Origin of the sequence: Ancylobacter sp. (assembly GCF_965279025.1) — a bacterium.
Classification (GTDB): Bacteria; Pseudomonadota; Alphaproteobacteria; order Rhizobiales; family Xanthobacteraceae; genus Ancylobacter.
Map to the genome: position 1 here is coordinate 3,970,005 of NZ_OZ257132.1, position 227,559 is coordinate 4,197,563.

210 protein-coding genes, 1 tRNA gene, 1 pseudogene and 1 riboswitch (2 of these 213 running past the window's edge) are annotated in these 227,559 nt (G+C 67.4%); of the genes and pseudogenes, 99 read left to right on the forward strand and 113 right to left on the reverse strand.

What is annotated here, in order from left to right:
- Both ACQY76_RS18525 and ACQY76_RS18530 read right to left on the reverse strand, forming a co-directional pair.
- On the reverse strand, positions 1-489 hold the 5' portion of the coding sequence (locus ACQY76_RS18525) for an aspartate/glutamate racemase family protein (protein ID WP_428030164.1). Its footprint begins 171 nt before the window's first position; the window shows 489 of its 660 coding nt (coding positions 1-489); its start codon is at positions 487-489; its stop codon lies off the left edge, out of view.
- 8 nt (positions 490-497) lie between these two features.
- Positions 498-1,601, reverse strand: coding sequence for a LacI family DNA-binding transcriptional regulator (locus ACQY76_RS18530; protein ID WP_428030165.1), 1,104 nt, complete (start codon positions 1,599-1,601; stop codon positions 498-500).
- A 486-nt stretch (positions 1,602-2,087) separates the two neighbouring features.
- Here ACQY76_RS18530 and ACQY76_RS18535 point away from each other — a divergent pair, with 486 nt between their 5' ends.
- The 13 genes from ACQY76_RS18535 (at position 2,088) to ACQY76_RS18595 (ending at position 16,814) form a co-directional block, all read left to right on the forward strand.
- Entirely contained in the window at positions 2,088-3,083 is a 996-nt protein-coding gene (locus ACQY76_RS18535) for an ABC transporter permease (protein ID WP_428030166.1), read from the forward strand.
- Positions 3,084-3,141: 58 nt separating this feature from the next.
- Positions 3,142-4,152, forward strand: coding sequence for a substrate-binding domain-containing protein (locus ACQY76_RS18540; protein WP_428030167.1), 1,011 nt, complete (start codon positions 3,142-3,144; stop codon positions 4,150-4,152).
- Between the two features lie 98 nt (positions 4,153-4,250).
- The gene (locus tag ACQY76_RS18545) at positions 4,251-5,831 is read left to right on the forward strand and encodes a sugar ABC transporter ATP-binding protein (protein ID WP_428030168.1); all 1,581 of its coding nucleotides are present in this window, start codon (positions 4,251-4,253) and stop codon (positions 5,829-5,831) included.
- Positions 5,828-6,862: an ABC transporter permease gene (locus ACQY76_RS18550; protein WP_428030169.1), complete on the forward strand. Its 1,035-nt coding sequence runs from the start codon at positions 5,828-5,830 to the stop codon at positions 6,860-6,862. The genes ACQY76_RS18545 and ACQY76_RS18550 overlap by 4 nt, the downstream gene beginning before the upstream one ends.
- Before the next feature lie 40 nt (positions 6,863-6,902).
- A complete protein-coding gene (locus ACQY76_RS18555; RefSeq protein WP_428030170.1) occupies positions 6,903-7,904 on the forward strand; it encodes a dihydroxyacetone kinase subunit DhaK in 1,002 nt (333 codons plus the stop codon).
- A 10-nt stretch (positions 7,905-7,914) separates the two neighbouring features.
- Positions 7,915-8,553, forward strand: coding sequence for a dihydroxyacetone kinase subunit L (locus ACQY76_RS18560; protein ID WP_428030171.1), 639 nt, complete (start codon positions 7,915-7,917; stop codon positions 8,551-8,553).
- Positions 8,554-8,767: 214 nt separating this feature from the next.
- Positions 8,768-10,759: a CocE/NonD family hydrolase gene (locus tag ACQY76_RS18565; RefSeq protein ID WP_428030172.1), complete on the forward strand. Its 1,992-nt coding sequence runs from the start codon at positions 8,768-8,770 to the stop codon at positions 10,757-10,759.
- Positions 10,756-11,397, forward strand: coding sequence for an ABC transporter permease (locus tag ACQY76_RS18570; RefSeq protein WP_428030173.1), 642 nt, complete (start codon positions 10,756-10,758; stop codon positions 11,395-11,397). The genes ACQY76_RS18565 and ACQY76_RS18570 overlap by 4 nt, the downstream gene beginning before the upstream one ends.
- A complete protein-coding gene (locus tag ACQY76_RS18575) occupies positions 11,394-12,023 on the forward strand; it encodes an ABC transporter permease (protein WP_428030174.1) in 630 nt (209 codons plus the stop codon). The genes ACQY76_RS18570 and ACQY76_RS18575 overlap by 4 nt, the downstream gene beginning before the upstream one ends.
- An 11-nt stretch (positions 12,024-12,034) precedes the next feature.
- Positions 12,035-12,967 carry an ABC transporter ATP-binding protein gene (locus ACQY76_RS18580; protein WP_428030175.1) on the forward strand — a complete coding sequence of 311 codons (933 nt, stop codon included), beginning with the start codon at positions 12,035-12,037 and terminating at the stop codon, positions 12,965-12,967.
- Positions 12,968-12,971: 4 nt separating this feature from the next.
- Positions 12,972-15,032, forward strand: coding sequence for a CocE/NonD family hydrolase (locus tag ACQY76_RS18585; protein ID WP_428030176.1), 2,061 nt, complete (start codon positions 12,972-12,974; stop codon positions 15,030-15,032).
- Positions 15,029-15,940, forward strand: coding sequence for a glycine betaine ABC transporter substrate-binding protein (locus ACQY76_RS18590; protein WP_428030177.1), 912 nt, complete (start codon positions 15,029-15,031; stop codon positions 15,938-15,940). The genes ACQY76_RS18585 and ACQY76_RS18590 overlap by 4 nt, the downstream gene beginning before the upstream one ends.
- An 82-nt stretch (positions 15,941-16,022) precedes the next feature.
- On the forward strand, positions 16,023-16,814 hold the full coding sequence (locus tag ACQY76_RS18595) for a nitrilase-related carbon-nitrogen hydrolase (RefSeq protein ID WP_428030178.1): 792 nt from the start codon (positions 16,023-16,025) through the stop codon (positions 16,812-16,814).
- On the opposite strand, the gene ACQY76_RS18600 is transcribed toward ACQY76_RS18595, so the two are convergent.
- The 5 genes from ACQY76_RS18600 to ACQY76_RS18620 all read right to left on the reverse strand — a co-directional run bounded on the left by ACQY76_RS18600 (position 16,799) and on the right by ACQY76_RS18620 (position 20,862).
- The gene (locus tag ACQY76_RS18600) at positions 16,799-17,371 is read right to left on the reverse strand and encodes a dihydrofolate reductase family protein (protein ID WP_428030179.1); all 573 of its coding nucleotides are present in this window, start codon (positions 17,369-17,371) and stop codon (positions 16,799-16,801) included. The two genes, ACQY76_RS18595 and ACQY76_RS18600, sit on opposite strands and share 16 nt — an antisense overlap.
- A gap of 65 nt (positions 17,372-17,436) precedes the next feature.
- Complete coding sequence (locus tag ACQY76_RS18605) at positions 17,437-18,318, reverse strand: glycine betaine ABC transporter substrate-binding protein (protein ID WP_428030180.1); 882 nt, start codon at positions 18,316-18,318, stop codon at positions 17,437-17,439.
- A 21-nt stretch (positions 18,319-18,339) separates the two neighbouring features.
- Complete coding sequence (locus tag ACQY76_RS18610; RefSeq protein ID WP_428030181.1) at positions 18,340-19,089, reverse strand: ABC transporter permease; 750 nt, start codon at positions 19,087-19,089, stop codon at positions 18,340-18,342.
- Complete coding sequence (locus tag ACQY76_RS18615; RefSeq protein WP_428030182.1) at positions 19,089-20,195, reverse strand: ABC transporter ATP-binding protein; 1,107 nt, start codon at positions 20,193-20,195, stop codon at positions 19,089-19,091. The genes ACQY76_RS18610 and ACQY76_RS18615 overlap by 1 nt, the downstream gene beginning before the upstream one ends.
- 13 nt (positions 20,196-20,208) lie before the next feature.
- The gene (locus tag ACQY76_RS18620) at positions 20,209-20,862 is read right to left on the reverse strand and encodes an ABC transporter permease (protein WP_428030183.1); all 654 of its coding nucleotides are present in this window, start codon (positions 20,860-20,862) and stop codon (positions 20,209-20,211) included.
- Positions 20,863-21,190: 328 nt separating this feature from the next.
- Between ACQY76_RS18620 and ACQY76_RS18625 the strand changes: the two genes are divergently transcribed.
- The 6 genes from ACQY76_RS18625 to ACQY76_RS18650 all read left to right on the forward strand — a co-directional run bounded on the left by ACQY76_RS18625 (position 21,191) and on the right by ACQY76_RS18650 (position 28,777).
- Positions 21,191-22,528 (forward strand): MmgE/PrpD family protein, encoded by a 1,338-nt coding sequence (locus ACQY76_RS18625; protein WP_428030184.1) that lies wholly within the window; start codon positions 21,191-21,193, stop codon positions 22,526-22,528.
- Positions 22,525-24,129 carry an NAD(P)/FAD-dependent oxidoreductase gene (locus ACQY76_RS18630; protein ID WP_428030185.1) on the forward strand — a complete coding sequence of 535 codons (1,605 nt, stop codon included), beginning with the start codon at positions 22,525-22,527 and terminating at the stop codon, positions 24,127-24,129. Before ACQY76_RS18625 ends, ACQY76_RS18630 begins: the two co-directional genes overlap by 4 nt.
- Positions 24,116-25,294 (forward strand): NAD(P)/FAD-dependent oxidoreductase, encoded by a 1,179-nt coding sequence (locus tag ACQY76_RS18635; RefSeq protein ID WP_428030186.1) that lies wholly within the window; start codon positions 24,116-24,118, stop codon positions 25,292-25,294. Before ACQY76_RS18630 ends, ACQY76_RS18635 begins: the two co-directional genes overlap by 14 nt.
- Positions 25,295-25,384: 90 nt before the next feature.
- On the forward strand, positions 25,385-26,449 hold the full coding sequence (locus ACQY76_RS18640) for a GlxA family transcriptional regulator (protein WP_428030187.1): 1,065 nt from the start codon (positions 25,385-25,387) through the stop codon (positions 26,447-26,449).
- A gap of 34 nt (positions 26,450-26,483) precedes the next feature.
- Complete coding sequence (locus tag ACQY76_RS18645; RefSeq protein WP_428030188.1) at positions 26,484-27,725, forward strand: aromatic ring-hydroxylating oxygenase subunit alpha; 1,242 nt, start codon at positions 26,484-26,486, stop codon at positions 27,723-27,725.
- Entirely contained in the window at positions 27,725-28,777 is a 1,053-nt protein-coding gene (locus ACQY76_RS18650; RefSeq protein WP_428030189.1) for a 2Fe-2S iron-sulfur cluster-binding protein, read from the forward strand. Before ACQY76_RS18645 ends, ACQY76_RS18650 begins: the two co-directional genes overlap by 1 nt.
- Positions 28,778-29,013: 236 nt before the next feature.
- Here the strand turns inward: ACQY76_RS18650 and ACQY76_RS18655 are convergent, their stop codons facing one another.
- A complete protein-coding gene (locus ACQY76_RS18655) occupies positions 29,014-29,514 on the reverse strand; it encodes a CinA family protein (RefSeq protein ID WP_428030190.1) in 501 nt (166 codons plus the stop codon).
- A gap of 11 nt (positions 29,515-29,525) precedes the next feature.
- On the reverse strand, positions 29,526-30,704 hold the full coding sequence (locus ACQY76_RS18660) for a bifunctional 2-C-methyl-D-erythritol 4-phosphate cytidylyltransferase/2-C-methyl-D-erythritol 2,4-cyclodiphosphate synthase (protein WP_428030191.1): 1,179 nt from the start codon (positions 30,702-30,704) through the stop codon (positions 29,526-29,528).
- Positions 30,705-30,891: 187 nt separating this feature from the next.
- Between ACQY76_RS18660 and dusB the strand changes: the two genes are divergently transcribed.
- The 10 genes from dusB to hflX all read left to right on the forward strand — a co-directional run bounded on the left by dusB (position 30,892) and on the right by hflX (position 44,123).
- Positions 30,892-31,923 carry a tRNA dihydrouridine synthase DusB gene (gene dusB / locus ACQY76_RS18665; protein WP_428030192.1) on the forward strand — a complete coding sequence of 344 codons (1,032 nt, stop codon included), beginning with the start codon at positions 30,892-30,894 and terminating at the stop codon, positions 31,921-31,923.
- Entirely contained in the window at positions 31,920-33,050 is a 1,131-nt protein-coding gene (locus ACQY76_RS18670) for a two-component system sensor histidine kinase NtrB (RefSeq protein WP_428030193.1), read from the forward strand. The genes dusB and ACQY76_RS18670 overlap by 4 nt, the downstream gene beginning before the upstream one ends.
- Before the next feature lie 8 nt (positions 33,051-33,058).
- A complete protein-coding gene (ntrC, locus tag ACQY76_RS18675; RefSeq protein WP_428030194.1) occupies positions 33,059-34,504 on the forward strand; it encodes a nitrogen regulation protein NR(I) in 1,446 nt (481 codons plus the stop codon).
- Between the two features lie 120 nt (positions 34,505-34,624).
- Complete coding sequence (locus ACQY76_RS18680) at positions 34,625-36,892, forward strand: ATP-binding protein (protein WP_428030195.1); 2,268 nt, start codon at positions 34,625-34,627, stop codon at positions 36,890-36,892.
- Between the two features lie 14 nt (positions 36,893-36,906).
- The gene (locus ACQY76_RS18685) at positions 36,907-38,274 is read left to right on the forward strand and encodes a sigma-54-dependent transcriptional regulator (protein ID WP_428030196.1); all 1,368 of its coding nucleotides are present in this window, start codon (positions 36,907-36,909) and stop codon (positions 38,272-38,274) included.
- Between the two features lie 143 nt (positions 38,275-38,417).
- On the forward strand, positions 38,418-39,794 hold the full coding sequence (trkA, locus tag ACQY76_RS18690; protein ID WP_428030197.1) for a Trk system potassium transporter TrkA: 1,377 nt from the start codon (positions 38,418-38,420) through the stop codon (positions 39,792-39,794).
- A gap of 25 nt (positions 39,795-39,819) precedes the next feature.
- A complete protein-coding gene (locus ACQY76_RS18695; RefSeq protein ID WP_428030198.1) occupies positions 39,820-41,268 on the forward strand; it encodes a TrkH family potassium uptake protein in 1,449 nt (482 codons plus the stop codon).
- 131 nt (positions 41,269-41,399) lie between these two features.
- Positions 41,400-42,260: a D-amino-acid transaminase gene (locus ACQY76_RS18700; RefSeq protein ID WP_428030199.1), complete on the forward strand. Its 861-nt coding sequence runs from the start codon at positions 41,400-41,402 to the stop codon at positions 42,258-42,260.
- A gap of 208 nt (positions 42,261-42,468) precedes the next feature.
- On the forward strand, positions 42,469-42,720 hold the full coding sequence (gene hfq / locus ACQY76_RS18705; protein ID WP_013166585.1) for an RNA chaperone Hfq: 252 nt from the start codon (positions 42,469-42,471) through the stop codon (positions 42,718-42,720).
- Positions 42,717-44,123: a GTPase HflX gene (hflX, locus tag ACQY76_RS18710; protein ID WP_428033055.1), complete on the forward strand. Its 1,407-nt coding sequence runs from the start codon at positions 42,717-42,719 to the stop codon at positions 44,121-44,123. Before hfq ends, hflX begins: the two co-directional genes overlap by 4 nt.
- Positions 44,124-44,141: 18 nt before the next feature.
- Here hflX and mazG read toward each other — a convergent pair whose 3' ends face one another.
- The 11 genes from mazG to ACQY76_RS18765 form a co-directional block, all read right to left on the reverse strand.
- Positions 44,142-44,978, reverse strand: a complete 837-nt coding sequence (gene mazG, locus ACQY76_RS18715) for a nucleoside triphosphate pyrophosphohydrolase (protein WP_428030200.1) — start codon at positions 44,976-44,978, stop codon at positions 44,142-44,144.
- Positions 44,979-45,072: 94 nt separating this feature from the next.
- Complete coding sequence (locus ACQY76_RS18720) at positions 45,073-45,873, reverse strand: MBL fold metallo-hydrolase (protein ID WP_428030201.1); 801 nt, start codon at positions 45,871-45,873, stop codon at positions 45,073-45,075.
- Between the two features lie 15 nt (positions 45,874-45,888).
- Positions 45,889-46,662, reverse strand: coding sequence for a TatD family hydrolase (locus ACQY76_RS18725; RefSeq protein ID WP_428030202.1), 774 nt, complete (start codon positions 46,660-46,662; stop codon positions 45,889-45,891).
- The gene (gene metG / locus ACQY76_RS18730; RefSeq protein WP_428030203.1) at positions 46,659-48,215 is read right to left on the reverse strand and encodes a methionine--tRNA ligase; all 1,557 of its coding nucleotides are present in this window, start codon (positions 48,213-48,215) and stop codon (positions 46,659-46,661) included. Before metG ends, ACQY76_RS18725 begins: the two co-directional genes overlap by 4 nt.
- A 35-nt stretch (positions 48,216-48,250) precedes the next feature.
- The gene (locus tag ACQY76_RS18735; protein WP_428030204.1) at positions 48,251-49,288 is read right to left on the reverse strand and encodes a DNA polymerase III subunit delta'; all 1,038 of its coding nucleotides are present in this window, start codon (positions 49,286-49,288) and stop codon (positions 48,251-48,253) included.
- On the reverse strand, positions 49,285-49,983 hold the full coding sequence (gene tmk / locus ACQY76_RS18740; RefSeq protein ID WP_428033056.1) for a dTMP kinase: 699 nt from the start codon (positions 49,981-49,983) through the stop codon (positions 49,285-49,287). The genes ACQY76_RS18735 and tmk overlap by 4 nt, the downstream gene beginning before the upstream one ends.
- Before the next feature lie 179 nt (positions 49,984-50,162).
- Positions 50,163-51,401: a D-alanyl-D-alanine carboxypeptidase family protein gene (locus ACQY76_RS18745; protein ID WP_428030205.1), complete on the reverse strand. Its 1,239-nt coding sequence runs from the start codon at positions 51,399-51,401 to the stop codon at positions 50,163-50,165.
- A gap of 98 nt (positions 51,402-51,499) precedes the next feature.
- Positions 51,500-52,579: a septal ring lytic transglycosylase RlpA family protein gene (locus ACQY76_RS18750; RefSeq protein ID WP_428030206.1), complete on the reverse strand. Its 1,080-nt coding sequence runs from the start codon at positions 52,577-52,579 to the stop codon at positions 51,500-51,502.
- Between the two features lie 260 nt (positions 52,580-52,839).
- On the reverse strand, positions 52,840-53,502 hold the full coding sequence (locus tag ACQY76_RS18755; protein WP_428030207.1) for a response regulator transcription factor: 663 nt from the start codon (positions 53,500-53,502) through the stop codon (positions 52,840-52,842).
- The gene (locus ACQY76_RS18760; protein ID WP_428030208.1) at positions 53,499-54,947 is read right to left on the reverse strand and encodes an ATP-binding protein; all 1,449 of its coding nucleotides are present in this window, start codon (positions 54,945-54,947) and stop codon (positions 53,499-53,501) included. Before ACQY76_RS18760 ends, ACQY76_RS18755 begins: the two co-directional genes overlap by 4 nt.
- A complete protein-coding gene (locus tag ACQY76_RS18765) occupies positions 54,944-55,471 on the reverse strand; it encodes a hypothetical protein (protein WP_428030209.1) in 528 nt (175 codons plus the stop codon). The genes ACQY76_RS18760 and ACQY76_RS18765 overlap by 4 nt, the downstream gene beginning before the upstream one ends.
- Before the next feature lie 439 nt (positions 55,472-55,910).
- Between ACQY76_RS18765 and ACQY76_RS18770 the strand changes: the two genes are divergently transcribed.
- The 12 genes from ACQY76_RS18770 to ACQY76_RS18825 all read left to right on the forward strand — a co-directional run bounded on the left by ACQY76_RS18770 (position 55,911) and on the right by ACQY76_RS18825 (position 67,131).
- The gene (locus ACQY76_RS18770; RefSeq protein ID WP_428030210.1) at positions 55,911-57,815 is read left to right on the forward strand and encodes a methanol/ethanol family PQQ-dependent dehydrogenase; all 1,905 of its coding nucleotides are present in this window, start codon (positions 55,911-55,913) and stop codon (positions 57,813-57,815) included.
- Between the two features lie 188 nt (positions 57,816-58,003).
- Positions 58,004-58,885, forward strand: a complete 882-nt coding sequence (gene moxJ, locus ACQY76_RS18775) for a methanol oxidation system protein MoxJ (RefSeq protein WP_428030211.1) — start codon at positions 58,004-58,006, stop codon at positions 58,883-58,885.
- Between the two features lie 74 nt (positions 58,886-58,959).
- Entirely contained in the window at positions 58,960-59,553 is a 594-nt protein-coding gene (moxG, locus tag ACQY76_RS18780) for a cytochrome c(L), periplasmic (protein WP_428030212.1), read from the forward strand.
- A 45-nt stretch (positions 59,554-59,598) separates the two neighbouring features.
- Complete coding sequence (locus ACQY76_RS18785; protein ID WP_428030213.1) at positions 59,599-59,910, forward strand: methanol dehydrogenase [cytochrome c] subunit; 312 nt, start codon at positions 59,599-59,601, stop codon at positions 59,908-59,910.
- Positions 59,911-60,111: 201 nt separating this feature from the next.
- A complete protein-coding gene (locus tag ACQY76_RS18790) occupies positions 60,112-61,143 on the forward strand; it encodes an AAA family ATPase (RefSeq protein ID WP_428030214.1) in 1,032 nt (343 codons plus the stop codon).
- A gap of 38 nt (positions 61,144-61,181) precedes the next feature.
- Positions 61,182-62,051 (forward strand): DUF58 domain-containing protein, encoded by an 870-nt coding sequence (locus ACQY76_RS18795; RefSeq protein WP_428030215.1) that lies wholly within the window; start codon positions 61,182-61,184, stop codon positions 62,049-62,051.
- The gene (locus tag ACQY76_RS18800) at positions 62,052-62,987 is read left to right on the forward strand and encodes a nonribosomal peptide synthetase MxaA (protein ID WP_428030216.1); all 936 of its coding nucleotides are present in this window, start codon (positions 62,052-62,054) and stop codon (positions 62,985-62,987) included. It begins immediately after the preceding gene.
- Positions 62,984-64,057 carry a VWA domain-containing protein gene (locus ACQY76_RS18805; protein ID WP_428030217.1) on the forward strand — a complete coding sequence of 358 codons (1,074 nt, stop codon included), beginning with the start codon at positions 62,984-62,986 and terminating at the stop codon, positions 64,055-64,057. The genes ACQY76_RS18800 and ACQY76_RS18805 overlap by 4 nt, the downstream gene beginning before the upstream one ends.
- Positions 64,054-64,614, forward strand: a complete 561-nt coding sequence (locus ACQY76_RS18810) for a hypothetical protein (RefSeq protein WP_428030218.1) — start codon at positions 64,054-64,056, stop codon at positions 64,612-64,614. Before ACQY76_RS18805 ends, ACQY76_RS18810 begins: the two co-directional genes overlap by 4 nt.
- Positions 64,611-65,600, forward strand: coding sequence for a vWA domain-containing protein (locus ACQY76_RS18815; RefSeq protein WP_428030219.1), 990 nt, complete (start codon positions 64,611-64,613; stop codon positions 65,598-65,600). The genes ACQY76_RS18810 and ACQY76_RS18815 overlap by 4 nt, the downstream gene beginning before the upstream one ends.
- Positions 65,601-65,612: 12 nt before the next feature.
- Positions 65,613-66,140 carry an SRPBCC family protein gene (locus ACQY76_RS18820; RefSeq protein ID WP_428030220.1) on the forward strand — a complete coding sequence of 176 codons (528 nt, stop codon included), beginning with the start codon at positions 65,613-65,615 and terminating at the stop codon, positions 66,138-66,140.
- A gap of 7 nt (positions 66,141-66,147) precedes the next feature.
- A complete protein-coding gene (locus ACQY76_RS18825; protein WP_428030221.1) occupies positions 66,148-67,131 on the forward strand; it encodes a cytochrome D1 domain-containing protein in 984 nt (327 codons plus the stop codon).
- An 18-nt stretch (positions 67,132-67,149) separates the two neighbouring features.
- On the opposite strand, the gene ACQY76_RS18830 is transcribed toward ACQY76_RS18825, so the two are convergent.
- Positions 67,150-67,512, reverse strand: coding sequence for a hypothetical protein (locus tag ACQY76_RS18830; protein WP_428030222.1), 363 nt, complete (start codon positions 67,510-67,512; stop codon positions 67,150-67,152).
- Positions 67,513-67,544: 32 nt separating this feature from the next.
- Here ACQY76_RS18830 and ACQY76_RS18835 point away from each other — a divergent pair, with 32 nt between their 5' ends.
- Positions 67,545-67,832: a DUF1488 family protein gene (locus tag ACQY76_RS18835; protein ID WP_428030223.1), complete on the forward strand. Its 288-nt coding sequence runs from the start codon at positions 67,545-67,547 to the stop codon at positions 67,830-67,832.
- A 64-nt stretch (positions 67,833-67,896) separates the two neighbouring features.
- Here ACQY76_RS18835 and ACQY76_RS18840 read toward each other — a convergent pair whose 3' ends face one another.
- The gene (locus tag ACQY76_RS18840) at positions 67,897-68,349 is read right to left on the reverse strand and encodes a hypothetical protein (protein ID WP_428030224.1); all 453 of its coding nucleotides are present in this window, start codon (positions 68,347-68,349) and stop codon (positions 67,897-67,899) included.
- 271 nt (positions 68,350-68,620) lie between these two features.
- On the opposite strand from ACQY76_RS18840, the gene ytfQ reads away from it, so the two are divergent.
- The 16 genes from ytfQ to mmsB all read left to right on the forward strand — a co-directional run bounded on the left by ytfQ (position 68,621) and on the right by mmsB (position 87,667).
- Positions 68,621-69,586 carry a galactofuranose ABC transporter, galactofuranose-binding protein YtfQ gene (gene ytfQ, locus ACQY76_RS18845; protein ID WP_428030225.1) on the forward strand — a complete coding sequence of 322 codons (966 nt, stop codon included), beginning with the start codon at positions 68,621-68,623 and terminating at the stop codon, positions 69,584-69,586.
- A 213-nt stretch (positions 69,587-69,799) separates the two neighbouring features.
- Positions 69,800-71,329 (forward strand): sugar ABC transporter ATP-binding protein, encoded by a 1,530-nt coding sequence (locus ACQY76_RS18850; RefSeq protein ID WP_428030226.1) that lies wholly within the window; start codon positions 69,800-69,802, stop codon positions 71,327-71,329.
- A gap of 11 nt (positions 71,330-71,340) precedes the next feature.
- Positions 71,341-72,336 (forward strand): ABC transporter permease, encoded by a 996-nt coding sequence (locus tag ACQY76_RS18855; protein WP_428030227.1) that lies wholly within the window; start codon positions 71,341-71,343, stop codon positions 72,334-72,336.
- A gap of 10 nt (positions 72,337-72,346) precedes the next feature.
- The gene (gene yjfF / locus ACQY76_RS18860; RefSeq protein ID WP_428030228.1) at positions 72,347-73,339 is read left to right on the forward strand and encodes a galactofuranose ABC transporter, permease protein YjfF; all 993 of its coding nucleotides are present in this window, start codon (positions 72,347-72,349) and stop codon (positions 73,337-73,339) included.
- Positions 73,336-74,070 carry a FadR/GntR family transcriptional regulator gene (locus ACQY76_RS18865; RefSeq protein WP_428030229.1) on the forward strand — a complete coding sequence of 245 codons (735 nt, stop codon included), beginning with the start codon at positions 73,336-73,338 and terminating at the stop codon, positions 74,068-74,070. Before yjfF ends, ACQY76_RS18865 begins: the two co-directional genes overlap by 4 nt.
- Positions 74,071-74,082: 12 nt before the next feature.
- The gene (locus ACQY76_RS18870; protein WP_428030230.1) at positions 74,083-75,828 is read left to right on the forward strand and encodes an IlvD/Edd family dehydratase; all 1,746 of its coding nucleotides are present in this window, start codon (positions 74,083-74,085) and stop codon (positions 75,826-75,828) included.
- Positions 75,829-75,837: 9 nt separating this feature from the next.
- A complete protein-coding gene (locus ACQY76_RS18875) occupies positions 75,838-76,770 on the forward strand; it encodes a dihydrodipicolinate synthase family protein (protein ID WP_428033057.1) in 933 nt (310 codons plus the stop codon).
- Positions 76,770-78,374 (forward strand): aldehyde dehydrogenase (NADP(+)), encoded by a 1,605-nt coding sequence (locus tag ACQY76_RS18880; protein ID WP_428030231.1) that lies wholly within the window; start codon positions 76,770-76,772, stop codon positions 78,372-78,374. Before ACQY76_RS18875 ends, ACQY76_RS18880 begins: the two co-directional genes overlap by 1 nt.
- Before the next feature lie 76 nt (positions 78,375-78,450).
- A complete protein-coding gene (locus tag ACQY76_RS18885) occupies positions 78,451-79,377 on the forward strand; it encodes a Gfo/Idh/MocA family protein (RefSeq protein ID WP_428030232.1) in 927 nt (308 codons plus the stop codon).
- A gap of 15 nt (positions 79,378-79,392) precedes the next feature.
- The gene (locus ACQY76_RS18890) at positions 79,393-81,198 is read left to right on the forward strand and encodes an IlvD/Edd family dehydratase (RefSeq protein WP_428030233.1); all 1,806 of its coding nucleotides are present in this window, start codon (positions 79,393-79,395) and stop codon (positions 81,196-81,198) included.
- Positions 81,185-82,105 carry an SMP-30/gluconolactonase/LRE family protein gene (locus ACQY76_RS18895; RefSeq protein WP_428030234.1) on the forward strand — a complete coding sequence of 307 codons (921 nt, stop codon included), beginning with the start codon at positions 81,185-81,187 and terminating at the stop codon, positions 82,103-82,105. Before ACQY76_RS18890 ends, ACQY76_RS18895 begins: the two co-directional genes overlap by 14 nt.
- Positions 82,105-83,031 carry a 2-dehydro-3-deoxygalactonokinase gene (locus tag ACQY76_RS18900; protein ID WP_428030235.1) on the forward strand — a complete coding sequence of 309 codons (927 nt, stop codon included), beginning with the start codon at positions 82,105-82,107 and terminating at the stop codon, positions 83,029-83,031. Before ACQY76_RS18895 ends, ACQY76_RS18900 begins: the two co-directional genes overlap by 1 nt.
- A complete protein-coding gene (locus ACQY76_RS18905; protein WP_428030236.1) occupies positions 83,028-83,687 on the forward strand; it encodes a 2-dehydro-3-deoxy-6-phosphogalactonate aldolase in 660 nt (219 codons plus the stop codon). Before ACQY76_RS18900 ends, ACQY76_RS18905 begins: the two co-directional genes overlap by 4 nt.
- Before the next feature lie 95 nt (positions 83,688-83,782).
- On the forward strand, positions 83,783-84,862 hold the full coding sequence (gene chvE, locus ACQY76_RS18910) for a multiple monosaccharide ABC transporter substrate-binding protein (protein WP_428030237.1): 1,080 nt from the start codon (positions 83,783-83,785) through the stop codon (positions 84,860-84,862).
- Between the two features lie 70 nt (positions 84,863-84,932).
- The gene (gene mmsA / locus ACQY76_RS18915) at positions 84,933-86,483 is read left to right on the forward strand and encodes a multiple monosaccharide ABC transporter ATP-binding protein (protein ID WP_428030238.1); all 1,551 of its coding nucleotides are present in this window, start codon (positions 84,933-84,935) and stop codon (positions 86,481-86,483) included.
- On the forward strand, positions 86,480-87,667 hold the full coding sequence (mmsB, locus tag ACQY76_RS18920; RefSeq protein WP_428030239.1) for a multiple monosaccharide ABC transporter permease: 1,188 nt from the start codon (positions 86,480-86,482) through the stop codon (positions 87,665-87,667). The genes mmsA and mmsB overlap by 4 nt, the downstream gene beginning before the upstream one ends.
- A 57-nt stretch (positions 87,668-87,724) precedes the next feature.
- Here the strand turns inward: mmsB and phnX are convergent, their stop codons facing one another.
- Genes phnX through ACQY76_RS18935 form a run of 3 tightly spaced genes read right to left on the reverse strand, consistent with a single transcriptional unit; the run spans position 87,725 to position 91,158 of the window.
- A complete protein-coding gene (gene phnX, locus ACQY76_RS18925) occupies positions 87,725-88,543 on the reverse strand; it encodes a phosphonoacetaldehyde hydrolase (protein ID WP_428030240.1) in 819 nt (272 codons plus the stop codon).
- 42 nt (positions 88,544-88,585) lie between these two features.
- Positions 88,586-89,947: a (R)-1-hydroxy-2-aminoethylphosphonate ammonia-lyase gene (pbfA, locus tag ACQY76_RS18930; protein ID WP_428030241.1), complete on the reverse strand. Its 1,362-nt coding sequence runs from the start codon at positions 89,945-89,947 to the stop codon at positions 88,586-88,588.
- A gap of 8 nt (positions 89,948-89,955) precedes the next feature.
- On the reverse strand, positions 89,956-91,158 hold the full coding sequence (locus ACQY76_RS18935) for a 2-aminoethylphosphonate--pyruvate transaminase (protein WP_428030242.1): 1,203 nt from the start codon (positions 91,156-91,158) through the stop codon (positions 89,956-89,958).
- A gap of 138 nt (positions 91,159-91,296) precedes the next feature.
- On the opposite strand from ACQY76_RS18935, the gene ACQY76_RS18940 reads away from it, so the two are divergent.
- The 4 genes and pseudogenes from ACQY76_RS18940 to ACQY76_RS18955 all read left to right on the forward strand — a co-directional run bounded on the left by ACQY76_RS18940 (position 91,297) and on the right by ACQY76_RS18955 (position 94,606).
- Positions 91,297-92,163 (forward strand): LysR substrate-binding domain-containing protein, encoded by an 867-nt coding sequence (locus ACQY76_RS18940; protein WP_428030243.1) that lies wholly within the window; start codon positions 91,297-91,299, stop codon positions 92,161-92,163.
- Positions 92,164-92,270: 107 nt separating this feature from the next.
- Positions 92,271-93,299, forward strand: coding sequence for a L,D-transpeptidase family protein (locus ACQY76_RS18945; protein ID WP_428030244.1), 1,029 nt, complete (start codon positions 92,271-92,273; stop codon positions 93,297-93,299).
- A gap of 69 nt (positions 93,300-93,368) precedes the next feature.
- Positions 93,369-94,138, forward strand: a pseudogene (locus ACQY76_RS18950) (IS5 family transposase).
- An 84-nt stretch (positions 94,139-94,222) separates the two neighbouring features.
- The gene (locus ACQY76_RS18955) at positions 94,223-94,606 is read left to right on the forward strand and encodes a hypothetical protein (protein WP_428030245.1); all 384 of its coding nucleotides are present in this window, start codon (positions 94,223-94,225) and stop codon (positions 94,604-94,606) included.
- Between the two features lie 68 nt (positions 94,607-94,674).
- On the opposite strand, the gene eutC is transcribed toward ACQY76_RS18955, so the two are convergent.
- Entirely contained in the window at positions 94,675-95,502 is an 828-nt protein-coding gene (eutC, locus tag ACQY76_RS18960) for an ethanolamine ammonia-lyase subunit EutC (protein ID WP_428030246.1), read from the reverse strand.
- The gene (locus ACQY76_RS18965) at positions 95,499-96,887 is read right to left on the reverse strand and encodes an ethanolamine ammonia-lyase subunit EutB (RefSeq protein WP_428030247.1); all 1,389 of its coding nucleotides are present in this window, start codon (positions 96,885-96,887) and stop codon (positions 95,499-95,501) included. Before ACQY76_RS18965 ends, eutC begins: the two co-directional genes overlap by 4 nt.
- A 188-nt stretch (positions 96,888-97,075) precedes the next feature.
- Here ACQY76_RS18965 and ACQY76_RS18970 point away from each other — a divergent pair, with 188 nt between their 5' ends.
- The 3 genes from ACQY76_RS18970 to ACQY76_RS18980 all read left to right on the forward strand — a co-directional run bounded on the left by ACQY76_RS18970 (position 97,076) and on the right by ACQY76_RS18980 (position 99,789).
- Complete coding sequence (locus tag ACQY76_RS18970) at positions 97,076-97,819, forward strand: alpha/beta fold hydrolase (protein ID WP_428030248.1); 744 nt, start codon at positions 97,076-97,078, stop codon at positions 97,817-97,819.
- A gap of 123 nt (positions 97,820-97,942) precedes the next feature.
- Complete coding sequence (gene speB, locus ACQY76_RS18975; protein WP_428030249.1) at positions 97,943-98,998, forward strand: agmatinase; 1,056 nt, start codon at positions 97,943-97,945, stop codon at positions 98,996-98,998.
- On the forward strand, positions 98,998-99,789 hold the full coding sequence (locus ACQY76_RS18980) for a carbon-nitrogen hydrolase family protein (protein WP_428030250.1): 792 nt from the start codon (positions 98,998-99,000) through the stop codon (positions 99,787-99,789). Before speB ends, ACQY76_RS18980 begins: the two co-directional genes overlap by 1 nt.
- 122 nt (positions 99,790-99,911) lie before the next feature.
- Here ACQY76_RS18980 and oxlT read toward each other — a convergent pair whose 3' ends face one another.
- A complete protein-coding gene (oxlT, locus tag ACQY76_RS18985) occupies positions 99,912-101,219 on the reverse strand; it encodes an oxalate/formate MFS antiporter (RefSeq protein ID WP_428030251.1) in 1,308 nt (435 codons plus the stop codon).
- Between the two features lie 639 nt (positions 101,220-101,858).
- On the opposite strand from oxlT, the gene ACQY76_RS18990 reads away from it, so the two are divergent.
- Positions 101,859-102,002 (forward strand): hypothetical protein, encoded by a 144-nt coding sequence (locus tag ACQY76_RS18990; RefSeq protein ID WP_428030252.1) that lies wholly within the window; start codon positions 101,859-101,861, stop codon positions 102,000-102,002.
- 158 nt (positions 102,003-102,160) lie between these two features.
- Positions 102,161-103,510, forward strand: a complete 1,350-nt coding sequence (locus ACQY76_RS18995; protein WP_428030253.1) for an MFS transporter — start codon at positions 102,161-102,163, stop codon at positions 103,508-103,510.
- Positions 103,511-103,530: 20 nt separating this feature from the next.
- Here ACQY76_RS18995 and ACQY76_RS19000 read toward each other — a convergent pair whose 3' ends face one another.
- From ACQY76_RS19000 to ACQY76_RS19040, 9 genes are all read right to left on the reverse strand, one after another.
- Positions 103,531-104,214, reverse strand: coding sequence for a response regulator (locus ACQY76_RS19000; RefSeq protein ID WP_428030254.1), 684 nt, complete (start codon positions 104,212-104,214; stop codon positions 103,531-103,533).
- Positions 104,211-106,907, reverse strand: a complete 2,697-nt coding sequence (locus ACQY76_RS19005) for a DUF4118 domain-containing protein (protein ID WP_428030255.1) — start codon at positions 106,905-106,907, stop codon at positions 104,211-104,213. The genes ACQY76_RS19000 and ACQY76_RS19005 overlap by 4 nt, the downstream gene beginning before the upstream one ends.
- 13 nt (positions 106,908-106,920) lie before the next feature.
- A complete protein-coding gene (gene kdpC, locus ACQY76_RS19010) occupies positions 106,921-107,502 on the reverse strand; it encodes a potassium-transporting ATPase subunit KdpC (RefSeq protein ID WP_428030256.1) in 582 nt (193 codons plus the stop codon).
- A gap of 161 nt (positions 107,503-107,663) precedes the next feature.
- Positions 107,664-109,727: a potassium-transporting ATPase subunit KdpB gene (kdpB, locus tag ACQY76_RS19015; RefSeq protein WP_428030257.1), complete on the reverse strand. Its 2,064-nt coding sequence runs from the start codon at positions 109,725-109,727 to the stop codon at positions 107,664-107,666.
- 23 nt (positions 109,728-109,750) lie between these two features.
- Positions 109,751-111,460 carry a potassium-transporting ATPase subunit KdpA gene (gene kdpA, locus ACQY76_RS19020; protein WP_428030258.1) on the reverse strand — a complete coding sequence of 570 codons (1,710 nt, stop codon included), beginning with the start codon at positions 111,458-111,460 and terminating at the stop codon, positions 109,751-109,753.
- 33 nt (positions 111,461-111,493) lie between these two features.
- The gene (gene kdpF, locus ACQY76_RS19025; RefSeq protein WP_428030259.1) at positions 111,494-111,610 is read right to left on the reverse strand and encodes a K(+)-transporting ATPase subunit F; all 117 of its coding nucleotides are present in this window, start codon (positions 111,608-111,610) and stop codon (positions 111,494-111,496) included.
- 362 nt (positions 111,611-111,972) lie between these two features.
- Complete coding sequence (locus tag ACQY76_RS19030) at positions 111,973-113,094, reverse strand: ribonucleotide-diphosphate reductase subunit beta (RefSeq protein ID WP_428030260.1); 1,122 nt, start codon at positions 113,092-113,094, stop codon at positions 111,973-111,975.
- A gap of 121 nt (positions 113,095-113,215) precedes the next feature.
- A complete protein-coding gene (locus ACQY76_RS19035; protein WP_428030261.1) occupies positions 113,216-116,080 on the reverse strand; it encodes a ribonucleoside-diphosphate reductase subunit alpha in 2,865 nt (954 codons plus the stop codon).
- A 115-nt stretch (positions 116,081-116,195) separates the two neighbouring features.
- Positions 116,196-116,412: riboswitch (cobalamin riboswitch) on the reverse strand.
- A gap of 95 nt (positions 116,413-116,507) precedes the next feature.
- Positions 116,508-116,876 carry a response regulator gene (locus ACQY76_RS19040; protein WP_428030262.1) on the reverse strand — a complete coding sequence of 123 codons (369 nt, stop codon included), beginning with the start codon at positions 116,874-116,876 and terminating at the stop codon, positions 116,508-116,510.
- Between the two features lie 142 nt (positions 116,877-117,018).
- On the opposite strand from ACQY76_RS19040, the gene ACQY76_RS19045 reads away from it, so the two are divergent.
- The 7 genes from ACQY76_RS19045 (at position 117,019) to ACQY76_RS19075 (ending at position 120,986) form a co-directional block, all read left to right on the forward strand.
- Complete coding sequence (locus tag ACQY76_RS19045; protein ID WP_428030263.1) at positions 117,019-117,240, forward strand: hypothetical protein; 222 nt, start codon at positions 117,019-117,021, stop codon at positions 117,238-117,240.
- A gap of 128 nt (positions 117,241-117,368) precedes the next feature.
- Positions 117,369-117,641, forward strand: coding sequence for a 30S ribosomal protein S21 (gene rpsU / locus ACQY76_RS19050; RefSeq protein WP_428033058.1), 273 nt, complete (start codon positions 117,369-117,371; stop codon positions 117,639-117,641).
- A gap of 183 nt (positions 117,642-117,824) precedes the next feature.
- Positions 117,825-118,034 carry a cold-shock protein gene (locus tag ACQY76_RS19055; RefSeq protein WP_213372541.1) on the forward strand — a complete coding sequence of 70 codons (210 nt, stop codon included), beginning with the start codon at positions 117,825-117,827 and terminating at the stop codon, positions 118,032-118,034.
- 110 nt (positions 118,035-118,144) lie between these two features.
- Positions 118,145-118,381 (forward strand): hypothetical protein, encoded by a 237-nt coding sequence (locus tag ACQY76_RS19060; RefSeq protein WP_428030264.1) that lies wholly within the window; start codon positions 118,145-118,147, stop codon positions 118,379-118,381.
- A 572-nt stretch (positions 118,382-118,953) separates the two neighbouring features.
- Positions 118,954-119,235: a PqqD family protein gene (locus ACQY76_RS19065; RefSeq protein WP_428030265.1), complete on the forward strand. Its 282-nt coding sequence runs from the start codon at positions 118,954-118,956 to the stop codon at positions 119,233-119,235.
- Between the two features lie 15 nt (positions 119,236-119,250).
- Positions 119,251-120,153 carry a hypothetical protein gene (locus ACQY76_RS19070; protein ID WP_428030266.1) on the forward strand — a complete coding sequence of 301 codons (903 nt, stop codon included), beginning with the start codon at positions 119,251-119,253 and terminating at the stop codon, positions 120,151-120,153.
- A complete protein-coding gene (locus ACQY76_RS19075) occupies positions 120,150-120,986 on the forward strand; it encodes a sulfotransferase domain-containing protein (protein WP_428030267.1) in 837 nt (278 codons plus the stop codon). The genes ACQY76_RS19070 and ACQY76_RS19075 overlap by 4 nt, the downstream gene beginning before the upstream one ends.
- A gap of 39 nt (positions 120,987-121,025) precedes the next feature.
- Here ACQY76_RS19075 and ACQY76_RS19080 read toward each other — a convergent pair whose 3' ends face one another.
- Entirely contained in the window at positions 121,026-122,915 is a 1,890-nt protein-coding gene (locus ACQY76_RS19080) for an asparagine synthetase B family protein (RefSeq protein ID WP_428030268.1), read from the reverse strand.
- A gap of 416 nt (positions 122,916-123,331) precedes the next feature.
- Between ACQY76_RS19080 and ACQY76_RS19085 the strand changes: the two genes are divergently transcribed.
- From ACQY76_RS19085 to ACQY76_RS19100, 4 genes are all read left to right on the forward strand, one after another.
- The gene (locus ACQY76_RS19085) at positions 123,332-123,889 is read left to right on the forward strand and encodes a phage tail protein (protein WP_428030269.1); all 558 of its coding nucleotides are present in this window, start codon (positions 123,332-123,334) and stop codon (positions 123,887-123,889) included.
- A 99-nt stretch (positions 123,890-123,988) separates the two neighbouring features.
- Positions 123,989-124,555 (forward strand): phage tail protein, encoded by a 567-nt coding sequence (locus ACQY76_RS19090; protein WP_428030270.1) that lies wholly within the window; start codon positions 123,989-123,991, stop codon positions 124,553-124,555.
- A 12-nt stretch (positions 124,556-124,567) separates the two neighbouring features.
- Positions 124,568-125,119 (forward strand): phage tail protein, encoded by a 552-nt coding sequence (locus ACQY76_RS19095; protein WP_428030271.1) that lies wholly within the window; start codon positions 124,568-124,570, stop codon positions 125,117-125,119.
- Positions 125,120-125,127: 8 nt separating this feature from the next.
- Positions 125,128-125,715 (forward strand): GNAT family N-acetyltransferase, encoded by a 588-nt coding sequence (locus ACQY76_RS19100; protein WP_428033059.1) that lies wholly within the window; start codon positions 125,128-125,130, stop codon positions 125,713-125,715.
- Here the strand turns inward: ACQY76_RS19100 and ACQY76_RS19105 are convergent.
- From ACQY76_RS19105 to ACQY76_RS19145, 9 genes are all read right to left on the reverse strand, one after another.
- Positions 125,712-126,182: a type II toxin-antitoxin system RatA family toxin gene (locus tag ACQY76_RS19105; protein WP_428030272.1), complete on the reverse strand. Its 471-nt coding sequence runs from the start codon at positions 126,180-126,182 to the stop codon at positions 125,712-125,714. The genes ACQY76_RS19100 and ACQY76_RS19105 overlap by 4 nt on opposite strands.
- Before the next feature lie 3 nt (positions 126,183-126,185).
- A complete protein-coding gene (gene lipA / locus ACQY76_RS19110) occupies positions 126,186-127,166 on the reverse strand; it encodes a lipoyl synthase (protein WP_428030273.1) in 981 nt (326 codons plus the stop codon).
- Positions 127,167-127,302: 136 nt separating this feature from the next.
- A complete protein-coding gene (locus tag ACQY76_RS19115; protein ID WP_428030274.1) occupies positions 127,303-127,581 on the reverse strand; it encodes a GlsB/YeaQ/YmgE family stress response membrane protein in 279 nt (92 codons plus the stop codon).
- A gap of 33 nt (positions 127,582-127,614) precedes the next feature.
- Positions 127,615-129,033 carry a dihydrolipoyl dehydrogenase gene (lpdA, locus tag ACQY76_RS19120; RefSeq protein WP_428030275.1) on the reverse strand — a complete coding sequence of 473 codons (1,419 nt, stop codon included), beginning with the start codon at positions 129,031-129,033 and terminating at the stop codon, positions 127,615-127,617.
- A 9-nt stretch (positions 129,034-129,042) separates the two neighbouring features.
- A complete protein-coding gene (locus ACQY76_RS19125) occupies positions 129,043-130,437 on the reverse strand; it encodes a pyruvate dehydrogenase complex dihydrolipoamide acetyltransferase (protein ID WP_428030276.1) in 1,395 nt (464 codons plus the stop codon).
- Positions 130,438-130,452: 15 nt separating this feature from the next.
- Positions 130,453-131,868: a pyruvate dehydrogenase complex E1 component subunit beta gene (locus ACQY76_RS19130; protein WP_428030277.1), complete on the reverse strand. Its 1,416-nt coding sequence runs from the start codon at positions 131,866-131,868 to the stop codon at positions 130,453-130,455.
- 39 nt (positions 131,869-131,907) lie between these two features.
- On the reverse strand, positions 131,908-132,207 hold the full coding sequence (locus tag ACQY76_RS19135; RefSeq protein ID WP_428030278.1) for a hypothetical protein: 300 nt from the start codon (positions 132,205-132,207) through the stop codon (positions 131,908-131,910).
- 10 nt (positions 132,208-132,217) lie between these two features.
- Positions 132,218-133,192 (reverse strand): pyruvate dehydrogenase (acetyl-transferring) E1 component subunit alpha, encoded by a 975-nt coding sequence (gene pdhA / locus ACQY76_RS19140; RefSeq protein WP_428030279.1) that lies wholly within the window; start codon positions 133,190-133,192, stop codon positions 132,218-132,220.
- A gap of 342 nt (positions 133,193-133,534) precedes the next feature.
- The gene (locus tag ACQY76_RS19145; RefSeq protein ID WP_428030280.1) at positions 133,535-133,867 is read right to left on the reverse strand and encodes an FtsB family cell division protein; all 333 of its coding nucleotides are present in this window, start codon (positions 133,865-133,867) and stop codon (positions 133,535-133,537) included.
- A 274-nt stretch (positions 133,868-134,141) separates the two neighbouring features.
- Here ACQY76_RS19145 and ACQY76_RS19150 point away from each other — a divergent pair, with 274 nt between their 5' ends.
- Positions 134,142-134,354: a hypothetical protein gene (locus ACQY76_RS19150; RefSeq protein WP_428030281.1), complete on the forward strand. Its 213-nt coding sequence runs from the start codon at positions 134,142-134,144 to the stop codon at positions 134,352-134,354.
- A gap of 88 nt (positions 134,355-134,442) precedes the next feature.
- On the opposite strand, the gene eno is transcribed toward ACQY76_RS19150, so the two are convergent.
- Positions 134,443-135,726 (reverse strand): phosphopyruvate hydratase, encoded by a 1,284-nt coding sequence (eno, locus tag ACQY76_RS19155; RefSeq protein ID WP_428030282.1) that lies wholly within the window; start codon positions 135,724-135,726, stop codon positions 134,443-134,445.
- Between the two features lie 118 nt (positions 135,727-135,844).
- On the opposite strand from eno, the gene queF reads away from it, so the two are divergent.
- Complete coding sequence (gene queF, locus ACQY76_RS19160; protein WP_428030283.1) at positions 135,845-136,306, forward strand: preQ(1) synthase; 462 nt, start codon at positions 135,845-135,847, stop codon at positions 136,304-136,306.
- Positions 136,307-136,427: 121 nt separating this feature from the next.
- On the opposite strand, the gene ACQY76_RS19165 is transcribed toward queF, so the two are convergent.
- The 3 genes from ACQY76_RS19165 to glmU all read right to left on the reverse strand — a co-directional run bounded on the left by ACQY76_RS19165 (position 136,428) and on the right by glmU (position 140,319).
- Positions 136,428-136,958, reverse strand: coding sequence for a hypothetical protein (locus tag ACQY76_RS19165; protein WP_428030284.1), 531 nt, complete (start codon positions 136,956-136,958; stop codon positions 136,428-136,430).
- 70 nt (positions 136,959-137,028) lie between these two features.
- On the reverse strand, positions 137,029-138,852 hold the full coding sequence (gene glmS / locus ACQY76_RS19170; protein ID WP_428030285.1) for a glutamine--fructose-6-phosphate transaminase (isomerizing): 1,824 nt from the start codon (positions 138,850-138,852) through the stop codon (positions 137,029-137,031).
- 114 nt (positions 138,853-138,966) lie between these two features.
- On the reverse strand, positions 138,967-140,319 hold the full coding sequence (gene glmU / locus ACQY76_RS19175; RefSeq protein ID WP_428030286.1) for a bifunctional UDP-N-acetylglucosamine diphosphorylase/glucosamine-1-phosphate N-acetyltransferase GlmU: 1,353 nt from the start codon (positions 140,317-140,319) through the stop codon (positions 138,967-138,969).
- A 162-nt stretch (positions 140,320-140,481) separates the two neighbouring features.
- Between glmU and ACQY76_RS19180 the strand changes: the two genes are divergently transcribed.
- Positions 140,482-141,435 (forward strand): DMT family transporter, encoded by a 954-nt coding sequence (locus ACQY76_RS19180; protein WP_428030287.1) that lies wholly within the window; start codon positions 140,482-140,484, stop codon positions 141,433-141,435.
- Between the two features lie 63 nt (positions 141,436-141,498).
- Entirely contained in the window at positions 141,499-141,879 is a 381-nt protein-coding gene (locus ACQY76_RS19185) for a hypothetical protein (protein ID WP_428030288.1), read from the forward strand.
- Here ACQY76_RS19185 and ACQY76_RS19190 read toward each other — a convergent pair.
- Positions 141,839-143,464: a beta-1,6-glucan synthase gene (locus ACQY76_RS19190; RefSeq protein ID WP_428030289.1), complete on the reverse strand. Its 1,626-nt coding sequence runs from the start codon at positions 143,462-143,464 to the stop codon at positions 141,839-141,841. The genes ACQY76_RS19185 and ACQY76_RS19190 overlap by 41 nt on opposite strands.
- Before the next feature lie 209 nt (positions 143,465-143,673).
- Between ACQY76_RS19190 and ACQY76_RS19195 the strand changes: the two genes are divergently transcribed.
- Positions 143,674-144,150 (forward strand): hypothetical protein, encoded by a 477-nt coding sequence (locus ACQY76_RS19195; RefSeq protein ID WP_428030290.1) that lies wholly within the window; start codon positions 143,674-143,676, stop codon positions 144,148-144,150.
- A gap of 335 nt (positions 144,151-144,485) precedes the next feature.
- On the forward strand, positions 144,486-147,011 hold the full coding sequence (locus ACQY76_RS19200) for a glycosyltransferase (RefSeq protein WP_428030291.1): 2,526 nt from the start codon (positions 144,486-144,488) through the stop codon (positions 147,009-147,011).
- 93 nt (positions 147,012-147,104) lie between these two features.
- Here ACQY76_RS19200 and ACQY76_RS19205 read toward each other — a convergent pair whose 3' ends face one another.
- The 4 genes from ACQY76_RS19205 to tpiA all read right to left on the reverse strand — a co-directional run bounded on the left by ACQY76_RS19205 (position 147,105) and on the right by tpiA (position 151,279).
- A complete protein-coding gene (locus ACQY76_RS19205) occupies positions 147,105-147,974 on the reverse strand; it encodes a VOC family protein (RefSeq protein WP_428030292.1) in 870 nt (289 codons plus the stop codon).
- Positions 147,975-148,252: 278 nt separating this feature from the next.
- Positions 148,253-149,881, reverse strand: coding sequence for a CTP synthase (locus tag ACQY76_RS19210; RefSeq protein WP_428030293.1), 1,629 nt, complete (start codon positions 149,879-149,881; stop codon positions 148,253-148,255).
- Positions 149,882-149,997: 116 nt separating this feature from the next.
- Positions 149,998-150,387, reverse strand: coding sequence for a preprotein translocase subunit SecG (gene secG / locus ACQY76_RS19215; RefSeq protein ID WP_428030294.1), 390 nt, complete (start codon positions 150,385-150,387; stop codon positions 149,998-150,000).
- A 136-nt stretch (positions 150,388-150,523) separates the two neighbouring features.
- The gene (tpiA, locus tag ACQY76_RS19220) at positions 150,524-151,279 is read right to left on the reverse strand and encodes a triose-phosphate isomerase (RefSeq protein ID WP_428030295.1); all 756 of its coding nucleotides are present in this window, start codon (positions 151,277-151,279) and stop codon (positions 150,524-150,526) included.
- 187 nt (positions 151,280-151,466) lie between these two features.
- Here tpiA and ACQY76_RS19225 point away from each other — a divergent pair, with 187 nt between their 5' ends.
- The 10 genes from ACQY76_RS19225 (at position 151,467) to lexA (ending at position 161,365) form a co-directional block, all read left to right on the forward strand.
- Positions 151,467-153,356, forward strand: a complete 1,890-nt coding sequence (locus tag ACQY76_RS19225) for a SurA N-terminal domain-containing protein (RefSeq protein ID WP_428030296.1) — start codon at positions 151,467-151,469, stop codon at positions 153,354-153,356.
- 15 nt (positions 153,357-153,371) lie between these two features.
- A complete protein-coding gene (trpE, locus tag ACQY76_RS19230) occupies positions 153,372-154,886 on the forward strand; it encodes an anthranilate synthase component I (protein WP_428030297.1) in 1,515 nt (504 codons plus the stop codon).
- 141 nt (positions 154,887-155,027) lie between these two features.
- Positions 155,028-155,636: an anthranilate synthase component II gene (locus ACQY76_RS19235; protein WP_428030298.1), complete on the forward strand. Its 609-nt coding sequence runs from the start codon at positions 155,028-155,030 to the stop codon at positions 155,634-155,636.
- Between the two features lie 35 nt (positions 155,637-155,671).
- Positions 155,672-156,697 carry an anthranilate phosphoribosyltransferase gene (gene trpD, locus ACQY76_RS19240; RefSeq protein WP_428030299.1) on the forward strand — a complete coding sequence of 342 codons (1,026 nt, stop codon included), beginning with the start codon at positions 155,672-155,674 and terminating at the stop codon, positions 156,695-156,697.
- A gap of 9 nt (positions 156,698-156,706) precedes the next feature.
- On the forward strand, positions 156,707-157,522 hold the full coding sequence (trpC, locus tag ACQY76_RS19245) for an indole-3-glycerol phosphate synthase TrpC (RefSeq protein ID WP_428030300.1): 816 nt from the start codon (positions 156,707-156,709) through the stop codon (positions 157,520-157,522).
- A gap of 2 nt (positions 157,523-157,524) precedes the next feature.
- Positions 157,525-158,010 carry a cyclic pyranopterin monophosphate synthase MoaC gene (moaC, locus tag ACQY76_RS19250; protein ID WP_428030301.1) on the forward strand — a complete coding sequence of 162 codons (486 nt, stop codon included), beginning with the start codon at positions 157,525-157,527 and terminating at the stop codon, positions 158,008-158,010.
- An 11-nt stretch (positions 158,011-158,021) separates the two neighbouring features.
- The gene (locus ACQY76_RS19255) at positions 158,022-159,242 is read left to right on the forward strand and encodes a molybdopterin molybdotransferase MoeA (RefSeq protein ID WP_428030302.1); all 1,221 of its coding nucleotides are present in this window, start codon (positions 158,022-158,024) and stop codon (positions 159,240-159,242) included.
- 58 nt (positions 159,243-159,300) lie between these two features.
- On the forward strand, positions 159,301-159,687 hold the full coding sequence (gene hpxZ / locus ACQY76_RS19260) for an oxalurate catabolism protein HpxZ (RefSeq protein WP_428030303.1): 387 nt from the start codon (positions 159,301-159,303) through the stop codon (positions 159,685-159,687).
- Positions 159,688-159,771: 84 nt separating this feature from the next.
- On the forward strand, positions 159,772-160,470 hold the full coding sequence (locus tag ACQY76_RS19265) for a GntR family transcriptional regulator (protein ID WP_428033060.1): 699 nt from the start codon (positions 159,772-159,774) through the stop codon (positions 160,468-160,470).
- A gap of 199 nt (positions 160,471-160,669) precedes the next feature.
- A complete protein-coding gene (gene lexA, locus ACQY76_RS19270; RefSeq protein WP_428030304.1) occupies positions 160,670-161,365 on the forward strand; it encodes a transcriptional repressor LexA in 696 nt (231 codons plus the stop codon).
- Here lexA and ACQY76_RS19275 read toward each other — a convergent pair.
- On the reverse strand, positions 161,359-163,749 hold the full coding sequence (locus tag ACQY76_RS19275) for a ComEC/Rec2 family competence protein (protein ID WP_428030305.1): 2,391 nt from the start codon (positions 163,747-163,749) through the stop codon (positions 161,359-161,361). The genes lexA and ACQY76_RS19275 overlap by 7 nt on opposite strands.
- Positions 163,750-163,903: 154 nt before the next feature.
- Between ACQY76_RS19275 and gltX the strand changes: the two genes are divergently transcribed.
- Both gltX and gltA read left to right on the forward strand, forming a co-directional pair.
- Entirely contained in the window at positions 163,904-165,340 is a 1,437-nt protein-coding gene (gene gltX / locus ACQY76_RS19280; RefSeq protein WP_428030306.1) for a glutamate--tRNA ligase, read from the forward strand.
- A 239-nt stretch (positions 165,341-165,579) separates the two neighbouring features.
- Positions 165,580-166,890: a citrate synthase gene (gltA, locus tag ACQY76_RS19285; RefSeq protein ID WP_428030307.1), complete on the forward strand. Its 1,311-nt coding sequence runs from the start codon at positions 165,580-165,582 to the stop codon at positions 166,888-166,890.
- Positions 166,891-166,994: 104 nt separating this feature from the next.
- Here gltA and lpxB read toward each other — a convergent pair whose 3' ends face one another.
- The 40 genes from lpxB to ACQY76_RS19485 form a co-directional block, all read right to left on the reverse strand.
- Positions 166,995-168,188, reverse strand: coding sequence for a lipid-A-disaccharide synthase (lpxB, locus tag ACQY76_RS19290; protein WP_428030308.1), 1,194 nt, complete (start codon positions 168,186-168,188; stop codon positions 166,995-166,997).
- Positions 168,185-169,090, reverse strand: coding sequence for an LpxI family protein (locus tag ACQY76_RS19295; protein WP_428030309.1), 906 nt, complete (start codon positions 169,088-169,090; stop codon positions 168,185-168,187). Before ACQY76_RS19295 ends, lpxB begins: the two co-directional genes overlap by 4 nt.
- Positions 169,065-169,898 (reverse strand): acyl-ACP--UDP-N-acetylglucosamine O-acyltransferase, encoded by an 834-nt coding sequence (gene lpxA / locus ACQY76_RS19300; protein ID WP_428030310.1) that lies wholly within the window; start codon positions 169,896-169,898, stop codon positions 169,065-169,067. The genes ACQY76_RS19295 and lpxA overlap by 26 nt, the downstream gene beginning before the upstream one ends.
- Positions 169,895-170,383 (reverse strand): 3-hydroxyacyl-ACP dehydratase FabZ, encoded by a 489-nt coding sequence (fabZ, locus tag ACQY76_RS19305; RefSeq protein ID WP_428030311.1) that lies wholly within the window; start codon positions 170,381-170,383, stop codon positions 169,895-169,897. Before fabZ ends, lpxA begins: the two co-directional genes overlap by 4 nt.
- Positions 170,384-170,386: 3 nt before the next feature.
- The gene (lpxD, locus tag ACQY76_RS19310) at positions 170,387-171,460 is read right to left on the reverse strand and encodes a UDP-3-O-(3-hydroxymyristoyl)glucosamine N-acyltransferase (RefSeq protein ID WP_428030312.1); all 1,074 of its coding nucleotides are present in this window, start codon (positions 171,458-171,460) and stop codon (positions 170,387-170,389) included.
- 88 nt (positions 171,461-171,548) lie between these two features.
- Positions 171,549-173,975: an outer membrane protein assembly factor BamA gene (gene bamA / locus ACQY76_RS19315; protein ID WP_428030313.1), complete on the reverse strand. Its 2,427-nt coding sequence runs from the start codon at positions 173,973-173,975 to the stop codon at positions 171,549-171,551.
- A gap of 188 nt (positions 173,976-174,163) precedes the next feature.
- Positions 174,164-175,309, reverse strand: coding sequence for an RIP metalloprotease RseP (gene rseP / locus ACQY76_RS19320; protein WP_428030314.1), 1,146 nt, complete (start codon positions 175,307-175,309; stop codon positions 174,164-174,166).
- 146 nt (positions 175,310-175,455) lie between these two features.
- Positions 175,456-176,331: a phosphatidate cytidylyltransferase gene (locus ACQY76_RS19325; protein WP_428033061.1), complete on the reverse strand. Its 876-nt coding sequence runs from the start codon at positions 176,329-176,331 to the stop codon at positions 175,456-175,458.
- The gene (locus ACQY76_RS19330) at positions 176,282-176,965 is read right to left on the reverse strand and encodes an isoprenyl transferase (protein ID WP_428033062.1); all 684 of its coding nucleotides are present in this window, start codon (positions 176,963-176,965) and stop codon (positions 176,282-176,284) included. Before ACQY76_RS19330 ends, ACQY76_RS19325 begins: the two co-directional genes overlap by 50 nt.
- Before the next feature lie 127 nt (positions 176,966-177,092).
- The gene (gene frr / locus ACQY76_RS19335) at positions 177,093-177,656 is read right to left on the reverse strand and encodes a ribosome recycling factor (protein WP_428030315.1); all 564 of its coding nucleotides are present in this window, start codon (positions 177,654-177,656) and stop codon (positions 177,093-177,095) included.
- Between the two features lie 141 nt (positions 177,657-177,797).
- A complete protein-coding gene (pyrH, locus tag ACQY76_RS19340; RefSeq protein WP_428030316.1) occupies positions 177,798-178,529 on the reverse strand; it encodes a UMP kinase in 732 nt (243 codons plus the stop codon).
- 99 nt (positions 178,530-178,628) lie between these two features.
- Positions 178,629-179,552, reverse strand: a complete 924-nt coding sequence (gene tsf, locus ACQY76_RS19345; RefSeq protein WP_428030317.1) for a translation elongation factor Ts — start codon at positions 179,550-179,552, stop codon at positions 178,629-178,631.
- A gap of 123 nt (positions 179,553-179,675) precedes the next feature.
- On the reverse strand, positions 179,676-180,674 hold the full coding sequence (locus ACQY76_RS19350) for a 30S ribosomal protein S2 (RefSeq protein ID WP_428030318.1): 999 nt from the start codon (positions 180,672-180,674) through the stop codon (positions 179,676-179,678).
- 210 nt (positions 180,675-180,884) lie between these two features.
- Entirely contained in the window at positions 180,885-181,724 is an 840-nt protein-coding gene (locus ACQY76_RS19355; RefSeq protein WP_428030319.1) for a sulfotransferase family protein, read from the reverse strand.
- Between the two features lie 143 nt (positions 181,725-181,867).
- The gene (gene dnaE / locus ACQY76_RS19360; RefSeq protein WP_428030320.1) at positions 181,868-185,308 is read right to left on the reverse strand and encodes a DNA polymerase III subunit alpha; all 3,441 of its coding nucleotides are present in this window, start codon (positions 185,306-185,308) and stop codon (positions 181,868-181,870) included.
- A gap of 343 nt (positions 185,309-185,651) precedes the next feature.
- Positions 185,652-186,347 (reverse strand): ABC transporter ATP-binding protein, encoded by a 696-nt coding sequence (locus ACQY76_RS19365; protein WP_428030321.1) that lies wholly within the window; start codon positions 186,345-186,347, stop codon positions 185,652-185,654.
- Between the two features lie 11 nt (positions 186,348-186,358).
- Positions 186,359-187,582, reverse strand: coding sequence for a lipoprotein-releasing ABC transporter permease subunit (locus ACQY76_RS19370; RefSeq protein WP_428033063.1), 1,224 nt, complete (start codon positions 187,580-187,582; stop codon positions 186,359-186,361).
- Positions 187,583-187,736: 154 nt separating this feature from the next.
- Positions 187,737-189,059 (reverse strand): proline--tRNA ligase, encoded by a 1,323-nt coding sequence (gene proS, locus ACQY76_RS19375; RefSeq protein WP_428030322.1) that lies wholly within the window; start codon positions 189,057-189,059, stop codon positions 187,737-187,739.
- 452 nt (positions 189,060-189,511) lie between these two features.
- Entirely contained in the window at positions 189,512-189,787 is a 276-nt protein-coding gene (locus tag ACQY76_RS19380) for a DUF1467 family protein (RefSeq protein WP_428030323.1), read from the reverse strand.
- A 10-nt stretch (positions 189,788-189,797) separates the two neighbouring features.
- Positions 189,798-190,202 (reverse strand): methylmalonyl-CoA epimerase, encoded by a 405-nt coding sequence (gene mce / locus ACQY76_RS19385; RefSeq protein ID WP_428030324.1) that lies wholly within the window; start codon positions 190,200-190,202, stop codon positions 189,798-189,800.
- A gap of 131 nt (positions 190,203-190,333) precedes the next feature.
- Positions 190,334-191,962 (reverse strand): ribonuclease J, encoded by a 1,629-nt coding sequence (locus tag ACQY76_RS19390; protein ID WP_428033064.1) that lies wholly within the window; start codon positions 191,960-191,962, stop codon positions 190,334-190,336.
- Positions 191,963-192,033: 71 nt separating this feature from the next.
- Positions 192,034-192,789 (reverse strand): biotin--[acetyl-CoA-carboxylase] ligase, encoded by a 756-nt coding sequence (locus tag ACQY76_RS19395; RefSeq protein ID WP_428030325.1) that lies wholly within the window; start codon positions 192,787-192,789, stop codon positions 192,034-192,036.
- Positions 192,790-192,791: 2 nt separating this feature from the next.
- On the reverse strand, positions 192,792-194,219 hold the full coding sequence (gene nuoN, locus ACQY76_RS19400; RefSeq protein WP_428030326.1) for an NADH-quinone oxidoreductase subunit NuoN: 1,428 nt from the start codon (positions 194,217-194,219) through the stop codon (positions 192,792-192,794).
- Between the two features lie 31 nt (positions 194,220-194,250).
- A complete protein-coding gene (locus ACQY76_RS19405) occupies positions 194,251-195,765 on the reverse strand; it encodes an NADH-quinone oxidoreductase subunit M (protein ID WP_428030327.1) in 1,515 nt (504 codons plus the stop codon).
- Positions 195,765-197,696, reverse strand: coding sequence for an NADH-quinone oxidoreductase subunit L (gene nuoL, locus ACQY76_RS19410; protein WP_428030328.1), 1,932 nt, complete (start codon positions 197,694-197,696; stop codon positions 195,765-195,767). The genes ACQY76_RS19405 and nuoL overlap by 1 nt, the downstream gene beginning before the upstream one ends.
- A 10-nt stretch (positions 197,697-197,706) precedes the next feature.
- Positions 197,707-198,012: an NADH-quinone oxidoreductase subunit NuoK gene (gene nuoK / locus ACQY76_RS19415; RefSeq protein ID WP_428030329.1), complete on the reverse strand. Its 306-nt coding sequence runs from the start codon at positions 198,010-198,012 to the stop codon at positions 197,707-197,709.
- A 2-nt stretch (positions 198,013-198,014) separates the two neighbouring features.
- A complete protein-coding gene (locus tag ACQY76_RS19420; protein WP_428030330.1) occupies positions 198,015-198,620 on the reverse strand; it encodes an NADH-quinone oxidoreductase subunit J in 606 nt (201 codons plus the stop codon).
- Positions 198,621-198,729: 109 nt separating this feature from the next.
- On the reverse strand, positions 198,730-199,218 hold the full coding sequence (gene nuoI / locus ACQY76_RS19425) for an NADH-quinone oxidoreductase subunit NuoI (protein WP_013166662.1): 489 nt from the start codon (positions 199,216-199,218) through the stop codon (positions 198,730-198,732).
- Between the two features lie 10 nt (positions 199,219-199,228).
- The gene (locus ACQY76_RS19430; RefSeq protein WP_428030331.1) at positions 199,229-199,492 is read right to left on the reverse strand and encodes a hypothetical protein; all 264 of its coding nucleotides are present in this window, start codon (positions 199,490-199,492) and stop codon (positions 199,229-199,231) included.
- Between the two features lies 1 nt (position 199,493).
- Positions 199,494-200,462 (reverse strand): NADH-quinone oxidoreductase subunit NuoH, encoded by a 969-nt coding sequence (gene nuoH, locus ACQY76_RS19435; protein ID WP_428033065.1) that lies wholly within the window; start codon positions 200,460-200,462, stop codon positions 199,494-199,496.
- A gap of 79 nt (positions 200,463-200,541) precedes the next feature.
- Entirely contained in the window at positions 200,542-202,620 is a 2,079-nt protein-coding gene (nuoG, locus tag ACQY76_RS19440) for an NADH-quinone oxidoreductase subunit NuoG (RefSeq protein WP_428030332.1), read from the reverse strand.
- A 9-nt stretch (positions 202,621-202,629) separates the two neighbouring features.
- Positions 202,630-203,931 carry an NADH-quinone oxidoreductase subunit NuoF gene (nuoF, locus tag ACQY76_RS19445; protein ID WP_428030333.1) on the reverse strand — a complete coding sequence of 434 codons (1,302 nt, stop codon included), beginning with the start codon at positions 203,929-203,931 and terminating at the stop codon, positions 202,630-202,632.
- A gap of 10 nt (positions 203,932-203,941) precedes the next feature.
- Entirely contained in the window at positions 203,942-204,823 is an 882-nt protein-coding gene (gene nuoE / locus ACQY76_RS19450) for an NADH-quinone oxidoreductase subunit NuoE (protein WP_428030334.1), read from the reverse strand.
- A 37-nt stretch (positions 204,824-204,860) separates the two neighbouring features.
- Positions 204,861-206,060 carry an NADH-quinone oxidoreductase subunit D gene (locus tag ACQY76_RS19455; RefSeq protein WP_428030335.1) on the reverse strand — a complete coding sequence of 400 codons (1,200 nt, stop codon included), beginning with the start codon at positions 206,058-206,060 and terminating at the stop codon, positions 204,861-204,863.
- Positions 206,061-206,070: 10 nt separating this feature from the next.
- Positions 206,071-206,685 carry an NADH-quinone oxidoreductase subunit C gene (locus ACQY76_RS19460; protein WP_428030336.1) on the reverse strand — a complete coding sequence of 205 codons (615 nt, stop codon included), beginning with the start codon at positions 206,683-206,685 and terminating at the stop codon, positions 206,071-206,073.
- Positions 206,686-206,712: 27 nt separating this feature from the next.
- On the reverse strand, positions 206,713-207,291 hold the full coding sequence (locus tag ACQY76_RS19465) for a NuoB/complex I 20 kDa subunit family protein (protein WP_428030337.1): 579 nt from the start codon (positions 207,289-207,291) through the stop codon (positions 206,713-206,715).
- Positions 207,282-207,647, reverse strand: coding sequence for an NADH-quinone oxidoreductase subunit A (locus ACQY76_RS19470; protein WP_428030338.1), 366 nt, complete (start codon positions 207,645-207,647; stop codon positions 207,282-207,284). The genes ACQY76_RS19465 and ACQY76_RS19470 overlap by 10 nt, the downstream gene beginning before the upstream one ends.
- A gap of 442 nt (positions 207,648-208,089) precedes the next feature.
- Positions 208,090-208,362: a hypothetical protein gene (locus ACQY76_RS19475; protein ID WP_428030339.1), complete on the reverse strand. Its 273-nt coding sequence runs from the start codon at positions 208,360-208,362 to the stop codon at positions 208,090-208,092.
- Positions 208,363-208,544: 182 nt separating this feature from the next.
- Positions 208,545-208,621 (reverse strand) — tRNA-Asp (locus ACQY76_RS19480).
- A gap of 101 nt (positions 208,622-208,722) precedes the next feature.
- Positions 208,723-209,832, reverse strand: coding sequence for an AI-2E family transporter (locus ACQY76_RS19485; RefSeq protein ID WP_428030340.1), 1,110 nt, complete (start codon positions 209,830-209,832; stop codon positions 208,723-208,725).
- A gap of 167 nt (positions 209,833-209,999) precedes the next feature.
- Here ACQY76_RS19485 and ACQY76_RS19490 point away from each other — a divergent pair, with 167 nt between their 5' ends.
- A complete protein-coding gene (locus tag ACQY76_RS19490) occupies positions 210,000-211,022 on the forward strand; it encodes a KpsF/GutQ family sugar-phosphate isomerase (protein ID WP_428030341.1) in 1,023 nt (340 codons plus the stop codon).
- A gap of 27 nt (positions 211,023-211,049) precedes the next feature.
- Positions 211,050-211,898 (forward strand): 3-deoxy-8-phosphooctulonate synthase, encoded by an 849-nt coding sequence (gene kdsA / locus ACQY76_RS19495; protein WP_428030342.1) that lies wholly within the window; start codon positions 211,050-211,052, stop codon positions 211,896-211,898.
- A 9-nt stretch (positions 211,899-211,907) separates the two neighbouring features.
- Here kdsA and ACQY76_RS19500 read toward each other — a convergent pair whose 3' ends face one another.
- The 5 genes from ACQY76_RS19500 to yajC are packed head-to-tail and all read right to left on the reverse strand — an operon-like array spanning position 211,908 to position 216,206.
- Positions 211,908-212,789 carry a phytoene/squalene synthase family protein gene (locus tag ACQY76_RS19500; protein ID WP_428030343.1) on the reverse strand — a complete coding sequence of 294 codons (882 nt, stop codon included), beginning with the start codon at positions 212,787-212,789 and terminating at the stop codon, positions 211,908-211,910.
- 38 nt (positions 212,790-212,827) lie between these two features.
- Positions 212,828-213,205 (reverse strand): Mth938-like domain-containing protein, encoded by a 378-nt coding sequence (locus ACQY76_RS19505; RefSeq protein ID WP_428030344.1) that lies wholly within the window; start codon positions 213,203-213,205, stop codon positions 212,828-212,830.
- 31 nt (positions 213,206-213,236) lie between these two features.
- The gene (gene secF, locus ACQY76_RS19510) at positions 213,237-214,202 is read right to left on the reverse strand and encodes a protein translocase subunit SecF (RefSeq protein WP_428030345.1); all 966 of its coding nucleotides are present in this window, start codon (positions 214,200-214,202) and stop codon (positions 213,237-213,239) included.
- A gap of 17 nt (positions 214,203-214,219) precedes the next feature.
- The gene (gene secD, locus ACQY76_RS19515; protein WP_428030346.1) at positions 214,220-215,818 is read right to left on the reverse strand and encodes a protein translocase subunit SecD; all 1,599 of its coding nucleotides are present in this window, start codon (positions 215,816-215,818) and stop codon (positions 214,220-214,222) included.
- Between the two features lie 49 nt (positions 215,819-215,867).
- Positions 215,868-216,206: a preprotein translocase subunit YajC gene (yajC, locus tag ACQY76_RS19520; RefSeq protein WP_428030347.1), complete on the reverse strand. Its 339-nt coding sequence runs from the start codon at positions 216,204-216,206 to the stop codon at positions 215,868-215,870.
- 196 nt (positions 216,207-216,402) lie between these two features.
- Between yajC and ACQY76_RS19525 the strand changes: the two genes are divergently transcribed.
- Positions 216,403-217,299: an ATP-binding protein gene (locus ACQY76_RS19525; RefSeq protein ID WP_428030348.1), complete on the forward strand. Its 897-nt coding sequence runs from the start codon at positions 216,403-216,405 to the stop codon at positions 217,297-217,299.
- A gap of 79 nt (positions 217,300-217,378) precedes the next feature.
- Here the strand turns inward: ACQY76_RS19525 and ACQY76_RS19530 are convergent, their stop codons facing one another.
- The 11 genes from ACQY76_RS19530 to nagZ form a co-directional block, all read right to left on the reverse strand.
- Positions 217,379-218,503 (reverse strand): peptidoglycan DD-metalloendopeptidase family protein, encoded by a 1,125-nt coding sequence (locus ACQY76_RS19530; RefSeq protein WP_428030349.1) that lies wholly within the window; start codon positions 218,501-218,503, stop codon positions 217,379-217,381.
- A gap of 183 nt (positions 218,504-218,686) precedes the next feature.
- Positions 218,687-219,343 (reverse strand): protein-L-isoaspartate(D-aspartate) O-methyltransferase, encoded by a 657-nt coding sequence (locus ACQY76_RS19535; protein ID WP_428030350.1) that lies wholly within the window; start codon positions 219,341-219,343, stop codon positions 218,687-218,689.
- Positions 219,344-219,385: 42 nt separating this feature from the next.
- The gene (gene surE / locus ACQY76_RS19540) at positions 219,386-220,189 is read right to left on the reverse strand and encodes a 5'/3'-nucleotidase SurE (protein ID WP_428030351.1); all 804 of its coding nucleotides are present in this window, start codon (positions 220,187-220,189) and stop codon (positions 219,386-219,388) included.
- 122 nt (positions 220,190-220,311) lie between these two features.
- Complete coding sequence (serS, locus tag ACQY76_RS19545) at positions 220,312-221,607, reverse strand: serine--tRNA ligase (protein ID WP_428030352.1); 1,296 nt, start codon at positions 221,605-221,607, stop codon at positions 220,312-220,314.
- A gap of 251 nt (positions 221,608-221,858) precedes the next feature.
- A complete protein-coding gene (tatC, locus tag ACQY76_RS19550; RefSeq protein ID WP_428030353.1) occupies positions 221,859-222,650 on the reverse strand; it encodes a twin-arginine translocase subunit TatC in 792 nt (263 codons plus the stop codon).
- Positions 222,647-223,588, reverse strand: a complete 942-nt coding sequence (gene tatB, locus ACQY76_RS19555; protein WP_428030354.1) for a Sec-independent protein translocase protein TatB — start codon at positions 223,586-223,588, stop codon at positions 222,647-222,649. The genes tatC and tatB overlap by 4 nt, the downstream gene beginning before the upstream one ends.
- A 59-nt stretch (positions 223,589-223,647) precedes the next feature.
- Positions 223,648-223,872, reverse strand: a complete 225-nt coding sequence (locus ACQY76_RS19560; protein WP_428030355.1) for a twin-arginine translocase TatA/TatE family subunit — start codon at positions 223,870-223,872, stop codon at positions 223,648-223,650.
- Positions 223,873-223,939: 67 nt separating this feature from the next.
- Positions 223,940-225,019 (reverse strand): ABC transporter ATP-binding protein, encoded by a 1,080-nt coding sequence (locus ACQY76_RS19565; protein ID WP_428030356.1) that lies wholly within the window; start codon positions 225,017-225,019, stop codon positions 223,940-223,942.
- Between the two features lie 30 nt (positions 225,020-225,049).
- Positions 225,050-225,769, reverse strand: coding sequence for an SMC-Scp complex subunit ScpB (gene scpB / locus ACQY76_RS19570; RefSeq protein WP_428030357.1), 720 nt, complete (start codon positions 225,767-225,769; stop codon positions 225,050-225,052).
- Positions 225,766-226,572, reverse strand: coding sequence for a segregation and condensation protein A (locus ACQY76_RS19575; protein WP_428030358.1), 807 nt, complete (start codon positions 226,570-226,572; stop codon positions 225,766-225,768). The genes scpB and ACQY76_RS19575 overlap by 4 nt, the downstream gene beginning before the upstream one ends.
- A gap of 18 nt (positions 226,573-226,590) precedes the next feature.
- Positions 226,591-227,559 carry the 3' portion of a beta-N-acetylhexosaminidase gene (gene nagZ / locus ACQY76_RS19580; protein ID WP_428030359.1) on the reverse strand. It continues 60 nt past the right edge of the window, so 969 of the gene's 1,029 nt are visible here — the last part of the coding sequence; the start codon falls outside the window, past its right edge; the stop codon is at positions 226,591-226,593.

The window sequence follows — 227,559 nt, forward strand, 5'->3', positions numbered from 1 at the left end:
CATCACATCATGTTCGGCACGATCCCCGGCAGCGAGCCGGGCGAAGGCGCCCTCGCACAGACGCGCCTCAAGGGTGACCTCGCGGCCGGCCGCGTCGGCGGTGGCGCGCACCAGCCGCTCGGTCGGCCCCAGCGTGGTCGGCAGGGTGGCGAGAATGCCGATGCGCCGGCCCTGCCTCACCGCCTGCTGCGCCATGCCGCGATCGATGCGGAACACCGGGACGCGAACGTCCGCGCCGAGTGCGTCGGCGGCTTCCCCGAGGCTCGAACAGGTCACCAGCACCGCGTCGGCTTCCTCGCCGGCGGCGTGGAGTCGCGCTGCGAGGCGGGCCTTCGTCCCGTCGCGCAACTCGCCGTTGCGGATGGCGTCGGCGAGCAGGCTTTCGTCGACAATGTCGAGAAACGTCCAGCCGGGGAGGGCGTGTTCGAGACGCGGACGCAGCGCCGACGCCAGGGCCGGCACGGTGTGGAGCAGGGCAAGGCGCGGCATGGATGACCTCACGCGTTTTCGGCGATGCCGCGCCGGCGCACCGCCTGTGGCACCGGGCGCGGATCGGCGGGGCCGCGGTCGCTCAGCCGCGCGACCAGCCGGGCGCCGACGAGGATCTTCACCGGCGGCTGCGGTTCGGCGGCGTTGATGAGGTCGTCGAGAACGGTGACCGCGAGATTGCCGATCTTGCGCTTCGACACGTCGATGGTGCTGAGCGCCGGGTCCATCGTTGCGCCCAGTGGGAGATTGTCGAAGCCGATCACGCCCACATCCTCGGGAATGCGGATGCCGAATTCGCGCAAGGCCTTGATGAAGCCATAGGCGATCACGTCATTTGTACAGAAATAGCAGTCGGCCAGCGCGATGCCGCGCGTCAGCGCCGCAACCGTGTCGGCATAGGCGCCTTCCGGCGTCGATTCGACCGAGAGGATGTGGCCGGGGTCGACACTGAGGCCAAGCCGCCCCATGTGGCGGTGGAACGCCTGCTGCCGCAGCCGGAAATTGGTGGTGTCGACATGGCTCGCCACGAAGCCGATGCGTCCGAACCCCTGCTGGCGCAGCCGCGCCAGCGCCTGGTGTACCGCGTCCTCATTGTTCATGTTGACGAAGTTGGCCTCGACCACATCGAAGAACGTGTCGATGAACACGATCGGCCGCCCGACGCCCTGCAGCACGCGAATGTCGCTTTCCGCCATCTCGGTGCCGAGCGCGATGACGCCGCTGACCGGGGCGAGGGCGAGCGTTTCGGCGATGGCGATGGCGCTCTGGCCCTCATGGCTCACCACCTCGAGCGCATAGCCGCGCCGCGTCGCCTCGGCCGACATGCCGTCGATATAGTCGGAGATGAACACGCTGTGATCGCGGTTCACCGTGTGGCCGTGGCGGGCGATCTTGAGGAAGCGGATCGTGCCGGGCGCATCGGTCTGCGGCCGTGCCGTGCCGGGGCGGGCGAGACGCGGGACATAATGCAGCCGGGCGGCAGCCTCCAGCACCCGCGCGCGGGTAAGCTCCGAGATCTCGCCCTTGCCGTTGAGGACGAGCGACACCGTGGCCGGCGAGACCCCGGCGGCGGATGCGATGTCCCTGATGGTGAACGACTTCTTCACGGTCATGGCCCGGCACGTGTCCTCAAGAGCTTCAAAGGGCGACTTATGACGCGCTTTGTTTAGTAAACATTGAAGCTCGATAATCAGGGTTAAGCCAAAAGCGGCAGCGTGGCAACTGCGTCGCAAGCATCGATGCACGCCGGCTCGCGCATCGCCTCCGCGCGGCTCTGGCAGAGCATGCCTGCGGCTGCCGGCGAGGCGTTAGCGCGTCGGCCGGATCGACGGGTCAATTAGGTAAAAAAGGCTGTCCTAAAAGGGTTTGACCTGGCGGACCCACCTGCCTGTCCCCCCTCCGACAGCGGATCTCACGTGACGAAATTCTGATCACGCCCAAATCGCGGGCGTCGAGCCTGGAGCGAAAAGTCGGCCGCCTGAACGATGCGCAGGCCGCTTGCGCCGACCGGAAGCCTTTGCTACGGATTTAGTGAAGGGGTCGGTCGTTTAGTAAATAAGACCCTCGCGAAGGCGCAAGATCACTCCCGGGAGGAGGCCATGCGGACAACCGGCGGACAGCTGTTCATGCTCGTCGTCATCAACGCGGCGCTGCTTGTCGTCGGCGCGTTGATTTCAGGTGGCACGTTCCTCTCGCCGTTCAATCTGCAGTCCATGGCCGGCCAATTGCCGGAAATCGGCTTCCTCGCCATCGGCGTCATGCTCGCCATGTGCGCGGGCAATGGCGGCATCGACCTGTCGGGCATCGCGCTGGCCAATCTCTCCGGCGTCGCGTCGGCGATCATCGTCGGCTCCTTCCTGTCGAGCACCGATAACGAGACCGCCTTCTCCATCGCCTTCATCGCCGTGGCGGTGCTGACGGGCCTCATTGGCGGCATGTTCAACGGCCTGCTCATCAGCCGGCTGAACATCACCCCCATCCTGTGCACGCTCGGCACCCAGATGCTGTTCACCGGCATCGCGGTCGTACTGTCGGAAGGGCGCGCGGTCGCCGTCGGCAGCCCCGAGCTGCTGTCGGACATCGGCAATGGGCTGTTTCTCGGCGTGCCGATCAGCTTCCTCATCTTCATCGGCGCCGCCGGCCTCATCGCCGCGCTCCTGAAATTCACGCCGTTCGGGCTTTGGCTCATGCTCATGGGCACCAACCCCAAGGCGGCGACCTTTGCGGGCTTTCCCAAGGCGCGGGTGCTGATCGCCACCTACGCCACCAGCGGGCTTCTCGCCGGCCTCGCCGGGGTGATCATCGCGGCGCGCAACGTCAACGTGAAGTGGGACTACGGCACGTCCTACCTGCTGATCGCCATCCTCATCGCCGTGATGGCCGGGGTGCGCCCCGAGGGCGGCTATGGCCGGGTGATCTGCGTGGTGATGGCGACCATCGCGCTGCAGCTGATGTCGAGCCTTCTGAACTTCGGCGGATTGTCGAACTTCGTGCGCGACTTCGCCTGGGGCGCGCTGCTGCTGACCTTCCTGGCGGTCGGCCGCTACAACGTGGTCGGGCTGCTGACCCCGAACAAGAGCAGAAAGCTCGTGTGATGCGAAACCCTCACGCATCGATCGGATCATGAGGGTGGGAACAACAAAGGAGGAAACTATGGGAGCTCTCTCGAAGAAGATGCTGCTCGGCTCCGCAATGGCGCTGGCTGTCGTCGCGGGTTCCACCGGAGCGCTGATGGCGCAGAACAAGCCGGTCATCGCCACCGTGGTGAAGATCAGCGGCATTCCGTGGTTCGACCGCATGGAAACCGGCGTCAAGCAGTTCCAGAAGGACAATCCGGACGTCGTCGCCACCCAGTACGGCCCGGCCACCGCCGACGCCGCCCAGCAGCTGCAGATCGTCAACGACCTCGTCGCCAAGGGCGTCAACGGCCTTGCCGTGGTGCCGATGGACCCATCGGTGCTCGAAGGCACGCTGAAGCGCGCGATGGATCGCGGGATCATCGTCGTGACCCACGAGGCCGACAACCAGAAGAACACCCATGCCGACGTCGAGGCCTTCGACAACGCCGATTACGGTCGCGCGCTGAACGAGCGCCTGGCGCAGTGCATGGGCGGCAAGGGCAAGTGGACCACCTTCGTCGGTTCCGTCGGCAGCCGCACCCACATGCAGTGGGTCGGCGCGGGCGAGGCGAACGCCAAGAAGCACGCGGAGATGGTGCTGGTCGACCCGAACAACGAGTCGTTCGACGACGCCAACGGCACCTATGAGAAGGCCAAGGAAATCCTGCGCAAGCACCCCGACATCAAGGGTTTCCAGACCTCGGCGGGCAATGACGTGCTCGGCGTCGGCCGCGCCATCGACGAGGCGGGCCTTTCCGGCAAGGTGTGCCTGGTCGGCACCGGCCTGCCGAACCCCTCGCAGGACCTGCTCGAGTCCGGCGCCATCACCGCCATCGGCTTCTGGGATCCTCAGAAGGCCGGCATGGCGATGAACGCGGTGGCCAAGAGCCTGATCGCCGGCAAGAAGATCGAGGACGGCGCCAATCTCGGCGTGCCGGGCTACGAGAAGGTGAAGGTCACCAAGGGGCCGGGCGAAGGCGTGCTGATCATCGGCAACGGCATGGTCCTGGCCGACAAGGCGAACTACAAGGAATACCTCTTCTGATCGCCCGCTAGACCAGCAGCCGGGGAGCGCCGCGCGCGCTCCCCGCAAGCCCGACCGCGCCGCTCCCGGCGCGTCCTCACGGTGTCAGGGAGACCTTCGTGTCCCACGCTTCCACCACCTCCCTGCCGGCTGCCGCGCCCGCGTGCCCGTTCCTGGAGCTGCGCGGCATCCACAAGCGCTTCGGCGGCGTCCACGCGCTGCGCGGGGTCGGCTTTTCCATCGAGGCGGGCGAGGCCTATCACCTGCTCGGCGAGAATGGCTGCGGCAAGAGCACCGTCATCAAGATCATGTCGGGCGCACACGCGCCGGACGAGGGCGAGATCGTGCTCGAAGGGCGCAGCTTCCGCTCTCTCAATCCCATTCAATCGCTCTCCGCCGGCATCGAGACCGTCTACCAGGACCTTTCCCTGCTGCCGAACCTGACGGTGGCGGAAAATGTCGCGCTGAACGAGCAGCTGGTGGCCCATGGCGGCCGGCTGGCGCGGCTGTTCGATCGCGGCCGCCTGCGGCGCACCGCCGAGGCGGCGCTCGCCATTGTCGGCCTTCCGACGGCGCCCGCCTATCTCTCCACCATCGTGTCCGATCTGCCGCTGGCCCAGCGCCAACTCGTCGCCATTGCCCGCGCCATCGCCACCAAGGCAAAGATGGTGATCATGGACGAGCCGACCACGTCGCTGACGCGGCGCGAGGTCGACAACCTTATCGCCGTCGTCGAGCGCCTGCGCTCCGAGGGCGTTGCCGTGCTGTTCGTCACCCACAAGCTCGACGAATGCTACCGCATCGGCGGCCACGCCATCGTCTTCCGCGACGGCCAATGCGTGGCGCAGGGCCCGCTCGCCGACTATTCCAAGCACCAGCTCACCGAGCTGATGACCGGTCGGACCATCGATTCCGAGCGCTACCGCACCGGCGCGCCGATGGCGGAGGAGCTTTTTGCCGCCGACGGCCTGTCGCTGCCCCCGAACTTCGCCAATGTGAGCTTCTCGGTCCGCCGGGGCGAAATCCTCGGCATTACCGGCCTCGCCGATTCCGGCCGCAATGAACTCGCCACGGCGATCGCCGGCGTTACCCCGGCATCCGAGGGCCGCATCCGCATTGCCGGCAAGGTCGAGAGGATCGGTCATCCCGCCCACGCCATCCGCCTCGGCATCGGCTATGTGCCGGAAGACCGGCTGGGCGAGGGGCTGTTCCTCGACAAGTCGATCTTCGAGAACGAGATCGCCCTGGTGGTGAGCGACCTCGCCAACGCGGTCGGCATCGTCGACAAGGCGAAGGGCAGGGCGCTCGCGGAGAAGATCGCGCAGGACATGCGCCTCAACACCGGCAATATCGACCTGCCGGTGGGCGCACTGTCGGGCGGCAACCAGCAGCGCGTGCTGATCGGCCGCTGGCTGTCGATCAACCCGCGGCTGCTGGTGCTGCATGGCCCCACGGTGGGTGTCGATGTCGGCTCCAAGGACACGATCTACCGCGTCATCCAGCAGCTTGCGGAAGCCGGGATGGGCCTCATCATCATCAGCGACGACCTTCCCGAACTGCTGCAGAACTGCGACCGCATCCTCGTGATGAATGCCGGCAGCGTCGTCGCCGAATATGACGCGCAGGGCGCAGACGAGGAGCGGCTCTACCAGGCGATGCTGGCGTCCCGGACCGACATGCAGACGGAGGCGGCCCGATGAGCGCGACCCATACCGAGGATTCGAGCCTCCCGGCGCTGCCCCGGCAAAGCATCTTCTTCGAGCTGGTGCGCCGGCGGCCCGAGATCATCACCTTCGTGATCCTGGTGGCGATCTGCATCGCCGTGTCGGTGATCAATCCGGCCTTCCTCCAGCCCTCCTCGCTGGTCGACATCGGCCGCGCCAGCGTGGTGATGGGTCTGTTCGCGCTCGGCGTGTTCATCATCCTGGCGGCGGGCGGCATCGATGTCTCGTTCACCGCCATCGCCGCCTTCACCATGTACTCGATGACGGTTCTGGTGAAGAACCACGCTCCCGACATGCCCATCGCCGTGGTGGTGTTGATGGCCATCGCGGGCGGCGCGCTGCTGGGCGTGGTGAACGGCCTGCTGGTGCATCATCTGCGGGTGCCCTCGCTGATCGTGACCATCGGCACGCAGTACCTGTTCCGCGGCATATTGCTGGCCTTCATTGGCACGGTCTGGATCATGTCGCTGCCGCCGCAGATGGGCGCGTTCGGCCGTATGCCGCTGTTCCAGTTCGAGTCGGGAGACGGGCGCACCATCACCCTGCCATTCTACTTCCTCGTGCTGCCGGCGGCGGCGCTGCTCACCTGGTGGATTCTCAACCGCACGCTGATGGGCCGCGCCATCTTCGCGCTGGGCGGCAATGCCAGCGTCGCCGAGCGGCTCGGCTACAGCCTCAAGACGATCCACATCTTCCTGTTCGCCTATGCAGGCGGCCTCGCCGGCCTCGCCGGCATCATCCACACCTGCGCCAACCGGCAGGCCAACCCGTTCGACCTCGTCGGCAGCGAGATCAACGTCATCGCCGCCGTCGTGCTCGGCGGCGCGCGCATCACCGGCGGCACGGGCACGGTGCTCGGCACGCTGCTGGGCGTGCTGCTGATCGTGGTGGTCAACAGCGTGCTGGTGATGGTGGGCATCCCCTCCACCTGGCAGCGCGTGGTGGTCGGCGCCTTCATCCTGCTCGCCGCCGGCTTCTTCGTGTTCTGCCAGAAGAAGAACCGTTGAGTTCAACACGACGCCACAGCTTCGCGCTCAAGAGGACCCCATGAAGAAGTTTCTCAACGACCCGGCGAACTTCGTCGACGAAATGCTTGAGGGCATCTACCGGGCTCACCCGCAGGTGACCTATGCCAATGACGACAAGCGCTGCCTTGTCGTCGCCAAGCCGACGCCCGGCAAGGTGGGCATTGCCACCGGCGGCGGTTCGGGCCATCTGCCGCTATTCCTCGGCTATGTCGGCGAGAACATGCTCGATGGCTGCGCCGTCGGCGGCGTGTTCCAGTCGCCCAGCGCCGACCAAATGCACGAAGTGACCAAGTACATCGATCAGGGCGCCGGCGTCCTCTACATCTATGGCAACTACACCGGCGACATCATCAATTTCGACATGGCGGCCGAACTGGCCGACCTCGACGGCATCACGGTGAAACAGGTCGTCGGCAATGACGATATCGCTTCCTCGGTGGTCGGCGAGGAGCACAAGCGGCGCGGCGTCGCCGGCATCTTCTTCGTCTACAAGGCGGCGGGCGCCGCCGCGGCGAACGGGCTGTCGCTCGACGAGGTTCATAGGCTCGCCGACAAGGCGAGGGCGAATGTGCGCACCATCGGCGTCGCTTTGTCGAGCTGCGTGGTGCCGGAAGTCGGCCACGCCACCTTCTCGGTTGGCGAAGACGAGATGGAAATCGGCATGGGCATCCATGGCGAGCCGGGCATCCGCCGTTCCAAGCTCGCGCCCGCCGACGAGGTGGTCGACCAGATGATGGCGCGCGTCTTCGCCGAGCAGCCGGCAGGCGAGGGCGACGCGTTCGCGGTGCTCGTGAACGGGCTCGGCGGGACGCCGAAGGAAGAACTCTACATCCTCTTCCGCCGCGTCTCGCAGCTGTTCGAGGAGAAGGGTGCCAAGGTGAAGTATGTGTGGATCGGCGAGTTCGCCACCGCCATGGAAATGGCCGGCGCCTCGATCTCGGTCCTCAAGCTCGACGCCGAGCTCGATCCGCTGATCGCCGCCCCGGCAAACACGCCGTTCTTCGCCCATTACAAGGTCTGAGGAGGTGGCGATGGAGACCATCCGCGCCGAGGATCTGATCGGCCTGTTCCACAGCTGGCGCGACCTGTTCGTGGCCGAGCGGGAGTTCCTGATCGCGCTCGACGGCAAGGTCGGCGACAGCGATCTCGGCATCACCATGGCGAAGTCCTTTACCGCCGCCGCTGATACGGTCGCGGCAGAGGGCGCGGCCGCCGGCCTGCCCAAGCTGCTGCGCTCGGCCGGGGCGATCATCGCCAAGACCGCGCCCTCAACCATGGGCACGCTCACCGCGACGGGCTTCCTGCGCGGTGGCAAGGCCCTGGAGGGCAGCGAGGCCATGGGCACGCCCGAGGCCGCCGTGTTCTGGCGGGCTTTCACCACCGGCATCGCCGAGCGTGGCAAGGCGAAGCTCGGCGACAAGACGATCCTCGACGTGCTCGACCCCGTCGCCACGGTGCTGGAAGCGCAGGCGGCGAGCGGCGCGGCGCTCGCCCCGGCGATGGCCGCCGCCGCGCGGGAGGCCGACGCCGCGCTGGAGCGCACCAAGAGCCTGCTCGCCCAGCATGGCAAGGCTGCCGCCTTCCAGGAAAAGACCATCGGCCTGCAGGATGCCGGCGCCACGGTGGGCGTGCTGCTGGTCCGGCAGATGAGTGCCTTCACGGCCGGCTGAGCCGGAGAAGCAGCGACCCGACGGCACGCGGCGGCTCGGCCGTCGCTTCCCGCTTATGCTCGCCGAATAGGCGGCGAGGCATCCTGCTCACACGCTGGGCGCGCGGTGAGCCAGTCTGTCGTCAATCTGACGCGGGAGGTCGGATACGTGGCATCGGCGTGAGGGATGGCGTGTATCAGTGGGCGTAGACGTCGCCTGATACCCAAAGGACGCCATGCCCGCCGAAGAGACCGTCTGGATCATCCTGAAAGATGGCTGCCGGCTTGCGGCACGGCTGTGGCTGCCGGGGACAGCCGAGCCGGTGCCGGCGATCCTGGAATATCTTCCCTATCGGCGCCGCGACCGGCACCGCGGCGACGACGCGATCCTGCATCCCGGCCTCGCCGCCGGCGGCTACGCCGCCATCCGTGTCGACATGCGCGGTGCGGGCGATTCCGACGGCACGATGGACGACGAATACACCCCGCAGGAATGGGCGGACGCCAATGAGGTGATCGCCTGGATCGCGGCGCAACCATGGTGCACGGGCGCGGTCGGCCTTATCGGCCTGTCCTGGAGCGCCTTCAACGCGCTGCAGATCGCCGCCACCCGCCCGCCGGCGCTGCGGGCCATCGTCACCACTTGCGGCACCGATGACCGCTTCGCCGACGACATGCACTACATGGGCGGGGCGCTGCTGAACGATAATCTGCAATATGGCGCGACCCTGTTCACCTGGCTGGCGCCGCCGCCGGACCCGGAGATCGTCGGGCCGCGCTGGCGCGAAATGTGGATGGCGCGCATGCAGGCGATCAGCGAGCCGCCGGCGGCGCGCTGGATGCGCCATGCCGATCGCGACGCCTATTGGCGCAGCGGCTCCGTCTGCGAGAACTACGCCGACATCGAGGTGCCGGTGCTGGCCGTGGGCGGCTGGGCCGACGGCTACACCAACGCGGTCCACCGCCTGCTGACGAACCTGCCCGGGCCGCGCAAGGGCGTCATCGGGCCCGGCGCCCACGCCTACTCACACGTGGCAACGCCGGGGCCGGCCTTCGACTTCATCGGCCTCGTCGTCCGCTGGTTCGACCGCTGGATGAAGGGCGTCGAGAACGGTATCGACACCGAGCCGATGCTCACCGCCTGGATGCAGGACGACGAGCCCCCAAGGCCGCAATATGAGGTGCGGCAAGGGCACTGGGTCGCCGAGGCGCAGTGGCCTAGCGCCAATGTCAGCCCCCGCACGCTCCACCTCAGTGCCGGCAGGCTGGGGACCGCCAGCGACGGCCCCTTCGAGACGGTGGTGAAGTCGCCGGCCACGGTGGGCCTCGCCTCGGGCGAATGGTGCCCCTATGGCTGGGGACCGGACATGCCTCTGGACCAGCGCGAGGATGACGCGGGTTCCGCCTGTTTCGACAGCGCGCCGCTGGACGCGCCGATGGAGATCCTCGGCCGCCCGGAGGTCGCGCTGAGCCTCTCGGTCGACCAGCCGGAAGCCATGCTGGCCGTCCGTCTCAACAGCGTCGCGCCGGACGGGGTCAGCACGCGCATCACCTATGGGCTGCTGAACCTGGCGCATCGCGACGGCTTCGCCCATGGCGCACCACTGGTGCCGGGCGCCACCATCGAGGTGCGCGTGCCGCTGAAGGTGATCGGTTATCGCGTCCCGGCCGGCCACACGCTCCGGCTCGCCGTCTCCACCCAATACTGGCCGCTGACCATGCCGCTGCCGGTCGCGGCGACGGTGTCGCTGACGGCCGGCGCGCTGACCGTGCCGCTGCGCGGCGGGGAGGGGGCAGAGGCGCCCGACCTCGGCACGCCCTGGTCGCCGCCGCCGCTGGAGGTCGACGTCATCGAGGCGCCGGCGCGCGGGCGCTTGAAGATCACCCACGAGGTCGCCACCGGCCGCGCCACGGTCGATGTCGTGCGCAATCTCGGCGCCATCCGCATCGCCGAGACCGGGCTGGAGTTGAGGGCTCTTGGCAGCGAAACCTACACGACGCTGCGCGACGACCCGTCGGGCGCCTCGTCTGTCGCCGTGCGCAAGGCCGAATTCCTGCGCGGCGACTGGCAGGTGCGTATCGAGACACGCAGCACGCTGACCGCCATCGCCACGGGCTGGCGGCTTCATGCCGAATATGAGGCGTTCGACACGGGAGAGCGCGTCTTCGCCCGCGAATGGACCGTCGAGACGCCGCGCGCCGGCGCGCCGAGGAGCACGGGCGGATGAGCCTCACCGACTTCCTGTCCAGCCGCTGGGAGGACATCCTCGCCGTTTCGTGGTGGCATTTGCGGCTGTCGCTGATGGCGGTCGGCCTCGCGCTGGGCATAGGGCTTCCGCTCGGCATCGTCAGCCATATGAACCGCGTCGCCGCCGCACTGGTGCTCAACACGGTCAGCGTCATCTACACTGTGCCGACGCTGGCGCTGTTCGGCCTTATGATCCCGCTGCTGGGCATCGGCGTCATTCCGGCCATCGTCGCGGTGGTGCTCTACTCGCTGCTGCCGGTAGTGCAGAACACCTATACCGGCCTTGCCAATATCGACCCGAACCTGCGCGAAGTGGCTATCGGGATGGGCATGGGCCGCTTCACCCGCCTGTTCCGCGTCGAGCTGCCGCTGGCGCTGCCGGTGATCTTCGCCGGCCTGCGCGTGGCAGTGGTCAACGCCATCGGCATGGTGACGCTCGCCTCGCTCATCGCCGCCGGCGGGCTAGGGGATTTCATCTTCCGCGGCATCTCCATCATGTCGTGGAACCTCGTCCTGGCCGGTAGCGTGCCTGTGCTGGCGATGGCACTGGGCGCCGATTATCTGCTGAAGCGTGCCGAGCAGCGCCTGTCCCGCTCGCGCGAGGTGGCAATGCCATGAGCCTCGCGGAATATATCGACCTCTTCGGCGACAACATTCTCTATCTGCTGGAGCAGCACGTCATCCTGTTCGCCATAGCGCTGGCGGCGGCGATCGTGCTGGGTGTGGTGCTGGGCACGCTGGTGCATCGCTTCAAGCGTCTCGACACGCTGATCGTGCCGGTCGTGAACGTGCTGCAGGCCTGCCCGGAAATCGTGCTGCTGGCGCTGGCGATCCCCTTCCTCGGCATCGGCATTTCCGGCGCGCTGGTGCCGCTCTTCGTGAAGGGCGTGCTGCCGATCCTGCGCAACACGGCGAGCGGCTTCGCCTCGATAGATCCGCGCATGCTGGAGGCGGCACGCGGCATGGGCATGTCGCCGGCACAGATCCTTCTGCGGGTCGAGGTGCCGGCGATACTGCCCATCGTCATCGCCGGCGTGCGCATCTCGGCGGTGATGCTGGTCTCGGTGCTGACCCTGACCGCCTATATCGGCGTCGACAGCCTCGGCACGCTGATCCTGCAGGGTATTTCCCGCATGGACACCACGCCGCTGCTCATCGGCTCCGGCCTCACCGCGCTGCTCGCCATCACCGTCAACTACCTGCTGTTCGGGCTGGAGCGTTTCGCCAGCCGGCGCGTATCATAGGAGGCGCATTCATGGCGCTCCAGGTCGAGTTCCGCGATGTCACGAAGGCCTTCCCCGGCACGCCGCCGGCCGTGGATCGCCTGTCGCTGACCGTCGAGGCCGGCACCATCCTCGCCCTGGTCGGACCGTCCGGCTGCGGCAAGACCACCACGATGAAGATGGTCAACCGGCTGATCGAGCCCTCCAGCGGCGACATCGTGCTGGGCGACACGCCGATCTCGAAGATGCCGGTGAAAGAGCTACGGCGGATGATCGGCTACGTCATCCAGTATGTCGGCCTGTTCCCGCATATGAGTGTCGCCGAGAACATTGCCATCGTTCCGCGCCTGCTGGGCTGGAGCAAGGCGCGCATCGATGCGCGCGTCGACGAGTTGCTCACCCTGGTCGGGCTGGTGCCGGAAACCCACCGCGCCCGCTACCCGCGCAGCCTTTCCGGCGGCCAGCAGCAGCGCGTCGGCGTCGCCCGGGCCCTCGCCGCCGATCCCCCGGTGCTGCTGATGGACGAGCCCTTCGGCGCGCTCGACCCGATCACCCGCGTGCGGGTGCAGGACGAGCTGCTGTCGATCCAGAGCAAGGTGCGCAAGACCATCATCATCGTCACCCACGACATGGATGAGGCGATCCGCCTCGGTGACAAGGTCGCCGTGCTGCGCGCCGGGCGGCTGATCCAGCACGAGGCGCCGGTCGACATCCTGCGGCACCCCAAGAACGAGTTCGTCGCCGAGCTCATCGGCCATGACCGGCTGGTCAAGCTGCTGAGCACGCTGTCCGTCGCCTCGGTCATGACGGCGACTGCCGGGCCGGAAGACGCGCCGGCCATCGATCGCGCCGCGACGCTGGAGGATGCGTTCCTGCGCATGCTCGACACCGGTCGCGACGCTTTGGCGGTGGAAGGCGGCGGCAGCCTGCACATCCGCGACCTCCTGCGCGCCAGCACGGGTTGAGGCCATGACAGCCCCCGCCGCTCCGCACGAGGTGGAATGCCAGCGCCATATCTGGATCCCGATGCCGGATGGCGTGCGCCTCGCCGCGCGGTTGTGGCGGCCGGCGGGGCTCGACCAGCCGGTGCCGGCGATCGTCGAATATATTCCCTACCGCAAATCCGACGGCATGGCAGCGCGGGACGCGCAGGTCCACCCCTTCTTCGCCGCGCATGGCTATGCCGCCCTGCGCATCGACATTCGCGGCTCCGGCGATTCCGAGGGGCTGCTGGCGGACGAATACACGCCGCAGGAACAGGCGGACGCGCTTGCCGCGCTGGAATGGATCGCCGCGCAGCCCTGGTGCGATGGCCGCATCGGCATGATGGGCATTTCCTGGGGCGGCTTCAATGCGTTGCAGATCGCCGCCCTGCGGCCGCAGCCGCTGAAAGCGATCATCACGGTCGGCTCGACCGATGACCGCTACGGCGACGATGTCCACTACATGGGCGGCTGCCCGCTGAGCGCCAATCTCACCTGGTCGCAGACCTTCTTTGCCGACCTCTCCCGCCCGCCGGACCCCGCCGTGGTGGGTGAGCGCTGGCGCGACATGTGGATGGAGCGCGTGGATAACGCGTCCCTCTTCATCGCCGAATGGACCCGCCACCCACTCCGCGACGCCTACTGGCGGCGCGGCTCGGTGTGCGAGGAATTTTCCCGCATCGAGGTGCCGGTGCTGGCCGTCGGCGGCTGGGCGGATTCCTACACCAACGCCGTGCCACGCCTCGTCCAGGGCCTTTCCGGCGTGTGCAAGGGCCTCATCGGGCCGTGGGGGCACGATTATCCGCATCTCGCGGTGCCCGGCCCGCAGGTCGACTTCCTCGGCGAATGCCTGCGCTGGTGGGATCGCTGGCTGAAGGGCGTCGATACCGGCGTGGAAGGTGAGCCGCAGCTGCGCCTGTGGCTGCAGGACCAACTGCCGGCCGACCCCGCCCATACCGAGCGTCCCGGAAGCTGGGTCGTCTTCGACAGCTGGCCCTCGGATGATGTGACGGCGCGGGACCTCCATCTCGGCCTCGCCGGGCTCGACGCGACACCGCCGGAGCCGGCCGAAATGCGGCATCTGAGCCCGCTCGAGATCGGCGTCGGCGCCGGTGAATGGTGCGCCTATGGCGTCGCCGCCGACCAGCCGACCGACCAGCGCGAGGATGACGGCCGCTCGCTCTGCTTCGACACGCCACCGCTGGAGCAGGACCTCGCGGTCATCGGCCAGCCGGTGCTGCACGTGGAGTTCGCGGTCGACCGGCCGCGCGCCATGGTGGCGGTGCGGCTGAACGACGTCGCGCCGGACGGCGCGTCGTCGCGGGTGAGCTACGGCCTGCTCAACCTCAATCATCTCGACGGCCATGACCGCTTCACCGCGCTGAAACCGGGGCGGCGCTACACTGCCGAGATCGCGCTGTGCGACGTCGCCCACCGGTTCAAGGCCGGCCACCGGATGCGCGTCGCGGTGTCCACCTCCTATTGGCCAACCGCCTGGCCCTCGCCCGAGGCGGCGACGCTCAGCCTGTTCACCGGTGAGAGCCGGCTCCGGCTGCCGGCGTGGCAACCCGGGCCGGGCTCGCGCCTGCTGCCGGACATGGATGGACCGGTGGTGCCGGCGCCCGAACCGCGCACCGTGCTTCGCACCGGCAGCTTCCGCCGCGAGGCGTCGAGCGAGATCGTCTCCGGGCGGCGGCGCGTGCAGGTGCGCCTCGACTATGGCGAAGAACGCATCGAGCCGAGCGGCATGGTGATCGGCCGGATCAATGACGAGACCTATGAGGTCGACGCCGGCGATCCGCTTTCCGCCCGCATCGAGACCGGCTGGACCATGACCATGGCGCGCGGCGACTGGTCGGTCCGCACCGAAAGCCTCGCCCGCATGACCGGCGACGCCGACAGCTTCCACATTACCGCGAGGCTCGACCTCTTCGAGGGGGATGTCCTCGCCAAGACAAAAACTTGGGACGTCACGATCCCGAGGGAAGGCACCCGCAACCACGACGCGGATAACAGCGTCGCTCATCCAGAGGAACAAAACGCATGAACCGGCTCTTCACCCGCCGCGCCGTCTGCGCCGCCGCCGCGGCAACGCTGGCGCTCACCGCCATCGCCACGCCCCGCGCCCACGCCGAGACGCCGATCAAGATCGGCTGGCCCAACATCACCGAGCAGGCCATGCTCGGCATCATGGCCGCCCTGGTGATCGAGAAGAAGCTGGGCCTGCCGGTCGAGCGCTTCCCCAATCTCGGCGGCACCGGCATTGCCCAGCAGGCCATCCTCTCCGGCGCCATCGACGTGCTGCCGGACTACACCGGCGACGCGCTCGCCAATGTCCTGAAGCAGGACCCGATCACCGACCCGAAGAAGGCCTATGAGGTCGTCCGCGACGCCTACAAGGACAAGTACAAGATCACCTGGCTCGCGCCGACCAGCTTCAACAACACCTATGCGCTGGCGCTGAAGGCGGACAAGGCCAAGGAACTCAACATCAAGACCATTTCCGACCTGGCCGCGCAGTCGCCGAAATGGACGCTCGGCTCCTCGGTGGAGTTCGCCGCGCGCCCGCTCGACGGCTATCCCGGCATGAGCAAGCACTATGGCTACAAGTTCGGCGCCATCAAGCCGATGGAGATCGGCCTGATGTACACGGCGGTCGACAGCGGCTCGGTCGATGTCATCGTCGCCTTCGCCACCGATGCGCGCATCGGCAAGGTGGGCCTCGCCGTGCTCGACGACGACAAGCTGTTCTTCCCCGCCTACAACGCCGCCATCACCGTGCGCGACGATGTGCTCGCCAAGCACCCGGAAATCGGCCCGGCCATCGAGGCGGTGACCAACTCGCTCGACACCGAGACCCAGATCAAGCTGAACGGGCAGGCGGACATTGACGGCCTCGACATCGAGAAGGTCGCCGAGATCTACCTGAAGGACAAGGGCTTCATCCCGAAGTGAAGCGTCGCCTCACTGGCGCGCGCGTTCGATGATCCTGGCCGGGGCTCGCAGGCCCCGGCCATTGCCTTCGAGAGGCCTGCAGATGACCAACAGCCTGCGCATCGCGGTCGCCCAGACAGGGACGCCGCCGGAGACCCATGACGAGGCGTTCGCCGTTCTGGAGCATGCCATCACCGATGCGCGCGATGCCGATCTCATCGTCCTGCCGGAACTCGCCTTGTGCGGCTATGGGGATGCCGAGCGCGTGCGTCGCCTGGCGGTGGCGCGGGACTCTGCGTTTATCGACCGCGTGCGCGACCTCGCCCGCCGCGCCGCCACCGGGTTCGTCCTCGGCTATGCGGAGGAGGAGGCGGGCACGCGCTACAATGCCGCGCTCGCCATCGGGCCGGAGGGCGATATTCGCGGCAATTATCGCAAGGTGAACCTGTGGGGCCCGCATGAGAAGGGGCTGTTCGCCTCCGGCATGCCTTCACCGGTCATGGAGTGGGGCGGGCTGAAGCTCGGCCTGCTCATCTGCTACGACCTCGAATTCGCCGAGGCGGCCCGCGACCTCGTGCTGCGCGGCGCCGATACGCTCGTCGTGCTGAGCGCCACCAGCCATCCCTACACCGTGGTGCCGGAGGTTCTCGTGCCGGCGCGCGGCTATGAGAATGGCTGCCACGTCGTCTACGCCAATGCCGTGGGACCTGACGCGGCTTTCAATTTCATCGGCATGAGCCGCATCACCGCGCCGGACGGATCGGTGCTGGCGGCGGCAGCCTCGGACGGCCCGGCACTGATTGCGGCGGATGTGAAACGCGCCACCGTCGACGCCTGGCGTTCCGGCCACAACTATCTCGCCGACCGCCGATCCGACCTCTACCGGCTGGGCTGAGCGCCCGCGCGCCGGTAGTGCATGGCGACCGCGCCGTTGCGCAGCGGCGTCGCCGAGACGAGCTCCAGCCGTCGGGTACGGGGCAGCCCGCCCTGAAGCAGGGTCGGGCCGTGGCCGGCGATCCTGGGGTGAACGAGGAACCGGTACGCGTCGATCAGCTCCAACCTGTCCAACTCGGTGGCGAGTTTGCCGCTGCCGAGGAGCACGCCGGCCGGGGTCGCGTCCTTGAGCCTCTGCACGCCGGTCCGCAGGTCTCCGGCCAGGTGGTGGCTGTTGGCCCAGGGGAAGTCGCTTCGCGTCGACGACACCACGTATTTCGGTTTGGCGTCGAGCTTTTCCGCCCATTCGCGCATTGCCGGCGGCGCCTCCACGTCGCCGCGTGCCACCGCCGGCCAATAGCTCTCCATCATCTCATAGGTGGTGCGGCCCCACAGCATCGCCCCGGCCTCGTCCATGAGGCGGGTGAAGAATGCGTGCGTTTCGTCATCCGCGATTCCCTCCTCATGATCGACGCAGCCGTCGAGGGTGACGTTCAGGCTGAAGGTCAACAGTCCCATGCCGTGAGCCTACGCCATCCGATCGGAAAGGCGTAGAGCCGTCGAGGCGGGGCGTGCCGCGCTCCTCAGTTCAGGCCCTGCTGTTTCAGGAAGCCGGTGGCCACGTCTTCCACCGACTTCTTGTCGACGTCGATGGAAGCGTTCAGCCGCGCCATGGTCTGGTCGTCCAGCTTGGCGGAAAGGCCGTCCAGTATGCCGGCGAGCGAGGGGTTGGCGTCGAGCACCTGCTTGCGGATGACGGGCGTCATCGCATAGGTGGGGAAATAGCCCTTGTCGTCCGTCAGCACCACGAAGTCGAAGGCCGGGATGCGCCCGTCGGTGGCGAAGACCAGGCCTACGTCGACCTGCCCGTCCTTCAGCGCCTGATAGACGATTCCGGTGTCCATGCGCTTGACCGACTCGCGGCCGAAGTTGAAGCCGTAGCTTTCCTCCAGCGGCTTCAGCCCGTCGGGCCGGGCATAGAACTCGGCGTTCGACCCGAAGGTGAGCTTGTCGCCCCCCTTGATCTTGGCGGCGAGGTCGGAGATCGAGGTAATGCCCTTGGCCTTCGCATCGGCGGCACGCATGGCGAAGGCGTAGGTATTGTTGGCCTTCGAGGGAGTGAGCCAGACCAGGCCCTTGGGCGCGTCGAGCTCCTTAACCTTCGCATAGGTCGCCGCAGCGTCGAGCTTGTCCGTCAACTTGTTGAAGGTGATGAGCGAGGTGCCGGTATATTCCCAGTACACGTCGACCTGGCCGTTTTCCTGCGCCTGGCGCAGCGGCGCGGTGCCGAGGCCGGCGCGCTTGTCGACCTCGAAGCCCTTGGCCTTGAGCAGTTGGGCCGTCATCTCCGCCATGAGCTGCTGCTCGGTGTAGTTCTTGCCGCCGACCACGATGGTGTCGGCGCTGGCCGCGCCTACGGCGCCGAACAGGGCGGCAGCGAGTGCCAAGGTCTTCAGGAAGCGCATCTTCTTCTCCTCTGGATGTTGTTATCTCAAGGGGTTGACGCCGCGCGGCACCAGCCAGAACTGCAATTGGCCCACGATGAAATCGACGCCGATGGCGAGCAGGGCGGTCGGGATCGCACCGGCCAGAAGCAGGCCGGTGTCCATCAGGTCGATGCCGGTAAAGATCAGCTCGCCCAGCCCGCCACCGCCGATGAGAAAGGCCAGCGGCACGGTGCCGACATTGATGGCGAGCGCGGTGCGGATGCCGGCGGCGATGACGAACAGAGCGTTGGGAAGCTCGACCTGGAAGAGAATCTGCCAGCTCGTCATCCCCATGCCCCGCGCCGCCTCCACCAGCGCCGGCGGCACGGCGCGCAGACCGGCGACGGTGTTCAGGACGATGGGCAGCAGGGTCAGCAAGGCCAGCCCGAAGATCGCCGGCGGCGCGCCGAGCCCGAGCACGGTCATCGCCAGGGCGAGAATGGCGAGGGTCGGGATGGTGGTGCCGAGATTGATGATCTGCGCCAGCAGCGGCCCGAACAGGCCAAGGCTGCGCCGCGCCAGGACGATGCCGATGGGAATGCCGGTGACGATGGCGATCGCGCCGGAGATGGCGACCAGTTCAAGATGCTGGAGAGTGAGGAAGCCGATGTCCTCGCGATAGGCCATCATCGCGGTCAGGGTGCCGCTGGCACTCGCCCATATGCCGAGGAGGAACACCAGGCCCAGCAGGACGAGCCGCCACAGGCTGGCTAGCGCCCGCATCGGATGCGCCGCGTGCGCGCTCTCCATCACCGGTCCCGATAGGTGGCACCCAGAAGATGGGTGATGCCGCGCTGGGTGATGTAGCCCTGATAGACGCCGGCCGCGTCGACGCAGGCGAGCCAGGACTGGTCGTTGGCGAACATCTGCGACACCGCATTGCGCAGATTGTCGTCGACACGCGCGACGCTGGTGAGCTTCTCGTAATGCTCCCCCACCTTGCCGCGCTTGCCCCGCAGGGCCTCCGCACGCACGAATCCCAGCACCTTGCCGTGCGGGCCGACCATCACCACCGAGATGTGGCCGTGCCGTTCCATCAGCGCCAGCGCGGTCTCGACGCTGTCCTCCGGGGTGACGCGCGGGGGATCGGCCGTCATCGCATCGCGCACCGTGATGAGCCGCAGCCGCTTCAGCGTGCGGTCGGCGCCGACGAAATCGGCGACGAAGCTGTCGATGGGATGGGCGAGTATGTTGTCGGGCGTGTCGTATTGAACGAGCCGACCGGCACGGAAGATGGCGACGCGGGACGCCATCTTCACCGCCTCGTCAATGTCGTGGCTGACGAAGATGACGGTCTTCTTCATCGCCGCCTGCAGCCGCATGAACTCGTCTTGGATCACCTCGCGGTTGATCGGGTCGATGGCGCCGAACGGCTCGTCCATGAGCAGCACCGGCGGGTCCGCCGCCAGCGCGCGGATGACGCCGACGCGCTGCTGCTGGCCGCCGGAAAGCTCCTTCGGGTAGCGCTTGGCATAGGCGGCGGGCTCGAGATTGACCATCTCCAGCAGTTCGGCGGCGCGCCGGCGCGAGGCCTTGCGGTCATGGCCGAGCATGTCGGGGACCACGCAGATATTGTCCTCGACCGTCTTGTTGGGAAACAGCCCGATCTGCTGGATGACATAGCCGATGGAGCGGCGAAGCTGCACGGCGTCGACATCCGTCACGTCCTTGCCGTCGATGAAGATGCGCCCGCCCGACGGCTCGATCAGCCGGTTGACCATCTTCATCGTCGTGGTCTTGCCGCAGCCCGACGGGCCGAGCAGCACACAGACCTCGCCGGCCCCGACCTCCATGCTGACATTGTCGACGGCGGTCGTGGTGCCGAAAATCTTGGTGAGGTTCTTGAGCCGGATCATGTCGCCCCCGCTGTCACGATTGCCGCAGGCCAACGGGCGTCAGTCGCCGCTGCAGCAGGAGAAGGCCGAGATCGGCGACGATGGCGAGCACGCTCACCGCGAAGGCACCGGTGATGAGCTGGCGCGGATCGGTCTGAGAAATGCCGCGCGAGATAAACACGCCGAGCCCGCCGGCGCCGATATAGGTGGCGATGGTGGCGATCGCGATATTGAGCACCACCGCGTTGCGCACGCCATTGATGATGACCGGCAGGGCTATGGGCAGCTCGACCTCGCGCAGGCGCTGGAACGACGTCATCCCCATTCCCCGCGCCGCCTCGCGCAGCGCCGGGTCGATGTTCATGATGGCGGTATAGGTGTTCCGGATAATCGGCAGCTGCGAATAGAAGATGAGCGCGATCACCGCCGGCAGATAGCCGATGCCTTGCCCGATGGGAGACAGCACCGGGATCAGCAGGCCGAAGAAGGCAATGGACGGGATCGTCATGATGACGGCCGCGACGTAGAGCACGCGGTCGGCCGCCGTGCGGCTCTGGGTGATGAGGATGCCGATCGGCACACCCGTCAGCACCGCGACGCTGACCGCCACGCCGACCAGCGAGATGTGCTCCCAGCCCCGCGCGAGGATCTGCGACCAGTTGGCAATGGCAAAGTTCAGCGTTTCCAACGGCGTTGCTTCCCGGTGAGCGCCGCCCCCGCATCGGGGGCGGCTTGCTGGAGCGTCTCTACTGATGCACGGGCCACGGGCAGCTCTCGTAGCGTTTTCGACGCCGAGGGCTATAAATCCGACATTGACGGCATTCCCCTGGGGAATCCCTCGGCCGTCCGTCCGGTGGCGGAAACGCCGAGCCGCGCAGGGCGATGCGCCGGCAATGTCGTGTTTCTGATCGCGCTCGTCGGAAAGTCGAGGGTGCCCGGCGCCCTGCCGCTGCAAGGATTGCGATGTGGCGGGTCCGGGCGCATGCGTCCCCGGCCGGCCGTCCCGAGGCGACATCATGAACGTCCAGAACTTCATCCACGATCTCAGCTATGCCGATCTGCCGCCCGACGTCGCGGCGCTGGCGCGGCGCTGCCTGCTCGATCTCGTCGGTGTCGCGGCAAGCGGCCGACGCACCGATCTGGCGCGGATCGTCACCAACCATGCGGCGCGCCAGTTTGGTGCCGGCGAGGGGCGTGGCGCCCGGATGATCTTCGACGGGCGGCGGGTCTCGCCGGTCGGGGCCGCCTATGCCGGCGCCTCGCTGATCGATTCCTTCGACGCCCATGACGGCCACGCGCTGACCAAGGGCCATGCCGGCGTCGCCATCCTGCCGGCGCTGCTTGCCTTCTGGGAGGCCGAGGATCTGGCGCTGGACGACCGCGAGGTGCTGGCGTGCATCGTCATCGGCTATGAGATCGCCACCCGCGCCGGCATCGCCCTTCATGCGAGCGCCTGCGACTACCACACCTCCGGCGCCTGGAACGCGCTCGCGTGCGCCGCGCTCGGCGCCCGGCTGATGAAGCTGACGCCGGCGCAGACGCGAGAGGCGCTCGGCACCGCCGAATATCACGGCCCGCGCAGCCAGATGATGCGCTGCATCGACTACCCCACCATGTTGAAGGACGGCTCCGGCTGGGGTGCGCTGGCGGGGGTCTCCGCCGCCTATCTCGCGGCCGACGGCTTCACCGGCGCGCCGGCATTGACCATGGAAGCGCCGGAGCAGCAGGCGCTGTGGGGCGATCTCGGCAGCCGCTGGTACATCCTCGAACAGTATTTCAAGCCCTACCCGGTCTGCCGCTGGGCGCAGCCGGCAGTGGAAGCGGCACGTCGGCTGATGGCCACGCATGGCCTCACCGGGACCGATATTGCCGACGTCGAGGTGCGCAGCTTCGCCGAGGCGGTGCGCCTTGCCTCGGCCCGTCCGGCGACCACCGAGGAAGCGCAGTACAGCCTGCCGTTCCCGCTGGCGGCGATGATCCTGCGCGGCCGCCTCGGCGCCGACGAGATCACCGGCGCCGGCCTGCGCGACCCTGAAGTTCTCGACCTCTCCGCCTCGATCCGCCTCATCGAGGACCCGGAGATCTGCGCGCGCTTCCCGGCCGAGCGATTCGCCGTGGTGTCGCTCGCCACCCGCGACGGGCGACGTTTCACCTCAGACTGGACGCAGGCCGAGGGCGGGCCGGCCAATCCGCTGACCAATGCCGAGATCTCGGCAAAGTATCAGGCGCTGGCCGGCCAGTTGGGCGACAATCGCCGGCAGGCGATCGAAACGCTGGTCACCGGCATGGGCACCGGCGCGCCGGTCGCCGATCTCGCCGATCTCGTGCTGGCGCCCATCGGGGAAGCGGCATGAGCGTCGACCACGGCCGCATCGACCCGCGTTCGGTCGCCGGCAAGACGCTCTGCGTCGCGGGACACGCCCAGCTCCTCGTCATCGGCGCCGGCCCTGCCGGTCTCGCCGCGGCGATCGAGGGGGCGCGGCGCGGTCTCGCCGTGGTGCTGGTCGATGAGAACCCGGTGCCGTTCGAGACGATGGGCGAGAGCGTGCCGCTGCATTTCGGCGGCCGCGTCGGCGGCGTGGCGCGCAACCGCAACGCCATGATGGAGGCGATGCTGGAGAGCGCGCCCGACATCGCCACCGCCTTCGAGCTCGGGGTCGATGTGCGGCTCGGCACCGCCTGCTGGGGGCTCTACGCCAACGGCGCCAATCTCGGATGGATGCCGGCCCCGCTCGCCGGCCTCGCGGACGAGGAAAACGGCACGCATCTCGTCAGCTTCGAGCGCGCCATCGTCGCCACCGGGCGGCGGGACATGGGCCTCGCCTTTCCCGGCTGGGAACAGCCCGGGGTGATGGGGGCAACGGCGGCGGTGCAATTGGCGACGCGCTATGGCGCGTTGGAGGGCACACGCGCGGTTGTCCTCGGCTCCGCGGCGGAGGCCCTGCTCGCGGCACGCATCCTGCGGGCGCACGGCGTAACCGTGGCGGCAGTGATCGAACAGGCGGCCGCGCCGGTGGGACCGGGCGATCTCGTCGCCGAACTGCGCGCCGCCGGCGTCACCTTTTGCTGCGGCAACGTGGTGCGGGCGGTCGAGGCCGATCTCAATGGCGTGCGCGGCGTCGTAACGGCCGCCGGCACGCTCGCCTGCGACCTCGTGGTGCTCGGCATCGGTGCCGTGCCGATGGTCGACCTGCTCGATGCCGCCGGCTGCCGGCTCGCCTTCGATGCCGCGCGCGGCGGCTATGCGCCGGTTCTCGATCCGGCGGCGCGCAGCTCCGTGGCGATCATCCAGGCGGTGGGCGACTGTGCCGGCATCTGGCCGGCCAAGAGCCGCGACCCGTCGCTTGCCGAAACCGAGGCGCGGCATGCCGTTGCGGCGGCCGCCGCCGCGCTGGGCATGGCGGGCGAGGGCCTTTCCCCGCCGCCACCGCCCGGCGAGGTCGCCTATGACATTGACGCCTATCGCAAGGGCTGGGTGCAGGCCAGCGTGATCGAGGCGACGACCGAGCCTTATGTCTGCCAGTGCGAGGACGTTACCGCGCGGGAAATCCTCGACGTGCGGCCGCCGCGCTATCTCGACTGGCAGGGCGCCGATAATCGCCAGCGGAACTTGACCGACCTGCTGGGGGAGGGGCCGCCGCACCCCGACCAGATCAAGCGCCTCACCCGCGCCGGCATGGGTCCATGCCAGGGCCGGCGCTGCCGCGAGCAGATACAGGCGCTGCTCGCCCTGCAGGCCGCCGTGCCGCTCGCCGCCGTGCCGCTCGCCGGCTATCGCGCCCCCGTCCGTCCGCTGTCGCTCAACGCCGCCGCGCCCCGGGACGAGGACATAGCCTTCGGCGAACAGTGGGATTCCTGGTTCGGCATGCCCCGCCAATGGGTGCCGTTCTGGGATGTCGAGGACGACTACACCGTCGCCGGCCTTGCCGTGGAAAAGCCCCATGCCAGCGAATGATCTCATCCAGCCGGACGGCGCCAAGGGCGCCTCCGTGGTCATTGTCGGCGGCGGCGTCACCGGGCTGAGCGCCGCCTGGTGGCTGGCGCGGGCGGGCGTCGACGTGCGGGTGATCGAGAAGGGTCTCGTCGGCTGGGAGGCGTCCGGCCGCAATGGCGGCGGCTGCTCGCATCATCACTCGCCGCTTTTCGCCGAGGAGCAGCGGCTCTGGCCGCTGATGGACGAGATGCTCGGCCATCCCACCGAGTTCCAGCCGAACCGCGTGCGCATCGCGCTCAACGAGAAGCAGCTGGCGCTCTACAGCCGCGCCGTCGTCAATGCCCGCCACCAGGGTTTCCGCATCGACGAGATCGACGCCAGGCAGGTGCGCGAGCTGGTGCCGCTGGCCGGCGACAACGTCTTTGCCGGCCATTACTACCATTTCGGCGGCCACGCCAACCCGCACCGTACCGTGCAGGCCTATGCCTGGGCGCTGCAGAACCTCGGCGGCACTGTCATGCAGCACACCGCCGTTACCGGTTTCGCGGTCGAAGCGGGCAGGGTGGTGGCGGTGGAAACCGACAAGGGCCGCTTCGGCTGCGACCACCTCGTGCTCGCGGCCGGCCCGCAGACCGGCCGGCTGGCCGCCATGCTCGGCGTCGACATTCCGCTGAAGGTTGCCCGCGCCGAGATGATCGTCACCGAGGCGCTGCCGCTGATGCCGCTCGGCGGCGTCGACGGCAACGGGCTCTACGGCCGGCAGACGCTGCGCGGCAACCTCGCCTATGGCGGCGGGCCGCATGAATGGGTGGAGACGGAAGACGTGCCGGGCGGCGCCCGTCCCGCGACGCCGCTGATGCAGAACATCGCCAAGCGGGTGGCCGAGCTGCTGCCGCTGGCCGGCCATGCGAAGATCATCCGCAGCTGGGCCGGGCTGATCGAAAACACGCCGGACGGCCGGCCGGTGATCGACCGGCCGGAAGGCTGGGACAACCTCACCGTCGCCACCCTGTCGGGGGTCGGCTTCGGCCTGTCGCCGGCAAGCGGCCGTGCCATCCAGCAGTTGGTGACCGACGGGGAATGCTCGTTCGCCGACCTGTCGACGCTGCGGCTCAAGCGCTTCGCCCATCTGGAGCCGGATTGGGCGGCGCTGCAGGGCTGGCAGTCCATGGCCATGGCCTCCTGAAGCCACAGCCCGTCATTCCATGTCGGTTTCGTTGCCCTGGTGACGCTTTTGAGCCATTCTAAGGGGATACTCCCCTTGCGCGGTGCCGGCATGTTTTACGACTCGGTCGCGGAGCCACTGACCTTCAGCTTCCTGCTGATCGAAAACCTCTCGATGATGAGCCTGTCCTCGGCGATCGAGCCGCTGCGCTCCGCCAACCGGCTGATCGGGCGCGAGGCGTTCCGCTGGCGGCTGTGCAGCATCGACGGGGAGCCGGTGACGGCCTCAAACGGCATCCGCCTCGATGCGGCCCCGGTCGATCAGGCGCTGGACGGCTCGCACGCCATCTTCGTCTGCGGCGGCATGCGGATCGCCCCCATGGACGTGAAGCGCTATCTCGCCGTGTTGCGGGGTGCCGCCCGGCGCGGCATCGCGGTCGGCTCGCTCTCCACCGGCAGTTATCTCCTCGCCTGGGCAGGGCTGCTCGACGGCTATCGCTGCACCATCCACTGGGAGAACGGCGCCGCCTTCGAGGAGGATTTTCCGAAGGTCATCGCCACCGGCAAGATCTACGAGATCGACCGCGACCGGCTGACCTGCTCGGGCGGCACGGCGGCGATGGACATGATGCTGCACGTCATCGCCGACCGTTACGATCCCGATCTCGCCCAGCGCGTCGCCAACCAGTTCCACCATGAGCGCATTCGCGATGCCAATGACGAGCAGCGGGGAGGGCGGCTGCGGCGTGTCGGCAGCCTCCCTGCCTCGCTCCAGCGCACCGTCCACACCATGCAGCAGAATCTGGAATCGCCGGCCAGCGTCGGTGAACTGGCGAAGGCGGCCGGGCTCAGCCCGCGCCAGCTGGAGCGGCTGTTCAACCAGCATCTCGGTATGACGCCGGCGCGCTATTATCTCTCGCTGCGCGTCGACCGGGCGCGCGAACTGCTCATCTACACCAGCCAGCCGATCCTGGAGATCGCCGTCGCCGTCGGCTTCGCCTCCACCTCGCATCTCGGCCAGTGGTTCAAGCGCATCTACGGCATGCGCCCGAGCGAATTGCGCGAGCGCGCCGGCCGCCGCCAGCTCGGCCAGGTGAGCGGGCTCGGACAGGTTAAGGACGTCGCCTCCTTGTCGCCCGCTGTCGCATTCGGGACGGACCTGCCGACGAAACAATAGGATACTCGTGCACGCCGCATGCCGGGAGCCGACGATGAGCGCGAGCGAGAAAGTGTCCGAACTGATGGCGCAGTACCGCGCGGGCTTCAGCCTGCCGGGGCCGCTCTATTACGATGAAGACGTCTTCGACATGGAGATGAAGGCCATCTTCGGCACGCAATGGCTGTTCGCCTGCAATGAATGCGAGGTGAAGGAGCCGGGCGATTACCTCACCCTGGAGGTCGGCCGCAACTCCATCATCATCGTGCGCGACGACAATGGCGAGGTGCAGGCCTTTCACAACACCTGCCGGCACCGCGGCTCGCGCATCTGCCAGGAGCACAAGGGCACGGTCGGGCGCCTCGTCTGCCCCTATCACCAGTGGACCTATGATCTCGACGGCACGCTGCTCTCCGCCACCCAGATGCCGGACGATTTTGACCCGCGCCGCTATTCGCTCAAGCCCGTGCACGCGGCCAATGTCGCCGGCCTCGTCTATATCTGCCTCGCGGAGAACCCGCCCGATCTCGATCATTTCAAGCGGACCGTCACGCCCTACATCGCCCCGCACCAGCCCGCCCGCACCAAGGTGGCGTTCGAATCGGTGCTGATCGAGAAGGCCAACTGGAAGCTCGTCATCGAGAATAATCGCGAGTGCTACCATTGCGCCGGCAATCACCCCGAGCTGCTGGTGTCGCTGGTCGAGGCGGCGCTGCCGGGCGACACCCGCACCCACTGGTTCAGCGAGTTGATGAAGCGCAAGGCCGGCGAATGGGACGCCCTCGGCCTGCCGCACCAGCCGGCCAATGGCGGCATCGAGTTCCGCTGCATCCGCCTGCCCTTCAATGAGGGCGTGACCTCCATGACCATGGACGGCAAGCCGGCCAGCAAGAAGCTGGTCGGCGACCTCACCGAGCGCGATCTCGGCTCGGTGCGCATGTTCCATGTGCCGAACAACTGGAACCACTTCCTGTCCGACCACATCATCCATTTCCGCGTGCTGCCGCGCGGGCCGATGGAGACCGAGGTTCGCACAACCTGGCTGGTGCACGAGGACGCGCTCGAAGGCTGGGATTATGACGTCAATCGGCTCGCCGAGGTCTGGCAGATCACCAACCAGCAGGACCAGCATCTGGCCGAGCAGAACTTTCTCGGCGTGCAGTCGGACGCCTATGAGCCGGGGCCCTATTCGCCGCTGGGCGAGTTCATGATCCTCGACTTCAACCGCTGGTACACGGGGGCCATGGCCGCGCATCTGCCCCCGGGCGCGCCGGGGCTCCGGGTAGCGGCCGAATAATGACGCCGCGCGATCTGCGCCTCGCCTGCATCGGGCGGCGGCAGGAGACGGCGGACGTCGTCACCTTCATTTTTCGCGACATCGACGGGCGGCCCGTCAAGCATCTGCCGGGGCAGGCGCTAACTCTGGCGCTGCCGCTGCCGGGCGAGACCGCGTGGCGCAGCTTCACCATCGCCTCCGCGCCGACCCGGGCGGAGGTGGTGGAACTCACCGTCAAGGCGGCGGCGCATGGCCGTGCCACCCGCTGGATGCACGAGGCGCTGCATCCGGGCGTCGAGCTGGAGGCGCGCGGGCCGGTCGGGCGTTTCTCCCTCGCCCATCATCACGCGCCGGCCTTCGCGTTTATCTCCGGCGGCAGCGGCATCACCCCCATGATGTCCATGCTGCGCTGGCTGGCCGATCGCGGCGAGAGTGCCGATGTCGTGTTTCTCCATGCCGCGCGCACGCCGGCAGACGTGCTTTTCGCCGACGAACTGGCGATGCTGGACGGGCAGATGCCTCACCTGCGGATCGTGACGGTGGTTGCCGATGTGCCGGCGGGCCAGTGCTGGGCGGGGTTTCGCGGCGCCGTCGACCGCCGCCTGGTGGCCTTGGCGGTGCCGGACCTGTCCCGCCGCGAGGTGTTCTGCTGCGGGCCTTCCGGTTTCATGGCCGCCATCGAGCGCATTTTCGATGCCGAAGGCGGGGAGGCGACCCGCTTCCACACCGAGAGCTTCGGCACCGCCACCGCCACTTCGGATATCCCGGCGCCCGCACCGCTCGCGGTCGACAGGGAGGCCGGCCCCACACTCACCATCGACGGCCGCGCCCTGCCCGCGGCGATCGGCTCGACGGTGCTGGCGACGGCCCGCGCCGGGGGCATCGTCATCCCCACCGGCTGCCAGGACGGCCTATGCGGCACGTGTCGGGTGAGGAAGCTCGCCGGCGAGGTGGACATGAACCACAAGGGCGGCATTAGCCCCCGCGAGATACGCCAGGGTTATATCCTCGCCTGCTGCTCACGGCTGAAGGGCGATGTGGACGTCATCACGACCACGCATGGCGGGGGATAGCGGGCCCTCGCGTCTCTTCGCGAAAAAGCTGGCGCTGGAGCCCGCCCGGTGTGGGGCGATCGGACGGAGCGGGCTCCAGCGCACGGGCGGGGCAGGCCCGCGCGCCGCCGACGGTGTGGTTCATTGGCGGCGATGGCGAAGATGCACCGCCCACATTGCTGCCATGTCTCCGAAGACGGCTATTTCGTTTCCGGTTGTATCGCTCGCCGGGCGCCCTCTGCGGCGGCTTGCAGTGCTCAGCGCAAAGGCGCTCGGGCGGCGAGTTCGGCGAGCATGGCGAGAGCGGTGAGAACGGCGAGGCGGCGCACGCCGGCGCGGTCCTGCCCGGCGAACACCTCCCGCCGCACGATGACGTCTTTGCCATTGCCGGCAGCGAAATGAACGAGGCCGACGGGCTTCGCGTCCGAGCCGCCGCCCGGGCCGGCAATGCCGGTGATCGAGACGCCGAGCGAGGTCTTGGCGACGCGCAACAGGCCGGCGACCATTTCACGCGCCGTCTCCTCGCTCACCGCGCCATGGGCGTCCAGCGTCGCGAGGGAGACGCCGAGGATCTCCTGCTTGGCCGCGTTGGAATAGGTGACGAAGCCCCGGTCGACGACATCGGACGAGCCGGCAATGTCGGTCAGCGCGCCGGCGACGAGCCCACCGGTGCAGGATTCGGCGGTAGAGACCGTCAGCCCGCGCGCCCGGCAAAGGTCGAGCACCTGTACGGCCTCACGCTGGATGGCGTCGTCCATGTCCAGTCTCCTCAGTCGACCCAGGGCAGGCGGACAGTGGCGGCGGCCATGGCGGCGATGCCCTCGCGCCGGCCGGTGAAGCCGAGTTGCTCGCTGGTCGTCGCCTTCACGCTCACCCGGGCGAGGGGAACGTCGACGATGGCGGCGATCCGCTGGCGCATGGCCTCGCGGTGCGGGCCGATCTTCGGTGCCTCGCAGATCACCGTGGCGTCGAGATGGGCGATGCGCCCGCGCGCCTCCCGCACCAGACCGGCGGCATGCGCCAGGAACTGGTCGGAGGCCGCGCCCTTCCACTGCGGGTCGGAAGGCGGAAAATGATGGCCGATATCGCCGGCGCCGATCGTGCCGAGCAGCGCATCGGTGAGCGCGTGCAGCACCACATCGGCATCGGAATGGCCGGCGAGACCAAAAGCGTGCGGGATGCGCAGGCCGCCGAGCACCACATGGTCGCCCGGGCCGAAGGCATGGACGTCGAAGCCGGTGGCAGTGCGGACATCGGCAAGCTCGGCAAGCAGGCGGCGTTCGGCGGTCACGAAATCCTCTGGCGTGGTCAGCTTGATATTGGTGGGGTCGCCAGCGAAGGAGGCGACCCTGTGCCCGGCCGCCTCGGCCACGGCGGCGTCGTCCGTCAGGTCGTTCGCTCCCGCCTGTGCGCGATGCGCGGCCCGGATCAGATCGTAGCGGAAGGATTGCGGCGTCTGCACACTTCGGACCCCGTCGCGATCCGGCCCGGAGGCGAGAAAGCCCGGTTCGGCCACCGCCTTCAGCGTGTCGACAAGCGCCAAAGCCGGCACGGCGGCGCCATGTGCGGCAGCGGCGGCGATGGCGTCCGCGACCAGCCGGGCCGAGACGAAGGGCCGCGCCGCGTCGTGAATGAGCACCAGGTCGGGCGGGTCCTGCGCCAATGCCTCAAGCCCCGCCCGCACCGAGGCCTGCCGGGTGGCGCCTCCCGCCACGGGCGGCATCACCCCGTCGAGGCCGGCAAGGGCGGCGGCGCAGAGAGGGGCATGCTCCGGCGAAATGACCGGCAGGACACGGCGGATGCCCGGCTGGCCGAGAAAGCGCAGCAGCGTACGGCGCAGGACGCTCGCCCCACCCAGCAGGCGGTACTGCTTGGGCAATCCCCCGCCCGCCCTCTGGCCGCTGCCTGCCGCCACCACGATCACGTCCGTGCGCATCTGCGTATGCATTCGCCCCGCCGCTGACTGCCGCTTCACCAGCGCAGACTTGCCCCAAAGGCTCGTTTAGCGCAAAAGCGGCACGTGATTGCAAAAGATTTGGCTTAAGCCCTTCGCATGGGTTGCTGACGCGCTCGGCATGGCTATTATATAGGCACCGCTGGTCGGGCTTATTTAATGTGCATCGAGTGATCGCCGCTTGACCCTTTGTTTTTCCGCCGTCGCCCCTGTCCAGATCGGCACCGTTCAGGTGCCGGGCGCAGTCGTGCTCGCGCCGATGGCGGGCATTACCGACGCCCCGCTCCGCCGCATGGCGCTGCGCTATGGCGCGTCGCTGGCGGTGTCGGAGATGGTGGCCGCCGGAGCGCTGGAAACCGGCCACGAGGAAACCGTGCTGCGGGCCGAGGGGGCAGGGGTGGCGCTGCACGCTGTCCAGCTCGCCGGGAATGAACCCGAATCGATGGCCCGCGCCGCCCGCATCGCCGAAGGTGCTGGCGCCGCGCTCATCGACATCAACATGGGTTGCCCGGCCAAGCGGGTGACGACCGGCCTCGCCGGCTCGGCCCTGCTGCGCGACCTCGATCTGGCGACCCGCATCCTTGCCGCCGTGGTCGGCGCGGTGAAGGTGCCGGTAACGCTGAAGACCCGGCTCGGCTGGGATGACGCGGCGAGCGTGGCGCCCGAGCTTGCCCGTCGCGCCGAAGCGCTCGGCGTGCGGATGATCACCATTCACGGGCGCACGCGCTGCCAGTTCTACACCGGCCGCGCCGACTGGGCGGCGATCCGCGCGGTGAAGGAGGCGGTGTCCATTCCCGTGCTGGCCAATGGCGATCTCGTGGAGATGGGCGACGCCACGGCGATGCTGGCGGCCTCTGGCGCCGACGGCATCATGATCGGGCGCGGCGCACAGGGGCGCCCTTGGTTTCCCGGGCAGGTCGCGTCCTTTCTGCGCACCGGTGACATTGCGGATGATCCCCCGCTCGCCGAGCAGCGCGACGTGCTGATCGAACTTTATGAAGGTTGGCTGGCGCATTACGGCCGCGAGCTGGGCATGCGCTGCGCCCGCAAGCATATCGGCTGGTCGCTGGCCTCGGCCGCAGCGAGCGCGGGCCGGGCGCCGGATGCCGCCGCCCTCTGGCGCAAGCGACTTCTGACACTTGAGGACCCGGCGCGCGTCGTCACCGGAATCCGCGACGCCTATGACGACATTGGATGGAGAGAAGCTGCATGAGTTCGGTTTCCTCGCAACGGCCTGGCCCGCGCGCGGGCAGCGCGACTGCGGAAGCCGTCGTGAACGCGCTGCCGCATCCGGTCATCACGGTGGCGGAAGACAACCATCTGATCGACGCCAATGTCGCGGCGGAAGCATTCTTCGAGGCTTCGCTCGCCGTATTGGTGCGGCATCGGCTGCAGGATTTCGTGCCCTTCGGCAGTCCCATTTTGTCGCTGGTCGATCAGGTGCGCCAGCGCGGCGCGGCGGTGAACGAGTATCGGGTCGATCTCGGCACGCCCCGCAATGGTGGCGAGCGCATCGTCGACATCCATGTGGCGCCGCTGTCGGAAGTGCCGGGCCACGTGGTCATCATGCTCCAGGAACGCACCATCGCCGACAAGATGGACCGGCAGCTCACCCATCGCGGCGCCGCCCGCTCGGTCACGGCGCTGGCGTCGATGCTGGCGCACGAAATCAAGAACCCGCTCTCGGGCATTCGCGGGGCCGCGCAGCTTCTTGAACTGAACGCCAGCGACGACGACCGCTCGCTCACGCGGCTGATCACCGACGAGGCCGACCGCATCGTCAAGCTGGTCGACCGCATGGAAGTATTCTCCGACGAGCGCCCGATCGAGCGGGAGCCCGTGAACATCCACGCCGTTCTGGAGCATGTGCGCACGCTGGCGAGCACCGGATTTGCCCGCCACATCCGCTTCATCGAGGAGTACGACCCTTCGCTGCCGCCCGTTCTGGCCAACCGCGACCAGCTGGTGCAGGTGTTCCTCAATCTGGTGAAGAACGCCGCCGAGGCGATCGGGGAGTCGCCGGACGGCGAAATCCAGCTCACCACGGCCTTCCGCCCCGGCGTGCGTCTCATGATGCCGGGCGCGCCGGCGCGGGTGAGCCTGCCGCTGGAGTTCTGCGTGCGGGACAACGGCCCCGGCGTGCCGGAAGACCTCATGCCTCACCTGTTCGATCCCTTCGTCACCACCAAGCCCACCGGAACCGGCCTCGGCCTTGCGCTGGTGGCGAAGATCGTCGGCGACCATGGCGGCATCATCGAATGCGACAGCCAGCCGCGTCGCACCACCTTCCGTGTCCTCATGCCCATGTACCGCGCCAATCGCGGTACCGAGAAGAGTTGAGAGCCGCCATGCCGACGGGAAGTATCCTGGTTGCCGATGACGACGCCGCCATCCGCACCGTGCTCAATCAGGCACTGTCGCGGGCAGGCTACGAGGTGCGCTCCTGTGGCAATGCGGCGACGCTGTGGCGCTGGGTCAGCCAGGGCGACGGCGACCTCGTCATCACCGATGTGGTGATGCCGGACGAGAACGCCTTCGACCTGCTGCCGCGCATCAAGAAGGTGCGCCCGGACCTGCCGGTCATCGTCATGAGCGCGCAGAACACCTTCATGACCGCCATTCGCGCCTCGGAGAAGGGCGCGTATGAATACCTGCCCAAGCCCTTCGACCTGAAGGAGCTGATCTCCATCGTCGGCCGCGCGCTGTCCGAGCCGAAGAAGCCGGAGAACGCCCTCAAGGGACTGGGCGACGACGCCGACAATATCCCCCTCGTTGGCCGCTCGCCGGCCATGCAGGACATCTACCGGGTGCTGGCCCGGCTGATGCAGACCGATCTCACCGTGATGATCGCGGGCGAGAGCGGCACCGGCAAGGAACTGGTGGCGCGGGCGCTGCATGATTACGGCAAGCGCCGCAACGGGCCGTTCGTCGCCATCAACATGGCGGCCATCCCGCGCGACCTGATCGAATCCGAGCTGTTCGGCCATGAGAAGGGCGCCTTCACCGGCGCCAATGCGCGCTCGGCCGGCCGCTTCGAGCAGGCGGAAAGCGGTACGCTGTTCCTCGACGAAATCGGCGACATGCCGATGGAAGCGCAGACCCGCCTGCTGCGCGTGCTGCAGCAGGGCGAGTACACCACGGTGGGCGGGCGCACGGCGATCAAGACCGATGTGCGCATCGTGGCCGCCACCAACAAGGATCTGCGCATCCTTATCCAGCAGGGCCTGTTCCGCGAGGACCTGTTCTTCCGCCTCAACGTCGTGCCGCTGCGCCTGCCGCCGCTGCGCGAGCGGGCCGAGGACGTGCCGGACCTCGCCCGTCACTTCTTCCTCCAGGCCGAGCGCGAGGGACTGCCGCGCAAGCAGATCGACGCCGCCGCGCTCGACCGGCTGAAGCGCTATCGCTGGCCGGGCAATGTGCGCGAGCTGGAAAACCTGATCCGCCGCCTCGCCGCGCTCTATCCGCAGGAGGTGATCACCGGATCGATCATCGAGGCGGAACTCTCCACGCCGGTCTCGCCGCCGACGCCGGAGGAGAACGGCCAGGACGAAACGCTGTCCGCCTCGGTGGAGCGGCACCTGAACGCCTATTTCGGCGGGTTCGGCGAAAATCTACCGCCTCCCGGCCTTTATCACCGCATTCTCAAGGATGTGGAGTACCCGCTGCTCTCCGCCGCGCTGGCGGCGACGCGTGGAAACCAGATCAAGGCAGCGGAGCTTCTGGGCCTCAACCGCAACACGTTGCGCAAGAAAATCCGGGATCTCGACATCCAAATAATCCGCACCAGTCGGTGAGCGCCTTACGCCCCCGCGAAAATAAGGCGGGGGCGGCTCGCCAATGTCACATTTTTGCACCAGTGTCGTATCATTGCATCAGTGGTGCGCGCCGATTCCCGGCCGCCGGATTGGTGATGGATGAGCGACGTTCCGAGCCGCGAAACGGACAGGCAAGACGGACTCGATCTCGGCGGGATGGGTTTCCGTTTCTCGCTCTGGGGTCTGGCGCCGCTTGCCGTGCTGCTGGCGCTGGTGATGGCGCTTGCCAGCTTCATCGTCCTGATCGGCATCACCCCGCTGGTGCCCTCGCAGGACGTCGTCATCATCGTCCTGTGCCTCAATGGCGTGATGTCGCTCATTCTGATCGGCATTGTCGGCCGCGAGGTGTGGCGGATCGTGAAGGCCCGCCGGCGGGGCAGGGCGGCGGCGCGGCTGCATGTGCGCGTGGTCGGCCTGTTCGGCGTCGTTGCCGTCGTGCCGGCGCTTCTGGTGGCCGTTCTGGCGAGCATCACGCTCGACAAGGGCCTCGACCGCTGGTTTTCGGTGCGCACGCGTTCCATCGTCGACAATGCGGTGTCGGTCGCCCAGACCTATGTGCGCGAGCACGCCTATTCGATCCGCGGCGATATTCTCGGCATGGCCCGCGACCTCCAGCGCATCCGCCCGCTCTGGGACCAGGACCGCAGCCGCTTCCGCCAGGCGCTGACGGCGCAATCGGTGGTGCGCGGCCTGCCCGCCGCCATGATCATCGACAAGAATCTGCAGGTCGTCGACCGTGCCACCGTCCGCGTCGGCCGCGAATTTACCGTGCCGACCAATCTCGCCCTCAAGGACGCCACCGAGGAGCAGCCGCTCATCTACCTGCCGGGTGATGCCGATTATGTCGGCGCGGTCATCCCGCTCAAGGATTTCGGCGATCTCTATCTCTATGTGGCGCGTGCCGTCGACCCGCGGGTGATCGAGTATCTCAAGGAGACTCAGGCCGCCGTCGTCGACTACCGCAACCTCGAACAGCAGCGCGTCGGCGTGCAGGTGGCGTTCGCGGTGCTCTATGCGGTGATTTCGCTCACCGTGCTGCTCTGCGCCGTCTGGCTGGGCATCCATTTCGCCAACCGGCTGGTGGCGCCGATCCGTCGGCTGATCGGCGCGGCGGACCTCGTCGCCGCCGGCAATCTTTATGTCGAGGTGCCGGTCCGCCGCACAGAGGGCGACCTGTCCAGCCTCTCCGAGACCTTCAACAAGATGACGCAGGAACTGCGCACCCAGCGCGACGATCTCGTGCAGGCGCGCGACCAGATCGACACCCGCCGCCGCTTCACCGAGGCGGTGCTGTCCGGCGTCGGCGCCGGTGTGATCGGCCTCGATTCGGCGGGGCGCATCTCCATCATCAACCGCCCGGCCGAAAAACTGCTCGGCGTGACCGAGGCCGACGTGCTCGGCAGCGCGTTCGGCACGGTGGTGCCGGAAATCGCCTCGCTGCTCGCCCAGGCGATGGAAGCCGGCGAGCGCAGCGTGCAGGCCAACACCACGCTGACGCGCAACGGCCGCGACCGGGTCATCGCGGTGCGGGTAACCACGGAACAGTCGCGCGAGGCCGAGCATGGCTGGGTCGTCACCCTCGACGACATCACCGAGCTCGTGGTGGCGCAGCGCAGCTCCGCCTGGGCCGACGTCGCCCGGCGCATCGCGCATGAGATCAAGAACCCGCTGACCCCGATCCAGCTGTCGGCCGAGCGCCTGCGCCGGCGCTACGGCAAGGTGATCGGCGAGGATCGCGAAGTGTTCGACCAATGCACGGAAACCATCATCCGCCAGGTCGGCGACATCGGCCGCATGGTGGACGAGTTCTCCTCCTTCGCCCGCATGCCCAAGCCGGTCGCCGAGGCGCAGGACGTTGCCGAGACCACGCGACAGGTCGTGTTCCTGATGCGGGTCGGCAACCCGGACATCGCCATCGATTTCGACGTGCCCGAGCAGCCCGTGGTCGCGCGCTTCGACCGCCGCCTGATCTCCCAGGCGCTCACCAATATCGTCAAGAACGCCACCGAGGCGCTGGCGGCGGTGCCGCCCGAGGAGCGCACCGACCCGCCGCGGATCAAGGTGGCGGTGCATGCCGATGAGCGGATGGTGACCATCGACGTCATCGACAACGGCAAGGGGCTGCCCACCGAGAACCGGGCGCGGCTGCTGGAGCCTTATGTGACGACCCGCGAGAAGGGCACCGGGCTCGGTCTCGCGATCGTGGGGAAGATCATGGAAGAACATGGCGGCGGCATCGAACTCGACGATGCCCCGGATGGACGCGGTGCGTGGATTCGCCTGCGTTTCGCGCGCGACGGCGGTCCGACCGCCTCGAATGACGGAAAGGGCAATGGCGGATCGGCCAGTGCCCGGATGGTCGGCTGAAGGAGAACAAGATCATGGCAACGGACATCCTGATCGTCGACGACGAAGCCGATATTCGCGGGCTGGTCGCGGGTATTCTGGAAGATGAGGGCTACGGCGCCCGCACCGCCAAGGACAGCGACGAGGCTCTGGCCGCCATCGAGGCGCGCCGGCCCAATCTCATCTTTCTCGACATCTGGCTGGAGCGCTCCAGGCTGGACGGCCTGCAACTGCTCGAACTGATCAAGAAGAACCACCCGGATGTGCCGGTGGTGATGATATCGGGCCACGGCACCATCGAAACCGCCGTGGCGGCCATCAAGCAGGGCGCCTACGACTTCATCGAGAAGCCGTTCAATTCCGACCGCCTGATCCTCGTCGCCGATCGCGCGCTGGAGACGCTGCGCCTGAAGCGCGAGGTCCGCGACCTTAAGCAGCGCACGGCGGTGACGCAGCTGCTCGTGGGCAAGTCGTCGGTGATGAACCAGCTCCGCCAGGGCATCGAGCGCGTGGCGCCTACCAATAGCCGCATCATGATCGTCGGCCCCTCCGGCTCCGGCAAGGAGTTGGCGGCGCGCATGATCCATGCGGCCTCGGCGCGGGCCAACGGACCGTTTGTCGTCATCAACGCCGCCGCCATCACGCCGGAGCGCATGGAGGTCGAGCTGTTCGGCGTCGAGGTCGGGGAAGGGCAGGGCCGTCAGGTCGGCGCGCTGGAGGAGGCGCATGGCGGCACGCTGTTCATCGACGAGATCGCCGACATGCCGCGCGAGACGCAGAACCGCATCCTGCGCGTGCTGGTGGACCAGAATTTCCTGCGGGTCGGCGGCGCCACGCGCGTCTCGGTGGATGTGCGCATCATCTCGTCCACCGCCCGCAATCTGGAAAAGGAAATCGCCGACGGTCGCTTCCGCGAGGATCTGTATCACCGCCTCGGCGTGGTGCCGGTGCGCGTGCCGCCGCTCGCCGAGCGGCGCGAGGACGTGCCGGAACTGGTGGAGTTCTTCCTCGACCAGATTTCACAGTCCACCGGCCTGCCGCGCCGGCGTGTCGCCGATGACGCGCTCGCCGTGCTGCAATCGCACGACTGGCCCGGCAATGTCCGCCAGCTGCGCAACAATATCGAGCGCCTGCTGATTCTCGCCTCCGGCGACGCCGACGCGCCGGTGACGGCCGACATGCTGCCGCCCGATGTCGGCTCGCTGGTGCCGAGCCTGCCGAGCGGCAATGGCGGCGAGCATCTGATGGGACTGCCGCTGCGCGACGCGCGTGAAGTGTTCGAGCGGGAATATCTCGTCGCGCAGATCAGCCGCTTCGGCGGCAACATCTCGCGCACCGCCGAATTCGTCGGCATGGAGCGCTCGGCCCTGCACCGCAAGCTGAAGGCGCTCGGCATCGGCTGACCGCCGTGCCGCACCCGGCAGGAAGATGTGTGGCCGGCCGCGCAGGCGTCTCCGGCCGCGTGCGAACCTGCTATAGAGTGACTCGCGAAAAGTGAACCGAACCGGCGTCGTGGGCGGCGCCGTCGGCTATCAGCGGGGTCGCCATGAAGGTCGTCATTTGCGGGGCGGGGCAGGTGGGGTTCGGCATTGCCGAGCGTCTGGCCGCAGAGCAGAACGACGTCTCCATCATCGACACCTCGCCGCGCCTCATCCAGGCCGTCACCGACACGCTCGACGTGCGCGGCTTCGTCGGCCATGGCTCGCATCCGGATGTGCTGGCCCGTGCCGGGCTGGAGGCGGCGGACATGCTGATCGCCGTCACCCTGCACGACGAAGTCAACATGATCGCCTGCCAGGTCGGCCACGCGCTGTTCGACGTGCCGACCAAGATCGCGCGGGTGCGCGCGCAAAGCTATCTGCAGGGCCACTGGCGCGACATGTTCTCGCGCGACCACCTGCCGATCGACGTGGTCATCTCGCCGGAGCTCGAAGTGGGCGAGATGGTCCTGCGGCGGCTTTCGCTGCCGGGCGCCGTCGATACGGTCAGCTTCAACGACAGCAATGTCGTCGTGGTCGGCGTGCGCTGCCAGGAGGATTGCCCGGTCCTCGACACGCCGCTGCGCCAGCTCACCGACCTGTTTCCCGACCTGCGGGCCGTCGTCGTTGCGGTCTATCGCGACGGCAAGACCTTCGTGCCGCGCTCCACCGACTCGCTGATTGCCGGCGACCTCGCCTATTTCGTCGCCCATAACGACCAGGTGAGCCGCACTTTGTCGATTTTCGGCCATGACGAGCCCCCGGCGCAGCGCATCGTCATCGGCGGCGGCGGCAATATCGGCCTGTATGTCGCGCGCGAGCTGGAGCTGCGCAACCCGAAGGCGCGGGTCAAGATCATCGAGGACAATCTCGCGCGGGCCGAGGAGATCGCCCAGCAATTGTCCCGCACCGTGGTGCTGCGCGGCAGCGCCCTCGACCGGGCGATCCTCGAGGAGGCCGCCGTCGGCGATGCCGACACGATGATCGCCGTGACCAATGACGACCGGGTCAACATCCTCTCCTGCCTGCTGTCGCGCGAACTCGGCGCCAAGCGCATGCTGTCGCTGCTGAACGACCCGGCCTACCCCGCCTTCGCGCGCGGGCTCGGCATCGACGCCTATGTGAACCCGCGCCAGATCACCGTCTCCAAAATCCTGCAATATGTCCGCAAGGGCCGCATTCGCGGTGTGCATTCGCTGCTGAACGGTGCCGGCGAGGTGATCGAGGCCGAGGCGCTGGAAACCTCGCCGCTGGTCGGCAAGCCGCTGCGCCAGCTCGATCTCTTCGACGGCATGCGCATCGGCGCGGTGATCCGCGGCGGACGCGTGATGCTGCCGCGCGGCGACACCGTGATCCAGGCGCGCGACCGGGTGGTGATGTTCGCGCTCGCCGCCAAGGTGAAGCGGGTGGAGCAGCTGTTCCGGGTGAGCCTGGAATTCTTCTGAGAGGCGACAGCGAGAGGCGCAAGACATGATCGCGGTCGCCCGCCACAGCGCGCAGACCGCCGGGGTGATGGCGGGTTTCCTGCTGCTCTCCGGCCTGGTGTCGGTGTTCCGCAACGAGCCGGGCGCCGACGTCTTCCTGATGACCGCCCTGCTAACCGTGTTCGGTGCCGGGGCGGTCCATCTTGCCGTGCGCAACCGCGCCGGGCGGCTCGATCGGCTGGCCTCCTACGGGCTGCTGCTCGTGCTGTGGATCGGCGTCCCGATCATCGCCGCCGTGCCGATCGCGGCGACGACCACGCTCGGGCCGGTGCATGCGTGGCTGGAGGCGGTTTCGGCCTTTACCACGACCGGGCCGGTGCAGATCCACGACATCGGCAACGTGCCCCGGGCGACGCTTGGCTGGCTGCTGACGCTGCAATGGGCGGGCGGCCTGCTCACGCTGGTCGGTTTCGTCGCCGTCCTGGGTCCCGCCGGTCTGGGCGGCCTCCCGGACCATAGCGCCCGGGCCAACCTTCTGGCGGCGACGCAGCAGACCACGCTCGACGACGCGCTGCGGCTGGTACTGCCGATCTATCTGGGCGCGACGGTGCTGTGCACGCTGGCGCTGCTGCTCATGGGCGTGCGCCTGTTCGAGGCGGTGGGCCTGGCCGGTGCGGCGCTGGCCACGGGCGGCCTGCTGCCCGATGGCGACGGCATCGCCGCCTATGGCCATTTCGGCATCAAGGCGGTGCTGATCGTCTTTATGCTGATGGGCGGCACCAGCGTGCTATGGCACCGCATGCTGCTCACACGTCGGTTTCGCCTCGCCCTGGGACAGTATGAGAATATTGTACTTTTCGCCATATGCGGCGCCTTGGGAATTGCCGCCGCAGCCATCGGATTCCGCACCGAGGGCAGCGGGATGTCGTTGCCCATCGCGCTTGAGGACGGACTGTTCACCGCCGTCTCGCTGGTCACCACCACCGGGATCGAACCGCATGGCGGCGCCTTCGCCAGCCTGCCGGTGACGCTGGTACTCGCGATCGTCTTCATCGGCGGCGCGACCTTCTCCACCGCCGGCGGGATCAAGATTTACCGCGCGGGGGTGATGGTGCTGCAGAGCCTGCGCGAGCTGGAGCGGCTGGTGCACCCCAGCGCCGTGCACCCGCGCCGCCTCGGCCAGCAGAACGTCACGCTGCAGATGATGAAGGCGATCTGGATCATGTTCGGCGTCGCCTGCTCCACGATCGCGGCGCTGACTGTGGTAATCGCGCCGGCCATGCCGAGCTTTGAGTCGGCTTTCGTCGCCGTCATGGCGGCGCTCGCCAATGTCGGGCCGGTCTATGCGGTGAACTGGCAGCCGGACGTCAACTGGCCGGAATGGGGCACGTTGCCCGCCTATGCGCAGATCGCGCTTGCCATCGCCATGGTTCTCGGCCGTCTCGAAATACTCGTCGTACTGGGCCTCGCCAATTTCGCGCTGTGGCGGCGCTGAGGCGCCGATCGGCCTGGCCACGTAGCTGATTGTCGGGAAAACGCTTTTCATTCAACAAGCTGGCGCTTGAAGTCTCCGCGAAAGTCGAGCAGCTTTCGCGCAAAGGGGCTGCCAGCCTGCGGAGACGGACGATGTCGCGCATTGCCTATGTGAACGGTGCCTACCTGCCGCACGCCGGTGCGGGGGTGCATGTGGAAGATCGCGGCTACCAGTTCGCCGATGGCGTCTACGAGGTGTGCGAGGTGCGGGGCGGCCACATGGTGGACCAGCGCCGCCACATGGAGCGGCTGGTGCGGTCGCTGAACGAGATCCGCATCCGGCTGCCCATGCCGCTCGCCGCGCTCGGTGTGGTGCTGCGCGAGACCATCCGGCGCAACCGCGTGCGCGACGGCCTCGTCTATCTGCAGGTCACGCGCGGGGTGGCACGGCGGGACCATTATTTTCCCGATCCGGCGACGCCGCCTTCCATCGTGGTCACCGCCCGCGCGCTCGACCCGGCGAAGGGCGAGGCGCAGGCCGCACAGGGGATCGCGGTCATCACCGTGCCGGAAAACCGTTGGGAGCGCGTCGACATCAAGACCATCGGCCTGCTGCCCAACGTGCTGGCGAAAGAGGCCGCCAAGCAGGCCGGCGCCCGCGAGGCGTGGTTCGTGGACGCGGCCGGCAACATTACCGAAGGCGGCTCGACCAATGCCTGGATCGTCACGGACGACGGCCGGCTCGTCACCCGTCCGGCGGAGAGCGGCATCCTGCGCGGCATCACCCGCACGGTCATGCTGGAGGTGGCCGAGACGCTCCAGCTGCGCGTCGACGAGCGCCCCTTCACCGTCGAGGAGGCGAAGGCGGCGCGGGAGGCGTTCGTGACCTCGGCGACCAATTTCGCCACGCCCGTGGTGCGAATCGATGGCCACCCCGTCGGCGACGGGCGGCCCGGCCCGGTGGCGCGCGCCTTGCGCGAAAACTACCATGGGCGCGCCGAGATCGGTCATTGAAGCGGTAATTTGTGCCCGGGAAGGCCTGACGGCGATAAGGAAAGACCTTGCCAAGCGCGGCCAACTTGGCGAAAGCATCTTGCGCGCATGACATGGTGTGCCATGTTTGGGGCGTACGTCTTCAAGGTTGTCCACTCCCGGACGGAGCGAGCAGCGAAGGCGACCGCGCCGAGCGACGACCAACAACAAACAAACGGATCAAAAAATCATGGCCGCGGAACGTTCCCAGAACCTCCAGGACACCTTTCTCAACCACGTCCGCAAGAACAAGACGCCGCTCACCATCTTTCTGGTCAACGGCGTGAAACTCCAGGGGGTCGTCACCTGGTTCGATAATTTCTGCGTGCTGCTGCGCCGCGACGGCCATTCGCAGCTCGTTTACAAGCACGCCATCTCGACCATCATGCCCGGCCATCCGGTTCAGCTGTTCGAACCGGACGAGACCGGCGAGAAGGGCTGATCTTGGAGCTTAAGGCGTCCCGCAGGCCGCCGGCGGGCCGTGCCGCCGGCCTGCCCGTCGACAACGACACGTCCGGTGATGCCACGCGCGTGGTCGTCGTCGTTCCTCACCTCACGCGTCGCGGGGCAGGGGGCGACGACCCGCAACGCTCGCCCGAGGCCCGGCTCGACGAGGCCGTCGGGCTTGTCCTTGCCATCGACCTCCAGCTGGCCGGCAGCCTGCTCGTCGGGCTGTCTCAGGTGCGCCCGGCGACCTATCTGGGCAGCGGCAAGGTCGAGGAGATCGCCGGCATCGTGAAGGCGGAGGAGGCGGGGCTGGTCTTCGTCGACGCGGCGCTCAGCCCGGTGCAGCAGCGAAACCTCGAAAAGGCGTTCGCGGCCAAGGTCATCGACCGCACGGCTCTCATTCTGGAAATCTTCGGCCAGCGCGCGCGCACCAAGGAGGGCGTGCTGCAGGTCGAGCTCGCCCATCTGAACTATCAGCGCAGCCGCCTGGTGCGCTCCTGGACCCATCTGGAGCGCCAGCGCGGCGGCTTCGGCTTCCTCGGCGGCCCCGGCGAGACGCAGATCGAGGCCGACCGCCGGCTCATCGGCGAACGCATCCTCAAGATCGAGCGCGAGCTGGAGCAGGTCAAGCGCACCCGCGCGCTGCACCGCGCCAGCCGCAAGAAGGTGCCCTATCCCGTCGTGGCGCTGGTCGGCTACACCAATGCCGGCAAGTCGACGCTGTTCAACCGGCTGACCCGCGCCGAAGTGATGGCGCAGGACCTGCTCTTCGCCACGCTCGACCCGACCCTGCGGGCGGTGCAGCTTCCCACCGGCGAGCGGGTGATCCTCTCCGACACGGTGGGCTTCATCTCCGACCTGCCGACGCAGCTCGTCGCCGCTTTCCGCGCCACGCTGGAAGAGGTGATCGAGGCCGACCTCATCCTGCATGTCCGCGACATGTCGCATGAGGATGCCGATGCGCAGGCGCATGACGTGAAGCGGGTGCTCGGCGATCTCGACATCGACCCCGAGGACGATCACCGCGTCATCGAGGTCTGGAACAAGATCGACCGGCTGGATACCGAGGCCAGGGCGGGGCTGTTCAACACCGCCTCACGCCGGGAAGGCGATGCGCGCCCCATTCCGGTCTCGGCCCTGACCGGCGACGGCATGGACGCGCTTCTCACCGCGATCTCGCGGCGCCTGGCGCGCGAGCGTGTCAGCCTCGCGATCGATCTCGACGCCGCCGACGGCAGCAGCCTGAGCTGGCTCTATCGGCACAGCGAGGTGCTGGAACGTCGCGAGAATGGGGAAGGGCGCCTGCACCTCGCCGTGCGCGTGCCGCCCGACCGTGCCGAGCATATCGAGCGTCGCTTCGGCGCGCGGCGTATCGCCGGCGCGGGCGAGGGCGCCTGAGCACCCTGCTCCGGGCCCCTACTCGCCTTCCGCCGCTGCCGTCTTGGCCGCTTGCCAGTGCGCTTCCATCTCGTCGAGGCTGGCTTCGTTCGGGGAGCGCCCCTGCTCGGCCAGCCGGTCCTCGATATAGGCGAAGCGGCGGACGAACTTCTGATTGGTGCCGCGCAGCGCCGCTTCGGGGTCCACGTCGAGGTGCCGCGCGAGGTTGGCGAGCGCGAACAACAGGTCGCCGACCTCTTCCGCCGCCGCCTCGCGGTCGCCGGAGACGATTTCGGCTTCCACCTCGTCGATCTCCTCGCGGATCTTGGCGAGAACGGGCCGCACGTCCGGCCAGTCGAACCCGACCTTGGCGGCCTTGTTCTGCAGCTTCACCGCACGGGTGAGGGCAGGGGCGCCGGCCGGCACGCCGTCCAGCGTACGGCCCTGCTCCGGCTCCGCCGGTAAGCCGCGCCGGCGGCGGCGCCCGGCGCGCTCCGCCTTCTCCTGGGCCTTGATGGCATCCCAGGCGGCATTCACCGCCGCCACATCGCGCCCGCCCACATCGCCGAACACATGGGGGTGGCGGCGGATCATCTTCGAGGTGATGGCCTCGACCACGGCGCCGAAATCGAAGGCGCCGCGTTCCTCGGCGAGGCGGGCGTGGAACGCCACCTGAAGCAGCAGATCGCCCAGCTCGTCGCAGAGATCGTCGAGGTCGCCGCGGGCGATGGCGTCGGCGACCTCATAGGCTTCCTCGATGGTATAGGGCGCGATGGAGCTGAAGTCCTGTGCCAGGTCCCACGGGCAGCCGGTCGCCGGCGTGCGCAGCGCGGCCATGATTTCCAGCAGCCGCCGAATGTCGCGGGAGGGCGTCACATCGCCATCTGGGATATTCGCAGAAGACATATTATGGAAAACAACTCGGTTGGAGGAGGCGATACAAAGATGAGGTTGTCGGCACAACGTACTGTCAGAGCGTGATTTTCATGCCGTCATAGGCCGCACTCACACCGTCCGGCAATTCGCGGGTCAGTGTGGTGTAGTCGAGATCGGTGTGCAGGTTCGTCAGCACGGCGCGGCGCGGCTTCAGCCGCTCGATCCAGGCCAGCGCCTCGCTCAGCGAGAAATGCGTGGGGTGCGGCGCCGGGCGAAGCGCGTCGACAATCCACACATCGAGGCCGTCGAGAAACGGCAGGCTCTCATCCGGCAGATCGTGCAGGTCGCTCGAATAAGCCAGGCCGCCGATGCGGAAGCCGTGCGAGATGATGTTGCCGTGATACTGGCGGAAGGCCTTAGCCTCGATCGGTCCGGCCGGCCCGTCGACGCGGATCGTGTCGCCGGCGTGGTAGCGGTGCTCGGTGAGGATCGGCGGGTAGTCGCTGCCGGGCGGCGTCTCGAAGCAATAGCCGAAGCGCTGGTGCAGCAGGACCGACGTGTCGGGGTCGACATAGGCGTCGATCCGGCGGCGGTGCATGATGGTCAGCGGCCGCAGGTCATCGATGCCATGGGTGTGGTCGGCATGCTCATGGGTGAACAGCACGCCGTCGAGCCGGTCGACGCCGGCATCGATCAGCTGCTCGCGCAAATCCGGCGAGGTGTCGATCAGCATGCGGGTCGGCTGGGCGATGCCACGCTCGAAGCGCTCCACCAGCAGGGAGCAGCGGCGACGGCGGTTGCGCGGCTCGTTCGGGTCGCAGGCGCCCCATCCCTGCCCGACTCGCGGCACCCCACCGGAGGAGCCGCAGCCGAGAATGGTGAAGGTAAACGCCATGGCGGGCGGGAGCCTCTAGGATGCGCGGGAGAACAGGCGGAAGAAATTCGCAGTGGTCAGCGCCGCCACCTCGTCGAAGGAGATGCCGCGCGCCTGCGCCAGTATATGGGCGGTTTCGACCACATAGGAAGGCTCGTTGCGCTTGCCCCGGTGGCTGTTGGGGGCGAGATAGGGCGCATCGGTCTCCACCAGCACCCGGTCGGCCGGCAGGCTGGCGGCGATCTCGCGCAAAGGCGCGCCGGACTTGAAGGTGAGGATGCCGGAAAACGAGACATAGCCGCCCAGCGCCACGGCGCGGCGGGCAAGGTCGGGCCCGGCGGTGAAGCAGTGCAGCACGAAGGCGAAGGCGCCCTTCCCGCTTTCCTCCTCCAGAATCGCCGCGACATCCGCGTCCGCGTCGCGGGCGTGGATCACCAGCGGCAGACCGGTGCGGCGCGCCGCCTCGATATGCAGGCGGAAGCCGGCGGCCTGCACCGCGCGCGGCGCGGTGTCGTAATGATAGTCGAGACCCGCTTCGCCAATGGCGACGACCTTCGGATGGTCGGCCTCCGCCAGCAATTCGTCGAGCGTGACGTCGGCTTCCTCGGCGGCATTGTGCGGGTGGGTGCCGACCGAGCAGAACACATCGTCGAAGCGCTCGGCGATCGCCCTCACCTGCCCAGAGCGGCGCACCCGCGTGCCGATCGTCACCAGGCGGCCGACGCCGGCGGCGCGGGCCCGCGCGACCACGTCGTCAAGCTCGGCGGCAAAGTCCGGAAAGTCGAGATGGCAGTGGCTGTCGACGATCATGAGGCGGCCGGCGCCTCGGGCTCGACATAGCGCGGGAACACCCCGACCGGCGCCGGCAGCACCGTGCCGCCCGCCAGCCGACCCGCCTCGCCGAGGCTGGCAAAGCTACGGGACGAATCATCGATTGCAAGCAAATCCAGCAGCTTGCCGGCGCTTGTTGGGATGAAGGGTTGAGCGAGCAGGGCGACCTGACGCACCACTTCCGCCGTCGTCCACAGCACCGTGCCGAAACGCTCGGGGTCGGACTTGCGCAATTCCCACGGCGCCGCGCCGGCGAAATAGCGGTTTGCGTCCGCCACCACCGACCAGATGGCGGCCAGCGCATTGTGGATCTGCTGCACCTCCATCGCCTCGCGTACCTTCGCCCCCATGGCGTCGGCGGCGGCGAGAATGGTCGCGTCGTCCTCGGAGAGCGGGCCGGGGGCCGGCAGCGTGCCACTAAGGTTCTTGGCGATCATCGACAGCGAGCGCTGCGCGAGGTTGCCGAGATCGTTGGCGAGGTCGGCATTGGTGCGGGCGACGATGGCGTCGTGGCTGTAGGAGCCATCCTGGCCGAAGGGGATTTCCCGCAGCAGGAAATAGCGCAGCGCGTCGACGCCATAGGCCTTGGCGAGATCGAACGGGTCGATGACGTTGCCCACCGACTTCGACATCTTCTCCCCGCGATTATGGATGAAGCCGTGCGCGAAGACGGTTTTGGGCGGCTCAAGGCCGGCCGACATCAGGAAGGCCGGCCAGTACACCGCGTGGAAGCGGATGATGTCCTTGCCGATAATGTGCAGGTTCGCCGGCCAGTAGCGCTGGAAGCTGGCGCTCGCCGTGTCGGGATAGCCGACGCCGGTGATGTAGTTGGTCAGCGCATCGACCCACACATACATCACATGCGCCGGGTCGCCCGGCACCGGAATGCCCCAGGAAAAGGTCGTCCGGCTGATGGACAGGTCCTGAAGCCCGCCCCTCACGAAGCTCAGCACTTCGTTGCGCCGCACATCCGGCCGGATGAAATCCGGATGCGCGTCGTAATAGTCGAGCAGTTTCTGCTGGTAGACGGAGAGGCGGAAGAAATAGCTCTTCTCCTCGGTCCACTCCACCGGCGTACCCTGCGGGCCGAGGCGCACGCCGTCGGCGTTCACGCTGGTCTCGTCCTCGGCGTAATAGGCCTCGTCGCGCACCGAGTACCAGCCCGAATAGGCACCGGCATAGATGTCGCCCGTCTCGACCATGCGCTGCCAGATCGCCTGGCTGGAGGCGATGTGGTCCTCGTCCGTGGTGCGGATGAAGCGGTCGTAATCGACGCCCAGCAGCGCATCCATCTCCTGGAAGCGCGTCGCGTTCCTGGTTGCCCATTCGAGCGGCGTCAGCCCCTGCTTCTCCGCCGTCTGGGCCATCTTGAGCCCGTGCTCGTCCGTGCCGGTCAGGAAGAAGACATCGTAGCCGTCGAGCTTCTTGAAGCGGGCGAGCGCGTCCGAGGCGATCTTCTCATAGGCGTGGCCGATATGGGGCGCGCCATTGGGATAATCGATCGCGGTGGTGATGTAGAAGGCGGGTCTCACGGCGGTTTCCTGCGGGGCGGCCGGCCGGCGCGCGATCAAGGGCGCAGGGCCTCGTTGAGCGACGCGAAGATCCGGAGGACGAGGGTCTTGCGGTCGAGATTGTAGACATCGGCGTCGACCGCAGCGCGGCGAACCTTCTCCCACACCTCCGGAAGCCGTGCAAGGCGAACGGAGGCGGTCTGGCGCCGGCCTGTCGCGTGGTCGCTGATCCAGCCCTCGACCGTGCCGACGAACGCCTCCAGCGCCCCTCCCCGGTCGCCCTGAAGGCGCTCGCCCAGCGCGTGCAGCGACTTCGGGTCGGCATCGGGCAGCGCGTCGAGCAGCACCGTGGTGGCGTTGCGCACGGCGAGGCCGTCGCCTTCCATGAGGCCCAGTGCCTCGCGCACGCTGCCGCCGGAGGCCTCCGCTGCCTCATGGAAGCGGGTGCGGTCGAGAGCGGGCAGGCTGGCGCTCAGCGTCTCCAGCGCCTCGACCACCTGTCCGTCCGACAACGCCCGCAGCGGCACCATGCGGCAGCGCGAGCGAATGGTGGGCAGCAGCCGTCCCGGCGCGTGGCTCACCAGCAGGAACAGCGAGCGACTGGGCGGCTCCTCCAGCGTCTTCAGCAGCGCGTTGGCGCCCTGCGCGTTCATCTCGTCCAGCGTATCCACCACGCAGACCCGCCAGCCACCGAGCGCCGCCGTCGAGCCGAAGAAGCTGCGCACCCGCCGTACCGTCTCGGCGGGAATCATCGAAGGCAGCTTGCCGCTGTCGTTGGGCGTGCGCCGCAGCACCAGAAGGTCGGGATGCGACAGCGCCGCCACCTGCCGCGCAGTCGGGTGGGTCGGATCGACGGCAATCGAGTGTGCCGGAGCGGCGCCGCCGGAGAGCACGAATCGGGCGATCGCATAGGCCAGCGTCGCCTTGCCGATTCCCTCGGCGCCGCCGAGCAGCAGTGCGTGCGGCAGGCGCCCGGCATCCCAGGCGGTACGCACCATGGCCTGCGCCTCCTCATGGCCGATGAGGCGCTGGGTTTCGCGCGGCGCCGGCGCGGTGCCGTATCGGTCGCCTTCGAGCGGTGTAGCGTCCTTCATGTCCGGCGCTTCCGGTGTGGGGCGGGCGGCTTCAGCCGTTCCGAGACATGGGTCCAGATCGCCTCGGCAACGGCGTCCGCGTCTGCGCCGGCATCGACGAGCACGCAACGCTCCGGCTCGCGGGCAGCGAGGGCGCGGAAAGCCTCGCGCAGGCTGCGATGGAAGCTCAGCCCCTCACTCTCGAAGCGGTCCGCATTGCGGCCGGAGCGTGCGGCGGCGCGCGCGAGACCCTCCTCCGCCGGAAGGTCGAGGATGATCGTCAGGTCGGGCCGCGTTTCGCCCACGGTCACCTCCTCAAGGGCAGCGATGAGCCCCGGATCGACATTGCCGAGGGCGCCCTGATAGACGCGGGTCGAATCGGCGAAGCGGTCGCACACCACCCAGGCGCCGCGCGCCAGCGCCGGACGGATGGTGGCATCGAGATGATCGGCGCGTGCTGCCGCGAAAAGCGCCGCTTCCGCCAGCGGCCCCAGCGGCTTGGCCGCGCCGGAAAGGATGAGATGGCGGATGATCTCGGCCCCCGTCGAGCCACCCGGCTCGCGGGTCGCCACCGCGTCGATGCCGAGCTCCTGCAGTCGCTCCCGCAGCCGGCGCACCTGCGTGGACTTGCCGGCCCCCTCCCCGCCTTCGAAGGTGATGAAGCGGCCCGGCGGCGGCAGCTTGGTTTTTTGCGTCGATCCGGGCTTGGCCGTCAGCTGAGTCTTGGCCGTCGCCTTGGGCTTGGGCGCCGACTTGGGCTTGGGCACGGCCTTCGGCTTCGTCGCCGGCTTGGCCTTCGCCTTTCGCGACGCCGCGGGCGAGGCGACGTCCGCCGGGTTTTTCGACGGCATTTTGGCCGGGGGCGGCGCGTGCGGAGGCGTGTGGGCAGGCATGCTCAGCCGGTCAGCTTGGCGTAGCCCTGACGCAGCAGGCTCACCACCAGTTCATAGGCGCCGTCCATCGCGCGGCGCCAGAGAGGCCCCGCCGGCACGGTCTCCGCCGCCACGAGCGGGAGGTCGAGCGCGAGTTGCTCGCCGCGATAGACCATCAGCCGCGCGACAACCTCGCCCTTTTCCACCGGCGCCGGAATCGGACCATCGAAACGAATGCGGGCCACCAGTTTCTCGTCGCCCGTCCGTGACACCAGAACGCGGACCGGCCCGTCGCTGGTCAGCGGCGCCCCGTTGCGTTCGCCGCCATAGAGCGTCGCCTCGCCGACAATCTGGCCGGCTTCGAACAGCGTGCGCGATTCGAAGGAGCGGAAGCCCCATTCGAGCAGCTTGCGGGCGTCCTCGGCCCGCTCCTTCTCGCTCTTCGCGCCCATGATGACGACGATGAGTCGCTGCCCGTTCTGCACGGCCGAGCCGACGAGATTGAAGCCGGCATCCTTCTGGTAGCCGGTCATGAATCCATCGGCACCCAGGCTCATGGCGAGCAGGGGGTTGCGGTTGCTCTGGCGGATCTTGTTCCAGAGGAAATCCGGCTCGCTGTAGATCTTATACAGGTCGGGATAGTCGCGGATGATGTGCGCGGCGACCTTCGCCATGTCGCGCGGCGTGGTCTTCTGGTCGGGGTCGGCCAGGCCGCTCACGTTGACGAAGGCGGAGCCGGTCAGCCCGAGGCGCTTGGCCTCCTGGTTCATCTTGACCGTGAAGGCCAGCTCGTTTCCCGAAATGCCCTCGGCCAGCACGATAGCGCCGTCATTGCCCGAGGGAATGATCGCCCCGCGCAGCAGGTCGCTGACCTTGATGGTGCTGTTGAGGCCGGCGAACATGGTGGAGCCGCCGGACGGGGCCCCTCCCCGCCGCCACGCATATTCGCTCACCTTGAACTCGGCGTCCTGGGAAAGCCGGCCAGCGGAAATCTCGCCGAACACCACGGCCATGGTCATCAGCTTGGCGATGCTCGCCGGCGCGCTGGAAGTATCGGCGGCGCGCTCGAAAAGCACCGAACCGCTGTCGAAATCGAGAAGGATGGCCTGTGGCGAGGCGATGTCGGGCGGGGTCTGCGCCGCCGCCGGAATCAGGCCGAGACAGAGAAACGCCAGCGCGGCCAGCCATCCGGACGCCCGTCGTGCCGCCACCGAACCGTCGACCAGTGTCCGGCCCGGAAAAAGGATGGGCAACAGGCTCACGACGATCCTCCCTGGCTCCGGGCAGAGTTAACAGCCGATCGCCGCCGCCGCAATGCGACCGCGGTGCGGCATATCCAGAACGCAGGCAATCGTGAAGCTCAGTACAGTCCGCGACCCGTATCGGCCGGGGCGTCATAGCCGGTCGCCGCATAGCCCAGCACCGGCTGCGGGCCAACGACCCATCCGGTGGGCGCGGCGGACGGCGCGGGAGCGGGTGCGGCGCGCTTGGCCGGCTGCAGGCTCGCCACCCGAACGGGAGCGACCTGCACGGGAGCGGCCGGAGCAGCGACGCGCGCCGGCGTCGCGGCAGCCGGGCGCGGCGCCGGAAGGGCCGCCGCCACCACGGCCGGACGCGGCTTGCTGGCCACGCGCACGGGTGCCACCGGGGCGGCGGGAATTTCGGAAACCTGGGCCACCTGCTGGTCCTCGGCCGGCTCACCCAGATCGAACGGGCGGCTCGGCGGCAGCGGCACATTGGCCGCCGTCAGGCCGCGCAGCGAACCGGCAGAGGCCACCATGACGGGCGGCGCCTCGGCAGGCTTGCCGTTCATGCGCAGGGTCGTCGCGAGCTGGATATCGTCCGACCCTTCCAGCGGGGCGCGGCCGACATATTCCACCCGCACGCGGGCCGTGCCGCTGGTCTTGAAACCGAGAAGGTCCGCCGCGCGGTGCGAGACGTCGATGACGCGGTTGTCGTGGTAAGGACCACGGTCATTCACCCGCACCACCATCGAACGGTTGTTCGACAGGTTGGTGACACGGACATAGGACGGCATCGGCAGCGTCGGGTGCGCGGCGGCGATGGAGTTCATGTCGAAGATTTCGCCATTGGCGGTCAGCCGGCCATGGAAATCGTCGCCATACCAGGAAGCGAGGCCTTCGGCCTTGTATTTCGCCGGCTCGGCCGGGACATAGGTCTTGCCGGCCACGACATAAGGCTTGCCGACCCGGTAGGTGCCGCCGCCCTTGGGAACCGGCTGTCCGGCCGCAATGACGCGCGGGCTGGCGGAGACGCCGTATTTCGGGTCGATCTTGCTCGTCAGCTTGGTGCCGCCGCCGGTGCAGTTGGCAACCAGCAGGCCGATGCCGCACAGCGCCGCGATCCGTCCGAACCGCACGACAGCCTCACCGGCCACGGCACGGCTGGCAGCTTGAGCAAGAGCAGGAAACGTCCCCATTCACCCCGAACCGTCTGTGAGCGCCGCCTTCGCTGCCATATCGGCTGGAAAAGGACCGCGCACCTCATTCAAGATCTACGGCAAGTTACCGCTGATCCGACTGCGTGTCTCTCAAGAGGCTGCCCGAGTGAGGCAAAAATGCGGCACATCGCTCGACATGGTGAATGAAGTGTAAGTGACGAAGCGGCCACGCTATTTGCCGCTAGGCGCTGCCGGTGCCGACGCACCCCCGCCCGAACTCGGCCGGACAGCCCGTCCCGTCACATCATGCGTATCCGCCCCGTCGACCCCACGGGCGAGGTCGAGAGATACTGGATCGAGCAGCGCACCAGTTCCGGCAGGCTGGAGGCGCCGAGCTTGGATTTGAGCGCCGAGCAGGTGTTGGCAACCGTCTTGTAGCTGATGCCCAATTCGTCGGCGATGAGGGTGTAGTCCTTGCCCTCGGCGAGCAGCGATAGCGTCTGCAGTTCGCGCGGCGTGATGTCGGCGAGCGGCGCGGTCTTGCGCGAGCCGAGCATGGCGACCTGCAAGGCAAGGTCGTGGCTCATATAGGGCTGGCCGCGCCGCACCCGCTCGAACGCCTCCAGCAGCGCGCCGGACGAGGTGTCCTTCAGCACGTAGCCATTGGCGCCGGCCTCCAAGGCACGGCTGGCGATGACCGGGTCGCCATGCATGGAGAAGACGAGAATGGGCGTGCGTGCGTCCTGCATCCGCAGCCGGCGCACCAGCACCAGCCCGCTCAGCCCGTTGCCGTGCAAGGCGAGGTCAACGATGACGACGTCCGGCTTCTCGCGCCGGAACAGTCGGTAGCCGGCCAGCACGGTCGAGGCTTCCAGCACACGCTCCACGCCCGCATCTTCCAGCAGCCGGCGGCAGCCCTGGAGCACGATGGGGTGGTCGTCGATCACAAGCGCGCAGGTCATTGGGCGGCAAGCCTTTCCGGAGCGGCCGTCAGGCCGAATTCGTAGGGGTGGGCGGGTATCGTCACCTCGATGCGGGTGCCGGAGGGGCTGGCCGGCAGGATACGCCACTGTCCACCGAGGGCGCCGATGCGCTCCTCCATGCCGATCAACCCGAATCCGCGCGGCGCCCCGGCCGCAATGCCGGAGCCATCGTCCTCGATCACCAGATCGAGCCGCCCGTCGCGGCGCGCGCCGCGCAGGGTGATGGCGATGTTGCGGGCATCGCCATGGCGAAGCGCATTGGTCACGGCTTCCTGGATGCAGCGATAGATGGTGATGTCGACGCTGTCCCCATAGCGCTCGGCCAGCCCCTCGGTCTCCAGCCGAATGTGGCGACCGGGCGAATGACTCTCGAAATCGGCCAACAGATCGGCAATCACCGCCGCCAGCGGCACATGGCCGAGTGCCATGGGGCGTATCTTGCGCAGGAGGCGCCGGTTCAGGCCCTGTATCCGGTCGAGTATGTCCGTCATCGTCGCCACGCGCTCGCCCATGCGCTGGGCCAGCGCCGGCTCGGCACGCCCGACAAGCCGGTCGATCGATTCGAGATTGGCGCGCAGGCCGAAGACGCAGGGGCCCAGTTCGTCGTGAAGGTCCGAGGCGATATGCCGGCGCTCGTCGTCCTGCACGCTCACGAGGCGCTCATTCAGCCGCGCATTGTCGTCGCGCGCCGCCTTCAGCGCCGCACCGAGGGCGTTGAAGCGGTCGGCGATGAGGGCCAACTCCCGCACCCGGGGCGGCTGCAGCCGATGCTCGAAACGCCCCGCTTCCAGCTCGTGCATGCCGGCGGAAAGCGTGCGCAACGGCATCAGCAGCCGTCCGAGCACGACGTAAAGCGCGGCAAGGATAGCGATATTGACCCCCGCCGCCAGCACGGCGAGGTCCGACATGTCCTCCCACACCTCGGCGATCTCGTCGGAGGCTTCGCCGGCGACGCGCACCTGCCCCACGACGGCGCCGTTCTCGATGACCGGAATCACCGTCTCCTGCGGCTCCACCGTCACCAGCCGGCTGAACCAGGAGGGCACCTCGCCCTCATGCGCCTCGTCCTCGCCGCTCGCCGGCGCGATGTCGAGCGCATGGCCGGCGCGATCCTCGATCCGGATCCGCACATGCCGCAGCCCGCTTATGTGCAGCGGAAGCTGGGCCAGCGAACCGGTGACGCCGTCCTCAGTAGCGAGACGCTCGACGGTTTCCTGCACGAAGCGCTCGGCCACGGCGAGCGAGGACAGCATCTCAGTCTCGGTGGCGCGGCGGGCATTGGCGATGATGACGATGACGGCCACCAGCGCCGCGCACAGATTGATGGCGACCACGGCGGCCAACACCTGCCAGCGCAGCGAGCGCCGTTGCCACAGCCCGAAGGAGGGCGGCGGGGATGCCGGGGCCGGCAGGAGAACGTTCATGGCGTGGCGGCTCCCGTTGTCGACACGGACTCGCCGCGCAGCGCGGCCAGCGCCGCCGCGCGGTCCCGGCCCTGGACGCGGAGATTATAATAGTGCTGGCACAGATCGCTGAACCCGGCCCGCGAGCCTTTGGCGGCGAGGCCGGAGAAATCGGCGATGATCTCCCTCGCTGATTCCCGGATGCCGATTTCCGACAGCATCGTCTCCAGTTGCACCGCACGGTTGGCGATCATCCGGTCCGACTCGCCGAAACGGCCGTCGACCTCGTCGAGAATGCCGCGCCAATTCTTGGTGGCGGGGTCCGTCACGGTGACGTCTCCACCGGCCTCGCGGCTGGCCAGCCAGAGCTCGGGCGCGGTGTCGTCGGTCGGCTGAAGCCAAGTCTTGCCGGCCACGCTGTCGCCGGCCGGCGTGGCGACGCGCTCGCGTCGCTCCGGCTCCCTCTCGCCAGGGCAGCCGGCAAGAGCGAAGGCAAGCACGGCGCCCAGCAGGACGCGGGCGAAGGACGGCGAAGAGGTTCTCATGTTTACTTATGAACTTCTTATCAGTGACAGCCGCTCTACACTATTAACGCCGAGGCTCGCGCAGGGACAGGGCGTTTATCGGCGAGTGCCCGGCAAGGCACACAACGTCCTTCAACCTGCTGATAGCAAATCAGTTTTCAGCCGTTTCGGCAAGGCTTCCGCATATCGGCGACGAATTATCTCCGTGTACAGGGAAAAGTTCCTGCCCCGAATTTCCATTCTGCCTAAAGACAATAAATCCGCAGACAGCGAACAATACTCCCACAACAAGCAATAACTTAAAAAATCATAAGAATTCTCCGCCGCACTCAAAACAAGCTCATGGAAAGTGCCCCGCCATGAGAGGGCGCGGCGAGAGATAAAAGAGACCCGCACGTCGACGGCAAAGCCGAGGCGCAGCGGGACGGCCTGGGAAGTAGGAAACGCGAGGGAATACCCAATGAGCCGACTGCACACTTCGGTGTCCGCGCTCTCCGTCGCCGCCGTCATGGCGGCCGCGGTCAGCTTCGGCGCCTCGGCGCCGGCGGTTGCCAACGACAAGCTCGTGGAGCTGTCGAAAAGCACCGACAATTGGCCGATGACCGGCAAGAACTACAGCGCCAACAACTACAGTGAAGCGAAAGAAATCACCAAGGCGAACGTCAAGCAGCTGCGTCCTGCCTGGTCGTTCTCCACCGGTGTGCTGTCCGGCCATGAGGGCACCCCCCTCGTCGTCGACGGCGTGATGTACATCCACTCGCCCTTCCCCAACACGACCTTCGCGGTCGGGCTGGACGACCCGGGCAAGATCCTGTGGCAGCACAAGCCGAAGCAGAACCCGACCGCCCGCGCCGTCGCCTGCTGCGACGTCGTCAACCGCGGCCTGGCCTATTGGCCCGGCAACGGCAAGGTCGGTCCGCTCATCGTCAAGACCCAGCTCGACGGCCATGTCGTCGCCCTCGACGCCAAAACGGGCGAGGAATACTGGAAGCTCGAGAACTCCGACATCAAGGTCGGCTCGACGCTCACCATCGCCCCCTATGTCGTGAAGGACACGGTGCTCATCGGCTCCTCGGGCGCCGAGCTCGGCGTGCGCGGCTATGTGACCGCCTATGACATGGCGACCGGTGCCCAGAAGTGGCGCGCCTATGCCACCGGGCCGGATGAGGAAGTGCGCCTCGCCGACGACTTCAACAGCGCCAACCCGCATTACGGCCAGAAGGGCCTGGGCAAGGCGACCTGGGAAGGCGAGGCCTGGAAGATCGGCGGCGGCACCAATTGGGGCTGGTACGCCTTCGACCCGGACACCAACCTCTTCTACTACGGCTCGGGCAACCCGGCGCCGTGGAACGAGACCATGCGTCCGGGCGACAACAAGTGGACGATGACCATCTGGGGTCGCGACATCGACACCGGTAACGCCAAGTTCGGCTACCAGAAGACCCCGCACGACGAGTGGGACTATGCCGGCGTCAACGTCATGATGCTCTCCGAGCAGCAGGACAAGGAAGGGAAGATGCGCAAGCTTCTCACCCATCCCGACCGGAACGGCATCGTCTATTCGCTCGACCGCACCAATGGCGACCTCGTCTCGGCCGACAAGATCGACGACACGGTCAACTGGGTGAAGAAGGTCGACCTGAAGACCGGCCTGCCCGAGCGCGACCCTGAATACGGGACCCGCATGGACCACAAGGCGCGCGAGGTCTGCCCCTCGGCGATGGGCTACCACAACCAGGGACATGACTCCTACGATCCGGAGCGCAAGTCCTTCTTCATGGGCATCAACCACATCTGCATGGACTGGGAGCCCTTCATGCTCCCCTACCGTGCCGGCCAGTTCTTCGTCGGTGCGACCCTGTGGATGTATCCCGGCCCGAAGGGTGACCGCCAGACCTATGAAGGTCTCGGTCAGGTGAAGGCCTACGACGCCATCAACAACAAGTTCAAGTGGCAGGTGATGGAGCGCTTCGCGGCCTGGGGCGGCACGCTCGCCACCGCTGGCGGCGTGATGTTCTACGGGACGCTGGACGGCTTCATCAAGGCGCGCGACAGCGACACCGGCGAGCTGCTGTGGAAGTTCAAGCTTCCCTCCGGCGTGATCGGCCACCCGATGACCTACACCCATAATGGCAAGCAGTTCGTCGCCATCTATTACGGCGTCGGTGGCTGGCCGGGTGTCGGCCTGGTGTTCGACCTCAACGACCCGACCGCCGGCCTCGGCTCGGTGGGCGCCTTCAAGCAGCTCCAGCACTACACCCAGATGGGTGGCGGCGTGATGGTGTTCTCGCTGAACGGCGATGGTCCCTACAGCGATCCCAATGTCGGCGAATACTCGACGAACGTGATCCAGGGCGGCGGCTGATCCCTTCGCCTGACCTGAACGCCGCCCGCCGCGACCAAGCGGCGGGCGGCGAAGTCTCCCAAGCAGGTCCCGGCCGCGGCCGGCACTGAATCGGCGGGGCGGCACGTGCGGACGGCACGGCCACCCTTGCCGCTCCCCTGCCCCGCAGGATTTCTCGACCTCGAAATCTCGTCCAGGAGGACTCCAGCATGTCCACGCGACAGGTCGTCAGCCGGCTCGCCATTGCCGCCGGTCTCGCCCTTTCCGGTTTCGCCCTCGCCGGGCACGCCGACGCCGCGACCGTCGAGGCGGACAAGGCCGGTGGGCGCAATCCCCATGAGCTGCGCATCTGCGCGTCCAATGTCGAGGCGCCGTTCTCCGCCGCCGATTCCTCCGGCTTCGAGGACCGCATCGCCACGGTCGTGGCCCAGGCCATGGGCCGCAAGGCGGTGTTCGTGCGCAGCGACAAGCCGGGCATCTATCTGGTGCGCGACCAGCTCGACAAGAACAACTGCGACGTGGTCATGGGCATGGATGTCGGCGACGAACGCGTGCTGACCTCCCAGCCCTATTACCGCACCGGCTACGTGCTGGTCACCAAGGCCGACCGCGACATCACCACCGGCGACTGGGAAGATCAGCAGATCAAGGACCAGACCCGCTTTGCGGTGCGCTTCTATTCGCCCGCCGAGACCATGCTCAAGCGCATCGGCCGCTTCGAGGACAACGCGGCCTACATGTACTCACTGGTCAACTTCAAATCCCGCCGCAACGAGTGGATCCAGGTGCCGGGCGACCGGATCGTGAGCGAGGTCGCCGGCGGCGAGGCGGATGTCGGCATCGCCTTCGCGCCCGAAGTGGCGCGCTACGTCAAGGCGTCCTCCACCCCGCTGCGCATGACGGTCATCACCAAGGACATCGACCGGCCGAACGATACCCCGATCCCGATGCATTACGACCAGGCGATCGGCGTGCGGAAGAACGATCCGGCCCTGCTCACGGAGATCAACGAGGCGCTCGCCAAGGCACGTCCGCAGATCGAGCAGATCCTCACGCAGGAAGGCATTCCGCTGCTTGAGCCCAATACCTGATCTCCGCTTCGACGCACCGGCCTGCCTGCCGGGACTCCGGTGCGCCCCTGATCTCTCGATGTGAACAAGGTTCGATGACGAAGACGATTTTCACCAACAAGGCGGCCACCCTGCTGCTGGCCGGCGTCCTTTCGGCCGGCGTGGTGGGGTTCGGTGCCCGCGCTGCGATCATGCTGAGCAACACCGTCACCGGGCAGCCGCTCGACCTTTCCGAGGCGCCGGAAGAGGGCCGCGACACCAAGGCGGTGAAGACCTTCCTGGAGACCGGAAAGAATATCTACAACGAGGATCCCGTCTGCCTGCCCAAGGCGCACGAAATCTTCCTGTCGATGTGCTCGGGCTGCCACGGCCATTATGGCGAGGGCAAGATCGGCCCCGGCCTCAACGATTCCTACTGGACCTATCCGAAGAACGAGACCGACCAGGGCCTGTTCGAGACCGTCTTCGGCGGCGCCAACGGCCAGATGGGCCCGATGTATGGCGCGCTCAACATGAACGAGATGCTGCTCGCCATGTCCTGGGTCCGGCATCTCTACAAGGACGATCCGAAGGGTGCCGTCTGGCTGACCGACGAACAGCGCAGCAGGTTCAAACCCTTCGACGCGAACGCCAAGCACGTCGAGCCAGCCGAAGAGCTGCCCGAAGCGTGCGGCGGGCCGGCCGGCTGAACCGCGCCGGTCGAAGACGGGTGGAAAACGACCAGGAGACTGAACATGAGCATCATCGACCGTAGCGTGACTTTTGCCCTGACCCTTGCCGGCGCCGGTGCGCTGAGCCTCGCCATGCTCGGCGGCGCGAGCGCCTATGACGGCACCAACTGCAAGGCGCCCGGCAATTGCTGGGAAGCCAAGCCCGGCTATCCCGACAAGGTGGCCGGCTCCAAATACGATCCCAAGCACGATCCCAAGGAGATCAACAAGCAGTCGGAATCGATCAAGGCGATGGAAGCCCGCAATGCCCAGCGGGTCGCCTATTTCGAGAAGAGCGGCAAGTGGGTCTACGACGTGAGCAAGATCCCGAACTGACGCTTCGCCACGGCTTTATTTTTCGAGAACCCACCTGCGGGCGGACGACATTCTCCTGTCCGCCCCGCGATCCTCCGGGCTAGCCGCCCGGTTTGTGGGCAACTGGCGCGGCCAACGTCGAACGGGCTTCCCCCGCGCGCGTGGGCCGCGCCCTTTTCCCGCACAGGCGGCTCGTCGCCTGTCCGCCTGAAGGGCTTCCCGATGCACCTCCTTCGCGATCCCGATTCCGTGCTGTCGGACTGGCACGCCCAGGCCCTGCGTTTCGAACGCGAGATCGGCAAGGTGGTGCTGGGGCAGGAGCGGGTCATCCGCCTGCTGACCATCGCCACCTTCGCCCGCGGCCATGTGCTGCTGGAAGGCGATGTCGGCGTCGGCAAGACCACGCTGCTGCGCGCCATGGCGCGGGCCATCGGCGGCGCCTTCGAGCGCATCGAGGGCACCATCGACCTGATGCCCGGCGACCTCGTCTACCACGCCCATCTCGGCGAGGACGGGAAGCCGCGCATCGATCCCGGCCCGCTGCTGCGCCAGGGCGAGGACCTCTCCATCTTCTTCTTCAACGAGATAAACCGCGCCCGCCCGCAGGTGCATTCGCTGCTGCTTCGTCTCATGGCGGAACGCTCGGTCTCGGCCTTCAACCGCGAATACCGCTTTCCCCATGTGCAGGTCTTCGCCGACCGCAACCGGGTGGAGCGCGAGGAGACGTTCGAACTGCCCGCCGCCGCCCGCGACCGCTTCCTGATGGAAGTGCAGGTGCTGATGCCGGCGGAGACGGAGGCGCGCCGCAGCCTCGTCTTCGATCCGCGCTTCCATGACGTCGACATGCTGCTGATGGAGGTGGAGAGCGGCGTTCTCGACCCGGAGGCGCTCGGCACCGTGGCCCGCGCCATCCAGATCGGCGTGCGCACCAGCCCGGCGCTGGAGGCCTACACGCTGGCGCTCTGGGAAGCGGTGCGCGATCCCGAACGGCTCGGCCTCGACATTGACGGCGTCGATATCGGCCGGCTGGTGCAGGGCGGCGCCAGCCCGCGCGGCATGAGCTACCTCATCCGGGCGGCGCGCGTGCGCGCCTGGATCGAAGGGCGCGACATGGTGGTGCCGGAAGATTTGCGGGCCGTGTTTCCCGAGGTCATGGCACACCGCATCTTCATCGATCCGGTCTATGAGCTGCGCCGCGAGCCCATCATCGCCGCCCTCATCGCCGGGGTGTTCGAAAGGGTCCCGGCGCCATGAAGCGCCCCGCCGCGCCACGCCCGGTGGAGTCGCGCACCATGGAAGCGCGTCCCACGGAAATGCGCGCCACGGAAACGCGCCCCCTGCCCTATCGCCTGCGCTGGCGGCCGGAAGGCATCTTTCCCGGCGCGCATCCCGGGCGCGGCGAGGGATCGGAAGGCGAGTTCCGGCGCCATGTCTCGCTGCTGCGCCTGCCGGATCCGCGCCGCATCGACCTGCGCGTCTCGCTGCGCGACCCCTATGGCGAACTGCATGTGCGCCAGTTCGCGCCGCGCCGCGCCGTGCCGGTGGCGGCGCTGGTCGATTTGTCCGGCTCGATGCGCTTCGGCGAGGCGGTGCAGCAGCGCGTCGCCGATCTCTGCGCCGTGCTGGCGCTTTCCGCCGTGCGTTCGGGCGACAGCTTCGCCCTGTTCGGCTGCGACGCGCGGGTGAACGAGGCGGCCAGCCTGCCCTTCGCGCGCCGGCGCGGGCTGGAGGAAGAGGTGCGCCAGCGCCTTGCTGGCGCACAGCCGCACGGTGTCGGCGCGTCCGGCCTGCTGGACGCGGCCGAAGGGCTGCCGAGGCGCCGCTCGCTGGTCTTCCTCGTGTCCGACTTCCTCATGCCCGCCACCGAGATCGACCGCCTGCTCGACGCACTGTGGCGGCATGACGTCATCCCGGTGATCGTCCGAGACGGCGCGATGGAAGAGAACCTGCCCCGTTGGGGGCTGATCGAGGTCGGCGACCTGGAGACCGGCGCGGCCCGGCTGGTGCTGATGCGCCCGAGCCTGCGGGCTCGCTGGCTGCGCGACGCGCGCGAGCGCCGCCTGGCGCTGGGCGCGCACTTCACCCGTCGCGGGCTGCGCCCGGTCGATCTCAAGGACGCGCTCGACACCGACGCCCTGGCTGAACGACTGATGGAGGGCTGAATGGGGCGGCCCGCGCGCATCCTTCCGCTGCTCGTCCTGCTGGCCGGCGCCGTACCGGCCGCCGCGCAGGTTCAGGCCGTCGACCTCTACGCGCCTCGTGGCTTCGGCTATGTCATCGGCGACACGATCACCCTGACCGCCGAGATCGCGCTCGAAGCCCCCTATGTGCTGGATGCCGCCTCGCTGCCGCAGCCGCGCGGGCTCGACTACTGGCTCGATTTGCGCGACGTGCGCCTGACCGACCAAGGGGTGAGTGCAGGCACCCATCGCTACACGCTCGATCTGGTCTACCAGACCTTCTACGCGCCGCTGGAACCGCGCCGGCTTACCATTCCCGCCATGGCGCTCTTTGCCGTCGATGGCGACCGGCGCGTTCCGGTCGGGGTGCCGGCCTGGTCGTTTCTGACGTCGCCCCTGCGCGAGATCGTCGCCACCGGGCCGGAATCGGCGATGGCGCTGCGCCCGGACATCATGCCCCGCCCCATCCAGACGGCCGGAATCACCCGCAACCTGCTTGTGGCGCTCGGCGCGGCGCTTGGCGCCGGTCTCGCTCTCGCCTGGCAACTGGGTTGGGGCCCGTTTGGGAAGCGTCGGTCGCGGCCGTTCGCCCGGGCCGCCCGCGCCATCCCGGCGACGCTGGCCTCCCCGGGTGACGATCCCCATTCGGCCGCCTCGGGCTACGGAACCGCCTTGCAGGCTTTGCACCGGGCCTTCGACGCCACCGACGGCAAGGGCGTGTTCGCCGAGGACCTGCCGGGCTTCTTCGAGCGGCATTCGGCCTTTCGTTCCGCCGAGGCCGAGGTTCGGCGGCTGTTCGAGGCTTCCCGACGGGCCTTCTTCGGCGCCGATCCCGCAGGCGCGCAGCGTGAACTGCCCCCGGCCGACCTCGTCGCCCTCTCGCGCCGTCTGCGTGCCGTCGAGCGGGGAACGCAATGAACGCCGCCCTCGCCGCCTGGGAGGCGCTGACAGGCGACTGGGGGGTCGACCGTCCGCTCGTGCTCTGGCTGCTTCTCCTCGCCCTGCTGCCGCTGGCCGCATCGGCCTTCCGGCGGCGCGGCATCCCGTCGACGCGCCTCATTCCGCCCGATACGCTGTCGCGGGTGGTCGCGGTCGGCCTCCGGCTCACCGGGGCGGTCGCCATGGCGGCCCTCGTTCTCGGCATCGCCGGTGTGCACCGGCGCGAGCAGAGCGTGGAGCGCGAGGGCACCGGCGCGCATCTGGTGCTGCTGCTCGACCGCTCGTCCAGCATGGACAACAGCTTCGCCGACCGCGCGCCCACCGGCGACCAGGAGTCGAAATCGTCCGCGGCCAAGCGCCTGCTGGCGGAATTCGTGGCGCGCCGCCCGCATGACCGCATCGCCGTGGCCGCCTTTTCCACCTCACCCATGCCGGTGCTGCCGCTGACCGACCATCACGGCGTGGTGGACGCGGCCATCGACGCCATCGACCGGCCCGGCCTCGCCTTCACCGATGTCGGGCGGGGCCTGGCGCTGGCCTTCTCCTATTTCGCCGACGACACGGCCGAGGCGTCGCGCGCGGTCCTGCTGGTGTCGGACGGCGCGGCGCTGATCGACCGCCGGGTGCAGGACGCGCTGCGCGACGCGGCGGCCCGCACGCCGGTGCATCTCTACTGGCTGTTCCTGCGCTCGCGCGGCTCGAAAGGCATCTACGACGTGCCGCCCTCGGGCGAGGACACGGCGCAGTCCAATCCGGAACGGCATCTGCACCTGTTCCTGCAGAGCCTCGGCGTGCCCTATCGCGCCTTCGAGGCGACCAGCCCGCAGGCAGTGGCGGAGGCGATCACCGAGATCGACCGGCAGGAGACGCGGCCCATCCGCTATGTCGAGCGCATCCCGCGCCGCGATCTCGCCCATCCCACCTTCGTGCTGGCGGGGCTGGCCGTCGCGCTGCTGCTGGCCGCCAAGCTGGCCGAGCGGCAACTGCGCCCCGCCGCGGGTCATGCCGCCGGCGGCGCGCCCGCCATCCACATGAGGAGGGCCGCATGAGACGTGAGCGTCTGGCGCTGATCGCCACATTTCTGGTGCTCGTCGGCAGTCTAGCGGCGGCGGCCTGGTTCGGCGCGCGGCTGTTCATCGTCGAGCGCGACAATGCGCTGATCGCCTCGCTCGGCGCGGGCCATGACCTCGCGGTCGGCACCGAGGACCCGCCGGAACTGCTGTTCGCCCGGCTGCATTTCCTCGCCACCCGCGGGCGGCTCGACGAGGCGCAGCCACTGCTCAACCGGCTGGGCTCCAGCCCCGATCGCCGCCTTGCCGTCGCCGCGCTGTACGACATGGCCAATGCCCGCCTGCGCCTGGCGATCGATCACCTGGAGTCCAACCGGATCGACCCCGCCATTCCGCTGGTGCGGTTGGCCAAGGAGAATTACCGCCGCGCGCTCATGGTCGAGCCCGGCTTCTGGGACGGGAAGTATAATCTCGACCTCGCCATGCGGCTGGTGCGCGATTTTCCGCAGATCGACGTCGACGGCGAGGAAATCCCGCCCGAGGCGGCCAAGCGGCTGTGGACCGACCTTCCCGGCCTGCCGAAGGGCCTGCCATGAGGCACGCAGGCCACGAGATGCGCACTCTCGCCCGCGACTGGCGATTCTGGCTGCTGCTGGCGGCGCTCCTCGCCATTCTGGCGGCGCTGTTCGCCCCGCGTATCGTGCGCACCGGCAATGTGCGCGACCTGCTGGTGGTCATCGACGTCACCGGCAGCATGAATGTGCGAGACGCGACCGTCGCCGGCGCCCCCGCCACCCGCCTGACGGCGGCGCAGCGCGGCGCGCGCGATGTCCTCGCCGGGCTTCCCTGCGGTTCGCGGCTCGGCCTCGCCATCTTCACCGAGCGGCGCAGCTTCCTGCTCTTCGAGCCGGCCGAGGTGTGCGAGAACTTCGCCGCCATCGCCGGCTCCATCGATGGCCTGGATTGGCGCATGGCCTGGGAGGGCGACAGCTATGTCGCGCGCGGCGTCCATTCCGCCCTCGCCATGGCCGCCGGCCTCAAGGCCGATCTGGTGTTCATGACCGACGGGCACGAGGCGCCGCCCCTTGCCAATGGCGAGTTGCCGGCGTTTGACGGCAAGGCCGGCGAGGTGGCGGGCCTGCTGGTCGGCGTCGGCGGCACGGACCCCTCCCCGATCCCGAAATTCGACCAGGACGGTCGCGAGGTCGGCTTCTACGCCGAGGAGGACGTGCCGCAGGAAAATCGCATCGGCCCCCCGCCGGAGGATGCCGCCTCGCGCGCCGGGTGGAACCCGCGCAACGCGCCCTGGGGCAGCGACGCGGCGGCCGGCACCGAGCATCTCAGCGCCATGCGCGGGGAACATCTGCGGGCGCTCGCCTCCCAGACCGGGGTCGGCTTCCTCGCACTCGGCCATGCCGGCGGGCTGCTGGCCGCCGTGGAGGCCGATACGCGTGCCCGGCCGGTCGAGATGCGCGTCGACACCGCCGCCATCCCGGCGGCGCTGGCGCTGTTCTGCCTGGCGCTTCTCTTCGGTCTGGGCGCCACCACCTCGCGGCGCCCGGAACGCCTCCCCACCCGTTAAAGGAAAAAGACGATGCTTCAAAGACTTGCGCTTGCGTTCGGCCTGCTGCTGCTCGGCCCCCTGCTGGCCCTCGCGCATGGCCCCACGCCGCAGCGCGCCGACGAGACGCTGGTGATCGCCGCCCCGCCGGAGGCGGTGTGGGCGCAGCTCGTTAAATTTGGCGGCATCGGCGACTGGCATCCGCTGGTGAAGAAGGTGGCGTCCACCGGCGGCGACGCGGCGGGCGCCGAACGCGTGCTGACGCTGGAGAAGGGCGATGTCACGGAGGGCCTCGACGAGGTCGATACCGCTGCACACCGCATCTCCTACCGCCTGCTGACGGAGAATGCCGAAGCCATCCCGGTCAGCTTCTATACCCAGACCATCGAAGTGAAGCCCGACGCCGCCGGCAGCCTGGTGTCGTGGAGCGCCCGCTTCTACCGCGCCGACACCACCAACGAACCGCCGGAAGACCGCAATGACGAGGCCGCGGTCGCCGCCATGACGGATTTCATCAAGCAGGGCCTCGATGGGCTGAAGGCCAAGGTAGCGACCAAGTGAGGGCGCCGTGAAGACGCCGCTGGCGGGACTGGCCCTCGCGACGCTTCTCCTGCTGCTCGCCGGCCGCGCCACCCACGCGGAGGATGGCGCCCCGATCATCGCAGCGGTGGTCTCGCAGAAGGCGGCCATGGTGACGCTGGTGGACGTCGAGGCGGTGCGGGTGGTGGCGGAGATACCCGTCGCGAAGGTGCCGGCGGGCATCGCCGCTACGCCGGACGGACGCACGCTCTACATCACCCATCCCGACCTCAGTCTCGTCAGCCGGATCGATGTCGCGACGCGACGCGTCACGGCAACCTTCAAGGCCGGGCGCGAGCCCTTCGGCATCGCCGTGACGCAGGACGGCCAAAGCCTTCTGGTCAGCGACTGGAGCGCTGACGCGCTGATCCGGCTCGATGCGGCGAGCGGTGCGGAGACCGGGCGGGTTGCGGTCGGGCGTTCGCCGGCCGGTCTCGTCGTCGATGAAGCGGCGGGGCGGGTCTATCTGGCCGACCGTGAAAGCCATCAGGTCAGCGTGGTGGATCTCGCCACGCTCGCCCGGGTGGCAACCGTGCCGACCGGGCGCGCTCCCTTCGCCCTCGCCCTCTCGCCGGATGGCGGCCGGCTCTACGTGGCCAATGTCCAGAGCGGCGATCTCTCGGTGATCGCCACCGGGGCCGCGCCGGACGAGTTGAAGCGGATCAAGGTCGGGCTCATGCCCTATGGCGTGGCGGTGACGCCGGACGCCCGCGACATCGTGGTGAGCAACCAGCAGAGCGGCAGGCTCGCCATTGTCGACGCCGGCACGCTGACATTGGCCCCGGAGCAGCCATCGCTCGGCTCGTTTCCCGAAGGCATCGCCGTGGTGTCGTCGGCAAAGGCGGTGGCCGTCGATTGGGCTGGCGACGAGGTCGTGGTGATCGACATCGCCCGCCGGGCGATCATCGGCCGCGTGCCGGTGGCGACAGGTCCGCGCAACCTGGTGGTGCTCGGCAGGACCGTGGCGCCGTGATGTTCGCCGCAGCGCGCTTTACGCGTCCCAGTCCACATGGGGCATTTCGCGGCGCACCGTCGCGATCGCGGTGCGCAACTGGTCGAGACGCCATTGCCGGTAGGCATGGCCGCCCCCGCCCTGAGCGGCGATCTTCGCGGACCAGTTCACCGCGTCGCCCGAAACAGGGTATATCCCTACCTCATTGTCGGCGATGCGGCCCAGCCGGGGTTGCACCGTCTCTGCAATGCGTCGCCTGATGTCGTCTGCCGTCGCCATTGCCGCTCTCTGCACCTCGGCCGAGGCCTGCGGGTGATGCGATTTCAATGTGCGCGCATCAAGGCGGTCTCCCCGCGCGCACAACCCGGACTTTGCGTCCTTCGTTCGAACTTCCTCAGCCATCGGGGGTTAACCCGCTGATCAAGGAGGTGATCATGACGCTCCATCATTCGGCCAAGCCGCCCGAGGACCTTGCCGATCGCAAGGCCATTCGTTTCTTCTTTCGTGGCGACAAGGACATCGTCGAATGCCTTGTCAGCTACGAGGCGCTCGAACGGCTGGAGAACGCCGAGTTGGTCAGCCGGTCCGACCGGCTCGCCCGCTTCGAACAGCACCGCCCGCGCATCGAAGCCGCCGCCCTGCACAAGATCGAGAGCGGGGGCACAACCGAAGGGCCTATCTCCCTCGACGCGCAGGATGTCGTCAGCGGCTCCGCCGTGTAACGGACAATAGTGTCGCCACGACAGCGCCCCGCCTCCCCATGGGAAGGCGGGGCCTGTGCGCGCCCTAGCCGCGCATCAGCTTCTCGGCCTCGTCCAGCGCCTTGCCGCACGCGGCGGCATCTCCGGCATCGTCGGCGCGCTTGGCCGCGGCCAACGCATCGCTGACCTGCTGGGCGGCCGAAGCGCCGCCCTCGGCCGCGGTCGGCTGCCCCCCTGTCTGCGCCCGCACATCGGCGGGCGACGTCGCCTTGCCGGCGACGGCTGCGTTCATGCCGGCCGTCCCGCCGGTGCCGGGAGCTTCCCCGGCGCGCGGCACGCCCGCATCAGGTGGCATGGTGGCGGCAGCGGGCACCTGGGTCGGCCCGGAACCGGCATCGGTCGCCGCCAGGCTCTTCTCGAGCGCGGTGACACGGCCGGTGCACGGCCCGGCAAAAGCGGCGTTTCCTGCGAGGGTAAGAGCCGCGCAAAAGGCGGCGGCGGTGGCGATCGTCCGGGTTTTCTTCCGGTTCGTTGTCATGGCTTTCCTCCTGCCAAATGGGTTTGGCTAGAGGAAGAACGGCCATCCACTACGCCCGTTCCCTTAGGTGAAGGCCGCCAGAGGCGACAGGTCGGCGGCCGTCGGTGGCCGGGAACCGTCCTCCCGCCCACCGCGCGGGCGGGGCGCGTGCTGGCCGCTGTTAAAAAGTAAAACAGTATGACTATTCAGCCTGAAAAGAGTGTGTCATAGATTCCCCGCCGAAACGCGCCCGGCAGTGGTGCGACGGCGAATCCTCACGGGAGAAACGCCAATGAATCTCAGGGCATTGCTGCTTGCGTCCGCCGTTTCCGGCACGCTGTTCTCCGTCGGCGCTAGCGCCGCGGAGATGACCATCGGCTTTTCGCAGATCGGCTCGGAATCGGGCTGGCGCGCCGCCGAGACCACCGTTTCCAAGGCCGAGGCCAAGAAGCGCAACATCAATTTCAAAATCGCCGACGCCCAGCAGAAGCAGGAGAACCAGATCAAGGCGATCCGCTCCTTCGTGGCGCAGGGCGTCGACGCCATCTTCCTCGCGCCCGTCGTCGCCACCGGATGGGATTCGGTGCTGAAGGAGGCCAAGGAGGCGAAGATCCCGGTCGTGCTGCTCGACCGCGACATCGACCCCTCGGGCAAGGAGCTCTACCTGACCGCCGTGACGTCCGACAGCGTGCACGAAGGCAAGGTCGCCGGCGAGTGGCTGGTGAAGACCGCCGCCGGCAAGCCGTGCAACGTGGTGGAACTTCAGGGCACGGTCGGTGCCAGCGTCGCCACCAACCGCAAGAAGGGCTTCGAGGACGGCATCGCCGGCGCCTCGAACGTCAAGATCGTGCGCAGCCAGACCGGTGACTTCACCCGCGCCAAGGGCAAGGAAGTCATGGAAAGCTTCATCAAGGCCGAAGGCGGCGGCAAGAACATTTGCGCCGTCTACGCCCACAATGACGACATGATGGTCGGCGCCATCCAGGCGATGAAGGAAGCCGGTCTCAAGCCGGGAACCGAGGTGCTCACCGTCTCCATCGACGCCGTGCCGGACATCTTCAAGGCCATGGCGGCCGGCGAGGCCAATGCGACGGTCGAACTGACCCCCAACATGGCCGGTCCCGCCTTCGACGCCGTCGTCGCCTTCAAGGAGAAGGGTACCGTTCCGCCGAAGTGGATCCAGACGGAATCGAAGCTCTACACCCAGGCCGACAACCCCAAGGCGGTCTACGAATCCAAGAAGGACCTCGGCTACTGAGCGGGCCGAAGGACGCAGGGCGGAACGGTCCTGCGTCCATCTAGGCCCGGCTGCGCCGGGCTTCCGTATGACGCGGATATGCCGGGGCGTTCGTCATGCCGAGGAGCGGGGCCTCACCCCGCGTCTCGACGCACGCAGGCCGTCCCGGCCCGCCGCTTCCGGTCGTTCGTCCCCGATTTGTGCCCACCGGCGCGCGCAGCAAGATCGCATCCCATGCCCCCCACTGACCACGCACCCCTGCTCGCGCTTACCGGCTTCAGCAAATCCTTTGCCGGCTTCATAGCGCTCGACCGGGTCGACTTCACCCTCCGGGCCGGCGAGATCCACGCGCTGCTCGGCGAGAACGGCGCCGGCAAGTCGACGCTCATCAAGACCATGACGGGTGTCGTCGCGCGCGATGCCGGTTCGATGCGCCTCGACGGCGTCGAGGTTGCGCCGCGCTCCGCCGAGGAAGCGGTGAAGTCCGGCATCGCCACGGTCTATCAGGAGGTCAACCTCGCCCCCAATCTTTCGGTGGCGCAGAACCTGTTCCTCGGCCGCCAGCCGACGCGCTTCGGCATCGTGCGCGAGGGCGAGATGCGCCGGCGCGCCGCTGCGTTGCTGGCCGAATTCGGCCTCGCCATCGACGTTGCGGCGCCGCTGGAGAGCTACTCGGTCGCCATCCAGCACATCGTCGCCATTGCCCGTGCCGTCGACCAGTCGGCACGCGTGCTCATCCTGGATGAGCCCACCGCCAGCCTCGACGCGCATGAGGTCGAGGTGCTGTTCGCCGTCATGCGCCAGTTGAGGGCGCGCGGCATTGGCATCGTCTTCGTCACCCATTTCCTCGATCAGGTCTACGCCATCTGCGACCGCATCACCGTGCTGCGCAACGGCAAGCTGGCCGGCAGCGCGCCGGTCGGCGAACTGCCACGCCTCGATCTGGTGCGGCTGATGCTGGGCCGCGAGCTGAGCGAGGCGACCTCGCGACGCACGATTCACGCGGAAAGCACTGCGGGGACGGAGATCGCCACCTTCCGGGCCGTGGGCAAGGCCGGCTATCTCGCTCCCTTCGATCTCACCCTGCGGGCCGGCCATGTGGTCGGCCTTGCCGGCCTTCTCGGCTCCGGCCGCACGGAGACGGTGCGCCTCGTCTTCGGCGCCGAACGGGCCGATAGCGGCAGCACGGAAGTCGCCGGTCGCCCGGCCGCCATCGGCTCGCCGCGCGAGGCCATGGCGCTCGGCTTCGGCTATTGCCCGGAGGAGCGCAAGACCGAGGGCATCGTCGCCGAGCTCACCGTGCGCGAGAACATCGTGCTGGCGCTGCAGGCACGGCGCGGGGCGCTGTCCCCGCTGTCGCGGCGGGAGCAGGACGCCATCGCGGCGAAGTTCATCCGCCTGCTGGACATCCGCCCGCCGGACCCCGAGCGGCCCATCGGCCTGCTCTCCGGCGGCAACCAGCAGAAGGCGCTGCTGGCCCGCTGGCTTGCCACGTCCCCGCGCCTGCTGATCCTCGACGAGCCGACGCGCGGTATCGACGTGGGCGCGCATGCCGAGATCATCGGGCTGATCCGCGACCTGTGCCTTGAGGGAATGGCGCTGCTCGTCGTTTCCTCCGAGCTGGAAGAACTCGTCACCTATGCGGACGAGGTCGTCGTGCTGCGCGACCGCGCCCATGTCGCCCGACTGGCGGGCGCGGATATCGACGTGCCGGCCATCCTTGCCGCCATCGCCGATGTGCCGCCCGCGGCCAGCGCGGCGTGAGGGGAAGCGCCATGGCATTGCGTCTCCCCCGCATCGGCACCTCGCAGATCGTCGCCCTGGCGGTCATCCTTGCCGCCAATTGGGTGGTGTCGCCGCAGTTCTTCGACATTCGCCTGCAGGACGGACGGCTGTTCGGCAGCCTGATCGACGTGCTCAATCGCGGCGCGCCGGTTGCCCTCCTGTCCATCGGCATGGTGCTGGTCATCGCCATGCGCGGCATCGACCTGTCGGTGGGCGCGGTGATGGCGATCTGCGGCGCCATTGCCGCCAGCCTCGCCGACACCCACGCCCTCCCGGTCGTGCTCGCCGCCGCGCTTGGCGCGGGGCTCGCCTGCGGCCTGTGGAACGGGCTGCTGGTCGCCGTGCTCGGCATACAGCCCATCGTGGCGACGCTCATCCTCATGGTGGCGGGGCGCGGCATCGCCCAGCTCATCACCGAGGGGCGCATCGTCACCTTCACCTCGCCGGAGCTGGCGTTCCTTGGCGGCGGCTCGGTGCTCGGCCTGCCGACGCCGGTGGTGCTGACGCTGGGCATGATGGCGCTGACGCTCGCCATCGTGCGCGGCACGGCGCTGGGCCTGATGATCGAGGCGACGGGCGGCAATCCCCGCGCCAGCGCGCTGGCCGGCATCGGGACGAAGCTCATCACCGTCGCGGTCTATGTGTGGAGCGGCCTGTGCGCGGCGCTCGCGGGCGTCGTCGCCAGCGCCGACATTCTCGGCGCCGACGCCAATAATGCCGGGCTGTGGCTGGAGCTCGACGCCATCCTCGCGGTGGTCATCGGCGGCACGTCGCTGTTCGGCGGGCGCTTCTCCATCATTCTCGCGGTGGTCGGCGCGCTCATTATCCAGGCGATGAACACCGGCATCCTGCTTTCCGGCTTTCCGCCAGAGACCAATCTCGTGGTGAAGGCGGTGGTGGTGCTTGTCGTGCTGCTCGCGCAGTCGCCCCGGCTTGGCGGCCATCTCGCCGGGCTGGGCGTCCTGTTCGCCCGCAAGAAGCCGTGAGGAGGCGCCGATGTTCCGCTCCCTGAGCCGCCTGACCCCGGTGCTCGCCACCCTGGCGGTGTTCCTCGCCGGTTTCGTCCTCTGCTCGCTGGCCTACCCGAATTTCGCCTCGCTGCGGGTGGTGATGAACCTGCTGACCGACAACGCCTTCCTCGCCATTGTCGCGGTCGGCATGACCTTCGTCATCATCTCGGGCGGCATCGATCTCTCGGTTGGCTCGGTCATCGGCTTCACCACGGTGTTCCTGGCCCTCGCGGTGGAGCGCTGGGGCGTGCCGCCGCCGGCGGCCTTCGTGCTCATCCTCGTCATCTGCGCCGCCTTCGGCGCGGGCATGGGGGCGATCATCCAGTATTTCGAGCTGCCGCCCTTCATCGTCACGCTGGCCGGCATGTTCCTGGCCCGCGGGGTGAGCTTCCTGCTCTCGACGGAATCGATCCCGATTTCCGCCGACCTCTACGCCCACCTGTCCGACTATGCCCTGCGCTTCGAGGGCGGGGCCCGGCTCACCGTGCCGGCGATGATCATGCTGGTGGTGGTTCTCGCCGGCATGGTGCTGCTGCACCTCACCCGCTTCGGCGCCAATGTCTATGCGCTGGGCGGCTCGCGCACCGCGACGGGGCTGATGGGCATCAATGTCGCCCGCACCACGGTGCTCATCTACACCCTCTCCAGCGTGCTTGCCGGGCTCGCGGGAATCGTGTTCTCGCTCTACACCTCGTCGGGCTATTCGCTCTCGGCGGTCGGCGTGGAGCTCGACGCCATCGCCGCGGTGGTGATTGGCGGCACGCTGCTCTCCGGCGGATACGGCTTCATCTTCGGCTCCTTCCTCGGGGTGATGATCCAGGGCCTGATCCAGACCTACATCAGCTTCGACGGCATGCTGTCGAGCTGGTGGGCGAAGATCGCCACCGGCCTGCTGCTGTTCGCCTTCATCGCCTTCCAGCAGCTCACCCTGCATCTGGCCCGCCGCTCGCGGCGCGCCCCGGCCGGAGCCCACCCATGAGCGCGCCAAATGCCTCGCAGATCATCGTCATTCCGGCGCGCCGTTCGCACTCCAACCATGCGGAAGTCGCCCGCACCATCGGCATCGACATCATCTCCGGCCGCTATGGCGAGGGCGCCAAACTGCCGGGCGATGCCGAGCTGACGCTGATCTTCGGTGTGTCGAGGCCGGTGCTGCGCGAGAGCGTCAAGACGCTGGTCGCCAAGGGCCTGCTCTCCACCAAGGCCCGCGTCGGCACCGTGGTGCGCGAGCGCGCCTTTTGGAACATGTTCGACCACGACGTGCTCGCCTGGCATCTAGATGCCGGCATCGACAAGCGCTTCCTGCGCGACCTCTCGGAAATCCGGCTGGCGGTCGAGCCGCGCGCCGCCGCGCTGGCCGCCGAGCGCCGCAATGAGGACGACGTGGCCGTGATGCGCCGGGCGGTGGCGCTGATGAAGAACGAGCCGGGCGCCTCGTCCATCTTCGCCGAGGCCGACCTGACGCTGCATGTCGCCGTCGCCACCGCTTCCGGCAACCCGTTCATGCGCTCCATCGGCGCGGTGATCGAGGCGGCGCTGCGCGCTTCCTTCGTACTCTCCGCCCCCGGCGACGCGCGCGAGCACGACATCGCCGTCGCCGCGCATGAGCGCATCGTCGAGGCGATCGCCGACAAGGATGCGGAGGCCGCCGCCGCCGCAATGACCAATGTGATTTTCAACGGCCTGCGCCGCCATGGCGCGGCAGGCTGAACGGGTGCCCAGATGAGCGATGACGGGTCGAGCAACGACAAGAAGACGCTGCGCAGCCAGAGCTGGTTCGGGCGCCAGGACAAGATGGGCTTCTATTACCGCTCGTTCCTGAAGAATTCCGGCCAGCCGCAGGACCGTTTCGACGGCCGGCCGGTGATCGGCATCTGCAACACCTGGTCCGAGCTGACGCCCTGCAACATCCATTTCCGCGATCTCGCCGAGCATGTGCGGCGCGGCGTGCTGGATGCGGGCGGCTATCCCCTGGAATTTCCCGTCTCCTCGCTTGGCGAGGTGACGATGCGCCCCACCGCCATGCTCTTCCGCAACCTCGCCTCGATGGATGTGGAGGAGGCGATCCGCGCCCATCCGCTCGATGGCGTGGTGCTGCTGATGGGCTGCGACAAGACCACACCCGCCTTGCTGATGGGCGCGGCTTCCGCCGACCTTCCCACCATCGGCGTTTCCGGCGGCCCGCAGCTGCGCGGCAATTATCGCGGCCAGATCATCGGTTCGGGCACCAACATCATCTCGATGAGCGAGCAGCTGCGCGCCGGCGAGATCACCATGGCCGAGTTCCACGAGGCGGAAGCGGGCATGAACCGCTCCTCCGGCTCCTGCATGACAATGGGCACCGCTTCCACCATGGCCTCGATGGTCGAGGCGCTCGGCATCGGCATGCCCGAGAACGCCGCCATCCCCGCCGTGGACGCCCGCCGCAACCTGCTGGCGCGCATGGCCGGGCGGCGTATCGTCGACATGGTACAGGAGGACCTCAAGCCCTCCGACATCCTGACGAGCGACGCCTTCGAGAACGCCATCCGCACGCTGGCGGCGATCGGCGGCTCCACCAATGCGGTGGTGCATCTGCTCGCCATCGCCGGGCGCATCGGCGTGGACCTGACACTCGCCGATTTCGACCGGCTGGGCCGCGACATCCACTGCCTTGTCGACCTGATGCCGTCCGGCCGCTTCCTGATGGAGGATTTCTACTATGCCGGCGGCCTGCCGGCGGTGCTGCGCGCGCTCGGCGAACGCGGCCTGCTGCACAAGGACGCCCGCACGGTGAACGGCCGCACCATGTGGGAGAACGTTTCCGCCGCGCCGAATTGGAACGCCGAGGTCATCACCTCGTTCGAGGCACCCTTCAAGCCCGACGCTGGCATCGCCATCCTAACCGGCAACCTCGCGCCGGACGGCGCCGTCATCAAGCCGTCCGCCGCCTCGCCGCATCTGATGCAGCACACCGGGCGCGCCGTGGTGTTCGAGAGCGTCGAAGAGATGCACCATGGCGTGAACGACGAGGCGCTCGACATCGACGCCTCCTGCATCATGGTGCTGAAGCATTGCGGGCCGAAGGGCTATCCCGGCATGGCGGAGGTTGGCAACATGCCGCTGCCGGCCAAGCTGCTGCGCGAGGGCGTGCGCGACATGATCCGCATTTCCGATGCCCGCATGTCCGGCACCGCCTATGGCACGGTGGTGCTGCATGTCGCCCCGGAGGCGACCGCCGGCGGCCCGCTGGCGCTGGTGAAGAATGGCGACCTGATCACGCTCGACGTGCCGGCCCGCGCGCTGCACCTGCATGTCAGCGCCGAAGACCTCGCCGCCCGCCGTGCCGCCTGGGTCGCGCCGCAGCCGCACGCCGCGCGCGGCTACCAGAAGCTGTATATCGACCATGTGCTGCAGGCCGATCGCGGCGCGGATTTCGACTTCCTCGTGGGGCGCACGGGTTCTCCCGTTCCCCGTGACAATCACTAAGGGTGCATGATGACCAGCATTTCCGCCGCCGGTCCGTATAAGGGCGTCTTCCCCGTCGCCCCGACCGTGTTCGACGCCGAGGGCCGGCTCGATCTCGACGGCCAGAAGCGCGCCATCGATTTCATGATCGACGCCGGCTCGCACGGCCTGTGCATCCTCGCCAACTTCTCCGAGCAGTTCGTGCTCACCGATGACGAGCGCGACCTCGTCATGACCACGGTGCTGGAGCATGTGGCGGGCCGCGTGCCGGTCATCGTCACCACCACCCATTTCGCCACCCATATCTGCGCCGAGCGCTCGAAGCGCGCGCAGGAGGCCGGGGCGGCGATGGTGATGGTGATGCCGCCCTATCACGGCGCCACCTTCCGCGTGCCGGAAGCCTCCGTCTATGCCTTCTACCAGGCCGTCTCCGACGCCATCGACATCCCGATCATGGTGCAGGACGCCCCGGTCGCCGGCACGCCGCTCTCGGTGCCGTTCCTGGCGAAGATGGCGAAGGAGATCGCCAACCTCGCCTATTTCAAGATCGAGGTGCCGCAGGCGGCCAACAAGCTGCGGGCGCTGATCGAGGCTGGCGGCGAGTCCATTGTCGGCCCGTGGGACGGCGAGGAGGCGATCACCCTGATGGCCGATCTCGATGCCGGCGCCACCGGCGCCATGACGGGGGGCGGCTATCCCGACGGCATCCGCGCCATCATCGACCCCTATGCCGCGGGGAATCGCGAGGCGGCGCTGGACGCCTACATGCGCTGGCTGCCGCTGATCAATTACGAGAACCGCCAGGCCGGCTTCGCTACCGCCAAGATCCTCATGCAGGAAGGCGGCGTCATCAAGCATGACACGCTGCGCGCGCCCCTGCCCCCGGTCCACCCGGCCACCCGTGCCGGCCTTTTGGAACTCGCCCGGCGGCTCGACCCGCTCGTGCTGCGGTGGGGCAAGTGATGACCATGCGCGACATCACCGGCGCCCTGCTCATCGGCTCGCGCGACATTGCGGGCGAGCGGCATTTCCACGCGGTCGATCCCGCCACCGGCGCAACGCTGGAGCCGGCCTTCGCCGATGCCGGCCCGGCCGAGGTTGATCAGGCTGCGGCCCTCGCGGCCGATTCCTTCCCCATCTATCGGGCGACGACGCCGGAGCAGCGCGCCGCCTTTCTCGACGCCATCGCCCGCCAGATCGAGGCGCTCGGCGACGCGCTGATCGAACGCGCCGCGCTGGAAACCGGCCTGCCGGTGGCCCGCCTCACCGGCGAGCGCGGCCGCACCACCGGCCAGCTTCGTCTGTTCGCCGGCTGGATACGCAGCGGCGGGGCGGACGAGCCGCGCCTCGACAGCCCGCTTCCCGACCGCAAGCCGCTGCCGCGCGCAGACCTGCGCCTGCGCCATATCGGCATCGGCCCGGTGGCGGTGTTCGGCGCCTCGAATTTCCCGCTCGCCTTCTCGGTGGCGGGCGGCGACACCGCCTCTGCTCTCGCCGCCGGCTGCCCGGTCATCGTCAAGGGCCACCCCGCTCATCCCGGCACGTCGGTGCTGGTCGGCCGCGCCATCCGCGCCGCCGTCCAGGAGGCCGGCCTGCCGGAGGGCGTGTTCTCGCTGCTGACCGGCACCTCGCACGAGCTCGGCGGCGCTCTGGTGGCCGATCCGCGCATCAAGGCGGTGGGCTTCACCGGCTCGCGCGCCGGCGGGCTGGCGCTGTGCCGCATCGCCGCCAATCGCCCGGAGCCGATCCCGGTCTTCGCCGAGATGAGCAGCATCAACCCGGTGTTCCTGCTGCCCGGCGCGCTGCAAGCGCGGGCGGAGGCGCTGGCCACCGGCTTCGTCGCCTCGCTCACCCTGGGCGCCGGCCAGTTCTGCACCAATCCAGGCCTTGTGATCGCCCTGGCGGGCGCACCGCTGGACCGGTTCATCGCCGGTGCCGGGGCTGCCGTTTCAGCCGCAACCGCTGCCACCATGCTCACCCCGGCTATTGCCGGCGCCTATGGCAAGAGCGTCGCCGCGCTGGAGAGCCATCGCGAGGTCGCCGAGATCGCCCACGGCCATGAAGGCGGCCCCAATGGCTGCCGCCCCGCGCTGTTCGTCACCGAGGCAGAGGCATTCCTGCGCGAGCCGGTCCTCTCCCACGAGGTCTTCGGTGCGTCGTCGCTCGTGGTGCGCTGCGCAGATGCCGACGACATGCGGAAAGTGGCCGGCGCGCTGGAAGGCCAGCTCACCGCGACGCTGCATCTCGAACCCTCGGACCACGCCCTCGCGGGCAGCCTGCTGCCGATCCTCGAAGACAAGGCCGGGCGCATCCTCGCCAATGGCTGGCCGACCGGGGTCGAGGTCTGCCATGCCATGGTGCATGGCGGCCCGTTCCCGGCGACCTCGGACCCGCGCTCGACCTCGGTGGGCACGCTCGCCATCCGGCGCTTCCTCCGCCCGGTCTGCTACCAGGACCTGCCGGAAGAACTGCTGCCGGCCGCCGTGCAGGCGGGCAACCCGCTCGGCCTGCCTCGCCTGATGGACGGTTCCATGGCACCGTCGCGCAGCGGCGAGGCGTCATCATGATTTGGCAAGCCTCACTGCACCGATCGGTCGCATCGTCCACCTCATCGTCCTCATCGTCCACGCCGGAACGCCGTCCATGAGCCCGATCCGTCTCGCCATCGTCGGCCTCGGCAAAATCGCCCGCGACCAGCACCTGCCCGCCCTCGCCGCGACGCCGGGGATCGAGCTGGTGGCAGTGGCAAGCCGCAATGCCGCCCTCGACGGCGTCGCTCATTTCGCCACCCTCGCCGAGCTGCTGGCGAGTGGCGAGGCGATTGACGCCGTGGCGCTCTGCACCCCGCCACAGGGGCGACGGGAACTTGCGGAAATGGCGCTAAGGGCCGGCAAACACGTCATTTTGGAGAAGCCGCCCGGCGCCACGGTCAGCGAGCTCGCGCCCCTCGTCGCCGCCGCGCAGGAGACGGGCCGGACCCTTTTCGCCACCTGGCATTCGCGCTTCGCCCCGGCCGTCGAACCCGCCCGCGCCTTCCTCGCCGAGGCCGCCCCCCGCGCGGTGACGATCACCTGGAAGGAGGATGTGCGTGTCTGGCATCCCGGCCAGCGCTGGATCTGGGAGCCGGGCGGGCTGGGCGTTTTCGATCCGGGAATCAACGCCTTGTCGATCCTGACGCGGATCTTGCCCCTCCCGGTTTTCGTGACCGGCGCCGACCTCGCCTTCCCCGCCAACTGCGCCTCGCCCATCGCCGCGACGCTTGATCTGGCGGATGCGGGCGGGCTGGCGGTGCATGCCGATCTCGACTTCCTGCAGACCGGTCCGCAGACCTGGGACATCGCCGTCGAGACCGACCGGGGCACGCTGGTCCTCTCGAAGGGCGGCGCGCTTCTGTCGCTGGACGGGCAGCCGCTCGATCTGCCGCCGGAAGCGGAATATGCCAGCATTTACGCGCACTTCGTGCAGCTTGTTGCGGAAGGCCGGTCGGATGTCGACCTTGCCCCGCTGCAACTCGTGGCGGACGCCTTCCTGCTGGCACGGCGCACGATCGTCGCGCCGTTTCACGATTGAGCCGAGGAGAACGCCATGCACGGCAAAGCCCCGAAGAGCGACCGGCCGCTGCGCTCCCGCGCCTGGTTCGACAATCCCGATAATATCGACATGACCGCGCTCTATCTCGAGCGCTACCTCAATTTCGGCCTCAGCCAGGACGAGTTGCAGGGCGGGCGCCCGATCATCGGCATCGCCCAGACCGGCTCCGACCTGTCCCCCTGCAATCGCCATCATCTCGAACTTGCCAAGCGTACCCGGGACGGCATCCGCGAGGCCGGCGGCATCGCCATCGAATTCCCGGTCCATCCGATCCAGGAAACCGGCAAGCGCCCCACCGCCGGGCTCGACCGCAACCTCGCCTATCTCAGCCTTGTCGAGGTGCTTTACGGCTATCCGCTCGACGGCGTGGTGCTCACCATCGGCTGCGACAAGACCACCCCGGCGCTGCTGATGGCAGCGGCGACGGTGAACATTCCCGCCATTGCCTTGTCGGTCGGGCCGATGCTGAACGGCTGGTACAAGGGCGAGCGCACCGGCTCGGGCACCATCGTGTGGAAGGCCCGCGAACTGCTTGCCGCCGGGGAGATCGACCATGCCGGCTTCGTCAGGCTGGTCGCTTCCTCTGCCCCGTCAACGGGTTACTGCAACACCATGGGCACCGCGACGACGATGAACTCGCTCGCCGAGGCGCTGGGCATGCAGCTGCCGGGCTCCGCCGCCATTCCCGCGCCCTATCGCGACCGGCAGGAAATCGCCTACCGCACCGGCCTGCGCATCGTCGAAATGGTGCATGAGGACCTGAAGCCGTCCGACATCCTTACCCGGGAGGCGTTCCTGAACGCCATCCGCGTCAATTCGGCGATCGGCGGCTCCACCAATGCGCCGGTCCACCTCAACGCGCTGGCCCGCCATGTCGGCGTCGAGCTCTCCATCGACGATTGGCAGACCCATGGCGAGGAGATCCCGCTGCTGGTGAACCTCCAGCCCGCCGGCGAGTATCTCGGCGAGGATTATTACCATGCCGGCGGCGTGCCGGCCGTGGTCAACCAACTGATGCAGCAAGGCCTTATCACCGAGGGGGCGATCACCGCCAACGGGCGCTCCATCGGCGAGAACTGCGCGGGCAAGGAAATCCAGGACGAAGCGGTCATCCGCCCCTATGGCCGGCCGCTAAAGGAGAACGCCGGCTTCCGCGTGCTGCGCGGCAATTTGTTCTCATCGGCCATCATGAAGACCAGCGTTATCAGCGCCCAGTTCCGCGCCCGCTACCTCGCCAATCCGGACGACCCCGAGGCCTTCGAGGGCCGCGCCGTGGTTTTCGACGGGCCGGAGGACTACCACGCCCGCATCGACGACCCCGCTCTCGCGATCGACGACATGTGCATCCTGTTCATGCGCGGCGCCGGCCCGATCGGCTATCCCGGCGCGGCCGAGGTGGTCAATATGCGGGCGCCCGACTACCTCATCAAGGCGGGCGTGCACGCGCTGCCCTGCATCGGCGACGGGCGGCAGTCCGGTACGTCGGGTTCGCCCTCCATCCTCAACGCCTCGCCGGAAGCGGCGATTGGCGGCGGGCTGGCCCTGCTGCGCACGGGTGACCGTGTTCGCATCGACCTGAAGCGCAACAGCGCCAACATGCTGGTTTCCGACGACGAACTCGCCCGCCGCCGCGCGGAGCTTGAAGCAGCCGGCGGCTATGCCTACCCGTCCAGCCAGACGCCCTGGCAGGAAATCCAGCGCAGCTTCGTAGGGCAACTGGAGACCGGCGCCGTTCTGGAACCGGCCGTGCGCTACCAGCGCATCGCCCAGACCAAGGGGTTGCCCCGTGACAATCACTAGCTGGCATCCCCTCGATTCAACGCGCGCCGCCGAAGGCATCGCACGGCTCGGCGCGGAGCGCTGCCATCTCGGCGAAGGGCCGAGCTATGACGCGTCGAGCGACACCGCGTGGTGGTTCGACATCATCGAGCGTCGCCTGTTCGAAGCGCGGCTCGGCCCAGGCGAGATTGTCATCCATCCCCTGCCCGCCATGGCGAGCGCTCTGGCCTACGTGGACGACCGCCGCCAGTTGCTCGTGACCGAGCACGGGCTGGTCCTGCGCGACCTCGCCGGCGGCCGCCTGGAGCGGGTGGCGTCAGTCGAGGCCGACAACCCGGCGACCCGCTCGAACGATGCCCGCGTTCATCCCAGCGGCACCTTGTGGTTCAGCACCATGGGACGCAACGCCGAGACGGGCGCGGGCACGGTCTATGCGTTCCGGGACGGTACGGTGACGCCCCTGTTTCCTGGCATATCGATTCCCAACGCCATCTGCTTCTCTACGGATGGGATGACTGGCTATTTCGCCGACACGGCGGCCGGGCGGCTTCACCGGGTGCGTCTCGACCCCGGCACGGGACTGCCACTGGAGGCGCCGACGCTGCTGCATCGCCATGCCGGCGAAGGCGGCCTTGACGGCGCCGTCACCGATGCCGGCGGTCTGATCTGGTGCGCCATCTGGGGCGGGGCGCGGCTAAACGCCTATTCGCCCGAGGGCGAGCTCGTGCGCAGCGTCGCGACGCCCGCGCGGCAGACGAGCTGCCCGGTCTTCGTCGGGGCGGCCTTTGACCGGGTGCTCGTGACCTCGGCATGGGAGGGCATGGACGACGCCGCCCGCGCAGCTGATCCGGAGCACGGCCGCACCTTCCTCGTCGATGTCGGCGCGCGCGGCCGCACCGAGCCGCGCGTCCGGCTGGGGGGCCTGTGATGGACGGCGTCTCGCACATCGCCGTCGACTGGGGCACGTCGAGCTTTCGCCTGTGGGCGCTCGACCGTGCCGGACGCGTGCTGGCGGAGCGGCGCAGCGCGCAGGGCCTAGCCACGTCGGCCGTGGAAGGTTTCGAGGCCGTGCTGGAAAGCCATCTTGCCGCGCTGGCCATCCCCGATGGCGTGCCGGTGATGATGTGCGGCATGGTGGGCTCGCGCGCGGGATGGGTCGAAGCGGCCTATGTCGACACGCCCGCCAGCCTCGACCGGCTGGCTGACAAGGCCGCGCATGTTCCCTCCGTACGGCGCCTGATTCGCATCCTTCCCGGCATCGCCCAGCGCGGTACGGAAGGGGCGGACGTGATGCGCGGGGAGGAGACCCAGCTCCTGCCGCTTGTCGCGACCGGCTTCGAGGGGCTCGCCTGCCTGCCGGGCACCCATTCCAAATGGGTGCTGGTCGAGGGCGGCGAGATCAGGCGCTTTGCCACCTTCATGACTGGCGAGCTTTTCCATCTGCTGCGCAGCACCTCGATCGTCGCGCCGGCGGTCGAAGCCGCGACAGCCGTCGACCCCCGTTCGGACGCGTTCACGCGCGGCGTCCGCGACGGCCTTGCCGCGCCGGAGAGGCTGGGCAATTTGCTCTTCCGCCTGCGGGCCTGCTGGCTGCTGGAGGGCGGGGGGCCGAACGAAACGCTGGCGCGGCTTTCCGGCCTGCTGCTCGGTGGCGAGCTGGCCGGGGCCGCGCGTTTCGGCGCGTCCGGCAATGTCGCGCTGATCGCCTCGGGAGCGGCGGCGGAGCTCTATCGGACCGCCCTCGCGATTGCCGGCGTCGACCGTGTCATGCTGCACGACGCCGATGAATTCGTCCGGGCCGGGCTGCACGCCGCGGCCCTCAGCGCCTTCCGGCTCGAAAGGGCTCCCGCATGAGTACCCCCTCCCTCCGTCGCATTCCCTGGCCGACGATGCGCCGCTCGCTGGTCGCCATCCTGCGCGGCCTGCGCCCACAGGAGGCCGAGGCGGTCGTCGGCGCGCTGATCGAGGAAGGGCTCGAGGCGATCGAGATCCCGCTGAACTCGCCCGAGCCGTTCCGCTCCATCGCCATGGTCGCCCGCACGGCGCCATCCGACGTGCTGATCGGCGCTGGAACGGTGCTGTCGGTCGAGGATGTCGACCGGCTGAACGAAGCCGGCGGGCGGCTGATGGTTAGCCCGAATGTCGATCCCGACGTCATTGCCCGCGCGAGTGGCCACGGCATGGTCACCATGCCCGGCGTGGTGACCCCGACCGAAGCGCTCGCTGCGGTGAAGGCCGGCGCCTCGGGGCTGAAGTTCTTCCCCGCCAATCTGCTGGGCCCATCGATCATCCAGGCGATCACGGTGATCCTGCCGCCCGGCACGGTGGTCGGCGCGGTCGGTGGCGTCGGCGAGGCGGAGTTCGCCGCCTATGCGGCCGCCGGCATTCGCACCTTCGGTCTTGGCTCCAGCCTCTACAAGCCCGGTTCCACGGCGGACGAGGTGCGGGCGAAGGCCCGTGCGGTCATCGCCGCCTATGACGCGGCCTTCCCTCCAGATGGGGAGGCTTGACGCACCCAGGCTTCCGACCCGAACCCGATGCGGGCCCTCCCGCCAAAAACCCGGCATGCCAAAGGCGGCCATCAACAGTCACAAGGGAGTTCATCATGAAACGCCTGACCACACGCCTGCTCACGACCACGCTTTCCGCTCTGGCGCTTGGCGCCCTCGCCTTCACCGTCCCCGCCTCTGCCCAGGACAAGGCGACGGTCGGCATCGCCATGCCGACGAAATCCTCCGCCCGCTGGATCGCCGACGGCGACAACATGGTGAAGGTGCTCAAGGAGCGCGGCTACAATACCGATCTGCAATATGCCGAGGACGACATCCCCAACCAGCTCTCGCAGATCGAGAACATGGTGACCAAGGGCGCCAAGGTGCTGGTCATCGCCTCGATCGACGGCACCACGCTTTCCGACGTGCTGAAGCAGGCGCATGACAAGGGTATCAAGGTCATCGCCTATGACCGCCTGATCCGCGAGACGCCGAATGTCGACTATTACGCGACCTTCGACAATTTCCAGGTCGGCGTGCTGCAGGCGCAGTCGCTGCTGAAGGGCCTTGGCTATCCCGAGAACAAGGGCCCGTTCAACGTCGAGCTGTTCGGCGGCTCGCCGGACGATAACAACGCCTACTTCTTCTACGACGGCGCGCTCTCGGTGCTGAAGCCGCTGATCGACAACGGCACGCTGAAGATTCCGTCCGGCCAGACCGGCATGGACAAGGTGTCGACCCTGCGCTGGGACGGCGCCACCGCCCAGGCCCGCATGGACAACCTGCTCAGCGCCTACTACTCGGACAAGAAGCTCAACGGCGTGCTGTCGCCCTATGACGGCCTGTCCATCGGCATCCTGTCCTCGCTCAAGGGCGTGGGCTACGGCTCGGGCGACATGAAGATGCCGGTCGTCACCGGCCAGGACGCCGAAGTGCCGTCCATGAAGTCGATCCTGGCCGGCGAGCAGTATTCGACCATCTTCAAGGACACCCGCGAACTCGCCAAGGTGACCGCCGACATGGTCGATGCCACCCTGACCGGCAAGCAGCCGACCGTGAACGACACCAAGACCTACAATAACGGCGTCAAGGTCGTGCCGTCCTACCTGCTCAAGCCGGTAGTGGTCGACAAGTCCAACTGGGAAGCGGTGCTGATCGGCTCCGGCTACTACAAGCCGGGCGAGATCAACTGACACGTCACATGAGCGCCGAGACCCGCGCCGGCGATCCTCGCCGGTGCGGGTCCGCGTCACGGAGCGAGCCATGAACGCTCTTCTGGAAATGCAGGGCATCAGCAAGCACTTCACCGGGGTGAAGGCGCTCAGCGATGTCACCCTTACCGTCCGGCCCGGCGAAATCCACGCGCTGGTCGGGGAAAACGGTGCCGGCAAATCGACCCTCATGAAGGTGCTGAGCGGGGTGTACCCGCACGGCTCCTATGAGGGCGCCATCATCTTCGACGGCGAGGAGCGGCGCTTCGGCGACATCACTGCCTCGGAGGCGCTGGGCATCATCATCATCCATCAGGAACTCGCCCTGATCCCGCTGCTGTCGATCGCCGAAAACATCTTCATCGCCAACCCGCCCGGGCGCTTCGGCGTCATCGATCGCGGGATGGTGCACCGACGCACGAAGGAATTGCTCGCCAAGGTCGGGCTGGACGAATCCCCCGACACGCTGGTGACCAATATCGGCGTGGGAAAGCAGCAACTGGTCGAGATCGCCAAGGCGCTCTCCAAGAGGGTGCGCCTGCTCATCCTCGACGAGCCGACCGCCAGCCTGTCCGAGAAGGACAGCGCGGCGCTGCTCGACCTGCTGCTGGAATTCAAGGCGCACGGCATCGCCTCCATCCTCATCTCGCACAAGCTGAACGAGGTCTCCAAGGTCGCCGACCGCATCACCGTGCTGCGCGACGGCCGGACCGTGGACACGCTGGACTGCCACGACGGCGCGGTCGAGGAAGACCGCATCATCGCCAAGATGGTCGACCGCGATCTGGAGCACCGCTACCCCAAGCGCGAGCCGCACATTGGCGAGCCGATCTTCAAGGTGACGGACTGGTCGGCGTATCACCCGCTGCATTCCGACCGACAGGTCATCAAGAACGTCGATTTCGAGGTCCGGCGCGGCGAGATCGTCGGCATTGCCGGGCTGATGGGCGCGGGACGCACCGAATTCGCCATGAGCATCTTCGGCCGCTCCTGGGGGCAGAAGATCACCGGCCGGGCGGAACTCGACGGGCGCGTGGCCGACCTCTCCACCGTGCGCCGCGCCATCGACACCGGTCTCGCCTATGTCACCGAGGACCGCAAGCAGCTCGGCCTGCTGCTGGCGGAAGATATCCGCAAGAACGTCACCCTCGCCAACCTATCGGCCATCGCGCCGGGCAAGGTGATCGACGACCTGAAGGAACTGCGCGTCGCCTCCGACTATCGCGGGCGGATGCACATACGCTGCCACAGCGTGTTCCAGGAAACCGGCAAGCTTTCCGGCGGCAACCAGCAGAAGGTGGTGCTGTCCAAATGGCTGTTCACCGACCCCAAGGTGCTGATCCTCGACGAGCCGACGCGCGGCATCGATGTCGGCGCCAAATATGAAATCTACTGCATCATCAACGAGCTGGCGGATGCCGGCAAGGGCGTGGTGGTGATCTCCTCGGAAATGCCGGAACTGCTCGGCATCTGCGACCGCATCTGCGTCATGAACGAGGGCGCCTTCGTCGGCGAATTCCCCGCAGCCGAAGCCACGCAGGAAAAGATCATGCGCGCCATCATGCGCAAGGGAGAGCAACGCCCCATGGAGGCACTGGCATGAGCGACACCGCGCTGAAGGACAAGGCGCATCACGCCGGCTTCCTGAAGAACAACCTGCGCGAATACGGGATGCTAATCTCGCTTTTCGCGATCATGATCTTCTTCGAGGTGGTGACCAGTGGGACGCTGATGCGGCCGCTCAACCTCACCAACCTGGTGCTGCAGAACAGCTACATCGTCATCATGGCGCTGGGCATGCTGCTGGTCATCGTCACCGGTCATATCGACCTGTCGGTGGGCTCCGTCGCCGGCTTCATCGGCGCCGTCGCCGCCGTGCTGATGGTGAAGTTCAATGTCCACTACATCCCCGCGACGCTGATCTGCCTGGCGCTGGGCGGGCTCATCGGGGCGGCGCAGGGCTATTGGGTGGCCTATTTCAGGATACCGTCCTTCATCGTCACCCTCGCCGGCATGCTGGTGTTCAAGGGCCTCGCTCTGGCGATCCTGGCGGGCCAGTCCGTCGGCCCATTCCCTCCCACCTTCCAGAAGCTCTCCTCCGGCTTCATCCCGGAACTGGTGCCCGATGCCGGCGCGCTCTACCCCACCTCGCTGGCGGTGGGCACGCTTCTGGCGCTGGCCATGGTCTGGCTCAACTTTCGTGGCCGCGCCCGGCAGGAAGCGCATCATGTCGAAACCGAGCCCTATGGCTTCTTCGTCGCCAAGAACGTCATCCTGTTCGGCATCATCGTCTATTTCGCCTATCTGATCGCCTCGCATCGCGGGCTGCCGAACGTGCTGGTCATCATGACCGCGCTGATCGCGCTCTACGCCTTCGTCACCACGCGCACCACCATCGGGCGGCAGATCTACGCCGTCGGCGGCAATGAGAAGGCGGCCAAGCTCTCCGGTATCAAGACCGAGCGGCTCACCTTCCTCACCTTCGTCAATATGGGGGTACTGGCGGCGCTGGCGGGCCTCGTCTTCGCCGCGCGGTTGAACACGGCGACGCCGAAGGCCGGTCTCGGCTTCGAGCTTGACGTCATCGCCGCCTGCTTCATCGGCGGCGCCTCCGCCTATGGCGGCGTGGGACGCGTCGGCGGCGCGGTGATCGGCGCGCTGATCATGGGCGTGATGAACAACGGCATGTCGATCCTCGGCATCGGCATCGACTACCAGCAGGTCATCAAGGGTCTCGTCCTGCTCGGCGCCGTCTGCCTCGACGTCTACAATCAGAAGCGGTCCTGACCCGGATCGACCGCGCCTCCTTGTCGACGCCCGGAAGGCGCCGGCAAGCATGCCCAGTCAGGGGCGCTCGCCCCGGGCGAGACGGCCATTGATGGCGGCGAGCACCGGCATCAGGTCGGACACCCCGTCGACCACATAATGCGCCCCGGCCGCCGCCAGCTTTTCCGCCGCCGAACGCCGGCGCATGGCAAATTCCTGCGCCGAAAGCGCCGCCGTATCGGCCTTGGAGAGGCCGAACACGTTGCCGGTCACCGCCACGCCGACCGTCCAGGCGCCGCCATTCAAGCCCTCGCCGATGCCGACCTCGGTGTCGTCCACCTTCACCGCCGCCCATGCGGGATGCACCTGCAGTTCGGTCAGCACCTTCCACATCAGGAAGGGCGTCGGCCGCCCGTCCGGCGCGTCGCCGGTGCAGGCCATGGCGTCGGAGGTGAAGCCCTGCTCGGCCGCGATGGGGGTGATCCTGGCCATGATCTCACGCGTGTAGCCGGTGGTGCTGCCGATCTTCAGCCCCTCGGCGCGCAGCGCCGCCGCTGTCGTCGCCGCGCCGGGAATGAGCTCGGCATAGTCCGCCGCCACGGCGATGTTCTTCGGCACGAACACCGCATACACCGCATCGATATCCGCCTCGGTGGGCGCGTGGCCGTGCACGCGCTGCCACTCGGCGGCGATGCGCGGCATGGCGAGCAGCGCCGCCACATGCGGGCGCTTGGCCATGCCCATCGGCACCCGCGCCTCGTCGACGCTGATGCCGACGTCGAATTCGCGGAAGGCATCGACAAAGGCGCCCATCGGCGCCAGCGAGCCAAAATCGACGACGGTGCCCGCCCAGTCGAAGACGACGGCCTTGAGGTGAGACAGTGACATGGCGTTCATCCGGTTCGAGATCTGCGTGGGCGTCAAGGTCAGGCGGGCATATCAGCCCGCGAGGATGGCCGCTTCGACAATGTCGAGCGCCCGGTCGAGGTCCTCGCGCGCAATGACCAGCGGCGGCGAAAGGGTGAGCACGTTGCCCTGGCTGATCTTGAAGCTCAGGCCCGCTTCCAGGCAACGGTAATACACCGCCTCGGCCAGTTCCCTGTGCGGCTGGCGGTCCGTCTTGTCGACGACCATTTCCACCCCGATCAGCAATCCACGCCCGCGAACATCGCCTATGTGCGGCGAACGGACCATCAGGTCGTGCAGGCGCGCCATCGCGTGCTCGCCGAGTTCGGCCGCCCGCTCGGCAAGGCCCTCCTCGCGGATAATGGCGAGCGTGGTCAACGCCGCGCGGGCGGTTACCGGGTTCTTCTCATGTGTGTAGTGGCCGATGGCATAGTCGCCGGCGACGTCAAGATCGTGACGCGCGATCACCGCCGCAATCGGCAGGATGCCGCCACCCAGCGCCTTGCCCAGCACGATGATGTCCGGCGTCACCCCATCATGCTCGCTGGCAAACAGCCGGCCCGTCTTGCCGAGCCCGGTGGGGATCTCGTCGAAGATCAGCAGCGTGCCATGGCGGTCGCAGGCCGCGCGCACCGCCTTCCAGAAGCCCGGCGCCGGCACCAGCGGCGTGGCGCGCATTGGCTCGGCGATGAAGGCAGCGATATCGCCTTCCCGTCCCAGCACATAGGAGATCATGGCGGCGCAGGCGCGCGCCGAATCCTCAAGATTGTCGTGCCCATAGGCGCAGCCATGCCCGGCCCAGGGCGCGACGTGCTCGGCCCCCGGCAGCAGCGGGCCGGCGATGCCGGAGCGGAACGTCGCCTCGCCGCCGACGCTCGACGCGCCAAATCCCGCGCCGTGGAACGCGTCCCAGAAGGACAGCGTCTTGAAGCGGCCAGTGGCGGCCCGCGCCAGTTTCAGCGCCACTTCCACGGCGTCGGAACCGCCTGTCGTGAACAGCACCTTGTCCAGCGTGCCGGGCGCCAGCCGCCCCAGCGTCTCCGCGAGCTCCACCGCCGGCGCGCAGGTGAAGCGGCGCGGAGCGAAGCACAGATCGTCGAGTTGCACCTTGATCGCCGCTTTCAGCCGTGGGTGGCCATAGCCGATGTGGTGGACGCTATTGCCATGGAAATCCATGGTGCGGCGGCCGCTCGTGTCCTCGATCCAGATACCCTCTGCCTTGGCGATGGCCGACACGCACGGGCTTGAGAGGCTCTGGTGCAGGAATGCGTCGGAATCGCGCCGCAGGAGGTCAGCGGTGACCCGGTCCTGCCGACGCGCCGCCCACGCGGCGCGTGCCGCCGACGTATTGGATTCGCCCTCGGTATGCACCAAGGAGGGCGACGGGGAGGACATGCGGGTCATCAAGCCACCAGCTTCGCGCGGGCGTCCAGCACATGCGCCGGCGGCGCGGCCGAGGCGACATTCATCTGCGCCAGCGACTGCGCAGCCGCGTCCACGACGGCGCGCATCACCTGAGCATCGAGATGCCCGATGCAGCCGACGCGAAAGCTATCCACCACGGTGAGCTTGCCCGGATAGATCAGGAACCCCTTCGCCTTCATCACCTCGTAGAAGCGCGCAAACGCGAAGTTCGGGTCCGCCGGGCAGAAGAAGGTGACGATGATCGGCGAGAGCCAGCGATCGGCCAGCAGCGTTTCGAAACCGGCGGCACGCATCCCGGCCACCAGCACGTCGCGGTTATGGGCATAACGCGCGCCTCGGCCGGCGACGCCGCCTTCCTGTGCGTGCAGGTGCAGCGCCTCGATGAAGGCGGCGATCACATGGGTGGGCGGGGTAAAGCGCCACTGGCCGGTCTTTTCCATCACCGTCCACTGGTCGTGAAGATCGAGGGTCAGCGAATGGCAATTGCCCTTCGCCGCTTCCAGCGCGCTCCTGCGGGCGATGACGAAACCGAACCCCGGCACGCCCTCGATGCATTTATTGGCCGAGGAGACGATGGCCTCGTAATGCAGTGTCTTCACATCCGCTGGCAAGGCACCGAAGGCGCTCATCGAATCCACCAGCAGCCTGCGTCCCCGTGCGTGGACAGCCTGCGAAATCTCCTCGACGGGATTGAGGATGCCCGAGCTGGTCTCGCAATGAATGACCAGCACATGGGTGATGGCGGGGTCGGCGTCGAGCGCGGCCCCGACTTCCTCGCCGCGCGGCGGAAGATAGTCTCCCTTGTCGATGAGGGCGAAGGCCCGCCCGAGGGTGCGCAGGATCTGTGCGGCCCGCAGCCCATACGCACCGTTGGCGAGCACCAGCACCTTGCCGTCGCGCGGCACCAGCGTGCCCAGCATGGCCTCGACGCAGGCCGTGCCGCTGCCCTGCATCGGCACGCAGTCGAACGCGCCTTCGGTATCGCCGATCATCGCCAGCAGCCGGCGCCGCAATTCGGCGGTCAGCGCGCGGAAATCCGCGTCCCACGACCCCCAATCGCGCAGCATCGCCTCTTTGACGGCTGCCGACGTCGTCAGCGGACCGGGGGTGAGCAGGTAGGGCTCGCCCATGATCGGAGGGTCGAAAGCGGTCGCGGCTTCTTCATTCCCAAGTGCCGGCATCTCGAGCGTCCTAACCCACGGTCCTTGCGCCGCAGGGCCAGGATGGCGGCATTGCCTCCATTTGCAAAATCGCTAATTTATATCCATCCATAAGTTAAGCTGATATCAAGTCTTACAGGCGGCGAGCGGTGGGAATCGATGCGGTACGTCCAGTTGCGCGCTTTCCACCATGTGGCGATCTCCGGCAGCTTCACCCGCGCGGCGGCCGAGCTCTTTCTCACCCAGCCGGCCATATCCGATCAGGTGCGCAAGCTGGAGGCCGAATATGACGTGCTGCTGTTCAACCGCGCGCACCGCCAGATTACGCTGACGGCCGCCGGCGAGAACCTGTTGGCCGTCACCCGTCGGCTGTTCGATGCGGAGGAACAGGCGCTGGAGCTGCTGTCAGAATCGCGCGCGCTCAGGGCCGGCACGTTGCGCATCGTGGCGGATGCCGCGCACCACATCGTCGATATCCTGCGCGCCTTCCGGGAGACCTACCCCGGCGTCACCGTGGCGGTGCGTGCGGGAAACACGGAGACCGTGGTCGAGAGCCTCGTGAATTACGAGGCGGATATCGGCGTGCTCGGCGACGTGAACCCGAGCCGTGAGTTCGACATCATCCGCCTGAACGCCACGCCGGTGACCGCCTTCGTCTCCCGCGACCACCCGCTGGCCGGCACGGCGGCGCTCTCGCTCGCCGAGCTGGCGCGCCATCCGCTGGTCGGCCGCGAAATCGGCTCCAAGACCCGGCGGCGGCTGGAGGAAAGCGCGGCAAAGGCGGGCGTGGAACTGACCTTCGCCATCGAGGCCGAAGGCCGCGAGGCGGTGCGCGAGATCGTCGCCGCCGGCCTCGGCATCGGCTTCGTCTCCGAGGCCGAGTTCGGGCTCGATCCCCGTCTCGTCGCGATTCCCCTCGCCGGCGAACCGGTGCTGATGGAGGAGGCGCTGATCTGTCTTAGCGAACGCACCCAGGCAAAGACCATCCGCGCCTTTCTCGATCTGGCGCGGGACATGCGTTCGTAACGCTCTGGAAACCATGTCGGCACTAATCGTGGGTAATGGACTATTCGTTCGCTCTCCTGCGCCGCGCTGCCGTCGATCCGCCTTCTTGCCCCGCTAGCCGAGCTGACATGAACCTGTTGCGCCTCGCCTTCCTGCTCTGCCTCTCCGTCCTCGTCGCCGGCTGCGCGAACATGGATGGCGATGATCGCGGCTCGATTCCCATCCCGCAGAGGCTGATGCAGGAGATGGCGGCCAAAGGCATGAGCCCGGACGACCCGATCATGGTGCGCATCTACAAGCAGGAGAGCGAGCTGGAAGTGTGGAAGCGCACCACCTCCGGCCGCTACGCGCTGCTCAAGACCTATCCGCTGTGCCGCTGGTCGGGAAAGCTGGGCCCGAAGACCCGCGAGGGCGACCGCCAGGCGCCGGAGGGCTTCTACACCGTCTCGCGCGGCCAGCTGAACTCTCGCTCGCAATATTATCTCTCGTTCAACCTCGGCTATCCCAACGCACTCGAACGCGCGCTCGGCTATAGCGGCAGCGCGCTGATGGTGCACGGCGCCTGCACCTCCGCTGGCTGCTACGCCATGACCAATGACGGCGTCGGCGAGGTCTATGCGCTGGCCCGCGAGGCGCTGGCCGCCGGCCAGCCGGGCTTCCAGGTGCAGTCCCTGCCCTTCCGCATGTCGCCCGCCAATCTGGCCGAGCACCGCGCCAACCCGAACATGGCGTATTGGCGCAACCTGAAGGAAGGCACCGACCTGTTCGCGGTGACCCGCGTGCCGCCGAATGTCTCGGCCTGCGGCGGGCGCTACAGCTTCACTCCCGGCACCCAGCCGCCGCCGCCGATGGCCGATCCGCTCGCCCCGTGCCCAATGCCAATGGCCGATGCCGCGCTGATGGCCGCCGCCAGCAAGCAGGCGCAGGACGAGCAGAGCATCGCCGCCCTTTCCGCCTCGCGCCCTGCCGCAAACGCCTCCTATGTCGATGGCGGCATGCACCAGAGCTTCCGCGACATTCTGCGCCGCTCCGGCGCGCAGAAGCTGGCCGCCATGACATCGGGCGGCAAGGTCCCGGTCAGCGAGCCCACGGCGGCACTCGCCGATCCCTATCGGGGAACGGAGCCGGAATACGAAGAAGGCGACACCGCCAATTAGGTCACAGACCCATAAACGGGATTCCCTTTTGGGTCGGAGGCTGATTCATTTCTCCTGATGGAGGATGAGATGGCCCGCTTTGATCTAACGGATTTCGAGTGGTCGGTGATCCAGCCGCTTTTGCCGAACAAGCCGAGGGGCGTGCCTCGGGTGGACGACCGGCGCGTGCTGAACGGGATTTTCTGGCGACTTCGGACCGGGGCGCCGTGGGCCGACATTCCCGAGCGCTACGGCCCGCACACGACCTGCGTGAACCGCTTCAACCGCTGGCGCAAGGCGGGGGTCTGGGATCGGCTTCTGGAAGCGGTGTCAAAGGCTTACGATGGCGACATCCAGATGATCGATTCCTCCAGCATCCGCGTGCACCAGCACGCCGCCAACGCCCAAAAAAAGACGACCGATCCGGTTGCATGGGTCGCTCGCGGGGCGGCCTGACAACGAAGATCCATGCTCTGGTGGATGCCGAAGGCCTGCCGATCGCCCTGAAATTGACCGAGGGCCAGGCTCATGACGGACGCAGCGCCCGCGACATGCTCGGCGCGCTTGTCGATGGCCAGACCCTCCTGGCCGACCGCGCCTATGACAGCGACGAACTCCGGCAAAGCCTGCGCGAGCGAGGCGCATGGGCCAACATCAAGCCCATGCCGAACCGCAAGAACGTGCCAGCCTTCAGCCCCTTCTTGTATCGCTATCGCAACCTCGTCGAGCGCTTCTTCAACAAGATCAAGCACTACCGCGCCGTTGCGACCCGATACGACAAGCGACCTGACAATTTCCTCGCCGGCGTAAAACTCGCATCACTCAGAATATGGATGCGGTTTAATGAGTCGGTCGCCTAGCGCGACGCAAACGCGCGGCCGGAGGTCTTCCCACTGCCGCCGGTTTGCGGCAGATAGGGCCCTCATCCGAGCGTATGAGGCGACATGGCGACCCGAATGACCCCGAGCGAGATGCTGGCCACCGCCCGCGATCTCCCGCGACTGCCCTTTACGGAAGCCGACCTCGCCCTGATCCGCTCCGGTACGCCGGCGGTGGCGCCGAAGCTCTCGGCCAAGTACGAGCCCTCGGAAGGCCTTTATTATCTCGCCGCGCCCTCGTTCCACATGGAGTTCGTGGTGGTGAAGTCGGAGCGGATGCGCCTGCCCTTCCTCACGCTGCCGCGCTACACCATCATGATGGGGTTCGAGCATGGCGATGTGTGGGAGAAGGGCCCGGTGGTCAATCGCCTGCGGGCCGTACCTTTCATCTTCAAGCGCATGTCGCTGGCCGACAACTGGCTGGACGGCGAGTTCGGCCGCAAGAAATAGCGCCGCATCCCGCCGCGCGCCTCAGCTCGCATGGCAAGATCGGCGTTCAACCGATTCGAGCTAAATGACTATCCGATCCGCGCCAGTGGCGGCCTGCCACCGACCAGCAGCAGGTCGCTTTCGTCTTTCAGCGTCACGCCGGTGATCCGCCGCGCCAGCGCCTCCTTCAGCAGCCAGGCGAGCTTGAAGGCGGCGTGGTCGTGCGAGAGCCCTTCGCCGCGCACGTTGGAGATGCAGTTGCGCTCGGCATCCGAGCGCCCGGCGCGGGGGCCGAAGGTGAGGTAAAGGCCCAGGCTGTCGGGTGATGACAAGCCCGGCCGTTCGCCGATCAGCACCACGCAGGCGCTGGCGCTGAGCCGTTCGCCCACTTCGTCGCCCAGCGCCACCCGCGCCTGGGACGCCACGCACACCGGCCCGACGCTCCATCCCGCTTCCGCAATCCGCGCCTTGAACGCGGTGAGGAAAGGCACGGCCTGCGCGTGGATGGCGGTGGAGGACAGCCCGTCAGCGACGACAATGGCGACGTCGACCGGCGTCGCCGCCCGCCCGCGCAATGCCGCCCGGCTCTCATCCGATAGCCGCCGGCCGAGATCGGGCCGGCGCAAATAGGCGTCGCGCGCCGGGGCGGCCGAGGTCACCTCCACCGTTTCGAAGCCGAGCGCGGCGATCTCGCCGGCCATGCGGGCGGAATCGAAGGGCAGATGCACGGCGTCGCGCGCCTGTGCGTGGGCGAGGGCGAAGCGCAGCACCTCCCGCGTCGGCAGGCCGGTGCCGGCGCGGCCCAGCGCGATACGCGCCGGGGTGACACCGGCGAGGCGGCGCCAGCTATCCTCGAGCACCGCGTCTTCGATCACGGGATCGGCCGGGAGATCGTTATCCGCAGGCGAGCCGCTCATGCCGCGAGCCCCTTTGCTGCGGCGAGCAGCGGGTGATTGCCCTGCTGCTTCCTCAAGCTGCCATCTGGCCCGGTGATGCCCATGCGCTGCAGCCACGCCTCGAATTCGGGCGCGCGCTTCAGGCCGAGCACCTGCCGGAGATAGAGCTGGTCGTGGAACGAGGTGGACTGGTAGTTCAGCATCACGTCGTCGGAGCCGGGAATGCCCATGATATAGGTGACGCCCGCCGCCCCGAGCAGCGTCATCAGCGTGTCCATGTCGTCCTGGTCGGCTTCGGCGTGGTTGGTGTAGCAGACGTCGCAGCCGAGCGGCACGCCCATCAGCTTGCCGCAGAAGTGGTCCTCCAGCCCAGCGCGGATGATCTGCTTGCCGTCATAGAGATATTCCGGCCCGATAAAGCCGACCACCGTGTTCACCAGCAGCGGCTTGAACGGCCGGCACACCGCATAGGCGCGCGCCTCCAAAGTCTGCTGATCGACCCCGTGATGGGCGTTGGCGGAAAGAGCCGAGCCTTGCCCGGTTTCGAAATACATCACATTGTCGCCGAGCGTGCCGCGGTTCAGCGACAGCGCCGCCTCGCGCCCCTCCTGCAACGTGGAAAGGCGGATGCCGAAGGACGCGTTCGCGCCCTCCGTGCCGGCCACCGACTGGAACACCAGATCGACCGGCACGCCGCGATTGATCACCTCGGTGGCGGTGGTGACATGGGTCAGTACGCAGGCCTGCGTCGGTATCTCGAAGCGCTGGATGATGCCGTCGATCAGCTTCAGCAATTCACTGAGCACCGGCACGCTGTCCGAGGCCGGGTTGATGCCGATCACCGCATCGCCGCAGCCATACAGCAGCCCGTCGAGGATCGAGGCGGTGACGCCCGCCGGGTCATCGGTGGGGTGGTTGGGCTGGAGGCGCACCGCCATGGTGCCGGGCAGGCCGATCGTGTTGCGGAACTTCGTCACCACCCGGCATTTCTTGGCGACGGCGATCAGATCCTGATTGCGCATCAGCTTGGAGACCGCCGCCGCCATTTCCGGCGTGACGCCGGGCGCGATGGCGGTCAGCACCTCGGTGGTCGCGATGCCGGAGAGCAGGAAATCACGGAAATCGCCGACCGTCATATGCGACAGCATGCGGAAGGCGACCGCATCATGCGTGTCGATGATGAGGCGGGTGACCTCGTCTTCCTCATAAGGCACCAGCGCCTCGTTGAGGAAGGCTTTCAGCGGCACGTCCGCAAGGCACATGCGGGCGGCGACGTTTTCTTCCGCCGTGGCGGCGGCAATGCCGGCCAGCATGTCACCCGAGCGCAGCGGCGTCGCCTTCGCCATCAAATCCTTCAGGTCGGCGAAGGCGTAAGTCTGCGATCCGGCAACGGTGCGATAGGCCATGAGGTCGGTCCTTCCGACGCCCTGTGCTCAACGCGGCGCCATGCGCAAAATGTACCCCGTCGCCCCTCGCCGGCAAAGCGCAACTTCGGTCGAAGCGTGGCCGGATGGCCGCCCGGCTCTGGTATGCCAGGCTGGACGCGGCGCGCGCCGGCCGCTACCACGCGCCACGCATCGCTTGAGGAAACGCCATGGCAACCTTCATTCTCATCCACGGCTCCTGGCACTGGGGCGGCTGCTTCCAGAAGGTGGCGAACCTGCTCGGCGCCGCCGGCCATGCCGTCATCGCGCCCGATCTCGCCAGCCACGGCTTCGACACCACACCGACCGCCGCCGTCACCGACATCGCGATCTACGCCGCCCCGGTGCGCGCGGCGCTGGAGACCATCGAGGGCAAGGCGATCCTCGTCGGCCATTCGGTCGGCGGCGCCACCTGCACCTGGCTCGGCGAGGAAATGCCGGAGCGCGTCGAGGCGCTGGTCTATCTTACCGGCTTCATGGCCCCGAACGGCAAGAGTGCCCGCGATTTCGTCATGACGCCGACCTATCTCAAGGACCCGGCCATCGTGGAGACGCAGGGCATGCTGCGCCTCGGCAAGGAAGGGCTGGGGCTCGATCTCGCGCGCCGCGACCTGATCGCCCGCTCGCTCTATTCCGATTGCACCGAGCACGACATCGACCGCGCGCTGCCCAATCTCGTGCGCGTCACGCCGCACGCGCCCTTCGCCGCCGTCTCCGCCATCACCCCGCACCGCTTCGGCAAGCTGCGCCGGCATTACATCGAGTGCCTGCAGGATCGCGGCCTGCCGCTCGGGGTGCAGCGGGAGATGCAGGCGGCGGTGCCGGGCGCGCATGTCCACCAGCTCGACACCGGCCATTCGCCCTTCCTCAGCGCGCCGGAAGCGGTGGCGGACCTCCTGATGAACATAGGCTGAGCCTACCGCGCCACACCTCGCTCTCTCCGACGAAGGAAGGGGCGCTGCCCCCTCCCCGCCGACATCGGCACAGGTTAGCCTGACCGGACTTCCGGAAGCCAGAAGGCTCACACAGAGGCACGAATGTCCGATCAGGAAAAGCTCGACAAGCTGCGGGCCAAATATGCCGGCGTCGGTGGCGGCGTGGTCTATGACGCGACCTTCAAGCGCGTCGCCGAACTGCAGTTCAAGGACGGCGAGAAACGCGTCTGGCCATGGGCGGGCGCCGCCACCCTGCTCGACGCCCCCTATCGCCCGGAGGCGCAGGAACTGGCGGATTTCGGTGGGCTCGACATGGCGCTGATCGGCGTGCCGATGGACCTCGGCGTCACCAACCGCGCCGGCGCCCGCCTCGGACCACGCGCCGTGCGCGACATTGAGCGCATCGGCCCCTATGAGCATGTGCTGGGCATGGTGCCGGCCGCCGAGGCCAAGGTGGCAGATATCGGCGACGTGCCGTTCCGCTCGCGCTTCAGCCTCGACAGCTGCCATGAGGATATCGAGGCCTTTTACAAGAAGATCGTCGCGGCCGGCGTCATTCCGCTCTCGGTTGGCGGCGACCATTCCATCACCGGCTCGATCCTCAAGGCGGTGGGCGAGACGCGGCCGGTCGGCATGCTGCACATCGATGCCCATTGCGACACGTCGGGCACCTATGAGGGCGCCAAGTTTCACCATGGCGGCCCCTTCCGCAACGCGGTGCTGGACGGGGTGCTCGACCCCACACGCACCATCCAGATCGGCATTCGCGGCGGCGCGGAATTCCTGTGGGAGTTCTCTTATGAGAGCGGCATGACGGTGATCCATGCCGAGGAGGTCACCGGCATGGGCGTGCCCGCCATCATCGACAAGGCGAAGCAGGTGCTGGGCGACGGGCCGGTCTATGTCTCCTTCGACGTCGACAGCCTCGACCCCGCCTTCGCGCCGGGCACCGGCACGCCGGAAATCGGCGGCCTCACCTCGCGCGAGGTGCTGGAGCTGCTGCGCGGGCTGAATGGCCTCGACGTCATCGGCGGCGATGTGGTGGAGATCGCGCCGCAATACGACCCCACCTCCAACACCGCCCATGCGGCGGCGCAGGTGCTGTTCGAGATCTTCTGCATGTCGGTGACGGCGCTCAAGGCGCGGAAGGGCTCCTGATGCGCCTTGCTCTCTGGCAGACGGCCGGCGCCCCGTCGAACGCGCCGGCCGACAATCTGGCGCTTCTCGATGCCGCCGCGGCGAAGGCCGTGGCAGGCGGCGCGGACCTGCTGCTGGCGCCGGAAATGTTCCTCACCGGCTACAATATCGGCCGCGAGGCGGCGCTGGCCACCGCCGAGGGCGCGGACGGCCCTAGCGCCCGGCGTGCCGGTGAGATCGCCCGCACCCACGGCATCGGGCTCTGCTATGGCTATCCCGAACTGGCGAACGGCGGCGTCGTCTATAATTCCTGCCTGCTGATCGGCAGGAATGGCGAGACGCTGCTCAACTTCCGCAAGACGCACCTGTTCGGCGATCTCGACCGGGCGATGTTCGCGCCCGGCGAGGGTTCGGCGGAGGTAGCCCGCTTCGAGGGCTACAAGGTCGGCATGCTCATCTGCTACGACGTCGAATTCCCCGAAGCCGTGCGCGCGCTGGCGCTGGCGGGCGCCGACCTGGTGCTGGTGCCGACCGCCAACATGAAGCCCTATGACGCCGTTTCGCATTTCGTCGTGCCGGCGCGGGCCTTCGAGAACGAGCTTTTCGTCGCCTATGCCAATCGATGCGGCATTGAAGGCGAGCTCGATTATATGGGGCTGAGCTGCGTCGGCGATCCCAATGGCGGCAATCTGGTGCTGGGTGGCGAGGGCGAGGAACTACTCTTCGCCGATCTCGATCCGGCGCGGCTGAAGGCCGGCCGCGCGATGAACACCCATCTGCGCGACCGCCGCCCGGAGACCTATGCGGTGTGAGCCGTGATTGATGATCGCAACGTCATCCCCGGGCTTGGCCCGGGGATCCACGCCCCATCCTCAAGGGTCGAGCCGCGTGACGTCGTCGAGGGCCGGGCCGAGCCCGGCCATGACGGTCACCCTCAGTGCGCGGGCGATTCGCGCCCGACGACCACCGGGGCGGCTTCCGCCTCTACTGCACTGCGGGCAATGAAGCGGGCGCGCAGTGGCTTCAGCACGAACAGGGCGAGAAGGGCGGCGGTGGCGTTGAGGCCGACCGCGATGGCGAACACCGCATACCAGCCATAGATCGCCGCCACGACACTGGCGATCGGCACCAGCAGCGCCGCCGTTCCCTTGGCGGTGTAGAGCATGCCCGCATTGGTGGCGGCGAATTTCGAGCCGAACGTGTCGCCGCAGGTCGCCGGGAACAGCGAGTAGATCTCGCCGAACACACCGAAGAAGCACGCCGTGGCAAGCACGAACACCAGCGGGTTCGAGCCGTGGAAGACCATCACCAGTAGCATCACCGCCGCCGTTCCGAAGGCGATGAACATGGTGTTCTCGCGGCCGATGCGGTCGGAGACATAGCCGAAGATCGGGCGGCCGAAGCCGTCGAAGATGCGGTCGAGGGAGATGGCCAGCGTCAGCGCCGCCGCCGAGATGCCGAAGATGCTGACCGGAGTGTCCGCCACGCCGAGATCATGGGCGATCGGGCCGATCTGCGCCGCCGCCATAAGGCCGCCCGAAGCGACCATGACGAACATCAGATAGAGCAGCCAGAACACCGGCTTGGCCAGCGTCTGCGAGGGCTGGTAGTCGATCTTGCTCTGCGGCAGGGTCGACGCCTTCTTCGGCGCGGCAATCTTGAACTGCGGAGGATAGAGGAACTGGGCCGCGATCAGCACGATCAGCCCCTGCCCCAGGCCGAACCAGAAGAACGCGGTCTGGTAGCCATGGGCGGCAATGGTGTTGGCGATCGGCACAACGGTGAGCGCCGCGCCGGCACCGAAGCCCGCCGCCGTCGCGCCGGCCGCGAGGCCGCGCCGGTAGGGGAACCATTTCAGCGCGTTGCCGACGCAGGTGCCGTACACGGAACCGGCGCCGATGCCGCCGAACACCGCGCCGGCATAGAGCATGGTGAGCGAGCCGGCATAGGAGTTGATGACCCAGGCCAGTGCGATCATCACCGCGCCGAAGGAAAGCACCAGGCGCGGGCCGTAGCGGTCGACGAACCAAGCCTCGATCGGCACCAGCCACGTCTCGGTCAGCACGAAGATGGTGAAGGCTGTCTGGATCGCCGCGCGGCCCCAGCCATGCGCCTGGTCGATCGGGTCGACGAAGAGCGTCCAGCCGTATTGAAGATTGGCGATCATCGCCATGCAAAGAATGCCGCAGCCGAGCTGGAACCAGGGTTCCCAGGGGCGCGCCGCCGTCTTGTTGGTTTCCATTGACGTATCCTCGACCTGATGGGTGTCGCACAGCTCTTCGCGGCTGTTTCGTCGTGACATGCCGCCCCCAAGCGGCGCCTGTTGTCGGCCGTCAAGAAACGGACCGTCCGCACCAAGCACAGCCATCGCCATACAGGTTACCGGACGTCAGCACATACCCTACGGGAACCGCGAATGCTTGACCCCATAAAATACTTAACCCGACACGTCATAAATATCACTAACATTGGGGGATTCAACATGAAATATACCAAGGTATAGTGACCTAACGCCAATCTCTTTACTGTCGAGATGAGCGAAAGCAATACCGATCACTTCCGCAGGAAAGTGCGACGCACGGCATCGCAAAACGCCTGCGCGACAGGACGAACCTGACATGGCGCCGATCTTGGCGCGCGGATGCCGCAACGGTGGAGGGACAGATCAGCTTCGTTTTCACGCGAAGGCGCTGGCACGGATGCGGAATATCGCGGAAAGCGCTGCGGCATCCGCAGAGGAACCCGTGGGGAGGCGCCTCAAGGCGGGTGGATGGCCGGTGTCGCGGTGTGTCGATGGCGGAACCCAATGCGGGCCTGTCACGTTCTGTTACCGCTCGCCCGCCGGGCAACCACCGGCGGACCGATGCAAACGGGGAAAATCATGAATCGAAATGTCCTGATCCTTGCCGTCATCGTCCTCGCGGGCGTGGCCGCCTTCTTTGCCTACCGCGCCTATGAAGAGGACAAGAACTCGCTGCAGATCGAAGTGGGCCCGCAGGGCGTCAAGGTCGACCCGCCGGGCTGAGCCCATGGGGCACGGGGGGCGCGCGCGTGTCAAAACGGCGGCGCCCCTGGGCTGCTTTTGCCGACAGGGTGGTCTAGAAGGGCGTCCAATCCCTTTGCCTTGCCCCTGCCGGCCGATGCCACGAGGCTTCCGGTCGCCTGTCGTCCCCGGAGCCTCCCATGTCGTCCACCCTTGCCGCCGGACACGCCGGTGCCGTCACCAACCCTCGCTCCCGGGTCATTCTGGCGAGCCTGATCGGCACGACCATCGAATTCTACGACTTCTACGTCTACGCGACGGCTGCGGTGCTGGTGTTTCCGCACCTGTTCTTTCCGGCGGGTAACGACACCACGGCGCTGCTGGCCTCCTTCGCCATTTTCGGCGCCGCCATGGTCGCCCGGCCGCTTGGCGCCATCTTCTTCGGCCATCTCGGCGACAAGCGCGGGCGCAAGGTGACGCTGGTCGGCGCGCTGCTCACCATGGGCGTCGCCACCTTCCTCATCGGCCTGTTGCCGACCTTCCACCAGGTGGGCTGGCTGGCGCCCGCCCTCCTCGTGGTGATGCGCCTGGCGCAGGGCTTCGCCATCGGCGGCGAATGGAGCGGCGCAGCGCTGGTGGCGACCGAGAACGCCCCGCCCGGCAAGCGCGCCGTCTACGGCACCTTCCCGCAGCTCGGCGCACCGCTGGGCTTCATTCTCGCCAACGGCCTCTTCCTGCTCATCGCCGCGATCCTCCCGTCGGAAAACCCGACCCGCCCGTCCGACGCCTTCCTGGAATGGGGCTGGCGCATCCCCTTCCTGTTCTCCATCGTCATGGTGGCGGTCGGCCTGTGGGTGCGCCTGCATCTCGTCGAGAGCACGGCGTTCACGAAGACGGTAAGCGACGGCAAGGTGCACAAGCTGCCGCTCGCCTCGGTATTCCGTACCCATTCGCGCCAGCTGGTGCTCGGCACCTTCTACATGCTGGCGACCTATGTGCTGTTCTACCTGATGACCACCTTCTCGCTCAGCTATGGTCGTGCCGGCACCGGCGCCGCGCTGCCCGGGCTCGGCTATGACTACACGACCTTCGTGCTGATGATGATCATTGGCGTGATGTTCTTCGGCATCTTCACCATGCTCTCCGGCCCCTGGGCCGACCGCTGGGGCCGTCGCCGCACGCTGATCGGCGTGACGCTTGCGATCATCGCCTTCGGCCTCACCTGGGTGCCGATGCTGGCCGCCGGCCCGGTCGGGGTTATGGCGTGGCTCATCCTCGGCTTCAGCCTGATGGGCATGACCTTCGGCCCGATGGGGGCGCTGCTGCCGGAACTGTTCCCGGCCAATGTCCGCTACACCGGCTCGGGCATCGCCTATAACGTGTCGTCCATCCTCGGCGCGGCGGTAGCTCCGTTCATCGCCATCGCGCTCTGGTCGTGGGGCGGCGGAAGCCCGTTCTGGGTCGGTGTGTACCTCTCGGCGATGGCGGGCCTGACGCTGATCGCCCTGCTCCTCGGCACCGAGACCCGCGACGTCGACATCGACGCCTGAGAAAGCCTGCCGGGCCGGGCTTAGTCGCCCGCCCGGTAGCCCACCCCCGGCTCGGTGACGATGAGCAACGGATTGGCGGGGTCGACCTCCAGCTTGGCGCGGAGCTGCCCGACATAGACGCGCAGATACTGCGTGTCGTGCTCATGCGCCGGGCCCCACACTTCGCGCAGAATGTGGCGGTGGGTGAGCACCTTGCCGGCATGGCGGGAGAGAAAGGCGACGAGTTCGAACTCCTTCGGCGTGAGCTTGATCTCCTCACCCTCGCGCAGCACCCGATGGCGGGGAATGTCGATCTCCACCGTGCCCAGCCGCAGCACCGGAATCTCGCCCTTGCCCTGCATCCTGTGCCGCAGCGCGGCGCGCAGGCGCGCCATCAGTTCGCCCATGCCGAAGGGCTTGTTGATGAAATCGTCGGCGCCGAGGTCCAGCGCCTCGATCTTCTCCACCTCGCGATCGCGTGCCGAGAGCACGAGGATGGGCACATCGGACCATTCGCGCAGGCGGCGGATCACCTCCTTGCCGTCCATGTCCGGCAGGCCGAGATCGAGAATAACCACGTCCGGCCGCCGATTGGCCACCAGCGCCACCGCCTGTGCGCCCGTGTCGGCGCGCAGGGCCTCGTAGCCGTTCGCGGCAAGTGCCGGCGCCATGAAGCGGTGGATCGCCGGCTCGTCGTCCACCACCAGCACTGTGCCCGCACTCATGCCCCATCCTCCGGCGTGGCGGCGCGCGGCGAAAGCGGCAGCCGCAGGGCGATGCGGGCGCCGTTGCGCTGGCCGGGCGCCGGGCTGCGCGCCGAGACCGTGCCGCCATGAGCCTCGACAATGCCACGCGTAATGGCGAGACCGAGCCCCGAGCCGTCGCCGCCATCGCCGGCCCCGCGCGGAGCGCGCACAAATTTCTCGAACACGTGCGGCAATGTCTCGGCGGGTATCCCCGGCCCGTCATCGGTCACGGCAATGGCCATCTGGCCACCGATGACCGTCGCGGAGAGCCCAATACGTGCGCCGGGGCCGGCATAGCGCACGGCATTGGCGACGACATTGCCGAGCGCCTGGTCCATCAGGCTCGGGTCGGCCTCGATCAGCGGCAGATCGGGGGCGCTGGTGACGACGAAGCGCTGGGGGGCGCCGCGTTTGCGGACCGTGGCGACGGCGCGGTTCATCATCTCCACCACATCCACCCAGTCGCGGCGCATGTCGAGCGCCCCGGCCTCCAGCCGCGTCATGGAGAGCAGGTTTCGCACCATCAGGTCGAGATTCTCCGCCTCCTCGCGCATCTGCGCCAGCAGGTCGCGGCGCGCCTCTTCGGGGATGCCGGGGCCATAGTCGATCAGGCTCGTCGCGGCACCCAGTATCGAGGCGAGCGGGGTACGGAAATCATGGCTGATGGAGGCGAGCAGGATGTTGCGCACCCGCTCGGTCTCGGCGGCGGTGCGCACGCGTGTCACCTCGGCCGACAGCAGCGTGCGCAGCAGCGCCGCCGCCGTCTGCTCGGCCAGCGTGCCGAGAAGGCCCTCGCTCTCGGTGTCAAGCGGCGCCGCGCCGTCATGCTCGATGCCGACGACGCCGATGCGCGCGCCGCGCGCGCCCCCGCCCAGCGGCTGGAACAGCCAGGGCGCCCTCGGCAAGGTGCCAGTGCCCGCGCCCGCCGCCTCGCCATGGTCGAAGGCCCAGCCGGCAGCCGTCATCGACGCGGTGTCGAGCCGGTCTTCCGGCGGCCATGCGGCGGCCAGGACCAGCGTCCCCTCCTGTGCCAGCAGGATGACGCTGGCCCGGCCGAGCGCCGCGTGCAGCTCGACAACGGCGGCTTCCGTCACCGAGGCCTGATCCGGCAGCGCCGCGAGCTTGCGGGTGAAGTCGTAGAGCCGCCGCGTCGCCCGCATGCGCTGTGCCGCGAGGCGCGCCTGTTCGCGCGCCCGGCCGGCAATGGCCGAGATGATGACGGCGACGATGAGAAACACCAGCAGGGCGAGCAGTTCATGCGGCCGGGCGACGGTGAAGGTCTCCACCGGGTCGATGAAGAAGAAATTATAGGCGAGGAAGGAGAGCGCGGAGGCGAGGATTGCCGGCCACACCCCGTGCAGCAGCGCCGGCAGCAGCACGGCGAGCAGATAGAGCATAGAGACGTTCGGCAGCGCGACGAAGCGGGTCAGCACGAGGCCGAGCAGCGAGGCGGCGGCGACACCGGCGCCAGCTGTTACATAGCCGGCAAGCGGCCCGGCCGGCGGCAGCCGCGCCCGCCAGCCCGCCGGCGCGTCGCTCGCCTCGGCCGTTACGACATGGATGGCAATGCCATTCGAGCCGCGCACCAGCGCGCCCGATAGCGGCCGGCGCAGCGCGCCCAGCGGCCAGCGGCGCCGGGCCTTGCCGATGATCACCTGCGTCACATTCTCGAAGCGGGCGAAGCGCAGCAGCTCGGCCGCGACGTCCCCCGCCACCAGCGAGCGCACCTCCGCGCCGAGACTCTCGGCCAGACGCAGCCCGGCATCCAGCTTCTGCCGGTCGGGGCTCGCCATCACATGGCCGGGGCGCTCCACCGTCACCGCAAACCACGCGGCGTCCATCAGGTCGGCGAGGCGCTTGGCCTCGCGCACCACGCGCTCCGCCGCCATGTCGGGCCCGACGCAGACCAGCAGCCGCTCGCCCGCCGCCCACGGCCCCTCGATCGCCGCGCCCTGCATGCGCTCGACCAGATCGCTGTCGACCTGCGCGGCGACGCGGCGCAGGGCGAGCTCGCGCAGCGCCGTGAGGTTGCTCGGCTTGAAGAAGCCCTGCACGGCGCGGGTGGCGGTGTCCTCGACATAGACCTTGCCATCCGCAAGCCGCTTCAGCAGTTCGTCGGACGGCAGGTCGACGAGGATGATCTCGTCGGCCTTGCGCAGCGCCGCGTCCGGCACCGTCTCGCGCACCCGCACGCCGGTGATGCGCTGCACGACATCGTTGAGGCTCTCGACATGCTGGATGTTGAGCGTCGTCCACACGTCGATGCCGGCGACGAGCAAGTCCTGCACATCTTGCCAGCGCTTGGGATGGCGCGAGCCCTCGACATTGGAGTGGGCGTATTCATCGACCAGAAGCAACGCCGGTCGGCGCGCCAGCGCGGCCTCCAAGTCGAATTCCGGCACCAGCCGGCCGCGATAGGCAATACCCTTGCGCGGCAGAATCTCCAGCCCGGCTGTCAGCGCCTCGGTCTCGGCCCTCCCATGCGTCTCGACAAGGCCGACAACGACATCCCGGCCGCCTGCCTTGGCGGCGCGCGCGGCCGAGAGCATCGCATAGGTCTTGCCGACCCCCGGCGCGGCGCCGAGGAAAATGCGCAGCCTGCCGCGCGCCTCGCGTTCGGCGGCGGCAAGCAGGGCGTCCGGGTCGGCGCGAGGGGACCCCTCGGCGCTCATTCTCATCTCCGTCTCACGAGCGCGGGGCGGCCTTGGCGAGGCTGTCCAGCGCGAGATTGAGCGCCAGCACGTTCACCCGCGGATCGCCGAAAACGCCAAGCTGCGGCGGCTCTATGTGGGCCTCAACGAGAGCGCGCACAACTGCCGGGTCGAGAGCGCGAGCGCCGGCGACGCGGGCTACCTGCGCGAGCGCGTTGGCCGGCGAGACATGCGGATCGAGCCCGCTGCCGGAGGTCGTCACCATGTCGGCGGGAATCGGGCCGGTGAGCCCCTCGGCCCGCAGCGCGTCGACATCCGTCTTCAGCCGCTCCGCCAGCTTGGCGCTGGTGGGACCGAGATTGGTGCCGGACGAGGCGGCGGCGTCATAGCCCGCGCCCGCCGCCGAGGGGCGCGGGTGGAAATAGCCGGCGCCGGTGGTGTTCTGGCCGATCAGGGCCGAGCCGACGACCACACCGTCGCGGGTGACCAGCGACCCACCCGCCTGCTGAGGAAACAGTGCCTGCGCGACTTCGGTCATCGCCAGCGGATAGGCGATGCCGGTAAGCAGGGTGAAGGCGACGAGCAGCGTCACCGCCGGGCGGAGAAAGGTGAGCATGGAACAGTCCTCGGATTGTGGTTCCAGTAGATTGAGATTGCAGCCGTGCCGCCGTCATGGCCGGGCATGGCCCGGCCATCCACGCCTTGCTGGCGCGGCTTGCTGAAGAAGGCGTGGATCCCCGGGCCAAGCCCGGGGATGACGGGATTACTGTGACCGGCTCACGCCAGACCCATCGCCACCAAAGCGAGATCGATGAGCTTGATGCCGATGAAGGGCAGTGCGATGCCGCCCAGCCCGTAGATGGCGAGGTTGCGCGCCAGCACCGAGCCGGCTTCCGCCGCGCGATAGGTCACGCCGCGCAGGGCAAGCGGGATCAGCGCGACGATGATCAGCGCGTTGAAGATGACCGCCGAGAGAATGGCGCTCTGCGGCGAGGCGAGGTCCATCACGTTGAGCAGCCCCAGCTCGGGAATGGCGGCGATGAACAGAGCGGGAATGATGGCGAAGTACTTCGCCACATCATTGGCGATGGAGAAGGTGGTCAGCGCGCCGCGCGTCATCAGCAACTGCTTGCCGATGCCGACGATCTCGATCAGCTTGGTCGGGTCGCTGTCGAGGTCCACCATGTTGCCGGCCTCGCGCGCCGCCTGGGTGCCGGACTGCATGGCGACGCCGACATCGGCCTGCGCAAGCGCCGGCGCGTCATTGGTGCCGTCGCCGCACATGGCGACCAGTCGCCCGTGCCGCTGCTCGGTGCGGATATAGGCGAGCTTGTCCTGCGGCGTGGCCTCGGCGATGAAATCGTCGACGCCGGCCTCGGAGGCGATGGCGGCAGCGGTGATCGGATTGTCGCCCGTCACCATCACCGTGCGGATGCCCATGCGACGCAGCTCGGCAAAGCGCTCCTTGATATCCGGCTTCACCACGTCCTTGAGGTGGATGACCGCCAGCAGCCGGCCATTCTCGGCGAGGCCGAGCGGCGTGCCGCCCGAGCGGGCGATGCGCTCCACCGCCGCGTCGAACGCGGCAATGCCGGTGGAAGCGCGGGGATCGACACCTTGCACGAAGCGCTTGACGGCATCGACCGCGCCCTTGCGGATGCGCCGGCCGGCGACATCCACGCCGGAAAGCCGGGTCGCCGCCGAGAAGGCGACGAAGCTCGCGCCTTCGAGCGCGGCCGCATCGGTGGTGACGCCGTAGTTTTCGCGCGCCAGCGCCAGGATCGAGCGCCCCTCGGCGGTTTCGTCGGCAAGGCTCGCCTGCACCGCGATCAGCGCCGCCTCATGCTCGCGGATGCCGGGAACGGCGATGATCTCCGTCGCCATGCGGTTGCCGAAGGTGATGGTGCCGGTCTTGTCGAGCAGCAGCGTGTCGACATCGCCCGCCGCTTCCACCGCGCGGCCGGACATGGCGAGCACGTTGTGGCGGATGAGCCGGTCCATGCCGGCAATGCCGATGGCGGAGAGCAGGCCGCCAATGGTGGTAGGTATCAGCGTCACCAGCAGCGCCACCAGCACCGGCACCGGAACATCCGCCGCCGCGTAGCGCCCCAGCCCGGCCAGCGAGACCACGGCGATGAGGAAGATCAGCGTCATGCCGACCAGCAGCACCGAGAGCGCCATTTCGTTCGGCGTCTTCTGCCGCTCGGCGCCTTCCACCAGCGCGATCATACGGTCGAGGAAGGAGGAGCCGGGCGCGGCGGTGATCCGCACCACCAGCCAGTCGGAGATCACCGTGGTGCCGCCGGTAACGGCCGAGCGGTCGCCGCCGGATTCGCGGATCACCGGCGCGCTCTCGCCGGTGATGGCGGCCTCGTTGACCGAGGCGATGCCCTCCATGATCTCGCCATCGCCGGGGATGAGGTCGCCGGCCTCGACCAGCACATGGTCGCCCACCTTGAGGTCGAGCGCCGAGACCCTGTCGAAGGTCATCCGGTTAGCGGGGTTGCGCAGCCGCCGGGCCACCGTATCGGTGCGCGCCTTGCGCAGGCTGTCGGCCTGCGCGCGCCCCCTGCCCTCCGCCAGCGCCTCGGCGAAATTGGCGAACAGCACGGTGAACCACAGCCACGCCATGATCTGGCCGGTAAAGGCCAGCGGGTTGCCTATGAGGAAATCGCGGACGAACAGCACGGTGACAAGGGCGGCGACGATTTCGGTGACGAAAATCACCGGGTTGCGCATCAATGCCGCCGGGTTGAGCTTGGTCACGGCATCGCGTGCCGCTCTCCCGATCAGCTCGGGAGAGGCGAAGGCGGAGCCGGACGCCTTGGTGTGCGTGGACATGAGGGTGTCTCCAAGCGGCGGGATCAGAAGGTCTTGCCGGCCAGCATCTGCACCTGCTCGGCAATCGGGCCGAGGGCGAGAGCGGGGAAGAACTGCAGGCCGCCGAGAATGAGGATGATGCCGACCATGAGCCCCACGAAGAGCGGGCCGTGGGTCGGGAAGGTGCCGGTCGAGGCGGTGAGGCGCGTCTTGGCGGCAAGCGAGCCGGCGATCGCCATCATCGGCACGATGTAGGCGAAGCGGCCGCACAGCATGGCGAGGCCGAGCGTGGTGTTCCACCACGGCGAATTCGCCGAGAGCCCGCCAAAGGCCGAGCCGTTATTCCCCGCCGCAGAGGAATAGGCATAGAGGATCTCCGACAACCCATGCGGGCCGGCATTGCCGAGGCCGGAAAGCGCCGTCGGCAGCACCGCCGCCACCGCCGAGAAGCCGAGAATCACCGTCGGCAGGATGAGCACGGCGAGCATGGCCATCTTGACCTCCTTCGCCTCGATCTTCTTGCCGAGATATTCCGGCGTGCGCCCGACCATCAGGCCGGCCACGAACACGGCGAGGATCGCCATCACCAGAAGGCCATAAAGCCCCGAGCCGACGCCGCCCGGCAGGATCTCGCCAAGCTGGATCAGGAACATCGGCACCATGCCGCCGAGCGGGGTGAACGAGCCGTGCATGGCATTGACGCCGCCATCCGACAGGCCGGTGGTTACCGCCGCGAACAGGGAGGAAGCGGCGAGGCCGAAGCGGACCTCCTTGCCCTCCATATTGCCGCCCGCCGGGTCGAGACCCGCCGCCACCAGCGAGGGGGTGCCGGCCGCCTCCGCCCAATAGGTAATGGCGACACCGGCGACGAGGATGAGCGCGATGGCCGCCACCAGCGCCCTCGCCTGCCGCCTGTCGCCGATCAACCGGCCGAAGGCGAAGACCAGCGCGGCGGAGATGACCAGCATCTGCCAGATTTCCAGCGCGTTGGAGAGTGGGGTGGGATTTTCGAAGGGATGCGCGGCATTGGCGTTGAAGAAACCGCCGCCATTGGTGCCGAGCTGCTTGATCGCCATCTGGCTGGCCACCGGCCCCGTGGCGATGGTCTGCTGGGCGCCGTCGAGCGTGGTCGCGACAACCGTGGCGTTCATGGTCTGCGGCACGCCCATCCCCACCTGCACCACCGCCGTGAGCAGCGCGAGCGGCAGCAGCACATAGAGCGTCGAGCGGGTCATATCGACGAAGAAATTGCCGACGGTGCCGGCATTGGAGCGGGCAAACGCCCGCACCAGCGCCACCGCCAGCGCCAGGCCGGTGGCGGCGGAGAGGAAGTTCTGCACGGTGAGCCCGGCCATCTGGCTGAACAGGCTCATCGTGGTCTCGCCGGCATAGGATTGCCAGTTGGTGTTGGACACGAAACTGACCGCCGTGTTGAAGGCGAGGTCCGGGCTTACCCCGGCAAAGCCGAGCGGGTTGAACGGCAGCACGCCCTGCAGGCGCAGCATCGCATAAAGCAGCACCACGCCTGCCGCATTGAAGGCGAGCATGGCGAGGGTGTAGCCGAGCGCGCTCTGCTCGCGGGTGGGATCGACGCTGGCGAGCCGGTACAGCACCCGCTCGCACGGGCCGAGCAGCGCCGAGAGCAACGTGCGCTCACCGGCATAGACGCGCGCCATATACGCGCCGAGCGGCACGGCCGCAGCGAGTACGAGCGCGAAGATGATGGCTATCTGGAGCCAGCCTTGAACGGTCATGGCATTTGGGCTTTCGAGAAGAGTGGGGAGCCGTCAAAACTTCTCGGGCCGCAGCAGGGCGGTCACGAGATAGACGGAAAGGGCAAGGGCGACAGTGCCGCCGAGCAGCAGATCGAACATGGCCTCACCCCACCGATGTGAAGCGGGCATAGGCCGCCATCAGCAGAAAGAAGCCGATGGCGACGGCGAGATAGACGAGATCCAGCATGATTCCAGCTTCCTGGTTGAGCTGGAGCTTCATGTAGGCCCGGCCGAATAAGCGTTCGATCCGGATTGCTGCGCCCGGGCGTAAAGGCGGCATAAAGGCCGGGCCCTGCCCCGCCGGCCGGCCTCGCGCGGCCACGGCGACCGCCGCAGGAACACGGCTTCGTCGGCGTGCGCGGAATGCGTCATGCCGGCCTCGGGCCGGCCATCCACGGCGTCGCCCTCGCCGCCAACCCGTGGATGGCCGGTCCGAGCCCGGCCCTTGTGTCGTTAAGACTTCAATCGCCCCCGTCGCGCCGGACCGGTGCTCAATCCCAGGCCAGCGCGCCGCCGTTCTGGTATTCAATCACGCGGGTCTCGAAGAAGTTCTTCTCCTTCTTGAGGTCCATCGCCTCGCTCATCCACGGGAACGGATTTTCCGCCTCGGCGAACACCGGGGCGAGGCCGAGCTGGGCGCAGCGACGGTTGGCGATGACGTGCATGTACTGCTCGCACGACGCCGCGTTCAGCCCGAGCAAGCCGCGCGGCATGGTGTCCCGTCCATAGGCGGCTTCCAGCTCGGCGGCGTCCTTCAGCATGCCGCGCACCTCATCCTGGAAGCCAGGCGTCCACAGATGCGGGTTCTCGGCCTTGATCTGGTTGATCACGTCGATGCCGAAGTTCAGATGGAGGCTCTCGTCGCGCAGGATGTACTGGTACTGCTCGGCGATGCCGACCATCTTGTTGCGCCGGCCGAGCGAAAGAATCTGCGCGAAGCCGGTGTAGAACCACATCCCCTCGAACACGACATAGAACGCCACGAGATCGCGCAGGAATTGCTGGTCGGCCTCCGGCGTGCCGGTGGCGAAGGCGGGGTCGTCGAGGCTCTGGGTATGCTTCAAGGCCCACGCCGCCTTGTCGGTGATCGAGGGCACCTCGCGGTACATGTTGAACAGTTCGCCCTCATCCAGGCCGAGGCTCTCCACAATGTACTGGAAGGTGTGGGTGTGTACCGCCTCTTCGAACGCCTGCCGCAGCAAATATTGCCGGCATTCCGGATTGGTGAGGTGGCGATAGATCGCCAGCACGATGTTGTTCGCCACCAACGATTCCGACGCGGCGAAGAAGCCGAGATTGCGCTTGAGCATACGCCTCTCATCCTCGGTCAGGCCGCCCGATGACTTCCACAGCGCGATGTCGGCCTGCATGGACACCTCGGTCGGCATCCAGTGGTTGTTGCAGCCGGCGAGATATTTCTCCCACGCCCATTTGTATTTCAGCGGGAGAAGCTGGTTCACGTCGGCGCGGGCGTTGATCATCCGCTTCTCGTCGACACGGACCCGGGCGCCGCCGCGCGTAATGGCGCCGAGGCCGGTGGCATCGGTCGGCACGGATGGGAGATCAGGCGGAAGGGGAACGGGTGCGGATGTCGTATCGGACCAGTCGAGCATTGTGCATCTCAAGATGGCCGTCATGGCCGGGCTCGGCCCGGCCATCCCAGGCTTTCGTTGCGTCGAAGGCGTGGATGCCCGGCCCAAGGCCGGGCATGACGGTGTGGTTAAAGGAAAAGGCCTATTGGCAGGCTTCGCAATCGGGATCGTCGATCGCGCAGGCCGGGCCGAACGCGTTCGCCGGCACGCGGATGGGCGCGGCCGTCATTACTGCCCCGACGGCGTTGAGCCTGCCATCGGTACCTTTCAACGTCGATTTTTCGACATGCGTCGCCGCGCGCGAGCGCAGGTAATACGTCGTCTTCAAGCCCCGCTTCCACGCCAGCCGGTACGTCTCGTCGAGCTTTCGGCCGGACGGGTTGGCGACATAGAGGTTCAGCGACTGCGCCTGGTCGATCCATTTCTGCCGGTGCGCCGCTGCCTCGATGAGCCAGGAGGGCTCGATTTCGAAGGCGGTAGCGTAGAGCGCCTTGAGGTCCTCCGGGACACGGTCGATCGGGCCGACGCTGCCGTCGTGATATTTGAGGTCAGACACCATCACCGCGTCCCACAGGCCCCGCGCCTTCAGGTCAAGCACCAAGGCGGCGTTCGCCACGGTGAAATCGCCGGACATGTTCGATTTGACGAAGAGGTTCTGGTAGGCCGGCTCGATCGACTGCGACACGCCGCAAATGTTGGAGATCGTCGCGGTCGGGGCAATCGCCATGGTGTTGGAGTTGCGCATCCCCGTGCTCTTCACCCGCTCGCGCAGCCCGTCCCAGTCCAGCGTCGCGGAGCGGTCGAACGTCGCCCCGCCGCGTGCCTCGCTCAGTAGGGCGAGACTGTCGATCGGCAGGACGCCCTTGGACCACAGCGAGCCCTCGAAGGAGGGGTAGCGCCCGCGCTCGCTGGCGAGGTCGCAGGAGGCCTCGATGGCGAGAAAGCTCACCGCCTCCATGCTCTCATCGGCGAAGCGGACGGCGGCGTCCGAGGCATAGGGAATCCGCAGCGCCTGCAGCGCGTCCTGGAAGCCCATGATGCCGAGCCCCACCGGCCGATGGCGCAGATTGGAGCGCCGCGCCTCGGGGATGGTGTAGAAATTGATGTCGATGACGTTGTCGAGCATGCGCATCGCGGTCTTCACCGTGCGCGCCAGCCGCTCATGGTCGAGCCCTTCGGCCGTCACGTGGGCCAGCAGGTTCACCGAGCCAAGATTGCACACCGCCACCTCGTCGGCGCTCGTGTTCAGCGTGATCTCGGTGCACAGGTTCGAGGAGTGCACCACGCCGACATGGCCCTGCGGCGAGCGGATATTGCAGGGGTCCTTGAAGGTGATCCAGGGATGGCCGGTCTCGAACAGCAGGGTCAGCATGCGCCGCCACAGATCGAGCGCGCGCACGTGCCGCGCGACCTTCATCTCGCCGCGCGCCGCCTTCGCCTCGAAGGCCTCATAGGCAGTCTTGAAGGCTGATCCGGTAAGGTCGTGCAGTTCCGGCGTCTCATCGGGCGAGAACAGCGTCCAGGGCCCATCCGCCTCCACCCGCTCCATGAACAGGTCCGGCACCCAGTTGGCGGTGTTCATGTCGTGGGTGCGGCGGCGGTCGTCGCCGGTGTTCTTGCGCAAGTCGAGGAATTCCTCGATGTCGATGTGCCAGGTTTCCAGATACGCGCAGACCGCACCCTTGCGCTTTCCGCCCTGGTTCACCGCGATGGCGGTGTCGTTCGCCACCTTCAGGAATGGCACGACGCCCTGGCTTTCGCCATTGGTGCCCTTGATGTGGGCGCCCAGGCCACGCACCTGCGTCCAGTCATTGCCCAGCCCGCCGGAATATTTCGCCAGCAGGGCGTTGTCCTTGATCGACTTGAAGATGCCGTCGAGATCGTCCGCCACCGTTGTGAGGAAGCAGGAGGAGAGCTGCGGGCGCAGCGTGCCGGTGTTGAACAGGCTCGGCGTCGAGGCCATGAAATCGAACGACGACAGCAGCCGGTAGAAGTCGATGGCCCGCGCCTCGCGATCCACTTCGCGCAGGGCGAGCCCCATGGCGACACGCATGAAGAACGCCTGCGGCAGCTCGAAACGTATGCCCCGCGAATGCAGGAAATAGCGGTCATACAGCGTCTGCAGACCGAGATAGTCGAATTGCAGATCGCGCTCGGGCAGCAGCGCGCTGGTCATCGTGTCGAGGTCGAAGCGCCCGAGCTCCGGGTCGATCAGTTCCTCCGCGATGCCGCGCGCGAGATAGGCGCGGAAGTAATCGCGGTAGCGCGCGGCCATTTCAGCCTGCGTGGCCTGATCGGGCCGGCCGTCGAGAAAGCTCAGCGCCTCGCGCCGCAGCTTGTCGAGCAGCAGCCGGGCCGACACGCGCGCATAGTTCGGCTCGGTCTCGATCAGCGTGCGGGCGGCGAGAATAGGCGCGAGCGCCAGTTCGTCCACGCTGATGCCGTCATAGAGATTGCGGTGGGTCTCGGCGAGGACCGCTTCCGCCGAGACGTCGGCGAGGCCGGCGGCCGCCTCCTCGATCAGGGTCGCGAGGCGGGCCTCGTCGAAAGTCAGTCTCTCGCCCCCCGACGTCACCATGTGGAGCGCGGACGTCGCCTTTGAGGTCACCCGCGCGGCCGCGCGTTCCCGGGCCCGCTCCTCGCGGTAGAGCACATAGGCGCGGGCGACCTTGTGGTGCTCGCTGCGCATCAGCGCGAGTTCCACCTGGTCCTGGACGTCCTCGATATGAAAGGTGCGCCCGGTATCCGCGCGGCGGGTGAGCCCGGCAACGATCTGCGCCGTCAGGCCGGCAACGCTGTCATGCACGCGCCGTGACGCCGCCGCAGTCGATCCCTCGACCGCCAGGAACGCCTTGGTCAGCGCGACAGTGATCTTCGACGCATCGAACGGCGTCACCGCGCCGTTGCGGCGGATGAGCTGGTAGCCGGGCGTCGCTACCGGCTGCGGCGCGGATGGCGGGAGCGGCGCAAACTGGCCGGCGCGTTCGGCTTCGAGAGGGACAGACATCGGCAGCAAACCCCGTTGCAAATCGGGAGGGGTTTACGCGGACGGCATAGCTCGCCCGGTCCCTGGCACGGACCCGCGCAGCCACAGCGTTCCATCGGGCACCCCGCCCATGGACGAATCGATCGAGGTCACGGCAGGTCTCCTGGCTCGCGGTTCTGCGCCCATGCCCGCCTTCCCAGGGCTTGCGCCCCAGTGGCCCCCTTCGCCTCCCGGCGTCAGGACTGGACATGAACTCGCCGCTTACAGTTGCGGGGGCAGCGCCGGTGTCGCACCGGCTTCCCTCTTAGCCTTCAAGCCATGCGACTCGAAGGACCGTGACGCCTACATATAGGCCGCCACCCAATCCGCGCGTCAATATCTAGATAGGACGCGGAACCGAGCTTTCCCGCTTCACGCGCTTGGGGGTCTTGCACGGCGGCCGAGATCGTCAGCCCCGCGCGCGCGCGATCAAGGTATTCATCGACCTGACGATGTCGGCGGGAATGTACGGCTTGGCGAAGAACATGCTGCCGGTCGGCAGGTCGGTGTCGCCGACGGACCGATTCCCGGATGTGACGATGATCTGCACCGGCGGCCATCTGTTTCGCACCGCCGCGGAGAGCTTCAGGCCATCCATGCTGCCGGGCATGTCGATATCGGTAAAGAGCAGACGGATATTCGGGTTGGCCTCCAAAATCGCCAGTGCCTGGTCGGCCCCCGCCGCCTCGTGCACCTCGAAGCCGGCCTCGCTGAGATAATCGGCTATGTCGAAGCGAACCAGCGCTTCGTCCTCCACCACCAGCACCGCGATTGGCATGCTCTGAAACCCCGTTGCAGCGTTGCTGTCCGCTGGCTAATGACAGGGAACGCCGAGCCGCGCCGAACGATCCATCCTTTTGTAAAAGTGGTATCTTTTCGTGGCGGATTGCCCGCGCACGACCATCTGCTAAGGTTGCGGCATGGACGTCATCGAGGATCGCGCCAGGACTATCTGCGAGATGGGGCTTCGGGCGAGCGGCCTGTGCGACGGCGAGGAATTGAGCAGCGCCGTCGACCGTTACTGGCCGATATTTGCTGCCGAGATCGACGCCGGGGTCATAAATCTGTCGAGCCGCCACTCCTTCGCCGACCTGGAAGCCGCGCTCGCCGCTTGTTGTCGGTGGGGTGATCAGGCTATGTAGTGGCCGACCGAGTTGCGCCCTTCGGGGCGTGCTCTCAATCTTCGGCTTCTGCGCCTTGTGAGAGGCAGCACCGTCGGTTCCGACAAGCCGCCAAACCAGCAGCTGTGCTGCATGTGATCGGACACGAATTGCAGGTTCTCGTTCGCGACAACAATGTCGAGCAAGCCTTGAGGGTTTTGAAGAAGAAGATGCAGCGCGAAGGCATCTTCCGGGAAATGAAGGCGCGCCGGGCCTACGAGAAGCCCTCCGAGCGCCGCACGCGGGAAGACGCCGAAGCGGTTCGCCGCGCGAAGAAGGCCGCCCGCAAGCAGGCCATACGCGAAGGCCTCATCGCCGCGCCGAAAAAGAAGCCCATGGTGCCCCGCGGCCAGCCGCGCCCGGCCTCCCAGGCCGCCGAGTAAAAACGATCTTGCAGGGGTTGTAAAAGTAACCAACCTTCTGTACGATGAGACATCGATCTTGGACGTTGAACTTTGTTTTGCGCAACCTTGCGCCGTAGCGAACTTCCTCTCAAATCGATGTCAACCTGATGCTCGCACACGTGCGTGCACTCAAATCTCTATGTCGACTGAAAGGATTTAGTCATGGCTACGGGTACTGTGAAGTGGTTTAACGGCCAGAAGGGCTTTGGTTTCATTCAGCCGGACAACGGCGGCCCGGATGTGTTCGTGCACATCTCTGCTGTCGAGCGCGCCGGCATGATGGGCCTGAACGAAGGCCAGAAGGTGTCCTACGAGCTCGAGACCGACCGTCGTAGCGGCAAGAGCTCGGCCGGCAGCCTCAAGGCCGCGTGAAGAAATTGCTTCCTGTCTCTGACCACGGATGTACTGGCAGAGACCGTTGAGGCAGCAGTGGAAGGCCGGGGCAACCCGGCCTTTTTTGCGTTTACGAAGGGAGCCGCAGCATGCCCAAACGTGCGCAGGAGACACTTTTCAAGCCGAAGCTCTCCCAGTCCGAGAGCAAGGCCGATTCCGTATCGCGCATTGCCATGTCGATGATCGAGCAGGAATCGACGCTGCGGGAAGCCAAGATCGCGCGGCTGAAACAGGCGCGACTGGCGCAGGAGGCAGCTGAACGCGCCATTGCGAAGGCCGCCGTGAAACCCGCTGCCAAGCCGGCGCGCCGCACCGCGAAAGCCTGACGCCGGCACGCGCCGGCCCCCCGGGGCTGCCGCCCTGCCCGTCCTCGGCGAGCACGACGCCCGAATCGTTCCGCATCCACACACGCATTGTGCCGCGCGACTCATCATCCGCGCCCATGACCGCCCGCGCACGAGACGAACGAGCAGGCCGATGCTTTGGCAATGGCTGCCCGCGCCGCCGGATCGATAAGGGCCGGCGGACGCGCTGTCCGCTGCGATGGGTGGTCAAGGCGCCTGCATCGCTCCTCGATGCTTGCGAAACACCGGCCACGTCAGTGCCTCTGCCAGTTCGGCCGTCAGCCGAGCCGGGCACAACGCTCCTTCGACTTCAAAGACAGGCTGAAACGAACGGCGCCCGGCCGTGCGCATAACCTAAGGGCAGCGCCGCCGCCTCGTGCAGCACGGCCGCCATCGCGAAGCTCCCCCCATATGCGGCGCAACGTCATCGATCGTCACGGCGGCAAGCTCGTGCCGCTCTTCCTGCGGTCGTCAAACCCTCGGCGCCGCGGTCTGGACGGTACAATCTCTTCAAGATACGTGTAGAGCGTTTGGTAACAACCTGAACTTGATCCATGCCCATCTCTCGCACGTCGGAAGTGGTTCGGCGGGCCCATCCGCTTGAGGCGGAGGTGGGCGACACCCAGGTGTTGCTGGATATCCAGCAGGGTCTTTATTTCGGCCTGAACGCAGTGGCGGCGGGCATCTGGCGACGGCTGGAGCGGCCTCAGCGGGTCGACCATCTGTGCCACGCGCTCTCCGCGGAATACGATGCCGACGAGACCCGCATAGAGAGTGACGTGCTCGCCTTCCTGGCGCAGCTGGAAACCCGGAACCTGATCGACATACACGGCTGAACCCGGCTGGGCCCAATGACCGATGGCTATCTGTGCGGCTGGCGTCTCAGCTCGGAACTGCCTCTGCCCGAGCTGATGGCCTGGACGGGCGACGACCGCCCCGCCGATCTCACCATACGAATTGGCGATGTTCCCGAGCAACTCCCCGGCGGGCAGGAGGCGAGTGCCTTGCTGCAGGTCGACGGCATGGGCAGCGTCCTGCTGGCGGTGCCGCATGTCGGACGATACCTCGTACACCCCGGCGGCGAGATCGTGATTTCGCCCAGCCCACAGGCGAGCCCCGCGGAAATCCGGCTGTTCCTGCTGGGAACGGTGCTCGGCGTCGTCTGCCACCAGCGCGGCGTTCTTCCCCTCCACGGCTCATGCGTCGCCATGCACGGTGGCGCGGTCGCCCTCTGCGGCCGCTCCGGCATGGGGAAGTCGACTTTGGCGCTGCATTTTGGGCGCCGCGGATTCGCGGTGCTCGCCGACGATGTCTGCGTGGTGGAAAGCGCGGAGGCGCCGCTGGTCCGTCCGTCCTTTCCCCGCCTGAAGCTGTGGCGCGACACCATGGAGGCGGCAGCGCTCTCGCCGGAAGGCCTTGAGCGCAACAGGCGCGGGCAGGAGAAATACCATTATCTCGCGCACCAGGCGGGCTCTCGCGAGCCGATGCCGCTGCGCGCCGTCGTCCTCTTGCGCGCACCCGTAGCGGGCGACGACGAGGGCATCCGCAGGCTGTCGAAGCCTCTGGACATCATAACCGCGCTGGAGAGCGACACCTTCCGGCCCCGGGTGGCCCGGCAACTGGGGCGGGATGCCCTCCTGTTCCGCACGCGCGTGCAGATCGCCAACCGCGTTCCCGTCCACGTGCTGACGCGAGAGCTGAACGGGCCGCCGGATCGCTGGCTCGACGCCATCGAGGCGGCGGTGCGGGGATGACCGGCCTCACCCTCATCGCCTCCTATCCGAAGTCCGGCAACACCTGGATGCGCGCCTTCATCGCCAGCCATCTGCATGGTGGGCGGGCGATCAATATCAATGCCGACCTGTCGCTCATCCCGAATCTCACCTCACGGCCGTTGCAGGACTTTCATGCCGGGCTGGAGCACGCGGACCTGACGCCGGAAGAGGTAGCGCTGATTCGCCCTTGGACCAGCCGGCGCATCGCGGAGACGCACCCCGGCATCTACAAGACGCATGATTCGCACCTCGTTCCGCCTGGCGCGCGCGAGCCGGCGATCCCCCCAGACGCCATCGACCGTGCCGTCTACCTCATTCGCGACCCGCGCGACGTGGCGGTGTCGCTCGCCCATCACCTCGGGCGATCCCTCAGCGAGGGCGTGGACATGGTGTCGGACGCGCAGTTCCGGATGGGCCGTTCGCGCAGCCACCTCAACGTGAACGTCGAACACTGGCTCTCGTCCTGGAGCGCCCATGTGGAAAGCTGGCTGAATGCCGCCGATGTGCGGCTGCTGCGGCTGCGCTATGAAGACATGCTGGCGGAGCCGCTGGAGAGCTTTACGCGGCTCTGCCGCTTCCTCGAGCTGGACGACGCACCGGATGCTGTCGGCCGCAGCCTCGACGCCGGCAGCTTCGGCGCGCTGGCCGCGCAGGAGGGCCGCGCCGGCTTTCGCGAACGCTATCGCAGCTCTACCGCGCCCTTCTTTCGCGCCGGCCGTGCGGGCGGGTGGCGGGAAACCCTGCCCCCCGAACTGGCGGAGCGCGTCGCCGCAGCGCATTCCCGCGTCATGACCCATATGGGTTACGCCTGAAGGCAGGCTGTCGCGGTCTCGCCGGTCGAGCGCCGGGGGCTACCCGTTGCCGCGCTCGATGCGGCGGATGAACCGGCCGGCGGTCAGCGCCCGGCTGAACGCCAGGACATAGTCGTATTTCGACTGCGGACTGCTGTCGGTGACCCCGGGCCAGGTATCGAGCAGCGCCTCCATGCGGTTCAGGTCGAGGCATTCGCTGGCAAAGGGGCTGTTGCGCAGCCGCGCCACTTCCTGCCGCAATCCGGGGAGGGCCGCGTCGAAATTAACCCGCCAGTCCGCCGATTGCAGGCCCTTGCGCCGCTCGTCCAGCACAACATCCGGCAGGATGCCGCGCATCGCCCGCCGGATCAGCGAGCGCGGCACACCGCCGCGCGCGAATTGTTCGTCGGGAATGGACAGACACAGTTCGACCAGCCGCCGGTCGCCGGTGGGATCGCGGACATCGAGGCCGAACAGGCGCCGCGTCGCCATGGCCGCATGGCCGCGATGATCGCCGCGATCCAGCCCCGCAAGGCGCAGGGCGCGACTGTCGCCATACCCCAGGTTGCGCAGGTTGCACGCCATCGCGATGGCGCGCTCCTCGACACCTGACCCACGAAGAAACTCCGGACGGATGGCGGAATGGTCGAACAGCCCGGGCTCGCTCTTGCCCATGGCTGCCCGCAGACGCCGCCGCACGCCGAGGGGGAGAAGGCTGTCGGCCACCTGCCCGGCAATGCCCGGCCAGGAGCGCCCGCCGCCGCGACGCAGGTCCCGCATCGCGCGCAGGCTGCCCGGAACATCCCGGTTGCGCAGCCGCTCCGCCAGCAACTCCTGCCCACCGTAACTGATGGTCAAATTGCCGACGGCCCCCTGCATCATCACGTCCAGGCCGCGCCGGCGCGCGTCCCGGTTTATCGCCGTGGCCCATACGGTGTTGCTGGCATTCAGCACCGGCCAGTCACTGCCCAGCTCCCGCACATCGAGGGCGTCGAGAAGCGGCTCGGCATCGTTGTGAATGCGCACATGCTCGATATTCGGGTACAGCGCCGCCACCTCGGCGGCGTGGGGCCACTCATCGGTGAAACGGTTGTGGCTGGCAGGCTGGGGATGGCGCGGCGCCGCCGTGAAGGCGGTGAGGCCCCGCCCCTGCCCCGCCAGTTCACGCGCCGCGAAGGCGGTGACGCTCGAACTGTCCAGCCCACCCGAGAGATGGCTGCCAATGCGCTCGCCGGGGCGCATGCGGGCGCGTACCGCCTCGCCAAAAGCCTCGCGCAGCGCTTCCTCATAGTCCTCGTCGCGCGGCAGATGCAGCGCGGGCACATCCTCGGGCCGCCACCAGCGCTCCAGCGCGACGTCGCCGGGCGTCCAGCACACGGATTGGCCGGGCGGAACCCGGTTGACGTTGCGGAAGAAGGTGCGCAGCGGCTCGCGCGGCAGCATGCACAGCCACGCCGCCATCTGGTCCCGGTCGAGTTCGCGCGGCACCTCCGGGCAGGCGAAGAGGCCGCGCTGCTCGGTGGCGAACAGCAGGTGGCCACCATCGGACCAGAAGAACAGGGTGCGCAGTGCTCCGGGATCGGTGGTCAGCCAAACCCGCCGCTCGCCCGCCTCCCACACGGCGAGTGCATAATCGCCGATCAGCCGGTCGAAGGAGCGGGGCCCCCAGGCGGCAAAGGCGGCAAGCGCAAGGGAGGCGTCTTCCGCCTCGTGCAGATCCGGCGCGTGCCGATCCTGTTGGCGCAAGGCACGGAAAATGTCATCGCGATTATCCAGCCGCCCGTCGAAGAGCAGGCAGGTACGCCCGTCCCGTGCGCACTGCGATCCGTCGCATACCCCGCCGGAAAACGCGCCGTCGTGGAGGACCCTACGCGCGGTGCGAGGGCGAACCGACAGGGCAGCCACCGCGCCCGCCGTCAGGGGCCGCCCGCAACTTCCGATAAACCCCATCGCTGACGGCGCTTGTCGTTCAGGACGTGCCGTCCCCGTCCGACTCGCCGCTCGATCCGGCTTGCGCCGAATGGGCGGGAACGACCGAGATGACGGGTGTTTCCCAAACCTTGCGGGTCGGCGTCAGGCTCACTCCGGCGTTGATCTGCGATGATACGTTGGGCTGAGTCTCGTCCGCGTCCACGTTTGGCCCCCTCGCTGTTGCACCAGCCATGGCGCTCCACCTCCATAGATTGTACGCGACGCCAAAGCGAAGGCAAGCGTTCGGCACCACAACCGGACATTTCGTCAACGGATACAACTTTTGCTTGCATAACGCGTGTAATGTGGTTTTCTGATTGTTCTGATGGGAAGCAACAACCATTACGCGTACCCCGTCAGCTCTGTCGGATCGGCTCTGTTCGGGGAGGACCACCATGAGTGACGGGTTTCTGGGTGAACTGCGCCTGTTCGCCTTTGGCGCCATTCCCGGGGGCTGGCGGCTCGCCGATGGCGCGATCCTCCCCATCCGTCCGTTCTCTGCGCTCTTCAGTCTGCTGGGGACGAGATTTGGCGGGGATGGAATCACAAATTTTGCCCTGCCGGATCTGCGCGGCCGCGTCCCGCTCTGCTGGGGCGACGACAGGCAAGGGCGGCTATACGAGGTGGGAGACATGGGGGGCGCTGAGGCGGTTGCTCTCACCGCGCAGGAACTACCGGCCCATACGCACAGCTTCCATGCCTGCACCAAAGTGGGGGCGACCGGAAACGCCAGCAACGGGCACGTCGCCGCTGCCAACACCGACGACCTCGCGGCGCACAATCCCCGCTACTTGTTCAAGCCTGCCTCTTCAGCCGGCGCGCTCATATCTCTCAATAGCCGCACCATCGGCGAGAGCGGGGCGACGCCTGTTGCCGCACATAACAACATGCAGCCCTTCGCCGTGATTAATTTCTGCATATGCATGACGGGCTTATTTCCGCCCAGACCGTAATTTTCATTACTACTGAAAATATCGAATTTATTTATCGCCACATAAAAGTCTGCGCATTAATATTCAAGATCTTACTATAACTACACAAGGGAGGAACGCGTGACTGACGCATATGTCGGGGAAATCCGCATGTTCGGCGGGGGCTTTGCTCCGGTCGGTTGGCTACCTTGCGACGGCAGATTAATTCCGTTGAGCGATAACTACGCTCTCTTTGCCGTCCTCGGCAGGACATGGGGTGGCGATGGCGTGAACAATTTCGCGCTGCCCGACCTGCGGGGGCGGCTTCCCGTGGGAGGCGGGCAAGGCACCGGCCTGACGCGGCGCGTGCTTGGAGCGTCTGGCGGTGAAGAGGCCGCAACTGTCGAGACGCAGCATCTTCCGGCGCACAGCCATGCCCTCATGGCATCGACGTTGCCGGCGGCGAGCGCCGTGCCCGGGCCGGATCGCGTCTATGCCGCCGCGACGTCACCGAACCCCAGTGCCCCCAGGGGCTTGCCCTATGTTGCCAATGCCACCGGCTTCACCGAGCGGCAGCTGAACGAAGACACTCTCGGCACATCCTACGGCCTTCCCGGCGGGATGGGGGCCGCGCACGACAACCGCATGCCGGCCTTCTCCATCACATTCATCATCGCAACATCCGGGGAATTTCCCGTTCAAGACTGAAGGACGATCCCGATGGATCCGTTTATCGGCGAGATACGCCTGTTTCCCTTCAATTTCGCACCGAAAGAATGGGCCGACTGCGATGGCCGCCTGTTGAGCATCGGCCAGCACGACCTTCTTTTCAGTGTCATCGGCCATAGCTATGGCTCGTCCGGAAACCAGAGCTTTGCACTTCCCAACCTCACCGGCCGCGCACCCTTGTGCGCCGGGACCGGGCCCGGCCTGACGCCGGCGCAACTTGGCTCGACCACCGGCGCGGCCGCCGTACCGCTCGGCAAGGATCAGGTGCCGGCGCACCGCCATCGTGTCTCGACGTTCAACGGTTCGGACAAGACGCGCCTCACGGACGTGCCCACTTCTAACGCCTTTATCGGCCGCTTTCTGGTCGAGGGCGCCACGTCGGTCGTCGAGGGTTATGTGCCCGGCACCGATCCGACCGATACGACCTTGGCCATCTCCACGGTCGCGCTCACCGGCGGCGGCGCGGCGCATGAGAACAGGCAGCCCTATCTCGCCCTGCGATTCTGCATTGCCCTGCAGGGCATCTATCCCATGAAAGACTGAGTTTGCCCGTGTGCGCCCAATCTCAGCCTGATCCGCATCGATGGACCGCGCCCGATGCCCTCGCCGGCTTCGGTGTCGCGCTGCGGCCGGAGACTCCCGAGGATGTCCCCTTCCTCGCCGCTCTGTTCGAGAGCGTCCGATGGCCGGCGTTCGATGACAGCGGCTGGACGGATAGCTTCCGGCGCGCGTTCCTCGCGGAGCAGTTCCGCTTTCAGGTCGCCCATTACGCCCGCGCCTGTCCCGACGCGGTCTTTCTGATCGTCGAACGCCGCAGCGTGCCGATCGGCCGGCTCTATGTCCATGAAGCGGCGAGCGAACACCGCATCGTCGATATCAGCCTCCTGCCGGAGGTCCGCAATCAGGGCCTGGGTGGGGCGCTGCTCGACATGGTATGCGCGGCGGCAGACCGGCGCGGTTGCCTTTCCTCCCTCCATGTCGAGAAGTTCAATCGCGCCCGGAGCCTCTATCGGCGAAAGGGCTTCAAGCCGGCGGGCGAACGCGGCCCTTATTGGCTGATGATCCGGGAGCCCGAATCACGCGCGGCGCATGAAGCGCCGGCGCGGCCTTCGGCCGACGGGCAGATGTCGCAGCGCTAAAGCCCGGCCAGCTTCGGTTGCCGGTAGACCTCATCGGCCCGGGCCTCGAACGCCTCGGCGAAGCGCCGGAAGGCGGCATCGAACATCGCCCCCATCAGCAGGCCGAGCGTACGCGAGCGGAATTCGTAGGATATAAAGAACTCCACGTCGCAGGCACCGTCTTCCAGCGGCCGGAAGGTCCAGCGGTTCTCCAGCCGGCTGAAGGGGCCGTCGAGATACTCCACGACGATGGAAAGGCGCGGCCGGTCGAGCGTCACCCGGCTGGCAAAACTCTCGCGGAACATCTTGTAGGCCACGCTCATATCGGCGACGAGGATGTCGACGCCCTCCCCGCTCGCCACCCGCCGGCGCACATGCAGACTCTCGCAGAGCGGCACGAATTCCGGGTAGCGCTCCACATCTGCCACCAGATCGAACATCTCGGCCGCGGAGTGGCGCACGCGCCGCTTGTTGCTGAAGGACGGCATCGTTCAGGCGGGCACAAGCGCCGGCGCCCCGGCCCGGGCCACCCGCGCCGCGCGCAGCCGGGCGAAATCCTCGCCCGCATGGTGGGAGGAGCGCGTCAGCGGGCTCGACGAGACCATGAGAAAGCCCTTGGCATAGGCCACCGTCTCATAGGACTTGAAGTCCTCAGGGGTGATGAACGCCATCACCGGGTGATGCTTGCGGGTGGGCTGCAGGTACTGGCCAATGGTCATGAAGTCGATCTCGGCTGAGCGCAGATCGTCCATCAATTGCAGCACCTCGTGCCGCACCTCGCCCAGGCCGACCATGATGCCGGACTTGGTGAAGATCGTCGGGTCCAGCTCCTTCACCCGCTGCAGCAGGCGCAACGAATGGAAGTAGCGCGCGCCCGGCCGCACCTTGAGATAGAGCGAGGGCACGCATTCGAGATTATGGTTGAACACGTCCGGCCGCGCCGCCACCACCACCTCCAGCGCCCCGTCCTTGCGCAGGAAGTCGGGCGTAAGGATTTCGATCGTCGTCTTCGGGCTGGTGGCGCGAATGGCGCGAATGGTGCGGGCGAAATGCTCCGCCCCGCCATCGGTAAGGTCGTCGCGGTCGACCGAGGTGACGACGACATGCTCAAGCCCCAACTTGGCGACGGCGTCCGCCACCTTCTGCGGCTCGTCCATGTCCAGCGGGCCGGGCATGCCGGTGCGCACATTGCAGAAGGCGCAGGCCCGCGTGCAGGTGTCGCCCATGATCATGAAGGTGGCGTGCTTCTTCTGCCAGCACTCGCCGATATTGGGGCAGCTCGCCTCCTCGCACACGGTGACGAGACCGTTGGCGCGGACGATATTGGCCGTCTCCTGCCAGCCCGGCGTGCCGGGCGCGCGCACGCGGATCCAGTCCGGCTTCTTCAGCACGGGCGATTCCGCCCGCATCGCCTTTTCCGGGTGGCGGGGCTTTTCGAGAGCACGGTTGAGGGTATTCAGAACGACGACCATTGGCTTTCCGCTGGCTGCATCGACACGGTCGGCGCGAGCCGGTTGCCCTACAGTTAAGCCTCGCGACGCACTCGCGAAAGGGGGCGGCGCAGGCACCCGCCCCGTGTCGCACGCATGGCCGCCGGCGAGGCGCCGTTCACCGCCCGCGAATCTTCCGCCACAGGAACAGCACGATGATGGCGCCGATGGTGGCGGCGATCAGGGTGCGGAAGAAGCCGAACACCGGCACGGCCGCCATCTCGGCGAGGTACTTGCCGAGAAACGCGCCGATCAGGCCGAAGATGAGGTTGGAGAACAACCCATGGTCGCTGTCCGTCACCCTCTCGGCGATCCAGCCGGCGAGGAGACCGATGATGATCATGGCGAACCAGCCGACGCCCGGCTGGTTCAGGGCCGCATAGGTATCCGCTTCCATGGAAGGCTCCCGCCGCCGGGCACAATGCCCGGACTAGATATGTATCGCGCGCCCATAGGCACTGAGCACGCTCTCATGCATCGTTTCAGAAACCGTGGGGTGCGGGAAGACCGCGTTGATGAGCTCTTCCTCGGTGGTCTCCAGATTCATCGCCAGCACGAAGCCCTGGATGAGTTCGGTGACCTCCGCGCCCACCAGATGTGCGCCGAGCAGCCGCCCGGTCTTGGCGTCGAAGATGGTCTTCACCAGCCCGTCCGGTTCGCCCAGCGCCACGGCCTTGCCATTGCCGATGAAGGGGAAGCGGCCGACCTTGAGTTCATAGCCGGCCTCCTTCGCCTTCGCCTCGGTGAGGCCGACGGAGGCGACCTGCGGCATGCAATAGGTGCAGCCGGGAATCATCAGCTTGTCCATGGGGTGGGCATGCTTGCCGGCAATGGCCTCGGCGGCGATCACGCCCTCATGCTCGGCCTTGTGCGCCAGCATGGGCGGGCCGGCAACATCGCCGATCGCCCAGACGCCGGGCACATTGGTCCGGCACAGGCCATCCACCACCACGCAGCCGCGATCGGTCTTCACGCCGAGCGCCTCGAGCCCGAGATTCTCGATGTTGCCGACGACACCCACGGCGGAGATCAGCCGGTCGGCGGTCAGGGTCTGCACCTTGCCGTCCGCCGTCTCGACGGTGGCGGTGACGTTGTCGGCGCCCTTCACCACCTTGGAGACCTTGGCGCCGGTGAGGATCTTGATGCCCTGCTTCTCGAAGCGCTTGCGGGCATGCTCGGCGATCTCGGCGTCCTCGACGGGCAGGATCTGCGGCAGCAGCTCGACGATGGTCACGTCCGAGCCCATTGCCTTGTAGAAGGACGCGAATTCGACGCCGATGGCGCCCGAGCCCATGATCAGCAGCGATTTCGGCACGCTGGCCGGGGCCAGCGCCTCGAAATAGGTCCAGATCAGCTTCTTGTCCGGCTCGATGTCCGGCAGCGCGCGCGGGCGGGCGCCGGTGGCGATGATGATGTTCTTGGCGGTGTACTCTCCCGCCGGCAGCGCGCCCTTGGGCGCCGGCTCGGCGGAAGCGGCGACGGTGACCTTGCCGGGCGCGGTGAGGGTCGCCTGCCCCCAGATCACGTCGACCTTGTTCTTCTTCAGCAGGAAGCCGACGCCATTGCTCATCTGCGCCGCGATGCCGCGCGAGCGCTTCACCACGCCGGAGATATCGACGCCGGTCTTCTCGGCGACGAGGCCGTAATCCTTGGCGTGCTCGATATAGTGGAAGATCTCGGCCGAGCGCAGCAGCGCCTTGGCCGGGATGCAGCCCCAGTTCGGGCAGATGCCGCCGATATGGGTCTTCTCGATGACACCGACCTTGAGGCCAAGCTGGGCGGCGCGGATGGCGCCGACATAGCCGCCGGGGCCGGAGCCGATGATGAGGAGGTCGTATGCGTTTGCCATGATCGCTCCTCAGACCAGCATCGACATCGGCTTTTCGATGATCTGCTTGAACGCGCCGATGAGCTGCGCGCCCATGGCGCCGTCCATCACCCGGTGATCGCAGGAGATCGTGACGGTCATCACGGTGGCAACCGCCAGCTCGCCCTTCTTCACCACGGCCCGCTGCTCGCTGGCACCCACCGCGAGGATGGTGGCGTGCGGCGGGTTGATGATCGCGGTGAAATCCTTGATCCCGAACATGCCGAGATTGGAAATCGCCGACGAGCCACCCTGATATTCCCCCGGCGCCAGCTTCTTGTTGCGGGCGCGGTTGGCGAGTTCGCGGGTTTCGTTGGAAATCGCGGAGAGGGTCTTGGTCTCGGCCTTGCGGATGATCGGCGTGAGCAGGCCCTTGCCGCCGTCGATTGCCACCGCGACGCCGATATCGGAATGCTTCAGCTTGAGGTAGCGGTCGCCGCCCCACACCTGGTTGGCATCCGGCACCTGCTGGAAGGCGAGCGCATAGGCCTTGATGACGAAATCATTGACCGAGAGCTTGTAGGCGGCCTTGCCGTCCTTCTCCGGGGCGGCCTTGTTCAGTTCCTCGCGCAGCCTCAAGAGCGCGTCGACGTCGCAATCGACGGTGAGGTAGAAGGTCGGCACCGTCTGGCGGGCCTCGGCCATGCGCTGGGCGATGACCCGGCGCATGCCGTCGAGCGGCACTTCCTCGTAGGTGCCGGGCTCGTAATAGGCCTTCACCTGCTCCAGCAACGCGCTGTTCGACACCGGCGCAGCCGCAGGCGCAGAAGCCGGCGCGGGAGCGGAGGCGGGCGCGGCAGCCGGCGCGGCCTTGGCAGCACCGCGCGCCGGGGCGGTCTCGACATCGGCGGCGACGATGCGGCCATGCGGGCCCGAGCCCTTGACGCCCGACAGGTCGACACCCTTGTCCTTGGCCAGGCGACGCGCCAGCGGCGAGGCAAACACCCGCTCGCCGGAAGCGGCAGCCGGGGCCGGCGCTGCAGCGTGCGCCTCGGCCTTCGGCGCCTCGGGCGTCTCAGTCTTGGGGGCCCCGGTCTTGGGGGCTTCCGCCGGAGCAGCCTCAGCCTTGGGCGCCTCTGTCGGCGCCTCCGCCTTGGCGGGCGCCGCACCACCACCGGCGGCGGCGACCGCCTTCACGTCCTCGCCTTCGGTGGCGAGCACCGCGATGAGCTGGTTCACCGGCACATCGGCGGTGCCTTCCGGCACCAGGATTTTCGCCAGCGTGCCCTCGTCGATGGCCTCGACTTCCATCGTGGCCTTGTCGGTCTCGATCTCGGCAATGACGTCGCCGGGGGCAACCTTGTCGCCCTCCTTCTTCAGCCATTTGGCGAGATTGCCCTTCTCCATGGTGGGAGACAGGGCCGGCATCAGGATTTCGACGGGCATGGCGCTTCTCCGGCCTCAGCGATAGGTGACGGCTCGTGCGGCGTCGACGACGTCCTGCACCGACGGCAAGGCCAGCTTTTCGAGATTGGCGGCATAGGGCATGGGAACGTCCTTGCCGCTGACGCGCAGCACGGGGGCGTCGAGATAGTCGAACGCCTTCTCCATCAGCTGGGCAACGATTTCAGAGCCGACGCCCGACTGGTGCCAGCCTTCCTCGACCGTCACGCAGCGCCCGGTCTTCTTGACCGAGGCGACGATGGTCTCGACATCCATCGGGCGGATGGTGCGCAGGTCGATCACCTCGGCCTCGATGCCGAGCTTGGCGAGTTCCTCGGCGGCCTTCAGCGCGTAGTTCATGCCGATCGACCATGCCACCAGCGTCACGTCCTTGCCGGCGCGGGCGATCTTCGCCTTGCCGATCGGCACGGTGAAGTCGTCGAGCTTCGGCACCGGCGAGGAATGGCCGTAGAGGATTTCGTTCTCGAGGAAGATGATCGGGTTGGGGTCGCGGATCGCCGACTTCAGCAGGCCCTTGGCGTCGGCCGCCGTGTAGGGCGCCACCACCTTGAGGCCGGGGATGTGGCTGTACCAGGAGGTGTAGTCCTGGCTGTGCTGGGCGGCGACGCGGGCGGCGGCGCCGTTCGGTCCACGGAACACGATGGAGCAGGTGATCTGCCCGCCGGACATATAGAGCGTCTTGGCGGCGGAATTGATGATCTGGTCGATTGCCTGCATGGCGAAGTTGAAGGTCATGAACTCGACGATGGGCTTCAGCCCGGCCATCGCCGCACCGACGCCGACGCCGGCGAAGCCGTGCTCGGTGATCGGCGTGTCGATGACCCGGCGCGCGCCGAATTCCTGCAGCAGCCCCTGGGTGATCTTGTAGGCGCCCTGATATTCGGCGACTTCCTCGCCCATCACGAAGACGTCGCCGTCGCGGCGCATCTCCTCGGCCATGGCGTCGCGCAGCGCCTCGCGCATGGTCTGGTTGATGAATTCCGTGCCCTCGGGCACGTCCGGCTCCAGCACCGTCTCCGGCTGGGGCGGCGACGCGACGGCGGAATTGACGATAGCCGGCGTCGCCGGGGCGGCCGCGGCTACTGGAGAAGGCTCCATCGGGGCCGTTGCGGCAGGCGGCGCCGATTCGGCAGCCTGCGGGCTCGGCGTGCCGATCGCGCCCGCGTCCTCGCCATCGGCCAGGATGACGGCGATCGGCGTGTTCACCGCGACATCCTGCGTGCCTTCGGGCACCAGGATCTTGCCGAGCGTGCCCTCGTCGATGGCCTCGACTTCCATCGTGGCCTTATCGGTCTCGATCTCGGCGATGACGTCGCCGGACTTGACCGTGTCGCCCTCTTTCTTGAGCCACTTGGCGAGGTTGCCCTTCTCCATGGTCGGAGACAGGGCAGGCATCAGAACTTCGGTCGGCATGGCGGCGTTCCCCAAAGAAACGTGCGTCGAATTCGCGCGTCACTGCGTCGGTGCCGGAAGCACGAACGTCAGGTTGCTGTAGACGGCCATCGAGGCGATGGCGACGAGAAGGGCGGCGAAGAAGGCGACCAACATCTTGTTGAGCTTGGTCGCGTCGGCAGGCGAAGCGGCGGGCGATTGCCGGACCCCGAAAGGCCAGAGCAGGCCCGGCAGATAACCCAGCGGGCTCTCCCCGGCGGCACGAAGTATGCCGAGGGCGATGCGTGCCGCGAGCACCCAGAGCACCACCGCCGACGAGACTCCGGCGACCAGAGCGACCCAGAAGAATTCAACCAGCATCCGCGCGCGCTCAGCGCAGGATGTCGGTGTAGAGCTCGGACGGGTCCGGCTCCGGGTCGGCGCTGGCGAAATCGGCCGCCGCGTTCATCTGGTCGCGCAGCGTGGCGTCGATCGCCTTGAGTTCGTCCTCGGTCGCCCACTTCTTTTCGAGAAGACGGTTGCGCACCTGCTCGATCGGGTCGTGCTCGGTACGCATCTTCTGCACCTCCTCCTTCGACCGGTACTTGGCCGGGTCGGACATGGAGTGGCCGCGATAGCGGTAGGTGAGCATTTCGAGGATGTAGGGGCCCTTGCCGCCGCGCGCGAATTCCACCGCCCGCTCGCCGGCCGCCTTCACCGCCCGCACATCCATGCCGTCGACCTGTTCGCCGGGAATGTTGAAGGAGGCGCCGCGCTTGGAGAAATCGGTCTGCGCGGAAGCGCGGTTCACCGAGGTGCCCATGGCGTATTTGTTGTTTTCGATGATGTAGACCACCGGGAGCTTCCACAGCTCCGCCATGTTGAAGCTCTCATAGACCTGGCCCTGATTGGCAGCACCGTCGCCGAAATAGGCCAGAGTAACGCCGCCATTGTCGCGGTAGTGGTTGGCGAAGGCGAGGCCGGTGCCGAGCGAGACCTGCGCGCCGACGATGCCATGGCCGCCGAAGAACCCCTTCTCCGTGCTGAACATGTGCATGGAGCCGCCCTTGCCCTTGGAATAGCCGCCACGGCGCCCGGTCAGTTCGGCCATCACGCCCTTGGGGTCCATGCCGCAAGCCAGCATGTGGCCATGGTCGCGATAGCCGGTAATGACCTGGTCGCCCTCCTTGAGGGCCGCCTGCATGCCGACCACCACGGCCTCCTGGCCGATATAGAGGTGGCAGAAGCCGCCAATCAGGCCCATGCCGTAGAGCTGGCCGGCCTTTTCCTCGAAGCGGCGGATTTCAAGCATCCGGCGATAGGCGTCGAGTTCCTCGGCCTTGGTGAACTCGGGAACGGCCGCCATTCTGTCCGAACGCCGCGCCTGGCTCTTGGCCGCGGCCTTCGCCGGCGCTTTCGGGGTGGCGGCTCTTCCGACGGCCGATTTGTTGGCGGCGACTACCATGGCGCATCCTCAGCTCGGGACAAAGTCGAAGAGCTTAATAACGCACCTTGGCCACCCGCGCTACGCGCGCAACGCAATGCTGCGCCGCACAACATGTTGTAGGCGCAATGGTTTCCGCTTTTGAACTGAATTTGAGTTGAACTGGTGGTTTAGCTCAAATCAAGTTAAGCATCTGGAACTCCGCAATTTCCTAACGGTATCCCTCTGGCATGCCACGAATTTACCTTGCGGATGAAATTTCGGTCATTGCGCTTGCGGTGCAGCAGGAACCCGCAAAAGCACCAGATCCTTGGGGTGAACGAGGTTCAAAAGGGCCCGCGCCTGCTCGTCCAGCATGTCGGCATCCACCAGCTCGGGCGACAGGAGCCGGACCTTGGCCTGAAGCGCCAGCCTCTGCGCATGCAGCCGGTCCCGCTCCTGCGTGAGGTCGGCATGCTGCTGCTCGAAGGTTCGGCGGGCCAGCAGCCCGTACTGGCCATTATAGCCCTGAAAGGCGAAATACCCGACGAGAGCCGCCGCCCCGAGATGCAGGGTGACGGTCTGGAAAAAGGAGCGCCAGCGCGTGCGTATGATCATGCGACGCAGCCTAGCCAAGGCCGGTTGAGGCTCCGTTAACGATGATGCGGGCGCCGGCCGGAACGGTATCGCTCCACGGGGCGAAAGGTAGTGCGATGTCGGGAATGTGAGGGACGCGGTAAACATTGCCGGCCCGGAGCGTGTGTTTGTGAACAATCCGCCGGGGGTGGTGGTGTTACGGTTTGACTGCAAGCCAGCGTGACGCAACGCCGTGGTCTGAACCGGAGCAGCTTCCCCGGTGGTTCCGGCGTCTAGCCGGACACACGGAGGCCTGATGATGAACAGGAATGTTGAGGAACGTGCCCGCGCGCTTTGCGCGATCGACGCACATCTGGCCGCCGTGCCGCCCGAGGAGGTTCCCGCGCTGGTGGAGCGCCTCTGGCCCATCGTCGCGCTTGAAATAAGCGGCGGGGTCATCGAGCCCGACGCCACCCCCCCGCCCGACCTGGCACAGCTGGCGGCAGAATACGAGCGGCTGAAGCGATAAGGCGGCCCGGCAGCCACAATGCAGCCCCCAACGAAAAGGCCCCCGCCCGCGAGGACGGAGGCCTTTTTTACGCGTCGACGGCGTTGTCTCAGGCGAGCGACTTGATCGCCGAACGGCCGGCATAGATCGCCTGCGGGCCGAGCTCCTGCTCGATGCGCAGCAGCTGGTTGTACTTGGCGGTACGGTCGGAGCGGGCCAGCGAGCCGGTCTTGATCTGCCCGCAATTGGTGGCGACCGCGAGGTCGGCGATGGTCGAATCCTCGGTCTCGCCCGAACGATGCGACATCACCGCCGTATAGCCGGCCTTGTGGGCCATCTCGACCGCGTTGAGTGTCTCGGTCAGCGTCCCGATCTGGTTGACCTTGACCAGGATCGAGTTGGCGACGCCCTGCTTGATGCCGGCGGACAGGCGGTCGACATTGGTGACGAACAGGTCGTCGCCCACCAGCTGGCACTTGGAGCCGATGGTGTCGGTGAGCAGCTTCCAGCCCTCCCAATCGTCCTCGCCCATGCCGTCCTCTACCGTGCAGATCGGGTAGCGGGCGACGAGATCGGCCAGGTACTTCACCTGCGCCTCGATATCGCGCACGACGCCTTCGCCCTCATAGTCATACTTGCCGTTCTTGAAGAACTCGGTCGAGGCGCAGTCGAGGCCGATGAACACGTCCTCGCCCGGCTTGTAGCCGGCGGTCTCGATCGCCTTGACCACGAAGGCCAGCGCCGCGTCGGCCGACGGCAGGTTCGGGGCGAAGCCGCCTTCGTCGCCGACATTGGTGTTGTGGCCGGCATCCTTCAGCGCCTTCTTCAGCGTGTGGAAGATTTCCGCGCCGGTGCGCAGGCCTTCCGCGAAGGTGGGGGCGCCGACCGGCAGGATCATGAATTCCTGGAAGTCGATCGGGTTGTCGGCATGGGCGCCGCCATTGATGATGTTCATCATCGGCACCGGAAGCGTGCGGGCATTGACGCCGCCGACATAGCGGTAGAGCGGCAGGTCGCGGGCCGACGCCGCCGCCTTGGCCAGCGCCAGCGAGACGCCGAGAATGGCGTTGGCGCCGAGACGCGCCTTGTTGGGCGTGCCGTCCAGCTCGATGAGGATCTGGTCGATCGCCGGCTGGTCCTCGGCATCCATGCCGCCAATGGCGTCGAAGATCTCGCCATTCACGGCCTCGACCGCCTTCAGCACACCCTTGCCGAGATAGCGCCCCTTGTCGCCGTCGCGCAGCTCGACGGCCTCATGCGCGCCGGTGGAGGCGCCGGAGGGAACGGCGGCGCGGCCCTGCGAGCCGTCTTCCAGCATCACATCCACCTCGACGGTGGGATTGCCGCGGCTGTCCAGGATTTCGCGCCCAACGATATCGACGATGGCGGTCATGCGTTTCCCCAATTCTCAACTCGGCCAGGATGGTCGAGGCGCTTCTACTCCGGCGATGTGACATGCGAAAGAGGTGCCAGCGATATCGCCCGACCTCCCCTGCCCACAGGAGCCCTCCATGAACGACCCCAATGGCGGCACGATGCAGCTCGGCCGCGCCACCTCGCTGCCGGCCTCTCCCGAGCAAGCCGTGCTCGACCGGGTGCCCAACCCCCACCCGGGCACGAACTATGTCGCGCGCTTCACCGTGCCGGAATTCACCTCGCTCTGCCCGGAGACCGGACAGCCCGACTTTGCCCATCTGGTGATCGACTACGTGCCCGATGGCTGGCTGGTCGAATCGAAGTCGCTGAAGCTCTATCTCGGAAGCTTCCGCAACCACGGCGCCTTCCACGAGGACTGCACAGTGGCCATCGGCCTGCGGCTGCGCGATCTGCTGGCGCCCCGCTGGCTGCGCATCGGCGGCTATTGGTACCCGCGCGGCGGCATTCCCATCGACGTGTTCTGGCAGAGCGGGGCCCCGCTGGAAGGCGTGTGGCTGCCGGACCAGGGCGTGGCGCCTTATCGCGGGCGGGGGTGAGAGACGCCACCATTAGAGGGCGGCATCGCTAATGCCTCACCGCCAGCGCCAGATGCCGCTACAATCAGTACGTCGGATCGTCGCGCCAATCGCTGCGGGGATGCACCCCGCGGCAACTGAACTAGTTCAACCAGACAAACGCCCTCAAGGGTTCGTACTTTTGAATGAGAATGCGAGCCAATTCAAAAGAAAATATTGCCCACGCCAGAGATATAAAATTTCCGATGGCATAAGAATAGAATCTAGCCAGAGTACGAATACTTTTCGCTTCGCCGTCCGGCGTATTATCCGCCTTGAAGGAAAGCCAATTACTGAATGCTTTAAATATCAGTATTGGGCTTATCAAAGATGGCGTTGTCATCAATGCATAATAATATAGCTGACATTCCACAATACCAATCACACGCCCAAAAGGCTCCTTGCCGTTTAAATCCTTCAGAATCTCCGCTTCAGATTCAGCGATAGCATGATCAATTCGCTGGCTCTGAGCCACCGGCTCTGCACTATTCCGCGCAAACTCAGCTGCAAACTTCTTAACGAGAAGAGTTATCGCGAAGCCCACTAAACCAAGAAGCTGCACAGCGAGGTTAAATAGCGTCAGTAACGCGTAGAACCCATACTGAAAGGTTGTTCCGAGAATACTGTCGTCCATAAGCGCCCCCTGAAAGGCCTCATCCTAGTACCGACGACGTATAATGCAATCTAAAAGTGCACTCCCTCCGCTACTCCACCGTCACCGATTTGGCGAGGTTGCGCGGCTGGTCGACGTCTGTGCCCATCACCACTGCCGTATGGTAAGCGAGCAGCTGGATGGGAATGGCGTAGACCAGCGGCGTCACGAACGGGTTCATGTCCGGCAGAACCAGCGTCGCCTCGGTCTCCAGCGCCGCGTGCTTAGCGCCAGTCTCATCGGTGATGAGGATGATGCGCCCGCCGCGCGCCGCCACTTCCTGCATGTTGGACATGGTCTTCTCGAACACGCCGTCATGCGGGGCGATGACCACGACGGGCATGTTCTCGTCGATCAGCGCGATCGGCCCGTGCTTCAGCTCGCCGGCGGCGTAGCCCTCGGCGTGGATGTAGGAAATTTCCTTCAGCTTCAGTGCGCCTTCCATCGCCAGCGGGAAGGAGGTGCCGCGGCCGAGATAGAGCACGTCCTTGGTCTTGGCGAAGGTGCGGGCGAGATGCTCGATCTCCGGGCCGAGGTCCAGCGCCCGGTTCATCAGGCGCGGCACCTCGACCAGCGCGTGGACGAGCCCTCGCTCCTCCTCGGCCGAGAGCACGCCGCGCGCCCGCCCAGCCGCCACCGCGAGTGCGGCCAGTGTCGCCAGCTGGCAGGTGAAAGCCTTGGTGGAGGCGACCCCGATCTCCGGCCCCGCCAGCGTCGGCAGCACGGCGTGCGCCTCGCGGGCAATGGTCGAGGTCGGCACATTCACCACCGCCAGCAGGTGCTGCTTTTCCTGCCCGGCATAGCGTAGCGAGGCGAGGGTGTCGGCGGTCTCGCCCGATTGCGAGATGACGATGGCGAGGCCATTGGCCGGCAGCGGCGCCTCGCGATACCGGAACTCTGAGGCGACATCGATCTCCACCGACAGCCGCGCATAGCGCTCGAACCAGTATTTGGCGATCAGCCCGGCATAATAGGCGGTGCCGCAGGCGGCGATCGACACGCGCTCCAGCTTCGCGAAGTCGAAGGGCAGCTCCGGCAGTTGCACGGTCTCGTTCGCCATGTCGAGATAATGCGCCAGCGTGTGCGCCACCACCTCGGGCTGCTCGTGCATCTCCTTGGCCATGAAGTGGCGGAAATTCCCCTTCTCGACCAGGAAGGCCGTCGCGGTCGTCTTCTGCACCGCGCGCTCGACGCGGTGATTGGACGAATCGCGGATGTCGATGCCCTGCCGGCGCAGCACCGCCCAATCGCCGTCTTCGAGATAGGAAATGGTGTCGGTGAAGGGCGCGAGCGCGATGGCGTCGGAGCCAAGATACATCTCGCCCTTGCCGTAGCCGATGGCGAGCGGGCTGCCCTTGCGGGCGCCGATCAGCAGATCCTCGTCGCCGTCGAAAAGGAAGGCCAGCGCGAACGCCCCCTGCAGACGCGGCAGCGTCGCCGCCACCGCGTCGACCGGGCTGAGCCCGCCGCGAAGCTCGCGGGTCACCAGATGGGCGACGACCTCGGTGTCAGTCTCGCTCTCGAAATTGGCGCCGGTTCCGCGCAGTTCGTCGCGCAGCTCGCGGAAATTCTCGATGATGCCGTTATGGACCACCGCCACCTCGGTCGTGGCGTGCGGGTGGGCATTGGCGACGCTGGGCTTGCCATGGGTGGCCCAGCGCGTGTGGCCGATACCGATGCATCCCTCCAGCGGCGCCTCGCGCAGCACCGCGTCGAGATTGCGCAGCTTGCCCTCGGCGCGGCGGCGGGAGATGTGCCCCCCTTCCAGCGCGGCGATGCCGGCGGAATCATAGCCGCGATATTCCAGCCGCCGCAGCGACTCGACCAGCCGGTCGGCGACCGGTGCCGTACCGACAATGCCGATGATTCCACACATGAGCCGGGCCTTTCCGTGAAGCGACGATCCGCGAAGCTACGGTTCCGGGTTTAACCGCCCGTCACCGAACCGTCGAAATCAATTCCAATGTCGCTTCGTATCGCGCCTTTCGCGTCAATTCTTGGGCGCCAGCCCCGCCGAGAGCCGCGCCCGCAACCGCGCCGCCAGTCCCGGCTTGTTGACCTGCCGCGCCCGGCCGATGGCCAGGGCGTCCGCCGGCACATCGTCGGTGATGACCGAGCCGGTGCCGATATAGGCGCCGTCGCCGACGCTGACCGGTGCCACCAGCAGGCTGTTGGTGCCGATAAAGGCATTGGCGCCGATGGTGGTGCGGTGCTTGCGGAAGCCGTCATAATTGCAGGTGATGGTGCCGGCGCCGATATTGGTATTCGCCCCGACGCTGGAATCCCCGACATAGGAGAGGTGGTTCACCTTCACCCCCGGCGCCAGATCCGCCGCCTTGATCTCCACGAAGTTTCCGACATGAACCCCCTGCCCCAGTTCCGCTCCCGGGCGCAGGCGGGCAAACGGGCCGACAATGGCGCCCGGCCCGACATGGGCCCCCTCGACATGGCTGAAGGCGCGGATGGTGGCGCCGTCCTCGACACGCACGCCCGGCCCGAAGAAAACATTCGGTTCCACAACGACATCGCGGCCGAAGCGGGTGTCGCTTGAGAGGAACACCGTGTCCGGCGCCACCAGCGTGACGCCCGCCTCCAGTGCCTTCGCCCGCAGGCGCCGCTGCAGGGTCGCCTCGGCCTCGGCGAGCTGGGCGCGGCTGTTGACGCCCGAGACGTCCTCGGCGGCGACCTCGCAGACGGCCGCCGTCCTCCCGAGCCCGCGGGCGATGGCCACCGTGTCGGTCAGATAGAATTCCTTCTTGGCGTTGGCATCGTCGACGCGGTCGAGCAGGTCGAGCGCCGCGCGCCCGTCCAGCGCCATCAGCCCGGCATTGCACAGGCCGATGGCCCGCTCCCCGGCGCTGGCATCCTTCTCCTCGCGAATGGCGAGAAGCTCGCCGCCTCCCCCGGTCACCAGGCGGCCATAGCCGGTGGGGTCGGCGGGGCGGAAGCCGAGCACGGCGACGGCCGCCCCCTCGGCCAGCGGCGCCCGCAGCGCGTCGAGGGTTTCCGGCCGCACCAGCGGCGTGTCGCCATACATCACGACGACATCGTCATAGCCGCGCTCCAGCGCCGCCCGCGCTGCCAGCACCGCATGGGCGGTGCCCCGCCGTTCGGCCTGCACGAACACCTCCGCCTCGGGCGCCACGCGGCGCACCTCGGCGGCTACCCTGTCGTGGTCGGGGCCGATCACCACGGCGATCCGCGCGGCGCCGGCCGCCAGCGCGGCGTCGAGCACATGGGAGACCATCGGCCGGCCGGCCACCGCGTGCAGCACCTTCGGCATGGCGGAGCGCATGCGCGTGCCCTCGCCGGCGGCGAGGACGATGACGAGAAGCTGGCGCATCGGCGAACTCCGAAAGGACAAGGGCGAGGTCGGGCGTGACGCCGGGACGCGAAGACCCGGCCCGCGCTATCTAGCCTGCCACGCCCGCATGGAAAAGGGAGCCGGCGCCGGGCTTGCGCCGGCACGCGACGGCGTCATGGGAAGCGTGTATCACCGCGCGCCATGGACCAGCCTCCCGACGCGCGCCCCGATTCCCCGCCTTCCTTCACCCATGATCCATGGGCGGTGCTGTCGCTGCTGGCGATGCCGCTGTTCTTCTCGACCAACCTCATCGTCGGCCGCGCGGTGGTGGATGTGGTGCCACCCTGGTCGCTGGCCTTCTGGCGCTGGCTGATCGCAGTGGCGGTGCTGCTGCCCTTCACCGGGGGTGCCCTGCTGCGCCACCGGCACCTGCTGCGCCGGGAATGGTGGCGCATCCTGCTGCTCGGCTGTCTCGGCATGGTGCTGTGCGGCGGCAATGTCTATGTCGCGCTCAAACATACCAGCGCGACCAATGCGACGCTGATCTACACCACCTCCACCATCATGGTCGTCATTCTCGACGCGCTGCTGAAACGGCGGATGCTGCCGATCATCCAGATCGTCGGCTCGCTCGCGGGCTTCGCCGGCATCGCGCTGATCACCGTGCATGGCGAGCCGGGGCGGGTGCTGGCGATGGAATTCAACATCGGCGACCTCGGCGTACTCGTCGCCGCAATCGCCTGGGCGTCCTATTCGTTGATGCTGCGGCAGGGGCCGGTGAGCCGGCTCGGCGGCCAGACGGCCTTCGCCGCCAACGCCATCGCGGGAATGCTACTGCTCGCGCCGCTCGCGCTGTGGGAGACGGTGAACGGCGCGCAGCAGCCGGCGACGCTGGAGGCCTGGGCCGCCATCGTGTTTCTGGCGATCTTCCCCTCCGTCCTCGCCTTCGGCCTCTTCCAGTATTGCGTGAGGGTAGCAGGCGCGCCGGTGACGGCGATGTTCCTCTACCTTCTGCCGGTCTATGGCGTTCTCATGGCCGTGCTGCTGCTGGGCGAGGAACTCCACCTCTTCCACGCGGCGGGATTCGTGCTGATCCTCGGCGGGGTGGTGCTCGCCACCCGCCGGGGGCCCGCGCCACGGCCCATGGCGCATTGATCCACCCGCCACGGCGTGCGATCTGGGCGTATCGGAGAAGCAACGTTGGAGAGGACCGTCCCTGTGGCCCATCGCAGCTTTCTGCCCGGCGCCCGCGCCAGCAATGTCATCATCGCGCTCGGCGCCTTTGCCCTCGGCTGGGCGGTCTATATGCGCTACGCGCTGGTCGAGCAGTCCGCCGTCGGCCTGGCCTGCCGGGGCATGGAAACCATGACCTGCGAGACGCGGTCGCTGGTCATCATGCTGTTCAGCCATTCGGTGTTCGGCATCGCCGCGCTTGTCGCCGCGATCATCCAGCTCATCCGCCCCTCGCTGGTGATGTTCACCTTCGCGCTGATGGCCACCTGCGCCGGGCTGGTCATCTACAATAACGGCCTTGCCGGCATCGCCGGCGGGCTGCTGCTCATATCCTTCGCCCGGCCGTGGCGAGGTGCCAGAGAGTGAAGGCCAGCACCACGAACAGGCCGCCCGTCCACAGCGCCTGCCAGTTCGCCAGCGTCTCGTTGACCGCGACATAGATCCCGCCGGCGAGGAACAGCGCCGCGGCGATGCTTTCGGCGTGGCGCCCCTCGCCGAAACGCCCCGGGCCGGCGACGGCGGCATAAAAGGCGAAGGCGGTGATGATCGGCGTCAGCCCGGCGAACTGGAAGTCCTTGTAGCGCGGGTCGAACACCAGGCCGAAGGCGATCTGCGCCGCGAGCACGAGGGATGCCGCGAGCAGCAGGGCAAGGCACCGGTCGAAGAACGGCGCCCCCGGCGTCGCCTCGTCGTTCAGCGCAAGCGTCAGCGTCACCAGCCGCGCGCGCCGGCCGATCGCCGCAGCGCAGGCAAGCGGCACCAGCACCGCAAGCCCCACCAGCGCGGCCCCGCGTATCCAGCCGCCGACGCCGAGGCTCTCGGCGGGAACGGAGGCGAGAAGCCGGCCGATCATCAACCCGGCGAAGAAGGCGATGCCGGCCACCGCCGACCATTCCCGCAGTCCCAGCGGCCGCCCGCCGGCCCGCCGCCCGGCCCATCCCGCCACCGCGAACACGCCGCCGGCGAACAGCACGCCGAGCGCCGCCTGCAGCGTCCAGTACGGGTGATCCGACAGCGGCTCGCCCCAGGTGAACTTGAACTCGCGCGTATAGGCGTCGAGGAACCCCCAGTGCCCGCCGACCGTCCCCTCCAGCACGCGCTTCCACGGCTGGTCGAACGCTTCGATGACGTTGAGCCGGTAGTTCTTCGCCTTGGCCAGCGCCAGCAATTCCTGGATCACGTTGGCCTGGTTGGAGGGCGAGGGCAGCGCGCCTTCGCGCATGCGCCCCTCGCTCGGCCAGCCGGTCTCGCCGATCAGAATGTCCTTGCCCGCGAAGATCTCGCCGACATGCTCGCGGATCTCGCCGAGATGGGCGACCGAATCCTCGGCCGGCACCGGCATGTCCTCCCAGAAAGGCAGGATGTGCACGGTGACGAAATCGACCGAGTCGGCGAGCCCGCGATTGCGCTCCCAGAATTCCCACACATCGGCATAGGTCACCTGCACACCCGGCGGGATCTTCGCCTTCACCTCCTTGAGGAAGCCGGCAATATCGTTGGCCGACTGCTCGCCGCGCAGCAGCACCTCATTGCCGACAATGACCGCCTTCACCACGTCGGGGTAGTCCTGCGCCGCCTTGATGCCGGCGTCGATCTCCCGCCGGTTGCGAACCGGATCGGCGGCGATCCAGATGCCCTGCAGCACGGTCAACCCGTGCTTGCGCGCCAGTTCCGGCACCGCCGACAGGCCCGCCTGGATCGACGAATAGGTCCGCACGCAATGGGTGATCTTCGACAGCCGCTCCAGGTCGTCGTCGATCTGCGCCGGCGAGAACGCGACGTCCTCGCTGAACGGGCTCTGGCCGGGACGAAACGGCGCATAGGAGACGCATGGCAGCTTCTCGCCCGCCGCCAGCGGGGCGACGGGTGCCGGGACCGGCTGCCCGAGCCACGCCCAGACGGCGACGATCGCCATCGCGACAAGGGCAACAAGCGCGAGGGGCAGTCGCATGCGAGGAATCTCCGCGGGTGAGCGTGACCGGCACGTTTACCCCTGCCGGGTAACGGTGCTTTGCCCCGCTCGCAAGAGGCGTATGCAAAGAGGCGGAATTTTGCACTCTGGAAACGTTCGGACCCGTGCCGTCATGCTGACAAATTCGATAGGTTCTCCTAGTGTCCTGCTCGGCCCGTGTTTCCTCTCTTGCGTGTGACGTGTTCCCCATGTTGTGCTCCGTACGTCCCTTCGCCGCCGCCCTGTTCGGCGGCCTGATCCTGATGTCCGCGGCAGCGGGGGGCGCGTGGGCGCAGAGCGCCGCGCCCGAACAGAAGCCCGCCGAGCAGAAGTCGCCGGAGGAGCAGGCCAAGGAAGAGGCGCAGCGCCGCTCGGTCGAGGAATATGCCGAGGCCGCCAAGCTGCCGGGCAATGCCGGCCTGCCGGAATGCGTGTGGAGCGGGCGGCGCATCGCCATGCTGCTCTGGCGCGACGACATCGACACGGCGCGCCGCCATCTCGAGCTCTATGAGCGTTTCGGCTGCCCCACCGAGCACCTCAAGATCGCGTTCCGCTGCCTCGTCCGGCAGGGAAACATCGACAGCAAGGCACAGGAGCGCCTGTCCGAGCGCGTGCATGCCTGCTGGGTGAACCCCGACGCCCCCGCGCCGGCCGCGCCGGCTCCGGCAGCGACCCCCGCGCAATGAATCCGCGGCACAGCCGCTGCTGCGTCATCGGCGCGACATCGGCTTGCCACAGTGCGGAACAATTATCCATTTCACGCATTTGCAGCAGCGAAGCGGCATTGTCGGAAGACGCGGCGCACTAATTGCGCATTGCGGCGAAGAGCGTGCTGCACGTGCGTTGAAACTGTATTATATTCCACCCGTCAGCCTCCCCTTATCCGTGGGTTTGTCTCATGCGCCCCGCCGTTCGTGTCGCTGCCGCTGCTGTTGCGGTCGTGACGTGTGTCCATGCCTTTGTCTGGTTGGCGCTGCGTGAGGAGGCCTCCGCACCGGCGGTTCCCGACCGATTCCAAAGCATGTCGTTCGCGCCTTATGGCCGCGACGCCAACCCGGACAAGGGCGAGCCGACCACGGAGGCGCAGATCCGCGCCGATGTCGAGGCGGTCGCGCCCTATACGCGCGCGGTGCGTACCTACGCCTCCACCGGCAATCTCGACCTTGTCGCCAAGATCGCCGGCGAGAAGGGCCTGAAGACCACGGTCGGCGCCTGGCTGGACGAGGACGAGGCGCGCAACGAGCGCGAGATCACCAACGCCATCGACGTCGCCAAGAAGAATTCCAACGTCGTCGGCATCGTGGTCGGCAACGAGTCGATCCTGCGCGCCGAGCGTACGCCCGAGCAGTTGATCGAGACCATCCGCCGCGTGAAGCGGGAAACCAACGTACCGGTGACGACGGGAGAAACCTGGGACGTCTGGCTGGACCATCCCGAGCTGGTATCGGCCGTCGACTATATCGCCGCCCACATGCTTCCCTACTGGGAAGGGGTAACGCCCACGCAGGTTGTCGACCACACCATCGCGATCTATGACCGCCTGCGCGCCACCTATCCCGGCAAGCGCATCGTCATCGCCGAATTCGGCTGGCCGAGCCAGGGCTACAACCGCGACAGCGCGGTGCCCGGCGAGATCGAGCAGGCGCAGATCATCCGCACCTTCGCGGCCCGCGCCGACGCGCTCGGCATCGAGTACAACCTCATTGAAGCGTTCGACGCGCCCTGGAAGAGCTTCGAGGGCAGCGTCGGCCAGTACTGGGGCGTGCTCGACGCCGACCGCGCGCTGAAATTCCCGCTCTCCGGTCCGATCCGCTCGTCGACCTACACCGCGACAGCCGCCATCGCGCTGCTGCTCGGCATCGCCCTCTCGATCCCCGTGTTCCGCTTCGCCCGCCTCACCATGACCCAGGCCGTGGTGATGGTTGGCGCGGGAAGCCTTGCCGGCGCTTGGATCGCCACCGTTACCGATCACTGGCTGACGCACTACGTCATCGGCGGCAACATGGTGACCATGGTCGTCAGCTTGGTGCTGCTGGTGCCACTTGTGGTGGTGATGCTCTACCGGGTCGAGGAACTGGCCACGATCGCCTTCGGCCGCGCCCCGCGCCGCCTGCTGCAGAAGACCAACACGGCCGCGACGCTGTCGCGTATGCCGAAGGTCTCGATCCACATCCCGGCCTATAAAGAACCGCCGGAGATGCTGAAGCAGACGCTCGACAGCGTCGCGCGGCTCAACTGGCCGAATTTCGAGTGCCTGGTCATCATCAACAATACGCCGGACCCGGCCTATTGGGAGCCGATCGAAGCCCATTGCCGCGCGCTGGGCGACCGTTTCAAGTTCCTGAACCTGCCCAAGGTGGCCGGCTTCAAGGCCGGCGCCCTGCGCGGCGCCATGCTCGAGACCGCGCCGGATGCCGAGATCATCGGCATCATCGACGCCGATTATGTCGTCGACCCGAACTGGCTGATGGACCTCGTCCCCACCTTCGAGGACCCCACGGTCGGCATCGTGCAGGCGCCGCAGGACCACCGCGACGCCAATCGCAGCCTCCTGCACGAGGCGATGAACACCGAATATGCCGGCTTCTTCGACATCGGCATGGTCCAGCGCAACGAGCATGACGCCATCGTCGTGCACGGCACCATGTGCCTCATGCGCCGTGCCGCCATGGTCGAGGCGGGCGACTGGTCCAGCGACACCATCTGCGAGGACACCGATCTCGGCCTGTCCATCGTCGAGCGCGGCTGGAAGAGCCACTACACCAGCGCGCGCTATGGCTGGGGCCTGCTGCCGGACGACTTTGCCTCGTTCAAGAAGCAGCGCCACCGCTGGGCCTATGGCGGCATGCAGATCATCCGCAAGCACTGGCGCCGGATGCTGCCCAATGCCGGCACCCGCCTCACCTCGGCGCAGCGCCGCGAGTTCAGCATCGGCTGGGTGAGCTGGCTTGGTTCGGAAAGCGTCGGCGCGCTGGTGGCGATCCTGTCGCTGCTGTGGGTGCCTGTGGTGATCGGCTTCGGCATCGCCGTGCCGCAGCGCATCCTCACTATCCCGATCCTGTTCTGCTTCGGCATCTATGTGCTGCACTTCATCGCGCTGTACCGTCTGCGCGTAGCGACGACGCCGATCCGCATGATCGGCGCGGCCTTCGCCGCCATGGCCGTGCAGTTCACCGTGGCGAAGGCGGTCTATGACAGCTTCCGCTACAAGGACCTCGCCTTCGCCCGCACCGCCAAGGGCACCTGGCTGGCGGACGCCGCGCGCGCTTTCCCGGCGCTGCCGGAGGCGGTGATCGGTGCCGGGCTGATGCTCTCCGCCGTGGTGCTGCGCATGACCAACTGGCACGCGGTGGTGGAAGTCGACCTGTTCGCCTTCGCCCTCGCGATCCAGAGCCTGCCCTTCCTGGCGGCGGCCGGCATTGGCTGGCTGGAGGGTTCGACCCTGAACGCCTTCACCACCTGGAGCGCCCTGCGCGGCCGTGCGCTGGCGCTGCTGCCCGGCCGGGGCGTCCCCGCCGAGGTCGTGCCGGAGAAGGTCGTGAGCTGACGCTCTTCGACGGTGGCGCCCCGTCGCCTGACATGAAAAAAGCCCCGGAAGCGATTCCGGGGCTTTTGTTTTTGCGCTGCGTGGCAGGAGCGCCTAGCTCGCCGCCTCGAACACCAGCGTGGCGCCCAGCGCCGATTTCGGGCCGACCACCACCACGCCCTCGATTTCCTCGACCGACATACGCGAGGAGGACACCCGCCGCCGCAGGCGCTCCATGTCGCTCACCGCGAAGCGCACCGCCGCGAGCCGCAGCCCCGGCCCGCCGGGGGCCGGCACGCTGAAGCGCTGGGTGAACAGCGCATCGCTCATCACGTCGATATCGCCGCGCGGGGTCTTGAGGATATGCCAGCCATCCACCGCGCGCCGCGATTCCAGACCCGCAAATGCGCTGAGGAAGCCGACATGCGCTTCCGGGTCGGCCGCGGTGAGCACGACGCCGACCACGCCGACCGTGCCGTTCATGTGCCGCTGCAGGTCCGGCGACCAGAAATTCTCAGGGAAATGCTGCAGGCAGGTGAAGAAACCGGCATGCGGGGAGGCCGGGTCCTGCGCGAAGGCCAGCGTGAAGGCGACCTTTACGTCCGCGCCATCCAGCCGCTTGCCCTCGCGCTCGAACGCGAACAGGTCCAACCCGCCGAAGCCCGCCGCGTCGAATTCCAGCTTGTCGCCGGCGGGATCGCGCCCTTCCAGCACCAGCATGGAAAGCCCCTGCCCCACCTCGGCGAGGAAGTCGCGGTTGAAGGCGCCGAAGGAGAAATGCGTCGCATCCGCGGGCGGTATCTTCTCGGGGTCCGCAATCTCCAGAAGCTCGACGAAGAAGCCTTGTATCTGGACGATCCGGTTGTCCGTTCCCCACGGGTGCCGATTCCGGGTGCCGACCGTGAAGCCGAGCATGTCGTAGAGTTCGCCCGCCGCTTCGAGGTCGCGGACGACATGGACGACGTGATCAAGACCGCGCTCCACCAGCTTCTCCCTGCTTGGCCAGGCGCGGAGCGCCCGGTCCAGAATCCCCCGGCGCATGAGAGCACGGCGGTAGCCGATGAATCCAGCCTTCACTGGCCGATCCGGCCAGCGAGGCGCCACATGCCGGGATGGCGGACGCACGCGCGCGAGGCGCGACGGTTGGTCCGGCCCCGCGCAGGCAGGCGCACCGGTTCGGAAGGGGTGAATCAATCTGGCCGGAAACACCCCCAACCTCTTGGCAAACCGCCATAAACTGCCGGCGCGGCCAAGACTCGCAGCTAGAAGAGCCGGCTCTGCACCGCTGCCGCGCCGATGAAGGAGGCGAAGATCGGGTGCGGCTCGAACGGGCGCGATTTCAGCTCGGGGTGGAACTGCACGCCGACGAACCAGGGATGGTCGGGATATTCGATGATCTCCGGCAGCAGCCCGTCCGGCGACAGGCCGGAGAACTTCATGCCGCAGGCCTCCAGCCGCTCGCGATAGGCCATGTTGACCTCATAGCGGTGGCGGTGGCGTTCGGAGATCGTGGTGCTGGCATAAATGTCGGCCACCCGGCTGCCCTCGGCCAGTGCGGCCGGATAGGCGCCGAGCCGCATCGTGCCGCCGAGATCGCCGCTGATGCCGCGCCGCTCCAGCTCGTTGCCGCGCAGCCATTCGGTCAGCAGGCCCACCACCGGTTCATCGGTCGGGCCGAACTCGGTCGAATTGGCCTTTGCCACGCCGGCGAGGTTCCGGGTCGCCTCGATAACCGCCATCTGCATTCCGAAGCAGATGCCGAGATAGGGCACGCGCCGCTCGCGGGCGAACTGCGCCGCGCGGATCTTGCCCTCGGCGCCGCGCTGGCCGAAGCCGCCCGGCACGAGGATGCCGTGCACATGTTCGAGGAAAGGCGCAGGGTCCTCGCGCTCGAAGATCTCGCTCTCGATCCAGTCGAGATTGACCCGCATATTATTGGCGAGCCCGCCATGGGTCAGCGCCTCGATCAGCGATTTGTAGGCGTCCTTCATGCCGGTGTACTTGCCGACAATGGCGATGGTCACCGAGCCTTCCGGGTTGCGCACGCCCGCCTCGACCCGCTTCCAGCGCGTCAGATCGGGCTCGGGGGCCGGCTCGATGCCGAAGGCCGCCAGCACTTCCGTATCCAGCCCGGCCTCGTGATAGGCCGAGGGCACGGCATAGATGCTGTCGGCGTCGCGCGCCTCGATCACGGCGCTCTCGCGCACATTGCAGAACAGGCCGAGCTTGCGGCGCTCCTCGCGCGGAATCTCGCGGTCGGTGCGGCAGAGCAGGATGTCGGGCGCGATGCCGATGGAACGCAGTTCCTTCACCGAGTGCTGCGTCGGCTTGGTCTTCAGTTCGCCGGCCGAGGGGATGAACGGCAGCAGCGTGAGGTGGATGTAGATGCAGTGCTTGCGCGGCAGCTCGTTGCCGATCTGGCGGATAGCCTCCAGGAACGGCATCGCCTCGATGTCGCCGACCGTGCCGCCGATCTCCACCAGCACGAAGTCGTAGCCCTCATTGCCGGAGAGCACGAAGTCCTTGATGGCGTTGGTGACGTGCGGGATCACCTGGATGGTGGCGCCGAGATAGTCGCCGCGCCGTTCCTTGGTGAGAATGTCCTGGTAGATGCGCCCGGTGGTGATGTTGTCCTGCTTGGTCGCGGGACGGCCGGTGAAGCGCTCGTAATGGCCGAGGTCGAGATCGGTCTCGGCGCCGTCGTCGGTGACGAAGACCTCGCCATGCTGATACGGGCTCATCGTGCCCGGATCGACGTTCAGATAGGGGTCGAGCTTGCGCAGCCGGGTCTTGTACCCACGGGCCTGCAGCAATGCACCGAGTGCGGCGGAGGCGAGGCCCTTGCCAAGCGAGGACACGACGCCGCCGGTGATGAAGATGTAGCGCGCCATGGAATTCGGTTTCTAAAGGCAAAAACGCGATTCGACGAGAGCCCGCCTTGCCGAACGGGCGCTCGCCTGTGGGTAAACGGCACGCCGCGCCGAAACGAATCGGTGCGGCGCCGCATTCACTGCGACTGCGGAGCCTGCGGCGCGGCGGGAGCGGCCGGCGGCGCGGGCTGGGCGGCGTTGAGCTGGTCGAGCACGGAACCGCCCGGAGCGGGTGCCGAGGGCGCACCGGGAACGGCCGCCGGCGCATTGAAGATCGTGGTGGGGCCACGACCCCAGCCGGCGAGAATGGTGAGCGACAGGCTGGTGACGAAGAACAGCCCCGCCAGGATCGCCGTGGCGCGCGTCAGCACATTGGCCGTGCCGCGCGCGCTGAAGAAGCCGCCACCGCCGCCTCCCCCGCCACCGCCGCCAATGCCGAGCCCGCCCCCTTCGGAACGCTGGATCAGCACGACGCCGATCAGGGCCAGCACGACCATGAGATGGATGACGATGATTACGGTTTGCATCTGACGCCTTCAAAATGCTCGTGCAGCGGCGCGCGAGCCCTATCCGGAACTCACCCGCCGCACTCTTTGGGCGCGTTCCTACACGATTGCGCCCGGCGTTTCCAGCCGCCGCGCCCGCCGATTACCGGCAGGTCCACTATAGATAGGCACGGGCGATGGCGAGAAAAGACTCGGCCTTCAGGCTGGCGCCGCCGACAAGCGCGCCATCCACATCCTTCACGGCAAGAATCTCGCGTGCGTTCTCGGCCTTGACCGACCCGCCATAGAGCAGGCGGAACGCTTCGCCCTCATCGCCGAACCGCGCGTTGAGCGCGGCGCGAAGGGCCGAATGCATCTGCGCGATATCGTCATTGGTGGGGGTCAGGCCGGTGCCGATCGCCCAGACCGGCTCATAGGCAACCACGAGGTCGGCACCGGTGGCGCCGTCGGGAATCGAACCGGCGAGCTGGCCGCGCACGATGTCGAGAGCCTGCCCCGCCTCGCGCTCGGCCCGCGTCTCGCCGACGCAGACAATGGCGACGAGCCCGGCACGGCGCGCCGCCTCGGCCTTGGCGCGCACCTGCGCGTCGGTCTCGCCATGGTCGCTGCGGCGCTCCGAATGGCCGACGATGACCGCACGGGCCCCGGCATCGGCCAGCATCTCCGCCGCGATGTCGCCGGTGTGGGCGCCGGAAGGCTTGGCGTGGCAATCCTGCCCGCCGACGCCGACATCGCTTCCTTCGGCGGCAACGGCAAGGGCGGCGAGCAGCGTCGCGGGCGGGCACACCAGCACGTCGGCTTTCGCCGCCAGCGCTGCGTCATATCCTTCGACGATACGGTCGAACTCGGCGACGGAGGCGGTCAGCCCGTTCATCTTCCAATTGCCGGCAACCAGCGGACGACGCATCCTCATACCGTTCCAAGCTCCTGCAATCCCAAAGTGCCACGCAAACGCCTCATAACAGACCGGGCTTGCGTCCGCAGCGGCTTTCGTTACGGGAAGGACGCATAAGCGCCGTTGCGGCGGCGGGGACGCCTCCCTATTATGCGCGCCTTTCGCGCCCCGGGCCGTCGCCCGCCCGACGCCAGACGAGAATCAAATGCTCAAGACCCTACGCAAGAGTGCCTCCGGAATTGTCGCCAAGATCCTGATGGTTCTGCTCATCCTCAGCTTCGCGGTGTGGGGCATCGCCGACGTGTTCCGCGGCTTCGGCAGCCAGACCCTGGCGACCATCGGCGACAGCGAGATCACCGTACCCGAATTCCGGCAGCTCTATCAGGAGCGCCTGCAGCAGATCAGCCAGCAGCTCAAGCGCGGCATCACGCCCGATCAGGCGCGGGCCTTCGGCATTCCCGACCAGATCCTGAACGAGCAGCTCGCCGAAGCGGCACTCAACGACCAGGCGAAGTCGCTGGGCCTCGCCCTGTCCGACGAAGAGATCGCGCGGCGCGTCCAGTCCAATCCGGCCTTCTTCGGACCGAGCGGCAGCTTCGACCCGGCCCATTTCAACCAGCTCCTGCGCTCGAACGGCTTCACCGAGGCCCGCTTCGTCGCGGCCGAGCGCGGCCTGGCGCTGCGCCAGCAGCTCATCCAGTCGCTGGGCGGCGGCATCGAGGTGCCGCAGGTGCTCAAGAGCGCCCTCGCCCGCTATGAGGGCGAGGAACGCTCGGTCAACTACGCCATGCTGACCGCAGCCTCGCTCACCGCGCCGGCTAACCCTTCGGACGACGAGCTCCGCACATTCTTCGACGAGCGCAAGGTCGCCTTCCGCGCGCCGGAATTCCGCAAGATCAACGTGCTGGTGCTGACCCCCGAGGCGCTGGCGTCGAGCGAGACGGTCACCGACGCCGAGGTGGAGGCCGCCTACAACGCCAACCTCTCCACCTATGGCACGCCGGAAAAGCGCGTCGTGCAGCAGCTCGTCTTCCCGAGCGCGGACGAAGCCAAGGCCGCTGCGGACCGCATCGCCGCCGGCACGCCCTTCGCCGACATCGTCGCGGAGCGCAAGCTGAGCGCCAAGGACGTGGACCTGGGCGACGTCGCCCGCGCCGACATCATCGACAAGCAGGTGGCCGATGCCGCCTTCTCGCTGCCGGCCGACGGCACCAGCGGCGTGATCGCCGGCCGCTTCGGCCCGGTCATCGTCCATATCGGCGCCATCACGCCCGGCACCACCCAGCCGCTGGCGGAGGTGGCCCCCGCCATCCGCGCCGCGCTGCAGGTCAACGCCGCCCGCCGGGCAATGCTTGCCACCTATGACAAGGTGGAGGACGACCGCGCCGGCGGCGCCCCGCTCGCCGAGATCGCCAGCAAGGCCTCCCTGCCGCTGCAGGCTTTCGACACCAGCGTGCAGGGCCAGGGCCCCGACGGCACCGCCATCGCCTCTTTCCCCGGCCGCGCCGAGGTGCTGCGCGGCGCCTTCGCCACAGAGGTGGGGGCGGAGAACGACCCGGCGCAGCTGCCGCAGAATGGCGGCTATGTCTGGTACGAGGTCGAGACCATCACCCCGCCGCGCGACCGCACCTTCGAGGAGGCGCGCGCGCAGGTGCTGGACCGCTGGAAGCAGGACCAGACCGCCCAGGCGCTCGACAAGCGTCTCGAGGAGATCAAAGCGAAGATTGCCGCGGGCACGCCGTTCGACCAGGCCGTCACCGAAGCGGGCCTCGAACTGCGCGCCGCCAACGGGCTGCGCCGCGGCCGCACCGCCGATGGCGTGCCGGAGGACATCATGGCCGCCGTGTTCGAGACGCCCGAGGGCGGCGTCGGCAGCTCCCTGGCGGAGGCCGGCGACAGCCGCCTCCTGTTCCAGGTGCTGCGCGCCAGCGTGCCGGAGACCGCCGCCACGGACGAGAAGCTGCTCTCCGACCTGCGCACGAGCATGGAAAACGACCTGATGACGGAATATCTCGTCGAGCTGCAGACCCGGCTCGGCGCCCGCATCAATCGTGCCGCGCTCGACCAGATCGTCGGCACCGACGCGGTGAACTGAGGCGGAACGCGGGTCATGAGCCTCACTCCCGAAGCGGCCGAGTTCGCCGCCGCCTATCAGCGTGGCGAGGCCCAGGTGGTCACCACCACGCTGATCGCCGACCTCGAAACCCCGGTCTCGGCCTTCCTCAAGATCGCCGGCGAGCGGCCCAACAGCTTCCTGCTCGAATCGGTCGAGGGCGGCGCCACGCGCGGGCGCTATTCGATGATCGGCATCGAGCCGGACGTCATCTGGCGCTGCCATGGCGAGACGGCGGAAATCAACCGCCGCGCCGCCACCGATCCCGCAACCTTCGAGGCCTGCCCGGACGCGCCGCTGGTCTCGCTGCGCAAGCTGGTCGAGGAATCGCGCATCCATCTGCCCGACGGCGCCCCGCCCATGGCGGCGGGCGTGTTCGGCTATCTCGGCTACGACATGGTCCGGCACATGGAGCGCCTGCCGGCGTCCAAGCCCGACGTCATCGACGTGCCGGATTCGCTGTTCATCCGCCCTACCGTGATGGTGGTGTTCGACGCGGTGCGCGACGAGATCACCGTCGTCACCCCGGTGCGGCCGGAACCGGGGGTCGCGCCGGCCTCCGCCTATGAGTCCGCGCGCGAGCGGCTGGAAAAGGTGGTCGCGGCGCTGGACAGCGCGCTGCCGAGCCCGCCCTCCGAGGACGTGTTCCACCAGGCGGTGGCGCCGCAGTCCAACACCGAGCCGGCGGCCTATCTCGACATGGTCGAGCGGGCCAAGGAGTACATCCGCGCTGGCGACATTTTCCAGGTGGTGCTGTCGCAGCGTTTCGAGGCGCCGTTCACCCTGCCGCCCTTCTCGCTCTACCGGGCGCTGCGACGGATCAACCCGGCGCCTTTCCTGGTCTATTTCAACTTCGGCGGCTTCTCGCTGGTCTGCTCCAGCCCCGAGATTCTCGTGCGCCTGCGCGCCGACACGGTCACCATCCGTCCCATCGCCGGCACCCGCCCGCGCGGCGCCACGCCGCACGAGGACAAGGCGCTGGAAGAGGAACTGCTGGCCGATCCGAAGGAGCGGGCCGAGCATCTCATGCTGCTCGATCTCGGCCGCAACGATGTCGGCCGGGTGGCGAAGATCGGCTCGGTGCACGTCACCGACAGCTTCTTCATCGAGCGCTACAGCCAGGTCATGCACATCGTCTCCAATGTCGAGGGCGCGCTCGATCCGCGCCACGACGCGCTGGACGCGCTGGCCGCCGGCTTTCCGGCCGGCACCGTTTCGGGCGCGCCGAAGGTGCGGGCGATGGAGATCATCGACGAACTGGAACGCGACAAGCGCGGCATTTATGCCGGCGCCATCGGCTATTTCGGCGCTGACGGCGAGATGGACACCTGCATCGTGCTGCGTACCGCCGTAGTGAAGGACGGGCGCATGTATGTGCAGGCCGGCGCCGGCATCGTCTATGATTCCGTGCCCGAGAGCGAATTGCAGGAATGCGTCAACAAGGCCAAGGCGCTGTTTCGCGCCGGCGAAGAAGCCGTGCGCTTCGCCGCTCGGGCCGGGCGGGGGCAGTGAGGCTCATGGGCGGGCGCGTGCGTCACGAGCGATGGCGGGTTTGGCGATAGGAGCGATCGCCGGCCGGCGCGGCTTGACCCCGCGCCGGAACACCCCCAAGACCTTCTGGAAAGCCGGCATCGGCCGGCGGATGGACGCACGATGATCCTGCTCATCGACAATTACGACAGCTTCACCTGGAACCTGGTCCACTATATCGGCGGCCTCGGCGCCGAGGTGGAGGTGCGCCGCAACGACACCCTTACCGTCGACGAGGCGATGGCGCTGAAGCCCGAGGCCATCGTCATCTCGCCCGGTCCGGCGACTCCGAACGAGGCGGGCATTTCCTGCGCGCTGATCGAGCGCGCGGCGGCCGAGGGCGTGCCGGTGTTCGGCGTGTGCCTTGGCCACCAGGCCATCGGCCAGGTGTTTGGCGGCGAGGTGGTGCGTGCGCCGCAGCCCATTCACGGCAAGCTCTCCGACATCGCCCACACCAATGGCGGCGTGTTCCACGGCATCAACGGCTCGCTGCGGGCGACGCGCTACCATTCGCTGGTGGTGAGGCGCGACACGCTGCCGGACACGCTCGCGATTACCGCGCAGACCGATGACGGGCTGATCATGGGCCTGTCGCACAAGACGCTGCCCGTGCACGGGGTGCAGTTCCACCCGGAAAGCATCGCCTCCGAGCACGGCCGGACCATTCTCAAGAACTTCCTCGACCTCGCGCGCGCCTGGAATGCCGGCCCTGGCCGGAAGCGGGCGGCGTGAGCACGGCACCAAGACAGGCGGGGACGCAGGGCGACATGGACAACCTCAAGCCCATCATCGGCAAGCTGGCGACAGGCACCACGCTGACGCGCGCGGAGGCGGCCTCCGCTTTCGACGTGATGATGTCGGGCGAGGCGACGCCCTCGCAGATCGGCGCCATCCTCATGGCGCTGCGGGTCCGCGGCGAGGCGATCGACGAGATCGCCGGCGCCGTCACCACCATGCGCGCGAAGATGCTGCGGGTGGAGGCGCCGGCGGACGCGGTGGATGTCGTCGGGACCGGCGGCGATGCCTCCGGCTCGTACAACATCTCCACCTGCGCCTCCTTCATCGTCGCTGGCGCCGGCGTTCCCGTCGCCAAGCACGGCAACCGCGCTCTGTCCTCCAAGTCCGGCGCCGCCGACGTGCTGATGGCGCTGGGCGTGAAGATCGACCTCACGCCCGAGCAGATCGCCCAGTGCATCAGCGAGGCCGGCATCGGCTTCATGTTCGCCCCGGCGCATCACCCGGCGATGAAGCATGTCGGCCCGAGCCGGGTGGAGATGGGCACGCGCACCATCTTCAACCTCATCGGCCCGCTCTCCAACCCCGCCGGCGTCACCCGCCAGATGGTCGGCGTGTTCGCCCGCAACTGGGTCGAGCCCATCGCCGAGGTGCTGCGCACGCTCGGCTCGACCCATGCCTGGGTCGTGCATGGCTCCGATGGGCTGGACGAGATCACCACCACCGGTCCGACCCATGTGGCCGAGCTGAAGGACGGCGCCATTCGCAGCTTCCAGATCGCGCCGGAGGCGTTCGGCCTCGCCCGCGCGACGCCGGAGGCGCTGAAGGGCGGCGACGGCGCCGCCAATGCGCTGGCGCTGCGCTCGGTTCTCGCCGGCGAGCCCAGTGCCTACGCGGACGTCGCTCTTCTCAACGCCGCCGCCGCACTGGTCGTCGCCGGCAGGGCGGATGAGCTTGGCGCCGGGCTGGAGCAGGCCCGTGCGAGCCTCGATGGCGGCCACGCCGCCGCCGCGCTCGACCGGCTGGTCGCCGTCTCCGCCCTCGCGGCGGCTCAGTAGGAGCCCGCAATGGCTGACATCCTGGAGAAGATCGGCGCCTATAAGCGCGAGGAGATCGCGAGCGCCAAGCGCGAGCGCCCACTTGCCGACATCCGCGCAAGCGCCGAGGCGCAGCCCCCGGCGCGCGGCTTCCTGCGCGCGATCGAGGCTAAGATTGCCGCTGGCGGCACCGCGCTGATCGCCGAGATCAAGAAGGCGAGCCCCTCCAAGGGGCTGATCCGGCCGGATTTCGACCCGCCGGCGCTGGCGCAGGCCTATGAGGCCGGCGGCGCGGCCTGCCTGTCCGTGCTCACCGACCGCCCCTCCTTCCAGGGCGCGCCGGAATTCCTCGTCGCGGCGCGGGCCGCCTGTGCGCTGCCGGCGCTGCGCAAGGATTTCATGCACGACACCTATCAGGTGTTCGAGGCGCGAAGCTGGGGCGCCGATTGCATCCTCGTCATCATGGCCTCGGTGGATGACGCGCTGGCGCTCGACCTCGTCGAGACCGCCCACGGCCTCGGCATGGACGCGCTGGTGGAGGTGCATGACGATGCCGAGCTCGACCGCGCCTTGCGGCTGCCGGCGAGGCTCGTCGGCATCAACAACCGCAACCTCCGCAATTTCGAGGTGACGCTGGAAACCTCCGAGCGCCTCGCCCCGCGCATCCCCTCGGACCGGGTCATCGTCGGCGAGAGCGGCATCTTCACGCCGGACGACATCGCCCGCCTCGCGCAGGTGAACATCGACTGCATCCTGGTCGGCGAAAGCCTGATGCGGCAGCTTGATGTTGCAGCAGCGACGCGTGCGCTGCTGCAGCCCTCCGACACCGCCCGGGCGGCCGGCTGAGCATGTCCGACACGCCCCGCCTCACCCATCTCGACTCCACCGGCGCCGCCCACATGGTCGACGTCGCCGACAAGGCCGTGACCGACCGGGTAGCGATCGCCGAAGGCCAGGTTGTCATGCAGGCGGCGACGCTGGACCTCATCCTCTCGGGCAACGCCAAGAAGGGCGATGTCATTGGCACGGCTCGGCTTTCCGGCATCATGGCGGCCAAGCGCACGCATGAGCTGATCCCGCTCTGCCACGCGCTGCTGCTTTCCAAAGTCGCGGTGGAGGTTCAGCCCGATGCCGCGCTGCCCGGCCTCATCGTCCGCGCCACCGTCCGCACTAGCGGCCAGACCGGCGTGGAAATGGAGGCACTGACCGCGGTTACCGTGGCATGCCTCACCGTCTACGACATGGCCAAGGCGGTCGATCGCGGCATGCGGATCGAGAATGTCCGACTGCTGGAAAAATCCGGTGGCCGCTCAGGTACTTGGCAGGCCGACTGACGGAGACCCCCATGGCCCTGATGCCGGTCGAGGACGCCCTCGCCCTCCTGCTCTCCGCCGTTCAACCCGTTGAGGCAGAACGCGTTTCGCTGGAAGACGCCGCCGGCCGCGTGCTGGCCGCTCCGGTCATCGCCCGCCGCACCACGCCCGGCGCCGACGTCTCCGCCATGGACGGCTACGCCCTGCGGGCGCAGGACGCGCCCAGCGTGCCCGTCACCCTTGAACTCATTGGCGAATCCGCCGCCGGCCGCCCTTTTTCCGGTCGCGTCGAGCCGGGCACGACGGTCCGCGTCTTCACCGGCGCCGTGCTTCCCGAGGGCTCGGACGCGATCGTCATCCAGGAAGACACGACCCGCGATGGAAGCGCCATCACCCTCACGGAAGCGGCAACGCCCGGCCGCCACATCCGCCGCGCCGGAGGCGACTTCGCTGCCGGCGAGACGTTGCTTGCAGCCGGCCATCGCCTGCGCGCCCGCGACCTCGCCCTCATTGCCGCCGCCGATGTCGACAGCATCAGCGTCGCCCGCCGCCCGCGCGTGGCGCTGCTGTCCACCGGCGACGAGTTGGTGCGGCCAGGCGCCGGCGCGGCCGCCCATCAGGTGATCGTCTCCAATATCTATTCGGTCGCCGCGCTGGCCCGCGCCGCCGGCGCGGAGGTGGCCGACCTCGGCATACTGCCCGACCGCATGGACGCCACGCAGGCGGGCGTGCGCGCCGCGCTCGACGCCGGCTTCGACGCGCTGGTGACCACCGGCGGCGCCTCGGTCGGCGACCATGACCTGATCGCGCCGGCGCTCACCGCCCAGGGCGTCGATCTCGCCGTCCACAAGATCGCGCTGCGCCCCGGCAAGCCGCTGATGTTTGGGCTTTCCGCCGATGCACGCACGCAGGTGCTCGGCCTGCCCGGTAATCCGGTCTCGGCCCATGTCTGCGCCCTGCTGTTCCTCGTGCCGCTGATCAAGGCGCTGCAGGGGCTGGAGGTGCCCGCGCATCCCGAGCTGGAGCCCGCACGCCTCGGTAGCGACATCAGGGCCAACGAGCACCGGATGGACTTCCAGCGGGCGGAAATCGTCGGCCACGCCGAGGGCCTGCCCTTGGTTCGGCCGCTGCCGGTTCAGGATAGCTCCATGCTGCGCAACTTGGCCCGCGCCGATGTCCTGCTTGTCCGCCGCCCGCACGCGCCGGCGGCGGCGGCCGGCGAGATGTGCGAGATTTTGCGTTTCGAGGATTGACGGAAGCCGCGTCCGCCTGTGTTCTCAAGGCTTTGCAGGCGGGAAAAAGGGGCTGCGGATGGAAATCGATCTTCCCGAGGTGCTGGCCGAGGTTCGCGCCGCCTTCGAGCGCTATGAGCGCGCGCTTGTCGGCAATGACGTGGCTGAACTCGATGCGCTGTTCTGGGACGATGCGCGCACCATCCGCTATGGCGGCGGTGAGAACCTCTACGGCATTGCGGAGATCCGCGCCTTCCGCACCGCCCGCTCGCCGGTCGGGCTGGAACGCGCCCTCGCAAACACCGCCATTACCACTTATGGCACCGACATGGCGGTGGCTTCCACCTTGTTCCGCCGAACAACGGTGCCGGGACGCGTGGGACGGCAAATGCAGACCTGGATGCGCACGCCGGAAGGTTGGAAGGTCGTCGCCGCCCATGTCAGCCTGATCGACGAACCCAAGTGACCCCTTGGTGAAGCCGGGCGCGCCAGCTAAAGATGCGCCATGCCGTCCGGATCACGGATGGCCCCGTTGGTCGCGTGTTCGCTGATGTCGGTGCTGCCACTACGCTTCCCGCTCGATCCGTCCGCCCCCGGCGCCCGGCGTGCGCGCGTAACGCGCGCCGAAGAACTGCGCATGCATCTCGCCGATGAGATCACGCGGGGCACGCTGCCGCCCGGCACGGCCCTGGACGAAACGGCGCTGGCTGTGCGATTCGGCGTGTCGCGCACGCCGGTCCGCGAGGCGTTGCGCGAACTCGTCGCCTCCGGCCTGGTCGACGCCCGCCCCCATCGCGGCGCTGTCGTGGCCCGGCCCAGCGTCCAACGTCTGCAGGCGATGTTCGAGGTGATGGCCGAGCTGGAGGCGCTCTGCGCCGGGCTCAGCGCCCTCAACATGACGCCGCAGGAGCGCCAGAAGCTGCAAAGCCTGCACGCGGACATGGGCGAGTTGATGCGCCTCGGCGACTTCGCCGCCTATCGCGAACTAAACGAGCAGTTCCACACCTCGATCTATGCCGGCAGCCATAACGACTATCTGATCGAGCTCACACTCGGCACGCGCCGGCGCCTGTCGCCCTTCCGCCGCGCCCAGTTCCGCGCGCTCGGCCGGCTGGCCCTCTCGCACACCGAACATGAGCGGGTGACGACCGCCATACTGCGCGGCGACCGCGACGGCGCCGCCGGAGCGATGCGCAGTCACATCGCCATTGTCCACGATGCCTATGAGCAATACGCCCAGACGGTGTGAACGGCGCAGCCTGATTCACCGCGTCGACACGGCGCTCCGATACCCCCGCCGAGCGGCATTCACACTGCCGAAATGGCGATTACGGTGCGCAGGCCATCGTTTAGCGTCCCTTTACCCATTGTGGAACACAATAAGAACGGCTAGTCTTTGTTCGTGATTTGTTTCGTTCCGGCATCGGCCGACAGACGGGGGTCTCCGGATGCTCACCCGCAAACAGCATGAGCTGCTGCTGTTCATCAATGAACGCCTCCAGCAGGATGGCGTGCCACCTTCGTTCGAGGAAATGAAGGAAGCGCTGGACCTGCGCTCGAAGTCCGGCATCCACCGGTTGATCACGGCGCTGGAGGAACGCGGCTTCATCCGGCGGCTGCCCAACCGGGCGCGCGCGCTGGAAGTCGTCCGCCTCCCGGAGGACGCGCAGCCGCAGCGGCCTGTCCGGGCCTTCGCTCCAAATGTCATTGAGGGCAATCTCGGCAAGGTGCGCCCCTCTTCCGACGACGATGCCGACCGCCGCGTGGTCTCGATCCCGGTCATGGGCCGCATCGCGGCCGGCACGCCGATTTCCGCCATCCAGTCCCGCGACCATACCATTGGCATGCCGCCGGAAATGCTGTCCGGCGGTGAGCATTACGCGCTGGAGGTGCGGGGCGACTCAATGATCGAGGCCGGCATTCTCGATGGCGATCTGGCTCTCATCCGCAAATGCGATGCCGCCAGCACGGGGGAGATCGTGGTCGCCTTGATCGATGACGAGGAAGCCACGCTCAAGCGCCTGCGCCGCAAGGGCGCGTCGGTGGCGCTGGAAGCGGCCAACCCTGCCTATGAGACGCGCATCTTCGGACCGGACCGGGTGCGCATCCAGGGCAAGCTGGTGGGCCTTTTCCGGCGTTATTGAGCGTCGTCCGGCGCTACCTCCGGCCTTTGCAAAGTCTCAGCGCGAGACGTTGCATTGAGCGGCGCCGTTCTTCGGGTTCGGCTCGCGGCAGCGGTAGTTGGTGAGGTCGGCTTGGTTGGTGGAGGCGCCTTCGTCTGAATGTACGTGGTCGGTTCCACTGGCTTGTTCGTCGGCACAGACGCCGTGGGCTCCCAGGGTCGTGTCCCCTGCTCGGGGCGGGCTGCGACGAGGGCGACACGGCCATCGGGCGGGAGCGAGGCGGCTAGCCCCCCGATCGCTGTGCGTTCATCCTGGTAGATTACCGTGGCGGCGCAGTCGTGAGGCGGCGCAAACGGCGTCACCAGAACGGCCGCGAGGCGGCAATCGTCTTCGAGCGAATCGCGGTCGCGCGACAAAGCCACGAGCCGGCCATCACGAAGCGGCAGGGTACAGCCGAGCGCATCGCAGGCCGCATGTTTTGCAAGCTCTTCATCGCCAAAACGGCCGCGTTCGCCGTCGGCGCTCAGCCATTGTTCGACGGCAAAGCGCCCGGCAATGCCGGTGTCGCGATCGCCCATCACCGCGAGCGCCCCGTCTTTGCCGCGCACCGCCACTGTCCGCGCCTCCGCATCGACCCAGATGTCCGGCCGCGGCGCGTGTGCGGCGACGGCAACTCCCGCAAAGGCGAGCACCGGTGCGACGAGAATCAGCCGGGTGCGGGCAAGGCAGACCACCATGAGACCGAGGCTGATCAGCACCAGGCTCGCCATCGGCATGGCCGGCACGCCGCGATCCGCGCCGGGCAGCGCGGCGACAGCCTCGGAGATGTCCCGCATCCGCCCAATGCCCCAGCCCATCAGCCGCCAGGCCGGATCGTCCCATCCGAACGGCATCAGGATCGCTCCGGCAAGCCCCGCCGGCATGACGATGAACGACACCACCGGCATGGCCGCGAGGTTGGCCGCCAGGCTGAGCGGCGCCAGGCGTTGGAAATGGAACGCCGCATAGGGCGCGGTCGCCAGGCCCGCCGACAGCGAGGCCAGCACCAGCGCCCCGACATAACGACCCGGCAGCCCGAGCCATCGCCCCACCTTGCCCGATGGCCGTGCAATAAGGCCACCGAAGCGCTCATAGGCGGCGACCAGGCCGAGCGTGGCGGCGAACGACATCTGTGCCCCGGGGTCGAGCACGGCGGAGGGCGACATCGCCAGCAGCGCCAGCGCCGCAACCGCCAGGGTGCGCAGGGTGAGCGCCGGGCGGCCGAGCACGATTCCCGCGAGCACCAGCAGCGTCATCACATAAGAGCGCTGCGTCGGCACTTCGGACCCGGACAGCAGGAGATAGAAGGTCGCCGAGAGCATGGCCGGCAGCGCCGCCCACGCCTTGATCGGCCGGTAGAGGGCAAATTCCGGCAGCAGCGCCAGCAACGCCCGCGCTAGGAAGAACACCGTGCTGGCCACCAGAGCCATATGCAGGCCGGAAATGGAAAGGACATGCGAGAGGCCGGAGATCCGCATGCTCTCCTCGATCGATTCCGGCACGGCGTCCCGCAGCCCGGTGACCAGCGCCACCGCCACGCCGCCATCCTCCCCCGGCAGCGCTGCGCGGATGCGGCTAGCAATCGCGTGCCGCGTGCCGTCGAGCCACGTCGTGATCCGCAGGCCGAAAGGCGGCGCGACGTCCACCGGGCTGAGCCGGGGCTTGCCGAGCGCATATCCGGTGGCACCGATGCCGTCCAACCAGATCGCGCGGCCGAAGTCGAATCCGCCGGGATAGGCTGGCCCCGGGGGCGGCCCGAGCGTCGCGCGCAGCGTCACATGGCTGCCGACCGGCGGCGGGTCTCGCCCGGCGAGGGTGATGCGGGCCCGCCTCGGCTTCCCCTCGGCCGGGCGCTCGATCGCGGTGATCTCGACCGTGATGCGACTGCCGCGCGGGCGCTGCTCCGCTGCTTCAACAAAGCCGCTGAGCTCGACCGCATTGAGCGTGGTGCCGAGCACGGGATGGGCCATGAGTTGCACCTGCAAAGCGGCAACGGCAAATCCGGTCGCAATCACGGCGAGCAGAGCCATCAGGTGGAAGGCGAACGGCCGCGCGCGCGCCAGAAGTGCCAGCCCGGCAAAGCCGACGGCGGGGACGAGCCCGACATAGGGCAATGGCTCATGCGGGGCGCCGAAGTAGAGCGCCGCGCCGCCGGCGAAGCCAATGGGCAAGAAAAGGAAGCCGCGGCGGTCGTCGACCTCCCGCGCCAGAGCGGCCGTCAACGCCGGCCACACCCCGCCCAGCGAGACCCACGGAACCCCGCCCGGCGCCAATGGACGGCCCGACCGACCGGCGGCAAGCGCGAGCGCCCGCGCGCGCCCACGCGTCGCGCCGCCCCCCGGTTCCTGCTGCGGCGGAACCTGCATGCCCCCGCTGCGCCCCCTGAACGCCCCGGCTCGCTCGTCCTCTTACCGGGCCATGCTCAATGCTACGCTTTTCCCGTGTCGCACACCTATGGTACACGCACCGTCCGCGCCCGCCACGCTTCGATGCCGCCCCTGCGGCGCAGACGGAAGAGATATGTCCGAGACCGTCATTACCCGCTTTGCCCCCTCGCCCACCGGCTTCCTGCACATTGGCGGGGCGCGCACCGCGCTGTTCAACTGGCTTTATGCCCGCGCCAAGGGCGGCACGATGCTGCTGCGCATCGAGGACACCGACCGCCAGCGCTCCACGCCGGAGGCGATCGATGCCATCATCGACGGGCTCAAATGGCTCGGCATCGATTGGTCGGGCGACGTCATCTACCAGTTCGCCCGGGCCGAGCGGCACCGAGAGGCGGTCGAGCACATGATCGCCGCCGGCCGCGCCTATCCCTGCTATGCCTCGGCGGCCGAGCTCGAGGAAATGCGCGAGACGGCCCGCAAGGAGGGCCGCCCTCCCCGCTATGACGGGCGCTGGCGCGACCGCGACCCGGCGGATGCGCCCGCCGACCGCAAGCCGGTCTTCCGCCTGAAGGCGCCGACCGAAGGCGAAACGGTGATCGACGACCTCGTGCAGGGCCGTGTGGTGATCCCCAACAAGGATCTCGATGACCTCGTGCTGCTGCGCTCCGACGGCACGCCGACCTATATGCTGTCGGTGGTGGTCGACGACCACGACATGAACGTCACCCACATCATCCGTGGCGACGACCATCTCACCAATGCTGCGCGCCAGACGCAGATCTACCATGCGCTGGGCTGGGAGGTGCCAAAGATGGCACATATCCCGCTGATTCACGGGCCCGACGGCGCCAAGCTCTCCAAGCGCCATGGCGCGCTCGGTGTCGACGCCTACCGTGCCATGGGCTATCTGCCGGCCGCGCTGCGCAACTATCTGGTGCGCCTCGGCTGGAGCCACGGCGACCAGGAAATCTTCTCCGCCGAGGAGATGAGCCGGCTGTTCGATCTCGACAGGGTTGGCCGCTCGGCCGCGCGGTTCGATTTCGCCAAGCTGGAAAGCATCAACGGCGTCTATATCCGCTCGACGCCCGACAGCGAGTTGCTCGACGCGATCGACGCGGTGCTTCCCTATATTCCCGACGGCGCCGCCATTGCCGCCGCGCTCACGCCCGAGCGCCGCAGCCAGTTGCTGCTGGCGATGCCGGGCCTGAAAGAACGCGCCAAGACGTTGATCGAACTCATTGAAAGCTCCGCCTATATCTGGCGGTCGCGGCCGCTGCCCTTCGAGGAAAAGGCGCAGGCGCTGCTGACCGACGAGTCGCGCCGGCTGCTCGCGGCGGCGGCGGATGCTCTTGCGGCAGTGACGGAGTGGAACGCTGCGGAGACGGAGGCGGCCGTCCGTGCCGTGGCCGAGCAGCAGGGCGTGAAGCTCGGCATGCTCGCGCAACCGCTGCGCGCAGCGGTGACCGGCAAGACCACCTCGCCCGGCATTTTTGACGTTCTTGCCGTACTCGGCAAAGAGGAATCGCTGGCCCGGATAGCCGATCAGACGGGCGCTGCCGCGCAGGCGTGAAGCACGATTCTAACATGGTCCCCGGGCGCGCATGAAACGATTTCGCGCCCGGCCTTCGGCCGCATTGCGGCAGCGGTTTCGCTGCGCTTGCGAGGGCTGATTGAAACCGCTACGACTTTGGACATGGGTCGCCGCGAGACACCCCCCCGTCTCCGATGCACAGTGCCGAAAGGCACGCGCGGCCCCCGCACAGACGTGATCCGCTTCAGATCCGGTTCCTAGGTTGAGGGAGACCCTGCATGGACGCCAGCCAAAGCAATGCGCCAAAATCCGCGACGCTCACCATTGGCGATGAAAGCTGGGAGCTTCCGATACTGAACGGCACCATCGGGCCGGACGTCATCGACATTGCCAAGCTCTACGGCCAGACAGGCAAGTTCACCTACGACCCCGGCTTCACCTCCACGGCCTCCTGCGAAAGCCAGATCACCTATATTGACGGCGACGAGGGCGTCCTCCTCTATCGCGGCTACCCGATCGAACAGTTGGCCGAGCCCGGCGACTTTCTAGAAACCTGCTACCTCCTGCTTTACGGCGAGTTGCCGACCGCCGCCCAGAAGGCGGATTTCGACTACCGCGTCACGCGCCACACCATGGTGCACGAGCAAATGAGCCGGTTCTTCCACGGCTTCCGTCGCGACGCACATCCGATGTCGGTTCTCGTCGCCTCGGTCGGCGCGCTGTCGGCCTTCTACCACGACTCCACCGACATCTCAGATCCGCAGCAGCGCATGATCGCCTCGATCCGGATGATCGCGAAGATCCCGACGCTGGCGGCCATGGCCTACAAATATTCCATCGGCCAGCCCTTCGTCTATCCGAAGAACGACCTGGATTACGCGTCGAACTTCCTGCGCATGTGCTTCTCGGTGCCCTGCGAGGAGTACAAGGTCAACCCGATCCTTTCGCGCGCCATCGACCGCATCTTCATTCTCCACGCCGACCATGAGCAGAATGCCTCGACCTCTACCGTGCGCCTTGCCGGTTCGTCGGGCGCCAACCCCTTCGCCTGCATCGCGGCCGGCATCGCCTGCCTGTGGGGCCCGGCACATGGCGGCGCCAACGAGGCGGCGCTGAAGATGCTCGGCGAAATCGGCTCGGTGGACCGCATCCCGGAATTCATCAACCGCGCCAAGGACAAGAACGATCCGTTCCGCCTGATGGGCTTCGGGCACCGCGTCTACAAGAACTACGATCCGCGCGCCAAGATCATGCAGCGCACCTGCCATGAGGTGCTTGGCGAGCTCGGCATCAAGGACGACCCGCTGCTCGACATCGCCGTCGAACTGGAGCGCATCGCGCTGCAGGATGAGTATTTCGTCGAGCGCAAGCTCTACCCGAACATCGACTTCTATTCCGGCATCACGCTGCGAGCCCTCGGCTTCCCCACCTCCATGTTCACCGTGCTGTTCGCACTCGCCCGCACCGTGGGCTGGATCGGCCAGTGGAAGGAGATGATCGAGGATCCCAGCCAGCGCATCGGCCGCCCGCGCCAGCTCTACACCGGCGCCACGCAGCGCGATTACATCCCGATCGCCCGCCGCAAGTGACGTATCCCGGCGACCGCCGCGAGGTGGCCGACCGGCACACCGCCTGATCGAGAACCCCGCCCTCCGGAACCGGACGGCGGGGTTTTCATATTCCGGGAGCGCCCTCAGGGACACATAGGCGTTTGAGCCTGGCGTGACGCGGCCAGCGCCTCCAGCACGGCGCGAGCCGCACGCCGGCTCGGCGGATCGCCGCCCTCGCCCATGATCGCATCGAGCCGGGCGAAAGCGGCGAGCTGCGCCTCACGTTCCGGACCACCCTCCAGCAGCCGCACCAGCCGCGCCGCCATGGCCGGCGGATCGATGTGCCATTGCAGATATTCCGGCACCGCCGCCTCGCCGACGATGAGATTGGGCAGGATTGCGGTCTTCACCCGGATGAAGAACGGTGCGATACGCCCTTCCAGCCAGGGGACCTTATAGGCGGCGACGGTCGGAATGCCGGCCAAAGCCAGTTCGAGCGTCACCGTGCCGGAGGCGGCGAGCGCTGCCCGCGCGACCCGGAAGGCGGCCAGCTTCTCACCCTCATCGACGATGATCCGCGGCTTCACCGGCCATGACGCAACGATCTCCTCGACCTGCGAATGCCGTCGCGGCAGCGTGGGCAGGACCAGCTCGACCCCCGGCATCATCCGCTGCAGCCGGCCCAGCACGTCGCCGAAGACCGGCCCGAGCCGCGCAAGTTCGGCGCGCCGGCTGCCCGGCAGTACCAGCAGCACGGGCGGCGACGCATCCCGCCGGGCCGCCTCTTGCGGACCTGGCCGGAGCCGATCCAGCTCGCCCAGCAGCGGGTGGCCGACATAGAGAGTGGGTGGCCCGCCCAGCTCTTGCATGGCCTCCGGCTCGAAGGGCAGAACAGCGAGCACCCGATCGAAATCCGGCGCCATGGCCTTTGCCCGGCCGGGTCGCCAGACCCAGACGGTGGGCGCCACATATTTGACGATCGGCAGTTTCGGCAGCCGGGCCCGCACCTTGCGGGCAACGCGGTGGGTGAAGTCGGGCGCGTCGACGAGCACGAGAATGTCCGGCGGAAGGGAGACGATCGCCTCGGTCGTCTCACCCATGCGGCGAAGAATGCGCGGCAGGCCGGCGATGACCTGCGCGAAGCCCATGGCGGTGATGTCTTCCATCGGGAAGAGTTCCGCCAGCCCCTGCGCGTGCATGCGCGCGCCGCCGACACCTCGAAAGCGGACCTCCCCGGCATGCAGCGCCGTCAGTTCCGCCATCACGCCAGCACCCAGCGCGTCGCCGGACTCCTCGCCGGCGACGATGAATATGTCGAGCGGTGCCGCGCCGCTCATGGGCTCTCCGCCCCCTCGCGCTCGAACGCGAAGATGAACAGACCTGCCCGGTTGGCCGCCTGTACCAGGGCTTCAACGTCCGCCACGATGACGCCGCCGGCCTCGAGAGCGATGCCCGCCAGCCCCGCCCGGGCGGCCCCCTCTACCGTGCGCACGCCCAAAGACGGCATGTCCAGCCGCCGATCCTGTCCGGCCTTCGGGCACTTCACCAGCACGCCGCAGCGATCCGGCACCTTGATGCGCCCGTTGGCACGCAGTTCGGCCACGCGTGCCAGCATGAGATCGGTACCTTCCGCCGCCTCCACCGCCACCACATGGCCGTTCATGACCACCAGCCCCTGACCGATATCCAGCGGGCCCATGGTCGCCAGCGCCGCCCGCCCCTGCGCGATGTCGACCGCCGCGCGGGCATCCGGCGTGAGGGCGCCGAGCCGGCCGGCGGGAATGAGGATGTCGGGCGCAACCTCGTGGGCGCCGACGAGCCGGAAGCCGGACTCCTCGAACAGCCGGCCGAGGCTGGTGAGCAGATGATCATCCCCGCCACGGAGCATGGCAAATACGCGCGGCAGCAGCGTCAGCGTTCTCCAGTCGAGCCGGATATCGCGGATCCGCGGGCGCAGCACATTGCCGATGAAAACGACGTCGCGGCACCCAAGCCGGCGCATCTCGCGCTTCAGGAAGCCGAAGCGGCCGATGGAAATCCACACATGCGGCCAGGCTCCCACCGGCGCATCGGCAAAGCCGCGTACGGGGAAGAGAATGACCTGGCGCCCCGCCTTGCGGGCCGCCTCTGCGACCGCGAGAGGAAAGGCTCCGCCGCCGCAGATGATGGCGAGCGGCGCATCCACCCGCACGCCCTCGCCCATCGCTGATGTCTCAGGCAGCTTCGGGCTCAGCGACATGGTCGGCCGCGTCGTCGGGTACGGTAAGGCGCCGTTTGCCGCCGTTTCGGATGAAATCGACGACATGCAGCACATTCGCATCGCCGGCAAAATCCTCTGCGACGCGTGCCGCCCGCTCTCCCAGCGTACCGCCCGAATAGAACAGCTCGCGATAGGCCGCGCGCAGTGCGTGGATCTGCGGCCGCGTAAACCCGCGCCGCTTCATGCCGATGATGTTCAATCCCCCGAGCCCGCTGCGGCCATAGATCATGGCGCCGAAGGGAATGAGGTCGTGCTGAAGCCCGCACAGGCCACCCACAATGGCATTGTCGCCCACGCGCACATGCTGGTGGAGCGCCGCCATGCCGCCGAGGAAGACGTTGTTGCCGATCGTCACATGCCCGGCGAGCGTCGCATTATTGGCGAAGATCACGTGGTTGCCGACCACGCAGTCATGCGCGACATGGCTGTTCACCATGAAGAAGCAGTTGTCGCCGACCACCGTCTCCATATGGCCGCCCGAGGTGCCGGTGTTCATCGTCACATGCTCGCGGACGGTGCAGTTGCGACCGATGACGAGACGCGAGGCCTCGCCCTTGTAGCCAAGCGACTGCGGCGCGAAGCCCAGCGACGCGAACGGGTAGATCGTCGAACCCTCGCCGATGGTGGTATGGCCGCTAATGGCGACGTGGGAGACGAGCTTCACGCCGGCGCCCAGCACCACATCCGGGCCCACCGTGCAGAACGGCCCGATCTCCACGCCCGCACCCAGGATTGCCCCGTGCTCGACGCGCGACAGCGGGTCGATCTTCACCTCGGAAACGCTCATTTGCCTCCCTCGCGGGCGATCATCGCGCCCACCTCGGCCTCGGCGACGATCTGCCCGCCGACCTTTGCTTCACCACGGAACCACCACATGTTCCGCCGCTTCGTCATCTGCGTCATATGATATTCAAGCACGTCCCCGGGAAGGACAGGCTTGCGGAACTTCGCCTTGTCGATGGTCATGAAATAGACGAGCGAGGGCGCGCCATCTCCCGGACGCTCCAGCAGGCAGATCGTGCCCGCCGTCTGTGCCATGCCTTCGAGGATGAGTACGCCCGGCATCACCGGGTTGTCGGGGAAATGGCCCTGGAAATGCGGCTCGTTGGCTGACACGTTCTTGATGCCGATCGCCTTCTTGTCACCCTCGATGCCGATGATCTTGTCGACCATGAGGAAGGGGTAGCGGTGCGGCAGCGTCGCCAGGATGCGCTGAATATCGGCGGCACCCAGCGCCGTGGTTTCAACTGTGGCTTCAGCCTGCACGTCCATTCCCTACTGCCCCTGTTGTTCGCCGCGCCGGCCGGCAATGTCGCCGCGCCCGAGTCGCTGGATCGCCATCACCTCGCGGAACCAGTCACGCATCGGCTTGGCGGGCGAGCCGCCCCATTCGGCACCGGGCGGCACGTCGTCCTTCACATTGCTGGTCGCGGCAATGCGGGCACCATCGCCAATGCGGACATGGCCAATCACACCCACCTGCCCTCCCAGCATCACGAAATCGCCCAGGGTCGCGCTGCCGGCGATACCTGTCTGCGAGACGATGATGCAGTGACGTCCGATGACGACGTTGTGCGCGATCTGCACGAGATTGTCGATCTTGGTTCCTTCGCCGATCACCGTGTCGCGCAGGCCGCCGCGGTCGATCGCCGTCGCGGCGCCGATCTCGACGTCGTCCTGCAGGATCACCCGGGCGATCTGCGGCACCTTGGCATGGCCCTTCGCCCCGCCAACATAGCCGAAACCGTCCTGGCCGATCCGGGCACCGGGATGCACGATCACCCGGTCGCCGGCAAGCGTATGCTGCAGCGTGGCACCTGCCCCGATGGAACAGTTCCGGCCGATACGCACTCCCGGCCCTATCACCGCGCCGGCGGCGATCACCGTGCCGCCGCCTATTTCCGCTCCGGGCCCGATGACGGCGCCGGGATCGACGGTCACATCGGCCTCAAGCCGCGCCAGCGGGTGCACCATGGCGCCGCTGGCGACGCCGGCCTGGCCGAACATCGAGGCGGGGCTCAGACTGCTAGCATAGAGTTGCCGGGCGACGGCGACGAAGGTCGCATGCGGCTTGGCCACCCGTATAGCGACCGTGCCCGACGGCACATGTTGGGCGAAGCGTTCGGAAATCAGGCACGCACCCGCGCGCGTCTCTCGGAGCGCGGCGACGTGGCGAGCCCCCTCCATGAAGGTCAGGTCGGTCGGTCCGGCTTCTTCGAGCGACGCCACGCCGCCGATCCTAACGGTAGACTCCCCCGCCGTGCCTTCTCGCTGGGGCGCGCCGGCAATGACGCCGATCTCCGCCAGCGTCAGCGGCACAGGCGCCGGATGGAAGAAGGGATCGTTCATCGCCGCCCGTCGACTGTCGTGCCGGTTCCCAAACGCACAAGCGGCCCGGATGACCGGACCGCCGTGCTGCAAGATGGGATGGATATTATCAGAACTTGGTGCCGCCGCTGAAGCGGAACTCCTGCACCTCGTCATACCATTCCTTGGACAGTGCCCAGGCATAGTCGAAGCGCAGCGGGCCGAAGGGCGACTGCCAGATCAGGCCAACACCGACCGACGAGCGGATGCTGTCGCTGTCCGCCACGCAGACGTTTGCAAGACCCTTGGTGGAGGAGCCGCGCAGCGTGCTGCAGTCCACCAGATTGTTCTGCCAACCCGCGATGTTCTCGAAGGTGGTGTTGCCCTGATAGTCCCAGAGCGAACCGGCATCGGCGAACACGGCTGCCTTCAGGCCGAAATCCTTGGGCAGGAAGGAAAGTGGGAACTGCACTTCGGCCGACGTGCCCCAGTACATCGTGCCGCCGAGCGCATCCATGTCCTCGCCGAAATAACCGGAGGCCAAGTCGCGCGGGCCGATGCCGTTCGGGGCGAAGCCGCGGACGAGGTCGGGACCCTTGAAGAAGTTGTCGGTGATGCGCAGGTCCTCGCTGCCCCACGAAGCCACATTGCCAAGCTGGCCGCGCAGCAGCAGGACGAAATCGCCGACGATCGGGGTGTAGAAGCGGGTATCGAAGGTCGAGCGGATATAGCTGGTGTCGCCACCGAGGCCGGCGAAATCCTGCTTAAGTTCGATAAGGTAACCGCTGGTCGGGTTACGGTTGTCGTCGAGCATGTTGTAGGAGAGCGTGTAGCCAACCGCCGAGGTGATGATCGACTCATTGTTGATCTCGAGCAGCGCCCACGACACGTCGTTATAGAGCTCGTCCTCGACGCTGACCGAGATTTCCTTCTGCGACAGCATATAGCGCAGACCGAGGGTCAACTCGTCGGTGAGCGGCAGGGCCACGCGCAGCGTGCCACCCATCGTTTCGGTGTCGTACTGGCTGTAGCTGGTCGCGCTGGTCTGCTTCCAGAACAGGTCGAAGCCGGCCGCCATGCGGTAGTCGAGGAAGTACGGCTCGGTGAAGCTGAAATCGGCGCCCTGCACGTTCTCGCCAAGCTGGCCGGCAAGGCGGACATACTGGCCGCGCCCCAGGAAGTTCTTCTCCGAGATCGCCACTTCGCCGATGAAGCCGTCAGTGGTCGAATAGCCACCCGACACCGAGAACTCACCCGTGGGCTGATCCTCGACCGTCACCACCAGGATAATGCGGTCGGGCGCGGTGCCCGGCTCATTGGTGATCTTCACATCCTTGAAGTAGCCAAGGTTGCGCAGCCGGCGCTCGGCCCGATCGACCATCACGCGGTTATAGGCGTCGCCTTCGGCGAAATCGAACTCACGACGGATCACCCAATCGCGGGTACGCACGTTGCCGCGAATTTCGATCCGCTCGACATAGACGCGCGGACCTTCTTCAACCGCGAAGACCAGCGAGATGGTGCGGGTTTCGGCATTGCGGTCACCGCGCGGACGAACCTGGGCGAACGCGTAGCCGGCCTTGGAAACTTCGATCGTCGCATTCTCGACCGACTTCTCGACCAGCTCGGCGTTGTAGACCTGGCCGGGAGCGACGCGCAGGGCGGCGCGCAGGTCGGCAATGTCGACGTCCCGGATGCCGGAGACGACATCCACCGTGCCGACACGATACTGCGGGCCTTCCTCGAGCACATAAGTGAGGACGAAGCCGTCCCGCTGGCGGTCGAGATCCGCGGTCACCGAGATGATACGGAAATCCGCATAGCCGTGTTTCAGGTAGAAGCGGCGCAGGAGTTCCTGATCGGTGTTGATGCGGTCGACGTCATAAATGTCGGTGTTCTTGAGCCAGGACAGCCAGTTGGTCTCGGTCGTGGTGATCTCGTCCTTCAGCTTGTAGGCCGAATAGGCCTTGTTGCCGACGAACTTGATCTCGGCGACGCCGAGCTTGTCGCCCTCGGTGACCTCGAACACGAGATCGACGCGACCCTGGCCGCGCTCGATGATCTTCGGCTCGACGCGCACATCGTAGCGGCCGGCGCGGTGATAGACGTCGATGATGCGCTGCGTGTCCGCCTGCACCGTGGTCTTGGAGAGCGGGCTGCGCGCCTTGGACTGCACTTCCTGCGTGAGCTGGTCGTCCTTGACCTTCTTGTTGCCCTCGAAGGCAACGCGGTTGATCACCTGATTCTCGACGACCGACACGACCATCCGCCCGCCGCGATTGCTGATCGTGACATCGGAGAACAGACCCGTCGCATAAAGGCCCTTCAGGGCCTCGTCGATCTTGGCGGGCGTCAGCGACTGGCCCGGCGACGTCTGGAAATAGGAGCGGATGGTATCGGCATCGACGCGCTGGTTACCTTCGACGACAATCGAACTCGCCGACTGCGCCATGGCCGCCCCGGGGACCATGACGGCCCCGGAAACACTGCCGACAGCCACCAGAAGGGCGACGCCGACAACCGAGGCCAATCTACTCACGAACCGGGAACCAGCCATTTGGTGCGCAACCTTACCGTTGTTCTGGGAGACGACCGAGCACATGTCCCGAAGGACGCACCCGATGACACTCCTCACCCTGCACCCCGTTTGATACAGACTTTTCCAGAGCCTGCAAACGGGACCTGCCGCTTTCGATGCCTTTTCCGGACGGCGTGGCACCTCGGCAACGCCAACCGGAACCGGCCTCAAGATTTTGATATATTGAGAATATCGTTCCAAGTCGCGAACAGCATCAGCATCAGCACCAGCGCCAGACCAATGCGGAAACCCACCTCCTGCGCCCGTTCACTGAGCGGACGACCGCGCAGCGCCTCGATGGCGTAGAAAAGCAGATGCCCGCCGTCGAGAAGCGGTACCGGAAATAAGTTAAGAAGTCCGATCGAGACCGACAGAACCGCCGCAAGCTGCAGCAATGCCGCCATTCCGAAGGTCGCGACCTGACCGGAAACCTGGGCGATCCGGATGGGGCCGCCGAGTTGGTCGGCGCGCTCGCGGCCCGTCACCACCCCGCCAAGATAGCTAAAGGTGCGGTCGACGATGAACCACACTTCCTGCGTCGCCTTGGTCACCGCCTCGACCGGCCCGAATCGCTCGGTGCGCACCTGCCCGCCCCCGGTGTCGCGGGAGATGCCGAGCACGCCGATACGATGGACGTTGCCGAAGGTATCGGTCACCTCGCGCAGGTCCGGTGTCGCCTCCAGCGTCAGGCGCTGGTCCCCGCGCTCCACGTCGACCGCGAGCTTTTCACCGGCATTGGCACTGACGACGCGCTGCATGTCACCGAAGGAATCGATCGGAGCGCCGTTGATCGAGAGAATCACGTCCTTGGGCTGGAAGCCGGCGCGCTCGGCGGCACTACCGGCCTGCACGGCGTCGACCTGCGGCGTCGTCACCTGCCGCCCCACGGTCATGAACAGGCCGGCGAAAATGACGATCGCCAGGATGAAATTGGCGATGGGACCGGCGGCGACGATGGCGGCGCGCGCGCCCACCGATTTGTGGAAGAAGCTCTCGCGGCGGTCGGCCTCGCTCATATGGCCCAGCGCATCGCGATCGGGTGCGCTGGCCGCGTTCTCGTCCCCGAGAAACTTGACGTAGCCGCCAAGGGGAATCGCCGACAGCTTCCAGCGCGTGCCGTGGCGGTCGTTGAAGCCGACGATCTCCGGACCAAAGCCGATCGAGAAGGCCACGACCTTCACCCCGGCACGCCGGGCAACCCAGAAATGGCCGAGCTCGTGGAAGAACACGACGATCGTCAGCACGAACAGGAACGGCACGACATAGCCGAGCAGCCAGCCCGCCGTGCCGCCCATCGAGGTAAGAAGTTCCATTCAGCGATTTCCCAGACGGACGCGCCGCGCGGCACGTCTTGTGTTCCATACGGAGGCTTTAAGGCGATCTTGGGCAGGCGGGGCGCCGCTGCACACGAATTGTAGGGCCCGGCGCTTCAGTCGTCGCCGCGGCACGCCGGCACGCCTCACCATAGCAGGAGGCCCTGCGCTGGCGCGCCAGGAGCCCTTATCAACCCGATCAGCAGCGCCAGCGCCGCCGCGGCAATAAATCCGTCGAGCCGATCCATGAGGCCGCCGTGGCCCGGAATGAGCTGGCTGGAATCCTTCATCCCGAAATGCCGCTTCATCGCCGATTCGAAAAGGTCGCCTGCCTGGCTGGCGAGGCTGCAGAGCAGGGCCACCGGTGCCGCCAGCAGCGCCGATTCGATACCCGCCACATACAGCGTCGCCATGCCGGCAAGCATGCCGGTGAGCGTGCCGCCGATGGCGCCGGACCAGGTCTTGTTGGGGCTGACGCGCGGCCAGAGCTTGGCGCCGCCGATGAGGCGGCCGCAGAAATAGGCGGCGATGTCGGTCGACCAGACAACGGCGAGCAGCCAGACGAGGCTGACCAGTCCGAAATTGGCGTCATCCCGCAGGATGAGAGTCGGGAGCGCCAGCGCGCCGGCATAGAGCACGCCAAAGGGCGCCCATGTGCGCCGCTCCGGGTTTGAGCGGGCGACCAGCGCCGCCGTGATCGCCCCCAGCACTACAATGCCGATGGCGGCAGGCGGCGGGCGGATGGCGAGCAGGAGAATCGCGGCAAGCAGCGCGGCCGCCCCGATGACCAGAAGCGGCGAACGCGGCTTCGCCCCGATCATGCGGAGCCATTCCCAGAGAATGATCACCGAGGCGAGGGCAACCAGCGCGCGGAATCCCCAGCCACCATACATCGCCACCAGCACGACGAACGGCCCGAGAACGAGCGCCGAACCGAGCCGTGGCAGGAAATCGTCCCCGATCCGCAACGGCTCAGCTTCCGCCCGCGTCGACGCCGCCGAAGCGGCGTTCGCGCCGGCCATATTCGCCAAGCGCCCGCTCCAGCCAGCTCCGGTCGAAATCCGGCCAGAGAACCGGCAGGAACACCAGCTCCGCATAGGCGGCCTGCCAGAGCAGGAAGTTCGACAGGCGCTGCTCGCCGCTGGTGCGGATCATCAGGTCGAGCGGCGGCAGGCCCGCCGTGTCGAGGACCGCGCCGAATCGTTCAGGCGTAATGTCTTCCGCCCGAATCTCGCCGGCGGCGACCTGCCGGGCCAACGATTGGGCGGCGCGCGCCATCTCGTTCCGCGCACCATAGTTGAACGCCACCGTGAGGGTGACGCCAGTATTGGCTTGGGTGAGCGCCTGCGCTTCGTCCAGCAGCCCCTGCACCTCCGAATCGGTGGGGTGCCCCTCGCCGATGACCCTGAGGCGGACATTCTTGGCGTGCAGATCCTTGAGATCCGAGCGAATGAAGCGCTTGAGCAGCCCCATAAGCTCGCCGATCTCCTGCTCCGGGCGGGACCAGTTCTCGCTGGAAAAGCTGTAGAGCGTCAGCGCCTCGATGCCGAGTTCCTTGGCATCGGCCACCACGCGACGCACGGCCTCGGCTCCGCGCCGATGGCCCTCGAAACGGGGCAGGCCGTGGCTCTTCGCCCAGCGGCCATTGCCATCCATGATGATGGCGACGTGGCGCGGCACGCACGAAGGCGCGGCCGCCTGGCCTATGTCGGCTTCGATGGCGGCGCCGGATGCCTCGCCACGCCTTGCAATGTTCACGAAAGGCCCCCTTGGCGCCTACAGACTAAACCGCGAGAATTTCCTTTTCCTTCGCGGACAGAACCTGGTCGATCTCGGCAATGAACTGGTCCGTCGCCTTCTGAACCTGATCGGCCAGACGGTCCAGATCGTCCGAGCTGCCCTCGCCGTCCTTCTCCGCCTTCTTGATGGTGTCGAGGCCGTCGCGGCGCACATGACGCACGGAGACCCGGCAGGCCTCGGCATATTTATGCGCGACCTTGACGAGTTCCTGGCGGCGATCTTGCGTCAGTTCGGGAATGCGCACGCGCAGCACCTGGCCCTCGGTCTGCGGGTTGAGGCCGAGATTCGAGTCGCGAATGGCCTTTTCCACCGCCGACACCATGCCGCGATCCCACACCTGCACCGACAGCAGCCGGGGCTCGGGCACGTTCACCGAGGCGACCTGGTTTAGCGGCATGTGGCTGCCATAGGCATCCACCTGGATCGGTTCGAGCAGGCTGGCCGAGGCGCGCCCGGTGCGCAGGCCCGACAGCTCGGTCTTGAGAACGGAGATCGCGCCCTGCATGCGGCGCTTAATATCGGCCAAGTCAATCGGACCAGTGCTCATCACGAACCTCATTCATTCATCAGCCGGCACGAGGCTGACGGGCGCCGGTTGGCGGCTTATCCAACCTAACGGCCCGCAAGGCAAGCCTCGCCCCTCGACCCTAACACTCTCGTCGCCCGCGCCACACGCGTGCTTGAACGCTCAGGGGGCGACGGTGGTCGCACGCCCCTCCCCGCGAATGGCGGCAGCGATCGCACCCGGCTCGCGGATCGAGAAGACGACGATCGGCAGCTTCGCCTCCCGCGCCAGCGCGAAGGCGGCAGCGTCCATCACTTTCAGGTCCTTGGCGAGAGCCTCGTCATGCGTCAGGCGCTCATAACGCCGCGCCGAGGGGTCCCGCTTGGGATCGGCGGTGTAGACGCCGTCGACATTGGTCGCCTTCATCACCGCGTCGCATTCGAGCTCGGCGGCGCGTAGAACCGCCCCGGTGTCGGTGGTGAAATAGGGATTGCCGGTGCCGCCGGCCAGCAGCACGACACGCCCGCGCCCGAGATGGCGGGAGGCGGTCTGGCGGGCATAGGGCTCGCAAATGGTCGGCATGGGGATGGCGGAAAGGGTGCGGGCGGGAACGCCGGCCTTTTCGACCGCCTTCTCCAGCGCCAGAGCGTTCATCACCGTGGCCAGCATGCCCATATGGTCGGCGGTGGCACGGTCCAGCCCCTGCCCCGCCACGCTGGCACCGCGCAGGATGTTGCCGCCGCCGACCACCACGGCAATCTCGCAGCCGGTGGAGCGTGCCTCGACGAGGTCCTGGGCGATGTTCTCGATGGTCGGCCAATGCAGGCCGAAGGCCTCATTGCCCATCAGCGCCTCACCGGACACCTTGACCAAGACGCGCCCGTAAATGGCGCCGTGCGGCTCAGGGATCGACATGGGGCACCTCTGGCTTGGCGCGACTCGCGACGTCGCGCACAGTAAAACACGCCGGACTGCCCGTTGGCGGCCCGGCGTGACTTATCAACGCAAACCGACTTAGACGCCGGCGGCAGCGGCGACTTCGGCGGCGAAGTCGCTTTCCTGCTTCTCGACGCCCTCGCCGAGGCCGAAGCGGACGAAGCCGACCAGCTTGATCGGCGCGCCGACCTTGCCTTCGCTTTCCTTCACCGCCTGGGCGACCGTCTTGGACGGATCATGGATGAAGGACTGCTCGACCAGCGTGACTTCCTTGTAGAAGGTCTTCAGGCCGCTCTCGACGATCTTCTCGACCACGTTGTCCGGCTTGCCGGAGGCCTTGGCCTTCTCGGCGAGCACGCCCTTCTCGCGGGCAACCACGTCCTCGGCAATGGCCGAAGCGTCCAGCGCCTGCGGGTTGGCGGCGGCGACATGCATCGCGATCTGGCGACCCAGCGCAGCCAGCTCATCCGCCTTGCCTTCCGACTCGAGCGCGACCAGCACGCCGATCTTACCGAGGCCCTCGCCGACCGAGCCATGAACGTAGGAGCCGATGACGCCGGCCGAAACGGACAGCTTCTTGGAGCGGCGCAGGTTCATGTGCTCGCCAATTGTGGCGACGGCGCTGTTGATGGCGTCGGCAACCGTGGCACCGCCCGGGTAGGCCGCCGCCTTGACCGCCTCGACATCGTCCTCGGCGCTCAGCGCGACCGAAGCGATGTCGCGGACCAGCTGCTGGAACTGCTCGTTGCGCGCCACGAAGTCGGTTTCGGAGTTCACTTCGACGACCACGCCCGTGGTGCCCGAGACGGCAAGGCCGATCAGGCCTTCGGCGGCGACGCGGCCGGCCTTCTTGGCGGCCTTGGCAAGGCCCTTCTTGCGCAGCCAGTCGACGGCGGCTTCGATGTCACCATCCACCTCGGTCAGCGCGGCCTTGCAGTCCATCATGCCGGCGCCGGTCTTCTCGCGCAGCTCTTTCACCATGCCCGCGGTGATGTTGGCCATGTTCCGTTCCTCAACGATCTCTGTGTCAATCGACAACACGGCCGGCCGGAGGAAATCCGGGCCGGCCGTGCGATACAATGCTTGGCGCCAAAATGTGACGCCGTCGCGAAGCGGACGCCGGGGTCACTCGACCTCGGCGGTCAGCTCCTTGGCCTGCGACACCCAGCCATCGACACGGCCCGGCAGACCGACTTCTTCGCCCAGGCGATGTGCATCGTCGGCATTGAGCGCGGCGATCTGCCAGTAGTGGAAGATGCCGAGGTCGGTCAGCTGCTTCTCGATGGCCGGCGAGACGCCGGTCAGCTTCTTCAGGTCGTCGGCGATGCCGCGCGGGCCCGAGAGCGACTCGAGGCTAGTCCAGCTGGATTCGGCCGGCAGTTCCTCGACCAGCGGCGCCTCGGAGGCACCGACGTCGATGCCGAGATCGCCATGGGCGCGGCCGATGCCGTCGATCGCGGCGCGGGCGACGAGGTCGCAATAGAGGTTGATGGCGCGGCCGGCGTCGTCATTGCCGGGAACCGGGAAGGCGATGCCGTCCGGATCGCAATTGGTGTCGAGGATCGCCGCGACCGGAATACCAAGGCGGCGGGCCTCGGCGACGGCGAGGTCTTCCTTGTTAGTGTCGATGACGAACAGCAGGTCGGGAATGCCGCCCATGTCACGGATGCCGCCAAGCGCGCGATCGAGCTTTTCCTTCTCGCGCTGGAGCGTCAGGCGCTCCTTCTTGGTGTAGCCGACACCCTCGCCGGCCGCGAGCAGCTCTTCGAGCTTCTTCAGGCGGGCGATGGAGTGGGAAATGGTCTTCCAGTTGGTCAGCATGCCGCCGAGCCAGCGGGAATTGACGTAGTACTGGGCCGAGCGCTTGGCCGCGTCAGCCACGGCGTCAGCCGCCTGGCGCTTGGTGCCGACGAAGAGCACGCGGCCGCCACGGGCCACGGTGTCGGAAACCGCCTGCAGGGCGCGGTGAAGCGCCGGCACGGTCTGCGCCAGATCGATGATATGGATGTTGTTGCGGGTGCCGAAGATGAACGGGGCCATCTTCGGGTTCCAGCGGTGGGACTGATGCCCGAAGTGCACGCCAGCTTCCAGGAGCTGGCGCATGGAGTAGTCAGGGAGCGACATTGTCTTCTCTCGTCCGGTTGGCCTCCGCGGACATGGCCGTGCCGAGGAATTCGGCTTACGGCACCGGAGCGGCGCTGAAGTCCTCTCGACAGGTCATGACGAGGGGCTTCCGGCCGCGAGTCCGCGTGCGGAATGGCGCGGCTTATACGGGAGAGCGCCCGCAGTGACAAGCCCGGTGCCACGCCGCGCGAAGCGGCACGGGCGAGGCCGTCACCTCGCGGCGAGGCTAAGCTTGGCAAGGCCGGTCGCCAAGGCGGACGGCGTGGCGGCGGGATCGTCGGAAAGGCGTGCCGCCATGTCGCGATAAAGCCGCCCGCAGACGGCGGCCCGGCCGAGGCCGAAGGCCGGCAGCTGCAGGGCATGGTGGCGCAGGCCCGGCGACAGGAAGGCGTCGATCTCCGCCGCCGCTTCCGGCGTCAACGCCGGCCAGTCGCCGCCGAGCTGCGCCTTCATGCGCTGGGTGCAGCCGCGCCAGTCGGCGAGCAGGTTCTCATACGCCACCAGCGTGCGCACGCTGCCGCGCGTCGCCCGCTCGGCATCCAGCATATAGCGCAGCCACGCCTTCAATCCCTGCGCGGCCGTCAGCTTGTCGCGGGTCGCGATCGACTGCGCCACCTCAAGCGGATTGCGCAGGGTGAGAATGGAAGCGACCTCGTACCCCGCCTCCTCCAGCGCCTTGGTGTAGAGCGGCACGAGACGGCTGATGCGCGGGTCCTTCAGGACGACCGTCGAGGCGCCGCCGAACTCGCTGTCGAGCGTCGCGCGCAGGCGGTCCCACATCCCGTTCGCCCGCACGATTTCAATCGGGTCGACCTTCATCCGGCCGCGCGAATACCAGCTATGGCCGCAGGCGGCGAGAATGTCGTCATTGAGCCGGACGATCGGCGCCGATTCCCAATGCCCACGTTGATTGCCGGCGCTGGCCCCGATCAATGTCTTGGGCGTGGCGACGCCCAGCAGGTTGATCGTCCGCGTGACGGCCGAGGTGCCGCTGCGGTGCATGCCGAGCACCAGAATGGCGCGACGCCTGGAACTAAGCTCGGTTTCCACTGACCATTCCGCTCTCAATCACTTCGAGCCGCAGAAGGGCCTCTTTCGCGACGAGATCAAGCAAAAACGCGCGGAGAGGCGTCGAGACGCCTCTCGGAAATATACCGGAAACGCTTGGAAACACCCGGACGCATTCAGGTGTTTCAGGCCATCTCGACCATCTCGACGCCGGGCACGGCCTTGAGGGCGCCGGCAATCTGCGGCGAAAGGCTGAAGCGGCCGGGCAGCTTTACCTCCACCTCGGTGTCGCCGCGCTCGCCGAGCAGCAGCACGAGGGAGACCTCACCATCCCCCCGCCCGCCGCCAAGCGTCCCCAGACGCGCCGCCACACTGTCCAGCGGTTCCGGCGAGCGCAGGAAAACCCGCATGCCCTTCTGCGTCTTCGACGCCGCCTCGTCGAGCGGCTCCACCGTCTGGATGCGGGCGCGCACATCCTCGCCCTGCAGTTCCGCCGATACCTGCAGCAGCAGCGCCTTTCCCGGCTCCAGCAGTTCGCGATACTGCGCCAAGGTCTCCGAGAACAGCACCGCCTCGAACTGGCCGGACGGATCCGACAGGCCGACAATACCCATCTTGTTGCCGGTCTTGGTGCGGCGCTCCTGACGACTCACCACCGTGGCGGCGAGGCGCCCGGCCATCGAGCCGGCGCGCACCGAGCGGGTGAAATCGGTCCAGCGCTGCACTCGCAATCGATCCAGCGCCTTGCCGTAATCATCCAGCGGATGGCCGGTCAGGAAGAAGCCGATCGCATCATATTCGTGCTTCAACCTTTCCGCCTGAAGCCACGGTGCCGCATTGGGAATCGGCAGTTCCGCCGCGACCGAGGGGCCGCCGAACATGTTGCCCTGCCCCGAAGCCGCTTCCGCGCCGACAGAGGCGGCATGGGCGAGAACGCAATCGATCGCTGCGGACGCACGGGCGCGATTCTTCTCTACCGTGTCGAAGGCGCCGGCATTGGCGAGGCTCTCCATCGTCCGCTTGTTCAACGCCTTCGCGTTGATGCGGGCGGCGAAGTCGGCGAGGCTGGCGAAGGGTCGCGCGCCCCGTGCCTCCACGATCGCGTCGACCGCCTGCCCGCCCACGCCTTTGATGGCGGCAAGCGCGTAGAGAATGCGCCCGTCCTTTACCGCGAAATCCCGGCCAGACAGATTCACCGAAGGCGGCACCACCTCGATGCCCAGCCGCTGCGATTCCTGGCGGAATTCCGCCAGCTTGTCGGTGTTGCCCATGTCGAGCGTCATGGACGCGGCCATGAACTCGGTGGCGTAGTTCGCCTTCATGTAGGCGGTCTGGTAGGAAACCAGCGCATAGGCCGCCGCGTGGCTCTTGTTGAAGCCGTAATCGGCGAATTTAGCGAGCAGGTCGAAGATTTCCGAGGCCTTGGCCTTCGGAACGCCGCGCTCCACCGCGCCATCGACGAAGCGCTCGCGCTGCTTGTCCATCTCGGCGCGGATCTTCTTGCCCATGGCGCGCCGCAGCAGGTCGGCTTCACCCAGCGAATAGCCCGACAGGGTCTGCGCGATCTGCATCACCTGTTCCTGGTAGATGATGACGCCGTAGGTTTCCTTCAGGCTGGCCTCCAGCGCCGGGTGGGCATAGGCGGCCTTCTCCTGCCCGTTCTTCACCGCGCAATAGACCGGGATGTTCGCCATCGGGCCCGGGCGGTACAGGGCGACGAGGGCGATGATGTCCTCCAGCCGGTCCGGCTTCATGTCGACCAGCGCGCGCCGCATGCCCGCGCTTTCCACCTGGAACACGCCCACCGTCTCGCCCCGGGTGAGCATGTCGTAGGTCTTCTTGTCGTCTAGAGGGATGGTCGAGAGGTCGAGCGTGATGCCCCGCTGCGCCACTAGCCGCACGGCGGTCTGCAGCACGGTCAGCGTCTTGAGGCCGAGGAAGTCGAACTTGACCAGCCCGGCCTGCTCCACCCATTTCATGTTGTACTGGGTGACCGGCATGTCCGAGCGCGGATCTCGGTATAGCGGCACGAGCCTCGCCAAGGGCCGGTCGCCGATGACGATGCCGGCGGCGTGGGTGGAGGCGTGGCGGTTCAAGCCCTCCAGCCGGGTGGCGATGTCGAAGGCGCGCTTCACCACCGGGTTGGCGTCGCTCTCGCCCTGCAGCTTGGGCTCGTCGTTGATCGCCTGCTTCAGCGTCACCGGGTTGGCCGGGTTCTGCGGCACCAGCTTGCAGAGCTTGTCGACCTGGCCATAGGGCATTTCCAGCACCCGGCCGACATCGCGCAGCACGCCGCGCGCCTGCAGCGTGCCGAAGGTGATGATTTGCGCCACCTGGTCGCGCCCATAGCGCTTCTGCACGTAGCGGATGACCTCGTCACGCCGCTCCTGGCAGAAGTCGATGTCGAAATCCGGCATCGACACGCGCTCGGGGTTCAGGAATCGCTCGAACAGCAGGCCGAAGCGCAGCGGGTCAAGATCGGTGATCGTGAGGGAATAGGCGACCAGCGAACCCGCGCCCGAGCCACGGCCCGGTCCCACCGGAATCCCCTGCGCCTTCGCCCATTTGATGAAGTCGGCCACGATGAGGAAGTAGCCGGGAAACTTCATCTTCTCGATGATGCTGAGCTCGAACGCCAACCGGTCCTCATAGTCCTGCACGGACAGGCCATCGGTCGGACCATGCACGGCAAGCCGGTCACGCAGCCCCTCTTCCGCCTGAAGGCGCAGTTCCTCCGCCTCGTCGCGGTCGAGCGTGAAGCGCGGCAGGATCGGCTTGACGGTGCGCGGGCGATAGGCGCAGCGCCGCGCCACATCCACCGTATTGGCCAGCGCTTCCGGCAGGTCGGCGAACAGCTCGGCCATCTCCGCACGGGTGCGGAACCGGTGGTCCGGCGTCAGCTGGCGGCGATCGGCCTCGGCCACCAGCCGCCCTTCGGCGATGCAGATCAGCGCGTCATGCGCCTCATAATCGTCCTGCGTGGCGAAGAACGGCTCATTGGCGGCCACCAGCGGCAGATCGAGGCGATAGGCGAGGTCGATGAGGGCGGGCTCGACCCGCCGCTCGTCGGCAACGCCATGGCGTTGGAGCTCGACATAAAGCCGGTCGCCGAACAGCGTCTGCAACAGGGCGAGCCGCTGCTCCGCATGGTCGGCGCTGCCAGCCGCCAGCGCCCGGTCGATGGGACCATTGGGGCCGCCGGTGAGGGCGATGAGGCCGCCGGCGCGCCCTTCAAGCCAGTCCGCCTTGATGTGGGGGGCGCCATCGGAAGCGGTGTCGAGAAACGAGCGCGACACCAGCTCCATGAGATTCTTCCAGCCCTCCTCGCTGGCGGCGAGAAGGACGATGCGCGGCCGTTCCAGGCTGGCGGGGCCGCGCGGGGCCGGGCCGGGGAAATCCACCGCCACGGCGCAGCCGAGAATCGGCTGGATGCCGGCGCCGGCCATCTTCTCGGAGAATTCCAGCGCGCCGAACAGATTGCCGGTGTCGGTCAGCGCGATGGCGGGCTGGCGGTCCTTTTTGGCGAGATCGGCGAGCTTGCCGATGCCGAGCGCCCCTTCCAGCAGCGAGAAGGAGGAATGGACGTGCAGATGAACGAACCCGACATCAGCCTGCGCCATTTTCATCCTCCCGCGACTCGAAGGCCGCAATGGTGGGCGCCCGGCCGGGCGGCGTCCACCCTCGGGGAGCCATCCTCCCCGTTGTCCTCAGGCTGAAGGCGAACCTTCATGCCTCAGCTGACTTCAGCCTCGCGCCGACCTCAGACCCCGGTGAGAACGCCGGCCCAGAGGCCGATCATGGCGACGAACATCCCGATGGATGCGAGAGCGGCGGCTTCCTGAACAAGAACACGGATCATGTCGACCTCCCTAGAACATAGAGAGAACATGACTCCCATTATCCCCGCAATCAACCCATGTTCTTCTTTCGTTCCCGTTCATGGTTGACGAATCGAAAACAGCCGGCGCCTCACGCCAGTTCCACCACCTGCCCCTCCTGCAAGGTCACGCGGCGGTGCATGCGGGAGGCGAGTTCCAGATTGTGGGTGGCGATAACCGCCGCCAGCCCCGTGGCCTCCACAAGCTGCGACAGCGCGTGGAAGACATGGTCGGCGGTGTGCGGGTCGAGATTGCCGGTGGGCTCGTCCGCCAGCAGCACGCGCGGCGCGTTGGCGACGGCGCGGGCGATGGCGACGCGCTGCTGTTCGCCGCCGGAAAGCTCGCCGGGGCGATGCTCCAGCCGCTTGCCGAGGCCGAGATAGCTGAGCAGTTCCTTTGCCCGCGACGCCGCCTCGCGGCGCGGCAGGCCCCGGATCATCTGTGGCAGCATGACGTTTTCCTGCGCCGAAAATTCAGGGAGCAGATGGTGGAACTGGTAGACGAAGCCGACCCCGGTGCGGCGGATGCGCGTGCGCTCGGCGTCGGGAAGCCCGGCCGTCGCCGCGCCGCCGATGAACACCTCGCCGGCGTCCTGGTGCTCCAGCAGGCCGGCAATATGCAGCAGGGTCGACTTGCCGGTGCCGGACGGTGCGACCAGTGCGACCGACTGGCCCTCCAGCACGGTGAAGTCGGCACCGCGCAGGATTTCCAACGTGCCCTCGCCCTGCACATAGCGGCGTTCGACGCCTTCGAGGCGGAGAGCGGCCCGCGGGGGAATGGTCGACATGGCTCGTCTTCCTATTCGTAGCGCAACGCTTCCACCGGATCGAGGCGCGCGGCGCGCCAGGACGGGTAGAGCGGAGCGAGAAGGGACAGGATGAGCGCCATGATGACCACCGTCGCGGTCTCGCCGACGTTCAGCTCGGCCGGCAGCCGGCTGAGATAATAGAGTTCGGGCGAGAACAGCTCGGTCCGGGTGATCCACGAGATGAACTGGCGAATTTCCTCGACATTCAGGCACACGACCAAGCCCAGCAGGAAGCCGGCCAGCGTCCCGACCACGCCGATGGCGGCGCCGGTGACGAGGAAGATGCGCATGATCGCGCCGCTCGTCGCCCCCATGGTGCGAAGGATTCCGATGTCGCGCCCCTTGTCCTTCACCAACATGTTGAGGCCGGAAACGATGTTGAAGGCGGCCACCACCACGATCAGCGTCAGGATGAGGAACATCACGTTCCGCTCCACCTGCAGCGCGTTGAAGAAGGTGGCGTTGCGCTGTCGCCAGTCGACGATGTAGATCGGCCGCCCCGCCGCCGCCTGCACGGCCTCGCGGTAACGCTCCACATCGTCTGGATTGTCGACATAGACCTCGATGGCGGTGACGTCGCCATCCTTGTTGAAATAGGCTTGGCTTTCCGCCAGCGGCATGAAGACGAAGGCGCTGTCATATTCCGACATGCCGATCTCGAACACCGCTGCGATCTTGTAGACCTTGATGCGCGGCGTCGTCCCCATGGGCGTTACCGCGCCGCGCGGGGCGACGAGTGTGAGGTTGTCGCCGGCCTGCAGCGAGAGCTGGTCCGCCAAGCGCTTGCCGATGGCAACCCCCGAGCCCTCGTCGAAGCCGTCCAGCGTGCCGGTGCGGATGTTGGTGCCGATGGCCGGAAGCGCCCGCAGGCTGGCTTCGGAAAGCCCCCGCACCAGCACGCCGCCGGCTCCAAAGGCTGACGACGCCAGCGCCTGCCCTTCCACCAGCGGCACGGCGAGCTTCACGCCCGGCACGCCGGCGATGCGCTTGGCAACCGCGTCATAGTCGGTGAACGGCCCCTCGCCGGACTGCACCAGCATATGGCCGTTGAGGCCGAGGATCTTCGACAGCAATTCGGTGCGGAAGCCGTTCATCACGGCCATGACGATGATCAGCGTCGCCACGCCCAGCATGATGCCGAGGAAGGAAAAGCCGGCAATGACCGAGATGAAGCCTTCCTTGCGACGCGCCCGGAGATAGCGCAGCGACAACATCCACTCGAAGGCGCTGAACGGCCGCGAGCCGGTGGGCTCCTCGCCGGCATTCGCCTGCGTTTGCGTCTTCGCTGCCTTGGTCCGACGCGCTGCGCTCTTGGCCGCCATGCCTGCTCCGTCCCTCGCCCGGCCGCGTGGGCCGCGCGCGTCCCCGTCAACCGGTTATACGCTCCAGCGCCGCCTCGATGGTGAGCGTCTCGCGCGCGCCGTCGGCACGCCGCTTGAGCTCCACCGTGCCGCCCGCCAGCCCCTTGGGGCCGACGATGATCTGCCAGGGCAGGCCGATCAGGTCGGCCGTGGCGAATTTCGAGCCGGGGCGCTCCGCCGTGTCGTCGTACAACACGTCGATGTTGCGCGCGCCAAGCTCGGCATAGATCGTCTCGCAGGCGGCATCCGTTGCCGCATCGCCCGCCTTGAGGTTCAGCAGGCCGACGCGGAACGGCGCGATCGCCTCCGGCCAGATGATGCCGTTCTCGTCATGCGACGCCTCGATGATGGCAGCGACCAGACGCGAGGGACCGATGCCGTAGGAGCCCATGTGGACGGGCGTCTCCACGCCATCGGGGCCCGTGACCTTGGCGCCCATCGGCTCGGAATATTTGGTGCCGAAATAGAAGATGTGACCCACCTCGATGCCGCGCGCCGATACCCGCTGCCCGTCCGGAATCGCGTCGAAGGCGGCTTCGTCATGCTTCTCTTCCGTGGCCGCATAAAGGCTGGTCCAGCGGTTCACGATCTCTTGCAGCGCGGCCGGATCCTGGAAGTCCACCCCCACCTCGGGCGTGTCCATGTCGAGATAGTCGGAATGGCAGAACACCTGGCTTTCGCCCGTGGAGGCGAGGATGATGAATTCGTGGCTGTGATTGCCGCCGATCGGGCCGGTATCGGCCACCATCGGGATCGCCTTCAGCCCCAGCCGGGCGAAGGTCCTGAGATAAGCGACGAACATGCGGTTATAGGCCACGACCGCGTTCTCGAAGTCGACGTCGATCGAATAGGCGTCCTTCATCAGGAATTCGCGCGAGCGCATGACGCCGAAGCGCGGGCGCACCTCGTCGCGGAACTTCCACTGGATGTGGTAGAGGTTCAGCGGCAGGTCCTTATAGGACTTCACATAGGCGCGGACGATCTCGGTGAGCATTTCCTCATTGGTCGGCCCGAACAGCATGTCGCGCTCGTGCCGGTCCTTGATGCGGAGCATCTCCTTGCCATAGTCGTCATAGCGCCCGCTCTCGCGCCAGAGCTCGGCCGACTGGATGGTCGGCATCATGATCTCGATGGCGCCGGAGCGATTCTGCTCCTCGCGGATGACGTTGCAGATCTTGTCGAGCACGCGCTTGCCCAGCGGCAGCCACGCATAGATGCCAGCGCCCTCCTGGCGCACCATGCCGGCGCGCAGCATGAGGCGGTGCGAGACGATCTCCGCTTCCTTCGGGACTTCACGGAGGATGGGAAGGAAGTAGCGGGAAAGGCGCATCAGCGGAAACTCACGATTCGGCCGGGATCGGCAGCGCGGCAGTGATGGCGGAGTGAAACCGGAACGTTCGGCAAAACACAAGCCCTCGTGGCGCAACCGGCCGGAAGGAGCGGTGGCTACTGCCTTTGTTTAGGGCGTCGGCGGCCGAATGCGCCTATTTCTGTTGCATTGCAACATTGTTCTATTGCGACGCAAGGATGACAAGCCCGTGTTTTCTGCTCTAAGGTGCGGCCCTGTAGAAAGAGGTCCGCTGAGCGCTGTCACAGGCGTGATGATCGGTCCAGGTCTCGGGAGGAATGACGGCTAAGAAAGCCCCCTGGCAGACGCCGAAACGGCGCGGAATCAGGTGCGGGCGGCCAAATAAGGCAGGCGGGACTTCGGTCCCGCCTCTTTTTTTGCCTGAATGCCGATCGGCCTCGGCGATTCCCGCCGCGTCGACGGCAAAAGGCGGGTTACTTCACGTCGTAGAGCTGGAACGGCATCGGGAACATGTCGAGCCGCAGCCGGTCGGTCTCAACCGCCCACGCGAACAGCAGCACGATGACCGCCGACACCACAGTCGTCACCAGCGCCTTGCGCAGCAGCAGCGGGCGCAACGGTGCCCCCGGCTCGGTGCCGTCCTCGATCGCGCCGTCCTCGTGCTGCGAACGCACGCCGAAGGGCAGGACCGCAAAGATCACCACCCACCAGACGATGAAATAGATCGCGATATAAGTGGTGACGCCCATCAGTGCCGCCTCACGCCTGTTCAAGTTCGACGAGTGTGCCCAGGAAGTCTTTCGGATGAAGGAACAGCACCGGCTTGCCATGGGCACCGACACGCGGCTCGCCGGTGCCCAGCACCCGCGCCCCCGCCGCCAGCAGCCGATCGCGCGCGGCGAGGATGTCATCTACCTCGTAGCAGAGATGGTGGATGCCGCCCTCGGGGTTGCGCTCCAAAAACTTCCCGATCGGCGAATCCGCCCCGAGAGCGCCGAGCAGTTCGATCTTGGTGTTGGGCAGGGTGACGAACACCGTGTTCACGCCATGCTCGGGCAGCGGATCCACGGCGGAGACCGTTCCCCCCAGCGTGTCGCGATAGGTCGCGACCGCTGCATCGAGGTCCGGCACGGCAATGGCAACATGGTTCAGACGGCCGATCATGCGAGCACCCTCCCCTTCACGCCGCCGCCCGCCGCCGTACAGGCCCGTGAGGCCTCGTGCGACGGCGCCGACGACGCACTATCTGCGTCGAGGGCCGGCATCGCCAGATGAAGCCGGCGCCCCGCCGGTGTTCATACCGTGACGACCAGCACGTGGCAGAGCGGCTTCTTGCCCCAGGCGGCGTTGATCTGGCCGCGCACCGCCCGCGTGACCGACTCGGCGACCGCGTCGGGGTCGCGCCGGCGCGCCTTGGGCAGGCCGTCGAGGCAGTTCAGCACCGCGTCTTCAACCACCTCGTCGAGCGGCGTGCCGCCAACGCCGAGGCGCGGAAGGCCGGAGAGGTCGATCATCGGGTCGCCCACCACATCGCCCTTCGACGACATGGCGATGGCGACCGAGACCAGCCCGCTGAACGACAGGCGCCGGCGCTCGGCAATCGCCGGATCCTCCGCACCCACGAGGACGTGACCGTCCTTGTAGAGACGGCCAGAGGGAATCTCCTCGATCACCTCGGCACTCAGCGACGGATCGGCGCTGATGAGGCGCACGACATCGCCATCCACCAGGCGCACGACCTCGCGGGCGCCCATGCGGCGGGCGAGGTCGGCGTGCTCGGACAGGTGCAGCGGCTCGCCATGGACCGGCACCGACACCTGCGGGCGCAGCCACTTGTACATCTGCTCCAGCTCGCCGCGGCGCGGATGGCCGGAGACATGCACCAGCCCGTCGCGATCGGTGATGACCTTCACCCCCTGCAGCACCAGCGCATTGATGATGCGGTTCACCGGCCGCTCATTGCCGGGAATGGTGCGCGAGGAGAAGATGACGTGATCGCCCGGCGACAGCGCGATCTCGGGATGGTCGTCATCGGCGATGCGGGCCAGCGCGGCGCGGGGCTCGCCCTGGCTGCCGGTGAGGATGGCCACGACCTTGTCGCGCGGCAGGAAACCATAGGCGTCGGCGGGGCGGAAGGGCGGCAGGCCATCGAGCATACGCTGCTCGCGCGCCACGCCGATCACCCGCTCCATCGCCCGGCCGACAAGCACGACTTCGCGGCCCGTCTTCATCGCCGCCTCGGCGATGGAGCGGATACGCGCAACATTCGAGGCGAAGGTCGTCACCGCGACGCGATGCGGGGCGGCGGCGATCAGCTCCGTCAGCCCAGCCTGCACATCGATCTCGGAGGGCGAGATACCGTCGCGAATCGCGTTGGTGGAATCGCAGATGACCGCCCGCACGCCTTCATCGCCCAGCGCGGAGAAGCGCGCCGGATCGGTGACGTTGCCAACCACGGGGGTCGGGTCGATCTTCCAGTCGCCCGTGTGCACCACCAGCCCGAGCGGGGTGCGGATGGCGAGCGCGTGGCTGTCGGGAATTGAATGCGCGACGGGCACGAACTCGACATCGAACGGACCGATCGTCGTGCGCCCGCCGGTGGGCACGATGTGGAACGGAATTTTCGGCGCGCCCGGCTCGCCCAGACGCCGCGCCTCGGCCAGCGCATGGGTGAAGGGCGTCGTGTAGACCGTGCAGCCCAGGCGCGGCCACAGATCGACCAGCGCGCCGATATGATCCTCATGCCCGTGCGTGATCACCAGGCCGACAAGGTTGCCCGCATCGGCTTCCTTCTCGAGGAAGGCGACGTCCGGCATGATGATGTCGATGCCGGGAATCTCCGGCGGCGCGAAGGAAATGCCGAGGTCGACCGCGAGCCATTTGCGCCGGTTGCGTGGTCCCAGACCATACAGCCCGAGATTCATACCGATCTCGCCGACCCCACCGAGGGGAGCGAAGACCAGCTCGTCCGGCCACTTGCTCACATTCCTGCCTTTCACACTGGCGCGGCGGACGATGGAAACACGTCGCCGGCACTGAACGTCTCACGCACGCCGTCTGCCCGGCGCAACACCATGGCGCCCGAGAAGTCGAGCGCCTCGAATACTCCCTCGACCTCGCGACCGCCAGTCCGCACCGTCGCGGCCCTGCCCAGCCCCGAGGCCCGTCTCAGCCATGCCTCGCGGGTGAGGGAGAAACCGGCCCCGCGGCTCCACTCGCCAAGTCGCTCGCGCATCGCCGCGTCGAGCGCCGCGAGCATGGAAGGCGGATCTGTGGGGAAGCCGGCAGCGGCAAGGTCCGTCGTTGGATACGGCGTCTCCGCCGGATGGTGCGCGCAATTGACCCCGAAGCCAACCACCGTGGCCGACCGCCCGGCCGGCCCCATCGCCCCTTCGAGCAGGATGCCCGCGAGCTTGGCCCCGTCGACCATCACGTCGTTCGGCCATTTCAGGCCGATGCGCAGGGGATCGATGCCGGTGATAGCCCGCACAGCATCGTGCAGCGCCAGCGCCGCCACGAAGCAGAGTTCTGGCTGATGCGCCGGAGGGCCTGCATCGACCAGCAGAAGCGACGCGTAGAGGTTGCCCGGCTCGGACGCCCAGGGCCGGCCCCGGCGGCCGCGGCCGCCCGTCTGCCGCCGGGCGACGAACCAGCGCGGCGCCGATCCGCCGGCCTGTGCGAGGGCTTCCTGATTGGTCGACCCGACCGTTTCAAACAGGACGACCGGCGTCGCCACCGGCGCGAGTGCCATTCTCAGAAGAGCGCCCGCGCCGCCACGCCCGCCGCCGCGATCAGCGGTGCCGGATAGACGAAGAACAGCAGGGTGAACAGGCCCGAGACGCCCAGCACCACCCGCGGCTCCGACTTCATCGGCTCGAAGGTCGTTGCCGGCTCGTCGAAATACATGATCTTGACGATGCGCAGATAGTAGAACGCGCCAACCACGCTGGTAAGCACGCCGATCACCGCCAGCGCGTAAAGGCCGGCCTCGATCGCCGCGAGGAACACGTAGTACTTGGCGAGGAAGCCCGCGAGCGGGGGAATACCGGCCAGCGAGAACATCAGCACCGCCAGCATGAACGCCATCACCGGACGGGTGCGGGCGAGGCCGGCGAGTTCGTCATAGGTCTCGACCATCCCGTCCTTGCGCCGCATCGAGAGAATGCAGGCGAAGGTGCCGAGCGTCATCATGAGGTAGATGGCCATGTAGACCAGCACGCCCTGCACGCCCTGCTCTGTGCCGGCGGCGAGGCCGACCAGCGCGAAGCCCATATGGCCGATCGAGGAATAGGCCATCAGGCGCTTGAAGTTGCGCTGGCCGATGGCGCCGAACGAGCCGAGCGCCATCGAGGCGATCGACACGAAAACGATTATCTGCTGCCACTGATGGATGACGTTGGGCAGCGCCTCCATGGCGAAGCGCACGAACACCGCCATGGCCGCGACCTTCGGCGCGGAGGCGAAGAACGCCGTGACCGGGGCCGGCGCCCCCTCATAGACGTCCGGCGTCCACATATGGAACGGCACGGCGGAGACCTTGAAGCACAGGCCGGCGAAGGTGAAGACGATGCCGAAGATCAGCCCCAGCGAAGGCTCGCGGGCGGCCTGGGCGATCTGGGCGAAGTTCACCGTGCCGGTGAAGCCATAGATCAGCGAGGCGCCATAGAGGAACATGCCGGAGGAGAGCGCGCCGAGCACGAAATACTTCAGGCCGGCCTCGGTCGAGCGGACGGAATCGCGGTTGTTGGCGGCGATCACGTAGAGCGCCAGGCTCATCAGTTCGAGGCCCATATAGAGCGCGATCAGGTCGCCGGCCGAGATCAGCATCATCATGCCGAGCGTCGAGAGCAGCACGAGGATCGCGTATTCGAACCGGGCCTGCTTCTCCGCCTTCAGCCAGTCCACCGACATGGCGAGCGTGCCGCCAGCACCGAGCAAGGCCAGCACCTTCATGAAGCGGGCGAACTCGTCGACCTGGAACGCCCCGTTGAACAGCGTCGCATTGCCGGGGCCGATGACCACCAGCACCAACGCCGCGAACAGGGCGGCAAGGGCCAGCCCGTTCACCGTGTCGGTCGATTTCGGGCCGCTGAAGGCACCGAGCATCAGCAACGCGACGGCGGAGGCGGCCAGCAGCAGTTCGGGCAGCGCGGGGCCGAGCGCGGCGAGGGTGAGGGTCATTGCAGGGGCTCCGCGATGGTCATGTATCGGGTCAAGGCAGCACCAGCGCCGCGGCCTTGATGGCACCGGCCGCCACATCGGCGCGCGCGACGATCGCACCGACGGCGACGTTGCAGGCGTCGAGGATCGGCTGCGGCCAGACGCCGAAGAGGATGGTGAAGAACAGCAGCGGCACGAGCGTCGCCAGTTCTCGCGCGTTGACGTCGCGGATGCTCTTCAGGCTCTCCTTCTCCAGCGCGCCGAACACCACCCGGCGATAGAGCCAGAGCGCATAGGCGGCGGAAAGGATGACGCCCGTCGTCGCGAACAAGGCGACCCAGGTGTTGCGGCCGAAGGCGGCCAGCAGCGTGAGGAACTCGCCGACGAAGCCCGACGTGCCCGGCAGGCCGACATTGGCCATGGTGAACACCATGAACAACGTGGCGTAGACCGGCATGCGGAAGACCAGGCCGCCATAGGCCGCGATCTCGCGGGTGTGCATGCGGTCATAGAGTACGCCCACGCACAGGAACAGCGCGCCCGACACGAAGCCGTGGCTCACCATCTGGAACACCGCGCCCTGGATGCCTTCCTGCGTCAGCGTGAAGATGCCCATCGTCACGTAGCCCATATGGGCGACGGAGGAGTAGGCGATCAGCTTCTTCATGTCCTCCTGCCGCAGGGCGACGAGCGAGGTGTAGATGATCGCGATCACCGACAGCACGAAGACGAAGGGGGCGAAATAGGCCGACGCGTCCGGGAACATGGGCAGCGAGAAGCGCAGCAGGCCGTAGCCGCCCATCTTCAGCATGATCGCCGCCAGGATGACCGAGCCCGCCGTCGGCGCCTCGACATGGGCGTCGGGAAGCCAGGTGTGCACCGGCCACATCGGCATCTTCACCGCGAAGGAGGCGAAGAAGGCGATCCAGAGCCAGTACTGCATCCCCGAGGGGAAATCATGCTTCAGCAGCACCGCGATGTCGGTGGTGCCGGCCTGCCAGTAGATGGCCATGACGGCGAGCATCATCAGCACGGAGCCGGCCAGCGTGTAGAGGAAGAACTTGAAGGCCGCGTACACCTTCCGCCCATGCCCCCAGATGCCGATGATCAGGAACATCGGGATCAGGCCGCCCTCGAAGAAGAAGTAGAACAGCAGCAGGTCGAGGACAGAGAAGGTGCCGATCATCAGCGTTTCGAGCACCAGGAAGCAGATCATGTACTCCTTCACGCGGAACTGGATCGCGTCCCAGCTCGCGAGAATGCACATCGGCATCAGCAGCGTCGTCAGCAGCACGAAAGGTAGCGAGATGCCGTCGACGCCCATCCGGTAGGCGGCAGCGTCGCCGAGCCAGGGGTGGTACTCGACGAACTGAAAGTCCGGGTTCGACGGGTCGAAGCCGAACAGCAGCAGCAGCGAAATGACGAAGGTGACAAGCGTCGCCCACAGCGCCACCCAGCGGGCATTGCGCTTGGCGACCTCGTCGTCGCCGCGGATCATCAGGACGATCAGCAGCGCGCCGACCAGCGGCAGGAAGGTGACGACGGAAAGGATGGGCCAGTCGTACATCAGTGCGCGCCCCCGAACATGAACCAGGTGATGAAGGCCGCGACACCCACCAGCATCACGAAGGCGTAGTGGTAGAGATAGCCGGTCTGAAGGCGCACGACCCGGTTGGTCACGTCGATGACGCGCGCCGAGACGCCGTTCGGGCCATAGCCGTCAATGATCCGCACATCCCCCTGCTTCCACAGGAAGTTGCCGAGCCACAGCGTCGGGCGCACGAACAGGAAGTCGTAGATCTCGTCGAAGTACCACTTGTTGAGCAGGAAGCGGTACAGAACGTCGTTCTGCTTGGCGAGCGCCTTTGGAACGGCGGTGTTGACGATGTACATCCAGTAGGCGACCAGGAAGCCGAGCGCCATCATCACCGTGGGGGCCCACTTCGCCCAGAACGGAATGTGGTGGATCTCTTCGAGGATCTTGTTCTCCGGGCCCATGAAGATGGACTCGCGGAAGAAGTGGTCCACGTCATGCCCGACGAAATACGGGTACAGGATCATGCCGGCGAACAGCGCGCCGAAGGCCAGCACGCCGAGCGGGATGAGCATGGTCAGCGGCGATTCATGCGCGTGATCATAGGTGTGGTGATCCGCGCGGGTCTTGCCGTGGAAGGTCATGAACATCTGCCGCCAGGTGTAGAAGGCGGTGAGCGCCGCCGCAGCCACCGTCATCACCCACGCATAGGTGGCGACCGGGCTATGGCTGACGAAGGCGGTCTCGATGATCGCGTCCTTCGAGTAGTAGCCGGCGGTGAAGGGGAAACCCGTCAGCGCCAGGCCGCCGATCATCATGGTGGCATAGGTGAAGGGGATCTTCCGCCACAGGCCGCCCATGTGGCGCATGTCCTGCTCATGGTGCATCGCATGGATGACCGAGCCGGCGGCAAGGAACAGCAGCGCCTTGAAGAAGCCGTGCGTGAGCAGGTGGAACACGCCAACCGAATAGGCGCCGGTGCCGAGCGCGACGAACATGTAGCCGAGCTGCGAGCAGGTCGAATAGGCGATGACGCGCTTGATGTCGTTCTGCACGCAGCCGATCGTCGCCGCGAAGAAGGCGGTGGAGGCGCCGACGAACAGCACCACGTTGAGCGCCGTGGTCGAGAGCTCGAACAGCGGCGACAGGCGCGCCACCATGAAGACACCGGCCGTCACCATGGTTGCGGCGTGGATCAGCGCCGACACCGGGGTCGGGCCTTCCATCGCGTCCGGCAGCCAGGTGTGCAGGCCGAGCTGCGCCGACTTGCCCATGGCGCCGATGAACAGCAGCAGGCAGATCACCGTGGGCGCGTGCCACTCATGGCCGAGGAACAGGATGTTCTTGTCCATCAGCGACGGTGCGGCGGCGAATACCTGCTCGAAGGCGACCGAGCCGGTCATCAGGTAGATGGCGAAAATGCCGAGCGCAAAGCCGAAATCGCCGACGCGGTTGACGATGAACGCCTTCATCGCCGCCGCGCAGGCCGACGGCTTGTCGTACCAGAAGCCGATCAGCAGGTAGGAAGCGAGGCCCACGCCCTCCCAGCCGAAGAACAGCTGGACGAGGTTGTCGCTGGTCACCAGCATCAGCATGGCGAAGGTGAAGAGCGAGAGATAGGCGAAGAAGCGCGGCCGGCTTGGGTCCTCGTGCATGTACCCCATCGAGTACAGGTGGACGAGCGAGGACACCGTGGTCACGAGGATCAGCATCACCGCGGTTAGCGTGTCGACGCGGATCGCCCAGGTGACGTCCAGCTTGCCGGACGACATCCAGGTGAGCAGCTCGACCGTTCCCTCATGCCCGCCGAAGGTGGTCTGGAAGAACACGATCCACGCGAAGAAGGCCGAGAGCATGAGCAGCCCGGTCGTCACCAGTTCCGAGGCGCGCGCGCCGATCAGACGGCCGAACAGGCCGGCGATGAGAAAGCCGACGAGGGGGAGGAAGACAATCGCCTGGTACATGAATGCCCGCTCAGCCCTTCATGGTGTTGATGTCCTCGACGGCGATCGAACCGCGATTGCGGTAGAACACCACGAGGATGGCGAGACCGATGGCGGCCTCGGCGGCGGCGACCGTCAGCACGAACAGGGCGAAGACCTGTCCGACGATGTTGCCGAGGAAGACCGAGAAGGCGACGAGGTTGATGTTCACCGCCAGCAGGATGAGCTCGACCGACATCAGGATAACGATGACGTTCTTCCGGTTGAGGAAGATGCCGAGCGTACCGAGCGTAAACAGGATCGCCGCGACGGTCAGGTAATGGGGAAGGCCGATCATGCTCAGAGCCCCTTGCCTGACGGCACCTTGACGACATCGATCGCCATCGCCTTGGTACGCGCGTTCTGGACCGGGATGCTCTGGCGCTTGACGTTCTCCTTGTGGCGGAGCGTCAGCACGATGGCACCGATCATGGCGACCAGCAGGATGAAGCCGGACGCCTGGAAGAAGTAGACGTAATCGGTGTAGAGCACCCGGCCGATCGCCACGGCGTTCGACACGTCCGGCGCCGTCGTCGTGACCGCCCCGGTCACGCCCGCGCCGAAGGTCCACGAGCCGAGCACCAGCACCAGCTCCGCCAGGAAGACCAGGCCGACCAGCGCGCCCACCGGCAGATATTGCAGGAAGCCCTGGCGCAGCTCGACGAAGTCGACGTCGAGCATCATCACCACGAACAGGAACAGCACTGCCACGGCGCCGACATAGACCACGATGAGCAGCATCGCGATGTACTCGGCGCCGATCAGGATGAACAGGCCGGAGGCGTTGACGAAGGTCAGGATCAGGAACAGCACGGAATGCACCGGGTTCCGCGACGCGATGACCATGAAGGCCGAGGCCACGGCGACCCCGGCGAAGAGATAGAAGAACAGCGCGGCGAGGCTCATGCCCGGCACCCCCCAGTCATTCCGGCGCCCGTCATCCCGGCGGTCGCGGCGCGATGGGCCTTTTCGGCCCAAATCGTTTCAGTCTTCACGTTCCCAGCCCTCTGCGCGCTCAACGGTACGGCGCGTCAAGCGCCATGTTGCGCGCGATCTCGCGCTCCCAGCGGTCGCCGTTCGCGAGCAGCTTGGCCTTGTCGTAATAGAGCTCTTCCCGCGTCTCGGTGGCGAACTCGAAGTTCGGTCCCTCGACGATGGCGTCGACCGGGCAGGCTTCCTGGCAGAAGCCGCAATAGATGCACTTCACCATGTCGATGTCGTAACGCGTCGTGCGGCGGGTGCCGTCATTGCGGCGCGGGCCGGCCTCAATGGTGATGGCCTGCGCCGGGCAGATCGCCTCGCACAGCTTGCAGGCGATGCAGCGTTCCTCGCCGTTCGGGTAGCGCCGCAGCGCGTGCTCGCCGCGAAAGCGCGGGCTCACCGGCCCCTTCTCGAACGGGTAGTTCAGCGTCGCCTTCGGCTTGAAGAAATAGCGCATAGCCAGGAAGAACGCCGAGACGAACTCGGTGAGCAGCAGCTGGCGTGCGGCCAGATCCAATCTCATGTCGCCCTCCTCAATCGGCCATTGCCGCAGCGAGGCCAAAGCCCACCAGCGGCATCGAGACGGCAAAGACGCGTATCACGGTCTTCCACCACGAAATCACTCCCGCCAGCTGATCAGGGCTCAGCTTGCGGGCCTCCTTGGAACCACGGATCGACGTTTCGACGATCCCCGGCAGAATGAACCATTCGAGCGCGCCGAAGACCGCGCCGGCGGCGGCGCCCGCCCAACCGAGGGCGGAGGCCTCCATCAGGGCGTTGAGCGTGCCCTCGTCCATCTCATCCCCCTGCAGCCGACAGGCCGCTGAAATGCAGGACCGAGGCCACGATCACCACCATCGCCAGCGAGATCGGCAGGAACACCTTCCAGCCAAGACGCATGAGCTGGTCGTAGCGGTAGCGCGGGACCATCGCCTTCACCATGGCGAACATGAAGAACACCAGCAGCACCTTGAGCAGGAACCAGATGATGCCCGGCACCCAGGTGAAGGGCGCCACCGGCACCGGAGGCAGCCAGCCGCCCATGAACAGAATGGTGGTCAGCGCGCACATGGTCATGATGGCCACGTACTCGCCGAGCATGAACATCATGTACGGGGTGGAGCCGTACTCCACCATGAAGCCGGCCACCAGCTCCGATTCCGCTTCGCCCAGATCGAAGGGCGGGCGGTTCGTCTCGGCCAGCGCCGAGATGAAAAAGATCACGAACATCGGGAACAGCGGCAGCCAGTACCAGCCGAGGATGCCCCACGGCGTGTTCTGCGCCTCGACGATTGCGGTGAGGTTCAGCGATCCGGCGCAGAGCAGCACCGTGACGATGACGAAGCCGATCGAGACTTCATAGGACACCATCTGCGCCGCTGCGCGCAGCGCCGACAGGAACGGGTACTTCGAGTTCGACGCCCAGCCGGCCATGATGGTGCCGTACACGCCGAGCGAGGAGATTGCGAAGATGTAGAGCACGCCGACATTGATGTCGGCCACCACCCAGCCGGCATCGATCGGCACCACGGCCCAGGCGGCGAGCGCCAGCAGGCAGGTGACGAAGGGCGCGAGCAGGAACACGCCCTTGTTCGAGCCGTCCGGAATCACCGGCTCCTTCAGCACGAACTTGATCAGGTCGGCGAAGGACTGGAACAGGCCGAACGGCCCGACCACGTTGGGGCCGCGACGCAACTGCACCGCTGCCCAGATCTTGCGATCGGCCAGCAGCACATAGGCAACGATGATCAGCAGGCCAACCAGCATCGCCAAGCTCTGGGCGACGATAATGAGCACCTGAATCAGCGTGTCGAACCAGGTCGTTTCGGTCATGTGCTCCCTCCCCTCACTCGGCCGCCGCCGCGAGGCGGCTGGATGCGAGCGCGGAGCATTCGGCCATCACGGCAGATGCGCGGGCGATCGGATTGGTGAGATAGAAATCGGTGACGGCCGGAACGAACGGCCCGCTGGCGGGCGAGCCGCCGCACGACGCCAGCGCGGCCACGGCCGCCGGGTCCGCCGGCGCCACATGGTCGATCCGGGCGAGGTGGGGATGCGCGGCATAGAGCGCCGCACGCAGCTGCGCCAGCGTGTCGAACGGCAGGCGATGGCCGACGACATCGGACAGAGCCCGCAGGATCGCCCAGTCCTCGCGCGCCTCGCCGGGCGGGAATGCCGCGCGGTTGGCGATCTGCGCGCGCCCTTCGGTGTTCACATAGGTGCCGGACTTCTCGGTATAGGCCGCACCGGGCAGGATGACGTCGGCGCGATGGGCGCCGCGATCACCATGGGTGCCGAGATACACCGTGAAGGCGCCCGGAGCGATGTCGATCTCGTCCGCGCCGAGCGAGAACAGCACGTCGACGCCGCCCGCATCGGTCATCGCGACGGCATCGAGGCCGCCGGCGCCCGGCACCGCGCCGATGTCAAGCGCACCGACGCGCGAGGCGGCATTGTGCAGCACCGAAAAGCCGTTCCAACCTTCCGTCACTGCGCCGACCGAATCCGCCAGTCGCGCGGCCAGCGCGAGGATCGCCGCGCCATCCGGCCGCGCCAGGGCGCCCTGCCCGATCAGGATCAGCGGACGCTTGGCGGCCTTGAGCGTCTCGGCAAAGGCGTTGCCGCCGGCGAGATCCGCCAGCGTATCGGAGCCGGCGCCGAGATACTCATAGGGATAGGTCAGGTCCACATGCTGGCCGATCAGGCCGATGGGGAAGCCCCCCTGCAGCCAGCGCTTGCGGATGCGGGCATTGAGCACGCTCGCCTCGAGGCGCGGGTTTGAGCCGATGATCAGCAGCGCATCCGCCTGCTCGATCCCGGCAATGGTGGCGTTGAACAGGTAGCCGGCCCGGCCGAGCGAGGGATCGATCTTGGCGCCGTCCTGGCGGCAGTCGATGTTCGACGAGCCGAGAGCGGAGAGCAGCGCCTTCAGCGCGAAGGCTTCCTCGACCGAAGCGAGATCGCCCACCAGGCCGCCGATGCGGTTACCCGGCACGCCCTTCATCTTTTCGGCGATGGCGGCGAAGGCCTGCGGCCAGCTCGCGGCGGTCAGCTTGCCGCCGACGCGCACATAGGGGCGATCGAGCCGCTGGGTCTTCAGCCCATCCCAGATGTAGCGCGTCTTGTCGGAGATCCACTCCTCGTTCACGCCTTCATTGAGACGCGGCAGGACGCGCATGACCTCGCGGCCGCGCGTGTCGACGCGGATATTGGAGCCGACCGCGTCCATCACGTCCACCGACTCGGTCTTCACCAGCTCCCAGGGGCGGGCATGGTAGGCATAGGGGCGCTGGGTGAGCGCACCGACCGGGCAGAGGTCGGCGACATTGCCCTGCAGCTCCGACGACATCGCTGCCTCGAGATAGGTGGTGATCTCCATGTCCTCGCCGCGCCCGATGGCGCCGAGCTCGGCCACGCCCGCCACCTCGGTGGTGAAGCGCACGCAGCGGGTGCACTGGATGCACCGGGTCATGGAGGTCTTGATCAGCGGGCCGATATATTTGTCTTCGACCGCGCGCTTGTTCTCGGCATAGCGGGACGTGTCCACGCCATAGGCCATGGCCTGGTCCTGCAGGTCGCACTCACCGCCCTGGTCGCAGATCGGGCAGTCGAGCGGGTGGTTGATGAGCAGGAACTCCATCACCCCTTCGCGCGCCTTCTTCACCATCGGGCTCTTGGTGAGCACGACGGGCGGCTCGCCATTCGGGCCGGGGCGCAGGTCGCGCACATTCATCGCGCAGCTCGCCGTCGGCTTGGGGGGACCACCCTTCACCTCGACGAGGCACATGCGGCAATTGCCGGCGATGGACAGCCGCTCATGGAAGCAGAAGCGCGGGATTTCCGCGCCCGCAGCCTCGCAGGCCTGGAGCAGCGTGAACTCCGGCGGAACATCAAGCTCGATGTCGTCGACGATGATCTTGGCCATGATGCTCTCTTACTCCGCCGCCACCGGCACCGGGTCGGAATGCGGGTTCGCAGAATACTGGTCGATCCGCTTTTCGATCTCGGGACGGAAATGCCGGATCAGGCCCTGCACCGGCCACGCCGCCGCGTCGCCGAGCGCACAGATGGTGTGGCCTTCGACCTGCGTCGTGACCTGCAGCAGCAGGTCGATCTCGCGCTTCTGGGCCCGGCCCTCGACCATGCGGTCGAGCACGCGCCACATCCAGCCCGTGCCTTCGCGGCAGGGCGTGCACTGGCCGCAGCTCTCATGCCGGAAGAAATAGGAGATGCGGGCGATGGCCCTCACCACGTCGGTGGACTTGTCCATCACCAGCACGCCGGCAGTGCCGAAGCTGGACTTCACGGCGCGGCAGCCATCGAAATCCATGATGAGGTCGCCGCACTGGTCGGCCGGGATGATCGGGCACGAGGCGCCGCCGGGGATGATGGCCAGCAGGTTGTCCCAGCCGCCGCGAATGCCGCCGCCATGCTTCTCGATCAATTCCTTGAACGGAATGCTCATCGCCTCTTCGACGACGCAGGGCGTGTTCACATGGCCGGAGATGCCATAGAGCTTGGTGCCCACATTGTTCGGCCGGCCGATGGAGGAGAACCACGACGCGCCACGGCGCAGGATGGTCGGCGCCACGGCAATGGATTCGACGTTGTTCACCGTCGTCGGGCAGCCATAGAGGCCGACATTGGCCGGGAAAGGCGGCTTCAGGCGCGGCTGGCCCTTCTTGCCCTCGAGGCTTTCCAGCAGCGCGGTTTCCTCGCCGCAGATATAGGCGCCGGCGCCATGGTGGACATAGATGTCGAAGTCCCAGCCATGCACGTTGTTCTTGCCGATAAGGCGCGCCTCATACGCCTGGTCGACCGCCGCCTGGAGGTTTTCCCGCTCCTGAATGAACTCGCCGCGCACATAGATGTAGGCGGTGTTGGCGCCCATGGCGAAGCCGGCAATCAGGCAGCCTTCGACCAGATGATGCGGGTCGTGGCGCAGGATCTCGCGATCCTTGCAAGTGCCCGGCTCGGATTCGTCGGCATTAACGACGAGATAATGCGGGCGCCCGTCATTGTTCTTGGGCATGAACGACCATTTCAGGCCCGTCGGGAAGCCGGCACCGCCGCGCCCGCGCAGGCCCGAAGCCTTCATGTGCTCGATGATGAAGTCGCGACCGGCGTCGAGGAACAGCTTCGTGCCATCCCACGAGCCGCGCTTGAGCGCGCCCTGCAGGCCCCAATCATGGTGGCCGTAGATATTGGTGAAGATGCGATCCTTGTCGGCAAGCATGGTTCGCTCCTCATTCCGCCTTCGGGTCCGTGGCCTTGCCGGCGAGCGGCGGGGCGACGGGCTTCTTGGGCTTCTCCTTGTCGGCTTCGCCGGCGGCCTCGACCGCCTTGGCGGCCGGCGCGGCGGCGGGGGCCGGATCGCTCTTCGGCGGCGCGGGCGGTGCGGCAGCCGCAGCGGCCGGCGGCGGCGCGGCGGGCGCCGCTTCGCCATTGGCCTTGGCGGCGACAGCTTCGCGGGCGAGCGCGAGGCCCGCACCCTGCCCGACCATCGAGCCGTCGAACAGTTCCGGCGAGGTGAGCACCCGCAGCCCGGTGACCGGCGCGGAGGTGTGGCGGCCGTTCTGCGGACCGGGCGTCGGATGCTCGCCGCGCTCGAAGGCGTCGAGGATCTTCTCGAGATCCTCCGGCGTCAGGTCCTCGTAGACGTCCTTCCACACCTGGATCATCGGCGCGTTGACGCAGGCGCCGGCGCACTCGACCTCTTCCCAGGACAGGTCGCCATTGGCCGAGAGGTGGAACTGCTCGTCGTGGATGCGGCTCTTGCACACCTTCATCAGGTCGCCCGCCCCGCGCAGCATGCAGGGCGTGGTGCCGCATACCTGGATATGGGCGCGCTTGCCGACCGGCTGGAGTTGGAACTGGGTGTAGAAGGTCGCGACCTCGTAGACGCGGATGGGCGCCATGCCCAGCATGTCGCCGACATAGCGCATCGCCGGCTCGGACACCCAGCCGCCCGCCTGCTCCTGCGCGCGCATGAGCAGCGGAATCACTGCGCTGGCCTGCCGGCCAGCGGGGAATTTCGCGATGGCCTTCTCGGCCCAGGCGAGATTCTCGGCCGTGAAAGCGAAGCTCTCGGGCTGAATCTCTCTTGGCGCAAGCCTACGGACCGACATGCCGTACCCTTCCGATCGAACCGCGTCCCCTTGGGGATCAGCGGTCCACTTCTCCAAACACGATATCCAGCGACCCGAGGATCGCCGAAATGTCCGCGAGCATGTAGCCGCGGCAGAGGAAATCCATCGCCTGGAGATGCGCGAAACCGGGCGCGCGGATCTTACAGCGATAGGGCTTGTTGGTGCCGTCGGCGACAAGATAGACGCCGAACTCGCCCTTGGGTGCTTCCACGGCGGCGTAAACCTCGCCGGCGGGAACGTGGAAACCTTCCGTATAGAGCTTGAAGTGGTGGATGAGCGCTTCCATAGAGCGCTTCATCTCGCCACGCTTTGGCGGCACGATCTTGTTGTCCACGGCCGAGACCGGACCGGTCTCCTTCAGCAGGCGCTCGCAGCACTGGCGCATGATGTCGGCCGACTGCCGCATCTCTTCCATGCGGATGCAGTAGCGGTCGTAATTGTCGCAGTTCTTGCCGATCGGGATGTCGAACTGCAGCTCGTCATAGCACTCATAGGGCTGCGACTTGCGCAGATCCCACGCCGCGCCCGAGCCGCGCACCATCACGCCGGAGAAGCCCCAGGCCCACGCATCCTCGATGGTGACGATGCCGATATCGACATTGCGCTGCTTGAAGATGCGGTTGTCGGTCAGCAGGCCGTCGAGGTCGTCCATGAAGGCCGGGAAGGTGTGCGTCCAGGCGAGGATGTCCTCGACCAGCTGGCGCGGCAGGTCCTGATGCACGCCGCCGGGCCGGAAATAGGCCGCATGCATGCGCGAACCGGAAGCCCGCTCATAGAACACCATCAGCTTCTCGCGCTCCTCGAAGCCCCACAGCGGCGGGGTGAGCGCGCCGACGTCGAGCGCCTGCGTGGTCACGTTCAGCATGTGGGAGAGGATGCGGCCGATTTCGGAATACAGCACGCGGATCAGCTGGCCGCGCTTGGGAACCTCGATGTCGAGAATACGCTCGATGGCGAGGCAGAAGGCGTGCTCCTGGTTCATCGGCGCGACATAGTCGAGCCGGTCGAAATAGGGCACGGCCTGTAGATAGGTCTTGGCCTCGATCAGCTTCTCGGTGCCGCGGTGCAGCAGGCCGATATGCGGATCGACGCGCTCCACGATCTCGCCGTCGAGCTCCAGGATAAGGCGCAGCACGCCGTGCGCCGCCGGATGCTGCGGGCCGAAATTGATCTGGAAGTTGCGGACGGCGGGGTCGATCTTGCCGGGTGCGTTCATCGCTGGTGCCTCAACCCGCCTTCGGGGCGGTTGCCTTCTCGTCGCCCGGGAGCACGTATTCCGGCCCCTCCCACGGCGACATGAAGTCGAAGTTGCGGAACTCCTGGGCGAGCTTCACCGGCTCGTAGACCACGCGCTTGCGCTCGTCGTCATAGCGCACCTCCACGAAGCCCGTGGTCGGGAAGTCCTTGCGCAGCGGATAGCCGTCGAAGCCGTAATCGGTGAGGATGCGGCGCAGCTCCGGGTGACCGGAGAACAGGATGCCGTACATGTCGAACGCTTCGCGCTCGAACCACAGCGCACCCGCGAACACCCCCGTGGCGGAAGCCACCGGCGTGGTCTCGTCTGTCTCGACACGCAGGCGGACGCGCGCATTCAGCGTCGGCGACAGCAGGTGGTAGACCACGTCGAAGCGCTTCTCGCGCTTGGGCCAATCTACGCCACAAATGTCGATGAAGCTCACGAAGCGGCAGGACGGGTCATCGCGCAGGAAGGTGAGCACCTTGACGACCTCGGCAGCCGACGCGACCAGCGTCAGCTCGCCATAGGAAAGGAGCACCTCCTCGACGGCGTCGGGAAGGGACTCTTTCACATGCGCGCCGAGCTCTTTCAGAGTCTCGTCCATGTCGCTTCGCACCATGTCGCTCAACCCTCAGCGCTCAATCGTTCCGGTACGGCGGATCTTCTTCTGCAGCAGCAGGACGCCGTAGAGCAGAGCCTCGGCAGTCGGCGGGCAGCCGGGAATGTAGATGTCCACCGGCACGATGCGGTCGCAACCGCGCACGACCGAATAGGAATAGTGGTAATAGCCGCCGCCATTGGCGCAGGAGCCCATGGAGATGACGTAGCGCGGCTCCGGCATCTGGTCGTAGACCTTGCGCAGCGCCGGCGCCATCTTGTTGGTCAGCGTGCCGGCCACGATCATCACGTCAGACTGGCGCGGTGACGCGCGGGGCGCAAAACCGAACCGCTCGACATCGTAGCGCGGCATCGAGGTCTGCATCATCTCGACCGCGCAACAGGCGAGGCCGAAGGTCATCCACATCAGCGAGCCGGTACGCGCCCAGTTGATCAGGTCGTCCGTCGCGGTGACGAGGAAGCCCTTATCGGCGAGCTCGGCATTCACTTCGACGAAGAACGGATCGGTCGCGCCGATCGGGCGGCCGGTATTGGGGTCGATGATGCCCCTGGCCGCCGGGGCGACGAGGGGGCTATTCGCGCTCAATCCCATTCGAGCGCTCCCTTCTTCCACTCGTAGACGAAACCGATGGTCAACACGCCCAGGAACACCATCATCGACCAGAACCCGAAATTGCCCAGTTCCCCGAACGTGATCGCCCAGGGAAACAGGAAGGCGACCTCAAGATCGAAGATGATGAACAGGATGGCGACCAGATAGAACCGCACATCGAACTTCATGCGTGCGTCGTCGAACGCATTGAAGCCGCATTCATAGGCCGACATCTTCTCCGGATCGGGCCGGCTGAAGGCGACCAGAAACGGCGCGACCAGAAGGGCGATTCCGATGACCGCCGAAACGCCGATAAAGATAACGACGGGCAGATAATCCTGAAGCAGGCTGCTCATGGATGGGATCCTCCCTCGCCAGGACAGGTCATCGGGCGTGCAGTCGCAGTTGCGAAATATTCAAAGCACGCGGCAGGCTTATCGCACCGCCCTGACCGAGGCAAGGGCATCCGGCGCCATTCGCGCGGGTCTGGTATACAGAATTCACACCTTGCGGACGAGGGCTGCGAGCACCAGCGCCATCACCCTGATAAAGCGCGTGAAATACCGATAACAACAGAAACGCATGTCAGTTTAGCAAACGCCGCGCACTGCTAGGTGCGATGCGGGCGACCGGCAGGCCGACGACGCATTGGCAGGAGCGCAGGCCCTCACGTGAAGGGAAACGTGCGGCGGCGCGGGAGCGGTGACCGACGGGGCAGATGCAGCGCGGCGGCGGCGGCAAGCGATCCCCCTGCCCGTTCGATCCGGCGCCAGCCCCCAAGGGTTGGCACGTTCAGCGCTATTCCATGATCTGCGGCGTGCCGCAATTGGGCGGCGCGCAGTCGGGCAGCTTGATCTGCGCATCCTTGCCTTCCGGCGGCGGACCCGGCAGCGGCACCAGCTGGCCGGTCTGCGACTGCGGCGCGTCCGGGCCGAGGCTGTCGACATAGGGGTCGGGCGACGGCAGCGACGAGCCGCCAGGCGGCGGGCTCATTCCGTCCTGAGCGAGAGCGGGAGCGGCCGCCAGCAGGAGGAACGACGCCAGAATACCGGCAAACGGAACTGCTTTCATCACGCGCCCTTTCCCACACCGAGTCCGTAGGGAATTTCTAGCAGGCTGCACGCGGGCGCAAAAGCCGTGGAGCGCTGAAACCTGCAACGGCAGCGAGGTGGAAGCCGCCTGACAGGCGAAGGTCATCGCCACCCGCCGAAGCGGGCCACCGAACATCAAATCAATGATTGTGATCAGCGGGATGGCGGGAGTGACGGGGCTCGAACCCGCGACCTCCGGCGTGACAGGCCGGCGCTCTAACCAACTGAGCTACACCCCCAAGCGGCGGGTCCGAAGCAAGGCCCCGCGGCGAGTGGGGCGGGTGTTAAGGCACGGTTCCGCAGGTGTCAAGCGCGGCGCCTTTTTAGCCTGTGAATAGTCTCACCCGGGCAGTTGCGGACGGTTCTTGGTCAGCAGGCTGTCGGCGAGCGCCATCGCCGCAATGAGCAGCGGCACGGAGAGGAATGTGCCGGCCGGTCCCCACAGCCAGGTCCACAGCGCCATCGACAGGAAAACCGCGAAGGGATTCAACGACACCCGCCGCCCGATGATCATCGGGGTAAGGAAATGCCCCTCGATGCTGGTGATCACGATGAACGCCGCCGCCGGCAGCAGGCCCGCCGCGAGGCTCGGGAACGAGACGATGCCGGCCATGGCCAGAATCACCGTCGTCACCGCCGGCCCGACATAGGGAATGTAGTTCAGCACGCAGGCCAGTACGCCCCAGAGCGGGGGGTTGGGCAGGCCGAGCGCCCAAGTCATCAGGCCCGTGGCGATGCCGAGGCCGATATTGATGAAGGTCGCGGTGACCAGATAGGCGCCCAGCCGCTCCTCGATCTCGCGGAACACGCGCAGGGCGGCGAGCCGGGTCTTGCGCGGGGTCATCACCTGCACCACCCGCCGCTTGATCTGCACCCGCCCCGCGAGGAAGAACAGCAGCGAGCCGAGAAACAGGATGAACTCGCCGATGACCGGCGTGACCACGGCCACCACGCTGCCCAGCATCTGGGAATCGGCCACCTCGACCACCATCGGCGGCTCGGCGACGCGGCCGATCGACTGCACCGATTCGATGACCGAGGCGAAAGTCTGAAGGGCCGGCTTCATTGCGGCGAATCTCTCTCGCAGAGTGTCGCCGATCTCGGGCGCCCGCGCTGTCCAGTCGGCCAGCGGCGCGGCCAGCGCACTCGCCAGGCCGTAAATGAGGCCGGCAATACCGACGACCATGATCAGCGAGCCCAGCCAGGTGGGCACGCCGCGTTTGGAGAGGCCCTCGATGGCCGGACCGATGACACTGCCGATGATGACGGCGGCGACGATGGGAATCAGCACCGCCCGGGCGGCGACCAGCGCCGCGCCCACCACCACCACGGCGATGGCGACCATGGCCACCTGCGACAGGCGACGCCACAACCACTCATTGCGCTTCTCGCCAACCGCCGTTCCTGCGGAAGCCTCCACTCCGCCGGCCGCGTCGCGCCCCATATTCATTGTAATGCCCTCTAGCCGCGGCCATCCGCGCCACCCAACGTGCAGGAGGTATCGGCGGTTCCGTGCTCCTCCATTGCATCGCGGGCGTTAGGCGCTTATTGACGCCCTGCGTGGCGCGGAAGGGCGCCCGGACGCCAGGCGCCCGGGTGCAACATGAGCAAGGGAGCATGACCTTGGGCACGGCCCAGTCACAGAACACCTCCGTCGCGCCGCCCCCCCTCCGGGACGACAAGTTGCGCGAGCGCGTGCTGCGCACGCTGTCCATCGAGGCCAAGGGCCTTGCCGCGCTGAGTGCCGCAATCGAAGCCGAGCTCGGCGATGCGGTGGAAGTCGCCATCCGGCTGATCGAGACGGCGCGCGGGCGTGTCATCGTCACCGGCATGGGCAAGAGCGGCCATATCGGGCGCAAGCTCGCCGCCACCTTTGCCTCCACCGGCACGCCGGCGCTGTTTCTGCACGCCGCCGAGGCGAGCCATGGCGATCTGGGCATGGTGACGCCCGACGACGTGCTGTTCGCCATTTCCTGGTCCGGTGAGACCTCCGAGCTTGGCGACATCGTGCATTATGCCGGCCGGTTCGCCGTGCCGCTCATCGCCATCACCTCCAATGCGACGAGCACGCTTGGGCGGGCCGCCGATGTCGCGCTGGTGCTGCCGCGCGTCGAGGAAGCGTGCCCAAACGGGCTGGCGCCCACCACCTCGACACTCATGCAGCTGGCCATCGGCGATGCGGTGGCCGTCGCGCTGCTGGAGCGCCGCGGCTTCTCCGCCTCGGATTTCCGTGTCTTCCACCCCGGCGGCAAGCTGGGCGCGCGGCTGCTGAAGGTCGCCGACCTCATGCATGGCGACGAGAGCGTGCCGATCGTGCGGCTCGGCACGCCGATGAGCGAAGCCTTGATCGAGATCACCGGCAAGCGCTTCGGCTGCTGCGGCGTGGTGGACGCGCAGGACCGGCTGGTCGGCATCGTCACCGATGGCGATTTGCGCCGCCATATGAGCGCCGACCTGCTGCCGCGCCGGGTGGAGGAGGTGATGACCGCCTCCCCGCTGGTCGTCGCGCCGGCCGAACTTGCCAGCGCCGCGCTCGGCCAGATGAGCCGCACCAAGATCACCGTGCTGTTCGTGGTCAGCGAGGGAACGCCGGTCGGCATTCTCCACATCCACGACATTCTGCGCGCCGGCGTCGTCTGACCCGCGCTTATTCAAGGAACGATCCCCATGAGTGTCTCCGGCGCCAATTCCGTGGTCACCGTCGGCGATGTGCGCTTCGGCAACGACCTGCCGCTCGCGCTCATCGCCGGGCCCTGCCAGATGGAAAGCCGCGAGCATGCGCTCGAATGCGCGGCGGCGATCAAGGAAATTGCGGTGCGCCGGGGCGTCGGCGTGGTGTTCAAGGCCTCCTTCGACAAGGCGAACCGCACCTCGGGCAAGGGAGCGCGCGGCATCGGCATGGCCGCCGCCCTGCCCGTCTTCGCCGAGATTCGCGAGCGCTACGGCATGCCGGTGCTGACCGACGTGCACGAGAACGACCAGTGCGCCCCGGTGGGCGAGGTCGTCGACATCCTGCAGATCCCGGCTTTCCTCTGCCGCCAGACCGACCTGCTGCTGGCCGCCGCAGCGACGGGGCGGATCGTCAATGTGAAGAAGGGACAGTTTCTGGCCCCTTGGGACATGAAGAACGTCGTCGCCAAGCTCATCGAAGGCGGCAACGCCAACGTGCTGGTGACCGAGCGCGGCGTCTCCTTCGGCTACAACACCCTCGTCACCGACATGCGCTCGCTCCCCATCATGGCCGAGGCCACCGGCGCGCCGGTTATCTTCGACGCCACCCATTCGGTGCAGCAGCCGGGCGGACAGGGCACGTCCTCGGGCGGACAGCGCGAATTCGTGCCGGTGCTGGCGCGGGCAGCGGTGGCCGTCGGCATTGCCGGCGTGTTCATCGAGACGCATCCCGACCCCGACAACGCCCCTTCGGACGGCCCCAACATGGTGCCGCTGAACCAGTTCGAAGCGCTGGTGGCGCGTCTTCAGGCGTTTGATCGCGTCGCCAAGGACCGTTCCAACTGAGGCAGTGCCTCACGATGCCCGCGCGGCACTCCGCAGCGTGCCGGCACCGCGCCAGAGCCGCCACAGGCGGCTGAGGGCCGGCGTCGCCGGCGTCGCCGGGACCGCCGCGAACGGGTCGTGCGGGCGCTCCATGCGCGTGAGGTCGCCCGGCACCAACATCAGCGGCAGGAAGGCCGGTAGCTCTCCCGCCTCCACGCCGGCGAGCGCCTTCATCGCCGCCTCGTAATGCCGGCGTGCCAGTGCGCGCAGATCACCGAGCGCCGCCTGGAGCGCCGGGCTCGCCCGCCCCGACACCGCGTCCTCCCGCGTCAGCCCGTGCGCCTTCAGCAGGTCGAGCGGCACATAGCACTGGCCACGCCGCGCATGCACCGGGAACGCGCGCAGCAGCCCGGTGACGGCATACGCCACGCCCGCGTGGCCGGCCGCTTCGGCCGACGCCGCACCCGCCTGCGGCGACAGCACCAGCGTCGCGAGGCGGATCAGCGCCGAGGAGGTCTCGCCGGCATAGCCTTCGAGATCGTTCACCGTCGGCATCGGGTCGTCATAGAGATCGAAGATTCGCGCATCGAGCAGCGCCGTCAGGCTGGCACGCGGCAGGCGGTGGGCGTCGATCGTGTCGAGTAGCGCCGCCGCCACGGGATTGGCGCGCACATCGCCGCGCGCGCCGCCGTCCAGCGCCTCCTGCCACCATTGCAGGCGAACCTCGCCGGCCATCGGGCTGGTGATCGCCTCGCGGACCCGCGAGACCTCGACATTAAAGGCGTGCAGCGCGAACAGCGCGCCGCGCCGCTCGGCCGGAGCGAACAGGTCGGCGACATAGCGGTCGCGGTCGAGATCGCGCACCAGCGCCGCGCAATACTCCGTTTCCGTCGTCAGGCTGGGCCGGCTCATGTCGGGTGTCCGGGAGGTTCGCGGCGGCAAGTCCGCGTTCAGGGCAGCGCGAGCAGCGCGGCGGCGACCGCGCGGCCTTCCGCCAGAAGTACATTATAGGTCGACGCGGCGGCTCGGGTAGGCAGCGTGTCGACGGAAATGCCGGCATCGCGCAGCCGCCAGCGCAGCGCGTCCGGCAGCGGCCAGGGATCCATGCCGGTGCCGATCAGCAGGAGTTCGATGCGGACTGCCTCGGCCAGCACGCGCTCCAGCGCGCCGGAGTCGATCTCGGCCGGCGTTGTCGGCGCCCAGGCATGGATGCCGGAAGGCAGCGCCAGAACCGAGCCCGCGGAGGCCATCCCCGCGAAATGGAAGGCGCCGCGGGCATAGCCGTCGATGGGAACCTGATACGGCAGGTGGGCGTCGGGCGTCGCCATTCAGCTCACCCTCAGATGCGGCCCTCGCGCTTCACGGCGCGAGCCGTTCCGCCTTGGAGTTCGTGCTCTTGGCGTCCTTCTCGGCCTTCTCCGCCATCGCGCGCGTCGACACGCCGAGATAGATCAGCAGCGGCGAGGCAATGAAGATCGAGGTGTAGGTGCCGACCAGCACCACGCCGAACATCATCGTCACCGAGAAGCTGTGGATCGCCCGCCCACCGAACAGCACCAGCGCCAGCAGCGCCAGCGTCACCGTCACATGGGTGATGACCGAGCGCGACAGGGTGGAGTTGATGGAGGCGTTCAGCAGTTCGTCCGTCGGCATCTTCTTGTAGCGACGCAGCATCTCGCGGATGCGGTCATAGATGACGATGGTATCGTTGAGCGAGTAGCCCAGGATGGTCAGCAGCGCCGCCACGCTCGTCAGGTCGAAGTCGATCTGGAAGATCGCCATGAACCCGATGGTAAGCACGATATCGTGGAAATTGGCGATCGAGGCGCCAAGCGCGAACTGCCACTCGAAGCGGAACCACAGATAGACCAGGATGCACAGCACCGCCATCATCAGTCCGACGATGCCGTAGCTCAGCAATTCCTGCGATACGCGCGGCCCGACGACCTCGACGCGGCGATATTCCACCCCATCGCCGAGCGCCGCACGCACCTTGCCGACCACGGCCTGCTGGGCCTGCTCGCCGCCGGGCTGCTGGGCGACGCGGATCAGCACCTCGCCATCATTGCCGATCTCCTGGATCTGGACCTCGCCCAGTTCCAGCGATTCGAGCCGGGTGCGGACATCGCCGACATTCAGCGTGCTGTTGGCATAGCGCACTTCAAGCAGCGTGCCGCCCTTGAAGTCGATGCCGAAATTCAGGCCCATGGTGGCGAAGGCCACCAGCGCCAGAATCGACAGCAGGGCCGAGATCGGGAAGCTGATCCGGCGGAAGCGGATGAAGTCGAAATTCGTGTCGTCCGGAACAATGCGGAGCAGACGCATGGAAGTGCTCGCCTTTCTCAGATCGGTACGCGCTGGGGACGCTTCCAGCGCACCCAGAGCGCCACCATAAGGCGGGTCAGCGTGAAGGCGGTGAAGACGGTGGTGATGATGCCGATGCCGAAGGTGATGGCAAAGCCGCGCACCGGCCCCGAGCCGATGTAGAACAGCACGGCCGCCGCGATGAAGGTCGTGATGTTCGAATCGAGGATGGTCGCCAAAGCGCGGGTGAAGCCGGCATCGATGGCCGAGATCGCCGATCGCCCTGCCCTCGCCTCCTCGCGGATGCGTTCATAGATCAGCACGTTCGAATCGACCGCGATGCCGACGGTGAGCACCACGCCGGCAATGCCGGGCAATGTCAGCGTCGCGCCGAGCATGGCGAGCACGCCGAAGATCATGCCCACATTGATCGCCACGGCAATGTTGGCGATGACGCCGAACAGGCCGTAGGTGGCGATCATGAACAGCGCGACGGCGGAGGCGCCGACGATCGAGGCGATGAGGCCGGCCCGGATCGAATCCGCACCGAGGCCGGGGCCGACGGTACGCTCTTCCACCACCTGCAGCGGCACCGGCAGCGCGCCGGCGCGCAGCAGGATGGCGAGGTCGTTTGCCTGCTGAACGGTGAAATTGCCGCTGATCTGGCCGGATCCGCCAAGGATCGGCTCGCGGATCACCGGCGCCGAGATGACGTGATTGTCGAGGATGATGGAGAAGGGCCGCCCGACATTGGCCTGCGTTGCCTCGGCGAAGCGGCGGGCGCCATTGGTGTTGAAGCGGAAGGTGACGACCGGCTCGCGGGTGGTCGGGTCGAAGCTCGGCTGGGCGTCGGTCAAATCCTCGCCGGCGACCAGCACACGCTGCTCGATCACGTAAGGAACAGGAGGATTGTCCTGCGAGTAGAGAATATCGGTGCCGGCCGGCGCACGTCCCTGCAGCGCCTGCTGCGGGCTCATCGTGGTGTCGACGAGGCGGAAGGTGAGCTGCGCGGTCTGGCCCAGCAGGGCCTTCAGGCGCGAGGGGTCCTGCAGGCCCGGCACCTGCACCTGGATGCGGTCGGCACCTTGGCGCTGGATCGAGGGCTCGGTGGTGCCGAGCTGGTCGATACGCTTGCGGATGATCTCGATCGACTGCGACACCGCCTGGATGGTGCGGGACTGGATGCCAGCCGAAGTGGGCGACAGCGAAATCACATTGCCGTCGCGGGAAACGTCGGTGTCGAGCTGGCCGGAGGTCGACATGGCGCCGCCGAGCGGCTGGGCAAGCGTGCGCAGCTGGGTCAGCGCAGCATCGGCATCCTGACCTTCACGGACACGCACCTGCACCGCGTCGCCCTGAATGGCGAGGCCGCTATAGCCGATCTTGGCGTCGCGCAGCACGCGCCGCGCGTCGTCCCGCAGATGCTCCAGCCGGACCTTGCGCACCGATTGCGCGTCGACCTGCAGGACGATGTAGGACCCGCCCTGAAGGTCCAGGCCCAGCACGATCTTGCGCTGGAGGAAGCTCGGCAGGCTCTCATAGGCGGAATGCGACAACAGGCTCGGCACGGCCATCAGACAGATGATGGCCGAGACCGCCAGGATCGCAAACGCCTTCCATTTCGAAAAGTAAAGCATGGGGTTCCTTCCGGCCGCCCTAGCGGTTACGGCCGCAAGAGGTCAGCGGTCAGGACTCGGATTCTTCCTTGGCCGGCTCGCCCTTGGCGCGAACCTCGGAGATCATGCCGCGCAGCTGGCGGATCTTGACGCCTTCCGCGAGCTGAAGCTCGATCTCGCTGTCGTCGATGACGCGGGAAACCTTGCCGATGAGGCCGCCCGAGGTCACGACGGTATCGCCGCGGCGCACGCTCTTCACCATCTCCTGATGCGCCTTAACCTTCTTCTGCTGCGGGCGCAGAATCAGGAAGTACATGATCACGAAGATCAGCACGAAGGGCAGCAGCGACATCAGCATGTCGGTACCGCCGGCGCCGCCGGTCTGCGCAAAAGCAGGCGTGATGAACATGTCGGTTCCTTGTCCGTCGATAAGAGGCGGGCGAAAGGCCCGGCGAAGCGGCGCGGACTATACTGACGCGCCGGCCGAATGCAAACGCCCTCGGCGCAACGCCGGGTAACATGCACGCCAGGGAGTACCGAACGTTACGGTTCCGCTTGTCGCGCTGCGCCACAATGGCTATGCCCTGTGCCGGAGGAGCCCCACCATGACCCACACACCGGACGACATCGGCGCCGTTCTTACCCGCATCGCCGCCGCGCTTGAGCGCCTTTCGCCCGCGCAGGCGGCCACGGCCGATTTCACCCAGGCCGATGCCTTCGTCTGGCACGCCGAGGAGCGCCGGCTCGAATCCGTCCCGCGTGTCAGCCGGGTGGAGATGGAGCTGCTGAAGGGCATCGAGCGCACGCGCGACATGCTGATGGACAACACGCTGCGCTTCGCCCGGGGGCTACCGGCCAACAACGCGCTGCTGTGGGGCGCGCGCGGCATGGGCAAGAGCTCGCTGGTCAAGGCCGCGCACGCCGCTGTGAATGGCGAAATGGCAGCGCAAGGCCGGCTTCCGCTCAAGCTGGTGGAAATTCACCGGGAGGATATCGAGACGCTGCCGGCGCTGATGAGCCTCGTGCGCCCGGCGCCCTTCCGATTCGTCATCTTCTGCGACGACCTGTCCTTCGACGCCGACGATACGTCCTACAAGTCGCTGAAGGCGGTGTTGGAAGGCGGCATCGAGGGGCGGCCGGAGAATGTGATCTTCTACGCCACCTCCAACCGCCGCCACATATTGGCGCGCGAGATGGTGGAGAACGAGCGCTCCACGGCGATCAATCCCGGTGAGGCGGTGGAGGAGAAGGTTTCGCTATCCGACCGCTTCGGCCTGTGGCTGGGCTTCCACAAATGCAGCCAGGACGACTATCTGGCGATGGTCGACAGCTATGTCGCCCATTTCGGTATTCCCATCGATGCGCAGACGCTGCGGCAGGAAGCCCTCGAATGGTCGACCACGCGCGGGGCGCGTTCGGGGCGGACCGCCTGGCAATATGTGCAGGATGTCGCGGGGCGGCTTGGCGTGTCCTTGTCCGAACAACCCGCCGCCCCGCGCTGACCGGCGCCAAGGTCCTAACGTCGCGCCGGAAGTCGGACGACGGAGCGCGATGGCTCCGTCGTCGCAGTCGCTTCGCGGGTCAGAGACCGGCGAGATATTGCGAGGGGTCGACCGGCTGGGATCCCTTGCGGATCTCGAAATGCACCTGCGGCGAGGTGACGTTGCCGGTCTGGCCGGCCTTGGCGATCACCTGGCCACGCTTGACCGAGTCGCCCTTCTTCACGTCGAGCGCGCTGTTGTTGGCATAGGCCGTCACCCAGCCATCGGCGTGCTTGATCAGGACGAGATTGCCATAGCCCTTCAGCTCGCTGCCGGCATAGGCGACGACGCCGTCCTCGGCTGCCTTCACCGAGGTGCCTTCCGGCACCGAGATGTTGATGCCCTCATTCTGCTGGCCGCCGGGCTTGGGCCCGAAGCCGGAGATGACGCGTCCGCGTACCGGCCAGCGGAACTGCGGACCGGCCGAGGCGGTACGAATCTCGTCCGGCGTCTCGGAAGGCTTGACGGCCGCGATGGTCTGCGGCTTGGGCCCGGCCGGCGCCTGCGCGACCGGCGCAACGGCCGGCGTGGCGGGCGCGGTGGCGACCACCGGCGTCGGCTTGGGCGCCGGGGCCGCGATGACCGGCTTGGGCGCAGCGGCGACGACCGCGCCGCCCGTCGCGCCGGGAATGGTCAGCTTCTGGCCGATGCGCACCATAGTGTTGAAGTCGAGCCCGTTGGCGTTCGCCAGCTCGCTGCGCGTCAGGCCGTTATTGCGGGCGATCGAGCTCAGCGTCTCGCCCGGCGCCACGACATGGGAGCCGCCGGCAGCGGCGACCTGCGGAGCGCGCACCGGTGCGGCGGCTGTGGGCGAGGACAGCGGCTGCGGCTGGCTGCCATAAAGCGGCTGCGTGCCGCCATAGCCCGGCTGGGCGGGAACGGCGGGCGACAGATGGGTCGGGGCCGCCGCGACCTGGGCCGGCGCACCATAGGGCGAAGACGAGGCGACGGGGGTGCCGTAGGGGGTGGGCGTGCCGTAGGGGGCCGGCGTAGCGCCGGGCGCCCCATAGCCGCCGGCAGCCGGCTGGCCGCCCATCGGCACGGACTGCACCGCTCCGGTCGGGGCCGCCGCGACGGAGCCGGTATAGGTCGGCGACGGCGACGACGCGAAAGGATTGCCGTTTGGATTGTTGAAACGGGCAGAGTCGGCACTGCACGCAGCCATCCCTCCCGCCACCAGGGCAACGAAGGAAATCCGCATGAGGGGACCGCTACCGGACGCCAACAGTAAATTACGCATCGCACCACACCCGAACGCTGGACTCGAGGCAATTAATGCGGCGTACAGGTAAACAGCGGCTTAAGCCGGCTCGAACCGATTAGAAAAGGTGGCGGATTCCGGGCGGTTTCACAGCACGGCCGCCACACCGGGCAGCATCGGTACGAAGCGCACAACGGCGAGTTCGCGCGTTTCCAGCCCCTGCAGACCGCGCCGATAGCGCATGAGAAACTGCGTGCCCTCCGGCGGCCCGACGGGGGCAACGAGGATGCCGCCCATGGCGAGCTGCTCGAACAGCGCCGGAGGCACCTCTTCCGCCGCAGCGGTGAGCATGATGCGGTCGAACGGCGCCCGCTGGGGCACGCCCTCGCGGCCATCGGCAACCAGCACCTCGACATTGGAGACGCCCAGCGACGCCAGCCGGCGGGCCGCCGCGTCGGCCAGGGTGCGGAAGCGCTCCACGCTCACCACATGGCCGGCGATGTTGGCGAGAATGGCCGTCTGGTAACCCGAGCCTGTGCCGACCTCGAGCACGCTGTGCGAGGGGCCGAGTTCCATCGCCTCGGTCATCAACGCCACCACGGTGGGCTGGCTGATGGTCTGGCCGCAGTCGATCGGCAGCGCCAGGTCCTGCCAGGCGATGGGACGGAACGCCGGCTCGACAAAGCGCTCCCGCGGCACCTGCTCCATGGCGCGCATCACCTGCCGGTCGCGCAGCCCGCGCTTGCGCAGCGCCAGCAGAAGCTCGGCGCGCTGCAGGTCCTCGTCCTTCCCGGCTCCGCTCAAGGGCGCCCTCCCTGCCCTGCCCGGAACGACGCGCCCATGGCGTCAGCGCGGCTTCGACGCGGCGACCGGCTTCTCGAAAACCGGCTTCGTGAAGACCTGGGCAAGCCGGGTCATCATCGGCTCGTCGGTCATGTCGAGCCGCAGCGGCGTCACCGAGATGCAGCCCTCGTCGAGGGCGTGCAGGTCCGAGCCGTTCACCGTCTCGAAGATACGCTTTTCGAAGGCGATCCAGTAATAGGGATTTCCCCGCCCATCAGCCCGCCCGTCAATGCGCAGCAGGTCCTGGTCGCGCCGGCCCTGCGCGGTCACAGCGATGCCGCGCACCTCGTCCACCGGGCGGTTGGGAAAGTTCACATTGATGACGATGCCGGAGGGGATCCCCTCCTCCAACAGCGTGCGCACCACCTGCGGGCCCCAGTGCTCGGCGACATCATAGGGCGGCGCCTTCCGGGTCTCGAAGCCATAGGCCTGCGACAGCGCAATGGAGGGTATGCCCAGCACCGTGCCTTCCATGGCGCCGGCCACCGTGCCGGAATAGCCGACATCCTCGGCGACGTTCTGGCCGCGATTGACGCCGGAGAGCACGAGATCGGGCTTGTGGTCGGCGAGGATGTGCCGCACCGCCAGGATCACGCAATCGGTCGGCGTGCCCTTCACGGCGAAGCGCTTCTCCTCCACCTGCCGCAGCCGCAGCGGATCGGACAGCGAGAGCGAATGCGACACGCCCGACTGATCGGTCTCCGGCGCCACCACCCACACATCATCCGACAGCGCCCGGGCAATGCGGGCACAGGCATCGAGCCCGGGGGCGTGGATGCCGTCGTCATTGGTCACCAGGATGCGCATGGTTTCTCCCGTTCTGTCATCCCGGACGCCGCGCAGCGGGGAGCCGGGATCGCATGCCCTGTGCCGTCCCGTGATCCCGGATATCGCCTGCCGGCGATTCCGGGATGACGGCCCGCAGCGGCTCAGTCCTTCTCGATCCGCGTCAGCCCGCCCATATAGGGCACCAGCACGGCCGGCACCGTCACCGAGCCGTCCTCGTTCTGGTAGTTCTCGAGGATCGCCACCATCGCCCGGCCGACCGCGACGCCCGAGCCGTTGAGCGTGTGCAGGTAGCGCGGCGCCTTGGCGCCCGCCGGGCGGTAGCGCGCATTCATCCGCCGCGCCTGGAAATCGGTGCAGGTGGAGCAGGAGGAAATCTCGCGGAAGGCGTTCTGCCCCGGCAGCCACACCTCGATGTCGTAGGTCTTGGCCGAGGCGAAGCCCATGTCGCCGGTGCACAGCGTCATCACCCGGAAATGCAGGTCCAGTTTCTTCAGCACCGCCTGCGCGCAGGACAGCATGCGCTCATGCTCGTCCGCGGAGTTTTCCGGCGTGGTGATGGAAACCATCTCCACCTTATTGAACTGGTGCTGGCGGATCATCCCGCGCGTATCCCGCCCCGCGGACCCCGCCTCGGCGCGGAAGCACGGCGTGAGCGCGGTGAAGCGCAGCGGCAGCTCTTCCTCGGAGAGGATGGACTGCGCGACGAGATTGGTCAGCGGGACTTCGGCGGTGGGGATGAGCCAAAAATCCTCGCCAGCCCGAAACTGATCGTCCTCAAACTTCGGCAGCTGCGCCGTGCCGAACATCGCCGCGTCGTTCACCAGGATGGGCGGCGCGACTTCCATGTAGCCATGTTCTTCGGTGTGGGTGTCGATGAAGAACTGGCCGATGGCGCGCTCCAGCCGGGCGAGCTTGTTCTTCAGCACCACGAAGCGCGCGCCGGAGAGCTTGGCGGCGGCCTCGAAATCCATCTGGCCGAGGCCTTCGCCGATCTCGAAATGCTGCTTGGCGACGAAGGAAAAGCCGATTTTCTGGCCGACGAGGGCGATCTCGACATTGCCGTGCTCGTCCGCGCCTTCCGGCACCTCGGGCAGTGGCACGTTGGGGATGGCGGCGAGGCGGCTGTGCAGTTCGCTCTCGGCCGCCTTCACCTGTTCTTCCAGCACCGGAATGTCGGTCTTCAGCGCCCCAACCTCGGCCATCAGCGCCTCGGCGCGCTCATTCTCGCCGGCCTTCTTGGCGGCGCCGATTTCCTTGGAAGCGGCGTTGCGGCGGGCCTGAAGCTCCTCCAGCTTGACGATGCCGGCGCGGCGGCGCTCGTCCAGCGCGATCAGGCTGTCGACCAGCGCCTGCGCCTCGCCCGCATCCGTCCCGCGCCGCACCAGCGCCTCGACGAGACCGTTCGGCTCTTCGCGGATCCATTTGATGTCGTGCATGGCAGTCTCGCCTTCAAACGCGCCCGTTGGCCCCGGCCTCGCACCGGAGATGCAGGGACGTAGCCAATCGGGAAGGCGGGGACAAGTGCGGCCGGCGCGAAAGCGGGCGGGGTGAGCGCCTGCGTGCTTCCAGGAGCGCCGCGCGCGCCTCGGCATGACGAAGCGAGCCAAGAAAAAACAGTGACGTCATCCTGAGGTGCGAGCGCAGCGCGCCTCGAAGGATGCAGGCTTGTCTCCGACCGCCCTCCGCCTCAGACGGCGGCGTCGGCCGCCTCTTCCGCCGTGCGCTTCTTCTTCTCGATGAGCCGCACCAGATAGACCGAGACCTCGTAGAGAAGCAGGGTCGGGATGGCGAGCGCGAACTGGCTCACCACATCCGGCGGCGTCAGCACCGCGGCGGCGATGAACACGCCGACAATGGCGTAGCGCCGCGCCTTCTTGAGTTGGACGGAGGTGACGACGCCGATCTGCGCCAGCAAGGTGAGGATCACCGGAAGCTGGAAGCAGATGCCGAAGGCGAAGATCAGCGTCATGATGAGCGACAGATATTCGCTCACCTGCGGCAACATGGAGATTTCCGGCGTGCCCGGCCCCGCCATCTGCTGCATGGAGAGGAAATAGGTCATCGCCAGCGGCATGGCGACGAAATAGACGAAGCTCGCCCCGATGAGGAAGCACACCGGCGTGGCGATGAGATAGGGGCGGAAGGCATTGCGCTCGTGCGAATAAAGCCCCGGCGCCACGAACATGTAGATCTGTGTGGCGACGATGGGGAACGAGATGAACGCCGCCCCGAACATGCCCAGCTTGATCTGGGTGAACAGGAATTCCTGCGGCGCGGTGTAGATGAGCTTCACATGCTCGGTGCCGCCGGCCGCGAATTCATAGGGCCAGAGCAGGATATTGTAGATCAGCTTGCCCAGCATGAAGCAGGCGAAGAAGGCGATGAAGAACGCGATCAGCGACTTGATCAGCCGCGCGCGCAGCTCGATCAGATGCTCGATAAGCGGCGCCTTGGAGGCGTCGATCTCGTCCTGGCTCATGAGGCCGGCCCTTCATTGCCAGACACGGGCGTGTCAGTGCCGGAGACAGGCAGGTCGTTGCCGGAGACAGCTTTGGCCTTCACGCGCGGCTTCGCCGGCCGCTTGACCGGCGGGGCAAGGTCGGGCGGGGCGCCGTCCAGAGATGCGACAGCCTCGGCGATTTCCGGCTCGGCCACAGGCGTCTCCGGAGCGACGGGCTTGCGCGGCGCACGCTTCACGGCCGGCCGGGTGCGCTGCGACGGTGCCGGCGCCGCCTGCGCGGCGGCGTCGCCGGGCTTCGGCGTCGCGGCGGCATCCGACTTGAGCGGCACGGGTGTGATTCCTGCCGGCTTCGTCTCGACAGCCTTGGTCTCGACAGCCTTGGTCTCGACCGGCGCAGCTGCGGTCTGCGGCCGTGGCGCGACAGGCGCCGGCTCGACCGAGGGCGCTGCGGTGGCGGACACCGCGTCGAGCGCTGCGGTGGCGGACACCGCGTCGAGCCCTTCGGTCGCGGCGCGCACTTCCTGCTCCACCGTCTCGAAAGGGTGCGGCTCCAGGTCGCCGGGTGCATGAAGCTCGCCGGGCGCAGGAAGCGGCGCCTCCGCCGGGTTCGCCGCCGGGAGGCTCGCGCCCGCCTCGACGCTGCCGGTCGGGGCCTTCAGGTCGCTCTCGATGTCCTGCAGCGGGTTGGTCGGCATGGCCTTGGCGATGGAATTGCGGGCATCGCTCGCCATCCCCGTCAGGTCGTTCTTGAGGCCGCTGACGCTGTCCTTGAGGTCGGAAAGCTCCGCCTCACGCAGCGCCTCGTTGAACTGCCCCTGAAACTCGCCGGCCATGCGGCGCAGCTTGCGCACACTCTGGCCAACCGTACGCAACACGCGCGGCAACTCGTTCGGGCCAATCACCACGAGGGCGACGACGCCGATGACGAGAAGCTCCGTCCAGCCGATATCAAACATGCATTACGCGGGGCCGCTTTGACGCGACCCTCCCCGATCGAAAAGCCGTGAGGCCGGAATCAGCTGACCTTGGTCTGCTCGGCTTCCACCTTCGCCTGGTGATCGATCGAACGCGCCGGCTCGCCCGGCTTAGCCGCCGTATCCTCGTCGTCGGCCATGCCCTTCTTGAAGGCCTTGATGCCCTTGGCGGCATCGCCCATCAGCTCGGACAGCTTCCCGCGACCGAAGAGGAGGAGCACGACCACCAGCACAATGATCCAGTGCCAAATGCTCAACGAACCCATGACTTAACTCCCTTGACCGAAGCGCCGCCGGCCCCTTTCGGCCGCGCATCGCAATTCAACCCGGACACTAGGGCCGCCCCGTGGCGAAGACAAGAACCTCTGCCGGTTCGATGTTCACTCCGACGTCATGCCCACGCAATAGGCCGGCGGTGGTGCGGCGACGTGCCACCAAGGGCTTGTCCACTCCCTCCACCGCCACCTCGTAGAGATCGAGCTCGCCGAGGAAGCGGTGGTTGACGATTCGCCCCGGCACGCCCGAACCCGGCGCCTTCAGCTCGATGCCCTGCGGGCGGATCGCCGCGATGCCCCTGGCACCCTCGGCCAGCCCGGGCGCCTGGAACCGGCCCAGCGGCGTGTCGATGCGCCCACCCGTGACGACACCCTCCACCTCGTTGATTTCGCAGAAGAAACGCGCCACATCGATGTCGGCGGGGCGCCGGTAGAGCTCTTCCGGCGCGCCCACCTGAACAAGCTGGCCCTTGCGCATCAGGGCGATCCGGTCGCCAAGCCGCATCGCCTCTTCCGGGTCATGGGTGACGATGATGCAGGTGGCGCGGGCATCGCGCAGCACCTTCAGCGTCTCGCTGCGCACACTTCCCCGCAGCCGACTGTCGAGCCCGGAGAACGGCTCGTCCATAAGGAGAATGCCGGGGCGTGGCACGAGCGCGCGGGCCAGCGCCACGCGCTGCTGCTCGCCGCCCGACAAAGCATGTGGATAGTTTTCCGCATAGGCCTCGAGGCGCACGCGCTGGAGCGCGCGCATGGCCTCGTCATGAGCCCCCTCGCGGCCGAGGCGGCGCAGCCCGAAGGCGACGTTTTCCACATTGGTGAGGTGCGGGAACAGCGCATAGTCCTGGAAGACGAGGCCGATGGCGCGTTTTTCCGGCGGCAGGAACGCTCCGGGTCCGGCCACGACCTGCCGGTCGAGCAGGATTCGCCCGCTCGACGGCCGCTCGATCCCGGCGATCAGGCGCAGCAGCGTGGTTTTGCCGCAGCCCGACTGCCCGAGCAGGCAGATGATCTCGCCCGGCTCGACCGTAAGGCTGACGCCCCTCACCGCCTCCACGTCCTCGTAGCCGTGCCGCACATTCTCGATCACCAGCCGGCTCGCGAGCGAGACCGGCGTGCGGGAAGGCGGTGACGCCATGGCGGTTCCTGTCTCTGTCAGCATGGAGCCTCAGCCGTCCTCATCCACGTCGTCGTCGGTCTCCGGGGCGAAGGACAGTTCGAACTCCGGCTCCAGCGGGTCCTCGTCGTCCTTCAGCCCATGGTCGTCGCTCGGCAGCGGCACGGTCAGGCCGGCCGAGACCCGGGAATCGATCAGCCCCGTGCCGCGCAGTTCGTCGAGGCCCGGCAGGTCCTGAATAGCGTCGAGGCCGTAATGGACGAGGAAGGTATCGGTCGTGCCATAGGTCACCGGCCGCCCCGGGCTGCGCCGCCGCCCGCGCAGGCGCACCCAGCCGGCGGCCAGCAGCACGTCGAGCGTGCCCTTATTGGTCGAGACGCCCCGGATTTCCTCGATCTCGGCACGGGTCACCGGCTGGTGATAGGCGATGATCGCCAGCGTCTCCAGCGCCGCGCGGGAGAGCCGGCGGGGCTCCGGCTTGTCGCGCGCCAGCAGGAAACCGAGGTCCGGCGCGGTGCGCAGCATCCACTTGCCCGCCACCCGCACGAGATTGAAGCCGCGATCGGCATAGTCGGCGGAAAGGGCCACGAGCAGGCCGCGCACATCCGCGCCCTCCGGCAGCCGGGCAGAGATCGACGCCTCGTCGAGCGGCTCGCCGGCGGCAAACAGCAAGGCCTCCAGCAGGCGCAGATCGGGGTCGCGGGCAGGCACGCCCGATGCGTCCTCCACGAAGGGCTCCGGCAGGGCGCTGCGGGCGGCTTCGGCGCTCATGCGCCCTCCTCCGGCGCATCGCGCCGGCTGCGGATCCAGATCGGCGCGAAGCTCTCCTCCTGCTGCACGTCGATCAGCCCCTCGCGCACCATTTCAAGCGTCGCCGAAAAGCCGGAGGCCAGCGCCGTCGCCCGCATTTTCGGGTCGGCGATCCAGTTGAGCAGGAAGCCGTCCAGACGCGCCCATTCGCCGTGCAGCGCCAGCCGGCCCATCAGCCGCTCCAGCCGCTCGCGCGCTTCCGCCAGCGAGATGACGTTGCGCGGGGGAAAACGAACCTGCGAAAGCGCCATCTTCTGGCGTTGCGCACCATAGGCAGCCAGCAGGTCGTAGAGCGTCGCCTCATACACGATCGGTCCCGCCGCCTGCAGCGGCTCGGGGGCGCCGCGCGCGAACACTTCATGGCCGATGCGGTCGCGGGTCGCCAGATGCGCGGCGGCAGCGCGGATCTGCTCCAGCCGGCGCAGGCGTTCGGCGAGATCGGCGGCGAGGTCGGAGGCGCTCGGCCCCTCCTCCTTCGGCGGATCGGGCAGCAGCAGGCGTGATTTCAGATAGGCGAGCCAGGCCGCCATCACCAGATAGTCGGCCGCCAGTTCCAGCCGGATCCGCCGCGCTTCCTCGACGAAGAGAAGATACTGCTCGGCGAGCTGGAGAATGGAAATGCGGTGCAGGTCCACCTTCTGCGTCCGCGCAAGCGCCAGCAGCAGGTCGAGCGGCCCCTCGAAGCCATCGACATCGACCACCAACGCGGGTTCGCCCGCCTCGCGGACGGAATCGGCATCGAACGTGAACTGGCGTTGAACCATGGGAACCGCAGGCGATGTTCAGGACGCCGCGATCATAGCCGAAAAACGCGCCTGCGCCTCGCTGGCGATGATTTCTTCCGCCGGCCCGAGACGCGCGAGCGCTGCCGCGCAGCGCCGTGCCGCCTCTCCCTGCAGCACAGGCGAGCGAGACGCCACCTCGGCCATTTCATCCAGCCGCCCATTGCAGTGCAGTGCCAGATCGCAGCCGGCGGCGAACGATGCCTCGGTACGGCTCGCCAGCGAACCAGCCAGCGCGCCCATTGAAAGATCGTCGCTCATCAGCGCGCCATCGAAGCCGATATGGCCGCGAATGACCTCGTCGATCACCGTCGGCGACGTGGTCGCCGGTCGGTCGGGGTCGATCGCGGCGTAGACGACATGCGCCGTCATGCCGAGCGGCAGGTCCGCGAGAAGCCGGAACGGCGCGAAATCAGTCGCTTCCAGTTCGGCGCGGGACGTTTCCACAACCGGCAGGCTTTCATGGCTGTCGGCACGGGCCCGGCCATGGCCGGGTATATGCTTCAGCACCGGCAGCACGCCACCGGCCATCAGCCCTTCCGCCGCCGCGCGGGCGAGGTGCGCCACCTGTGCGGGGGTGGAGCCATAGGCGCGGTCGCCAATGATGCCGTGGCCTTCCGGCAGGCGCAGATCGGCACAGGGCACGCAGTCGACGGTGATGCCCAGCGCCGCGAGATCGGCGGCCATGAGCCGCGCGCCAAGGCGTGCCGCCTGCGCCGCACCATCCATGTCGCCGGCCTCGGCGCGGCGGGCGAAGATCTCCGCCGGCGGATAGGCCGGCCAGTGCGGCGGCCCGAGCCGTTGCACCCGCCCGCCCTCCTGGTCGATCAGCACCGGCGCTTCCGGGCGCCCGACGGCGGCGCGGAAAGCGGCAATAAGCGCCGCCACCTGGGCGGGGCTTTCCACGTTGCGGCGAAACAGGATCAGCCCCCACGGGGCAGCCTCGCCAAGAAAGGCCGTCTCGTCAGG

Bases quoted from the DNA above. Each gene is read 5' to 3' on its own strand.
- ACQY76_RS18560 (WP_428030171.1), top strand. From the start codon at position 7,915: ATGGAGACCATCCGCGCCGAGGATCTGATCGGCCTGTTCCACAGCTGG.
- ACQY76_RS18680 (WP_428030195.1), top strand. From the start codon at position 34,625: ATGAGCGACGTTCCGAGCCGCGAAACGGACAGGCAAGACGGACTCGAT.
- moaC (WP_428030301.1), top strand. From the start codon at position 157,525: ATGTCCGACACGCCCCGCCTCACCCATCTCGACTCCACCGGCGCCGCC.
- ACQY76_RS19420 (WP_428030330.1), bottom strand. From the start codon at position 198,620: ATGAGCCTCGCCGCGCTGTTCTTCTATCTCTTCGCCGGGGTCGCCGTG.
- ACQY76_RS18765 (WP_428030209.1), bottom strand. From the start codon at position 55,471: ATGAGAACCTCTTCGCCGTCCTTCGCCCGCGTCCTGCTGGGCGCCGTG.
- ACQY76_RS18770 (WP_428030210.1), top strand. From the start codon at position 55,911: ATGAGCCGACTGCACACTTCGGTGTCCGCGCTCTCCGTCGCCGCCGTC.
- glmU (WP_428030286.1), bottom strand. From the start codon at position 140,319: ATGCGCCAGCTTCTCGTCATCGTCCTCGCCGCCGGCGAGGGCACGCGC.
- gltA (WP_428030307.1), top strand. From the start codon at position 165,580: ATGGACGCCAGCCAAAGCAATGCGCCAAAATCCGCGACGCTCACCATT.
- ACQY76_RS18640 (WP_428030187.1), top strand. From the start codon at position 25,385: ATGTTTTACGACTCGGTCGCGGAGCCACTGACCTTCAGCTTCCTGCTG.
- ACQY76_RS18875 (WP_428033057.1), top strand. From the start codon at position 75,838: ATGACCAGCATTTCCGCCGCCGGTCCGTATAAGGGCGTCTTCCCCGTC.
- kdpA (WP_428030258.1), bottom strand. From the start codon at position 111,460: ATGACCGTTCAAGGCTGGCTCCAGATAGCCATCATCTTCGCGCTCGTA.
- ACQY76_RS18575 (WP_428030174.1), top strand. From the start codon at position 11,394: ATGAGCCTCGCGGAATATATCGACCTCTTCGGCGACAACATTCTCTAT.
- secF (WP_428030345.1), bottom strand. From the start codon at position 214,202: ATGCGTCTGCTCCGCATTGTTCCGGACGACACGAATTTCGACTTCATC.
- trpC (WP_428030300.1), top strand. From the start codon at position 156,707: ATGGCTGACATCCTGGAGAAGATCGGCGCCTATAAGCGCGAGGAGATC.
- ACQY76_RS19470 (WP_428030338.1), bottom strand. From the start codon at position 207,647: ATGAGCAGCCTGCTTCAGGATTATCTGCCCGTCGTTATCTTTATCGGC.
- ACQY76_RS19000 (WP_428030254.1), bottom strand. From the start codon at position 104,214: ATGAGTGCGGGCACAGTGCTGGTGGTGGACGACGAGCCGGCGATCCAC.
- moxJ (WP_428030211.1), top strand. From the start codon at position 58,004: ATGTCCACGCGACAGGTCGTCAGCCGGCTCGCCATTGCCGCCGGTCTC.
- ACQY76_RS19565 (WP_428030356.1), bottom strand. From the start codon at position 225,019: ATGGCGTCACCGCCTTCCCGCACGCCGGTCTCGCTCGCGAGCCGGCTG.
- hpxZ (WP_428030303.1), top strand. From the start codon at position 159,301: ATGGAAATCGATCTTCCCGAGGTGCTGGCCGAGGTTCGCGCCGCCTTC.
- ACQY76_RS19150 (WP_428030281.1), top strand. From the start codon at position 134,142: ATGATGAACAGGAATGTTGAGGAACGTGCCCGCGCGCTTTGCGCGATC.
- lexA (WP_428030304.1), top strand. From the start codon at position 160,670: ATGCTCACCCGCAAACAGCATGAGCTGCTGCTGTTCATCAATGAACGC.
- ACQY76_RS19560 (WP_428030355.1), bottom strand. From the start codon at position 223,872: ATGGGTTCGTTGAGCATTTGGCACTGGATCATTGTGCTGGTGGTCGTG.
- lpxA (WP_428030310.1), bottom strand. From the start codon at position 169,898: ATGAGCGTTTCCGAGGTGAAGATCGACCCGCTGTCGCGCGTCGAGCAC.
- ACQY76_RS19080 (WP_428030268.1), bottom strand. From the start codon at position 122,915: ATGGGGTTTATCGGAAGTTGCGGGCGGCCCCTGACGGCGGGCGCGGTG.
- nuoG (WP_428030332.1), bottom strand. From the start codon at position 202,620: ATGGCCAAGATCATCGTCGACGACATCGAGCTTGATGTTCCGCCGGAG.
- ACQY76_RS18605 (WP_428030180.1), bottom strand. From the start codon at position 18,318: ATGCGCTTCCTGAAGACCTTGGCACTCGCTGCCGCCCTGTTCGGCGCC.
- ACQY76_RS18685 (WP_428030196.1), top strand. From the start codon at position 36,907: ATGGCAACGGACATCCTGATCGTCGACGACGAAGCCGATATTCGCGGG.
- eutC (WP_428030246.1), bottom strand. From the start codon at position 95,502: ATGAGCGGCTCGCCTGCGGATAACGATCTCCCGGCCGATCCCGTGATC.
- chvE (WP_428030237.1), top strand. From the start codon at position 83,783: ATGAAACGCCTGACCACACGCCTGCTCACGACCACGCTTTCCGCTCTG.
- ACQY76_RS18670 (WP_428030193.1), top strand. From the start codon at position 31,920: ATGAGTTCGGTTTCCTCGCAACGGCCTGGCCCGCGCGCGGGCAGCGCG.
- bamA (WP_428030313.1), bottom strand. From the start codon at position 173,975: ATGGCTGGTTCCCGGTTCGTGAGTAGATTGGCCTCGGTTGTCGGCGTC.
- pyrH (WP_428030316.1), bottom strand. From the start codon at position 178,529: ATGTCGATCCCTGAGCCGCACGGCGCCATTTACGGGCGCGTCTTGGTC.
- lpxB (WP_428030308.1), bottom strand. From the start codon at position 168,188: ATGAGCGGCGCGGCACCGCTCGACATATTCATCGTCGCCGGCGAGGAG.
- ACQY76_RS18725 (WP_428030202.1), bottom strand. From the start codon at position 46,662: ATGATCGTCGACAGCCACTGCCATCTCGACTTTCCGGACTTTGCCGCC.
- trpD (WP_428030299.1), top strand. From the start codon at position 155,672: ATGGACAACCTCAAGCCCATCATCGGCAAGCTGGCGACAGGCACCACG.
- ACQY76_RS18755 (WP_428030207.1), bottom strand. From the start codon at position 53,502: ATGACCTGCGCGCTTGTGATCGACGACCACCCCATCGTGCTCCAGGGC.
- rseP (WP_428030314.1), bottom strand. From the start codon at position 175,309: ATGGAACTTCTTACCTCGATGGGCGGCACGGCGGGCTGGCTGCTCGGC.
- secG (WP_428030294.1), bottom strand. From the start codon at position 150,387: ATGCAAACCGTAATCATCGTCATCCATCTCATGGTCGTGCTGGCCCTG.
- ACQY76_RS19125 (WP_428030276.1), bottom strand. From the start codon at position 130,437: ATGCCCGTCGAAATCCTGATGCCGGCCCTGTCTCCCACCATGGAGAAG.
- dnaE (WP_428030320.1), bottom strand. From the start codon at position 185,308: ATGAAAATGGCGCAGGCTGATGTCGGGTTCGTTCATCTGCACGTCCAT.
- ACQY76_RS19525 (WP_428030348.1), top strand. From the start codon at position 216,403: ATGACCCACACACCGGACGACATCGGCGCCGTTCTTACCCGCATCGCC.
- ACQY76_RS18905 (WP_428030236.1), top strand. From the start codon at position 83,028: ATGAGTACCCCCTCCCTCCGTCGCATTCCCTGGCCGACGATGCGCCGC.
- ACQY76_RS19265 (WP_428033060.1), top strand. From the start codon at position 159,772: ATGTCGGTGCTGCCACTACGCTTCCCGCTCGATCCGTCCGCCCCCGGC.
- ACQY76_RS18750 (WP_428030206.1), bottom strand. From the start codon at position 52,579: ATGGGGACGTTTCCTGCTCTTGCTCAAGCTGCCAGCCGTGCCGTGGCC.
- ACQY76_RS18655 (WP_428030190.1), bottom strand. From the start codon at position 29,514: ATGGACGACGCCATCCAGCGTGAGGCCGTACAGGTGCTCGACCTTTGC.
- ACQY76_RS18735 (WP_428030204.1), bottom strand. From the start codon at position 49,288: ATGAAGGACGCTACACCGCTCGAAGGCGACCGATACGGCACCGCGCCG.
- ACQY76_RS19455 (WP_428030335.1), bottom strand. From the start codon at position 206,060: ATGAACGCACCCGGCAAGATCGACCCCGCCGTCCGCAACTTCCAGATC.
- ACQY76_RS19060 (WP_428030264.1), top strand. From the start codon at position 118,145: ATGCCCAAACGTGCGCAGGAGACACTTTTCAAGCCGAAGCTCTCCCAG.
- ACQY76_RS19530 (WP_428030349.1), bottom strand. From the start codon at position 218,503: ATGGCTGCGTGCAGTGCCGACTCTGCCCGTTTCAACAATCCAAACGGC.
- ACQY76_RS19255 (WP_428030302.1), top strand. From the start codon at position 158,022: ATGGCCCTGATGCCGGTCGAGGACGCCCTCGCCCTCCTGCTCTCCGCC.
- pdhA (WP_428030279.1), bottom strand. From the start codon at position 133,192: ATGGCGGCCGTTCCCGAGTTCACCAAGGCCGAGGAACTCGACGCCTAT.
- nuoL (WP_428030328.1), bottom strand. From the start codon at position 197,696: ATGTACCAGGCGATTGTCTTCCTCCCCCTCGTCGGCTTTCTCATCGCC.
- ACQY76_RS19325 (WP_428033061.1), bottom strand. From the start codon at position 176,331: ATGGCCGGCGCGAACGCCGCTTCGGCGGCGTCGACGCGGGCGGAAGCT.
- kdpF (WP_428030259.1), bottom strand. From the start codon at position 111,610: ATGCCCGCTTCACATCGGTGGGGTGAGGCCATGTTCGATCTGCTGCTC.
- ACQY76_RS18555 (WP_428030170.1), top strand. From the start codon at position 6,903: ATGAAGAAGTTTCTCAACGACCCGGCGAACTTCGTCGACGAAATGCTT.
- ACQY76_RS19200 (WP_428030291.1), top strand. From the start codon at position 144,486: ATGTCGTTCGCGCCTTATGGCCGCGACGCCAACCCGGACAAGGGCGAG.
- nuoK (WP_428030329.1), bottom strand. From the start codon at position 198,012: ATGATCGGCCTTCCCCATTACCTGACCGTCGCGGCGATCCTGTTTACG.
- ACQY76_RS18830 (WP_428030222.1), bottom strand. From the start codon at position 67,512: ATGGCTGAGGAAGTTCGAACGAAGGACGCAAAGTCCGGGTTGTGCGCG.
- ACQY76_RS18870 (WP_428030230.1), top strand. From the start codon at position 74,083: ATGAGCGATGACGGGTCGAGCAACGACAAGAAGACGCTGCGCAGCCAG.
- ACQY76_RS18595 (WP_428030178.1), top strand. From the start codon at position 16,023: ATGACCAACAGCCTGCGCATCGCGGTCGCCCAGACAGGGACGCCGCCG.
- ACQY76_RS18970 (WP_428030248.1), top strand. From the start codon at position 97,076: ATGGCAACCTTCATTCTCATCCACGGCTCCTGGCACTGGGGCGGCTGC.
- hfq (WP_013166585.1), top strand. From the start codon at position 42,469: ATGGCCGCGGAACGTTCCCAGAACCTCCAGGACACCTTTCTCAACCAC.
- ACQY76_RS18585 (WP_428030176.1), top strand. From the start codon at position 12,972: ATGACAGCCCCCGCCGCTCCGCACGAGGTGGAATGCCAGCGCCATATC.
- serS (WP_428030352.1), bottom strand. From the start codon at position 221,607: ATGCACGACATCAAATGGATCCGCGAAGAGCCGAACGGTCTCGTCGAG.
- ACQY76_RS19330 (WP_428033062.1), bottom strand. From the start codon at position 176,965: ATGGATGGCAATGGCCGCTGGGCGAAGAGCCACGGCCTGCCCCGTTTC.
- ACQY76_RS18855 (WP_428030227.1), top strand. From the start codon at position 71,341: ATGGCATTGCGTCTCCCCCGCATCGGCACCTCGCAGATCGTCGCCCTG.
- ACQY76_RS18625 (WP_428030184.1), top strand. From the start codon at position 21,191: ATGAACGTCCAGAACTTCATCCACGATCTCAGCTATGCCGATCTGCCG.
- trpE (WP_428030297.1), top strand. From the start codon at position 153,372: ATGAGCCTCACTCCCGAAGCGGCCGAGTTCGCCGCCGCCTATCAGCGT.
- mmsB (WP_428030239.1), top strand. From the start codon at position 86,480: ATGAGCGACACCGCGCTGAAGGACAAGGCGCATCACGCCGGCTTCCTG.
- phnX (WP_428030240.1), bottom strand. From the start codon at position 88,543: ATGAACGCCATGTCACTGTCTCACCTCAAGGCCGTCGTCTTCGACTGG.
- nuoF (WP_428030333.1), bottom strand. From the start codon at position 203,931: ATGCTTGCCGACAAGGATCGCATCTTCACCAATATCTACGGCCACCAT.
- ACQY76_RS19105 (WP_428030272.1), bottom strand. From the start codon at position 126,182: ATGCCGTCCTTCAGCAACAAGCGGCGCGTGCGCCACTCCGCGGCCGAG.
- ACQY76_RS19005 (WP_428030255.1), bottom strand. From the start codon at position 106,907: ATGAGCGCCGAGGGGTCCCCTCGCGCCGACCCGGACGCCCTGCTTGCC.
- nuoE (WP_428030334.1), bottom strand. From the start codon at position 204,823: ATGTCGGTCCGTAGGCTTGCGCCAAGAGAGATTCAGCCCGAGAGCTTC.
- nuoI (WP_013166662.1), bottom strand. From the start codon at position 199,218: ATGAGATTGGATCTGGCCGCACGCCAGCTGCTGCTCACCGAGTTCGTC.
- ACQY76_RS18805 (WP_428030217.1), top strand. From the start codon at position 62,984: ATGAACGCCGCCCTCGCCGCCTGGGAGGCGCTGACAGGCGACTGGGGG.
- ACQY76_RS19380 (WP_428030323.1), bottom strand. From the start codon at position 189,787: ATGGGCGTCACCACTTATATCGCGATCTATTTCATCGTCTGGTGGGTG.
- ACQY76_RS19225 (WP_428030296.1), top strand. From the start codon at position 151,467: ATGCTCAAGACCCTACGCAAGAGTGCCTCCGGAATTGTCGCCAAGATC.
- ACQY76_RS18530 (WP_428030165.1), bottom strand. From the start codon at position 1,601: ATGACCGTGAAGAAGTCGTTCACCATCAGGGACATCGCATCCGCCGCC.
- ACQY76_RS18955 (WP_428030245.1), top strand. From the start codon at position 94,223: ATGGCGACCCGAATGACCCCGAGCGAGATGCTGGCCACCGCCCGCGAT.
- scpB (WP_428030357.1), bottom strand. From the start codon at position 225,769: ATGAGCGCCGAAGCCGCCCGCAGCGCCCTGCCGGAGCCCTTCGTGGAG.
- trkA (WP_428030197.1), top strand. From the start codon at position 38,418: ATGAAGGTCGTCATTTGCGGGGCGGGGCAGGTGGGGTTCGGCATTGCC.
- ACQY76_RS19505 (WP_428030344.1), bottom strand. From the start codon at position 213,205: ATGGCGACGCCCGACGCCCACCTGCCGTATCAGGTTCCCATCGACGGC.
- kdpC (WP_428030256.1), bottom strand. From the start codon at position 107,502: ATGCTCACCTTTCTCCGCCCGGCGGTGACGCTGCTCGTCGCCTTCACC.
- ACQY76_RS18695 (WP_428030198.1), top strand. From the start codon at position 39,820: ATGATCGCGGTCGCCCGCCACAGCGCGCAGACCGCCGGGGTGATGGCG.
- ACQY76_RS18800 (WP_428030216.1), top strand. From the start codon at position 62,052: ATGGGGCGGCCCGCGCGCATCCTTCCGCTGCTCGTCCTGCTGGCCGGC.
- ACQY76_RS18720 (WP_428030201.1), bottom strand. From the start codon at position 45,873: ATGGCGTTTACCTTCACCATTCTCGGCTGCGGCTCCTCCGGTGGGGTG.
- gltX (WP_428030306.1), top strand. From the start codon at position 163,904: ATGTCCGAGACCGTCATTACCCGCTTTGCCCCCTCGCCCACCGGCTTC.
- ACQY76_RS18940 (WP_428030243.1), top strand. From the start codon at position 91,297: ATGCGGTACGTCCAGTTGCGCGCTTTCCACCATGTGGCGATCTCCGGC.
- ACQY76_RS18650 (WP_428030189.1), top strand. From the start codon at position 27,725: ATGACGCCGCGCGATCTGCGCCTCGCCTGCATCGGGCGGCGGCAGGAG.
- ACQY76_RS18865 (WP_428030229.1), top strand. From the start codon at position 73,336: ATGAGCGCGCCAAATGCCTCGCAGATCATCGTCATTCCGGCGCGCCGT.
- ACQY76_RS18645 (WP_428030188.1), top strand. From the start codon at position 26,484: ATGAGCGCGAGCGAGAAAGTGTCCGAACTGATGGCGCAGTACCGCGCG.
- mce (WP_428030324.1), bottom strand. From the start codon at position 190,202: ATGATCGGCCGTCTGAACCATGTTGCCATTGCCGTGCCGGACCTCGAT.
- surE (WP_428030351.1), bottom strand. From the start codon at position 220,189: ATGCGCATCCTGGTGACCAATGACGACGGCATCCACGCCCCCGGGCTC.
- ACQY76_RS19475 (WP_428030339.1), bottom strand. From the start codon at position 208,362: ATGAAAGCAGTTCCGTTTGCCGGTATTCTGGCGTCGTTCCTCCTGCTG.
- ACQY76_RS19035 (WP_428030261.1), bottom strand. From the start codon at position 116,080: ATGTCTGTCCCTCTCGAAGCCGAACGCGCCGGCCAGTTTGCGCCGCTC.
- ACQY76_RS19145 (WP_428030280.1), bottom strand. From the start codon at position 133,867: ATGATCATACGCACGCGCTGGCGCTCCTTTTTCCAGACCGTCACCCTG.
- ACQY76_RS18890 (WP_428030233.1), top strand. From the start codon at position 79,393: ATGCACGGCAAAGCCCCGAAGAGCGACCGGCCGCTGCGCTCCCGCGCC.
- ntrC (WP_428030194.1), top strand. From the start codon at position 33,059: ATGCCGACGGGAAGTATCCTGGTTGCCGATGACGACGCCGCCATCCGC.
- ACQY76_RS19115 (WP_428030274.1), bottom strand. From the start codon at position 127,581: ATGGAAGCGGATACCTATGCGGCCCTGAACCAGCCGGGCGTCGGCTGG.
- ACQY76_RS19085 (WP_428030269.1), top strand. From the start codon at position 123,332: ATGAGTGACGGGTTTCTGGGTGAACTGCGCCTGTTCGCCTTTGGCGCC.
- ACQY76_RS18700 (WP_428030199.1), top strand. From the start codon at position 41,400: ATGTCGCGCATTGCCTATGTGAACGGTGCCTACCTGCCGCACGCCGGT.
- tsf (WP_428030317.1), bottom strand. From the start codon at position 179,552: ATGGCCAACATCACCGCGGGCATGGTGAAAGAGCTGCGCGAGAAGACC.
- mmsA (WP_428030238.1), top strand. From the start codon at position 84,933: ATGAACGCTCTTCTGGAAATGCAGGGCATCAGCAAGCACTTCACCGGG.
- lipA (WP_428030273.1), bottom strand. From the start codon at position 127,166: ATGGTCGTCGTTCTGAATACCCTCAACCGTGCTCTCGAAAAGCCCCGC.
- ACQY76_RS18760 (WP_428030208.1), bottom strand. From the start codon at position 54,947: ATGAACGTTCTCCTGCCGGCCCCGGCATCCCCGCCGCCCTCCTTCGGG.
- ACQY76_RS19390 (WP_428033064.1), bottom strand. From the start codon at position 191,962: ATGAATCTCGGGCTGTATGGTCTGGGACCACGCAACCGGCGCAAATGG.
- yjfF (WP_428030228.1), top strand. From the start codon at position 72,347: ATGTTCCGCTCCCTGAGCCGCCTGACCCCGGTGCTCGCCACCCTGGCG.
- proS (WP_428030322.1), bottom strand. From the start codon at position 189,059: ATGCGCCTTTCCCGCTACTTCCTTCCCATCCTCCGTGAAGTCCCGAAG.
- ACQY76_RS18565 (WP_428030172.1), top strand. From the start codon at position 8,768: ATGCCCGCCGAAGAGACCGTCTGGATCATCCTGAAAGATGGCTGCCGG.
- speB (WP_428030249.1), top strand. From the start codon at position 97,943: ATGTCCGATCAGGAAAAGCTCGACAAGCTGCGGGCCAAATATGCCGGC.
- frr (WP_428030315.1), bottom strand. From the start codon at position 177,656: ATGAGCACTGGTCCGATTGACTTGGCCGATATTAAGCGCCGCATGCAG.
- kdsA (WP_428030342.1), top strand. From the start codon at position 211,050: ATGAGTGTCTCCGGCGCCAATTCCGTGGTCACCGTCGGCGATGTGCGC.
- ACQY76_RS19190 (WP_428030289.1), bottom strand. From the start codon at position 143,464: ATGCGACTGCCCCTCGCGCTTGTTGCCCTTGTCGCGATGGCGATCGTC.
- ACQY76_RS19135 (WP_428030278.1), bottom strand. From the start codon at position 132,207: ATGCTGGTTGAATTCTTCTGGGTCGCTCTGGTCGCCGGAGTCTCGTCG.
- ACQY76_RS19040 (WP_428030262.1), bottom strand. From the start codon at position 116,876: ATGCCAATCGCGGTGCTGGTGGTGGAGGACGAAGCGCTGGTTCGCTTC.
- ACQY76_RS18550 (WP_428030169.1), top strand. From the start codon at position 5,828: ATGAGCGCGACCCATACCGAGGATTCGAGCCTCCCGGCGCTGCCCCGG.
- eno (WP_428030282.1), bottom strand. From the start codon at position 135,726: ATGACCGCCATCGTCGATATCGTTGGGCGCGAAATCCTGGACAGCCGC.
- ACQY76_RS18995 (WP_428030253.1), top strand. From the start codon at position 102,161: ATGTCGTCCACCCTTGCCGCCGGACACGCCGGTGCCGTCACCAACCCT.
- ACQY76_RS18965 (WP_428030247.1), bottom strand. From the start codon at position 96,887: ATGGCCTATCGCACCGTTGCCGGATCGCAGACTTACGCCTTCGCCGAC.
- ACQY76_RS19180 (WP_428030287.1), top strand. From the start codon at position 140,482: ATGGACCAGCCTCCCGACGCGCGCCCCGATTCCCCGCCTTCCTTCACC.
- ACQY76_RS18980 (WP_428030250.1), top strand. From the start codon at position 98,998: ATGCGCCTTGCTCTCTGGCAGACGGCCGGCGCCCCGTCGAACGCGCCG.
- ACQY76_RS19055 (WP_213372541.1), top strand. From the start codon at position 117,825: ATGGCTACGGGTACTGTGAAGTGGTTTAACGGCCAGAAGGGCTTTGGT.
- lpdA (WP_428030275.1), bottom strand. From the start codon at position 129,033: ATGGCAAACGCATACGACCTCCTCATCATCGGCTCCGGCCCCGGCGGC.
- pbfA (WP_428030241.1), bottom strand. From the start codon at position 89,947: ATGTCCTCCCCGTCGCCCTCCTTGGTGCATACCGAGGGCGAATCCAAT.
- ACQY76_RS18945 (WP_428030244.1), top strand. From the start codon at position 92,271: ATGAACCTGTTGCGCCTCGCCTTCCTGCTCTGCCTCTCCGTCCTCGTC.
- ACQY76_RS19430 (WP_428030331.1), bottom strand. From the start codon at position 199,492: ATGGACGAGGGCACGCTCAACGCCCTGATGGAGGCCTCCGCCCTCGGT.
- ACQY76_RS18540 (WP_428030167.1), top strand. From the start codon at position 3,142: ATGGGAGCTCTCTCGAAGAAGATGCTGCTCGGCTCCGCAATGGCGCTG.
- ACQY76_RS19370 (WP_428033063.1), bottom strand. From the start codon at position 187,582: ATGTTGTCGCTGCGCTATCTCCGGGCGCGTCGCAAGGAAGGCTTCATC.
- ACQY76_RS19465 (WP_428030337.1), bottom strand. From the start codon at position 207,291: ATGGGATTGAGCGCGAATAGCCCCCTCGTCGCCCCGGCGGCCAGGGGC.
- ACQY76_RS19065 (WP_428030265.1), top strand. From the start codon at position 118,954: ATGCCCATCTCTCGCACGTCGGAAGTGGTTCGGCGGGCCCATCCGCTT.
- nuoN (WP_428030326.1), bottom strand. From the start codon at position 194,219: ATGACCCTCACCCTCGCCGCGCTCGGCCCCGCGCTGCCCGAACTGCTG.
- ACQY76_RS19195 (WP_428030290.1), top strand. From the start codon at position 143,674: ATGTTGTGCTCCGTACGTCCCTTCGCCGCCGCCCTGTTCGGCGGCCTG.
- ACQY76_RS18785 (WP_428030213.1), top strand. From the start codon at position 59,599: ATGAGCATCATCGACCGTAGCGTGACTTTTGCCCTGACCCTTGCCGGC.
- ACQY76_RS19485 (WP_428030340.1), bottom strand. From the start codon at position 209,832: ATGAATATGGGGCGCGACGCGGCCGGCGGAGTGGAGGCTTCCGCAGGA.
- ACQY76_RS18990 (WP_428030252.1), top strand. From the start codon at position 101,859: ATGAATCGAAATGTCCTGATCCTTGCCGTCATCGTCCTCGCGGGCGTG.
- ACQY76_RS18590 (WP_428030177.1), top strand. From the start codon at position 15,029: ATGAACCGGCTCTTCACCCGCCGCGCCGTCTGCGCCGCCGCCGCGGCA.
- ACQY76_RS19395 (WP_428030325.1), bottom strand. From the start codon at position 192,789: ATGGCACTCGCGCCGGTGGCGACGCCGGTCGTCCTGTTTGAAACGGTC.
- ACQY76_RS19490 (WP_428030341.1), top strand. From the start codon at position 210,000: ATGACCTTGGGCACGGCCCAGTCACAGAACACCTCCGTCGCGCCGCCC.
- ACQY76_RS18790 (WP_428030214.1), top strand. From the start codon at position 60,112: ATGCACCTCCTTCGCGATCCCGATTCCGTGCTGTCGGACTGGCACGCC.
- ACQY76_RS18630 (WP_428030185.1), top strand. From the start codon at position 22,525: ATGAGCGTCGACCACGGCCGCATCGACCCGCGTTCGGTCGCCGGCAAG.
- ACQY76_RS19210 (WP_428030293.1), bottom strand. From the start codon at position 149,881: ATGGCGCGCTACATCTTCATCACCGGCGGCGTCGTGTCCTCGCTTGGC.
- ACQY76_RS18935 (WP_428030242.1), bottom strand. From the start codon at position 91,158: ATGCCGGCACTTGGGAATGAAGAAGCCGCGACCGCTTTCGACCCTCCG.
- ACQY76_RS18570 (WP_428030173.1), top strand. From the start codon at position 10,756: ATGAGCCTCACCGACTTCCTGTCCAGCCGCTGGGAGGACATCCTCGCC.
- ACQY76_RS19405 (WP_428030327.1), bottom strand. From the start codon at position 195,765: ATGTACGACTGGCCCATCCTTTCCGTCGTCACCTTCCTGCCGCTGGTC.
- ACQY76_RS19165 (WP_428030284.1), bottom strand. From the start codon at position 136,958: ATGGACGACAGTATTCTCGGAACAACCTTTCAGTATGGGTTCTACGCG.
- kdpB (WP_428030257.1), bottom strand. From the start codon at position 109,727: ATGTCCACGCACACCAAGGCGTCCGGCTCCGCCTTCGCCTCTCCCGAG.
- ACQY76_RS18635 (WP_428030186.1), top strand. From the start codon at position 24,116: ATGCCAGCGAATGATCTCATCCAGCCGGACGGCGCCAAGGGCGCCTCC.
- ACQY76_RS19460 (WP_428030336.1), bottom strand. From the start codon at position 206,685: ATGGACGAGACTCTGAAAGAGCTCGGCGCGCATGTGAAAGAGTCCCTT.
- tpiA (WP_428030295.1), bottom strand. From the start codon at position 151,279: ATGAGGATGCGTCGTCCGCTGGTTGCCGGCAATTGGAAGATGAACGGG.
- ACQY76_RS18610 (WP_428030181.1), bottom strand. From the start codon at position 19,089: ATGGAGAGCGCGCACGCGGCGCATCCGATGCGGGCGCTAGCCAGCCTG.
- ACQY76_RS19075 (WP_428030267.1), top strand. From the start codon at position 120,150: ATGACCGGCCTCACCCTCATCGCCTCCTATCCGAAGTCCGGCAACACC.
- ACQY76_RS18535 (WP_428030166.1), top strand. From the start codon at position 2,088: ATGCGGACAACCGGCGGACAGCTGTTCATGCTCGTCGTCATCAACGCG.
- tatC (WP_428030353.1), bottom strand. From the start codon at position 222,650: ATGAGCCAGGACGAGATCGACGCCTCCAAGGCGCCGCTTATCGAGCAT.
- ACQY76_RS18660 (WP_428030191.1), bottom strand. From the start codon at position 30,704: ATGCATACGCAGATGCGCACGGACGTGATCGTGGTGGCGGCAGGCAGC.
- ytfQ (WP_428030225.1), top strand. From the start codon at position 68,621: ATGAATCTCAGGGCATTGCTGCTTGCGTCCGCCGTTTCCGGCACGCTG.
- queF (WP_428030283.1), top strand. From the start codon at position 135,845: ATGAACGACCCCAATGGCGGCACGATGCAGCTCGGCCGCGCCACCTCG.
- yajC (WP_428030347.1), bottom strand. From the start codon at position 216,206: ATGTTCATCACGCCTGCTTTTGCGCAGACCGGCGGCGCCGGCGGTACC.
- ACQY76_RS19070 (WP_428030266.1), top strand. From the start codon at position 119,251: ATGACCGATGGCTATCTGTGCGGCTGGCGTCTCAGCTCGGAACTGCCT.
- ACQY76_RS18880 (WP_428030231.1), top strand. From the start codon at position 76,770: ATGACCATGCGCGACATCACCGGCGCCCTGCTCATCGGCTCGCGCGAC.
- ACQY76_RS19030 (WP_428030260.1), bottom strand. From the start codon at position 113,094: ATGCTCGACTGGTCCGATACGACATCCGCACCCGTTCCCCTTCCGCCT.
- ACQY76_RS19350 (WP_428030318.1), bottom strand. From the start codon at position 180,674: ATGTCGCTCCCTGACTACTCCATGCGCCAGCTCCTGGAAGCTGGCGTG.
- ACQY76_RS18795 (WP_428030215.1), top strand. From the start codon at position 61,182: ATGGAAGCGCGTCCCACGGAAATGCGCGCCACGGAAACGCGCCCCCTG.
- moxG (WP_428030212.1), top strand. From the start codon at position 58,960: ATGACGAAGACGATTTTCACCAACAAGGCGGCCACCCTGCTGCTGGCC.
- ACQY76_RS18615 (WP_428030182.1), bottom strand. From the start codon at position 20,195: ATGATCCGGCTCAAGAACCTCACCAAGATTTTCGGCACCACGACCGCC.
- fabZ (WP_428030311.1), bottom strand. From the start codon at position 170,383: ATGGACGTGCAGGCTGAAGCCACAGTTGAAACCACGGCGCTGGGTGCC.
- ACQY76_RS18600 (WP_428030179.1), bottom strand. From the start codon at position 17,371: ATGGGACTGTTGACCTTCAGCCTGAACGTCACCCTCGACGGCTGCGTC.
- ACQY76_RS19130 (WP_428030277.1), bottom strand. From the start codon at position 131,868: ATGCCGACCGAAGTTCTGATGCCTGCCCTGTCTCCGACCATGGAGAAG.
- ACQY76_RS18580 (WP_428030175.1), top strand. From the start codon at position 12,035: ATGGCGCTCCAGGTCGAGTTCCGCGATGTCACGAAGGCCTTCCCCGGC.
- lpxD (WP_428030312.1), bottom strand. From the start codon at position 171,460: ATGAACGATCCCTTCTTCCATCCGGCGCCTGTGCCGCTGACGCTGGCG.
- ACQY76_RS19235 (WP_428030298.1), top strand. From the start codon at position 155,028: ATGATCCTGCTCATCGACAATTACGACAGCTTCACCTGGAACCTGGTC.
- ACQY76_RS19500 (WP_428030343.1), bottom strand. From the start codon at position 212,789: ATGAGCCGGCCCAGCCTGACGACGGAAACGGAGTATTGCGCGGCGCTG.
- ACQY76_RS18840 (WP_428030224.1), bottom strand. From the start codon at position 68,349: ATGACAACGAACCGGAAGAAAACCCGGACGATCGCCACCGCCGCCGCC.
- ACQY76_RS18815 (WP_428030219.1), top strand. From the start codon at position 64,611: ATGAGGCACGCAGGCCACGAGATGCGCACTCTCGCCCGCGACTGGCGA.
- ACQY76_RS18835 (WP_428030223.1), top strand. From the start codon at position 67,545: ATGACGCTCCATCATTCGGCCAAGCCGCCCGAGGACCTTGCCGATCGC.
- ACQY76_RS19275 (WP_428030305.1), bottom strand. From the start codon at position 163,749: ATGCAGGTTCCGCCGCAGCAGGAACCGGGGGGCGGCGCGACGCGTGGG.
- nuoH (WP_428033065.1), bottom strand. From the start codon at position 200,462: ATGCTGGTTGGCCTGCTGATCATCGTTGCCTATGTGCTGCTGGCCGAT.
- oxlT (WP_428030251.1), bottom strand. From the start codon at position 101,219: ATGGAAACCAACAAGACGGCGGCGCGCCCCTGGGAACCCTGGTTCCAG.
- ACQY76_RS19295 (WP_428030309.1), bottom strand. From the start codon at position 169,090: ATGTCGCTGAGCCCGAAGCTGCCTGAGACATCAGCGATGGGCGAGGGC.
- ACQY76_RS19365 (WP_428030321.1), bottom strand. From the start codon at position 186,347: ATGTCGACCATTCCCCCGCGGGCCGCTCTCCGCCTCGAAGGCGTCGAA.
- ACQY76_RS18810 (WP_428030218.1), top strand. From the start codon at position 64,054: ATGAGACGTGAGCGTCTGGCGCTGATCGCCACATTTCTGGTGCTCGTC.
- glmS (WP_428030285.1), bottom strand. From the start codon at position 138,852: ATGTGTGGAATCATCGGCATTGTCGGTACGGCACCGGTCGCCGACCGG.
- ACQY76_RS18885 (WP_428030232.1), top strand. From the start codon at position 78,451: ATGAGCCCGATCCGTCTCGCCATCGTCGGCCTCGGCAAAATCGCCCGC.
- ACQY76_RS18820 (WP_428030220.1), top strand. From the start codon at position 65,613: ATGCTTCAAAGACTTGCGCTTGCGTTCGGCCTGCTGCTGCTCGGCCCC.
- tatB (WP_428030354.1), bottom strand. From the start codon at position 223,588: ATGTTTGATATCGGCTGGACGGAGCTTCTCGTCATCGGCGTCGTCGCC.
- secD (WP_428030346.1), bottom strand. From the start codon at position 215,818: ATGCTTTACTTTTCGAAATGGAAGGCGTTTGCGATCCTGGCGGTCTCG.
- ACQY76_RS18900 (WP_428030235.1), top strand. From the start codon at position 82,105: ATGGACGGCGTCTCGCACATCGCCGTCGACTGGGGCACGTCGAGCTTT.
- ACQY76_RS19575 (WP_428030358.1), bottom strand. From the start codon at position 226,572: ATGGTTCAACGCCAGTTCACGTTCGATGCCGATTCCGTCCGCGAGGCG.
- ACQY76_RS18850 (WP_428030226.1), top strand. From the start codon at position 69,800: ATGCCCCCCACTGACCACGCACCCCTGCTCGCGCTTACCGGCTTCAGC.
- ACQY76_RS19045 (WP_428030263.1), top strand. From the start codon at position 117,019: ATGGACGTCATCGAGGATCGCGCCAGGACTATCTGCGAGATGGGGCTT.
- ACQY76_RS19095 (WP_428030271.1), top strand. From the start codon at position 124,568: ATGGATCCGTTTATCGGCGAGATACGCCTGTTTCCCTTCAATTTCGCA.